Origin of the sequence: Streptomyces sp. TLI_55 (genome assembly GCF_900206255.1) — a bacterium.
Taxonomy (GTDB): Bacteria; Actinomycetota; Actinomycetes; order Streptomycetales; family Streptomycetaceae; genus Streptomyces; species Streptomyces aquilus.
Genome location: NZ_OAOJ01000001.1, coordinates 2,390,553 through 2,618,401, shown reverse-complemented (window position 1 = coordinate 2,618,401; position 227,849 = coordinate 2,390,553). Strand labels below are relative to the sequence as shown.

Here is a 227,849-nt window from a genome sequence, read left to right as displayed (position 1 = left end):
ACCTGAAGGCGTACACCGCCTGGACCGTCGACCCCCGTGACCGCGACCGGGTCCGTCAGGCCCTCAGCGGTCAGGTCGTCGCCTCCCAGCGGGCCGCGAACGGTGCCGTCCTCGCGGCGACCGGCGTCCAGATCGCCGGCGTCCTCGACGACCTGTACGCGGACGCGGCGACCAAGGCGGATCTCGGGCCGACGTTCAGCAAGGGCCGTCCCACGCTCTCGGTCTGGGCGCCGACCGCGCAGTCCGTGAAGCTGGAGCTCGGCGGCTCCACCGTCGCCATGAAGCGCGACGCGAAGACCGGCGTCTGGTCCGTCACCGGCCCCAAGTCCTGGAAGGGCAAGGAGTACCGGTACGTCGTCCGGGTCTGGGCGCCCAGCGTCCAGAAGCTCGTCACCAACAAGGTCACCGACCCCTACTCGGTCGCCCTGACCACCGACTCCGCGCGCAGCCTCGTCGTCGACCTCGACGACAGGTCCCTGGCCCCGTCGGGCTGGACGTCGTACACCAAGCCGAAGGCCACCCCGCTCAGGGACGCGCAGATCCAGGAGCTGCACATCCGGGACTTCTCGATCGCCGACAAGACGGTGGCTGCTAAGGACAAGGGCACGTACCTCGCCTTCACCGACAAGAACAGCGACGGCTCCCGGCACCTGCGTGCGCTGGCGAAGTCGGGCACGTCGTACGTGCACCTGCTGCCGGCTTTCGACATCGCGACCATCCCCGAGAAGAAGTCCGACCAGGCGACCCCCGACTGCGATCTCGCCTCCTACCCGGCCGACTCCGACAAACAGCAGGAGTGCGTCGCGAAGACCGCCGCGAAGGACGCCTTCAACTGGGGCTACGACCCGTACCACTACACGGTCCCCGAGGGTTCGTACGCCACCGACCCGGACGGCACCGAGCGCACGGTCGAGTTCCGCAAGATGGTCAAGGCGCTCAACGACGACGGACTGCGGGTCGTCATGGACGTCGTCTACAACCACACGGCGGCGAGCGGGCAGGCGGACACCTCCGTCCTCGACCGCATCGTCCCCGGCTACTACCAGCGGCTGCTGGCCGACGGTTCGGTCGCCAACAGCACCTGCTGCGCCAACACGGCGACCGAGAACGCGATGATGGGCAAGCTGGTCGTCGACTCGATCGTCACCTGGGCCAAGGAGTACAAGGTCGACGGCTTCCGCTTCGACCTCATGGGCCACCACCCGAAGGCCAACATCCTGGCGGTCAGGAAGGCCCTCGACGCGCTGACCCTCGCCAAGGACGGCGTCGACGGCAAGAAGATCATCCTGTACGGCGAGGGCTGGAACTTCGGCGAGGTCGCCGACGACGCCCGCTTCGTGCAGGCCACGCAGAAGAACATGGCCGGCACCGGCATCGCCACCTTCTCCGACCGGGCCCGTGACGCGGTGCGCGGCGGCGGGCCCTTCGACGAGGACCCGGGCGTCCAGGGCTTCGCGTCCGGTCTCTATACCGACCCCAACTCCTCGAAGAGCAACGGTACTTCGGCCGAGCAGAAGGCCCGGCTGCTGCACTACCAGGACCTCATCAAGGTGGGGCTGAGCGGCAACCTGGCGAAGTACGCCTTCACCGACACCGCCGGCAAGCAGGTCACCGGCGCCCAGGTCGACTACAACGGTCAGCCCGCCGGCTACGCGGACGCGCCCGGCGACGCCCTCGCCTACGCCGACGCGCACGACAACGAGTCGCTGTTCGACGCGCTGACGTACAAGCTGCCCGCCACGACCAGCGCCGACGACCGCGCCCGGATGCAGGTCCTCGCCCTGGCGACGGCCACCCTCTCGCAGGGCCCGGCCCTCTCCCAGGCGGGCACCGACCTGCTGCGCTCCAAGTCCCTGGACCGCAACTCCTACGACAGCGGTGACTGGTTCAACGCCATCCACTGGAACTGCGCGGACGGCAACGGCTTCGGCCGGGGTCTGCCGATGGCGGCCGACAACGAGTCCAAGTGGTCGTACGCAAGGCCTCTGTTGGGCTCGGTGAAGGTCGGCTGCGAGCAGATCGAGGGGGCCTCTGCGGCGTACCGGGAGCTGTTGAAAATCCGTTCGACGGAGGCTGATTTCTCCCTGGACACGGCCGCGCAGGTGCAGTCGAAGCTGTCCTTCCCGCTGTCCGGGAAGGACGAGACGCCCGGTGTGATCACCATGGAACTCGGTGACCTGGTCGTGGTGTTCAACGCGACGCCACAGGCCCAGGAGCAGCGGGTGGCCGCGCTGGCCGGGACGGCGTACGCGCTGCACGAGGTCCAGGCGACGGGCGCGGACTCTACCGTCAAGCGGTCTTCGTACGAGCGGGTTTCGGGCACCTTCGCCGTTCCGGGGCGCACTGTGGCGGTATTCACCCGCAAGTCCTGACAAGGGCATTACCTTGGTGGGGCAGACTCGATCCGGGTCTGCCCCACTGTGTTGTCCAAAGGCTCTGCACACATGGACGTCGACGGAAACCCGACAGGCACGACCGTCATGGTCGTGGACGATTCGGAAGCAAGCCGCTACGCGTTGGGCACCCTGCTGAGCCGGGCAGGGCACCGCGTCGTGCCGGTCGCCAGCGGTGCCGAGGCGCTCGCCGAGCTCGACGTACGGCTGCGCAAGGGCACCCTGCCGGACGTGGCCCTCGTCGACGTGGGGCTGCCGGACATGAGCGGCTTCGACCTGTGCCGCCGCTTCAAGGACCGGCCGCACACCGCCGGGCTGCCCGTCGTGCACTTCTCCGCCGCCCAGGTGGCCCCGGTCGACTGCTGCGAGGGCCTGGCCGCGGGCTCCGAGGCCTACCTGAGAGTGCCCGCCGAGCCCCTGGAGATCGAGGCGGTGGTCCGGGCCGCCGTGCGCAACGCACGGGTGCGGGCCGACGACCGGGCGCTGGTACGACGGCTGACCCTGCTGTCGGAGACGATCGTCACCATCCAGGCGGCGCGCTCCTTGCAGGAACTCACCGACGCGGCCGCCGAGGGCATCTCGCGGGTCACCGGCACCCCCGCCGTCGTCTTCGTCCTGGACCAGGAGGACCGGCTGTACCGGGGCCTGTCCCGGGACCGCATTCCGGTCGCCCTGCCGGACGACGGAGCCGACCGGACGGTGGCCGCACTGCTGCGGCGGCTCACCCGGGGGCAGGGCGGCGGGGTGCAGCTCACGACGGTGCCCTCCCCGCTGTGGCCGGCCGGGTACTTCCGGCCCGGTGTCGAGCACGACGCCCGGCTGGCGCTCGTCCGCACCCAGGACGGCAGGGCCACGGTGTGCCTGGCCGCGCCCGCGCGCGGGATGCGGCGGATGGGCCCCGAGCGTGAGAGCCTGCTGGCCCAGCTGACCCAGGCCACCGCGTTCGCCGCCGAACCGCTGCTCATGTACCAGGTGGAGCGGCATGTCGCCCTCACCCTCCAGCACAGCTTCCTGCCCCAGCCGCACCGGCTGCCCGAGCTGCCCGGCGTGGACGTCGTGGTCCGCTATGTGCCCGCGTCCCCGGAGACCGAGATCGGCGGCGACTTCTACGCCGTGCTGCGTACCTCAGAGGGTGTGCTCACCGCGGTCGGTGACGTCGTCGGGCACTCGCTGGACGCGGCGACCGTCATGGTGGAGATCCGGCACGCGCTGCGCGCCTACGCCGTCGAGGACAGCGACCCGTGTGTGCTCGCCGAGCGCCTCGACCGGATGCTCCAGCGCTACCACCCCGACCTCACGGCCACCGTCTGCCTGGCCCTCGTCGACCCCGCCACCGGGCGCACCCAGGTGGCCAACGCGGGCCACATCCCCCCGCTGATCGTCCGCGACAACGGCAGCGCCGACTACGTCAAGGCGGCCGGACCGCTGCTCGGCATCGGCCTGCCCCACCCGCCCGTCACCGAGCTCTTCCTCGAACCCGGCGACCGGCTCCTCATGGTCACCGACGGCCTGATCGAGACCCGCGGCATCGACCTCTCGGCCTCCATGGAACAGCTCCGCGCGGCCGCCGTCGGCTCCCTGCCGGGCCTGGACGCCCTGTGCGACACCCTCCTGGCCTCCTTCGGCCACGACAGGGAGGACGACATCGCGATGCTGGCGCTGCGGCTAGGCTGAAGTCCGTTGGCCTAGAACAGGAGTACCCATGCCGCAGATCACCGTCGACCACTCCCAGACGATCACCCCCGCCTTCGACCGGGCCGGGTTCGCCCGGGCACTGCACGAGGCGACGGTCGAGATCGCGGCGGCGAAGCCGGAGGCGTGCAAGACGCAGTTCCGGGCGAGCGAGTTCACGGCCTTCGGATACGAGGAGGACGGCCACGCCGTCGTCCATGTCACCCTCGGCCTGCTCGCCGGGCGCACCGAAGAGACCAAGGCCAAGCTGACGGAAGCGGTCCTGGAACTGCTGCGCAAGCACATCCAGGACGACCAGGGCATCGTGCTGCACGCCTCCGCCGAGGTCCGTGACCTCGACGCCTCTTACCGCAAGTTCTAGGACGCCAGCGCGATCAGCCGGCCCACCAGGTCGGCGAACGGGCTGTCGGTCGGCTCGTCGCGGAGCATGACGCGCATCAGCGCGCCCATCTCCTCGTCGTACGCGGCGCTGACCGCGGCGAGCGCCGCGAAGTCGTGCACGAGCTGCACCTCCAGCTCGCCGCGCGGAATGCGCCGGCCGTCCAGCCAGATCAGTGCCGTCGACTCGGCGAGCGAGATCCAGGAGCGGACGACCAGTTCCAGTCGCGCGGGCGGGTCGGTGACGCCCAGATGCGACAGGATCTGGTCGTACGCGGCCTGCCGTACGGAGTCGATGAGCGCGTTGGTCGCGGTGGAGCCGACCGCCGGACCGCCGCGCATCAGGGCCGCGAAACCGGGCCCGTGCTCGTCCACGAAGTCGAAGAAGCGCCGCATGACCCGGAGCAGCCGGGCCCCCAGCGGCCCTTCCTGCGGCTCGACGAACCGGCCCGCCAGATCGTCCGCCGCACGCTTCAACGCGGCCTCGTACAGGCTGAGTTTGCCGGGGAAGTAGTGGTAGACCAACGGGCGCGAGATGCCCGCCGCGGCCGCTATCTCGTCGATGGACACGTCATCGGGTGAGCGCTGGCTGAACAGTTCGAGGGCGACGCCGATCAACTGCTGCCGCCGCTCCTCGACTCCCATTCTTCGCCGTACCCCGGTAGTCATGCGAACACCTTACCGATCGGATCCGGCCCGGAACGGGCCGGTCCGACCACGGGTGTTCACAAATCCAGCACAAGCCGCTCACTTCGCGCCCGTGAAACGCAGATGAGCATCGAGTCGTCGCGCTCGGCGTCGGTCAGCAACTCGTCCCGATGGTCCACCTCGCCCTCCAGCACCCGCTGTTGGCAGGTCCCGCAGAAACCCTGCTCGCAGGAGTAGAGGGTGTTCGGCAGCTCCGCCCGCACGGCCGCGAGGACCGTGGAGTCCGCCGGGACCGTCAACGTCCGCCCGCTGCGCCGGAGTTCGAGCTCGAAGGCGCCGCCCGGCGCGGCGGCCCGCGGGGTGAACCGCTCCGACCGCACCTGCGGGAAGCGCTCCTCGACCGCCGCCGTCAGCCCTTCCGGTCCGCAGCAGTACACGGCGGCGCCCTCGGGCACCTCCAGCGCGTCGAGGTCGGGCACCCCGGCCACGACGGTCACCTGGTCCAGCCGCTCCAGCTCCGCCAGGAACGGCATCGACTCCCGCGACCGCCCGCAGTACAGCAGCCGCCAGTCGGCGCCCGCCGGCAGGGCCCGCAGCATCGGCAGGACGGGGGTGATCCCGATGCCGCCCGCGACGAAGACGTACGACTCCGCCTCGACCAGCGGGAAACGGTTGCGCGGCCCGCGCACCTCGATCTCCATGCCCTCGGTCAGCTGCTCGTGCACCTCGCGCGAGCCGCCCCGCCCGTCCTCGACGAGCCGGGTCGCGACGGTGTACGAGGAGGTGTCCGCCGGGTCCCCGCACAGCGAGTACTGGCGTACGAGTCCCGACGGCAGCACCAGGTCGAGATGCGCACCGGGCTCCCAGTGCGGCAAGTCCCGCCCCTCCAGGCGCAGTTGCACGACTCCTTCGGCGACCTCCTCGCGCGCGGCCACCAGCAGCCGGAGCGCCCGGGAGCGGGGCCGCCCGGAGACCGGCTCCTCCAGGGCGGGCATCGGCCACAGCGGCGAGACCCGGATACGGCGGCGCATGGCCCGCCGGGCGAGCAGCGCGGCCCCGGCGACGGCCGCGACGGTCAGCGGCTTCGGCATCAGGCGGCACCCTTCTCGGCGGCCAGCGCGGCGGGGGACTGGGCGAGATAGGCGACCGCCTGCTCGGTGCAGCCCTCCTGCGAGGGGTGGTAGGAGCGGCTCAGATAGCGCGGTATCGACCGGAGCATGTCGCCGGTCCCGGGCAGCACACCCCGCCGCCCGCGGACGTAGAAGTCCTTGAAGCTCGCCCTGCCGTCGACGAGCGTCGGGTCGTTCTCCATGAAGAACCGCGCCCCGCGCTGCCAGAGGAACACCAGCGTCGCGAAGGCCAGCGCCCAGGTGCGCACCCGGCGCCGGTAGCCGCCGTCCACGTGCATGAAGAGCTCGAAGGCGACCGACCGGTGCTCGACCTCTTCGGCGCCGTGCCAGCGCAGCAGGTCCAGCATGGTCGGATCGGCGCCCCGCCGGTCCAACTCCTCGGCGTTCAGCACCCAGTTGCCGAGGAACGCGGTGTAGTGCTCGATGGCCGCGATGGTCGCCACCCGCTCCATCAGCCACCACCGGCGCGCCCTGCCCGGCGGCAGTGTCCGGTCGCCGAGCAGCTTCTCGAAGAACCAGTCGATCTGCGCGGTGTACGGCGTCGGATCGAGGCCCAGCTCCTTCAGGTGCGGCAGGACCTCGTCGTGCGCCTGGGAGTGCATGGCCTCCTGGCCGATGAACCCGATGACGTCCTCGCGCAGCCGCTCGTCCCGGATGAGGGGGAGCACCTGCTTGTAGACGTGCACGAACCAGCGCTCGCCGGCCGGCAGCAGCAGGTGGAGCACGTTGATGGTGTGGGCGGCGAAGGGATCACCGGGCACCCAGTGCAGCGGGGTGTCGTCCCAGGAGAAGGACACCTTGCGGGCCTTGAGGTGCACCCGGTCCTGCGTGTTAGACATGGCGTCAATGTACTGACGGGTAGGGCGAGCGGGAACCCCTGTGCGGCCTGTTATTTACACCGGCGTCAGCAAGCGAGTGTCAGCGCAGCCCGTTGATGGCCCGCCCGTCGGCCAGCGTCCCCTTCAGCCCGGCCTGCGCGCCTTCCTTCGCCTTCACGGCCAGCAGGTTCCCCCGGCCCGAGCCGCGCACGGCGCCGGTCGTGCTGATCGACGCGGTGTTCTTGCCGCCCGCCGCCAGCAGGTACCAGGCGCCCGACCCCGACTTCCACAGCACACCAGCCAGCACGTTCGGGTCGCGGGGGCCGCACGCCGGGACGTTCTCGCCCTGCGCCGCGACCGCGCCGTACGCCGAACCCGGAGTGCGGAACTGCGCCAGCGTGCGGGTCCCGCCGCCGCGCCAGGTCTCCGCGCGCGTGCACACCCAGTCCGCCGCCCCGCCCGCCTCGGGCAGCGGCTGCTCGGCGTACGCCCACGCGTTCACCGTCCGTACGCCGGCCGAGCGCATCGCGCCCAGCGAACAGGCGTACGGCGCCCAGGTGCGCAGCGCCTCCGCGCCGGACGCCTCGTGCGCCGCGCCGGGGCGGCCGGTGGTGAGGCGGGCCGGGACCAGTTCGCCGAGGTCGCTCAGCAGGCGGGTGCCGGAGCGGTCCGTCAGCTGGAGCACGTTCCAGGACGTGCAGCCGCCGTTCTGCTGGGCCGGGCCCGCCAGCGGCGAGGTGACGCCCTTGGTCAGGGTCAGGTCCATCGCGCCGGAGCCGGGCTTGAGCAGGTCGCGCTCGGCGGCCTTCCGCACCCAGGGCGCCAGCAGATAGCGGACGTTGCCGTCGGCCCGGCCCAGCACGACCGCGCTCGCCTCACCCGGGGTCGCCCCGTCGACGCGCGCGAAGTCGAGGGCGGCGCCCTTGGTGCCGTCCTTCGGCTCGGCGTAGCGGGCGATGCGCAGACCGTCGTAGAGGATCACCACGCGCGCGTTGTCGACGAGTCCCGCGTACAGCAGCTGCGGCGGGCCGGCGGGGCCGCCGGACGGGGTGCCGGGGGTCGCGGAGACCTGGACGGTCTCGCCGGGGCGGGCCCAGACGGCGAGGGCGCGGCGCAGCAGCGCGGTGTCGTGGGCGAGTTCGCCGCGGGCGGGCCAGACGGAGAAGTCGTTGCGGGAGGCGGCCTGCCAGGCGGTGGCCGGGACCCGGGTCAGATTGGCGGGGTCGAGGGCAGCCTGCGCGGACGGGTTCTGCGCGTACGAGGGCGCGGCGGCGCCGTCGGGGCCCCAGCCGTCGCCCGGCAGACCGAGCAGCGCCCCGCACACGGCGACCGCCGCCGCGGCGGCGAGCGCGGCCTTCAGGTGCTGCCTGCGGCGCATCAGGTCGGTGGGCCGCGCCTGGAGCGAGCAGGCGTCGAACTCGGGGGAGTCGAGGAGGGCGTACTGCGCGGGCACCTCGCCGGCCTCTTCCAGCGCCTCGTCCGGGTCCGCCGCCCCGGCCTCGGTCAGCACCCGGCGGACCTCGCCGTCCGGGAGCCGCTCCAGACCGCGCAGGACGTAGGCGGCGCGGGCCTCGCCGGACAGCGCGGACAGTCGCTGGTCCAGGGCGAGTTCGTCGGCGCCGCCCGAGCGCGGGAAGAGCCTCAGCCCCCACACCTGGGGGAGCAGCGGAGGCAGTTGGGCGCGCTTGGGCCAGGCCCGGAAGGTCAGCGGCAGACCCGCCTCCAGCGCCGCACGCAGCACCTGGAGGCGGACGAAGGCGTACCCGGGGTCGCCGTCGCGGCCGGTCGACTGGGCCGGGATGACCGGCGTCGAGGCCCGGCGGCGCGGCAGGGCGCGCTGCGTGAGGGCGTGCGCGGTCAGGACCCGCCGGTTGCGGCCGAGGCCCGGCGGCAGCACCAGGTAGGCCAGCCGGACCAGCCGTGGGTAGTGCTCGACGAGCGCGGCCTCGGCCTGTTCGACATCGACGAACGGCTCGGCGGAGGCGGACGGTGCGGGGCGCGGGGCGACATCCTGTGACTGCACGTTCAGCAGAACGAGCGAATCGTGCGTTGGTCACCGCCGACCGGGTGACTCAGTCGTCAGGCTCGACCAGTGCGCGCGCGTAGTTGGCCATCGACCGCTGGTAGCGCGGCAGATGAGGGGCCAGGGCGCCGAGGACCAGGGAGAGGCCCTCGCGGTCGCGGCCCAGGCTGGACAGGCACAGGGCGAGGCACGCTCGTACGGCGTCGTCCAACTCGTCGGATGGGGCGTCCAGTTCGGGCGTCAGGAGCTTGACGCCCTCCTCGGCCTGGCCGATGTTCCGCAGCGAGCTGGAGAGCTGGATCTTCGCGCGGCGCCCCTTGTAGCCGGACAGCCCGCGCGCCAGCGCCTCCCGGTACAGCGGGGCCGCCTTGTCCGAGTGGCCGGTCGAGTCCCAGGCACAGGCCTGCTCGAAGGGGCCGAGCGGACTGTCGTCGGGGAGTTCGGCGACGAGGGCGTCGATCACCGCGCGGAACTCGTCGGCCCGCTCCTCGGGATAGTCGTCGAAGGTGGCCCACGCGGCCGTCACGCGCTGTTCCCAGTTCTCGTTCACCGGCACACTTTCGCACAGGCGTGCCCACTGGGACAGCCGATTTGAGCGCAGCGTGCTCCCCGGCCGTATGGAAGGGGACGGGCACCCAGGCCCACGGGAAGGTTCCGGAGGAACAGATGAGGTTGACCCGACCGATGCTCGCGGCGACGGCAGCCGCGGCGGTCCTCGTGCTGGCGGGCTGCGGCTCCGGCGACGGCGACGACAAGGCCGCCGTGCCGGAGACGGCGAGCGGCAGCCTGGAGCACCTGGCCGCGGAGGTGGGCTGCAAGCCGACCATCCAGATCGACGCCGACGAACTCCGCCAGGCCTCGTGCCGCAAGAGCGACGCCGACGGAAAGTTCCTGCTGGCCACCTTCGCCACCGACCGCGGCCAGCGCGAGTGGATCGACGGCGCCAAGGACTACGGCGGTCACTACCTCGTCGGCCGCAAGTGGGTGGCCGTCGGCGAGACGAAGAAGGTGACCGCGACGCTGCGCAAGACGCTCGGCGGGGACATCGAGGAAGGCCAGGATCACAGCGCGCACGCCGGTCACTGAACAAGAAGAACCCGAAGAAACCGAAGAACAAGAAGAACCCGAAGAACCCGAAGAACACGAAAGAGCCGGCGGTGGGAATTCCACCGCCGGCTCTCTCATGCGCTAGCTAGCTCACTGGCACCGCTGGCCGCTGTTGATGCAGTTGACCATCTTGTTCATCAGGTTCGTGGAGAAGAAGTTGATGAAGTCGTTGTGGTCGGTGATCGGCTTGTGCAGGTTCTCCGGGAAGGTGTCCACCGCGTACGGCTGGATCACCTGGCCGTTCTGGAGCTTCGGGGCCGGGACGTTGTAGACGAGCCGGACCTGGAGCTGCGGGATCGCCTTGAAGCCGTTGGCGCAGGAGCCGTCGGCCTGGACGAACGCCACGTGCGTACGGTGGTTGGCGCTGTCGATGTTCTTGCCGTCCCAGCAGCTCTGGAAGTTGGTCGTGCGCACCACCTGGCTGCCCTGCGGGCAGATCGGGTACTTGTCGTGCAGCTGGACCTTGTTCTCGAAGCCGGTGCAGCTCCAGTTGACGTTGGCGTTCGCGTTGCCGTTGACGAAGGCCTTCGCGTCACCGGTGATGATGCGCAGGGCCGTCGGCATCGCGACGACGTTGCCCTTCTTGTTGCCGACGAACTTGATCTGCGCCTGGGAGGCCTGAAGGATCTTGCCGACGTTGCCCTCCTTGCCACCGCCGTCCTTGTTCTGGTCGAAGTCCTGCGTGCCGTTCTGCAGGCGCAGTACCGGCCAGAAGTACGAGGACTTGTCGCCCTGGTTCTGGCAGGTGCTCTGGGCCCCCGCCAGCTCCTGGTCGCTCGCGAAAGCGTCGTTGCTCTGGTTGCCGACGTAGTCGTGCAGGTGGTGGGCGCCGTTGCTGACACCGGGCGCCACGATCACGTTGTCCGTGTTGTGGTTCTTGTTGCCGTTGGTGCCGCACTTGGTGATGAACACACCCCGGGAGCCGGAACCGCCGTTCGCCTTGAGGCCGTTCTGGCCGACGCCCAGCTGCGCGTTGCCCTGCACCTTGGTGATGTCCACGAAGTCGGCGGCCGTCGGGCCGTTACCGCCCTGCCCGTTCTGCTGCTGGCCGCCCTGCTGCTGACCACCGTTCTGCTGGCCGCCGTTCTGCTGCTGGCCACCCTGCTGCTGGCCACCCTGCTGTTGGCCGCCTTGCTGTTGGCCGCCGTTCTGCTGCTGGCCGCCGGCCTGACCGGCGTTGGTCTGCGGCTGGGCCTGGACCCCGGTGCACGCGGCGAGCTGCGACAGATCCGCGACCTGCCCGCCGGCCCGCTGGATGTTGATCCGGATGCGGTCCAGAGCGGCGGACCGCTTTTCCTTCAGCGGGCCGAGGATCGCGTTCTGCACGAACCCGGGGTCGCCTGCCTGGGCCTGGCGCGTGGACGCCAGCCGGGCGTACGCCTCGGTGATCTGCTTGTCGAGGTTCGCCAGCTCCGTACTCACGCCGTTCCGGGCGCCGTTCGGGACATTCGTCAGCTTCTGGCCGACGTCCGGGCACTGGATCGTGGCGATCTGTGCCGCGGCGGCCTTCACCTGGTTCTGGCCCGAGTTCGACTCGTGAGCCGATGCGTAGAAGTTCGCCCAGACAAGCCCGCCCCCACCGAGCGCTAGGGCTGCCGATCCGGCCACGACCTTGGTGGTCATCGACGTACGGCGTTTGCGATTGTTGCGTCCCATGGAACTCCTCTGACTTCCTTGCGGGGCTATCGAGGCGCCCGACAGGAGTGAAGCGGCGTCGTTCCATACGGACGTGGTCCCAAGGGTGTTCAGCCGTCCCACAAACAAATCAGAGGATTACTCGGCGATGCGGCCCCAACAGCCGCTTGAGCAGCGGACGTTACAGAAAATCAGCGACTGTTCACCGGCCTTGGTCCAGATAGGCGAGGACCGCGAGAACGCGCCGATTGTCGTCGTCCGACACCTCAAGGTCCAGTTTGGCGAAGATGTTGGAGGTGTGCTTGGCAATGGCCCGTTCTGTGACGACGAGCTGGGCCGCGATCGCCGCGTTGGACCGGCCCTGCGCCATCAGCTCCAGCACCTCCAGCTCGCGCGGGGTCAGCCGGCCCAGCGGCTGGTCGGCGGCGGCCCGCCGGGTCAGCAGTTGCTGGATCACCTGCGGGTCCATGGCCGTACCGCCCGCCGCCACGCGGTGCACCGCGTCCACGAACTGCGCCGCGTCGAACACCCGGTCCTTCAGCAGATAGCCGACCCCGCCGGTGCCGTCGGCGAGCAGCTCACGCGCGTACAGCTGCTCCACGTGCTGCGAGAGCACCAGCACGGGCAGCCCCGGCCTGGCCCGCCGGGCCGCCAGCGCGCACTGCAGCCCCTCGTCGGTGTGCGTGGGCGGCAGCCGTACGTCGACCACGGCGACGTCCGGCTCCAGCTCGGCCAGCGCGCGGGCGAGCTCGGGGCCGGACTCGACGGCGGCGGCGATCTCGAAGCCATGGGCTTCCAACAGCCGGACCAGCCCGTCCCGCAGGAGGAACAGGTCTTCGGCTAGGACAACGCGCAAGGGATCTCCATGGTGACCATGGTGGGACCGCCCGCGGGGCTGCTGACGGCCAGGACGCCGTCGAATGTACCGAGCCGGCGCTCGACCCCGGCCAGTCCCGACCCGGCTCCGATCACCGCGCCGCCCTTGCCGTCGTCGGTGACGCTGATCCGCAGGGTGCCGTCCGTGTGGTGCAGGTCGATCCAGAGCCGCTGGGCGTCCGCGTGCTTCACGGCGTTGGTGAGCACCTCGCTCACCGCGAAGTACGCCGCCGACTCCACCGGCGCGTCCGCCCGCCCGGGCAGCTCCACCGTCACCTCGGCCGGCAGCGGCAGCCGCAGCGCCAACGCCCGTACGGCGTCGCCCAGTCCGCGCTCGGCGAGCACCGGCGGATGGATGCCGCGCACCAGGTCGCGCAGCTCGGCGAGGGCGTCCACGGAGGACTTGCGGGCCTGCGCGAGCAACTCCTTCGCTTTCTGCGGGTCCTTGTCGAGGAGCAGCTCGATTGTGCCGAGGTCCATGCCCATGGCGACCAGCCGGGCCTGCGCCCCGTCGTGCAGGTCCCGCTCGATGCGCCGCAGTTCGGCGGCGGAGGTGTCCACGGCGTCCTGCCGGGTCTCCGTCAACACCCGTACCCGCTCGGCGAGTTCGGCCTGACTGGGGGTGAGGAGGGCGCGGGTCAGGCGGAAGTGGGAGCGCAGCGCGGGCGCGGGGAGCCGCCGGCACAGCAGCAGGAGGACCAGCGCGAGCGCACCGGCGCCGAACGCGGAGACCTGCCCGGTGACCGGCACGAAGGCGTACCAGTACCCGTCCGGGAAGGCCCGCCACAGCCCGGCGGCCACCGCGAGCCCCTCGATCGGGTAGAGCAGCAGCACGGCCGGCAGCAGCGCGGTGATGAACCCGGCCGTCATGTCGGCCGGCAGCCACCTGAGGTCCCGCCAGGTCGCCGGGTCACCCAGCATGCCGAAGGTGCGCCCCCAGGGGTTGGCGTTCGCCGGGAGCGGCCGGTACGCCGACGGGATCCGCACCCCGCCCCACTCGGCGGCGACGACCCGGCGCCAGTCCGCGAACGCCCGCACCCCGCTCAGCACCCACGGCGTGGTGACGATCCCGACGCCGATCGGGATGAGCGCGATCGACACCAGCGACAGCACGAAGCACAGGACGGCACCCGGCAGCACGACCAGCGCCAGCCCGAACCCCCGTACCGCCGCCAGACCCGAGGTCCGTGCCCACGTACCGACCCTGCCGTGCTGTGTCTCGATGCTCATGGCAGCAGTCTCGCCGAGGCCCGGTGCCGGGTCACGGGGCCTGGCCACCCGGTCAGGGGGTGGTGCCAGGTACACCCCCGGCGAGGGCCAGTACCTTCGCCTCCACCTCCGGGTCGAGCCCCACCGCGGGCCGGTCCGGCCGCTGCGGCGCGGTGCCGCCGATCTCCCGCAGCCAGCTCCAGGTGCCGGTGACGGTCTCGGTGACGGGACGGCAACGCAGCCCGGTGTCCAGGGCCTTGGTGACGTCCCCGGTGTGCAGGGCCGCATGCAGGTCGCTGCCCGGCGGCACCCACACCGGCAGCTGTGTCCAGGGTTCGATGCCGGCGCCGAGGACGACGTCCGGGTCGGTCCAGCACAGCTCGGCGTCGGAGCCGGTGACCTCCGCGCACGCCTCCAGGAGGCCGCCCATGGTGGTGTGCCCGCTCGGCGCGACCAGGTTGTACGGCCCGCTCAACCCCCGCTCCACCGCGCCCAGCATCCAGTCGGCGAGGTCGCGGACGTCGATGTACTGGAGGGGAAGATCCCGCGGGCCGGGGGCGAGCACGGGCCCGCCCCGCGCGATCCGGTTCAGCCACCAGGGCAGCCGCCCGATGTTCTCGTACGGTCCGAGGATCAGCCCCGCCCGGACGAGCAGCGAGCGGTCCGCGCCGAAGGTCTCGGTCGCGGCCAGCTCGCCGCCCCGCTTGTCACGGGCGTAGTCGCTCTGCTCGGCAGCGGCCGAGGCACCCGCCACCAGGGGAGCCTCCTCGGTGCTTCCGGCGGCCGGGGGCCACGCGTACACCGAGCCGCTCGACACGTAGACATAGCGCCGTGCGCGGCCCCGCAGCAGCCGCGCCGCGTCCCGTACCGCCCGGGGCGCCGCCGACCAGGTGTCGACGACGGCGTCCCAGGTGTCCGTGCCGTCGAGGGCGGTGAGCCCGTCGGGTGCGGTGCGGTCGCCGTGCAGCGACCGCACCCCGGCCGCGGGTGCGTGCCGTCCCCGGTGGAAGACGGTCACGTCCCAGCCGCGCCCGAGCGCCGCCTCGACGACGGCCCGCCCCACGAACTCCGTACCACCCAGCACCAGAAGTCTCATGGGGGAGACTCTGCCCGGTGGGGCGGCCGTGTGGAACGGGCCTCTGCCGTCAGCAGACAGCCGTCAGCGGTGAGTGACGTCAACGCCCGGTCGGCGGCGCGTACTTGTAGCCCACCCGGCGGATGGTCTGGATCGCCTGCCGGTGCTGGGCGCCCAGCTTGCGGCGCAGCCGGGCGATGTGGACGTCGACGGTGCGGCCGTCGCCCACGTGGCCGTAGCCCCACACGGTGGTGACCAGCTGGTCGCGGGTGTGCACCCGGTGCGGGTTGGCGACGAGGTGGGCCAGGAGCTCGAACTCCAGGTACGTGAGGTCGAGTTCGACGCCGTTCACCTCGGCGGTGCGCTGCACGGTGTCGATGCGGACGAGCGGTTCGTCGTCGCTGTCGGCACCCAGGGCGCCGAGGGCGCCGGGAGCGCTGGGGGCAGCATGGGCACCGGTCGCGGCCCGCTCGGTCGGCAGCAGCGGCTGCTGGTCGGCCGGGACGAGCACCAGGTAGCCGATCATCGGCGGCTGACCCGGCAGCGTGGGCAGTGTGTGCTGCGGGGCGGGCAGCCAGGTGGCGCCCGGCGGCAGGAAGTCCGCCACGTGCAGGACGTCGTCGGGGCCGACGGCCCTGAGCCGGTGCCGCGGACCGGACTCCGCCGGGGCGGTGCCGAGGGGGGCGGGAGACAGGGAACGAGTGGTCGCCATGAGGGTCAGCTCTTTCGCGCGAGGAGGTCGTCCCGGGGACGGGTCGTCCCAAGACGTGGATCGACTGCGCGCTGGCCGAAGGCCGGACGGGGTGTGTACGGCTTTAGAGGGCCCGCGCGTTCATCACGCGGCAACACACCCGGTCGAAGTCGTGGTGCTGACGGGAAGGCCAGAACGGCTCGAGGTCATGGCGACCTGTCGCGCTGGGGTTCTGGAAGCTGGCCATGCCCACATTGAAGCAGACACAAGCCCGCAACAGGACCCTCCTCTCACAGCTTGGACGCTTCCTTGACGAGAAACTGACGTTGCGTACGTCATCCCACCAGGCGTTTGCGCCAGTTCAGGGGGCCGACATCGATGGCCCGGCCCGGATCGCCGTCCCACTGGGTGGACAGCCCGACGGTGGTGAGGGCGGCGACGACCTCCTGGCCGACGGCGGTGGTGGTCTCGTCCGAGCCGTCGAACCCGCCGTAGTAGAGGGCGAGTCCGTGGCCCTCGGCGGCCTGCTCGGTGACCTGTTGATGGAAGAAGACGTATCCGCGCGCGTCCTCCCGCTCGGCGCCGATCTCGCCGGTGCCGCAGCTCCGGCAGCAGGCGAAGTTCTCCCGGGCCGTGATCCCGGCGGCCTCCAGGGCCTCGAAGGCGCGGGTGAGCCGCTCGGGGTCGGTGACCCCCTCCCAGGCCTCCTGCTCGGCCACCCGCTCCAGCCACAGCCTGTCCACCAGCCGCTGCGCCTGGGGCTTCGACACGGGCCGTTCGTCGCCCTTGACCAGGTAGTCCTCGGCGATCTCGGCCAGCACCCGGCGGGTGTCGTACCCGCAGCGCAGCCGCACCCGCACCCGCTCCTCGACCGTCTTGCGCACCTCGTCCGGAAGGTCGGGAACCTCCTCCCGGGGACCCAGCTCGATCAGCTCCCAGTCGACGCCCGCGTCCCAGTCGGCGTCCTGCCGGGCCCAACCGGTCAGAAGGTCCGCGGTCCGGCCGACGTCGGTGAGGTCCGTACCGAAGAACTCGTCGTGGCTGCGCCGGTGCTCCAGCCGGTACGCCCCGCCCTCCTCGTGCCACACCTGGGCGAAGACGTCCGGGAGGTCCGGTATCCGCTGGACGATCAGGAACCGGTCCCGCTCGCCCCCGATCCGCTCCACCAGCCCGCTGAGCCGCTCCGCCGAAATCCGCGCGTGCGTCTGCCAGTTCTCGGTCTCGACCTTGATGTCCAGACCCCCGTCGATCTCCATGCCCCCACCCTGTCAGACCCCACTGACAACGCACCGAGGGGCGTCCACCGCAGTCGGTGGACGCCCCTCGGCTACTGCGCGGATCAGATCTGGCCGGCCTTCTCCAGCGCGGTGCAGCAGGTGTCGACGATCAGGCGCGTCACGACGTACGGGTCGACGTTGGCGTTCGGACGGCGGTCCTCGATGTAGCCCTTGCCGTCCTTCTCGACCTGCCACGGGATACGGACCGAGGCGCCGCGGTTGGAGACACCGTAGGAGTACTCGTTCCACGGGGCGGTCTCGTGCAGACCGGTCAGGCGGTCGTCGATGCCGGCGCCGTAGTTCTTGACGTGGTCCAGCGGCTTGGAGCCCTCACCGAGCGACTCGCACGCGGTGATGATCGCGTCGTAGCCCTCGCGCATCGCCTTGGTGGAGAAGTTGGTGTGCGCGCCGGCGCCGTTCCAGTCGCCCTTGACCGGCTTCGGGTCCAGGGTCGCGGAGACGCCGAAGTCCTCGGCGGTGCGGTAGAGCAGCCAGCGGGCCACCCACAGGTGGTCCGAGACCTCCAGCGGGGACAGCGGGCCGACCTGGAACTCCCACTGGCCGGGCATGACCTCGGCGTTGATGCCGGAGATGCCGAGACCGGCCTTCAGGCAGTTCTCCAGGTGCGCCTCGACGACGTCACGGCCGAAGATCTCGTCGGCGCCGACACCGCAGTAGTAGCCGCCCTGCGGGGCCGGGAAGCCGCCCTTCGGGAAGCCGAGCGGGTAGCCGTCCTTGAAGAACGTGTACTCCTGCTCGATGCCGAAGATCGGCTCCTGTGCGCCGAACTTCTCGGCCACCTCGGCCAGCGCGGCACGGGTGTTGGACTCGTGCGGCGTGAAGTCGATGTTGAGGACCTCGCACAGCACCAGGATGTCGTCGCCGCCGCGGATCGGGTCCGGGCAGGAGAAGACCGGCTTGAGCACGCGGTCCGAGGAGTGCCCCTCGGCCTGGTTCGTGGACGACCCGTCGAAGCCCCAGATCGGCAGCTCCGCGCCCTTGGCGTCGTCCGCCAGGATCTTCGTCTTGGAACGGAGCTTGGCCGTCGGCTCGGTGCCGTCGATCCAGATGTACTCAGCCTTGAAGGTCACGGGCCACATCCTTCGGGGTGGGTCTCTAGGCGCGCTTGCGGGTGCTGCTGGGTGCTGCGGCGCTGCGGCACTGAAACGCCGCGCTTGGTGTGCGCGAGCCTGTCAACAGGCGATTTCCCGTCCATTGCTCGAATGTGAACCCCGTGTTACCTGCTCGTTCTGTGGCGAGTTTCACGCTGTGAGGGCCCACGGCGACCGGAGACCGGCCCCGGAAGCCGGCCGAGGGGCCGACGGCGCCGGCTCGTATGCGATGGGGTTGGCGGCTCAGTCCCCCTCGGCCACCGCGTCCCGCACCCCCGTGAGGAACCCCCGGATCGCGGCCGTCTCCCGCTCGTCGTACGTCCGCAGCAGCCGCACGGTCCGGTCGATCAGCGGTCCGAAGAAGGCCCACCCGAGCTCGACCGCCCCCTCGCTCACCTCGATCACGACCTTGCGCCGGTCCCCCTCCCCGCGCACCCGCCGGACGTGCCCCGCGCCCTCGAGTCGGTCGACCAGTGCGGTCGTCCCCGCCGAGTTCAGCCCGAGCGCGGCCCCGAGCCGCCCTGCCGTCATCTCCTCACGCGCGCGTGCGGCGTCCATGAGGGCGATCAGGGCCCGCACATCCGTCGGGTGCATGGCGTGGCGTTGCGCGAACCGGGCGCTGTGCAGACCGAGTTCGACGGTGACCGCGCGCAGCAGATGGACGACCTCCATCTCGGACCCCTGGGGTGTCGTGTCGCTCATGCCGCTCCTCGGCTATTGTCTCGCTCGTCGAACATCTCGCTCAACGAGATAATAGGGGAGGGCTCGATGAGCACGTACGACGACGACGTTTTCCAGGCGGCCTACGACAAGGTCATGGCCAAGTGGCCCGCGGACCGGGAGGCGGTTCAGGTCCCCACGCCCTTCGGCACGACCCACGTCACCGTGTGCGGACCGGCCGGCGCGCCCCCGCTCGTCCTGCTGCCCGGCGGCGGCGCGACCTCCGCGTCCTGGTACGCCCAGGCCGCCGACCTGGCCCGCAGCCATCGCGTCCACGCCGTCGACCTGATCGGCGACGCGGGCCGCAGCGTCCCGGCCGCCGACCGTCACCCCCGTACGGTCGCCGACCTGGTCGCATGGCTGGACGCGGTCCTCGACGGCCTCGACATCGAGGAGACGGACCTGGGCGGACACTCGTACGGCGCCTTCGTCGCCCTGCACCACGCCCTGCACGCGCGCGTGCGTGAACCGGCGCGGGTGCGCAGCCTGTTCCTGCTGGACCCCACCCTGTGCTTCGCCGGATACCGCCCGGCGTATCTGCTGCACGCCCTGCCGATGCTGCTGCGGCCCGCGCCCCACCGCGTCCGCGCCTTCCTGAAGTGGGAGACCGGGGGAGTGCCGCTCGACCCCGACTGGCTCCGCCTCCAGGAGGCGGCCGCCGGCTTCCCCTCCGTAGCGAAGCCGGTGACCGGCCCGCGCCCGTCCGCCGACGCCCTGCGCGGGCTGGACATGCCGGTCCTGCTGTTCGTGGCCGCGAACAGCAGGACACATGACACGTACAAGGTGACGGCCAGAGCGGGTGAACTGCTGCCGCGCGTCGAGACGGTGGTGGTCCCCGGTGTCTCGCATCACGCGCTGCCGCACTCCGCACCCGCCGAACTGGGCCGCCGCCTCACGGAGTTCCTACGTCGTTGAACCTCACCCCACCTTCTCGATCACGGCTCGGCGGATCAGGAACTTGCCCGGTTCCCGGACCTGCTCGAAGGCGGCGTTGTTCAGCAGGACACAGCTGCCCGAGACCGAAGTGACCTTCACCGTCGTGGACTTGTTGTTGTCCAGGTTGGTGACCTTCAGCGTCGTCCCCGCCGGGAACTGGTTGCTGGACGCGGCGGGCGCACCGCCCTCACCGGAGAGGGTGACCGTGGAGCCGTTGCAGACCTGCTTCCCGGAGGCGGCCGGTGCGTTCGCGGCGGCACTGGGCGCCGCGCTCGGTGCGGCGCTCGGTGCGGCGGGAGCCGCCGGCTGTGCCGCCTGGGAGCCCTGAGCCGACTCCCCAACGGCGCACCCGGACGCCTTCTGCTGCACCTTGATCTGCTCGATGACCGCTTCCCGGTTGGCGATCCGGGCCGCCGACTGCGCGTCCGGAGCGGCGCGTTGGCCGTCGATGAACTTCTGGTTGTTGCCGAGGGCGGTGGCGAGCCCCTGGCAGACGCCCGAGTCGGCCGCCTTCGTCTGCGGTTGCTGCGCCTGGGAGGCACTCGACGTGCTCGCCATGACGAAGGCCCCACCGCCCGCCACCGACGCCGCGCCCAGGAACAGCGCGATCTTCTTGCCTGTACTGAGAGTTCTCCTACGCGACATGCGCGCCTCCTGAAGAGGTAGGGGAGCGTACGCCGCTATGTACGAGATACCGAACGAGGTTACTCAGCGGTTACAGGAGTCACTGAAGTAACCTGCGTCACACCGGACTTCGCCACGCACCTCACACCGAGTCCGGGTCCTCGTACGCGACGACGTTGTCGTCGGCGTACTGGAGAAGGTCCTCGGTCTGCTCGGTGATCGCGGCCTCGTCCTGTTCCGAACCGTCGCTCCACTGCCCGTTGGCGAACACCACGGACCGCACGGTCATCAGTCGCCGGAACACCCCCGCCGCCCCGGGCGGCACCGTCGGCAGCCCGGCCGCCGGCGGCGGATCGAGCGAGACGACCTGATAGGTCACCGGGTCCATCGAGGCCATCGCGAACACCGACGAGGCGTCCTCGACGCGCCGGAAGCTCAGCACGGTCACCGTCACCTGCGAGCGCCGGTCGGCGTCCGTGAACAGCGCGGCGGTCAGCCGCTCGCACCCCTGGCCCTGCTCGATGAGCGCGGCCAGCTCCGGCGACATGCCCTTGGCGCAGTCGGAGGTGGTGGCCAGGTCGACCCGCTCGTACCGGGAACCGTCGGACAGCCGCACGCTCTTCGCCGGGAAGGCCTGCTCCGGGCGGATGACCGGCCGGGAGAGCAGTGAGGGCAGGGCGGAGGGGGCGTCGGAGGGGAGGGTGACCGCGACGGACGGTACGGCCGGGGAGGGGGCGGTGGCGGAGGGGGTGGCCGAGGACGAGGCGGCGGCCGCGCCGTCCCTGCCGCCGTCCGTGTACAGCACGGCGCCCGCGGTGATCGCCGCGACGAGCACGACGCCCGTCCCCGCGGCCACCGCCCGCCGGGTGCGCCGACGTCGGCGTATCCGCTCCTGCTCGACCACCCACTGGGTGTACGGGTCCGGGGCCCCGTACGGCATTCCTTGATCACCGAAGGTCATGGCGGCGGAGGGTAACAGGGCGAGGGCCCTGAACTCCCGCCGCCGGACAAGCGGTTACCTATCGGGCAGAGGGGTCGCCGGGTGGCCTACCGGGACAGGGCGTCCCGGACGGCTTCCTCGCTGCGGCCGACCACCGCAGTGCCGTCGTCCGCCGTGATGATCGGCCGCTGGATCAGCTTGGGGTGCTCGGCGAGCGCCTTGACCCACCGGTCCCGCGAAGACCCGTCCCGCGCCCACTCCTTGAGCCCGAGCTCCTTGGCGTCGGCCTCCTGGGTGCGGGTGATGTCCCACGGTTCGAGGCCGAGCCGGTCGAGTACGGCCCTGATCTCGTCCTCGCTCGGCACGTCCTCCAAGTAGCGGCGGACGGTGTAGTCGGCCCCCTCGGCGTCGAGCAGACTGAGGGCGCTGCGGCACTTGGAACAGGCCGGGTTGATCCAGATCTCCATGGGGTCAAAGGTACCTCTGAGGCGCCCTCAAAGCCCCTGTGGCCAGGGCCTTTTGTCAGTGGTGGGCGGTACACTAGAAGACGTGTTCGAGGGTGTTGGGGGGCTGCCGAACCCTCCGTTTCCGACACCCTCACCGCGACAGGAGGATGCCTGTGCCCGCTGCCGCTCTGAAGCCGTTGCCCACCCAGTCGACCGTCCAGCACCCGGTGTTGCTCGACCTGCCGTACGCCCCCGTGGAGAAGCGCGCGCTGCCGCCGGGGCGGCCCCGCGAGTGGTACATCACGCACAACCGCCGCCTGAAGGCGATGCGGCTCGCCATCGCCCTGCTCGACTCGGGCGTGTACCTGCCGAACCAGGCGCGCAACGAGAAGATACGGAGCACGGCGGAGCTGATCGGCGTACACCCGCCGTCGGACACGACGTGCCACATGGTGCGGGCGCTGATGCGTTACGCGCGCTGAGCTGTGGGGTGCCGGGTGCCGTGTCCCACACGGCACCCGTGACACCTCCTACCCCGCGAGCTCCTTCTCCAGCGGCGTCCGGAAGCGGGGTGTCACCCGGGTCGCCCCCACCCACCCGCGCAGCCGCTCCGCCTCCGCGGCGATGGCCGCCTTCGCCTCCCGCCCGACCCCGTCCTCGGCCAGCAGCCGCCAGACGATCTCGCCGTCGGGCCGCTGGGCCCAGCCGCCCACCACCCGGCCGTTCCACCACACCGTGGGCCCGACATTGCCGCTTCTGTCGAACAGCGGGGGCCGCAGAGCGGGCGCGAGAAACCAGTCCCGCTGCTGCCAGCCCATGGCGGTCGGATCGAGAGCGGGCAGCAGAGCGGCCCAGGGCCGGTCACCCCCCGCCACGGGCTCGGCGTCCCCCCGCGCCACATACCCGGTGCCCTCGTCGAGCGCCACGGCCTCCGCGCCGACCGCCGCCAGCGCCCGCCGGACGTCCGTCACCTTCCAGCCGGTCCACCACTTGAGGTCGTCCTCCGTGGCCGGTCCGCACGCCGTGAGCCAGTGGCGGAGCAGGGACGCCTGGGCCTCGGCCACGTCGAGTTCGGGATGCGGGGGAGCGGCCGCCCACCGGAACTGACTCGAGGTCCAGGACCCCAACGGCCGCCCCCGTACGACCTTCCCCTCCACCCCCAACACCCTCAGCAGCCGGGTCGAGACGGTGTGGACACCCTCGTAGCTCTTCCCGGCGGCGTACACGAACTGCTCCCGCAACCGGGGCTCGTCCTGGGCGAGTTCGGCCGCCGTCGCCTGCCCGCGCCGCTCCAGGGCGGCCAGCGTGGACGCCTCGACGTCCGCCAGCCAGGCGGCGTCCGGCGCCCCCGCCTTGGCCATGTCCTTGACCAGCGAGGCCCGTTCACGCCCCGCCACCGCCAGCCCGGTGGAGGCGTGCACGACCGCGGTCAGCTCCGCGGGGAACACGAACACCGTGTGCCGCATGCTGTGCATCCGCACCAGGGTCCGGTCCTCGTACAACGCGCGCTCGGTCTCCGCGACGGTCTTGCCGGACTCCGCCAGCCGGGCACCGACGGCCAGATGCACGGTCGCCGGATCGGTGCCGTGCAGCGCGACGAGAGCGTCGGCGACCTCCTCGGGCCGCCCTACTCTCGAGCCCTTCGCCAGCCGATGCCGCACTCCCAGCCGCGCCCGCCGCTCCGCCACCCCGAGGTACCGCATCCGACCTGCCCTCCGCCCGCGCAACACCACCGACGCCCCCCATCCTGCCGAACCCCACTGACAACGACGTCTCGACGCGACCCCCCACCCCTCCATGACGCGAACCCCCACCCCTCCACCCCCGTCACCCGATCGCCGTACTCCGCATGCGCGCGCCCCCCTCGCACGCTTCCCTGCGAACAGGAGGTGTCCGACACCAGGGACCAGCCGGCACGGCGAAATCGGGAGGCGCGATGCAGAGGCACGGCGGATGAGCGCCTACGGAACCCCCGGCAGCCCCGGAGCCTCCGGAACCCCCGGAAACCACGGAACCCCCGGACATCACGGAACCCCCGGCATCGCCGGAACCTCCGGCAACCCCAGCCCGGGCGACCGCGCCGCCCAGGGACGGTCCGCCCGCAAACGCGTCCCCCGCTCCGCCCACGCCACCTGGATCCCCTCCCTCGACCGCCCGGACCCCGTCGCCGTCCTGGAACGCCAGGGCCGTGACCGCCTCCCGGAGCTCCTGCCGATCAGATACGGCAGGATGTCGGCCTCCCCGTTCGCCTTCCTGCGCGGCGCCGCCGCCGTGATGGCCACCGACCTCGCCTCCCAGCCCCACACCGGTCTCACCGTGCAGCTCTGCGGCGACGCGCACCTCCTCAACTTCGGCCTCTACGCCTCCCCGGAACGCGCCCTCCTCTTCGACCTCAACGACTTCGACGAGACGTTCCCCGGCCCCTTCGAGTGGGACGTCAAACGCCTCGCCGCGAGCGTCGTCGTGGCCGCCCGCGAGAACGGCCACAGCGAGGCGAAGGCGCACCGGGCGGCCGTGGAGGCGACCGCCGCGTACCGCACGTCGATGCGCCGGCTCTCCCGGCTCGGCGAACTCGCCGTCTGGTACGAGCGCCTGGACGCCGACACCCTGCTCCCGCTCGTCCGCTCCACCCGCCACCGCCGCCGCGCCCAGTCGACCCTCACCCGGGCCCGCCGCCGCACCAGCCTCCAGGCCCTCGGCAAGCTGACCGAGGTCGTCGACGGGCGCCGCCGGATCATCGAGGACCCGCCGCTCCTCGAACGGGCCGGGGTCCCCGACATGGCCGCCCTGCGCAAGATCTTCAGCGACTACCGCTCCACCCTCTCCGAGGAACGCCGCCTCCTCCTCGACCGCTACCGCTTCGTCGACGCCGCCCGCAAGGTCGTCGGCGTCGGCAGTGTCGGCACCCGCTGCTTCATCGTGCTGCTCGCCGGCCGGGACGCGGACGACCCGCTGTTCCTCCAGATCAAGGAGGCGCGGAAGTCCGTACTGGAGGAGCATCTGCCGAGCGGGCCGTACGTCCACCCCGGGCACCGGGTGGTCGCCGGGCAGCGACTGCTCCAGGCCGCCGGCGACATCTTCCTGGGCTGGATGAGCGGACCGCAGGGGCGCGCCTACTACTGGCGGCAGCTGCGTGACATGAAGGGCTCGGCGGAGGTCGCCGGGATGAGCCCCGCGGAGCTCACGACGTACGCCCGGCTGTGCGGCACCGCGCTGGCCCGCGCCCACGCGCGTTCCGGCGACCGCATCGCCATCGCCGCCTATCTGGGCGGCGGCGACACCTTCGACCACGCGATCGCCGAGTTCGCCCGCTCCTACGCCGTCCAGACCACCACCGACCACACCACCCTGGGCGCCGCGATCGCCGCGGGCGTGGTGACGGCGGCACCGGAGGTGTGACCGTACCGCCCCGACAACCCGCCCACACGAGCCTCAGGCGTACCGCTCCAGCAACCCGCCCACATAAGCCTCCAGCCGCCCGCCCAGCACCTCCGGCGTCAGATCGCTCCGCCCCAGTTCGCGCCACGGCCCCGCCAGCTTCGCGGCGTCGGGGGCGTAGCCGAGGGCGTCGAGAAGGCGCCAGTACAAGTGGTCGGCCCCGTCGGCGAGTTGCCGCCCGCCCGCCGCCTCGTACCGTTCCCGGAACGCCAGCCCGTGCTCCGGGCCGTGCAGCAGCGCGAGCGCCGTCGAGCAGTGGGCCACGTCCAGGTCGGCCGGCCCCCACGAGGTCTCCACCCAGTCGACGACCCCGCTGATCCGACCCTCGGCGAAGAGCACGTTCCCGGGGTGGAAGTCCCGATGCAGGAACACCCCGTCGTACGCCGGCGGCTCGCGCCGGATCACATCCACGGCCCGCTCCCACATCGCGCCCTCCGGCACCCGCGCCCGCTCGGGAGACGTCCACGCCTGATACGTCCGCGGCCGTTGTTCCGGTACGACGGCATGGACACGGGCGAGTTGCCCCGCCAGCAGGTCGATGCGTCGTACGAGATCCTCCTCGTCCACCCGCACCCGGCCCGGCAGCCGGGACATCAACAGGCTGGGATGATCGGCGAGTTCGGCGGTGGCGTCCACGGCGAGCAGCTCGGGCGCCGGGACGCCGTCCGCTGCGGCGAGCAGCGTGAGGATCGCCGCCTCGCGGGCGAGGAGCCCGGGGGCGTGGTGCCGGAAGAAGGGCTTCACGAAGGACCGCAGCACCAGCTCCGTGCCGTCGTCGAGAGTGAGCCCGCGCATCTGCGAGCTCCAACCACCCGTCAGGAAACGGGTCGTGGCGACCGTACGGCCCTCGGGGAGCTGCTTGGCCAGCCAGGCGCGGGTCGCGGTCCAGCCGTCGACCAGCAGCGCGTCGGCGAACTCCCGCAGGTCGTCCGGGTGATCGTGGAACCAGACCCCCAACCGGTGTCCGGCGTCCGGGAATTCGACGCGGGTGAACTGCGACCGCGCGGCCAGCGCGTCCTGCACGGCCTCGGTCACGTCGGCCGGGATCACCGGATCGTGCCGCGGCACCGCCAGCACCGCCCGGCCCTCGTACGTCCGCAGCACGTCGAGCGCGGGCGCCTCGCGCCAGCTGTCCGGGGTGCGGATGAGCTCGCTGAACCGCCCGTCGCCGTCCTCGAAGGGCATGTCCCACGCCTCGGCCGCGTACACCGCGGGCGAACACAGGCCGATCGCCGACACGCGCCGCCCGTAGTGCCGTACGAGATCAGCGACCGTCTGCCCGCTCATGCTGAACCCGATCAGGATCAGCGGATCATCGGTCGGGACGCGCGCGTCGATCACCGCGGCGGCCTGCCCGAACCGTCGGCGCAGACTCAACTCCCCTAGCTCGCCACTGCTTTCCCCATGCCCGGAGAAGTCCAGGGCGAGCACACCGCAGCCACGGCCGGTGAACTCCTCCAGCACCGGCGTCAGCCGCGCCTTGCTGCCGTTGCCCGCCCCGTGCAGCACCACGACGGTGGCCCGCCCCGGACCACCACCGCCCCGCACCCCGCTGAGCCGTTCGCCGTCATGACCGAGGGTGAAGGAGGAGAGCATGCCCTCATTCGATCACGGCTCGCCACGGCTCGGCGAGGAAAAGGAGATGCACGCCGAGTGACGGAATCCCTACGCTGGACACCTGTTGCGGAGCCGTCACCTCTGCTTTCCGCAGGGCGGGCGTCACTCTGCGCGTTCAGCACTACGCTGCTGCTCACCCACCCACGCACACGGAGGCCACCGATGGGCACCATCGTCATGGCCGGGACCGCAGTTCTGGTCGTCTTAGGATTCGGGAACCACCTCTACTGGCTCGCCGCCGTCGCCGTGCTGTTCCTGTACATGCAGTACGGGCGCGGGACCTCCGCCACCCCGTCCAAGGGCGGCGGCGCGTCGTCCGGCGGCGGGATGATGCCCAGCGACTACCGCGCGTACCGCGACCGCCGGGACAAGCAGGCCAAGTGGGAGCGCCGCTACCGTCGCGAGCGCCCCTTCGAGTCCCGCCGCCAGGAGCGCGAGAAGAGCACGTGAGACCCGTACGGGTAGTCCCTGGCCGGTGAGGTCACAGGCCGGGGGCGCCCCACACCGGGAACCAGCGGCTCAGATCCTGTTCGAGCCGTAGATCGTCCGCGAGTGCGGCCTTCACCCGCAGCTCCAGTGCGTTGTCCCGCCGCTGCCCGCCCCCGGGCAGCGGCGCGAACGGGTAGAAGGTGCCGCGCTTGTAGAGGTAGACCAGCGCGAGCGTGCGGCCCGCGTCGTCCCGGAAGCCCGCGAGCGAGCACAGCAGCTGCGGGCCGAAGCCGTTGACCTCCATCGAGGAGTTCACCGCGTGCAGATCGTTGACCAGCAGATGCAGCTGGTCGGGGGCGCGCTGGGACACCAGCCAGGAGTAGCCGTAGTCGTCCCGCCGCAGCTCGACCGGAGGGCCGTCACGGTCGGTGTCCGCGTCCAGCAGCGCCTGCACCTCGCGATGCGTCTGCTCGAACGCCGCGCCCTCGACGGTCGCGAAGCACACCGCACCGCTCCCGGACGGGGTGAACCCCGCCGCGGCCTCCAAGGTCACGGCGGCCGACGGCAGGGCGAAGAGCCGGTCGAGATCGGGCGCGACCGGCTTGGTGCGCCCGAGCAGGATGTCCAGCAGCCCCATCCGCTACTCCGACTTCCCGGGCCGGGCCGCCTCGCCCAACTCGGCGGAGATCCGCCCCAGTTGATCGAGGCGCTGTTCCAGGGTCGGGTGGGTGGAGAAGTACCGCTCGATGCCGGGCTCCCTGCCGGTGGCCGGGGTGAAGTAGAAGGCGTTGAAGGCCTGCGCGGTCCGCAGATCCTTGGTCGGGATCCGGGCGAGCTCCCCGGAGACCTTGGTCAGCGCGGAGGCGAGCGCCGAGGGCCGCCCCGTCAGCTGCGCCGCGGCCCGGTCGGCGGCCAGTTCCCGGTACCGGGACAGGGCCCTGATGAGCAGGAAGCTCAGCGCGTACACGGCCGCCGAGACACCCATGACGGCGGCGAAGATCACGGCGGTGTTCTGGTCCTTCCGCCCGCCGAAGACCTGCGAGTAGAACGCGAACCGGACGATGAGCCCGGCGATGACCCCCAGGAACGAGGCGACGGTGATCACGGCGACGTCCTTGTGCGCCACATGCGACAGCTCGTGCGCGAGGACACCCTCCAGCTCGTCCTTCTCCAGCCGCCGCAGCAGCCCGTCGGTCACACACACCACGGCGTGCTCGGGGTTGCGCCCGGTGGCGAACGCGTTGGGCATGTCCATGTGGGAGACGGCGACGACGGGCTTGGGCATGTCCGCGATGGCGCACAGCCGGTCGACGACCCCGTGCAGCTCGGGATACTCCTCCCGCTCCACGACCTGGCCCCGCATCGCGAACAGCGCGACCCGGTCGGAGAACCAGTACTGGGCCCCGAGCATCGCGACCACCACGACGACGACCAGCACCCAGGACTTCAGCAGCACGATCAACGCGCCCACGAAGACGACGTACAACAGCCCGAGCAGGAACAGCGTGACCGTCATCCGCACGGTCAGGCGCCGGTCGCTCCGGAAGCGGCTCTGCATCTGCATCACCCCGCAGTCAGGCACTCGTCCCGACTCCCAGTGTGCACCCGGCCCCACCATGAAGCGGTCGCGAAGAGCTCTGGGACGGGCAAAGGCTCAAGCCGGAAGCCCCGCTTCCAACTTGCGCCGCCTCAGCACCCACAGGCTGAACAGCTCCCGCCCCCGGTCAGTGCCGCAGAGAGTGCCGGGCCGCGTGCCGCAGCTTGTCGTCGGGGTCGTCGATCAGCGCGTCCGCGGCCCGCAGCCGTACGAGCCAGCTGTGCTGACGCAGCAGCCGGAACGCCGAGGCCCGCACCGCCCGGGACCGCCCCGCCGCGAGCCGCCCCAGCAGCCACTCCTCGTCCAACGACCGCGCCGAGGGCACCAGCGCCACCGTCGCCTCCCGCACCACTCCGGGGTCGGGATCGTCGAGCAGCGCCGTGAACCGCGCCAGGTCCGACACGTCCAGGCTCCGCAGCCCCGCCACGGCCCGCGCCCGCACCGCCGCCACCGGGTGCGAGGTCAGCGCCCACAAGACGGCCGCGTCCCTCCGCTCCCCGCACTCCGCGAGCCCACTGACGATCCCCGGCGACACCTCCGCACCGGCACACCGCTCCCGGTACCAGGCCGCCGGATCACCCCCGTACTGCCGCACCACATACCGCGCACAGGCCCGCACCCGCCCCGCCCGGTCCCCGAGGAACGCCTCGGCCCGCTCAGGCATCCCGGCCCGCCGCAACGCGGTGACCCCGGCGGACCGGGCCCGCGGATTCCGCGCCGCGAGCAGCGGTTCCAGTACGTCGTCGTCCGGACCCTCCTGCGCCACGGCAGCCAGCGCGGCATCGGCGCACAGATCCTGTACGACGGTGTCGTCGTCGAGCGCGGCGGCACGGGCGAGTTCGGCGGGGGAGAGGAGACCGCCCGCGATGACCAGACGGTGGGCGTAGCGGCGTACGGCACGGTCGGTGTGCCGGCACAGCGGTGCGAGGATCTCGCGGGGCGCGCTGCTCAGCAGCGCGGTGGCCAGATCGGCGGCGAAGCCGCCCCGCCCGCGGCGCCCCATCCGCAGGAGCAGCGGTGCCAGCCGGGCCGCGCCTTCGGCGTCCAGCAGCTCGGCCAGCCGCTCCCGGGCCCGCTCGTGCACCTGGGGAACCCAGTCGGCGCAGCGCACCACCACCAGCGGGATCAGTTCCGGGTGCTCGCCGACCCTCTCCAGCGCGGACTGCCGGACCAGGCCGTCCCGGTGGCACAGGCCGAGCGCCAGCTGGGACGCGGTGAGCCGGACGCCGCGGGGCAGCAGCCGCCGCTCCCGGCCCAGCACCTTGACGAGCAGCTGACCGCCGGCGGTCAGCTCCCACGCCGACCTCGCCACACGCTCGCCCGGCACCCGGGTGAGCGCCCGTGCCCCGGCGTCCAGCGCGGCCCAGCCGGCCGGGTCGGTCGTGTCGAACGCCTCCCGCAGGGAAGCCCCCTCCGCGAGCCGCACCGCCGCCGCGATCCCGTCCTCGATGTCCACGCCCACGCTGTCGCCCGCCTCTCCACGTCCGGCGAGCGTAAGCGGCCGACCCCTGAGCGGGCGCGCGATTTACCTGCTCAGCGCCATGCCTAGTACGGCGCCCGAAACCCGCTGTACCCCAGCAGCACGATGACCACCGCCACGATCCCGAACACGATCGCCGCCGAGGCCCAGCCCGAACGCGGTCGGGACACCCCCTCCGGGTCGGCGCGGAACGGCTGGGGCTCCGGCGGGTTGTCCTTCCAGCGGGCGGCCAGCATCCGGGCCCTCGCCGAGGGCTCCTTGAGCTCGGCGGCGTCGGCCCAGCGGATGTCGAACTCCCGCTCCTCGTCGTCCCGTTCGGGCATGCCCGTGACCCCCGTCAGCTTTCTTCGAACAGTAGTGCCGGAAACCATACGACGGCGCCCCCGCACCTGGACAACAGGGGCGGGGGCGCCGTGGTACGGACTACGCGTCGATCACACGTCGAAGTAGAGCTCGAACTCGTGCGGGTGCGGACGCAGCTGGAGCGGAGCGATCTCGTTCGCGCGCTTGAAGTCGATCCACGTCTCGATCAGGTCGGACGTGAAGACGTCACCGGCGAGCAGGAACTCGTGGTCGCGCTCGAGGGAGTCGAGAACGGCCGGGAGCGAGGTCGGGACCTGCGCCACGCTCGCGTGCTCCTCGGGAGCCAGCTCGTAGAGGTCCTTGTCGATCGGCTCGGCCGGCTCGATCTTGTTCTTGATGCCGTCGAGGCCCGCGAGCAGCAGCGCCGAGAAGGCGAGGTACGGGTTGCCGGAGGAGTCGGGCGCACGGAACTCGACGCGCTTGGCCTTCGGGTTGGAGCCCGTGATCGGGATACGCATGGCCGCGGAGCGGTTGCGCTGCGAGTACACCAGGTTGATCGGCGCCTCGAAGCCCGGCACCAGACGGTGGTACGAGTTCACCGTCGGGTTGGTGAAGGCGAGCAGCGACGGGGCGTGCTTGAGGATGCCGCCGATGTAGTAGCGGGCGGTGTCCGACAGGCCCGCGTAGCCGGCCTCGTCGTAGAAGAGGGGCTGGCCGCCGGCCCACAGGGACTGGTGGACGTGCATGCCCGAGCCGTTGTCACCGAAGATCGGCTTCGGCATGAAGGTCGCGGTCTTGCCGTTCTTCCAGGCCACGTTCTTCACGATGTACTTGAAGAGCTGGAGGTCGTCGGCCGCGGCGAGCAGCGTGTTGAACTTGTAGTTGATCTCGGCCTGGCCGGCGGTGCCCACCTCGTGGTGCTGGCGCTCGACCTGGAGGCCGGAGGCGGCGAGCTGGAGGGAGATCTCGGCGCGCAGGTCGGCGAAGTGGTCGACCGGCGGGGTCGGGAAGTAGCCGCCCTTGTAGCGGACCTTGTAACCACGGTTGTTCTCGACCGCACCGGTGTTCCAGGCGCCGGCCTCGGAGTCGATGTGGTAGAAGCTCTCGTTCGCCGAGGTGGCGAAACGGACGCTGTCGAAGACGTAGAACTCGGCCTCGGGACCGAAGTACGCGGTGTCGGCGATGCCGGTCGACGCGAGGTAGGCCTCGGCCTTCTTGGCCACGTTCCGCGGGTCACGGGAGTACTGCTCGCCCGTGATCGGGTCGTGGATGAAGAAGTTGATGTTCAGCGTCTTGTCACGGCGGAAGGGGTCGACCCGCGCGGTCGACAGGTCCGCGCGCAGCGCCATGTCGGACTCGTGGATGGCCTGGAAACCGCGGATCGACGAACCGTCGAACGCGAGCTCCTCGTCCGGGTCGAACGCCTCGACGGGCAGCGTGAAGTGCTGCATGACGCCCGGCAGGTCGCAGAATCGGACGTCGACGAACTTGACGTCCTCGTCCGCGATGAACTTCTTGGCCTCGTCGGCGTTCTGGAACATCCAGCTCCTCCTACTCCCGACGGTTCCGTGCCGGGGTGGTAGTTCGTTCGTGCGGCCAGTGCGGTGGCACACGCTGTGCCCGACCCTAGGGACGCGTGATTTCTCAGGCGTGACCCATTTGTTTCGCACAAGTTAACCGGATGCCTTCCGATCCACCCCACCTGTCCGTATCCCGAAACGCGGGCAGTACCGTGGACGGGTGGACAAGAGGGAAGCAATCGGATCGTGGCTCTCCGGCCCCCGTGCGGCCGCCGAGGAAGCCGGTGTGGACTTCGGATACCGCGGTCAGCAGCTGGGGCTGCCCGAGGAGGGGCCGGGCTCCGTCGCCCGGCCGGGACGGCGCCTGGGCGCCCTGGCCGTGGACTGGGGGATGAGCATTCTGATTGCATCCCAATTGATCACTCAGGGCTACAAGGCCCCGGCGACCTCGAACTGGGCGCTGCTGGTCTTCTTCGTGATGAGCGTCCTCACCGTCGCCACCATCGGCTTCACGCCGGGCAGGCGGCTCTTCGGCCTCCGGGTCGTCGAGGTGACCACCGGCCAGGTCAAGCCCCTGCGCGCCCTGCTGCGCTCCGTCCTGCTGTGCCTGGCGATCCCGGCCCTGATCTGGGACCGCGACGGCCGCGGCCTGCACGACCGGCTGGCGGGCACGGTCGAGGTACGGATCTAGGCTCACTGGTTCTTCTACAACGACCCACTGGTTCTTCTACGACGAAGAGGGCGCCCGGAGTGATCCGAGCGCCCTCTTTCTCGTACGACGTCGATCAGCGAGCCTTCGGCCCGCCCTTCGGCAGCTTCATGCCCTTCGGCATGGGCCCCTTCGGGAGCGGCATGTTGCTCATCAGGTCGCCCATCGCGCGCAGCCGGTCGTTGGTGGCGGTCACCTGGGGACCGGTCAGCACCCGCGGCAGCTTGAGCATCGAGGTGCGCAGCTTCTTGAGCGGGATCTGGTCCTCGCCCGTGCCCACGATCAGGTCGTGCACCGGCACGTCCGCGACGATGCGGTTCATCTTCTTCTTCTCGGCGGCCAGCAGGGTCTTCACCCGGTTCGGGTTGCCCTCCGCGACGAGCACGATGCCGGCCTTGCCGACGGCCCGGTGCACCACGTCCTGGCTGCGGTTCATCGCCACCGCGGGGGTCGTCGTCCAGCCCCGGCCGATGTTGTCGAGCACGGCCGCGGCGGCGCCCGGCTGTCCCTCCATCTGCCCGAACGCGGCCCGCTCGGCCCGGCGCCCGAACACGATCGCCGTCCCGAGGAAGGCGAGCAGGAGGCCCAGGATGCCGAGGTAGACCGGGTGACCGATCAGGAAACCGAACGCGAGAAAGACGCCGAGAATGAGGAGGAAGACACCCGCGAGCACCAGGCCGATCGTCTTGTCGGCCCTGCGGGTCATCTTGTACGTCAGGGCGATCTGCTTCAGACGCCCGGGGTTTGCGGCATCCGCCGCGCTGTCACTTCTCGCCATGCGACGAAGTCTACGTGGCCGCGGGAGCGCCGACGACGGCAGTCTCCCGACAGCCGCAGGCGTCACGGACGGGAGGCGAGCGCCTTCTCCAGGACCTGCTGGGCCTCGACCCGGTCCTTGGCGCGGCGGCGGTCCTCCAGGACGGACGTCCAGGCGTTGCGGCGGGCGGTGCGCTGGCCGCTGCTCATGAGCAGCGACTCGACGGCACGGAGTGCATCGGTGAACGACGGGATGGCGGTGGCGCGTACGGGCGCGGCCTGCATGATGGAGGTCCCCCTCAGGGATTGCGGCTCTGGTGAATGGTGCACGGGCTGTACAACCAGGGTCACTGATTGGTGTTACCAGGGCGTGACCGACCGGTCAAACACCAATGAAGCCTTGATATGCGGCCCGAAAACGCTGACGCGGCCCTGATGACGCCCCCATCTGCGGGGACATCCAGGACCGCGTCAATCGGCCACTACCGTGCGGTAGTTGCTTGTGCTCGGATTCACACGGAGTGAGTGGCACTCCGTGCCATCCAGTCGTTCTCCAGCGAGCCTCAGACGGCCTGCGAGGCGACGTAGGAGCCACGCTTCTCGACGGCCATCTGGTAGAGCCGGCCGGCCCGGTAGGAGGACCGGACGAGCGGGCCCGACATGACGCCCGAGAAGCCGATCTGCTCGGCCTCCTCCTTCAGCTCCACGAACTCGTGCGGCTTGACCCAGCGCTCCACGGGGTGGTGGCGCACGGAGGGCCGCAGGTACTGCGTGATGGTGACGAGCTCGCAGCCCGCGTCGTGCAGCTGCTGGAGCGCCTCGCTGACCTCCTCGCGGGTCTCGCCCATGCCGAGGATCAGGTTGGACTTGGTCACCAGGCCGAAATCGCGGGCCTCGGTGATGACCTTCAGGGAGCGCTCGTAGCGGAAGCCGGGGCGGATCCGCTTGAAGATCCGGGGCACCGTCTCGACGTTGTGCGCGAAGACCTCGGGGCGGGACTCGAAGACCTCCCGGAGCAGCTCCGGTACGGCGTTGAAGTCGGGGGCGAGCAGCTCGACCTTGGTGTGGCCGCCCTCGCGCTCCGCGGTCTGCTGGTGGATCTGGCGCACGGTCTCGGCGTACAGCCAGGCGCCGCCGTCCTCCAGGTCGTCGCGGGCGACGCCGGTGATGGTGGCGTAGTTCAGGTCCATGGTGACCACGGACTCGCCGACGCGGCGCGGCTCGTCGCGGTCGAGGGCCTCGGGCTTGCCGGTGTCGATCTGGCAGAAGTCACAGCGCCGGGTGCACTGGTCGCCACCGATGAGGAAGGTCGCCTCGCGGTCCTCCCAGCACTCGTAGATGTTGGGACAGCCGGCTTCCTGGCAGACCGTGTGCAGGCCCTCGCTCTTCACGAGCTTCTGCATGGCGGTGTACTCGGGACCCATTTTCGCCCGGGTCTTGATCCACTCGGGCTTGCGCTCGATGGGGGTCTGGGCGTTCCGGACCTCCAGGCGCAGCATCTTGCGTCCGTCGGGTGTGACTGCGGACACATCGGCTCCCTGTAGCTTCGATTCTTCGGCGTACACCAGGGTACGCCCGTGTTTTCCAGGGCCCTACAGCAGAGGCCAACCTCTCGGCTGCGGGCCCCATTCCCCACCCTCAGACGGTCGCCCGTTCAATCTCGCGGGGCTTCAGATCGGCGTTCTCCAGCACATCCCGCAGATGCCGCTCCACCACCGGCAGCACCTCGTCGATCGTCACGTCCCGGCCCAGCTCGTTCGCCAGCGACGCCACGCCGGCGTCGCGAATGCCGCACGGGATGATCCGGTCGAACCACCGGTTGTCCGGGTTCACGTTCAGCGCGAAGCCATGCATCGTGACGCCCTTGGCGACCCGGATGCCGATCGCCGCGATCTTGCGGTCCTCGCGCCGCTGCCCGGCGTTGGACGGGGCGTACTCGGGCCCGTTCATCCGCGGGTCGAACTCCTCGTCGTGCAGCCGGGGGTCGAAGTCCAGCGACAGTCCGCCGAGCGAAGGGCGCTGCTCGACCGGGTCGCCGAGCACCCACACCCCGCTGCGACCCTCGACCCGGCTGGTCTCAAGACCGAACTCGGCGCACGTGCGGATCAGGGCTTCCTCGAGGCGTCGTACATGCGCCACGACGTCCACCGGACGCGGCAGCTTCTGGATCGGGTAGCCCACCAGCTGTCCCGGCCCGTGCCAGGTGATCTTGCCGCCGCGGTCCACGTCGACGACCGGCGTGCCGTCGAGCGGGCGTTCGTTGTCGGCCGTGCGCCGGCCGGCCGTGTAGACCGGCGGGTGTTCGAGGAGCAGGACGGTGTCGGGGACCTCGTCCGCGAACCGCGCCGCGTGCACCCGGCGCTGCTCGTCCCACGCCTCCTGGTACTCGACGGCGTCCGCGCCGAACCCCATACGGACGAACCGCAACTCACTCACGGCAAGCGCCTCCCTAGCACGACCGGCTGTCGTAAGGCACGAAACGTGCCTACGCCACTGTACGACTCGCCGTCGCGCGTCAGCCGTGCGGTCAATCCTCACACGATCGGATGAACGAACGTGGAAGTGTGCGATCGTCTGCTCACTCTCCGCTACATTCACGCCGTCCTATAGAGGCCATAAGGGCTGCTCACAGGCAATCCGGGCAGGAGACACCACCGCAGATGACGGAACGACCCGCGCAGCGCACTCCCAACCGCCAGCTCGCCGCGCTCATCGCAGAAGCGGGGTTCTCCAACGCGGGACTCGCCCGTCGAGTGGATCAACTCGGTCTGGAACACGGGCTTGATCTGAGATACGACAAGACATCGGTCACCCGGTGGCTGCGCGGCCAGCAGCCCCGCGGCACCACCCCCGCCCTCATCGCCGAGGTCTTCACCCGCCGCCTCGGCCGGCGCCTCAGCGCCCAGGACCTGGGACTGGACGCCTGCGCCCCCGTCTACGCGGGCCTGGAGTTCGCGGCCTCCCCCGAGGAGGCCGTCGACATCGTCAGCGGGCTGTGGCGCAAGGACTCCGGCAGCCACGCCGAGCTGCGGAAGATCGCCTTCACCCCGGCGGGCCTCGTCGTCCCCAGCCGCGACTGGCTGATCGGCCGGGCCGACGACAAGGTCGCCCGCGGCGAACCCCCGCTGCGCGTCCCCGCCCAGGGCCGCCCCGCCGTGCCCCGGCAGCGCGGCGCCGAACGCGGCCCCGGCCAGAAGGTCACCGGCGGCGACATCGCCGCGCTCCGCTCGGTCGGCGAGCTCTTCCGCTCCCTCGACAACATGTACGGCGGGGGCCACGCCCGCCAGGCCCTTGTGCGCTACCTGGAGCACGAGTGCGAGCCGATGCTGCGCGGCACCTACGGCGAACAGACCGGCCGCCGCCTGTTCGCGGCCGCCGCCGACCTGACCAGGCTCGCGGGCTGGACGTCGTACGACATCGCGGCGCACGGGCTCGCGCAGCGGTACTTCGTGCAGTCGCTGCGGCTCGCGCAGGCGGCCGCGGACCGGGCCTACGGGTCGTACGTGCTGATCACGATGAGCCGGCAGGCGGTCTATCTCGGGCACGGGCGCGAGGCGGTCCAGCTCGCGCGGGTCGCCCAGCAGGGGCTCGGGACCAACGCCCCGCCGGTCGTGCAGGCGCTGCTGCACGCCGTCGAGGCGCGCGGGCACGGGGTGCTCGGCGAGGTGCGGAACTGCACGGGCGCGCTCGTCCGTGCCGAGCGCGCCCTGGAGGCGGCCCGGCCCGGTGACGAAGTCCCGTACTGGGCCCGCTTCTTCGACGAGGCACAGCTCGCCGACGAGCTCGGGCACGCGCACCGGGACCTTCAGCAGTTCCGCGCGGCGGCGCAGCATGCCGAGCGGTCGCTTCAGCTGCGGGCGCCGGCGTACGCCCGCAGCCGGCTCTTCTGCCGGGTCGTCCTCGCCTCCGCCCGGCTCGGCCTGGGCGAGCTCGATCAGGCCTGCGCGCTGGGGGCGGAGGCGGCCGGTGCCGCCGCGGAGATGCGGTCGGTGCGGGCGATCGAGTATGTGAGGGACTTCGAGCGGAGGCTGGAGCCGTACAAGGACGCTGCGCCGGTGCGGGGTTATCGGGACAAGGTGGCCGCGTTGGGTTAAGCGGCCTCGGCCGAGGGGAGCGGGTCCGCCCTGTGCATCGAGCCCCTTGCGCCGAGGTCCGTCAGTAGCGCTGTCGCCGCCCTGTGCGCCGAATGCAGTGCCCCCTGGACCGTGCTCGTGTCCCGGTGGTCGCCGCAGACGTACAGGCCCGCCAGGAGGCGTACCGGGCGGCGCAGGTCGTGGGGGGCCCGCATCGTCGGGACCGCCTCCGGGGTGTGGTGGACGGCGAGGGTTTCCCAGCGGGCCGTCGACGTGCCGTAGAGGCGGGCCAGGTGCATGCGTACGGCGGTCTCGACGTCCGGCGGGGGCGGGCCGAGGACGGTCGAGGAGACCAGGGCGCGGCCCGCGGGGGCGCGGCTCGGGTCCACCTGGCTGATCACCGCCGTGTGGGCCACGGGGCCGCCGCGGTCCGCGTCCAGCAGCAGCGCGGTGCCGGTCGTCGGCGGCTCGTCGGTGGTGTGGTGGACCACCGTCACCTGATGGAAGTCCGGTACGCGCAGGCCCGGCAGCAGCTCCGCGGCGGCGCGCGCGTCGGTCGCCAGCAGGACCGCACGGCAGCGGAACTCGCCGTGCTCGGCGGTGGTCACCGTGTTCGTCGAGACCGAGGTGACCCTGACCCCGGTGTGCACCGTCCCCGGCGGCAGCGAGCGCGCCAGCAGCTCCGGCAGGACCTCCGCCCCGCCCTCCGGCACACACAGCCGCCCGCTCGCGAAGGAGCGCAGCGCGAGGTCCGCGCAGCGGCTTGACGTCGTCAGCTCCGGGTCGCACAACAGGGCGGCGAGCAGTGGCCGCAGGAACCCGTCGATCGTGCGGGCGGGCAGACCGCGGGCGGCGAGGCCCCGGGCGGCGGGGAGTTCGGGGCGGGCGAGGAGGCGCTCGACGGGGGCGCTCGCGATCCGGGCCAGCGCGGCGCCGAGGCGGGCCTGGTCGACGGCGGTGCCCAGCGGAGCGGTGCCGCCGCGGGGGAGCGCTGTGGGACGCGGCGCCGGGCGTGGGGCGCTCGCCAGGGCGCGTACGGCGTGGAGTGCGCCCCGCGCGCTCCTCGTGCTCCGTACAGCGCCTCCCACGGCGCTCCCCGTGTTCGCCGGGGTGGCGCCCGCGCGATGGTGGCGTCCGTCGCTGTGCAGCAGGACACCGGGGGCGAAGGGGCGCAGCACCAGCCCGTCGAGCCCTGGTGTCAGGCGCAGTTCGGGATACGCCGTGGACAGCAGCTGCCCGATGCGGTCGAGCCGGAAGCCGTCGACCTTCTCCGTCGACATACGGCCGCCCACGTCATGGGCGGCCTCCAGGACTGCGGTCGTCACTCCTGCGCTGGTCAGCCGATGCGCCGCGGAGAGCCCGGCGACCCCGGCTCCCACGATCACGACGTCCGCCTGGTACGCGGGCTCAAGCACGTGCCCCTCCTCGAGGTTGCGCGGCCGGTGGAGACGTCATGCCCCCAACAGGCTCCGGGGATACCCGAGTTCGGCTTGAGGTTAAGGCCGTGATCGGTCAGGGACAGTCGCGCATGAACAGGGCACGGTCGCACGGCGGTCGCATACGGTCACGCCACGGCCTTCAAGGCTCCCTCGATCTCCGGGAACGCGAATGTGAACCCCGCCTCCAACAGCCGCTTGGGCACCACCCGTTGACTCCCGAGGACGTCCCCGGCCATGTCGCCGAGCACCGTCCGCAGCACCGGCGCCGGCACCGCGAACACCGTCGGCCGGTGCAGCACGCGCCCCATCGCCTCGGTGATCTCCCGGTTGGTCAGCGGGGTCGGCGCGGTGAGGTTGAACGGCCCCGACAGCCCGTCGGTGTCGATGAGATACCGGATCGCGGCCACCTCGTCGTGCAGCGCGATGAACGACCAGTACTGCCGTCCGTCGCCCAGCCGCCCCCCGAGCCCCGCCTTGAACAACGGGAACAAACGCCCCCAGGCCCCGCCACCGCGCGCCACCACCAGCCCGGTCCGGGTGAACACCGTCCGCACGCCCGCCTCCTGGGCCGGAGCCGCGGCGCCCTCCCACTCCACGCACACCTCGGGCAGGAAACCCTCGCCGGGCGGCGCGCTCTCGTCCACGACCCGGTCGCCGGTCTCGCCGTAATAGCCCATGGCGCTGCCGTTGACGAAGACCCGCGGCGGCACGTCGAGCGAGGCGACGGCCTTCGCCAGCGCCGCCGTGCCGTGCACCCGGCTGGACCGGATACGCGCCTTGTACGCCTCCGTCCACCGCCGGTCCCCGACCCCCGCACCCGCGAGGTTGACCACCACATCGCACCCGGCGAGCCCGGCCGCGTCCACCGTCCCGCCCTCGGGATCCCAGCGCACCTCGCCCTCCCCGCGCGGCACGTGCCGGACGAGCCGCACCACCTCATGACCGTCCGCCGTCAGGGAGCGCACCAGGGCACTGCCGATGAGACCGGACGCACCGGCCACCGCGATTCGGGAAGGCTGCATGCCGCCCATTCTGCGCCGGGACGGCCCAAAAACCTTCGCCGCAGGGCGGAACCCGCGCCCGGGGCACCTGGAAAACTCGTCGCCAGAGGGCGGATCCCGCCCCGGTACCCGGCCAACCCGTCGCCGCAGGGCGGCCGGACCCTGCGCCCGGGCACGCGGAAAACCCGTCGCCGAGTAGTGGACCCGCCGCCTTAGGCTGACGGTCATGTCCGAGCCGTACATACGCCGCGCCCTGCCCGCCGACGACGAGGAACTGGGGCGTCTCGACCGCGCGACCTGGTCACCGCTGCACGCGGTGATGCCCGAACCGCAGCCGCCCTACGGGCCGTTCTTCGACGAGCGGCACAGCCCCGACGACCACCTGGTCGCCGAACTCGACGGCCGCGTCGTCGGCTACGTCCGCCTCGCTTTCCCCACCCCGCTCGCCGCGAACGCCCACGTCCGCCAGATCCAGGGCCTCGCCGTCGCCGAGGAGGCCCGCGGCCGGGGCGTCGGCCGGGCGCTGATCCGCGCGGTCACCGAGGAGGCCCGCCGCCGCGGCGCCCGCCGCCTCACGCTGCGCGTCCTGGGCCACAACACCCCGGCCCGCAAGCTCTACGAGTCCGAGGGCTTCGTCGTCGAGGGCGTGCTGCCGGAGGAGTTCCTGATCGCCGGTGAGTACGTCGACGACGTGTTCATGGGCCGCAGCCTCTGAGGCTCGGCAGTCCCTGGTTCAGCAGCCCCTGGTTCAGCAGTCCCTGACCTGGTCGGCCTCGGCGGCGTCGCGGCGTCTGCGGACGACTACGTAGAGGGCGCCCCCGGCCACCAGCAGGGAGATCAGGAAGAAGACAGGCAGTGTCATGTACCCAGGGGTACGCCCGCGCGGGCGCCCGGCCAGGGCATTGACCCGAACGAGGGCGCTGCTCCCCGGACCCTCACGACGTGATCAGGTCACCCGTGTCCACCGGCGTCGTCGCGTTCGCCGCGCGCTCGGCGTCGGCGGCCACCTCGTCGGCGGTGAGGACGTACCCCGTCTCGTCGTCCGACGTCGACCGGGCGAAGACCACGCCGTACACCTTGCCGTCCGTGGTCAGCAGCGGTCCGCCGGAGTTGCCCGGCCGGACGGTGGACCGGATCGAGTAGATCTCGCGGGTCACGCTGGCGTCGTTGTAGATGTTCTGGCCGGTCGCCCGGACCCGGTTCGCGACCGTGGCCGCCTGGAGGTTGAGGTCGCCGTCCTGCGGATAACCGGCGACGACCGCGGAGTCCCCGCGCGAGGCGCTGTCGTCGAACTTCAGCACCGGCGCCTGAAGCCCCGGCACGTACAGCACGGCCACGTCCCGGTCCGGATCGAAGAGCACGACCTGCGCCTCGTACGACCTGCCGACCCCGCCGATCCGCACGCTCGGCCCGTCGATGCCCGCCACCACGTGCGCGTTCGTCATCACGTGCTCCGGCGCGTACACGAAGCCGCTGCCCTCGCGGCCCTGGGTGCCGGAGGCGCCCTCGATCTTCACCGTGCTGACCTTGGCGGCGGTCGTGGCGGCCCGGGTGACGCTGTCGCCGGTGGGCTTGGCGACCCGGGCCGTCGACTCGTTCTCGAACGGGTTGAAGACCTGCGGGAAGCCCGCCTCGGTCAGCGCGGACGTGGCCCGCGAGAACCAGCCCGGTGTGGTGTCCGGCATCGCGTCCTGCACCGCGCCCAGCAGCCGCGAGTCCTGGATCGACGACGTGAGCAGCGCCGACGAGGACGCGCCCAGCACGCTCGCCGCCACCCACGCCACGATCAGCACGGCCACCGAGTTGGCGGCGGCCCCGCCGATCCCGTCGGCGACCCGCAGCGGCCCCTTGTCCAGCTCCCGGCGCAGCCGCAGCGCCAGCCGCCCCGCCAGTTCGTGCCCCACCACGGCCGGGACCAGCACCGTCAGCACCGCGGTCACCGTCGCCGACGTACTGCCCGGTGTCACCAGGTCCATCATCCAGGGCAGCACCCACACCCCGATGACCGCGCCGCCCACGAACCCGGCGAAGGAGACACAGCCGGCCATGAGGCCGCGCCGGTAGCCGGATGCCGCGTAGGCCAGGACGACCAGCACCAGCACGATGTCGAGCAGATCCACGGAGCCGCCTTTCTCTCGGACCCCTTATTACGGGCGGGACGGGCCCGGTGATCAGTACGCCGCGCGCGTGGCGCCGGAACCGGCCACGCGCGCGTGCACACGATGTCCGTGCACCCGGAGGAACGCCCCGGACCTGGACGATGGTTCCACCGGGTGGCACACCACACATCGCGGGCGCGGCGGATCGGGCCGAGAGTGGGACCATGCGTGTCCGAAGAGCACGGGGGATGCGAAGAGGCCGCCGACCGGTCCGAATACGGACGGGGCCGCCGTGGCGAAGCCGCCGCGCGCTGCTCCTGCTGTCCTGTGTGCCCGGCCTCGCGGCCGTGGTGGCCCTGGTCCTGTGCGCGACCGGCGTCGAACGCCGTGCCGAGGCCCGCCCCGCGCACGCCCTCGCCGCCCGCCCGGCCGCCGCGCACCACGCGCCGAGGCCGCACATCGTGCCGCGCTCGGTGTGGGCGACGGGTACGGGCGAGGCGAACAGCGTCGCCCGGACCCCGCCCCCCGCGCGGTACGACGACAAGGTCGTCGCCGTCTTCATCCACCACACCGACTCGCCCAACGACTACGACTGCGCCGACGCGCCCCGCATCATCCGCTATCTCGCGGCCGGCCAGACCGGCGTCCGCGACTGGGACGACATCGGCTACAACTTCCTGGTCGACCGCTGCGGCACGATCTACGAGGGCCGCGCGGGCGGCGTCGACCGCCCCGTCACGGGCGCCCACACCCAGGGCTTCAACCACCGCACCAGCGGCATAGCGGCCCTCGGCACCTTCACGGCGGGCGTCCGGGTCCCCCCGGCCATGACGCACGCGATCGCCGCGCTGGCGGCGTGGAAGCTGGGCCTGGCGGACGTCGACCCGCGCGCGAGCGTCAAGCTCGTGTCGAGCAACAGCTACAGCCGCTACCCCGCCGGCACCACCGCTGCCCTCCCGGCCGTCGCCGGCCACAACGAGGGCTACATGACCAGCTGCCCCGGCGCCGCCCTCACCGCCGAACTCCCCGCCATCCGGAACGAGGCGGCCCGCCTCCAGGGCAGGCGCACCCCCTCACCGACGCCCGAGGTAGACCCGCACCGCTCGCTGTAGGACGGCCCCCTGGCTGCCCACCGGCCGCTCCCACTCGCCGAGGTGCTCCACGACCCGCCCACCCGCCCCGGTCTTGAAGAGCAGCCGCCCCAGCAGCTTGTTCTCCGTCAGTACGGGCGTGACGGAGCGCAGGTCGTACGTCTCGGCGCCCGCCGCGCGGGCGTCGTTGAGCATCCGCCACAGCAGGGCGCTGCTGGGCCGGAGCTGACGCCCCTGACGCCCGGAGGCGGCGTACGAGTGCCAGCCCTTGGCCCCCACGTTGATCATCAGCGCGGCGGACAGCACGACCCCGTCGTACTCGGCGAGATACAGCCGCACCTGGTCGTCGTCCAGCGCGTTGAGCGCCTTCCACAGGCGCCGGAAGTACTCCGGCGGCCGGGCCCTGAAGCCGTCGTGGGCGGCGGTCGAGGCGTAGAGGCGGTGGAAGTCGGGCAGATCGGCGGCGCTTCCCCAGCCGACCCGGACACCGGCGTTCTCCGCGGTCCGCAGCGCCTGCTCCCAGTGCGGGGCGAGGGCCGCGCGCAGCTCGTCCACGGACCGCCCGGCGAGCGGCACCTGACACCCGTACCGCGGCTGCCCGAGCCCGAACCCGTTCCCCTCCTCGGCACACCGCCGCCACCCGAGCCGCTCCAGCCGCGCCCCGGCGTCCAGCGCGAACCCGTCCACCCCGTCCGCGGGCACCTCCCGCAGATGCCGTACGGCGGGATCGGCGACGCCCGCGGCGACGGTGCCCGGCTCCCAGTGCCGCACCACCAGCGGCGGCCCGATCCGCAGCGAGAAGGCACCGCGCTTCTCCACGTGCGCGACGAGCGGGTCGAGCCAGGGTTCGAGGCGCGACCGCCAGTCGATCGAGGGCCCCTCCGGGACGTACGCGAGGACGCGTCGGGTCCCCGGCAGCGGCCGGTACAGCACCAGCGCGGCGGCGACCGGCACCTCGTCCCCGTCGAACCAGCCCACGCTCTCCGCCTGCCAGTCGGGCTTCACATCGCCCCACTCGGGGATCTGGAGATGACTGGCCGCGGGGTGCCGCCCCAGATGGGCGAGATGCTCCTCGCGCGATATCTCCCGCACGTAAGGGCTGGTCATGGGCAGGGCGCTCCTGTTCGGGGCGGCCACGGTACGCCGGGTGTCACGCCACCGGTCAAGAGATCAAAGGTGAACTTTCCGAGGAACGGCCTCGCCAATCGCGGGCGGGCTCAGCCCCTGAACCGCTCCCACAGCTTCGGGTACCGCTCCGCGAGTGCCGCCTCGTCCTCGAAGTCGATCGGCGTGCCCTCCGGCTCCGGTGCCGCCGGCGGGATGCCGAGGTCGGGTGCGACGGTGCCGGTGAGCTGCTCGTACGCCTCGTCCGCCGCGTAGCCGAGCTCCTCGCCGTCCCCGTCGATCTCCTCGTCGAAGTCGCCGAGCAGGTCGGCCAGCGAGTCGGGGGCGTGCACGGCACCCTCGTACACCTCACGGCCCTGCCCGATCAGCCAGCACCGGAAGAAGTCGAAGGCGTCGTCGCTGGCCCCGTCCAGCAGCAGCCAGGCGGCGCCCCACAGATCCCAGGTGTACGCGCGGTTGTAGCGGGCCTCGAAGTGACGGGCGAAGTCGAGGACCATCTCCGGGTCCAGCTGGAGGAGTCTGTCGACGAGCAGGTCGGCCTGCTCCTCGGGGTCGCCTTCGGCGGCCTCGCGGGTGGCGTCCACCAGCTCCCAGAACTCCGTCTCGTCCATCACGGGTCCAGCATCGGCCCTGCGCGGGTGGGGCGCACGTGGAGTGCGGCGGATTGTTATGTCCCGTACAGGCGCCCCAGGCGCAGCGCGTCCGCGGCGAAGCGCGCCCGCAGGCGCTCCGGGGCCAGCACCTCCACTTCCGGCCCCAGTCCCGCGAGCTGGGAGTGCGCGACCTCCTCGGACTCCACCGGCACGGTCACCGTCACCCAGCCCTCCGCGTCCGGCGCAGCGGCCCGCGCCAGCGCCTCCCGCACGGAGAGCCGGTCCAGGACGTGCGGCAGCACGCGCACGCCGTCCGGGGACAGCCGTACGACCACTTCGGCGCGCAGGATGGCCCGCGCGAACTGTGCGGCCCGCTCCTCCCAGAACCCCGGCAGATCGAAGTCCTCGTCGCGGTCGAAGCGATCGCCGGCGGGCTCCACCGCCGTGAACCGGTCGATCCGGTACACCCGGAACGCTCCGGACGCCTCCGGCACCCGCGCGCACAGGTACCAGACGCCCGCCTTCAGCACGAGCCCGTACGGCTCCAGCTCCCGCTCCACCTCCGCCTCGCCCTTGCGGTAGCGCGCGAGGACCCGCCGGTCGTCCCACACCGCGTCCGCGACGGCGGGCAGCAGCTCGGGCGTCTTCGGCTCGCTCCACCAGGTCGGGGCGTCGAGGTGGAAGCGCTGGGCGGCCGAGCGCGAGGCGTCCCGCAGTGAGGGCAGCAGTGCCGCCGACACCTTCAGACGGGCCGCCGAGGCCGCGTCCTCCAGGCCCATCTCGCGCAGCGCCCCCGGCAGCCCGGACAGGAACAGCGCCTCCGCCTCACCGCGGTGCAGGCCGGTGAGCCGGGTCCGGTACCCGCCGATCAGCCGGTACCCGCCGGCCCGCCCCCGCTCCGCGTACACCGGCACCCCCGCCTCGGACAGCGCCTGCGCGTCCCGGGTGACGGTCCGCTCGGACACCTCCAGCTCCTCGGCGAGCTCGGCGGCGGTCATGGAGGGACGGGACTGGAGGAGGAGCACCATCTTGATCAGGCGGGCGGCACGCATGGGCTCATCATGCAACGAGGCCCCCGCCGCGGCGGGGGCCTCGTCACTCACTGAACTCACCGAGCTGCTACAGCCCGTACTTCTCGCGCGCTTCCTTCACAGCCGTCGCCTTGACCTCGCCACGGCGGGCCAGCTGGGCCAGCGCGGCCACGACGATCGACTCGGCGTCGACACCGAAGTGGCGGCGGGCCGCCTCGCGGGTGTCGGAGAGGCCGAAGCCGTCCGCGCCCAGCGACGAATAGTCCTGCTCGACCCACTGCGCGATCTGGTCCGGGACCTGGCGCATGTAGTCGGAGACGGCCAGCACCGGGCCCTCGGCGCCGTGCAGCGCCTGACGGACGTACGGCACCCGCTCCTCGCCGCGCAGCAGGGCCGCGTCGGCCTCCAGCGCGTCACGGCGCAGCTCGGTCCAGGACGTCGCGGACCAGACGTCGGCCGCCACGCCCCACTCCTCGGCCAGCAGCCGCTGCGCCTTCAGGGCCCAGTGGATCGCCGTGCCGGAGCCCAGCAGCTGGATGCGCGGGGCGTTGGCCGCGGCCACGTCCAGGCCAGCCGACTCCGCGGTGTTGAAGCGGTACAGGCCCTTGACGATGCCTTCGTCGATGCCGAGGCCGGCCGGCTTGGCCGGCTGCGGGAGCGGCTCGTTGTAGACCGTCAGGTAGTAGAAGACGTTCGGGTCCTCACCCGGGGCCGCCTCGCCGTACATCCGGCGCAGACCGTCCTTGACGATCGTGGCGACCTCGTACGCGAACGCCGGGTCGTACGTCAGGGACGCGGGGTTGGTCGCCGCGATCACCGGCGAGTGGCCGTCCGCGTGCTGGAGGCCCTCGCCCGTCAGCGTCGTACGACCGGCCGTCGCGCCCACCAGGAAGCCGCGGCCCAGCTGGTCGCCGAGCTGCCACATCTGGTCGGCCGTGCGCTGCCAGCCGAACATCGAGTAGAAGATGTAGAACGGGATCATCGCCTCACCGTGCGTGGAGTACGCGGTGGACGCGGCGATGAAGTCGGCCATCGAACCGGCCTCGGTGATCCCCTCGTTGAGGATCTGGCCGTTCTTGGCCTCCTTGTAGTACATCAGCTGGTCGCGGTCGACCGGCTCGTACGTCTGGCCCTTGGGCGAGTAGATGCCCAGGGACGGGAAGAGGCTCTCCATGCCGAAGGTGCGCGCCTCGTCGGGGACGATCGGCACCCAGCGCTTGCCCGTCTCCTTGTCGCGGACCAGGTCCTTGACCAGGCGGACGAAGGCCATGGTGGTGGCCACGTTCTGGGAGCCGGAGCCCTTGTCGAAGGAGGCGAAGGCCTTCTCGGCGGGGGCGGGCAGCGGGGCCAGCGCGTGCGTGCGGCGGGCCGGGGCCGGGCCGCCGAGGGCCGCGCGGCGCTCCTGGAGGTAGCGCACCTCGGGGGAGTCGGCGCCGGGGTGGCCGTAGGGCACGACACCGTCGACGAAGTCGCTGTCCGAGATGGGCAGCTCAAGAAGATCACGCATCGTCTTGAACTCGTCCACCGTCAGCTTCTTCATCTGGTGGTTGGCGTTCTTCGACGCGAAGCCCTCGCCGAGCGTGTGGCCCTTGACCGTCTGGGCCAGGATCACCGTCGGGGCGCCCTTGAACTCGACCGCGGCCTTGTAGGCGGCGTACACCTTGCGCGCCTCGTGGCCACCGCGGGAGAGGTGGAAGCACTCCAGGATCTTGTCGTCGGACAGCAGCTTGGCCATCTCGATGAGCGCGGGGTCGGCCCCGAAGAAGTCCTGGCGGATGTAGGCGGCGTCGCGGGTCTGGTACGTCTGGACCTGCGCGTCCGGTACCTCGCGCAGCCGGCGTACGAGCGCGCCCGTGGTGTCGAGCTGGAACAGCTCGTCCCACGCGCTGCCCCACAGCGTCTTGATGACGTTCCAGCCGGCGCCGCGGAACTGGGCCTCCAGCTCCTGCACGATCTTGAAGTTCGCACGGACCGGGCCGTCGAGGCGCTGCAGGTTGCAGTTGATGACGAAGGTGAGGTTGTCGAGACCCTCACGCGAGGCCAGTGCGAGTGCCGCGGTGGACTCGGGCTCGTCCATCTCACCGTCACCGAGGAAGGCCCAGACGTGCGAAGCGGACACGTCCTTGATGCCGCGGTTGGTGAGGTACCGGTTGAAGCGCGCCTGGTAGATGGCGGAGAGCGGACCGAGCCCCATGGAGACGGTCGGGAACTCCCACAGCCAGGGCAGCCGGCGGGGGTGCGGGTACGAGGGCAGGCCGTTGCCGCCGGACTCGCGGCGGAAGTTGTCGAGGTGCGCCTCGTTGAGGCGGCCGTCGAGGAAGGCGCGGGCGTAGATGCCGGGGGAGGCGTGGCCCTGGATGTAGAGCTGGTCGCCGGAACCGTCGGCTTCCTTGCCCTTGAAGAAGTGGTTGAAGCCGGTCTCGTAGAGCCAGGCCGCGGAGGCGAAGGTGGCGATGTGGCCGCCGACGCCGTACTTGCTGCCCCGGGTCACCATGGCGGCCGCGTTCCAGCGGTTCCAGGCGGTGATCCGGGCCTCCATCTCCGGGTCACCGGGCAGGCCCGGCTCCGCGGAGGTGGGGATGGTGTTGACGTAGTCGGTCTCGAGGAGCTTCGGCAGCGCGATGCCGTTGCCCTCCGCCCTCTCCAGCGTGCGGCGCATCAGGTACGCGGCACGGTGCGGGCCGGCAGCCTTGGCGACCGCGTCCAGGGAGGCCTGCCATTCGGCGGTCTCCTCGGGGTCCCGGTCGGGGAGCTGGTCGAGCTCGCTCGGCTGGATGGCGTTGGGGTCGGTCATGTCGCCGCCTTCCTCAGTCGAAGGGGGTTCCCTCATCGGTAAGGGTTCGGGGGTGCCCTTGGTCTTTGGCAGGACAGGGCTTGAGCTTCGGTAGAAGCCCGTCAGGCCCCGGTGGAGGCCCGTCGGCGACTGTAACTCGCTGATCGATGATCGATCAAAGGGTTGAGAGGCAAAACCTCTCGAAACCGAGAAAGTAGGCACGCGGTGCCTTCGGTGATGGCACCGGGTGACCTTGTTGAGGGCCTGTTTTCGCAGGTGAGCGGGGGGCTGCTCGGGTGGTGCGGAGTGGTGTCACGTACCTGGGGGCGCGGGGAACTGCGCGCCCAGCCACAACGCACCCGCAGCCGACAATGCACCCTTACTACTCGCCTTCATGCCGGGGCGCACACCCCAACACATGCGCCTTCACCAACTCCGCGATACGAGGATCCCGACGCCGAAACGCCTGCACCAGCTCCTCGTGCTCCTCCGCGTACGACTGCTGCACCGTCCCCAGCCACCGAATCGACAGCGCCGTGAACACCTCGATGCCCAGCCCCTCCCAGGTGTGCAACAACACCGAGTTGCCCGCCGCCCGCACCATCTCCCGGTGGAACCCCACCGTGTGCCGCACCTGGGCCGTCCCGTCCGACTCCCGGTCCGCCTCGTACAGCGCGGCGACATGCGGTTCGAGGGCCGAGCAGTCGCCCGCCAGCCGCTCCGCCGCCAGCTCCGCCGCGATCGCCTCCAGACCGGCCCGGACCGGGTAGCTCTCCTCCAGGTCGGCCGCCGTCAGGTTCCGCACCCGCACGCCCTTGTTCGGCGCCGACTCGATCAGCCGCAGCGACTCCAGCTCGCGCAGTGCCTCCCGCACCGGCGTCTGGCTGACCTCCAGCTCCGTCGCGATCCGACGCTCGACGATGCGCTCGCCCGGCTTCCAGCGCCCGCTCACGATCCCCTCCACGATGTGCTCGCGGATCTGTTCGCGCAGCGAGTGGACGACGGGCGCGGTCATGAGTGCTCCTTAACGAGGGGCCGCCCATCGGCCCCGAGGGCGTTTGACGTTTAGACAATAAGGCCGCAAGCGCTTCCCGGAGGGGCGCACGGGGGCGCTTTCCCGCAGGTGAGACGAGACTTACACGCTCACAGGACGACTCGCCCTGTAAAGCCCCGTACCGGAGCGGCCCCGGAGGCGTCACCGCCGTGTCACCGGAGGAACCCCGGCCCGCCGCTTCCCCGTCGCGGTCGGCATGGGGTGCCCGCGCGGGGTGCCCCCGCACCATCGGGGGATGGCATGAACAACCGAGGACGGCGCGGAGCGCTCCGCTGGACGGCCGCGGCGGCCGTGATCGGCGCGATGGTCGGCATCACCGGCTGCCAGCAGACGGCGCCCCGGGCGAAGGCGGCGGCCACGCCCAGCGGCACCGAGGCGATCACCAACATGGCGGGCGGCGGCCAGGCCGGCGGCGGCGCTTGCGTCTTCGTCAAGCCGGACGGGGCGCAGAAGTTCGGGCACGTCGGCTGGGGCTTCCGGGTCACCGGCACCGACCAGTGGGTCTACGGCGCCGTGGAGAACCCCACCAACAAGCTCTACACCCCGCCGGGCGGCGACATCGGCGCCTGGCACGCGCAGGGATCGTACGACCGCATGCTCAGCGACATGTCCCGGGACGCCCACTACCCCGGCAAGTCGACGCACCCGTACAGCCGTTACCGCTGTGTCGCGTCCTCGACCAGTGACGTGAACGCGGCCTGGGCCATGATCCGCAGCGTCGAGAGTCGCGGCTTCCTCGTCGGCTTCGACCGGAAGACCGGCGAACTCACCTCACGCGACTGCCTCGACGCCACCTACGACGTCCTGAAGGCCTACCGGACCCGGCACCTGACCTACTCGCCCCGGCTCAACGTCCCGAACGTGTGGGTCGAGACCCTGTGGGCCTGGAGCGACCGCACGCTGACGCCCCGGTAGCGGACATGACGGTGCCCCGCCCGGAACGCTCCGGACGGGGCACCGTACAGGCACTGAAGAGGCTTACAGGCCGAGCTCGACCTCGAACTCGCCCGCCTCCAGGATCGCCTTGACCGCGGTCAGGTAACGGGCCGCGTCGGCGCCGTCCACCAGACGGTGGTCGTAGGAGAGGGTCAGGTAGGTCATGTCGCGGACGCCGATGACCGTGCCCTCCTCGGTCTCGATGACCGCCGGGCGCTTGACCGTGGCACCGATACCGAGGATCGCGACCTGGCCCGGCGGCACGATGATCGTGTCGAAGAGCGCACCGCGCGAACCGGTGTTGGAGATGGTGAAGGTCGCGCCGGACAGCTCGTCGGGCGTGATCTTGTTGGCGCGGACCTTGCCGGCCAGCTCCGCCGTGGCCTTCGCGATGCCGGCGATGTTGAGGTCGCCCGCGTGCTTGATGACCGGGGTCATCAGGCCCTTCTCGGAGTCCACCGCGATACCGATGTTCTCGGTGTCGAAGTAGGTGATCGTGCCTTCGCCCTCGTTGATCTTGGCGTTGATCGGCGCGTGCGCCTTCAGCGCCTGGGCCGCGGCCTTGACGAAGAACGGCATCGGGGAGAGCTTGACGCCCTCACGGGCCGCGAACGCGTCCTTGGCGCGGGCGCGCAGCTTCATCAGACGCGTGACGTCGACCTCGACGACCGAGGACAGCTGCGCCTGCTCGTGCAGCGCCTTGACCATGTTGTCGCCGATGACCTTGCGGATGCGCGGCATCTTGACGGTCTGGCCACGGAGGGGGGAGGCCTCCAGGGTCGGCGCCTTCTTGGCGGCGGGGGCGGCCGGGGCTGCGGCGGCCGGAGCCGGGGCAGCGGCGGCGGCCTTCGCGGCCTCGGCGGCGGCGATGACGTCCTGCTTGCGGATACGACCGCCGACGCCGGTGCCCTTGACGGCGGACAGCGCGACACCGTGCTCGGCGGCGAGCTTGCGCACCAGCGGGGTCACGTAGGCGCCGTCGTCACCGGAGGTCGCGGCCGGAGCCGGGGCCGCGGGGGCGACCGGAGCCGGAGCGGCCGGCGCGGGGGCCGGGGCGGCCGGAGCCGGAGCGGCGGCGACCGGGGCGGGCGCGGGAGCCGGCGCGGCGGGGGCCGGAGCCGGGGCCGGCGGCGCCACGGGGGCGGCCGGGGCGGCGGGAGCCGGGGCAGCGGCGGCCGGAGCCGGAGCCGCGGGGGCGGCAGCGGCGGCCGGAGCGGCACCCGGGGCACCGATGACGGCGAGCTTGGCGCCGACCTCGGCGGTCTCGTCCTCACCGACGGTGATCTCCAGCAGCACACCGGAGGTGGGCGCCGGGATCTCGGTGTCGACCTTGTCCGTGGAGACCTCGAGCAGCGGCTCGTCGGCCTCGACGGAGTCGCCGACCGACTTCAGCCAGCGGGTGACGGTGCCCTCGGTGACGGACTCGCCGAGCGCGGGCAGGACGACGTCCGTGCCCTCGGCGCTGCCGCCGCCGGTGGCGGCCTCAGCGGTGGGAGCGGGCGCCGGGGCGGCCTGCTCGGTGGACGGGGCGGCAGCGGCCGGCTCCGGAGCCGCGGCGGGCTCGGGGGCGGGCTCGGCGGCCGGGGCCGGGGCGGCGGCGGGGGCGCCGGTGCCGTCGTCGATGATGGCCAGCTCGGCGCCGACCTCGACGGTCTCGTCCTCGGCGACCTTGATGGAGGACAGGACGCCGGACACCGGGGAGGGGATCTCGGTGTCGACCTTGTCGGTCGACACCTCGAGCAGCGGCTCGTCGGCCTCTACTCGCTCACCCTCGGCCTTCAGCCAGCGGGTGACAGTGCCCTCGGTGACGCTCTCGCCGAGCGCCGGAAGGGTTACGGAAACCGCCATGGTTTCGGTTGCTCCTTACGAATTGCGGAAGTCTGTGTCGTCGCGGAGTCGCGTGCGCTTCGTCGACCGAGGGTCAGTCGTGAGCGTGCAGCGGCTTGCCGGCCAGCGCCAGGTGGGCCTCGCCGAGCGCCTCGTTCTGCGTCGGGTGGGCGTGGATGAGCTGGGCGACCTCGGCCGGCAGCGCCTCCCAGTTGTAGATCAGCTGGGCCTCGCCGACCTGCTCGCCCATGCGGTCGCCGACCATGTGGACGCCGACCACGGCACCGTCCTTGACCTGGACGAGCTTGATCTCGCCCGCGGTCTGGAGGATCTTGCTCTTGCCGTTGCCCGCCAGGTTGTACTTCAGAGCGACGACCTTGTCCGCACCGTAGATCTCCTTGGCCTTGGCCTCGGTGATACCGACGGAGGCGACCTCCGGGTGGCAGTAGGTCACGCGGGGGACACCGTCGTAGTCGATCGGGACGGCCTTGAGGCCGGCCAGACGCTCCGCAACCAGGATGCCCTCGGCGAAGCCGACGTGCGCGAGCTGGAGGGTCGGGACCAGGTCGCCGACGGCGGAGATGGTGGGGACGTTCGTCCGCATGTACTCGTCGACCAGGACGTAGCCGCGGTCCATCGCGACGCCCTGCTCCTCGTAGCCGAGACCGGCGGAGACCGGGCCGCGGCCGACGGCCACCAGCAGGACCTCGGCCTCGAACTCCTTGCCGTCGGCCAGGGTGACCTTGACGCCGTCGGCGGTGTACTCGGCCTTCGAGAAGAACGTGCCCAGGTTGAACTTGATGCCGCGCTTGCGGAACGCGCGCTCGAGCAGCTTCGAGGAGTTCTCGTCCTCGACCGGGACGAGGTGCTTCAGGCCCTCGATGACGGTGACGTCCGCACCGAAGGACTTCCACGCGGAGGCGAACTCGACGCCGATGACACCGCCGCCGAGGATGATCGCGGACTTCGGCACGCGGTCCAGGACGAGGGCGTGGTCCGAGGAGATGATGCGGTTGCCGTCGATCTCCAGGCCAGGCAGCGACTTCGGCACGGAGCCGGTCGCCAGGAGCACGTGGCGGCCCTGGATGCGCTGGCCGTTCACGTCGACGGAGGTGGGGGAGGAGAGCCGCCCCTCACCCTCGATGTACGTCACCTTGCGGGAGGCGACAAGCCCCTGGAGGCCCTTGTACAGGCCGGAGATGACACCGTCCTTGTACTTGTGGACCCCGGCGATGTCGATGCCCTCGAAAGTGGCCTTCACACCGAACTGCTCGCTCTCGCGGGCCTGGTCGGCGATCTCGCCCGCGTGGAGCAGGGCCTTCGTGGGGATGCATCCCCGGTGCAGGCAGGTGCCGCCGACCTTGTCCTTCTCGATCAGGGCGACGTCCAGGCCCAGCTGCGCCCCGCGCAGGGCCGCGGCGTAACCGCCACTACCACCGCCGAGGATCACTAGGTCGAAAACGGTGCTGGCGTCGTTCGCCACGTCACGTCCTCCATGCATGTGCGCCTACGCCGGTCTGCGGTGACCGGTCGGCGGCTGGTGTCCGGCCGCTCTTTCTTCGGCCCTGTGGTGGGGCCCTGTCCTGCCGAGCCCCATCTTCGCACTTGTCCGAAGCGAACGAGACGCCGGGCCGGGGTGTGAGACACCACACGCTCACATGTGAAGAGGCGGCTAGGTGAGGGCCCCAAGGGGCGCGGGGAACTGCGCGACCAGCCACAACCGGCCCGCAGCCGCCCACGCCCCTGAGCGACCGAGCTCCTAGGCGTACATCACCCCAGGTCACCGGAGGCAGTGAGCTCCGCCAGCCGCACCAACGTACGCACCGCGGTACCCGTACCTCCCTTGGGCGTGTACCCGAACGGCCCACCCTCGTTGAACGCCGGACCCGCGATGTCGAGGTGCGCCCAGGTGATCCCCTCGCCCACGAACTCCCGCAGGAAGAGCCCGGCGACCAGACCGCCACCCATCCGCTCACCCATGTTCGCGATGTCGGCGGTCGGGGAGTCCATGCCCTTGCGCAGATGCTCGGGCAGCGGCATCGGCCACGCCGGCTCGCCGACCTCCTCCGCGGCCTCGTGCACGGCCGTGCGGAACGCGTCGTCGTTGGCCATGATCCCGTACGTCCGGCTGCCCAGCGCCAGCATCATCGCCCCGGTCAGCGTCGCCACGTCGACGATCGCGTCCGGCTTCTCCTCCGACGCCGCCCACAGCGCGTCGGCCAGCACCAGCCGGCCCTCCGCGTCGGTGTTGAGGACCTCGACGGTCTTGCCGCTGTACATGCGCAGCACGTCACCCGGACGCACCGCGGACCCCGACGGCATGTTCTCGGCGAGCGCCAGCCACCCGGTGACGTTCACCTCGAGACCGAGCCGCGCGACGGCGACGACGGCGGCGAAGACGGCCGCCGCACCGCTCATGTCGCACTTCATCGTCTCGTTGTGACCGGCCGGCTTCAGCGAGATGCCGCCCGAGTCGTACGTGATGCCCTTGCCGACCAGCGCGAGGTGCTTCTTCGCCTTGGAGGAGGTGTACGACAGCTTCACCAGCCGCGGCTTGGCCTCGGAACCGCCGCCGACGCCCAGGATGCCGCCGTAGCCGCCCTTGACCAGCGCCTTGTCGTCGAGCACCTGCACCTTGAGGCCGTGCTCCTTGCCCGCGGCCTGCACGATGGCGGCGAAGGCCTCCGGGTACAGGTCGTTCGGCGGGGTGTTGATCAGGTCCCGAGCGCGGTTCAGCTCCTCCGAGACCGCCAGGGCCCGCTCGACGGCCGCCTTGTAGGCGCGGTCGCGGGGCTTGCCGCCCAGCAGGGCCACCTCGGCGAGCGGCGCCCTGCCCTTCTTCGGGTCCTTGCCGTTCTCCTTGTACGCGTCGAAGGAGTACGCGCCCAGCAGCGCGCCCTCGGCGATCGCACCGGCGTCCGCGGCGTCCGTCAGCGGCAGCGCGAACGCGGCCTTCTTCGAGCCGGTCAGCGCGCGGGCGGCCGTACCGGCGGCCCGGCGCAGCGCCTCGGCGTCGAAGGAGGAGTCCTTCTCGGGCTCCGGGCCGAGACCCACGGCCACCACGAGCGGCGTCTTGAAACCGGACGGCGCGGGCAGCTTCGTCACCTCGCCCTCTGCACCGGAGGCGCCGAGGGTCTCCAGGACGCCGGCGAGCTTGCCGTCGTAGGCCTTGTCCACGGCTTCGGCGCCCGGGGCGACGACCAGGCCCCCGGACCGGGCTGCAGCGCCCTTGGCGACACCGATCACGATCGCGTCGGCCCGCAGGCCGGGCGCCGCGGCGGTGCTGAGAGTGAGAGCAGTCACGGTGGTGAAATCTCGCTTCCGATGTGAAGTTCCAGTGGTCGAAACGGGTGGGTCGACCGGGCCCGACAGCCGACCCTAGATCTGCCTGAGAGGATGGCATCGACCGGGGCCTTCACCCCGTCGATGAACACCCGGACCGAGCCTACGCGCGTGGCGCGGTTTCGCTCATTCCTACGGGCGTTCACCTGTGGGTGGCGTCGTGGCCACTACTCAGCTCTCACGCCCCGTCACCTCGGTCACACTCGCTGTGTTCCCGGCGGCCGCTCTGTTCGCCGCTTTGCATGTTTTCCATGGATCCTCCCCGGATTTCCCGCAAAGGGGCCACATGAGGATCTTCTGGGGGGAAGGACACCCAATGGCGCAAAGTGCGCACAGATGGAAGGCCGCCGCCGCCGTCTCCACGGCGGCGGGGCTGATCGCGCTGGGCCTGGGGGCGCCCGGCGCCGCCGCGGCGACGACACCGCGCATCGATCTGAAGGTGCTGGTCGTGGACAACGGCGACAGCCCCGTCCAGGCCATCACCGCTCAGCTCAAGAACACCGGCATCCCGTACACCGTCGTCGACCTGAACGACGCGAACCGCCCCGCCATCACGGCCGCGTTCCTCGCCGACACCGTCAACGGCACGCCCCGGGCCAGATACCAGGGCGTCGTGCTGCCCAACGAGGCCCCGTTCGGGGCCGGTTCGGCGGAGCAGACCGCGCTGGAGACGTACGAGAAGACGTACGGCATCCCGCAGGTCGACGCCTACACCTGGGCGCACCCGGAGGTGGGCCTGGACTACAGCGCGTACTCCGGGACGCTGGACGGCCGGACGGCCGACGTCACCAAGGCAGGCAAGGCGGGCTGGTTCGGTTACCTCGACGGGGCCGTCACCTTCGAGGACAACTCCGCCTCGACGCAGGAGAGTTACGGCTTCGTCGCCACGCCTCGCACGGGCTTCACCAGCTACGTCGACGTCCCTGTGCCGGGCGGCACCGGCCGGGGCAGCCTGATCGGCGAGTACGCCCACGACGGCCGCCGCGAACTCGTCGTGACCTTCGCCTACAACCAGTACCAGCAGCAGTTCCGGGTGCTGGCCGGCGGCATCGTCGAGTGGCTGACCCAGGGCGTGCACCTGGGGCAGGCCCGCAACTACTTCGAGGTCCACGTCGACGACGTGTTCGCCCCCGACAGCCGCTGGGACACCGCACACAACTGCACTCCGGGCAACTTCGCCTGCCCCGGCGACGGCGCGGGGGCCGTCCCGATCCGGATGACCGCCGCCGACGCCCAGTACGCGGCGCAGTGGCAGCAGGAGCACGGCTTCAAGCTCGACATGGTCTACAACGCCGGTTCCGGCGAGGAGTGGAAGACCGAGAACGGCGGCACCGACGCGCTCGCCGCCCAACTGCTCGCCGACAAGGCCAAGTACCGCTGGATCAACCACACTTACACGCACAAGTTCCTCGGCTGCGTCCAGGACACCACCAGCGTGCCGTGGAGCTGCGCCAAGAACCCCGACGGCAGCACCCAGTACCTCAGCCGCGCCGACATCTCCGCGGAGATCAGCGACAACTACAACTGGGGCGTCGGCAAGGGCCTCCCGCTCAACCGCGCCGAACTGGTCACCGGCGAACACTCGGGCCTGCGCACCCTGCCCCAGCAGCCCGACGACAACCCCAACCTCGCGGGCGCGCTGGCCGCGAACGGAGTCAAGTGGATCGCCTCCGACAACTCCCGTGAACCCGAGCAGCGTTCGGTCGGCGGCAGCACCCTCACCGTGCCGCGCTACCCGATGAACGTGTACTACAACACGGGCACCGACGCGGAGATGGCCGACGAGTACAACTGGATCTACGCCTCGGCGGCCGACGGCGGCAGCGGCCTGTGCGAGAACAACCCGTCCTCCACCTGCCTGCCCGCGCCCCTCGACACGGCCACCGGCTACCGGTCGTACATCGTCCCGCGGGAGGCCCGCACCGCCCTCGGGCACGTGGTCTCGGGCGACCCGCGCCCGCACTACGCCCACCAGTCCAACCTGGCCGAGGACCGCACGCTCTACCCGGTCCTGAACAAGGTGCTGGCCGACTACCAGGCCCTGTTCGCCGACGACACCCCGCTGGAGAACCTCGCCCAGGCCGCCATCGGCACCGAACTCCAGCGCCGCGCCGCCTGGCAGGCCGCGCTGGCCTCCGGCAAGGTCACGGCGTACCGCGTCGGCACCACGGTGACGGTCACGGCCCCGAGCGGGACGCAGATCCCGGTGACGGCACCGGAGGGAACGAAGCAGCAGCTTCTTCTCGGTACGACCACCTTCGGTACGGCGTACGCGGGAAGGCGCTCGGCCTGGGGGACGCCCGCGGCACTGCAGTCGGCGCTGACGCTGAAACTGCCGTAAGCAGCAACGCCCCGAAGGGGCGCGGGGAACTGCGCGCTCGGCCACACCGAACCCGCAGTCGGCCATGGCGCGCAGTTCCCCCGAACAACATCCGCACAACAGGGGAGAACCGCGCGGCAATGCGCACGGGCAGACACGTCACCATGCTCACCGAAGGCACCTACCCGCATGTCCACGGCGGCGTCAGCACCTGGTGCGACCAGCTGGTCAAGGGCATGCCGGAGGTCGACTTCCACATCCTGTCGCTCACCGGCAGCGGCCGCGAACCCGTGACCTGGGAGCTACCACCGAACGTCTACCGCCACACCTCGGTCCCCACCTGGGGCCCGCGCCCGGGCCGCAGGTCCGCCCCCTTCGGCAGGGCGAGGCGCCGCTTCCTCGACTCCTACGAGCGTTTCCTGCTCTCCTTCCTGGACCCGGAGGCGGGGGACCCCCACGATTTCGGTGAGGCCCTCTACGACCTGGCCCGACTCGCCCGCGACGGACGGCTGTCGGCGGCCCTGCGCACGGAGTCCGCCCTGCGCTCCCTGATATGGATCTGGACGATGCCGCACCTGCCCACGGCCGCCGCCCGCCCCACGGTCCACGACGCCCTCACCGCCACCGACCTTCTCGAACACGCCCTGCGCCCGCTGGGCGTCCGCATCCCGGAGGACTCGGTGGCGCACGCCGTGAGCAGCGGCCTGGCCACGCTGCCGGCCCTCGCCGCCCACGCCCTCGACGGGGTGCCGTTCCTCCTCACCGAGCACGGCATCTACCTCCGCGAGCGCTACCTCGGTTACCGCTCCGACGCCCAACGCTGGCCGGTGAAGGCGTTCATGCTCGGCTTCTACCGCGAGCTCAACTCCCTCGGCTACCGGGCCGCCGACCTGATCACCCCCTGCAACCAGTACAACCGCCGCTGGGAGGAGCGCGGCGGCGCCGACGCCGACAAGATCCGCACTGTCTACAACGGCGTCGACCCGGCCGCCTTCCCGCACGCCGGCCCCGAGCCCGAGATCCCCACCCTCACCTGGTGCGGCCGCGTGGACCCCATCAAGGACCTGGAGACCCTGATCCGCTCCTACGCGATGGTCCGCGCCGAACTCCCGGAAACCCGCCTGCGCCTGTTCGGGCCGGTCCCACCGGGCGGCGAGGAGTACCGCACCCGCCTGGAGAAGCTCGCCGCCGAACTCGGCGTCACCGACGGCCTCACCTTCGAGGGCCGCATCAGCGAGGTCTGGCGCGCCTACGCCGCCGGCCACGTGGTGATGCTCTCCTCCATCTCCGAGGGCTTCCCGTTCTCCATCATCGAGGCCATGTCCTGCGGCCGTACGACGGTGTCGACGGACGTCGGCGGAGTACGCGAGGCCGTCGGCGACACCGGCCTGGTGGTCCCGCCGAGGGAGCCCGAGAAGATGGCGGCAGCGGCCCTGACCCTCCTCAGGGACGACGAACGCCGGCTGAAGCTCGGCGAGTTGTCCCGCCAACGAGTGATCGACCGCTTCACGCTCCGCCGCTCGGTGGACGCCTTCCGCACCATCTACCAGGAACTCGCGGGGCTGCCCGAGGTGTACGAGCCCGCGATCGAGACCGTCACCGACTGGACCCTGGAACTGCGCGACCCCTGGTACGCGGCGGTCGCGACGGACGGAACCGACTGGTGAGCGGCTCCCTCTGGCTGCCACCAGGCGCCCGCCCCGACACCTTCCCCACGATCCCCAAGCAGCGCACCACCCCCAGCTGGGCCGGCCCCGACCCCGTCGACGAACTCGCCGCCCGCCTCGACGACTTCGTGGCGGCGGCGGTCCACCCCGACGAGATCGCCGCGCTCCTGGAGTCCGACGGCCTGTCGGACGACCAGATACGCGAGCGGTACGGCGTGAAGAACTCCTTCGCGCTGGCCGAGGAACTCTACGAACGGGCCGCCCGCCGCCACCCCGAACCCCGGACCCCGCCCCATGACCCGTGGCGGATCAGCCTGTTGACCTGCCTGCTCCGGGGCGTGCTCTTCGCCCTCCCCGGCCTCGCCTACGTACTCGGTGCCGCGGACGCCCTTCCCCTCCTGGCCGCCGCCCTGACCGGCTGGACCTGGAACCAGGGCCTGGCCCATCGGGCGTACACCTGGCTGGGGTTGGGAGACGAGAGGGCGGCGAAGCGCAGTTTGCTGCTGGGGGCGCCGGCGGGGGTGGTGCTGGGTGCTGTGGTGGCATGGCTGGTGTCAGGCAGAGCGGATGGGGCCATGGTTTTCGCGGCGGGTCAGTCCTTGTACCTGGGAGCCTCGACGATCCTGCTGGTACGGGCCCGCGAACGAGCACTGCTGGTGGCCCTGTCGCCCATGGCGACAGGGGCAATCCTGACCCTGCTGCACCCCGTCCCGAACGCAGCGAGACTGACGTTGCTGCTGGCTTCCCTGCTGACGGTGACACTCCTGGCGTCACTTGAAGTCGTGCCTCAGGGCTGCGGACTCAAGGGGCGCGGGGCTGTATTGAATGTGCGGCTACCGCCGCGTGGGCGCGACCAGCCCCCACCCACCCGCAGACAACGAACAAGCCAAGGCCCCCCACTCATCGCGTCCTTCCCCTACGCCCTGTTCGGCCTGGCCACCGGCACCCTCGTCCTCCACGCAGCCCTCACCGACAACCTCACCGCCCTCGTCCTCACCCTGAGCATGGGCCCCGCCGAATACCTCCTCCACCGCCTCCGCAGCTCCACCCTCACCGCCCTACGCTCCACCACCACCCCCACCACCTTCCGCCGCACCACAACCCGCACCCTCCTGCACTGCCTCACCACCTACCTCCTCACCCTCCTCGCCCTGGCCCTGACCACGGGCATCGGCGCCACACCCCTGCTGCTCCTGGGCGCGGTCCTGTGGACGGCCCTGCTGCTCCAGTCCTTCGGCGCGATCCTCAGCACGACACTGATCTGCTCCACGGCGGCCCTGGCCCAGACCCTCGCCCTGCTGACCCACACCGGCAGCCCGCACACCGTCGCCCTGACCGTGTACGCGACCGCCGCCACGGCCCAAGCAGCGCTGTCCTGCGCCCTGTTGGGGAAAGCGACCGCCCACCGATGACGAACCTCCTGCTTCCGTACTACGAGCACCCGTCCGTCCGCCCCGCGGAATGGGACGCGATCATCGCGGCGGCCCCCCACCTCTACGCGGTCGTCCTCAACCCGGCGAGCGGCCCCGGCGACCACCCCGACGAGGCGTTCGTCGAGGTGGCCGCCCGGCTCAGAGCCGCAGGCGTACGGACCCTCGGTTACGTCGACACCGCCTACGCCCACCGCCCCCACACCGACGTCGTCCGCGACCTCGCCCACCACCGCGACTGGTACGGCACGGACGGTGCCTTCCTGGACCAAGTGGCCACAGGAGAAGCCGAATTCACCTACTACCGCCGCCTCGCGACAGCGGCCCGAGGCACCCTCGCCCTCAACCACGGAACCGCCCCGCACCCCTCCTACGCCCGCATCGCCGACGTCCTCGTGACGTTCGAGGGCCCCTGGAAGTCGTACCTCCACCTGGGCCCACCGAAGTGGCGCGGCGGCACGGACGTACGGCTGTGCCATCTCGTGTACGGCGTCCCGCGTGGCGCGGATCTCGCGGTGCACGGGCCGGATCTGTACTGCGGGGTGCCCGGCATGGGTGATCATCCTTGGGGTACGTTGCCCCACACCCTGGAGCCCGCTCAGTGAGACGCCTTCTGTGGCTGTTGCCCGTCCTCCTCCTCGCCGCCTGCACCACGGCCCAGGACGGAAAGCCGAGCCCCCGCTGGCAGCCCACCCCCGGTCTGGCCTGGCAGTGGCAGCTGAGCGGCCGGACGATCGACACCTCCGTCGACGTCCCGGTCTACGACATCGACGGCTTCGACCAGCCGAAGGCGACCGTGACCGCCCTGCACCGCAAGCACCGCAAGGTGATCTGCTACCTCTCCACCGGCGCCTGGGAGGACTGGCGGCCCGACGCGAAGAAGTTCCCCAAGTCGGTGATCGGCCGCGGCAACGGCTGGGAGGGCGAGCGCTGGCTGGACATCCGGCAGGTCGATGTCCTTGAGCCGCTCATCGCCGCCCGCATGGACATGTGCAAGGACAAGGGCTTCGACGCGGTGGAGCCGGACAACATGGACGGTTACAAGAACCGCACGGGATTCGACCTCCACGCCTCCGACCAGCTCCGCTACAACCGTCTGATCGCGAAGCTCGCGCACGACCGGGGCATGGCGGTGGGCCTGAAGAACGACCTGGACCAGATCCCGCAGCTGGTGCACGACTTCGACTTCGCGGTCAACGAACAGTGCGCCCAGTACGACGAGTGCGCGGCCAACACGCCCTTCATCAAGGCGGGCAAGGCCGTGTTCCACGTGGAGTACGAGCTGCCGACGAGTGCCTTCTGCGCCCAGTCGCGCCGGCTGAAGCTGAGCTCGATGGCGAAGAAGTACGAGCTGGGAGTGTGGCGCCGGGCCTGCTAGCCGCCGAAGCTGAGGACGACCAGCGCCGTCGTCGCCGCGGTCTCCGCGAGCCCGCCGAACACGTCCCCGGTGATCCCGCCGAAGCGGCGCGTGCAGTGCCGCAGCAGCAGCTCGGCGGCGGCAAGGGCGGCCACGACGGCGACGACAGGACCGTAGCTCCCCACCAGCAGCCCACCCCCGCCCGCCGCCACCAGCACGGCGACGACGACCCCGACCGCGCCCCCCACCGGCACCACCCCCGCCACCGCCGCCCCCAGCCCCTCCGGCCGGGCGGCCGGCACCCCGGCGCGGGCCGCCAGGGTCAGCGCGAGCCGCGCGACGACCGCCGCGACGACGGTGGCCACAGCGCCCCGGGTCCAGGAGTCGTCGTAGGCCCGTGCCAGCGCGGCCACCTGGCCCAGCAGCACGAAGACGAGGGTGATCACCCCGAACGGCCCGATGTCCGACTGCTTCATGATCCGCAGCGCGTCCTCCGCGGGCTTGCCGCTGCCGAGTCCGTCGGCGGTGTCGGCGATGCCGTCGAGATGCAGGCCCCGGGTCAGTACGGCCGGGACCGCGGCCGAGCCGACCGCGGCGAGCAGCGCCCCCGAGCCCAGCCACAGCAGCGCCAGCCCGACGCCCGCCGCCAGCCCGCCGATCACCACACCCACCAGCGGGGCGCACAGCATGCCACCGCGCGCCGCCTCCCGGTCCCAGCGGCTCACCCGGACGGGGAGCACACTCAGGGTGCCGAAGGCGAAACGGAGACCGTGGAGACGGCCGTGGACCTGCGGAGACGTGGACACGCCCGGAAGAGTAGCCCGGCCACCGGCCCCGCCAGACAGCGGCCACCGCCCCGCCCGACAGCCCACCACCCGGCCCCCGTACCCCGGTCGCCGCACCCGCCGGGCGGGCTGCCCCTCCTGGACCGACACTGGGCCCATGGGCCACTGGCTGCACCGCAACATCGTCGAACCAGGCAAACTGCCCCTGCTCCTGGCCCTGACCGCGTTCGTCGTCACCTTCCTCGTCACCCGGGTCATCACCCGCCTCATCCGCGCGGGCAAGGGGCCGTTCGGCAACATCAGCTCCGGCGGGGTGCACATCCACCACGTGGTGCCCGGGGTGATCCTGACGGTCCTCGGCGGTTTCGGGGCGGTCGCCAGCGGACGGCACGGCTTCGGGTCGGCGGCGTTCGCGGTGGTCTTCGGGGTCGGCGCCGGTCTGGTGCTGGACGAGTTCGCGCTGATCCTGCACCTGGACGACGTCTACTGGACGGAGGAGGGCAGACAGAGCGTCGAGGTCGTCGTCCTCACCGCGGCGCTGGTCGGGCTGATGCTGTCCGGGTTTGCCCCGTTCGGGGTCAACGACATGAGCCAGGAGGAGCTCAAGGACCGCGGCAGCGTCATCTCGACCGTCCTGATCAACTTCCTCTTCGCCCTCGGCGTGCTCCTCAAGGGCAAGACGCGGATGGCGATCTTCAGCGTGGTCGTCCCGTTCGTCGGCATCATCGGGCTCGTCCGCCTGGCCCGCCCCGGCTCACCCTGGGCCCGCCGCCTCTACCGCCGCCGCCCCCGGGCCCGCGCCAAGGCCACCCTGCGCGCCTACCGCCACGACCGCCGCTGGGCGGGCCCCCGCCGCCGCCTTCAGGACCTGATCGGCGGCAAGCCCGACCCGGACCCCGCACTCGAAGCCGGCCGCCGGTGACGCTGCCGCAGGGCCGACACCCCGCACAGCGCCAGCACCGCCACGATCGCCGCCAGATGCTCCTTGCCCGCGAGGTTGTCCTTCAGTACGACCTCGACCACCATCGCGCCGATCACCACCCCCGCGGTGACGTACGCCCGGTACCGCCACCCGAGGAACACGGCCAGCCCCACCACCGCCGCCGACGGGCCGGTGTCGACGACCAGCGCGTCCGAGGCGGGCAGGCCGAACGGGCTGTCGGGGCCCAGCCAGATGCCCACGCGCGCGTACAGCGTGCCGGCGAGCGTGGCGACGTACGCGATGACGAGCGTGCGCCACCAGCCCAGACAGATCTCCGCGATGCCGAAGACCAGCAGGATCTGGGCGAGGGCGCCCCAGACGGGGAGGTCGAGGGCGGGGACGAACAGCGACAGCGGAGTACGGAGCAGAGCCAGCCACAGCGGGTCCTCGGCCCGTACCGCCCCCACGTCCTCGACGAACCGGAAGCCCCACGACTGGTTGTGCACGAGGTGCAGCACCGCCGTCAGACACACCGCCCCGATCGTCATCGGCACCGCCCGCCACCGCCGCCGCACCAGCGGCCCGCGCACGGCGACGTACAGCGGCCCCCATTCGGTACGGGCCCAGCGGGCGAGTGTCGTCATCTCTGCTTCTCCAGGTGTGTCCGGTGCACCCCCGGCAGCTCCAGGAACCCTTCCGCGCGCGCCGAGGCGAGCCCGATGCGCGGCAGGTCCGCGCTCTTCTCGAAGAGCAGGAACCGCGGCTCCCAGATGGGCCGGTACTTGGCGTTGGCGCGGTACAGGGACTCGATCTGCCACCAGCGCGAGAAGAAGCTGAGCAGCGACCTCCACAGCCGCAGCACCGGACCCGCACCGAGCCGTCCACCACGTTCGAAGACCGACCGGAACATCGCGAAGTTGAGCGAGACCTGAGTGATCCCCATCTCGCGGGCCCGCAGCAGCAGCTCGATCACCATGAACTCGACCAGTCCGTTGTCGGAGTCCCGGTCCCGCCGCATGAGATCGAGCGACAGCCCGTGCGGCCCCCACGGCACGAACGACAGCAGAGCCTTCAAGTCACCTACGGCGTCCGTGCATTCGAGCATCACACAACGCCCGTCCCGCGCGTCCCCGAGCCGCCCCAGCGCCATGCTGAACCCGCGCTCGGTGGCCCCGTCCCGCCAGTCGTCGGCCCGCTTGACCAGCGTGGCCATCTCCACGGCCGGGATCTCCTCGTGCCGCCGGATCCGCACCGCGTACCCGGCCCGCCGCACCCGGTTGTGGGCCTGTCGCACGGTCCGCATGGCCCGCCCCTCAAGGGTGAACTCGGCGACCTCCACCAGTGCCTCGTCCCCGAGTTCCAGCGCGTCGAGCCCGTGCCGCGCGTACACGGTCCCCGCCTCCTCGCTCGCCCCCATCACCGCCGGGATCCACCCGTGCGCCCGCGCCTGGTCGAGCCACGGCTCGATGGCGCCGGGCCAGGCCTCCGGGTCGCCGAGCGGATCCCCGGAGGCCAGGGCCACACCTCCCACGACGCGATAGGCGACGGCGGCCTTGCCGCTCGGCGACCAGACGACGCTCTTCTCCCGGCGCAGCGCGAAGTAGCCCAGCGAGTCCCGCTCGCCGTGCCGGTCGAGCAGCTCCCGCAGCCGTTTCTCGTCGTCGTCGGTGAGCGGGTCGACGGCACGGCGGGAGCGGAAGGCGGCGTAGAGGACGGCGAGGAGGAGGACCGTGCTGAGCCCGTTGACGGTGACGTCGACCCAGTTGGGGGTGGCGATGCCGGGGGAGCGGAAGTCGGTGATGGAGACCAGGCGCAGGGTGCCGTAGCGCCAGCAGGCGGCGAAGGTGGAGTGCCGCTCGTTGGTCACCGTCACCAGCAGCGCCGCGAGCAGCGAGGAGGCGAGGAGTCCGCCCGCGCCGACGGCGGCGGCCAGCTTCGGGTTGGCCCGGTCGCCCTTGGCGTAGAACTCCCGCCGCCCGAGCACCAGCGCGCCCACGAAGGCGGCGGTCAGGCCCAGCGACACCCAGTTCTGCGGATGCCGCCGGATCTCCGGGAACACCATGGCGAACGCCAGCAGCGCGAGGAACGCCCCGCTCAGGCCGAGGTTGAGCAGCCATGCGGCCCGCTTGCGGCGCCGCATGGTGATCGCCAGGAACGCCGTGAAGACCCCGGAGGCGAAGCCGGCGGTCAGCAGATACGGCGTGAACAGATCCTCCTGGTTGTGCCGCCGCACGTCCTGCCCCAGGGACACCCACACCGCACTGAGGAAGTTGACGAACGCGACGAGCCGGAGGTACCAGACGGCAAAACGTGCGTATCCCATGAAGTGGGATCAAACCACTCCCTCGCCGTGACACTGCTCAACCACGACGGCGGTGCCGAACCGGCCGTCGGCTACTCCTCCTTCTCCGGCTCCTCGCCAAGAGCCGCCTTCTCCGGCAGCTCGGCCGCCAAGGCCGCCGCGGCCTGCACCAACGGCAGCGCCAGCAGCCCCCCGGCGCCCTCTCCCACCCGCACTCCGTGGTCGAGCAGCGGTTCGAGGGCCATCCGGTCCAACGCCTTCGCCTGACCCGGCTCCCCGGAGTCGTGCGCGGCCAGCCACCAGTCCGGCGCCCGGAAGGCGATCCGCTGCCCGACCAGCGCACAGGCGGCGACCACCACACCGTCCAGGACCACCGGCAGCTTCCGCACCGCGGCCTGCAACAGGAACCCGGTGATCGCGGCGAGGTCGGCGCCGCCCACGGTCGCGAGCAGCTGCAACTGGTCGCCCAGCACCGGCCGCGCCCGCCGCAACGCGTCCCGGATCGCCGCGCACTTGCGCATCCACGCCAGGTCGTCGATCGCGAGCCCGCCCCGCCCGGTCACCACCGACGCGTCGGTCCCGCACAGCGCGGCGATGAGCACGCCCGCCACCGTGGTCCCGCCGACGCTCACATCGCCGAGCACCACCAGATCCGTACCGGAGTCGGCCTCCTCGTCGGCGACGGCCATCCCGGCCCGGAACGCGGCCTCCGCCTCCTCCAGGGTCAGCGCGTCCTCGACGTCGATACGACCGCTGCCGCGCCGCACCCGATGCCGTACGACGTCCTCCGGCAGCGTGTCCGGGTCGGTGTCCAGCGCCATGTCGACGACCCGCACCGGCACCCCGAGCCGCCGCGCGAGCACCGACACCGGCCGCCCGCCCTCCAGCACCTCGCGCACCAACTCCCCGGCGCTGCCCGCCGGCCGGGCCGAGACGTCGAGCTCGGCGATGCCGTGGTCACCGGCGAAGAGCACCACCCGCGGCCGTTCGACCGGACGTACCGGCACGGCGGACTGCGCGGCGGCCAGCCACTCACCGAGGTCGTCGAGGCGGCCCAGCGACCCGGGGGGCACGATCTGGCGCTCACGACGCGCCTCGGCGTCGCGGCGCACCCCGCCGTCGGGGCGCTCGATCAGATCGGAGAAGTCGTCGAGATTAAGCGAGCTCATTCGCCGAACAGTACCGGCACCGGTCGAACGGAACGGCGGCACAGGGGCACCACGCACACCGCACGTCGTTGCTCCCAAGATCGAGATCCCATACGTTCCGTTTTGCAGTGGATTGTCGTATGTCTCAGGGAGCCCCCATGAAACGCCTGCGCGCCCGACTCACCGACCTCGACCGCAGACGGCGCCACCGCTCGACGGCCCGCGCGATGCTGCGCCTGAACCCCGAACCGGAGAGCTGGCTGGACGTCGGCACCGGCGAGGCCCACTTCCCGGCCGAGGCCAAGGCGTTCTTCCCGTACACCTCCTTCGACGGCCTCGACACGACCACGGCCGTGCTCGTGGCCCGCGAGGCGGAACGACTGGAGGAGGCCTACATCGGCACCCCGGCGGCCCCGCACCTCACCCAGGCCCTGACCGCCCGCTACGACGTGATCAGCGTCCTGAAGCCGGTCACGGAGCTCGGCGCGGTCCTGACGTTCCTCCGCCCGGGCGGCCATGTGCTGGTGGAGACCGAGGGAGCCACCGACGCGCTCCGCGGGGAACTCGAAGCCGCCCACTGCACGATCCTCCCGACCACCCGCCCCCCCGCCCTCGACCGCCTGTCGAGGACGACGCGAGTGATCGCCCGCAGACAGGCGCAGCAGACCTCAGCCCCGTAGCACCAGCGCCTGCCCCGCCACCACCAGCAGCACCTGCTCGCACTCCCCGGCGAACGCCGCGTTCAGCCGCCCGAGTTCGTCCCGGTAACGCCTCCCGGACGCGGTGGCGGGCACGATCCCCGACCCCACCTCGTTCGACACGGCGACGACGGTCCGCCGGGTCGCCCGCACCGCGTCCGTCAACTCCCGCACCCGCTTGCGCAGCGCCCGCTCCCCGCCGCCGGCCCACTCCGCGTCGTCCCACGCCCCGACGGCGTCCATCGCGTCCGTCAGCCACAGCGACAGACAGTCGATCAGCAGCGGCGGCCCCTCCTCGGCCAGCAGCGGCACCAGGTCACAGGTCTCCGCCGTACGCCAGGAGCCCGGCCGCCGCTCCCGGTGCGCGGAGACCCGCGCTGCCCACTCCCCGTCCCCGTTCCGCGTCCCGCCGGTGGCCACGTACAGCACCTCGGGGAACGCCTCAAGGCGCCGCTCGGCCTCCACCGACTTCCCGGACCGCGCCCCGCCCAGCACCAGCGTCCGCCGCGGCACATCCGGTACGTCCTCGTAGGCGCCGACGGTCAGCGTCGTCCCGTCGGGCACGGCCCGCGCGCCCGCCGCCGCGAGCCGGCGCCGCAACTCACCGCCCGGCGGCACGTCGTGGTCCAGATGCACGGCGACGACATCGGTGGTCGGCCCCACGGCCCCCACCGCCCGAAGCCTGGCCAGCGCGTCCGGCCGCCCCACGACATCGGCGAGGACCATGTCGTACACGTCCTTGCCGTTCTCCTCCAGCCCCGCCGGAGCGCCCCCGGGCGGCAGATACAGCAACCGCTGCCCGTCCGGCCCGGTCACCGCGTACCCGGTGCCGGGCGTGTCCATCGCCACCGCCCGCACCCGATGCCCCGTCAGCAGCGCCAACTCCCGCCCGTCCGGCACCCGCCCCGGCTGCGGCAGCCCCGCCGGCACCTCCACGGCGGGCCCGACCTGCGGATGCGACAACAGCACCTGCCGTACGCCCCCGAGCGAGCGCCCGGCCCGAGCGGCGGCGAAGGCGACACCGGGCGTCAGATCGAGCATGAGCGCCCCGTCGACGAGCAGCGCGGTGGCGGCCCGGGCGTCAACACCGAGCGCGACAGCACACGAGGAACAGGGGCAGGAGGGCCGGGGCAGCCCCGTGGGCCCCCCGGTACCGAGCAAAGTCACGTCCACAAGACAGATTTTCGCCGGTAACTTCTGATCATGCGCGCGCTGCATGCCGTTAAGGGGCGCGGGGAACTGCGCGATCACCCCCCACGCAGCCGCAGACAACCGAATAGGCTCTGAACCCTAGTCATACCCGGGAGGCGTACATGGCGGCATGGACGTGGCGATTCGAGAAGGCCGACGGGACGGAGGTCCAGCCCGCGGTGCAGCCCGAGGAGTTCACCACCCAGGGCGACGCCGAATCATGGGTCGGCGAGTTCTGGAAGGACCTTGTCGAGGGCGGCGCGGATCAGGTGCACCTCTTCGAGGACGACACGAAGATCTACGGTCCGATGAGCCTGCACGCCGAGGAGGCGTAGGACCTGGGAGAAAAAGGGGGGCGGCCTGCTCGGGCCGCCCCCTTCTCACTGCTCGCCCAGCGTCACGTCCACCGTCTTCTCGTCCCCGTCCCGCGTGTACGTCACCGACGTCTTGTCACCCGGCGATCTTGCCGCCAGTGCCTCGGAGAGGGACGTGATCGTGGTGACGTCGGTGTCACCCAGCTTGGTGATGATGTCGCCGGCCTCCAGACCGGCCTTGTCCGCGGCCCCGCGGCTCTTCACCTCGACGACGGCCACCCCCGCGGCCTGGAAGCTGTCGTCGACGACCGTGCGCCCGGTGATGCCGAGCGCGGCCCGGCCCGAGTCGGTGACCTTGCCGTTCTCGACGATCTGGCCGGCGACCGTCTTCACCATGGACGCGGGGATGGCGAACCCGATCCCGGGTGCCGCGCTGTTGCCGAAGTTGGGGTCGGTCGCGGCGAGCGTCGGGATGCCGATGACCTGCGCGTCGAGGTTGACGAGGGCGCCGCCGCTGTTGCCGGGGTTGATGGCCGCGGAGGTCTGCACCATGTTGCCGATCGTCGCGCCCGTACCGCCGTCCGAGCGGCCCTCGGTGACGGTCCGTCCGGTCGCCGAGACGATGCCCTGCGTCACGCTGGACGACAGTCCGAGCGGCGAGCCCATGGCCAGCACGATCTGGCCGACCTGGACCTTCGAGGAGTCCGCGAACGTCGCCGCCTTCAGCCCGTCCGGCACCTTGTCCAGCTTGATGACGGCGAGGTCCTGCTCCGGATAGGAGTAGACGAGCTTCGCCGACAGGGTGTTCTCGTTGTTGGCGGTGGTGACCTGGAAGGTCTTCTCGTTGCCGACGACGTGCGCGTTGGTGACGATGTGTCCCTTGTCGTCGTAGACCACCCCGGAGCCCAGGTCACCGGAGGCCTGGATCTGCACGACCGACGGCAGGACCTCCTTGATGACCTTCTGGTAGGCGTCCTGGAGGGCGTTGTCGACGGCGGGAGCGGCGGCCTGGGTGGTCGGGTCCTGCCGCTCACCGGAAGAACCGGAGGAACCGGAGCCGGAACATCCGGCGAGCAGCGCGACGCAACAGGCGAGCGCGGCGAAGGGCGTGACAAGGCGTGGGGCACGGCGGCGGTGAGCGTCCATGCCCCGAGTCTCACTTCAGAGTGAATGTCCGGCTTGCGCTGTACCCCCGAACGGGCGCTTCAGGGCCTGTCCGGCGGATCGTGCCGCGGACAGGCCCTAGCCGCGCACCCCGCACAGGTGCAGCAGCGCCGCGACCGCCCGGTACGGATCGGTCCGCCCGGCCCGCTCCTCGGCCGCCAGCAGCGACTCCAGGTCGGCCGGGATCTCCGCCCCGTCCACCGCGGTGTCCGTGAAGACCCGTACGCCGTACCAGGCCTGGAGCGGCGCCCCGATCCCGGCCAGCGTCGCGGTCAGCGCCGCGAGCCGGTCGGCGCGTACGTCGAGGCCGAGACGGTTGGTGTACGAGACGGTGTCGAAGGAGGCGAGCGCCGTCGCCCAGTCACCGGACAGCCCCGGCCGCATGGCCAGCGCGTCCGCGTTGCGCACCAGCAGCGACACCAGCCCGCCCGGCGCGAGCATCCGCCCCAGGCCCGCCAGCAGGGCGTCCGGCTCCTCGACGTACATCAGCACGCCATGGCACAGCACCACGTCGAAGCTGCCGGGCAGGAAGTGCACCCCGGTGTCCCGGCCGTCGCCCTGGACCAGCCGCACCCGCTCCCGGATGCCCTCCGGCTCACCCGCCAGGGACTCCCGGGCGGCGGCGAGCATCGTCGCGTCCTTCTCGACGCCGGTCACCTGATGACCGGCCCGGGCCAGCCGCAGCGCCTGCGTGCCCTGGCCCATGCCCACGTCGAGCACGCGCAGTCGCTGCCCGACCGGGAAACGTCCGGCTATCTGCTCGTCGAGCTGCCGGGCCACCAGCTCCTGTCGTACGACGTCCCGCAGTCCGCCCAGCTTGTTCAGCCAGGCCTCCGCGCCCCCGGTGAACGGCGTTGTGCTCAGGGCCGCTCTCCGCGCTTGACCTGCGGCTTGGGCAGCCGGAGCCGGCGCATCTGGAGGGAGCGCATGAGGGCGTAGGCCACCGCGCCCTTCCGGTTGTGGTCCGGGAAGCGCTCGGCGAGCCGCTTCTTCAGGCGGAAGCCGGTGAGGATCGAGTCGAGCACGATCAGCACGATCACGACGAGCCACAGCAGCAGCGCGATGCTCTGCAGCGCGCCCACCTGCACCATGCTCAGCACGAGGATGATCACGGCCATCGGCAGGAAGAACTCCGCCACGTTGAACCGCGAGTCGATGGTGTCGCGGGCGAACTTGCGGACCGGGCCCTTGTCACGCGCGGGCAGGTACCGCTCGTCACCGCCGGCCAGCGCCTGGCGCTGCCGCTCCATCGCGGCACGACGCTCGTCGCGCTGGCGCCGGGCGGCGTCCTTGCGCGTCGTCGTGGTGTTGGCGACGCTGCGGCGCTGGGACTGGCTCTCACTCCGCTTGGGAGTGGGGCGACCCTTGGGGGCCTGCGGATCGCGGGGCTGCTTGGAGTCGGTCACCGGGGCCTGGGCGGCGGTGGCCTTCTCTTCCTTGGTGGCACGGCTACGGAACACAAAACCCAAGGGTACGGGGTGCCCGGGGTTGGACCCCAGCCCGGTGGGGAACGATCCGGCAACACCAGTCGTCATGTAGGGGGACAGAGGGGACGTCCGGTGACCGACTGCTCACCCTGAAGGTCACCTACTCCTCACGCCGGAGCAAGGCCTGGGGCAGTCGTCCTTGGGGATGAGCGCATCCGTCCCCGAACAGTGCGTCAATGGATGCAGGGCCCGTACTGTGGGTTCTGTCGCAGAGCTGGAGCTGGAGTCCGTCAGAAGGGGGCGCGCGAAGCCCATGAGCGGTGTCATGAAGCGTATGGGGATGATCTTCCGCGCGAAGGCGAACAAGGCCCTTGACCGGGCCGAGGACCCTCGCGAAACCCTCGATTACTCGTACCAGAAGCAGCTGGAGCTGCTCCAGAAGGTCCGCCGCGGGGTGGCCGACGTGGCCACGTCCCGCAAGCGCCTGGAACTCCAGCTCAACCAGCTGCAGTCGCAGTCCTCCAAGCTGGAGGACCAGGGCCGCAAGGCGCTCGCGCTCGGCCGCGAGGACCTCGCCCGTGAGGCGCTGTCCCGCCGGGCCGCCCTCCAGCAGCAGGTCACGGACCTGGAGACCCAGCACGCGACGCTCCAGGGCGAGGAGGAGAAGCTCACCCTGGCGGCCCAGCGGCTCCAGGCCAAGGTCGACGCCTTCCGTACGAAGAAGGAGACCATCAAGGCCACGTACACCGCGGCCCAGGCCCAGACCCGCATCGGCGAGGCCTTCTCCGGCATCTCCGAGGAGATGGGCGACGTCGGCATGGCCATCCAGCGCGCCGAGGACAAGACCGCCCAGCTGCAGGCCCGCGCGGGCGCGATCGACGAACTCCTCGCCTCCGGAGCCCTCGACGACCAGTCCGGCATGCACAAGGACGACATCCAGGCCGAGCTGGACCGGCTCTCCGGTGGTACGGATGTAGAGCTGGAACTGCAGCGCATGAAGGCCGAGCTGGCCGGAGGCTCCTCCTCCCAGCAGGCCATCGAGGGTGGCGCGAGCCAGTCGCAGTCCCAGCAGCAGCCGCAGGACACCCCGCGCTTCGACAAGCAGTGACGGACGGCGGGGCCCACGCCTAGGAGGGCGACATGATCGTACGGATCATGGGGGAGGGGCAGGTGAGGCTGGCCGACGGCCACCTCACCGAGCTGAACAAGCTGGACGACGAGCTGTTGGCCGAGATGGAGAACGGCGACGGGCCCGGCTTCCGCCGCACCTTCGACGCCCTCCTGGCCAAGGTCAGGGAGCTCGGCGACCCGGTGCCGGACGACTCCCTGGAACCTTCGGACCTGATCCTCCCGTCCCCGGACGCGACGCTGGACGAGGTCCGGGAGATGCTGAGCGACGACGGGTTGATCCCGGGGTGACTTTTTAGCGGGGGTCCGGGGGCGCAGCCCCCGGTGCGGCCGCGACCGACGCCGGGCAAGAAGACAGCAAACCTACAGGTGGCCCCCGTTCCGCCCCCGGCAGGGCACCCGTACCTTGTCAGACGTGAGTACCGTCGATCGCATCCGGCACCAGCTGAAGGCGCACCCCCTGGCGCTGGACGCGATCCTCGCGGTCGGCGTCCTCGCCTGCATGGTGGTCGGCTCCTTCGTGGACCCGCGCGGCCCCGACGGAGTCACCTGGGGCATCCGCACCCCGGACCCGCTCAGCCTCGTCCTCATCGGCCTCAGCGCCGCCGCGCTCGTCTTCCGCCGCCGCGCCCCCATCACGGTCCTCGCCCTCACCGGCACCTTCTCGATCGTCGAGTGCGTCACCGGCGACCCCCGCGCCCCCGTCGCCATGTCCGCGGTGATCGCCCTCTACACCGTCGCCTCCACCACCGACCGCCCCACCACCTGGCGGGTCGGCCTGCTCACGATGACCGTCCTCACCGCCGCCGCCATGCTCGGCGGCCCCCTGCCCTGGTACGCCCAGGAGAACCTCGGCATCTTCGCCTGGACCGGCATCGGCGCCACCGCGGGCGACGCGGTCCGCAGCCGCCGTGCCTTCGTGCAGGCCATCCAGGACCGCGCCGAGAAGGCGGAACGCACCCGTGAGGAGGAGGCCCGCCGCCGCGTCGCCGAGGAGCGGCTGCGCATCGCCCGCGATCTGCACGACGTCGTCGCCCACCACATCGCCCTCGTCAACGTCCAGGCGGGCGTCGCCGCGCACGTCATGGACAAGCGGCCCGACCAGGCCAAGGAGGCGCTGTCCCATGTGCGCGAGGCCAGCCGCTCCGCGCTCAACGAACTCCGCGCCACCGTCGGCCTGCTCCGGCAGTCCGGCGACCCCGAGGCCCCGACCGAGCCCGCCCCCGGCCTCGACCGCCTCGACGAACTCGTCGGCACCTTCCGCAGCGCGGGCCTGCATGTCGAGGTCGCCCGCGCCGACGCCGGCACCACCCTGCCCGCCGCCGTCGACCTGGCCGCCTACCGGGTCATCCAGGAAGCCCTCACCAACGTCCAGAAGCACGCCGGCGGCGAGGCCAAGGCCGAGGTCAGCGTCGTCCGCGTGGGACCGAACATCGAGATCACCGTCCTCGACAACGGAGCCGGCGAGGGGGAACCCGCGGACGGCGGCGGACACGGGCTGCTCGGCATGCGGGAGCGCGTCACCGCCCTGCGCGGCACCCTCACCACCGGTCCCCGTTACGGTGGCGGCTTCCGCGTCCATGCGATCCTGCCGGTCAAGACCCGCGGCCGCGGCGCCGCCGACCCCGTATGACCGACCCGCGGAACTCAGGCGCACCCCGCGGCAGTTGTCGTAGCACTGGACCGTCTCCCGTAGAGGACCCCGTATGACCATCCGCGTCCTGCTCGCCGACGACCAGGCCCTGCTGCGCAGCGCCTTCCGGGTGCTCGTCGACTCCGAGCCCGACATGGAGGTCGTGGGGGAGGCCTCCGACGGGGCGGAGGCGGTGCGGCTGGCCAAGGAGGAGCGGGCCGATGTCGTGCTGATGGACATCCGGATGCCCGGCACCGACGGTCTCGCCGCCACCCGCATGATCAGCGAGGACCCGTCCCTCGCCCAGGTCCGCGTGGTCATCCTGACGACGTTCGAGGTCGACGACTACGTGGTGCAGTCGCTGCGGGCCGGCGCCTCCGGCTTCCTCGGCAAGGGCAGCGAGCCCGAGGAGCTGCTCAGCGCGATCCGGATCGCGGCCGGCGGCGAGGCGCTGCTGTCCCCGGCCGCCACCAAGGGCCTCATCGCCCGCTTCCTCGCCCAGGGCGACGCCGACGAGACCGCGGACCCCGCCCGCACCGCCCGGCTGGAGGCACTGACCGTGCGGGAGCGGGAGGTCCTCGTCCAGGTCGCCGGCGGACACTCCAACGACGAGATCGCCGAGCGGCTGGAGGTCAGCCCGCTGACCGTGAAGACGCACGTCAACCGGGCCATGGCGAAACTGGGCGCGCGGGACCGGGCGCAGCTGGTGGTGATCGCCTACGAGTCGGGGCTGGTACGTCCAAGGGTGGAGTGAACTCCACCCCGGCGTACTGCGGCCGGAGTATGCGCCGGATAAGGAAATGGACCTGGGGGCTACGAAACACCCGCCCCACAGGACACAGGGTGTAGGGGCCGCTTCTGCCGCTCACAGAATTGAGATCCCTGACCCATGTCCTGGCTGTCGAAGTTCAGCCTCGCCCAGCGTGCCCTGATAGGCCTGATGTCGATCATCGCGCTCGCCTTCGGCGCGATCGCGATCCCCCAGCTCAAGCAGCAGCTGCTGCCTTCCATCGAGCTGCCCATGGTGTCCGTGCTGGCCCCCTACCAGGGCGCCGCCCCGGACGTCGTCGAGAAGCAGGTCGTCGAGCCCCTCGAGGACAGCCTCGAAGCCGTCGACGGCATCGAGGGCGTCACCTCGACGGCCAGCGAGGGCAACGCCGTGATCATGGCGTCCTTCGACTACGGCCCCGACACCAAGCAGCTCGTCGCCGACGTCCAGCAGGCCGTCAACCGGGCCCGCGTCCAGCTCCCGGACTCCGTGGACCCGCAGGTCATCGCCGGTTCCACGGACGACATGCCGACCGTCGTGCTCGCCGTCACCTCGGAGAGGGACCAGCAGGCCCTCGCCGACCAGCTCGACAAGACGGTCGTCCCGGAGCTGAAGTCCATTGACGGCGTCGGCCAGGTCACCGTCGACGGCGTCCGCGACCTCCAGGTCACCGTCACCCCGGACGACGCCAAGCTCGCGAAGGCCTCTCTCACCTCGGCCGCCCTCGCCCAGGCCCTCCAGGCGGGCGGCGCGACCGTCCCGGCCGGCTCCTTCGACGAGGACGGCGCCAACCGCACCGTCCAGGTCGGCGGCGGCTTCACCTCGGTCGCGCAGATCCAGGACCTGATGGTCACCGGCGCGGCCGGAGGCAAGCCCGTGCGGCTCGGTGACGTGGCCACCGTGAAGCAGGAGGAGGCCGCCCCCGACTCCCTCACCCGCACCGACGGCAAGCCCAGCCTCGCCGTCATGGTCACCATGGACAAGGACGGCAGCGCGGTCTCCATCTCCGACGCCGTCGAGGACAAGCTGCCCGCCCTGCGCAAGGACCTCGGCAGCGGCTCTCGGATCACCGTCGTCAGCGACCAGGGCCCGGCGGTCGCCAAGGCCATCGAGGGCCTGACCACGGAGGGCGCGCTCGGCCTGCTCTTCGCGGTCCTCGTCATCCTGGTCTTCCTGGCGTCCGTCCGCTCCACGCTCGTCACGGCGGTCTCCATCCCGCTGTCGGTGGTGCTGGCGCTCATCGTCCTGTGGACGCGTGACCTGTCGCTGAACATGCTGACGCTGGGCGCGCTGACCATCGCCATCGGCCGGGTCGTCGACGACTCGATCGTGGTCCTGGAGAACATCAAGCGCCATCTCGGCTACGGCGAGGAGCGCCAGGAAGCCATCCTCAAGGCGGTCCGCGAGGTCGCCGGCGCGGTCACCTCCTCCACCCTCACCACGGTCGCCGTGTTCCTGCCGATCGGCCTGGTCGGCGGCATGGTGGGCGAGCTCTTCGGCTCCTTCAGCCTGACGGTGACGGCGGCGCTGCTCGCGTCCCTCGTCGTCTCGCTGACGGTCGTGCCCGTTCTGTCGTACTGGTTCCTGCGCGCCCCGAAGAACACTCCCGAGGACGCGGAGGAGGCCCGCCGTCTCGCCGAGGAGAAGGAGGCGAGGAGCAGGCTCCAGCGGCTCTACGTCCCCGTCCTGCGGTTCGCGACCCGGCGGCGCCTGACCAGCGTGCTCATCGCGGTCGTCATCCTCATCGGCACGTTCGGCATGTCCGGGCTGCTGAAGACGAACTTCTTCGACCAGGGCGAGCAGGAAGTCCTCACCGTCAAGCAGGAGTTGAAGCCCGGCACCAGCCTGGCCGCGACCGACGCGCAGGCGAAGAAGGTCGAGAGGCTGCTCGCCGACACCGAGGGCGTCAAGGACTACCAGGTCACCATCGGCTCGTCCGGCTTCATGGCCGCCTTCGGCGGCGGCACCGACACCAACCAGGCCTCCTACTCGGTGATGCTGGACGACTCGGCCTCCTCCGACGAGGTCCAGGACAGCATCGAGGCCGGTCTGAAGAAGCTCGACGGCATCGGTACGACGACCATCGCGGCCGGCGACGGCTTCGGCAACCAGGACCTGAGCGTCGTCGTGAAGGCGGCCGACGCGGACGTCCTGCGCGAGGCGTCCGAGGAAGTGCGCAAGACCGTCGCGGGCCTGGACGACGTCACCGACGTCACCAGCAACCTCGCCGAGAGCGTCCCGCGCATCTCGGTGAAGGCCAACTCCAAGGCCGCCGCGGCCGGTTTCAACGACCAGACCCTCGGCCAGGCCGTCGCCCAGGCGGTCAAGGGCACCACCGCCGCCAAGGCGATCCTCGACGACACCGAGCGCGATGTCGTCATCCGGTCGGCGAAGCCCGCCCGGACGCTGGACGAGCTGCGGAACCTGAAGCTGGGCCCGGTGAAGCTGGGCGACATCGCCACGGTGAAGCTGGTGGACGGCCCGGTGTCGATGACCCGGATCGACGGCCAGCGCGCGGCGACCATCACCGCCAAGCCGACCGGCGACAACACGGGCGCGGTGAGCCAGGACCTCACGTCCAAGCTCGACGCGCTGAAGCTCCCGGCGGGCGCCACGGCCGAGATCGGCGGTGTCACCTCCGACCAGGACGACGCGTTCAAGAACCTGGGCCTGGCGATGCTCGCGGCGATCGCGATCGTCTTCATGCTGCTGGTGGCGACGTTCCGGTCACTGGTGCAGCCCCTGATCCTCCTCGTCTCCATCCCGTTCGCGGCGACGGGCGCGATCGGCCTGCTGATCCTCACCGGCACCCCGATGGGCGTCCCCGCGATGATCGGCATGCTGATGCTCATCGGCATCGTGGTGACGAACGCGATCGTGCTGATCGACCTCATCAACCAGTACCGCAGGCAGGGGTATGCGACGGTCGACGCCGTCATCGAGGGCGGCCGGCACCGGCTCCGCCCGATCCTGATGACGGCCCTGGCGACGATCTTCGCCCTGCTCCCGATGGCCCTCGGGGTCACCGGCGAGGGCGGCTTCATCGCCCAGCCGCTGGCCGTCGTCGTGATCGGCGGTCTGATCACCTCGACGCTGCTGACCCTGCTCCTGGTCCCGACGCTCTACACGATGCTGGAGCTCCGCAAGGAGCGCCGCGCGAAGAAGCGGGCCCTGAAGCGGGAGAAGAAGGCGGAGGCGCCGGCCCAGCCGGAACCCGCGGGCGTGTGACCCGCCCCTGAGAGGGCGGCCGGGCGACCGGCCGCCCTCTCTCTGTGTGTCTGCGTATTCTGTGGCCTCGAACTGCCGTGCGTGGGAAGGGACATACGGTCGTGCCACTGCACAAGGACGACCCGAAGTCGGTCGGCGGGTACAAGCTGGTCGACCGGCTCGGCTCCGGCGGCATGGGCGTCGTCTACTGGGGCAGATCGCGCTCGGGCCGGGACGTCGCCGTCAAGGTGGTGCACGCCCAGTACGCGGAGGACAAGGTCTTCCGCGCCCGCTTCCGCCAGGAGATCGAGGCCGTCCGCAAGGTCAGCGGCGCCTTCACCGCGCCCGTGGTGGACGCCGACCCGGAGGCGGTACGGCCCTGGATGGCGACCCAGTACGTCCCCGGCAGCTCCCTCGCCGAACGCATCCGCGACCACGGCGCCCTCAAGGGCCCCCAACTGCGGCGGCTGGCCCTGGGGTTGGTGGAGGCGCTGCGGGACATCCACCGGGCCGGAGTCGTCCACCGGGACCTCAAGCCCGCCAACGTCCTGATGGCCGAGGACGGCCCCCGCGTCATCGACTTCGGCATCTCCCGCGCCGCCGAGAACCACCAGACCCTCACCGAGACCGGCCAGATGATCGGCACCCCGCCGTTCATGTCCCCGGAACAGTTCACCGACGCCCGCACGGTCGGCCCCGCCTCGGACGTCTTCTCCCTCGCCGCGCTCCTCGTCTTCTCGGCCACCGGCCGCGGCCCCTTCGACGCCGACAGCCCGTACCTGACCGCCTTCCGGGTCGTCCACGAGCCGCCCGGACTGGACGGCGTCCCCGAGCGGTTGCGGACGGTCCTGGAGCGCTGCCTGGTCAAGAACCCCGCCGAACGCCCCCAACTCGACGTCCTGGCCAAGGAGTTCGCCGAGGCCCTGCCCGAGCCGGACCCCCTGGACCCGGACACCACGACCCTGAGGCTGGGCGATCTGCACACCGTCGAGGAGACGTACGCGGGGACCGGCTCGGCCGCCCCGACGACGAGCGGGCGTCGCCGGCGCAGGCTCCGTCCCCTGCTGGTGGCGGCCGGCACGGTCGGCGCGCTGGCCCTGGGGGCGCTCGGCTACGCGCAGTTCGGGACCCCGGACGACGCCTCGGCGACGAGTGACGACCCGGGTTCCCGATGGGCGCCGCTGCCCGACGGCTGGCAGCCCTGGCGGACCACGGTGTCCGAGCCCGCGCGGTGGGGCGAGATCCAGCCGCTGGGCACGGCGGCCGGTGAGATCGGCGACGCCTCCTGCGTGCGCAGCGGGGACGCCGTCTACTGCGCGGGCGCCCACGTGCTCCCCGAACGCCTGGACGCGCGCACCGGCACCACGCTCTGGCGCGCCTCCCTGGCCTCGACCGGCAGCACGAAGAAGACCTACGACGCCTCGGTCCTCGGGGTGCACGACGGCACGGTGCTGATCCGGCAGTCGGTGGCCGACGCGGACTCCTCCCGGGCCACGGTCCATGTCATCGCCCTCGACGTGCAGCGCGGCGACGAGCTGTGGCGGCGCGAGGTGAACGACCAGAACGCCCAGCTGATCCTGTCGCGCGAGATCGTCCTGACCGTCGACCCCGGCGGCCGGATCGTGACGGCCCGCGACCCGCGCACCGGCCTGGACCGCTGGACCGCCGAGCTGCCGTCCGGCAACAACTGCGCGTTCCTGACGGTGGGCACCGCCCTGTACGAGCACTGCTTCCCACAGCGGGGCGGCACCGACGCACAGCTCCTGCGGCTGAACCGGTCGGACGGCTCGGTGGTCAAGCGCATCAATACGCCGTACGAGAGCGGCGTGGCCGGCACGGTGGAGGGCCTGCTGGCCGTGCTGCCCGCGAACCACAGCGGTCCGGACGCCCTGGAGGACTCCACCTTCGGCCAGGTCCTGCTGATCGAACCGGACACCGGCAAGCGCACCACGATCAAGCTGACGAAGACCTACACGGGCTCCACGACCCTGGCGGGCGGCACCCTGTGGATCACCGAGGTCGACGGCCGGGTGTCCGCCGTGAACCCGCTGACCGGCAGGCAGGCGTGGCAGACGACCACCGGCGTGGAGAACTCGGGCCCGCCCGCCTACGACGCCAAGACCCGCACCGTCTTCGTGGCCGGCCCCAGCGGCCGGGTGGCCGCGCTCGACGCCCGCGACGGCGAGAAGCTGTGGGAGACGGGCCCCCACGCCGAGAAGATCTCCGACGGCGGCACGACCAAGGCCCGGGTGCTGCCGTACGGCGGCGCGCTGATCGCCGTCACCCCGGACGGCACGGTCTTCGGCCTGGACCCTGGGGACCCGTCCGACCCCTCAGACCCCTCTGACCCCGAGGAGGACTTCTCCTCGGGGTGAGCACCAGGGGTTACGGCAGCGCCAGCATCCGCTCCAGCGCGAGCTTCGCGAACGCCTCGGTCTCCTTGTCGACCTCGATGCGGTTGACGAGCTTGCCCTCGGCGAGCGACTCCAGCGTCCACACCAGGTGGGGCAGGTCGATGCGGTTCATGGTCGAGCAGAAGCAGACCGTCTTGTCGAGGAAGACGATCTCCTTGCCCTCGGGCGCGAAACGGTTGGCGAGCCGGCGTACGAGGTTCAGCTCGGTGCCGATGGCCCACTTGGAACCGGCAGGGGCCGCCTCCAGCGCCTTGATGATGTACTCGGTCGAACCGACGTAGTCCGCGGCCGCCACGACCTCGTGCTTGCACTCGGGGTGGACCAGGACGTTGACGCCGGGGATGCGCTCGCGCACGTCGTTGACCGAGTCCAGCGAGAACCGGCCGTGCACCGAGCAGTGGCCGCGCCACAGGATCATCTTCGCGGCCCGCAGCTGCTCGGCGGTCAGGCCGCCGTTCGGCTTGTGGGGGTTGTAGACGACGCAGTCCTCCAGGGACATGCCCATGTCCCGGACGGCGGTGTTGCGGCCGAGGTGCTGGTCGGGCAGGAACAGGACCTTCTCGCCCTGCTCGAAGGCCCACTCCAGCGCCCGCTTGGCGTTCGAAGAGGTGCAGATCAGACCGCCGTGCTTGCCGGTGAACGCCTTGATGTCGGCCGAGGAGTTCATGTACGACACCGGCACGACCTGCTCGGCTATGCCGGCCTCGGTCAGCACGTCCCAGCACTCGGCGACCTGCTCGGCGGTGGCCATGTCGGCCATCGAGCACCCGGCCGCGAGGTCGGGCAGCACGACCTTCTGGTCGTCGCTGGTCAGGATGTCCGCCGACTCCGCCATGAAGTGCACACCGCAGAACACGATGTACTCGGCCTCCGGGCGCGCGGCCGCGTCCCGGGCCAGCTTGAAGGAGTCGCCCGTGACGTCGGCGAACTGGATGACCTCGTCGCGCTGGTAGTGGTGGCCGAGCACGAAGACCTTGTCCCCGAGCTTCTCCTTGGCCGCACGGGCGCGCTCCACCAGGTCCGGGTCGGACGGCGAGGGCAGGTCGCCGGGACACTCCACACCCCGCTCGCTCTTCGGGTCGGCCTCACGGCCGAGGAGCAGCAGGGCGAGGGGCGTCGGCTGTACGTCGAGCTCCTGGGTCTGGGCGGTGGTCACGACACGCACCCTTTCTACTTTTCGTCGTTCTGACGTTATCTATCATAACCCGGTTCACGTCACTTTGACGATGGTCATTGCGTCGATGTGACATGAATCCCGACGCGGCATTTTCCGCCGCCTGTCAGGTGTGCGAGCATGAAGAAGACGCCGGAAAAACGGCGCCCGGCCCGGAATGAATCCGCGGCCTTGCCGGTTGCACCAGTCGGCAAGCAGTCTCCGTACAACCCGGGAGAGATGTAGATGTCCGTATCGGACGAGACCAGCACCGTCACCGACGGCATCATCCTGTCCGACGCCGCCGCGGCGAAGGTCAAGGCCCTGCTCGACCAGGAAGGCCGTGACGACCTGGCCCTGCGTGTCGCCGTCCAGCCCGGTGGCTGCTCCGGCCTGCGCTACCAGCTCTTCTTCGACGAGCGCTCGCTCGACGGTGACGTCGTCAAGGACTTCGACGGCGTGAAGGTCGTCACCGACCGCATGAGCGCCCCGTACCTGGGCGGCGCGTCCATCGACTTCGTCGACACCATCGAGAAGCAGGGCTTCACGATCGACAACCCCAACGCGACGGGCTCCTGCGCCTGCGGCGACTCCTTCAGCTAAGCCCCACGGCTCGGCCGAAGAACTGAACACACGCGAAGGCGGCGGCCCCCTCCGACAGGGCCGCCGCCTTCAGCTGTTCTCCGGGCTTCGGGGCTACCGCGCCCCGGAGGTCTTCGGCAGCCGGGCCCCCGCCTTCTCCAGCGGGATCTCCTTGCCGTCCGAGCCGACGACCTTCCGGTCGCCCAGCGGCTCATCCAGCCGCACGCTCTGGTGGTACACCTTGGCGATCATGATGCAGACCTTGTCCGGCCAGGGCGTCTCCGTCACCGTGACCGTCACCTGGTCCGAGCCCTCGACCGCGGCCGCCTTGTAGTCGGCGCAGACACCGCCCGTGAAGCTCACCGTCAGCTCGTTCCCGTCGGCGGTGTAGCCGTCCACCTGCACGTCCCGCGTGGCCGGCGCCGCGGTCGGCTCGTCGGAACCCGGCCCGGTCGGCCGCGGGCTCGGCGGAGCGGTCGGCTCGCCGCTCGGCACCGCGGACGGCGTCGGCGAGGCGATGTACTTCGGGTCGACCGCCGGATACGTCACCGTGAAGGGGTCCTGCGCCCCCGCCGCCTTCACCTCGAACAGCCAGGACGGCACCAGCGTCTGCCGTGCGTCCACATACTGCGCGGCAAGCCCGAACACGGCCTTCTCGACGGTGATGGTGTCCTGCTGCGAAGGCTGCGGCGTACCGGCCTTCGGAGCGCCGGACGACGACGAACCGCAGGGCGCCTCCAGGCGGTCCTTCAGCGGTACGGGACTGGCGCAGCCGCCGATCCCCATCCGATGGTCGGCCGCAGGCCGCGCGTTCATCAGCTCCAGCGCCTTCTCCGCACCCACGACCGGGTACGTGTCACCCTTCACCGGCGCCTTCAGCTGCCCGCTGCCGCCGACCACCTCGCCCTGCACATTGACCACGACGCCGGTCGTCCAGCCGTGCGTCGGCAGCCCGCCCACCACCGGATCGGCGTTCACCACCCGCTGCGCACCCATGACCTGGCTCGCGTCGATCTTCGCGTCGTCCTGTCCGACCGCCTTCAGGACCGGCGCCGCAGCCTTCTTGGCGACGTCCTCGCTCACCGGGGCGACGGCCGGGGCGGCGGGGTCGCTCGCGCACACCGTCTCGCTCTTGCAGTCGTCGGTGCCGGGCGCGTACCGGTGGAAGGTCCAGGTCCCCGGCGCGAGCTGGTTCACCTGAAGACTCGGCCCGGCGGCGTCCTGCCCGCCCACCTTCCAGGCCTTCCCCTCCAGGACCGGCGTCCCGGTCACCCCGAGCGCCTCGGCCAGCCGGGCCACCTCGGCCTTGGTGACCTCGCCGGTCGCCCGGTACACGGGCGCGGAGTCGGGGCCGTCGGGGAGCGTGCCGTCGGCCTGGTAGGTCACGCCGTACGGGTTCGGCTCCCCGGGGGCGATGCCGCCGGTGCCGCCCCCGTCGGTGTAGCCGTCCAGATGCAGCGGCGGGGGAGTGTCGTCGCCGGGCGCCCCGGACGTCGTACCACCGCCGCCCGAGCCGCTCGCGGCGCCGGTGGCGAGATACGCCCCACCACCGCCGACGAGCAGCACGGCCGCGGCGACGGAGGCGATGAGCACGGGGGAGCGACGCCGGGTGGGGTGCTCGGAGTCGTCCCGGTCCGCCGTGGCCGCGACGACCGGCTCATGAGAATCGCCGACGGCCTCGGCATCCGCCTCCGTGGCCTCGGCATCCGCCTCCGTGGCCTCGGCATCAGCCTCCGTCGTCTCGGCAGCGGCATCCGTCGTTTCGCCGGCCCCCTCGGCGACCGCTTCCGTGGCCTCCTCGGCAGCCTCATCGGCGCCCGTGTCCGTGTCGACGACCTCGGCGTCGTCGTCGTTGTCGGGTCGCTCGGTGTTCACCGCATTCGCTCCTTCGGCCGCGCAGCTGTCCTGTGACCCTGACCCGGCCCTGTCAAAACGGCCGGACGGAGGGTCGTATCCCGCATCCCCTTTACGGGGGACAGCGATGGGACGCAGCGGGGGAGCGCACGGTTCCCTTCAGCGCGCCGGGGCTCAGTCTCCGTAGTCGGACATCGCGTCCAGCAGGCGGGCGGACTTCGTCGGCACCTTCACCCCGTGGATGAGGGAGGGGGAGACCGGGTGGGAGGCAACCCGGTCGGGGGCGGCCCAGTGCGGGACCATACGTGCGCAGTCACCGCGCAGCGACGCCAGATCGCCGTCGAGGTCGGCCGGAGCGGGGGGAGGGGCCTTGAGGTTCGTCATGACGGCACCGTAGGCACGACGGAGCCCGCGAAGAAAGATCTACTATCGGGTAGTTTTGGCCGCTTCAGAGGCCCGCACGGACCAGGTAGCGTGAACTGTCAATCCAGTTTCTCCCCACAGGAGAGTCCACGCCGTGCGCATCGCAGTCACCGGCTCCATCGCCACCGACCACCTCATGACCTTCCCCGGCCGCTTCGCCGACCAGTTGGTCGCGGACCAGTTGCACACGGTCTCGCTCTCCTTCCTGGTCGACAACCTCGACGTCCGCCGCGGCGGCGTCGGCGCGAACATCGCGTTCGGCATGGGTCAGCTGGGCACCGAGCCGATCCTGGTCGGCGCCGCAGGCTTCGACTTCGACGAGTACCGGGCCTGGCTGGACCGGCACGGCGTCGACACCGCCTCGGTCCGTATCTCCGAGACCCTGCACACCGCCCGGTTCGTCTGCACCACCGACGCCGATCACAACCAGATCGGCTCCTTCTACACCGGTGCGATGAGCGAGGCCCGCCTCATCGAGCTCCAGACCGTCGCCGACCGCGTCGGCGGCCTCGACCTGGTCCTCATCGGCGCCGACGACCCGGAGGCGATGCTCCGCCACACGGAGGAGTGCCGCTCCCGCGCGATCCCCTTCGCCGCCGACTTCTCCCAGCAGATCGCCCGGATGAACGGCGACGAGATCCGGGTCCTGCTGGAGGGCGCCACGTACCTCTTCTCCAACGAGTACGAGAAGGGCCTCATCGAGTCCAAGACCGGCTGGAGCGACGAGGAGATCCTCGCCAAGGTCGGCCACCGGGTCACCACCCTCGGCGCCCGAGGCGTACGGATCGAGAAGGCCGGCGAGGAGCCGGTCGTCGTCGGCTGCCCGGAGGAGGACCGCAAGGCCGACCCGACCGGCGTCGGCGACGCCTTCCGCGCCGGGTTCCTGTCGGGCCTGGTCTGGGGCGTCTCGCTGGAGCGGGCGGCCCAGGTGGGCTGCATGCTGGCGACCCTCGTCATCGAGACCGTCGGCACCCAGGAGTACCAGCTGCGCCGCGGCCACTTCATGGAGCGCTTCACCAAGGCGTACGGCGACGAGGCCGCCGCCGAGGTCCAGAAGCACCTGGCGTAGTCGCTAGGAGGTCCGGCGGACGAGGTAAGCAGTCCCCTTCTCCGCCGGCTCCTCACCCACGTACTCCTGCTCCCGCATCTCGCACCACGCCGGGATGTCGAGACGGGCCGCCTCGTCGTCCGACAGCACCCGCACGAGCCCGCCCACCGGCACATCGCCGATGACCTTGGCCAGCTCGATGACCGGGATCGGGCAGCGCTTGCCGAGGGCGTCGACGAGCAGCTCGTCCTCGCGCACCACCGCGGTCGGCGTGGGCGCGCCCAGCTTCTCCCGTACGCCGTTCACCGCCCCCGGCAGCACGGCGAGAAACCGCTCCACGTCCTCGGCCGCGGTCCCCGTCGGCAACGAGACCCGCACATTCCCCTCACTCAGCACCCCCATCGCCTTCAGTACATGGCTGGGCGTCAGCGTGCTGCTCGTACAGGACGAACCGGAGGAAACGGAGAATCCCTCCCGGTCCAGCTCGTGCAGCAGGGTCTCCCCGTCGACATAGAGACAGGAGAAGGTGACGATCCCGGGCAGTCGCCGCTCCGGATCGCCGACCACCTCCACATCCGCGACGAGCTCGGGCACCCGCGCCCGGATCCGCTCCGTCAGCTCCCGCAGCCGTACCGCCTCTTGAGCCGCCTCGGTCCGCACGGCCCGCAGCGAGGCGGCCGCCGCGACGATCGCCGGCAGGTTCTCGAAGCCGTATCCCCGCTCGTCCACCGGCCCTTGAGCGGCGAACCTCACGCCCTTCCGGACGGCAAGCAGCCCGACTCCGGCGGGTCCACCCCATTTGTGCGCGCTGCCCGCGAGGAGCGACCAGGGCCCCTCGACCGGCCCCCACGCCAGCGACTGCGCCGCGTCCACCAGCAACGGCACCCCGGCCGCCCGGCACACCTCGGCCACCTCGGCCACGGGCTGCTCGGTCCCCACCTCATGGTTGGCCGACTGGAGACAGGCGAGCGCGGTGTCCTCGCGAAGCGCGGCGGCGTAGGCCGAAGGGTCCACTCTTCCCGATCGCCGGACACTCACTCGAGTGACCGAACCGCCCTCCTTTTCGTGTGCTTCGGCCGAATGGAGCACGGAGGAATGTTCAACGGCTGACACGATCAGGTGACGTCCCACGCGCCGCCGCCCCGCCAACGCCCCGGCGATTCCGCTGTGCACGGCGTGCGTACCGGACGGCGTGAAGCGAAGCTCGTCCACCCGGCACCCCACAGCCTCGGCGGCAGCCTCCCGAGCGGCATCGAGCAGCATCCGGGCCCGACGCCCCTCCCGGTAGAGCCGCGAAGGATCAGCCCACCCCTCGTCCAGGGAGGCCAACAGCGCCTGACGGGCTACGGGATGAAGGGGCGCACTGGATGCAGCGTCAAAGTAAGACACGCGCCAACGCTAACGCCGCCAGGGGCGCGGGGAACTGCGCTACCAGCCCAAAACAACCCGCACCCGCCAATCCAGCGAACCACCCCGCCCACTAGGCACCCCTCCCCGCGAACCCCCAGAACGCGTCGGCTAGGGTTTGGTCCGCATAAACATCCAAACCCCTGCCCGACGCAGGGCGGCGACCGACCACCGAGTTAAGGCAGGCCGCAGCCAATCCGCGCGGGCGAGACTCTCGGGAAGGCGCTACGTGAGTCCCAACGGCTCCGACCGCTCGCCGCGGCGCCCGATGCGGCGGAAGCTGCTGCAGGCAATGACCGCGGGCCTGGTCCTGGCGACCGCCACCGGTTGCACATACAAGGACTTCCCCCGCCTTGGTATGCCCACCCCGACCACGGAAGAGGCTCCGCGGATCCTCTCCCTGTGGCAGGGATCCTGGGCTGCCGCGCTGGCCACCGGCGTGCTGGTGTGGGGCCTGATCCTGTGGAGTGCTTTCTTCCACCGGCGCAGCCGCACGAAGGTCGAAGTTCCTCCGCAGACCCGGTACAACATGCCCATCGAGGCGCTGTACACCGTGGTCCCGCTCATCATCGTCTCGGTCCTGTTCTACTTCACGGCCCGCGACGAGTCGAAGCTCCTCAGCCTCGACAAGAAGCCCGACGTCACTGTCAACGTGGTCGGCTTCCAGTGGAGCTGGGGCTTCAACTACATCGAGAACGTCGACGGTTCCACCGGCGACGCGAAGACCGACAAGAACCTGGACGCCATTCCGGACCGGTTCAAGGCGGACTTCCCGGCGAACGCCGGCGGTGTCTACGACGTCGGTACGCCCGGCACGCGCAACCCGCAGACCCACAACCCGGGTCCCACGCTGTGGCTGCCCAAGGGCAAGACCGTCCGCTTCGTGCTCACCTCGCGTGACGTCATCCACTCCTTCTGGGTGGTGCCGTTCCTCATGAAGCAGGACGTCATCCCGGGCCACACCAACTCCTTCCAGGTGACCCCCAACAAGGAGGGCACCTTCCTGGGCAAGTGCGCCGAGCTCTGCGGCGTCGACCACTCCCGGATGCTGTTCAACGTGAAGGTCGTCTCCCCCGAGCGCTACGAGCAGCACCTCAAGGACCTCGCCAAGAAGGGGCAGACCGGTTACGTTCCCGCGGGCATCGAGCAGACCGCCCACGAGAAGAACCGGGAGACGAACAACCTGTGAGCATCCTCAACGAACCCCAGGGTGCCGCGGCAGCTGAGGGACATTACTCAGACGAGCTGCCGGTCCGGCGCAAGCAGCCCGGCAACGTCGTGATCAAGTGGCTCACCACCACTGACCACAAGACGATCGGAACGCTGTACCTCGTCACGTCGTTCGCGTTCTTCTGCATCGGTGGCGTGATGGCGCTGCTCATGCGCGCCGAGCTCGCCCGGCCTGGTCTGCAGATCATGTCGAACGAGCAGTTCAACCAGGCGTTCACGATGCACGGCACGATCATGCTGCTGATGTTCGCGACGCCGCTGTTCGCCGGCTTCGCGAACTGGATCATGCCGCTCCAGATCGGCGCCCCCGACGTCGCCTTCCCGCGTCTGAACATGTTCGCCTACTGGCTGTACCTGTTCGGCTCGCTCATCGCGGTCGGCGGCTTCCTCACCCCGCAGGGCGCGGCCGACTTCGGCTGGTTCGCCTACAGCCCGCTCTCGGACGCCGTCCGCTCCCCGGGTGTCGGCGCCGACATGTGGATCATGGGTCTGGCCTTCTCCGGCTTCGGCACCATCCTCGGCTCGGTCAACTTCATCACCACGATCATCTGCATGCGTGCGCCGGGCATGACCATGTTCCGCATGCCGATCTTCGTGTGGAACGTGCTGCTGACCGCCGTCCTGGTCCTGCTCGCCTTCCCCGTCCTGGCCGCGGCCCTCTTCGCGCTGGAGGCGGACCGCAAGTTCGGCGCCCATGTCTTCGACTCCGCCAACGGCGGGGCGTTGCTATGGCAACACCTCTTCTGGTTCTTCGGCCATCCAGAGGTGTACATCATCGCGCTACCGTTCTTCGGCATCATCTCCGAGGTCATCCCGGTCTTCTCCCGCAAGCCGATGTTCGGCTACATGGGCCTGATCGGCGCGACCATCGCGATCGCCGGCCTGTCCGTGACGGTGTGGGCCCACCACATGTACGTCACCGGCGGAGTGCTCCTGCCGTTCTTCTCCTTCATGACGTTCCTCATCGCCGTACCAACGGGCGTGAAGTTCTTCAACTGGATCGGAACGATGTGGAAGGGCTCGTTGTCCTTCGAGACACCGATGCTCTGGGCCACCGGCTTCCTCATCACCTTCACCTTCGGTGGTCTGACCGGTGTCATCCTGGCCTCGCCGCCGATGGACTTCCACGTGTCCGACTCGTACTTCGTGGTGGCGCACTTCCACTACGTCGTCTTCGGCACCGTCGTCTTCGCGATGTTCTCCGGCTTCCACTTCTGGTGGCCGAAGATGACCGGCAAGATGCTCGACGAGCGCCTCGGCAAGATCACGTTCTGGACGCTGTTCATCGGCTTCCACGGCACGTTCCTCGTCCAGCACTGGCTGGGCGCGGAGGGCATGCCGCGTCGTTACGCCGACTACCTGGCGGCCGACGGCTTCACCGCCCTGAACACGATCTCGACGATCAGCTCGTTCGTGCTCGGCGCGTCGATCCTGCCGTTCCTCTACAACGTGTGGAAGACGGCCAAGTACGGCAAGCCGGTCGGCGTCGACGACCCGTGGGGCTACGGCCGGTCGCTCGAGTGGGCGACGTCCTGCCCGCCGCCGCGGCACAACTTCCTCACCCTGCCCCGTATCCGCAGCGAATCCCCGGCGTTCGACCTGCACCACCCGGAGATCGCCGCTCTCGACCAGCTCGAGAACGCGCCTCACGGTGAGAAGGCGCTCGCTGGTGGCAAGGAGGCCGGCAAGTGAAGATCCAGGGCAAGATGTTCATGTGGCTGAGCGTCTTCGTCCTCGCCATGGCGGTCGTCTATGGCGTGTGGTCGAAGGAGCCGGCCGGTACCACGGCCCTCTTCCTGGCCTTCGGCCTGTGCATCATGGTCGGCTTCTACCTGGGCTTCACGGCCCGGCGGGTCGACGCGGGCGCGCAGGACAACAAGGAGGCGGACGTCGCGGACGACGCCGGCGAGGTCGGGTTCTTCAGCCCGCACAGCTGGCAGCCGCTGGCCCTCGCGGTCGGTGGTGCGCTCGCCTTCCTGTCGATCGCGATCGGCTGGTGGCTGCTGTACTTCTCGGCGCCGCTGATCCTGGTCGGCCTGTGGGGCTGGGTCTTCGAGTACTACCGCGGTGAGAACCGCACCCAGTAGCACGGCCTGAGCTCAACGAGAGCCCGGACACTCCGTCAGGAGCGTCCGGGCTCCCGCTTTTGCAGCAGTATCGATGGCCGGATGCAGCAGCGCCTGTCCCTCGTACGAGTTACTCGCCGCGCCGTTGCTGACGAACGTTCCTAGCGTGAAGTACATGAGCCACACTCCGCGCACGCGCACCGTTCTCTCCTGCACCCTGCTGGTGCTCGCCCTCACCGCGGGCGCCACCGCCTGCAGCAGCGACGGCAACCCGCTGTCGGCGGCGCCGTACGACGCGGCGGACCAGATCTCCTTCAACGGCCCCTCCGGCAACGGCAAGAAGGCCGACCCGGACAAGCCCCTGGAGGTCACCGCCGAGGACGACGACGGGCGCATCACCGACGTCACGGCCATGGACGCCACGGGACGCCATGTGGCGGGCGAACTGTCCGCCGACGGCACCCGGTGGCACAGCACCACCCCGCTGGCCGCCAGCGCCCACTACACGGTCCGGGTGAGCACCGAGGACGAGGACGGGGCGCCCGGCCGCCGGGTCCTCGCCTTCGACACCGGCAAGCCCACCACCAAGAAGCGCCTGAAGGTCACCTTCGGCCCCAAGGCGGGCAAGTACGGCGTCGGCCAGCCCGTCACGGCCGAACTGAACAAGCCCGTCAAGGACAAGGCGCAGCGGGCCGTCATCGAGCGCGCCCTCAAGGTCGAGTCGATGCCCGCCACAGAGGGCGCCTGGTACTGGGTGGACGACAAGGAACTGCACTACCGGCCCAAGGAGTACTGGCCGGCCCACGCCACGATCCAGGTCCGCAGCAACCTGGACGGAGTGAAGATCAGCGACCGCTTGTGGGGCGGTCGCACGAAGCCCCTCAAGCTGACCACCGGGGACCGCATCATCGCGGTGACGGACGCCTCGTCCCACAGCATGACGGTCTACAAGAACGGCGAGGTCATCAAGGAGCTCCCGGTCACCACCGGCAAGCCCGGCTTCGAGACCCGCAACGGTGTCAAGGTCGTACTCGGCAAGGAGTACTTCGTACGGATGCGCGGCACCAGCATCGGCATCGCCGAGGGTTCGTCGGAGTCGTACGACCTGCCGGTCTACTACGCGACCAGGCTCACCTGGAGCGGCGAGTACGTGCACGCCGCCCCCTGGTCCGTGGGCTCCCAGGGCTACGCGAACGTCAGCCACGGCTGCACCGGCATGAGCACCGGCAACGCCGAGTGGTTCTTCGACACCGTCCACGAAGGCGACGTGGTGAAGGTCGTCAACTCGTACGGCAACACCATGGAAGCCTTCGGCAACGGCTTCGGCGACTGGAACCTCAAGTGGAACAAGTGGCGCAAGGGCAGCGCCCTCACCGCAGGCACCCCTGAGGCCCCCAGCGCCGAGCAGCGGGCCCGACTGCGGCCGGAGAGCGTCTAGGGCCCGGAGAGGCGCCTCAGGCGCTCAGGGCCCGCTTCTGCCGCAGCAGAGCCGCCAGTGCCCCCGCGAACTCCACCGGGTCCACGGGATGCGTCACAGCGCCCTCGGCGCGGCTCCAGGTGGCCAGCCAGGCGTCCTGCGGGCGGCCGATCAGCAGCAGCACCGGCGGGGAGTTGAAGACCTCGTCCTTGATCTGGCGGCACAGCCCCATGCCGCCCATCGGTACGGCCTCGCCGTCCAGCACACAGACGTCGATCCCGCCCCGGTCCAGTTCCTTGAGCACCGCCGCAGGCGTGGCGCACTCCACGAACTCGACCACCGGGACGTCCGGAGCCGGCCGCCGGCCGGTCGCGAGCCGTACCTGCGCGCGGGTGTTGGCGTCGTCGCTGTAGACCAGCACCGTGGCGGTCGCCTGCATGCTTCCTCCGTGACATCAGCGTCGTACGGACAGAACAGTTGCCGCGGATGCTACTCCCTTGAACTGCCCGTCAACACCCGCTGGAACGCCCCCGCGATGGGCCATCCGGGCAGTACACACGGTGCGAACACTCCGAACGGCACCCCCCGGAGTGAGGGCGGGATAAGCGACCGACATAATGTCGGTCGTGGCGACAGCAACGACAGTAGAAACCGGGCACGCGCACCCGTCGGTCAATCGGCCGAACCTCACCAGCGTCGGAACGATCATCTGGCTGAGTTCCGAGCTGATGTTCTTCGCGGCCCTCTTCGCGATGTACTTCACCCTGCGATCGGTGACGGGTCCCGATCACTGGAAGGAAATGGCCGAGAGCCTGAACCTTCCGTTCTCGGCGACGAACACCACGATCCTGGTGCTCTCCTCCCTCACCTGCCAGCTCGGCGTCTTCGCCGCCGAGCGCGGTGACGTGAAGAAGCTCCGGATGTGGTTCATCGTCACCTTCGTGATGGGTGCGATCTTCATCGGCGGTCAGGTCTTCGAGTACACCGAACTGGTCAAGGAGGACGGGCTCTCGCTCTCCTCGGACCCGTACGGCTCGGTCTTCTACCTGACCACCGGCTTCCACGGCCTGCACGTGACGGGCGGTCTCATCGCCTTCCTGCTGGTCCTCGGCCGCACCTACGCGGCGAAGAGGTTCACTCACGAGCAGGCGACGGCCGCCATTGTCGTGTCCTACTACTGGCACTTCGTCGATGTCGTCTGGATCGGCCTCTTCGCCACGATCTACCTGATCAAGTAGTCGGGCCCGGCCCGCACATTCCAGAAGCATCGACGCAGAAGATCCTGACACCGGGGTAATCCGTGAAAAAGCTCTCCGCACGACGACGCCATCCGCTGGCGGCGCTCGTCGTCCTACTCCTCGCGCTGGCGGCCACTGGGGGGCTGTACGCCGCGTTCGCGCCCGCGGACAAGGCGCAGGCCGATGAAACCGCCCAGTCCCTCACCATCGAGGAGGGCAAGAAGCTCTACGCCGTCGGCTGCGCCAGCTGCCACGGCACCGGTGCTCAGGGCACCACCGACGGGCCGAGCCTCGTGGGTGTGGGCTCCGCGGCCGTGGACTTCCAGGTCGGCACCGGCCGTATGCCGGCCCAGCAGCCGGGCGCCCAGGTCCCGCGCAAGAAGGTCATCTACACGCAGGCCGAGATCGACCAGCTCGCCGCGTACATCTCCTCGCTGGGCGCCGGTCCGGTCGTCCCGACGAAGAACCAGTACAGCCCGGAGGGCGCGGACATCGCCAAGGGTGGCGAGCTGTTCCGCACCAACTGCGCGCAGTGCCACAACTTCACCGGCAAGGGCGGTGCGCTCACGCACGGCAAGTTCGCGCCGAGCCTCGAGGGTGTCGACCCGAAGCACATCTACGAGGCCATGCAGACCGGCCCGCAGAACATGCCGTCGTTCCCCGACACCACGCTGTCGGAGCAGAACAAGAAGGACATCATCGCGTACCTCGACGCGGTCAACGGTGACGACACCGAGAGCCCCGGCGGCCTCGAGCTGGGCGGCCTCGGTCCGGTCAGCGAGGGTCTCTTCGCGTGGGTGTTCGGACTCGGTGGCCTGATCGCAATCGCCGTCTGGCTCGCCGCTCGGACCGCAAAGGCCAAGAAGTCATGAGTAGCCAAGACATTCCAGAAGAGAACCTGCCCGCAGAGCAGGACGCCCACGGCGCGGTGAGCGTCGCGGACGACAAGGACCCCTTCGCCGACCCCGGCCTGCCGCCGCACGAGCACCGGGTCCAGGACATCGACGAGCGGGCCGCCAAGCGGTCCGAGCGCACGGTGGCGATGCTGTTCACCCTGTCGATGCTGGCCACGATCGGCTTCATCGCCGCGTACGTGGGTGTCCCGCACGACAAGGCGATCTACGTCTTCCCCATCGGGCACATCAACGCGCTGAACTTCTCGCTCGGCCTGACCCTCGGTGTCGCCCTCTTCGCGATCGGCGCGGGCGCGGTCCACTGGGCCCGCACCCTGATGTCCGACGTGGAGATGGTCGACGAGCGTCACCCGATCGAGGCGCCTCCCGAGGTCCGCGAGAAGGTCTTCGACGACTGGAAGCAGGGCGCCAAGGAGTCCGCGCTCGGCCGTCGCAAGCTGATCCGCAACACCATGCTCGGCGCGCTCACCCTGGTGCCGCTCGCCGGTGTCGTGCTGCTGCGCGACCTCGGCCCGCTGCCCGGCACCAAGCTGCGGCACACCATGTGGCGCAAGGGCCTCCAGCTCGTCAACATGAACACGAACGAGCCGCTGCGTCCCGAGGACGTCGCGGTCGGTTCGCTCACCTTCGCCAAGCCCGAGGGCCTGGAGGAGCACGACGAGGATTTCCAGACCGAGATCGCCAAGGCCGCCCTGATGATCGTCCGGATCCAGCCGGACAACATCAAGGACAAGCGCGAGCTCGAGTGGTCGCACGACGGCATCGTCGCGTACTCGAAGATCTGCACCCACGTCGGTTGCCCGATCTCCCTGTACGAGCAGCAGACGCACCACGTGCTGTGCCCGTGCCACCAGTCCACCTTCGACCTCTCCGACGGCGCCCGGGTGATCTTCGGCCCCGCTGGTCACGCCCTGCCGCAGCTGCGCATCGGTGTGAACGAGGAGGGTTACCTCGAGGCGCTCGGCGACTTCGAGGAGCCCGTCGGTCCTGCTTTCTGGGAGCGCGGATGAGCACCACGACTGAGACCACAGACTCCCGCTCGCGCGGGAAGGCCCCGGCCGGCGAGAAGCTCGCCGACTGGGCGGACGGCCGGCTCGGGATCTACTCCCTGGCCAAGGCCAACATGCGCAAGATCTTCCCCGACCACTGGTCGTTCATGCTGGGTGAGATCTGCCTCTACAGCTTCATCATCATCATCCTCACGGGTGTGTACCTGACGCTGTTCTTCCACCCGTCGATGAACGAGGTGGAGTACCACGGCAGCTACGTCCCGCTGCAGGGACAGCTGATGTCCGAGGCGTTCAACTCGACCATGCACATCTCCTTCGAGGTGCGCGGTGGTCTGCTGATCCGGCAGATCCACCACTGGGCGGCGCTGATCTTCCTCGCGGCCATGTTCGTGCACATGATGCGCGTGTTCTTCACCGGCGCGTTCCGCAAGCCGCGTGAGGTCAACTGGCTGTTCGGCTTCCTGCTGTTCGTCCTGGGCATGTTCACCGGCTTCACCGGTTACTCGCTCCCGGACGACCTGCTCTCCGGCACCGGTGTCCGCTTCATGGAGGGCGCGGTCCTGTCCGTGCCGATCGTCGGCACGTACCTGTCGATGTTCCTCTTCGGCGGCGAGTTCCCGGGCGGCGACTTCGTGGCCCGCTTCTACTCGGTCCACATCCTGCTGCTGCCGGGCATCATGCTCGGCCTCGTGGTGGCCCACCTGATCCTGGTCTTCTACCACAAGCACACGCAGTACGCGGGCCCCGGCAAGAACAACAACAACGTCGTCGGCATGCCGCTGCTGCCGGTCTACACGGCCAAGGCCGGAGGCTTCTTCTTCCTGGTCTTCGGTGTCATCGCGGTCATCGCGGCCATCGCCTCGATCAACCCGATCTGGTCCATGGGCCCGTACCGTCCGGACATGGTGTCCACGGGCGCCCAGCCCGACTGGTACATGGGCTTCTCCGAGGGCCTGATCCGTGTCATGCCGGGCTGGGAGATCAACTTCTGGGGTCACACGCTCGTCCTGGGCGTCTTCATCCCGCTGGTGATCTTCCCGCTGGTCCTGGTCTCGATCGCGGTCTACCCGTTCATCGAGGCCTGGGTCACCGGCGACCGCCGCGAGCACCACATCCTGGACCGCCCGCGCAACGCCCCGACCCGCACGGCGTTCGGCGTCGCGTGGATCACCTGGTACATGGTGCTGCTCGTCGGTGGTGGAAACGACCTGTGGGCCACCCACTTCCACCTGTCGATCAACTCGATCACCTGGTTCGTGCGCACCGCGTTCTTCGTCGGCCCGGTCATCGCGTTCATCATCACCAAGCGGATCTGCCTCGGCCTCCAGCGCCGCGACAAGGACAAGGTGCTGCACGGCCGCGAGTCCGGCATCATCAAGCGCCTGCCGCACGGTGAGTTCATCGAGGTGCACGAGCCGCTCAGCCAGGACGCGCTGCACACGCTCACCGCGCACGAGCAGTACAAGCCGGCCGAGATCGGCCCGACGGTCGACGAGAACGGCGTCGAGCGCAAGGTGAAGGGCTCCGAGAAGCTGCGCGCCAAGCTGAGCGAGGCGTACTTCGGCGAGGAGTCGCAGATCGCCAAGCCCACCGTCGAGGAGTACAAGGAGATCACGAGCGGCCACGGCCACCACTGATCGCTGCGCTCGCCACGCGCACTGGAAGGGCCCCCGTCCGGTCTTCGGACGGGGGCCCTTCTCCGTGTCCTGAGCTGGATAGGGTGGGGTCAAACATCTGTTGAAGCAGGTCTCACGACATCCAGGAGCGGCCGTATGAGCGCTGTGACCCCCGCTGGAGGCGACACCGCGGCGGGCCGTTCCTGGCCCGAGGTGCTGAACGCCCTGCTGTACGGGCAGGACCAGAGCGCCGACGCCACCGCCTGGGCGATGGACAAGATCATGCGCGGCGAGGCGACCGACGCGCAGATCGCCGGGTTCGTGGTGGCCCTGCGGGCCAAGGGCGAGACGGTCGAGGAGATCACCGGCCTCGTCCAGGCGATGTACGAGCACGCCAACGTGATCGAGGTGTCCGGGCGGACCGTCGACATCGTCGGCACCGGCGGCGACGGCGCCAAGACGGTGAACATCTCCACGATGTCCTCCCTCGTCGTGGCCGGCACCGGCGCGAAGGTCGTCAAGCACGGCAACCGCGCGGCCTCGTCGGCGTCGGGCTCCTCGGACGTCCTGGAGAAGCTGGGCGTCAACCTCGACCTCACCCCGAAGCGGGTGGCCGAGGTCGCCGAGGAGGCCGGCATCACCTTCTGCTTCGCCATCAAGTTCCACCCGGCGCTGCGTCACGCGGGCGCCGCCCGCGGCCAGTTGGGCATCCGTACGGTGTTCAACGCCCTCGGTCCGCTGACCAACCCGGCGAAGGTCAAGGCGCAGGCGGTGGGCGTCGCCGACCCGCTGATGGCGCCGATCGTCGCCGGGGTGTTCGCCGAGCGCGGCAACTCCTCCCTGGTGTTCCGCGGCGACGACGGCCTCGACGAGCTGACGACCACCGCCACCTCCCGGGTGTGGATCGTCCGCGACGGCAAGGTCACCGAGGAGGCCTTCGACCCGCGGGACGTCGGCCTCGAGCTGGTGCCGGTGGAGGCGCTGCGCGGCGGCGACCCGGCGTTCAACGCGGAGGTCGCGCGCCGGCTGCTCGACGGTGAGACGGGCCCCGTCCGGGACGCGGTCCTGCTGAACTCGGCGGCCGCTCTGGTGGCCCTGGAGCCGGGCTCGGGGACGCTGGCGGAGCAGCTGCGGGCCGGCATGGACCAGGCCGCCGAGTCGATCGACTCGGGCGCCGCCAAGCAGGCCCTCGACCGCTGGGTGGCCGCCAGCAACCGGTAGTCGTGTCGATCGTCGTTCCGCGATCCGGACACGGGTTGCGGGCCGACGATCACATCGCGTACGTTCCTGTACCAGGTCATGAGTGACAGTCATGAGGCCCCGGCCGACTGTCCGGCAACCCTCCGTCCGTGGCGGGGTGCCCCGGGTGAAGACCAGGCCGTAGGCAGCGAGGTCTACGGCAAGCGCGGGCCCCTCTCGAAACCAGGGGTCCTGGTCGTTCGAGGGAGTCTTCCGTGAGCAAGCGAATGCGATAGGGCCGCAGAGCCCCGCCTCCGCGCACCCCTTTTCTCTTCTTCCGCATGCCTTGCTTCGGCATGCCCTCTCACGGGAGTTCCCCATGTCTGTCTCCACCGTTGCCGCAGCCCAGTCCCTTTGTGCCCCGCTGCCCGTTCTGGGCCGGGATGTCACCGTCCCGCTCGTCACCGGTGGCGAGGTCACCTACGCCGCCCTCGACTACGCCGCCAGCGCGCCGGCCCTCCAGCGGGTGTGGGACGACGTGGCGGCGTACGCGCCCTACTACGGCAGCGTGCACCGCGGTGCCGGGTACCTCTCGCAGCTGTCGACCGACCTGTTCGAGAACGCCCGCAGGACCGTCGCCGAGTTCCTGGGCTGCCGCGAGGGCGACCAGGTCGTCTTCACCCGGTCCACCACCGACTCCCTCAACCTGCTCGCCGCCGCGCTGCCCGCCGACTGTCAGGTCTTCGTCTTCGAGACCGAGCACCACGCCTCCCTGCTGCCCTGGCGCGACGCCCGCGTCACCTACCTCAACGCGCCCCGCACCCACCAGCAGGCCGTGCAGACCCTGGAGAAGGCCCTCGCCGACCGTGACCCCTACGGCCCGGCCCTGGTCTGCGTGACCGGTGCCTCCAACGTCACCGGCGAGCTGTGGCCGGTGCGCGAGCTGGCCGCCGCCGCCCATGCGCACGGCGCCCGGATCGTCCTCGACGCCGCCCAGCTCGCCCCGCACCACGCGGTGTCCGTCGCCGACCTCGACGTCGACTGGGTCGCCTTCTCCGGCCACAAGCTGTACGCCCCCTTCGGCTCCGGCGTCCTCGCCGGCCGCGCCGACTGGCTGACCACCGCCGAGCCCTACCTCGCGGGCGGCGGCGCCAGCCGCAAGGTCACCCGGCGCGAGGACGGCGGCGTGGACGTGGAGTGGCACGAGAGCGCGGCCCGCCACGAGGCCGGCTCCCCGAACGTCATCGGCGCCTACTCCATCGCCTCGGCCTGCAAGGCGCTCACCGAGGCCGGCTTCGACAGCCTGGTCGCGCGCGAGCAGTACCTGATCGAGAAGGTGCGGGAAGGCCTCGCGGACGTCCCCGAGGTCCGCATCCTCTCCCTCTTCGGGGACGACGCCCCGCGCGTCGGCGTGATCTCCTTCGTCGTCGAGGGCTGGAACAGCTCCCACTTCGCCGCCGCCCTCTCCGCCGAGTACGGCATCGGCGTCCGCGACGGCCTCTTCTGCGCCCACCCCCTCGTCCGCACCCTGCTCGGCAGCGACCCGCAGACCCAGGGCGAGTGCGGCGCCCCCGAGGCCGCGCCCGGCGAGAAGTCCCTCAACGCCATCCGCGTCAGCTTCGGCGCGGGCACGCCGGACGAGCACGTGGAGCGGTTCGTGAACGCCGTGCGCGAGCTGGTCAGCGACGGTGCGAAGTGGCGGTACCGGACCGAGGACGGGCGCTGCGTCCCGGCCGTCTGACCGGCTGACCTGCGGTTGCCGGTACGCTCCCTACGGCGTTCGTACGACATACAGGGGGAGCGGGAAGTGCAGGCGCTGCGCACGACGGATCCGCGCAGGGTCGGCCCGTACGAGGTACGAGGCCGGCTCGGCTCGGGCGGCATGGGCGAGGTCTACCTCGCCGAGTCACGGACCGGGCTGCGGCTGGCGGTGAAGGTCGTCAGGGCCGAGTACGCCCAGGACCGCACCTTCCGGGCCCGGTTCCGGCAGGAGGTACGGGCCGCGCAGACCGTCGGCGGGGCGGGCACCTACACCGCGCGCGTGGTCGACGCCGACCCCGAGGGCGAACGCCCCTGGATGGCGACGGAGTTCGTGGAGGGACCGAACCTGCGGGACGCGGTCCTCGACGGCGGGCCCCTGCCGGAGCCCGCGGTCCGGGTGCTGGGGGCCGCGCTCGGGGAGGCGCTGGGTGCGATCCACGCCCGTGGCATGGTCCACCGGGACCTGAAGCCCTCCAACATCCTGCTGGCGCCGGACGGTCCTCGGGTCATCGACTTCGGGATCGTACGGGCCCTTGAGGCGACGGCGATGACCCGCACCGGCGCGATCGTCGGCTCGGTCGGCTATGTCTCGCCCGAGCAGATCCGCAACGGCGGCAAGGTCGGACCGTCGAGCGACGTGTTCTCCCTGGGAGCCGTCCTCGCCTACGCGGCGAGCGGGCGCGAGCCCTTCGGCGAGGGGCAGGACTCGGTGATCCTGCTGCGCATCCTGACCCGGGACTTCGACCTGACGGGCGTACCGCGGGACCTGCTGCCGCTGGTGGAGGCCTGCCTCAGGGAGGAGCCGGGGCAGCGGCCGATGCCGAAGGACGTCGTCGAGGCCGTGGGGGGCTCCCCGCGCGGTGGTCTGCGTCCGGGCTGGTACACCGCGGCCGGGCCGGGCCCCGATGTGGCTCAAGGGGCCGAACTCTGGCTTCCGGAGCGGGAGTCGGGGGAGCGGGAGAGCCGGGTCGAGTACGTGGCGCCGGTGGCGGAGACGGAGCCGCCGGTGCCCGAGGTGCCGTCGCGGCGCGGGCTGCTGCGGCTCGCCGTGGGCGGAGCCGTGGTCGCCGGTGCCGGGGGAGCGGGCGCCTGGTGGTGGTTCGGGCAGTCGGATACCGGCAGCGAGGGCGAGGGGAAGAGCGGGAGCGCGAAGGCGCCGGGGTCCGTCGCGCGGAAGGCGTCCGTGACGTGGACGTACGAGGACGGCGGGCCGCCGCATGTGGCCGGCGGTGCCTGCGGGGCGCTCTCCGCCGACGGCCGGACGCTGTACTTCGCCGGGGACGACGGGACGCTGCGGGCCCTGGGCAGCGACGGCAAGGAACGCTGGAGGGCGACCGTCTTCAAGGAGGCGTCCTTCGTCACCCGGCCGGTCGTCACGGCCGACGGGATCTTCGTCGCCGTGGTCAGCGACACCCAGACCGAACCGGGCCGGCTCATCGCGGTGAGCGCCGAGGGCGAGGAGATGTGGACGCGGGATCTGCCGAGTCCGTTCTTCCAGCAGCCCGCGGTGCTCAAGGGGACCGTCGTCGTGGGTTCCGCGGAGCGCACGATCGACGGCCCGGGTGTCGTGCAGGCGTACGACAGCCGGGGCACGGTGCGCTGGAAGGCCTCGGTCGGCGGTGCGCCGCACGAGGAACTCGTCGTGGCCGACGACGTCCTCTACGTGCCCTGCTACGACAACCACCTCTACGGGATCCGCGAGGGCGGCGCCAGGGCGTTCGACGCCTCGCTGGACGGTGACGTCGGCCGGCCCGCCGTCAACTGGGACACCGTGGTCGTGAGCACCGGGAACCAGGCCGCCGAGTTGTTCGGGCTGGAGCTGACGGGCCGCCTGAAGTGGCGGGAACCCGACCTCGCCGGTTCCTACGTCACGGCGAACGCGGACGCCTTCGGCTTCCTGGGGGTGACGAACTCGGGGGCGGCGCTCAAGGCGCTCACCCTGCGCGGCGACGTGGTCTGGTCGTACGGCGGGGGCGGGGCCTTCTCCGACCCGGTGCTGGTGGACTCCACGGTCTACGTGCGCACCGACACCGAGGTCCACGCCCTCGACCTGAAGGGCAACCGGCTCTGGAAGGCCGAGGTGGGCCCCGACCCGGGCGTCCTGCTGACGCCCGTCGTCCACGGCCGCCGCGTCTACGCCGGCACGAACAAGGGCATCGTCGCCCTCGACGTCACCGGTTAGCTGTCGAGGCCGATCGCGAACGCCGCCTCCAGGTCGTGCTGGGAGTACGTGCGGAAGGCGACGTGGGTGTCCGTGGCCTCCACGCCCGGGATCTTGCTGATGCTGCCGGGGATGACCTCGGCGAGGTCCTCGTGCTGCCGGACGCGGACCATGGCGATCAGGTCGTAGGTGCCGGTGACGGAGAAGACCTCGCTCACGGAGTCCAGCGCCGCGATCGACTCGGCGATCTCGGGGATCCGGTCCACGCTGGTCTTGATGAGGACGATCGCGGTGATCACGGCTGGTTCTCTCCCTCGGGGGCCGGAGCTGGGGCGGGCTTCACTCTAGTCGCAGGGGGGAATCGCACCCACGCGAAGGCGAAGCCCAGGCCGAAGCCCACCAGGTGGGCCAGATACGCCACCCCGGGACCGTTCGGCGCCCGGCCCGCCGCCAGCCATTGCAGGGCCGCCCAGAACGGCAGCACCACCCAGGCCGGGAAGCGCAGCGGGAGGAAGAAGAGGAACGGCAGCAGGCTTGTCACCCTGGCCCCGGGGAACAGGTAGAGAAACGCTCCGAGCACGGCTGAGATCGCCCCGGAGGCGCCCACCAGCGACTGGTCGGAGTCGGAGTTCGCCGCCGCGTAGCCCAGCAGCGCGAGATAGCCGCAGCCGACGTAGAACAGCGTGAACTGGACGCGGCCCATCCGTTCCTCGGTCAGTACTCCGAAGACATAGAGGAAGAGCATGTTGCCGAGGAGGTGGACCCAGCTGCCGTGCACGAAGAGGGCCGTCGCGGGGGTCAGGGCGGCTCGGGCCGAGCCTTCGAACAGTTCTGCGGGGACCACCCCCCAGCGGTGGAAGTAGGCCCGCTGGGCGGCCAGCAGTTCGTCGCCGGTGCCGTAGGCCGGATTGAGGCCCGCCGCCGGGCCGATCAGGAACAGTAGACAGCACAGGCCGATCAGGCCGTAGGTGACCGGTGCCGCCCCCCACAACGACCTGCGCGCGCCACGGACCGTCACCCTCCAGTTGCTGATCATGAACACAGAGCATGACGTAACGGGACGCAACCGAACAGACCGCCTCGCCGCCGGGTGGGCGATGTGGACGGCCGAGCGACGACTACCCGCCAGGCCGTAGGGTTACGAGCCACACGCACCGGGCCCGGTGTGTCGCGGACAATAGAAGACCTAGCAGGAAAGAGCACAGGCACGATGACGGTTCCCCTGCCGACCGCCTCGACGCGGTGGCGCTGCACCCTCTGCGGCAACCTCACGCGGTTCGACGTGACCCGCTCGTCGAAGGTCGTCGAGTACGTCCACCTCGACCTGGCCGGTGAGCCGAAGGTCGAGGAGCGCGAGGTGGTCAGTGAGACCATCGAGTCGGTGCGCTGCCGCTGGTGCAACGCCGTGGATCAGGTGGAACTCGTGGACAGGCCGGGCGCCGGCTCCTGAGGGAGCGGGCCCCGCACACAGGTTGGGGTGTTGACGGATGGTGGAGTCACAAGGCGGGGGGCCGGGCGACGGCGCCGCTGAGGTGCTCGACCGTCCGCTGCCCGACGGGGTGCGCCGCCGGGTCGTACAGATCGTGTCCGACGGCTTCGGGGGGCTGACCGTCGGTGAACTGCCCGCGCAGCTCAGACAGTACGCGCGGTTCGCGCCGAACCGGCGGGCCAAGTTCGCCGGCAACGCGATGGCGGCGGCGCTGGAGACCGATCCGCTGTTCCGGCAGCGGATCGGCGAGAAGTTCAGAGAGGCCCAGCCGGAGCTCTCCGGCGCTCTCGACACCGGCTCGCCGCCCCCGGCCGCGGATCCGCTCGACGTGGCGGCCGCGGCCTATGTTCTGCGCCCCACGGGCTGGGTGAAGCTTGTGACCGCGGCCGGCGAGGAGGCCCAGCGGGCCGACGCCGAGCGCGCCGACGAGGAAAGCCGCATCGAGCTGGAGCGGCTGCGCGAGGAGCTGGCGGCGGCCCGGGACCAGACCCGGACCGAGACCGAGCGGCTGCGCACCGAACTGGACGCGGCGAAGAAGGAAGCCGAATCGCTTCACCGCAAGCTGCGCGCCGCCCTCAGTGACGTCAAGCGCGGCGAGGCGGCGCTGCGCAAGCTCCAGAGCGAGCTGGACACCGTGCGCGCCGAGGGGCAGACGCAGGTGTCCGCCGCCGAGGTCGAGACGCGGCGGCTCAAGGCCCGGCTGGGCGAGGCCGAGGCGGCCCTGGAGGCGACGCGCAAGGCGGCGCGTGAGGGGCGCAGCGTCGAGGACATGCGCGTGCGGCTGCTGCTGGACACCGTGCTCGACGCGGCTCAAGGGCTGCGCCGGGAGCTGGCGTTGCCGCCCGTGTCCGTGCGGCCCGCGGAGACCGTCGACGCGGTCGAACCGGGACGAATGACGCCGAAGGACATCGCCGCGCGGGCCCTGTCCGAGCATGATCCGGCCATCCTGGACCAGCTACTGGCCCTGCCGCAGGCCCACTTGGTGGTCGACGGCTACAACGTCACCAAGACCGGCTATCCCCAGATGCCGCTGGAGAAGCAGCGGCTGCGGCTGCTCGGTCAGCTCTCGCAGCTCGCGGCGCAGACCGGGGCGGAGGTCACCTGTGTCTTCGACGGCGCCGAGCTGGCCGCGCCGGTGCTGCTGGCGCCGCCGCGCGGGGTGCGGGTGCTGTTCTCCAAGCCGGGTGTCACGGCCGACGAGCTGATCCGCCAGTTGGTGCGCGCCGAGCCGCCGGGCCGGCCGGTCATCGTCGCCTCCACCGACCGCGAGGTCGCCGACGGGGTGGCCAAGGCGGGGGCCAGGCCTGTCGCTTCGGCGATGCTTCTCAAGCGCCTGTCCTAAACATCGAACTTGTGGGCTCATTGCCCGAATTGGTCGGATCGTCACGCAACGTAGTGTCAATCGGGCATTACCGCACGTGAGTTGTGTGTAAAGAATGCGGTCCGTGACCGATTTTTTCGCGGGAGGATTTGAACTGATCACAAGAAGGTCACTAGGGTCTGGGCTCGAACCTCCGAACGGGTGATCACTCACAAGAAGGAGCTCACCTCCGTGGCGTCCCACCGTCGACCCAAGCAGCCGAGCCGCACACGCGTGACCGTGCTGACCACCGCTGCTGCCGCCGCCGTCGCGCTGAGCGCCAACGCCGCCAACGCGGCGCCGAGCGAGAAGCCCAGCAAGGACGAGGTCAAGTCCAAGGTCGACAAGCTCTACGAGGAGGCCGAGCAGGCCACCGAGAAGCTCAACGGCGCCAAGGAGAAGCAGGAGAAGCTCCAGAAGGAGATCTCCGCCATCCAGGACACCGTGGCCCGCGGCCAGGAGGACCTCAACGGGCTCCGTGACTCCATGGGCCTCGCGGCCGCCGCCCAGTACCGCACGGGTTCCATAGACGCCTCCCTGCAGCTCTTCCTGTCGTCCAACCCGGACGACTACCTGGACAAGGCCTCCACGGCCGACCAGTTGAGCGCCCAGCAGGTCGAGGCGCTGAAGAAGATCCAGGAGAAGCAGCGCGAGCTCGCGCAGGAGCGTGCCGAGGCCTCCGAGAAGCTCAAGGACCTCTCCTCCACCCGGACCGAACTGGCCAAGAAGAAGAAGGAAGTCCAGGGCAAGCTCGCCGAGGCGCAGAAGCTCCTCAACACGCTGACGGCCGCCGAGAAGGCCGCCCTCGCCGCCGAGGACGCGCGCGCCAGCCGCTCCGCCAGCGAGCGCGTGAACCTCGGCGACACCCCGCCCGCCTCCAACTTCGCCGCCGCCGCCTTCCAGGCCGCCCAGACCCAGCTCGGCAAGCCGTACGTCTACGGCGCCACGGGCACCGCCTCCTACGACTGCTCGGGCCTGACCTCCTGGGCCTACGCCCAGGCCGGCGTCTCCATCCCGCGCACCTCTCAGGCGCAGGCGAACGCGGGCACGCGCATCTACTCGAAGAGCCAGCTCAAGGTCGGCGACCTCGTCATCTTCTACGGCGACCTGCACCACGTCGGCCTCTACGCCGGCAACAACCAGGTGATCCACGCCCCGCGCACCGGCACGGTCGTGCGCTACGAGTCGATCGACAACATGCCGTTCCAGTTCGGCGTCCGGATCTGATCACACCGAGGATCACCCTCAAGATCACGACACCCCGCCGCCCGTTCGGGCGAATCCCGGCGACGTGAACTGACCCCGCGCCCCGCCACTGACCTGCGTCGGTGGCGGGGCGTCACGTTGTGTGGCCGTGGAGGTCTTTGGAAGCGGCCTTGTCGCGGGGCTACTGTCGGCCGCGTTTCCTGTCCGCCAGCGGAAGGGGTGCGGCTTCTCGTGGGGTCCCATCGCCGCCTTGCATCGACATCGTCCGGGTTCGACCGGGGCGCCAGTGCCGCGCTCTGCGTCCTGACCGCCACCGCCGCGGCCCTCGGGGCCGTCCCGGCCACGGCCGCCCCGCACGACGACACCCGTGCCGAGGTGGACCGCCTCTACGAGGAGGCCGAGAAAGCCACCGAGGCCTACAACAAGGCCGACGAACGCGCCGACTCGCTGAAGAAGCAGGTCGGCACCGCGCAGGACCGGATCGCCCGGCAGCAGGACCGCATCAACGCCATGCGGGAGACGCTCGGTTCGCTGGCCGGCGCCCAGTACCGCTCCGGCGGCCTCGACCCGTCCCTCGCCCTGCTGTTCTCCGACGACCCGGACGACTACCTCGACAAGGCCGCCGCCCTCGACCGGATCACCGCCCATCAGGCCGGCGAGCTCAGGGACCTCCAGTCGGCGATGCGGGAGCTCGCCCAGGAGCGCGCGGAGGCGGCCGGTCAGCTGGCCGAGCTGGAGAAGAGCCGCAAGGCGGTCGCGCATCACAAGCAGACGGTGGAGAAGAAGCTCGCCCAGGCCCGCCGGCTGCTCAACTCCCTGCCGTCCGAGGAGCGCGCCGCCTACGACCGGGCCTCCCGCTCCGGCCGCGACGAGATGCCCGACCTCGGCGGCGCGCTGCCGCCCAACGCCCGGGCCGCCGCCGCGGTCGCCGCGGCCCGCGCCGCGATCGGCAAGCCGTACGTCTGGGGCGCGACCGGCCCCTCCGGCTTCGACTGCTCGGGCCTGATGGTGTGGTCGTACCGCCATGCCGGCGTCTCCCTGCCGCGCACCTCGCAGGCCCAGCGCTACGCGGGGCGGCAGGTCCCGCTCTCCCAGGCGCAGCCCGGCGACCTGGTCACCTACCGGGGTGACGCGAGCCATGTCGGCATGTACGTCGGCAACGGTCAGGTGATCCACGCCCCCTACCCGGGCGCCCCCGTCCGCTACGACCCGGTGGGCATGATGCCGGGCGCGACGGTCACCCGGGTCTGAACAGGCCCTCTGACCCTGGCGCCGCTCCCGCCGTACGATCGTGAAATGGCTGGTCGAAGGCGGGCGTCGAGACACGGGGTCCTCGCGCTGTGTCTGCTGCTGGTCTCCCTGGTGGCCTGCGGGGGAAAGCCGGGAACCGGAACCGCCAGGGCCGATGTGCAGAAGCTGCTCGACCGGCGGTCGGTGGCCGTGCTCGACCGGGACCGGGCGGCGTTCATGCAGACGGGTTCGCTGGACTGGTTCGAGAACGCGCGGGGCGTGCCGTTCGCGGCGTGGGCGTACCGGCTGACGGGGCTTCATCAGGACGGCGGCGAGGCCACCGCGGACGTTGAGCTCAAGTACCGCATACAGGGCTACGACAACGCCCCCGTCACCGTCGGCCGCAGGCTCACCCTCAGCCTGGACGCGGGCGGCGAGTGGTACGTCGACCAGGAGCAGCCCGCGAAGAAGTCCGCCCAGCAGCTGTGGGACCAGGGCGAGGTGGACGTCGTCCGCGGGAAGTACAGCCTCGTCCTCGGCGTCGGGCGGTCGAGCGCGACGCTGCAGACCTACGCCGATCTCGCGGACCGTGCGGTTCCGGCGGTGTCGGCCCAGTGGGGCACCGACTGGGCGCGGCACGTCGTCGTGCTCGTACCGACGTCGCTGGAGGGCATGGCCGGGCTGCTGGCGTCGCCCGCCTCCGCGTACCGCGGGATCGCCGCCGTCACCACCGGTGAGACGGGCGCCCCGGCGCGCGCGCCCGCGGACCGGATCATCGTCAACCCCGACGCGTACGGCGTCCTCGGCAGCGTCGGCAAGCAGGTCGTGCTCACCCACGAGACCACCCATGTCGCCACCCGCGACCACACCAGCGCCGCCACGCCCCTGTGGCTGTCCGAGGGGTACGCGGACTGGATCGGTTACCTCGACTCCGGCCGGACGCCGGTCCAGGCCGCGCCGGAGCTGTGGCAGGCCGTGACCGAGGGGCGGACGCCCGAGGCCCTGCCCGCGGACGCGGACTTCGGGTTCAGCGGCGACGCGACGAAGCTGGCGCAGGCCTACGAGAGCGGCTGGCTGGCCTGCCGGATGATCGCGGACCGGTGGGGCACCGAGCAGCTGCGGGCGTTCTACCAGGCCGTGGGCGCCCACAAGCAACGTGCCGGGGCGGTCGAGGGCGCGCTGAAGACCGTGCTCGGCACGAGCCTGGACGACTTCACGGCCCAGTGGCGGGACTATCTGCGGGATCAGCTCGGCTGAGCCGCTCGATGGCCTCCTCCAGCCAGGTGCGCTCCGCCGCTCCGGTCGCCCGCGCGACCCGCAGCATGCCCTCCCGGAACAGGTCCGCCGCCTCCTCCGCGCGCACGGGTCTGCCCTCGTCGTAGAAGAAGCTCGTGGGCGTGTCGAGGAACTCCAGGCGGCGGCGGAGCACCGCGGCCTGTTCGCGGCGGTCCGGGAGGTGCCGCAGGAACGTCAGGACCGCGTTGAAGCGGACCTGGTCGGAGATCTCCACCGGCTTGGGGTGGCGCAGGCGCTCCAGGAGGTCCGCGCGGCCCGTGTCGGTGAGGGAGAGCGTGCGCCGCGGGGCCGCGCTCGCGCCCGGCTCGGTGTGCTCGCCGAGCTTGCCCGCCTTGATCAGGCGGGTGATGGCCGGATAGAGGGCGCCGTCGCTGACCGGGCGGACATGGCCGCTGAGCGCCTTGATGCGCTCCTTCAACTCATAGCCGTGCAAGGGCTCTTCGGCCAGGAAACCCAGGATCGACAGCTCCAGCACGCGGATTCCTCCTTGTGGTCGTCGTGATGCCATGGTACCTCTTATCGAGCTACCTCGAAACGAGGTAGCTCGTTTCGAGGGGGTTGCTGTGGTCTTCGAGGCTGTGGTCATGGACGGCCATCGGCGTCGGCTCGTCGCGCTCGCCCGTCCCGTCTACTTCTCGCTGCTCGCCTCCGTGGCCGCCGGGATCATCAACACCGTCTGGGTCTCCCGGCTCGGCGGGGCGGCGGTGGCGGCCGTCGCCGTGGCGACCAACGCGGAGAACGTGCTGCTGGGGGTCGCCCTGGTCTTCGGCTCGGGCACGACCGTGCTGGTCGCGCATGCCAGGGGCGCGCGGGACCCCGGGGCGGTACGGGCCGCCGTGCGCGGGGGCTGGGCGGTGTTCGGGGTGGTCACGCCGGTGGTCGTGGCGGGCGGGTATCTGCTGCGGGAGCCGCTGGCGCGGCTGGTCCTCGGCGGAGGCGCGGCGCTGCCGCTCGCCGTCGGGTACTTCGCGATATCGATGCCGGGCATCGCGGTGTTCTTCGCCCAGCAGCTGGTCGACGGGATCCTGAAGGGCACGGGGGACACCAGGACGCCGATGCGGCTCGCGCTGCTGGCCAACGGGCTGATCCTCGTCTGCGACCCGCTCCTCATCCACTTCTACGGCGTCCAGGGCGCCGCCGCGTCCACGGTCCTGTGCCGGTGCGTGGCGTTGGGGGTGGGACTCCTGGCCCTGCGACGGAACGCGCTGCTGAGAGCGGCCGCCGGGCCCGGGGTCGCCTTCGGGCGCGTGCTGCGCACCGGGCTGCCCATGGCCGCCGACTTCACCGTGCGGCAGGGCGGGGCGCTGGTGCTGGTCGGGATCGTGGCGCGGGTCGGGGTGACGGCGGTGGCCGCGTACGCCATCGCGTACAAGGTCCTGTACGTGGCCACCATGGGCTTCTACGCCGTCCGGCAGGCCGCCTCCATCCACACCGCGCATCTGCTGGGCGCCGGCCGGGATCAGCGGCGGGCGATCGGGCGGGAGGCGGTGCTGGTGTCCGGCGCCTTCGGGGCGGCCGCCGCTGTGCTCTTCGCCGTGACCGCGCCCTGGATCATGGCCGCCTTCGGTGCCGGGGGCGGCGTTGCCGGCGAGGGGGTGCTGTTCCTGCGCTGCGTCGGCCCCTATCTGCTGCTGATGGCCTGCTTCATCGCGCTGGGCGGGGTCTTCGAGGGGAGCGGGGGCGCGCCGGTGCTGCTGAGGGTGACGCTGCTCGGTACGGCGGTCCAACTGCCGTTGGCGTACGGGCTGTCCGGGCTCGGGCTGCCCGGGGTGTGCCTCGCGATGGCGTCGGCCATGGCGGTGCAGTGCGCGGTGGTGGGCGTGATCCTCGGGCGGTCCCGGCGCCCGGAGGCGGCCGCGGTCTCCGAAGGCTCCTCCGTGGTCAGGAGGTGACCGAGGTCTCCGACGGCTCCTCGGTGGCCTGCGCGACCTGAGCCCGCCCGGGGGCCTCGGCGGGCGCGCTCACCGTGGCCCGCCACAGCTCGACGGCCGCCAGCACGGTCGCGGCGACGAGCAGGCCGTTGCGGAGGAAGAGGAGGGTGACGCCGATGCGGTCGCTGGCGACGACGTTCGCGAAGTAGACCGGGAACTCCAGGACCGTCACGAAGGACGCGACCAGGACCAGCAGCGCGGGCACCGTCATCCGGCTGGCCCGGAAGCACAGGCAGACCGCCGCGAGGCCGATCAGCCACACCATGTACTGCGGGCTGATCACCCGGCTCGTGGTCGTGAACAGCAGCACCGCCACGAAGGCCGCGTCCGCGGTGGTGTGCGCCTCGAAGCGGGTGGCGACCAGCCGCCACAGCAGCAGCCAGCCGAAGGCGATGCCGGTCAGGGCGAGCGCGGCGGTGCTGACGACGTTCACCCACGGGCCGAGGAACTCCACCGAGCCGTAGTTCAGCAGCACCTGGCCGTCCCAGCCGAACTGCCGGGCCACATGGAAGACCAGCGAACCCAGCGACTCCACCTCGGTGCCCCGGTCGGCCTGGAAGGTCAGGAACGCGAAGGAGCCGGGCATCGTCACCGCGAACAGGGCCGCGAGACCGGCCGCCGTCACCGCCGCCGACATCCAGACACCCCGCCTGCGGGCGGCCACCAGCAGCAGCACCGGCCACACCTTGAGCATCGCCCCGAAGCCCACCAGGGCGCCCATCACGCGTGGATGCCGGGCGCCCGCGAGCAGCGCGGCCACGGCGACGGCGGTGACCATCACGTCGTAGCGGGCGTACACGGTCGGGCCGAGCAGCGGGACGCCCACCACCCACACCCAGGCGCCGCGCAGGCTGCGGCCGGGGCGCAGGCCCGCGTACAGCAGCAGGGAGAAGACCACCAGGTCGGCGAGGAAGGCGAGAACGAAGAACGCGGTCGCGTACTGGAGGAACGGCAGCAGCGCGGGGGAGAGGATCGCCAGCGCGGCGGCCGGCGGGTACTGCCAGGTGACGTCGTCCTGCGGGAAGGTGCCGGTGCGCAGCACGTCGTACCAGCCCTGGTAGATCACCGACACGTCGCTGGTGACGTCCGGGCCGGGGAAGACGTACACCTTCAGGACGAACAGGAGCAGCAGCAGCCTCGTCAGGCCCCAGGCCGCCAGCAGTCCCGCCGGAGACCGCCTCGCACCCGCAATGTCCACCGGAGCCCCTGTTCGCGCGTTGCCGTCCGTGCCGTCTTTGAGATGGCCATGATGTCCCGACCTGCTGTGAGGGTGCCATAAACGCGGCCGGGACCTGCTGTGAGGGGGTCGTGGAGCGGCGGTGGGCACGCCGTTGGATAGGGTCGGCGGCGATGCGCACGACGATGTCCAAGACCCTGATCGTCACGAACGACTTCCCGCCCAGGCCAGGCGGTATCCAGGCGTTCCTGCACAACATGGCGCTGCGCCTCGATCCCGAGCGGCTCGTGGTCTACGCGTCGACCTGGAAGCGGGGCCGGGAGGGCGTAGAAGCCACGGCCGCCTTCGACGCCGAGCAGCCCTTCACCGTCGTACGGGACCGTACGACGATGCTCCTGCCGACGCCCGCGGCCACGCGTACGGCGGTCGGACTCCTGCGGGAACACGGCTGTACGTCGGTGTGGTTCGGGGCGGCGGCGCCGCTCGGGCTGATGGCGCCCGCCCTGCGCAGGGCCGGGGCCGAGCGGCTGGTGGCCACGACCCACGGGCACGAGGCGGGGTGGGCGCAGCTGCCCGCCGCACGGCAGCTGCTGCGCCGGATCGGCGAGGGCACGGACACGATCACCTACCTCGGCGAGTACACGCGGTCGCGGATCGCCGGCGCGCTGACGCCCGAGGCCGGCTCGCGGATGGTGCAGCTGCCGCCCGGGGTGGACGAGAAGACCTTCCATCCGGGGTCGGGCGGTGACGTCGTGCGGGCGCGGCTCGGGCTGACCGACCGGCCGGTGGTGGTGTGCGTCTCGCGGCTGGTGCCGCGCAAGGGGCAGGACACGCTGATCCTCGCGATGCCGCGGATCCTCGCCCAGCAGCCGGACGCGGTGCTGCTGATCGTCGGGGGCGGGCCGTACGAGAAGGAGCTGCGCAGGCTGGCGCGCGAGACCGGCGTGGCCGACTCCGTCCGCTTCACCGGGGCCGTGCCCTGGTCCGAGCTGCCCGCGCACTACGGCGCCGGGGACGTGTTCGCGATGCCGTGCCGGACGCGGCGGGGCGGGCTGGACGTCGAGGGGCTCGGGATCGTGTACCTGGAGGCCTCCGCGACCGGGCTGCCCGTCGTCGCCGGGGACTCCGGGGGCGCGCCGGACGCCGTGCTCGACGGGGAGACCGGGTGGGTCGTACGCGGCGGGTCGGTCGAGGACTCCGCCGAGCGGATCCTGGCCCTCCTGGGCGACGCGGAGCTGCGGCAGCGGATGGGGGAGCGGGGACGGGCCTGGGTCGAGGAGAAGTGGCGCTGGGACCTGCTGGCAGAAAAGTTGAAGACGTTGCTCTAGCCGTCTAGGCGGAACCGAATAATCCGCCCATGCTGCGCGCATGGCAACAAAACTGATGCAGCGTCAGCTGACGAGACGTCACATCCTGGGCATGGTGGCCCTTCAGACCGCCGCCGCGTCCGGTCTCACCCGCATCGGTCTGGAGTCGGCGTCGGCCGTGGAGCCCGCCGCCGTCGACAACGCCCCGGCCATCGTGGTCGGTTCGGGCTACGGCGCCGCCGTGGCCGCCCTCCGCCTCGGCCAGGCGGGCATCCGCACTCTCATGATCGAGATGGGCCGGCTCTGGAACACCGCCGGCTCCGACGGCAAGATCTTCTGCTCCACCGCCAGTCCGGACCAGCGCTCCATGTGGTTCCGCACCCGCACCGAGGCGCCGCTGGCCACGTTCCTGTGGCTGGACGTCGTCAACAAGGACATCAGCCCCTACCCCGGTGTCCTGGACCGGGTGCACTTCGCCAACATGTCGGTGTTCGTGGGCCGGGGCGTCGGCGGCGGCTCGCTGGTCAACGGCTGTATGGCGGTGACACCGCTCAAGTCGTACTTCGCCGAGCAGTTCCCGACCGTCGACGCCGACGAGATGTACGCGACGTACTTCCCGCGCGCCAACTCCATGCTCGGCGTCAACACCGTCGACCCGGCCTGGTTCGAATCGACGGAGTGGTACCGCTTCACCCGGATCTCCCGCAAGCACGCCCAGAACACCGGCCTGAAGACCACCTTCGTGCCCAGCACCTACGACTTCGCCTACATGCAGAAGGAGGCCGCCGGCACGGCGACGAAGTCGGCGCTCGCCCAGGAGGTCATCTACGGCAACAACCACGGCAAGAAGAGCCTCGACAAGACGTATCTCGCCGCCGCGCTCGGCACCGGGAACGTCACCATCAACACCATGGAGCGGGTGCGGGCCATCAGCCGGGCGAGCGACGGTTCCTACGTCCTGACCGCCGACCGGATCAACGACGCCGGCACGGTCGTCGAGACCAAGCAGTACAGCTGCACCTACCTGTTCCTCGGCGGCGGCAGCCTCGGCACCACCGAACTCCTCGTCCGCGCCCGGGACACCGGCACCCTGCCCGCCCTGAACGCGAGCGTCGGCGCGGGGTGGGGACCCAACGGCAACACCATGCTCGGCCGGGCCAACCATCTGTGGGACACGGTCGGGGCCAACCAGTCGACCATGCCGGTCATGGGCATCGACGACTGGGCCAACACCGCCAACCCCGTCTTCGCCGAGATCGCCCCCCTGCCCACGGGACTCGAGCACTGGGTCAGCCTCTATCTGGCGATCACCAAGAACCCGCAGCGCGCCGCGTTCACCTACGACAGCGCCACGGACGGCGTGAAGCTGGGCTGGACCGCGGCCCAGAGCGCAGTGTCCTCGGGCATGGCGAAGAAGCTCTTCGACCGGATCAACGCGGCGAACGTGACCATCTACCGCACCGATCTGTTCGGCACGCCCAGCCGGACCTTCGCCGACGACTTCACCTACCACCCGCTGGGCGGCTGCGTGCTGGGCAAGGCCACCGACAACTACGGCCGGGTGAAGGGGTATTCGAAGCTGTACGTCACCGACGGCTCGCTCGTGCCCGGGTCGATCGGCGTCAACCCGTTCGTGACGATCACCGCGCTCGCGGAACGGACGATGGCGCGGGTCCTCGTGGAGGACACCGCGCCATAAGTCCCTTACCGCCGTGACTACTTCTGGTAGATCGCCTCGATCTCGTCCGCGTAGTCCTTCGCCACCACGTTGCGCTTGAGCTTCAGGGACGGCGTCAGGTGGCCCGACTCCTCCGTGAACTGGGAGGACAGAATGCGGAACTTCCGCACCGATTCCGCCTTCGACACCGCGGCGTTGCCGTCGTCGATCGCGGCCTGGACGGCAGCGTTCAGGTCCGCGTCCCCGGCCAGCGACGCCGCGGTGGCATCCGCCGGCTTGCCGTGCTCGACGGCCCAACGGCCCAGGAACTCCTCGTCGATGGTGACCAGCGCGCCCACGAAGGGCCGCCCGTCGCCGACGACCATGCACTCCGCGACCAGCGCGTGCGCGCGGATCCGGTCCTCGATCACGGCCGGGGCGACGTTCTTGCCGCCCGCGGTGACGATGATCTCCTTCTTGCGGCCGGTGATCCTGAGGTAGCCGTCCTCGTCGAGGGTGCCGATGTCACCGGTGTGGAACCAGCCGTCGGCCAGCGCCTCGGCGGTCGCGGCCTCGTTGTTCCAGTAGCCCTTGAACAGGTGCTCGCCGTGCAGCAGCACCTCGCCGTCGTCGGCGATCCGGACCACCGAGCCGGGCAGCGGCTGACCGACCGTGCCGATCTTCTGCCGGTCCCAGGGGTTGAAGGCGGTGGCCGCGCAGGACTCGGTCAGGCCGTAGCCCTCCAGGACCGTGAAGCCGATGCCGCGGAAGAAGTGGCCGAGCCGCTCACCCAGCGGGGCGCCGCCGGAGATGGCGTACTCGCCCTTGCCGCCGAGGACCGCGCGCAGCTTGCTGTAGACCAGCTTGTCGAACGTCTTGTGCTTGATCTTCAGACCGAGGGACGGGCCCGACGGGGTGTCCAGCGCCTTGCTGTACGCGATCGCGGTGTCGGCGGCCTTGTCGAAGATCTTGCCCTTGCCGTCCGCCTGCGCCTTGGCGCGCGCCGAGTTGTAGACCTTCTCGAAGACGCGCGGCACGCCCAGGATCAGCGTCGGCCGGAAGGAGGCCAGCTCGTCGGTGAGGTTCTTGATGTCCGGGACGGTGCCCAGCTTGATCGGCGCCATCATCGGCGCCACCTGCACGAGCCGTCCGAAGACGTGCGCGAGCGGCAGGAAGAGCAGCACCGAACACTCGCCGGTGCGGAACAGCGGGCGCAGCCGCTCCACGACGTTGCCGCACTCCGCGAAGAAGCTGCGGTGGGTCAGCACACAGCCCTTGGGGCGGCCGGTCGTGCCGGACGTGTAGACGATGGTCGCCGGGTCGTCCGCCTTCGCCAGCGAGCTGCGCTCCTCGACCGCCGCGTCGGTGATGTCCGCGCCCAGCCGGCCCAGCTCCTCCACGCCCCCGGCCTCGATCTGCCAGACGTGCTTGAGGGCGGGCAGCCCGTCGCGCACCGACTCCACGGCCGCCGCGTGGTTGTCCAGCTCCACGACGCAGGCGGTCGCACCCGAGTCGGAGAGGATCCACTGGATCTGCTCGGGCGAGCTGGTCTCGTACACCGGCACGGTGACCGCGCCCGCGCACCAGATCGCGAAGTCGAGCAGCGTCCACTCGTAGCGGGTCCGCGACATCAGGCCCACCCGGTCGCCGGGCTGCACACCCGAGGCGATGAGGCCCTTGGCGGCCGCGTGCACCTCCGCGAGGAAGGTCGTGGCCGTCACGTCCTGCCAGGCGCCGTCGACCTTGCGGGCGATGACGGCGACGTCGGGATGCTGCGCGGCGTTTCTGCGGACGATGTCGGTGAGGTTTCCGTCCGCAGGGACCTCGTACAAGGCCGGAAGGCTGAACTCGCGCAAGACTGCTGCTCCTAATAAGGCGCCGGCGCCACGACGTTGTGCGATGCGACGGTGCGGTCCAAGGCTCGGGCAGGTGCTCAGGGATTCAGAAGTTGAAATCCCGAGCACGACTGGACTGCCCGGACGTTACCCGCCGGTATGGCGTCTCCGACAGGGGGTCCCGGCGAGATGTTCGCTGCGTCACACGGATTGGTGTTTCTCAGCGCAGAGTAGTCGAGGCGTCTGATGACTGGCCAGTAACCGCAGGTCCGGCCGTCACTGTTCACGTATGCCGCACACGCCTACTCTTGATCGCCATGGCACTCTCACCAGCCGGAAACCGCAGGACACGTGTCCATGTGGTCAGCGACGTGCACGGCAACGCCCGTGACCTGGCCCGCGCCGGCGAGGGCGCGGACGCCCTGATCTGCCTGGGCGACCTCGTCCTCTTCCTCGACTACGCCGACCACTCCCGCGGCATCTTCCCCGACCTGTTCGGCACCGAGAACGCCGACCGCATCGTCGAGCTGCGCACCGCCCGCCGCTTCGAGGAGGCCCGCGAGTTCGGCGCCCAGCTGTGGGCCGGGATCGGCACGGACCGGGCGAGCGTCATCGAGAAGGCCGTACGCAAGCAGTACGCCGAGCTGTTCGCCGCGTTCCCGACACCGACGTACGCCACCTACGGCAATGTCGACATGCCGCCCCTGTGGGCGGAGTACGCCGGACCGGGCACCACGGTCCTCGACGGCGAGCGCGTGGAGATCGGCGGCCGGGTCTTCGGCTTCGTCGGCGGCGGCCTGCGCACCCCCATGCGCACGCCGTACGAGATCAGCGACGAGGAGTACGCGGCGAAGATCGAGGCGGTCGGCGAGGTCGACGTGCTCTGCACGCACATCCCGCCCGAGGTGCCCGAGCTGGTCTACGACACCGTCGCGCGCCGCTTCGAGCGGGGCAGCCGGGCGCTGCTGGACGCGATCCGGCGCACCCGGCCCCGGTACGCGCTGTTCGGTCACGTCCACCAACCGCTCGTGCGCCGGATGCGGATCGGGTCGACCGAGTGCGTCAACGTCGGGCACTTCGCGGGCAGTGGCCGGCCGTGGGCGCTCGAATGGTGAGGGCCGGTGCAGCCTGAAGGGTGACGGGCGGTGAAGTCGGCCGGTCACGTGCGCGGTAGCCTTCACGCTGCACACACGTGCGCGCGCTTCATGACCTACCGGCCCGCATCTGGAGGAGCCACGGCGATGGCGGAACACACCAGCTCGAGCATCACGATCGAGGCGGCACCGGCCGACGTCATGGCGGTGATCGCCGACTTCGCCCGCTACCCGGACTGGACCGGCGAGGTGAAGCAGGCGGAGGTCCTCGCGACGGACGCCGCCGGCCGCGCCGAGCAGGTACGGCTCGTCATGGACGCCGGCGCCATCAAGGACGACCAGGTGCTCGGCTACACGTGGAGCGGGGAGAACGAGGTCTCCTGGACGCTGGTGAAGTCCCAGATGCTGCGCCAGCTCGACGGCTCGTACATCCTCAAGGCCACCGGCACCGGTTCGACCGAGGTCACCTACCTCCTGACCGTCGACGTCAAGATCCCGATGCTGGGGATGATCAAGCGCAAGGCCGAGAAGGTCATCATCGACCGGGCGCTCGCCGGGCTGAAGAAGCGGGTGGAGTCCGGAGCGGAATAGGGATTTGCCGCGGGGGGATCTACCGTTCACTCCCATGCGCACCCTCCTGATCACCGGTCCCGGCGGCAGCGGTCGTACGACCCTTGCCGCCGCCACCGCACTCGCCGCCACGCGCGCGGGTGAGCGGACCCTCCTCCTCAGCGGCGACCGGACCGACACCCTCGGCGCGGTCCTGGGCGTGGCCACGGGGCCGGTGCCCGTCGAGGTGCGGGAAGGGCTCACCGCCTGGCGGCCCGACGCGACCGCCGGTTTCCGCGACGACCTCGCCGGCTTCCAGGAGCGCGCCTCCTCCGTCCTCGACCTGCTCGGCGCCGCCCGCCTCGACCCCGAAGAGGTCACCCCGCTGCCCGGCGCCGAGGAGCTCACCCTCCTGCGTGCCCTGCGGGACGCGGCCCTCTCCGAACGCCACGACCTGCTCGTCGTCGACCTGCCGCCCACCCCGCAGGCCCTCGCCCTCCTCGCCCTCCCCGAGGAACTGCGCCGCTATCTGCGCCGGCTGCTGCCGCCCGAACGGCAGGCCGCGCGAGCGCTCAGGCCCGTGCTCGGACGGCTGGCCGGGGTGCCGATGCCCTCGGAGTGGCTGTACGAGACCACCGCGCGCTGGGACCTGGAACTCGCCGCCGTCGAGGCCGTCATCACCGACCGCAAGACCGTCGTACGGCTCGTCGCCGAACCGGGTCCCGCCGGGGCCGACGCGGTGCGCGACGCCGCCCTCGGGCTCGCCCTGCGCGGGCTGCGGCCCGAGCACCTGATCGCCAACCGGGTCCTGCCCGACGCACCCGCCGACAGCTGGCTCGCCGGACCCGTCGCCCAGCAGCGCAAGACGCTGGAGGAGTGGCGGGAGACGTACGACGTCGTGGAGGTCGCCCACCCCGGACGGGACCCCCGCGGCCTCGACGACCTCGACGCCCTCGTGGTGCCCGGGGCGCCGGAGACCTTCTCCGGCGTCGAGTGGCCGGTCGCCGACCGGCTGGCCGAGGACGGCGTGCTGGTGTGGCACGTACCGCTCCCCGGCGCGATACGGGACGAGCTGGACCTCATCCGGCGCGGGGACGAACTCGTCGTCGCCGCGGGGCAGTTCCGGCGGATCGTGCCGCTGCCGTCCGCGCTGCGCCGGTGCACCGTCGCCGGGGCCGCGCTGCGGGACGGGGAGCTGCGGGTCCGGTTCGCGCCGGACCCGGATCTCTGGCCACAGACCCCGTGAATCCGGTGCGGCCGTTCGGGTAACGTCGTAAGGACGCAACGCAGTCAGGAGTCCGTCATGAGCGAAGAGCTCCGCCCGTCAGACGCCGCTTCGGGGCAAGAGGCTGTGGACGAGGTGCGGGCCACCGACGCCGACGCGTGGGCGACGGCGTGTGCCGAGGATCTCGCGGCGGAGAAGGCCCGTCGCCGCGCCAGTTACGGCCCGCCGCCCGGCTCGGCCGCGGAGGAACTGCGCAAGCTCGTCGACGCCGTCAGCGACAAGCTGTCCTCGCTCCAGTCGCCGCTGCTCGGGGCGGTCGCCGGACCGGCCGCCCAGCAGGTGGTGCAGCAGGTCGTCCAGCAGGCCAAGGCCGCCGTCGAGCCCGTCATCGAACGCAACCCGGACGTCTTCGACCACCTGGCAGCGGCCGGCAACGAACTGCTGGCCGCCTACCGCTCCGCGGTCCAGGCCCAGGAACAGCGCTGGACCCAGCGGGACACCAAGCCCCGCGAGGGCGGCGAGGAGGCCGGTCCGGGGGAGCGCATCGACCTGGACTAGAGGGCGCTCGGGTACGGTGGGCCGTAGCGGGGCTCGACCGAAACTGAGGGATTCATGGGACTCACCATCGGCGTCGACATCGGCGGCACGAAGATCGCGGCCGGCGTGGTCGATGAGGAAGGCAACATCCTCTCGACCTTCAAGGTGCCGACCCCGGGCACGCCCGAGGGCATCGTGGACGCCATCGCCTCCGCCGTCGAGGGCGCACGCGCGGGTCACGAGATCATCGGCGTGGGCATCGGAGCCGCCGGTTACGTCAACCGGCAGCGCTCCGAGGTCTACTTCGCGCCCAACATCGACTGGCGCAACGAGCCGCTGAAGGAGAAGGTCGAGGCCCGCGTCGGCCTCCCCGTCGTCGTCGAGAACGACGCCAACGCGGCCGCGTGGGGCGAGTACAAGTTCGGCGCCGGCAAGGGCCACCGCAACGTCGTCTGCATCACGCTCGGCACCGGCCTCGGTGGCGGCATCATCATCGGCAACAAGCTGCGCCGCGGCCACTTCGGCGTCGCCGCCGAGTTCGGCCACATCCGCATGGTGCCGGACGGGCTGCTGTGCGGCTGCGGCTCGCAGGGCTGCTGGGAGCAGTACGCCTCCGGCCGCGCCCTCGTCCGGTACGCCAAGCAGCGCGCCAACGCCACCCCGGAGCGCGCCGAGGTGCTGCTCGCCCTCGGCGACGGCTCACCCGAGGGCATCGAGGGCAAGCACATCTCCGTCGCCGCCCGGCAGGGCGACCCGGTCGCCGTCGACTCCTACCGCGAGCTGGCCCGCTGGGCCGGCGCCGGCCTCGCCGACCTGGCGTCCCTCTTCGACCCGTCCGCCTTCATCGTCGGCGGCGGCCTCTCGGACGAGGGCGAACTGGTCCTCGACCCGATCCGCAAGTCGTACAAGCGCTGGCTGGTGGGCGGCAACTGGCGCCCGGTGGCGGACGTGATCGCGGCGCAGCTGGGGAACAAGGCGGGGATGGTCGGCGCGGCCGACTTGGCGCGAGAGCCGGACCCGATCATGTGATCCAGCGGTGAGGGCAAGGCTTTTCAGGGGCGCGGGGAACTGCGCGACCAGCCACAACGGTGGGCCAGTCGCACACATACCTCGCGCCCCGAGCTGTCAGGCGCAAAAATCAACGCCATGGCACCTGACGATTCAGCGCTCGTCCGAGTCCTCAGTTACAACGTCCGCTCCCTACGCGACGACACCGCCGCCCTGGCCCGAGTGATCAAGGCCTGCGAACCGGATCTCGTCCTCGTCCAAGAAGCCCCCCGCTTCTTCCGCTGGCGCAAGAAACTCGCCCGCCTGGCCCGCGCGGCCGACCTCGTCATCCTCACCGGGGGTGCGACAGCAGCGGGCCCGGCCATCCTGTGCAATCTCCGCGCCACCGTAGAGCGCACAGAAGACGTCCTTCTCCCGCTCACGCCGACGCAGCACAGGCGCGGCTTCGCGACCGCCGTCGTCCGGTTCGGCAACGCCCGCCTCGGTGTCCTCAGCTGTCACCTCAGCCTCCAGAAGGACGAGCGCTACGAGCAGGCCGGCATGCTCCTCGACCGCCTCGCCGGCATGGGCGTCGAGCACGCCGTCGCGGGCGGCGACCTCAACGAGCGCCCCGGCGGCCGTACGTTCCGCCGCCTCGCCGAGAGCCTCCAGGACTGCTGGGCGGTGGCCCCCGACGGCGGCGAGCACACCTGGGTCCATAGCGAGCCGCACCAGCGCATCGACGCGATCTTCGCGACGAAGGGCATAGAGGTGCTCGGCTGCGGGGTGCCGGCGCACCTTCCCGAGACAGACCTGAGGGTGGCCACGGACCACCTTCCGGTCCTGGCCACCCTCAAAGTTCCCGTCAGTTAGACGGACTCAGCTAGACGGACTCAGACGACGGCTCCCCGCCCGGGGTCGTCGTCCTCGTCCTCGTCCGTCCGCATCCGCATCACCAGCGTCGCGAACCCGCCCAGGAAGCCGCCGATCCCGATCGTGGCGAGCCACCAGGTCATGTCCCAGCTCAGCAGTATCGCCAGCAGCAGGAGCAGCGGGCCGCCCAGCACCGCGAGCCAGGCGAACTTGGCCGTGGTGTCGGCGTCCGGCAGCGGGGGCGGCTCCGGCGGGACGAAGTGGCCCTCGTCGTCCTCGTCGAAGTCCTCCTCCGCCGGCTCCGGCGTCGTGTAGTCGCGCGGGCCGACGCCGGGCGCGAAGGAGACGGAGCTGCCCAGCGGCTTGGCCGACGCGGGCTTCTCGTCCCCCTTCGGCCGCTCCGCGGCGGCGTCCGTGTCGGTGCCGCTGTCGTTGGTCTCCGGCTCCAGCAGGGCCAGGTCCTCCACCGACTTGAACGGCTTGGCGCCCGGCGGGTCCGGCGGCTCCTCGCCGTACCCGGCGACGATCGCCTCCCAGGCGGCGGCCTCGTCGAAGGGGACGTGCTGCTCCTCCGGGCCGAGACCGTCGCGGTCCTCGCGATCGCCCCGGTTCTCCCGGTCCTCGCGGTCCTCGCGGTCCGAGTCGTACTCAGCCACGTACGGCCGTCCCTTCCTTGCTGCCGGAGCCGGCGGCGAGCCGGCCGATGAACGCGGAGCTCTCCTCGAAGATCCGCTCCGCGTCATGGTCCAACGTCGCCACGTGATAGCTCTGTTCCAGCACGATCTCCGTCACGTCCGTGGACGACACCCGGCTCAGCACGCGCGCGGAGTCGGCGGCCGGCACGACATGGTCCTCGGCGCTGCGCAGCAGCAACAGCGGCTGGGTGACCTGCGGCAACTCGCCGTCGACCAGCCGGAAGAAGGCCCGCAGGGAGTGCGCGGCGTGCAGCGGCACCCGGGCGTAGCCCAGTTCGTGCCGGCCCTCCTTGGCGATGTCGTCGGCGATGCCGGGCGTCGACCGCAGGAGATGCCGGGCCACCGGAAGGGCGTACGGCGCGAGGCCGTGCATACGGTTCGCCGGGTTGACGACCATCACGCCCCGCACCACGTCGCCGTGCTTCGCCGCGAGGCGCAGGGCGAGCGCGCCGCCCATCGACAGGCCGCCCACGAACACGTCGGCACAGCGCTCGGTGAGGGCGCGCAGCTCGCGGTCCACCTCGGCGTACCAGTCCTGCCAGCCGGTCAGTTGCATGTCCTCCCAACGGGTGCCGTGGCCCGGCAGCAGGGGCAGCGACACGGTCAGGCCGCGCCCGGCGAGGTGTTCCGCCCAGGGGCGCAGCGACTGCGGGGAACCGGTGAAACCGTGGCAGAGGAGGACACCCGTCTCCCCGCCCTCATGGCGAAACGGCTCGGCTCCAGGGAGGACCGGCACCTTCGGTCTCCTGTTCATGGGGTCGGTTGCGTGTTCATGGGTCGTGCGCAGGTACTTCACCGTACGCGACCGCACTGACACCGACCAGGGTCGTCGGCTCCTTTGACGGTGCTCCGGGTTAAGGTCTGATCGACGAACACAGGAGGCAGTCGGTTGTTGTACGGAACGATGAAGGTCGCCATCGGAGGGCCGCTGAAGGTCGCCTTCAGGCCCTGGGTGGAGGGCGCCGAGAACATCCCGGCCGAGGGCCCCGCGATCCTGGCGAGCAACCACCTCTCCTTCTCGGACTCCTTCTTCCTGCCCGCGGTCCTCGACCGCAAGGTCACCTTCATCGCGAAGGCCGAGTACTTCACCACACCCGGCGTGAAGGGCCGGCTGACGGCGGCGTTCTTCAAGGGCGCGGGCCAGCTCCCGGTGGACCGCTCCGGCGCGCGCGGCGCGGGCGAGGCGGCCATCAAGGCGGGCATCGAGGTCCTGGAGCGCGGTGAGCTGTTCGGGATCTACCCGGAGGGCACGCGCTCGCCCGACGGCCGCCTCTACCGGGGTAAGCCGGGCGGCCTCGCGCGCGTGGCGCTCGCCACCGGCGCGCCGGTCATCCCGGTCGCCATGATCGACACGGAGAAGATCCAGCCGCCGGGCAAGGTGATGCCCAAGATCATGCGGCCGGGTATCCGCATCGGCAAGCCGCTGGACTTCAGCCGGTACCAGGGCATGGAGCACGACCGTTTCGTGCTCCGCGCGGTGACCGACGAAGTCATGTACGAGATCATGAAGCTCTCCGGCCAGGAGTACGTCGACATCTACGCGACCGCCGCCAAGCGGCAGATCGCGGAGGCGGTGAAGGCCGAGAAGGAAGCCGAGAAGGCGGCGAAGGCGGCCGTCGCGCAGGCTGAGAAGGAACGCGCCGAGTCCTGAGAGAGGGGTTCGGCCGGGGGGTGGGGGCATGGCGAGGCGTGAGCGTGTCATGAGGATGTCGGTCGAGCTGCCGCTGTGGCGTGCGCTCACCGGCTACCGGGTGCTGACCATGCTGTACGCGGTCGGCCTGTTCGCCACGCAGTACGACGACTACGACCGCCCGGGCATCGCCATCGGCTACTTCGTCGTCCTGTGCGGCTGGACGCTCGCCACGCTGCCCCGCGTCCAGAACGCGGCGGCCTGCACCAAGCGCTTCCTCGCCGCCGACCTGACCGTCGCCCTCGCCGGCATCGTGCTCACCCCGCTGGTCGTCAACGACGCGCACATCGACGGCGGCGGGCCCACGCTGCCGTCGATATGGACGGCGGGCTCGGTCCTCGCGTTCGCCATCAAGGGCGGCTGGCGCTGGGCCGCGTTCGCCTCCACGCCGGTCGCCGTCGCCAACCTCATCGAGCGCGGCGCCCCCGCCCGGGACACCGTCCACAACGTGATCCTGGTCTGGGTCGCCTCCATCGCCATCGGCTACGTCGTCGAGGTCGCCCGCGCCTCCGAGCGCACCCTCGCCCGCGCTCTGGAGATCGAGGCGGCGACCAGGGAGCGGGAGCGGCTGGCCCGGGACATCCACGACAGCGTGCTCCAGGTGCTGGCCATGGTGCAGCGGCGCGGCGCCGTCCTCGGCGGCGAGGCGGCGGAGCTGGGCCGGATGGCGGGCGAGCAGGAGGTGGCGCTGCGCACCCTGGTCTCCGGCGGGCTGACGCGGGTCTCCTGGGCGTCCGAGGACGCGGCCCAGGGCGCGGTCGTACGGGCCGTCGACGAGCCGGAGCCCGAGGGTCCCGTCGATCTGCGCGCGCTGCTCGCCCCGTTCGCCGCCGCCAAGGTCAGCTTCGCCGAGCCCGGTGCTCCGGTGGAGCTGCCCCCGGCCGCCGCGAGGGAGCTGGCGGCCGCGGTGGGGGCCACGCTGGACAACGTACGGAAGCACGCGGGGGAGCAGGCGCGCGCGTGGATCCTGGTCGAGGACGAGCCCGACGAGGTGATCGTGACCGTACGGGACGACGGTCCCGGCATCCCGGAGGGGCGGCTCGCCCAGGCCGAGGGGGAGGGGCGGTTGGGGGTGGCCCTGTCGATCCGGGGGCGGCTGCGCGACCTCGGCGGCAGCGCCGAGCTGATCTCGGTGCCCGGGCAGGGCACGGAGGTCGAACTGAAGGTACCGAAGGCTTCACGGGGGAAGGCAGGACAGCGATGAGTGAGCAGCAGGGCCCGATCAAGGTGATGGTGGTCGACGACCACCCGATGTGGCGCGACGCGGTCGCCCGCGACCTGGGCGAGTCCGGCTTCGAGGTGGTGGCCACCGCGGGCGACGGCGACCAGGCGGTACGCCGGGCCAAGGCGGCCGGGCCCGATGTGCTCGTGCTCGACCTGAACCTGCCGCTCAAGCCCGGCGTCCAGGTCTGCAAGGAACTCGTCGGCCACAACCCGGCGTTGCGGGTCCTGGTGCTGTCCGCCAGCGGCGAGCACGCGGACGTGCTGGAGGCGGTGAAGTCGGGCGCCACCGGCTATCTGCTGAAGTCGGCGTCCACGGAGGAGCTGCTCGACGCGGTGCGCCGGACGGCGGTCGGGGACCCGGTGTTCACGCCGGGCCTCGCCGGTCTGGTCCTCGGCGAGTACCGCCGCCTGGCCTCCGAGCCCGCGCCCGCCGCCGACGCCGACCAGCCGAAGGCGCCCGAACTGACCGACCGCGAGACCGAGGTGCTGCGCCTCGTCGCAAAGGGCCTGAGCTACAAGCAGATCGCCGAGCGCCTGGTCATCTCCCACCGCACGGTCCAGAACCACGTCCAGAACACCCTCGGCAAGCTTCAGCTGCACAACAGGGTGGAGCTGGTCAGGTACGCGATAGAGCGCGGCCTGGACGACGAGTAGGACGCTGGACGGACTGTCGGTTTTGCCGACGAGTGAACCAACCGACGAGTAAACCAACCGCCCGCTGATTCACCGGAATTGCCCTTCCCGCCCATCCCTGTGTGACCTGGATCACCATTAGCGTGGCCTTCACCAGGCAACCGCGGCGAAGGGACATTTCCATGCGGGTCGGAGTACTGACCGGAGGCGGCGACTGCCCCGGGCTCAACGCCGTCATCCGGGGCATCGTCCGCAAGGGCGTGCAGGAGTACGGCTATGACTTCGTCGGCTTCCGGGACGGCTGGCGCGGGCCCCTGGAGGGCGACACCGTCCGCCTCGACATCCCCGCCGTGCGCGGCATCCTGCCCCGCGGCGGCACCATCCTCGGCTCCTCGCGGACGAACCCCCTGAAGCAGGAGAACGGCATCCGCCGGATCAAGGACACCCTCGCCAAGCTGGAGGTCGACGCGATGATCGCGATCGGCGGCGAGGACACCCTGGGCGTGGCCGCACGCCTCACCGACGAGTACGGCGTCTCCGTCGTCGGCGTACCGAAGACCATCGACAACGACCTGTCCGCCACCGACTACACCTTCGGCTTCGACACCGCGGTCGGCATCGCCACCGAGGCCATCGACCGCCTGCACACCACCGCCGAGTCCCATATGCGGGTCCTGGTCTGCGAGGTGATGGGCCGGCACGCCGGCTGGATCGCCCTGCACTCCGGCCTCGCCGGCGGCGCCAACGTCATCCTCATCCCCGAGCAGCGCTTCGACGTCGACCAGGTGTGCGCCTGGATCACCTCCCGCTTCAAGGCCTCGTACGCCCCGATCGTCGTCGTCGCCGAGGGCGCCATGCCGAAGGACGGCGACATGGTCCTCAAGGACCAGTCGCTGGACTCCTTCGGGCACGTCCGGTTGTCCGGGGTCGGCGAATGGCTCGGCAAGGAGATCGAGAAGCGGACCGGCAAGGAGGCCCGGACGACCGTGCTCGGGCACATCCAGCGCGGCGGCACGCCCAGCGCCTTCGACCGCTGGCTCGCCACCCGCTTCGGACTGCACGCCATCGAGGCGGTGCGGGACGGCGACTTCGGGAAGATGGTCGCGCTGCGCGGCACCGACATCGTGCGCGTGCCGATCTCGGACGCCACGGCCAAGCTGAAGACGGTCGACCCGGAGCTGTACGCGGAGGTCGGAGTGTTCTTCGGCTGACCGGCCCCCCTCGAACCCACAACCCCGAATCCCGAACCCCGAACGCCGTCGCGGCTTCCGTGGCGGCGACGGGGGAGGGGTGAGATATTCGCCAGGACCGGACACATCAGGCGCACCCCCGGAGGGCCGCGTGGAGATCCTCGCCTTCGGAGTCCAGGCCGACGAGAAGCCCCTGATCGAGCGCGCCTTCCACGGGCACCACGAGGTCCGCTGCCTGGACGTCTTCCTCAACGAGGACACCGCCCCCATCGCGGCCGGCTACGAGGCCGTCTCCACCAGCGTCAACGCCGACCTCGGCCCGCGCGTCCTGGAGGTCCTGGCGGCCGGCGGCACCCGGATGATCGCCCAGCGCTCCACCGGCTTCAACAACATCGACCTCAACGTCGCCGAGCGGCTCGGCATGACGATCGCCCGCGTCTCGTACTACTCGCCGTACTCGGTCGCCGAGTTCGCGTGGACCCTCGCCATGGCCGTCAACCGGCGGATCGTCCGCGCCTCCACCCGCACCCGCGACTTCGACTTCCGCCTCGACGGCCTGATGGGCCGCGACCTGCACGGCCGCACCGCGGGCGTCCTCGGCACCGGCAAGATCGGCGAGGCCTTCACCCGGATCGCCCACGGCTTCGGCATGAGGCTGCTCGGCTGGGACATCACCGAGAATCCCGCCTGCCTGGAACTCGGCATGAAGTACGTCCCCAAGGAGCAGCTCCTCGCCGAGTCCGACCTGGTCAGCCTGCACGTCCCGCTGATGCCGGAGACCCGCCACCTCATCGACGCCGCCGCCCTGCGGGCGATGCGGGACGACGCCGTCCTGGTCAACTCCAGCCGCGGCGGCCTCATCGACACCGCGGCCCTCGTCACCGAGCTGCGCGCGGGCCGCTTCGCGGGCGTCGGTCTCGACGTCTACGAGGCGGAGGCGGGCCTGTTCTTCCTCGACAAGTCCCTGGAGGCCATCGAGGACGACACCCTGGCCCGCCTGGTCACCTTCCCGAACGTCCTGGTCACGTCCCACCAGGCGTACTACACCGAGGACGCCGTCGGCCAGATCGTCGACGCCACGGTGCGCAACGTCCTCGACTACAAGGCCGGCCGCCGCTCGGAGAACGTGCTGGTGCCACGCAGCTGAGCCGTCAACTCCCGGACGATCGCGGCCCCGTTCAGCGTCAGCACCGACTCCGGGTGGAACTGCACCCCCGCGAAGCCGGGTCCGCGCAGCGCATGCACCTCGTACGACCCGCTCCGGCTCACCTCGACCTCGTGCGCGGCCAGCTCGGCCGCCGTCTCGTCGTCGCAGCGCGCCACGAAACTGTTGTAGAAGCCGACGGTCTCCTCCCGCCCGAACAGATCGACCGTCGTCTGCGCCCCCTGGTACGGCACCTCCTTCCGTACGATCTCCAGGCCCAGCTCCGCCGCGATCAACTCGTGGCCGAGGCAGACGCCGAGCACGCCGTGCCGGTGCTCGCGGATGACATGGGCGGCGAGGTCGCGCAGGAAGCGCATCTTCGGGTCGGTGAGGTCGGAGGGGTCGCCGGGGCCGGGGCCGAGGACGACCGTGCCCTCGTGGGCGAGGACGGCCTCCCGCAGACCGGGTTCGTCGTAGCGCCGGACGGTCACCTCCAGTCCGCTGGAGCGCAGGACATGTCCGAGCATCGCCGTGAAGGTGTCCTCGCCGTCGACGACGAGAGCGTGGCCCTCCAGCTCCTGCGACCGCTCCTGCATCCGCAGCCAGAACGGCGCGAGGGACGACCGGCGGCCGTCGAGCGCGGCCCGCACCCGGGGGTCGTCGGACAGCCGCGGCCGTACGCCTTCCTGGCGCGGCCTCTGCTTGAGGACCCCCAGCGCCGCCAGCACCCCCGCCGCCTTCGCGTGCGTCTCGGCCACCTCGCTCGCCGGGTCCGAACCGCGGACCAGCGTCGCGCCGACCGGGACCCGCAGCCGCCCGTCGGCGGCGATGTCGGCGGTGCGGATCAGAATGGGGGAGTCGAGGGTCTGGGCGCCTCCCGAGTCCCGGCCGAGCAGGGCCAGCGCGCCCGCGTAGTAGCCCCGCCCGCCGACCTCGTGCCGCTCGATGACCCGGCAGGCGTTCTGCACCGGCGACCCGGTGACGGTGGCCGCGAACATGGTCTCCTTGAGCACCTCGCGGGCGTCCAGCGAGGACTTCCCGCGCAGCTCGTACTCGGTGTGCGCGAGGTGGGCCATCTCCTTCAGACGCGGCCCGATCACCACGCCGCCCATGTCGCCGACCGTGCACATCATCTTGAGCTCCTCGTCGACGACCATCGACAGCTCCTCGATCTCCTTGCCGTCGGCGAGGAAGCCGAGCAGGTGCTCGGGGGTGGGGCCCTCGGCGGGATAGCGGTACGTCCCGCTGATCGGGTTCATCACGACCGTGCCGCCGGACATCCGCACATGCACCTCGGGGCTGGCGCCGACGAGCGTGCGGTCGCCGGTGTGGACGACGAAGGTCCAGTAGGCGCCCCGCTCGCCCACGAGGAGCCGCCGGAACAGGGCGAGCGCGTCCGCGCGGGAGAACCCCGGGATCCCGCCCTCGTACGTCCGACGGATCACGAAGTTCGCGCCCTCGCCCCGCCCGATCTCCTCCCGCAGCACCCGGCCGACGATCTCGCCGTACTCCTCGTCGGCGACGTCGAAGCCGCCGTTCTCGACGCGGACGTCATGGGCGGGCAGCTGCGCCAGGGCGTCCGGCAGGGTGAGCGTGTGCGTCTCCTCGGGGACCAGCGCCGTCAGCGGTGTCCCGTCGTCCCGCACGTCGAAGCCGCGCTCACGGATCTGCCGGAAGGGCACGAGGGCGAGGCCCTCGTCGGGGAGGTCGGCGAGGCGGTCGTACGAGAAGACCGGGCCGAGGAACACCTCGACGGTGTTCTCGTCACGGCCCGGCGTGCGGCGGCGCAGCAGGGCGAACGGGCGGTCGTCGTGCACGAGCTGGGTCAGGTCCATGGTTCCTCGCTGTCGATGACGTCGATGGTGAGGAACGACCCCGGAAACGCCGAAGGCCGCCCCTCGGGCGGCCTTCGCGAAGTCTTGCGTACGCGCAGTCAGTGGGCCGCCGGATGAGCGGTCCACCACCAGTTCTGGGTCGAGTGCGCGAACATGCGACGCACCCTACCCCATGTCCGTTCTCTGTACTCCGTGTCTCATTTGATGGGCATGCGCCGGGAGCCATGACACGACCCCGTAATGTTGAGGCCGTGACCGTGAACGCTAAGACCAGCGCGAGCGCTGGCAACACCTGGCGAGAACTGCCCGCGGCGCAGCAGCCCGAGTACCCCGACCCCGAGGCTCTGCGCGCAGTCGTTGCGGAGCTGGAGTCGTATCCGCCGCTCGTCTTCGCGGGCGAGTGCGACCAGCTGCGCGCCCGGATGGCGGCCGTCGCCAAGGGAGAGGCGTTCCTCCTCCAGGGCGGCGACTGCGCCGAGGCCTTCGACGCCGTGTCCGCCGACCACATCCGCAACAAGCTCAAGACCCTGCTCCAGATGGGCGCCGTGCTGACGTACGCCGCCTCGGTGCCGGTCGTGAAGGTCGGCCGGATCGCCGGCCAGTACTCCAAGCCGCGCTCCAAGGGCACCGAGACCCGCGACGGCGTGACCCTGCCGACCTACCGCGGCGACTCGGTCAACGGCTTCGACTTCAACGAGAAGGCCCGCATCCCGGACCCCGAGCGCCTGAAGCGGATGTACAACGCCTCCGCGTCCACGCTCAACCTGGTGCGCGCCTTCACCACCGGCGGCTACGCCGACCTGCGCCAGGTGCACGCCTGGAACCAGGACTTCGTGAAGTCGTCCCCCTCCGGCCAGCGCTACGAGCAGCTCGCCCGGGAGATCGACAACGCGCTGAACTTCATGCGGGCCTGCGGCACCGACCCGGAGGAGTTCAAGACCGTCGAGTTCTACTCCTCGCACGAGGCGCTGCTGCTCGACTACGAGTCGGCCCTCACCCGCGTGGACTCGCGCACGGGCCGGCTGTACGACGTCTCCGCGCACATGGTGTGGATCGGTGAGCGCACCCGGCAGCTGGACCACGCGCACATCGAGTTCGCCTCGAAGATCCGCAACCCGATCGGCATCAAGCTCGGCCCGACCACCACGGCCGAGGAGGCGCTGCAGTACATCGAGCGCCTCGACCCGGACCGCGAGCCGGGCCGTCTCACCTTCATCGTGCGCATGGGCGCGGACAAGGTCCGCGACAAGCTGCCCGAGCTGGTCGAGAAGGTCACCGCCTCCGGTGCGACGGTCGCCTGGGTGACCGACCCGATGCACGGCAACACCTTCGAGGCGGCCTCCGGTCACAAGACCCGCCGCTTCGACGACGTGCTCGACGAGGTCAAGGGCTTCTTCGAGGTCCACAAGGCGCTGGGCACCCACCCGGGCGGCATCCACGTGGAGCTCACCGGCGACGATGTCACCGAGTGCGTGGGCGGCGGCGACGAGATCTTCGTCGACGACCTGCACCAGCGCTACGAGACGGCCTGCGACCCCCGGCTGAACCGCAGCCAGTCGCTCGACCTGGCCTTCCTCGTGGCAGAGATGTACCGGGACCAGTGACGGGGGCACCTGTTACAGGGACGTGAATGGGGCGCGGATCACATACGATCCGCGCCCCGCTCCACTTTTGCGGTTCCTGAGCGCCGGGTAAGGTTAGGTTAGCCTTATTGATCTCGGCGGGAGGTGAATCCGCGTGTACGTCTGCAGCTGCTTCGGTGTGACCGAGACCCAGGTCAAGCAACACGCGGAGAACGGCGCCTGCACGCCACGCCAGATAGCCTCCGCCTGCAAAGCGGGCACCGACTGCGGTTCGTGCGTACGACGCATCCAGGCGATCCTGGGCCGGGGGGCCTGCCCGACCAAGGCGACCGTGGTCGACCCGGTCCTCTCCGACCTCGAGGAAGCCGCCTAGCTCTCCGGCTGCTCGATCAGCTGGGCGATGTACAGCGCCTCACCGAGCTTCTCCAGGAGCTCCAGCTGGGTGTCGAGGTAGTCGATGTGGTGCTCCTCGTCCTCCAGGATCGACTCGAAGATGTTCGCCGACGTGATGTCTCCCTTGGCGCGCATCACCTCGATCCCGCGCTTGAGACGGTCGATCGCCTCGACCTCGATCTGCCGGTCCGCCTCGAACATCTCCTTGACCGTCTGCCCGACCCGGACATGGAACAGGCGCTGGTAGTTCGGCAGCCCGTCCAGGAACAGGATCCGGTCGGTGAGCACCTCGGCGTGCTTCATCTCGTCGAACGACTCGTGGCGGGTGTACTTCGCGAGCTTCGTCCAACCGAAGTTCTCCTGCATCTTCGCGTGCAGGAAGTACTGGTTGATCGCGGTGAGCTCGCCGGTGAGCTGCTCGTTGAGGAATTCGATGACCTCGGGGTCGCCCTGCATCGCAGAGGCTCCTTCCGCAAGGGGAACTGGCAGATTGCGCCGCATCCTTGCATCGTCACCGAAGATCGTCCAGTAAGTCTGCGCTTAGTAAGTAAGTCCATGCTTAGTCCGGTTTGAGATGAATCGGGATGGGGTTGGTCAGGTGCACCGCCCTTGGTCTGTCAGGATGGAGTCATGGGTCAGCCGGTGGAGCGCGAAAGTGGAGAAGCGGCGCATTCCGAGCTACCGCCGGGGCAGCGACTGCAGCGTGGCTGGCCCGTCACCCACTACGGGCCGGTCCCCAAGTTCAGGCCCGAGCGCTGGGAGTTCCGGGTCTTCGGCGCCACCGCGGACGGCGAGAAGCACTGCTGGAACCACGAGGAGTTCACGGCCCTGCCGTACACCTCGGTCGTGGCGGACCTGCACTGCGTGACGAAGTTCAGCATGCTCGGCGCCGAGTGGGGCGGGGTCCCCGCCCGGACCGTCCTGGAGATCGCCCCGCCGGCGACGGACGTCACCCATGTGATGGTGTGGGCCGAGTACGGCTTCAGCTCCAACCTGCGCCTCGCGGACTTCGCCGACGATCGTACGATCTTCGCCACCCACAAGGACGGCGAGCTGCTCACCGCCGAGCACGGCTTCCCGCTCCGCCTGGTCGTCCCCCATCTGTACGCCTGGAAGGGACCCAAATGGGTCCGCGGCGTCGAGTACATGACCGCCGACCGCCGCGGCTTCTGGGAGGAACGCGGCTATCACAACATCGGCGACCCGTGGAAAGAGCAGCGGTACTCCTACCAGGAGGAGCCGGGGGACGGGCCCGAGGCGTGACGCTCTGCGTCAATTTTCGGGCTGGATGAGCTCTGGAATCAGTGGTGCTGGTGCACCACCGCGTGCCCCTTGCCCCGGCCGATCATCCACTTGTTCACCGGCACGGTGACGACGAACGCGATGACCAGCGAGATCGCCAGCGTGCCCCAGAACAGCAGGTCGGCCAGTTCCGCGTCCATCGCGCCCGGCCACAGCACGATCACCCCGTTGTCGACCAGCTCCATCACGGCGATCGACAGGGTGTCCGCGGCCAGCGCCACCCGCACGGCGGCCCGGAGGCCGAGGCCGGAGCGCAGAACACCGCGCAGGGTGAGCGAGTAGCCGAAGAAGAAGGCGAGGACGATCGCGAGGATCGTCGTCGGCAGGTTCCCCCAGCCGAGCGCGGTGCCGATCACCATGCCGAGCACCTCGCCGATCGCGCACCCGGTGAGGCAGTGGAGGGTGGCCTGGACGGCCATGGACCAGCTGCTCGCAGGGTGGTGTACGTGTCCCGCGTGCGCCTCGTGCTGCATGAGTGCCCCCAACGTCGGATAACGGTTCCTGCATCGAGCAAGAACCGTATACCCCCAGGGGGTATTCCGTCACGGGCTACGCGTCGCGAAGTTTCTTCAGCCGCTCCACGTCCGCCGCGTGCCCTTCCTTCCCGCCGGGCGTCTCGATGATCAGCGGTACGCCCGCCGTGGCCGGGTGGGTCATCAGTGCCCGGAACGGGTCCTCGCCGATGTGGCCGGCGCCGATGTTCTCGTGCCGGTCCTTGTGGGCGCCGACGACGTCCTTGGAGTCATTGGCGTGGATCAGCTTCAGCCGCCCCTCGCCGACGGTGTCCACCAGCAGGTCGAGGGTCTGGTGCATGCCGGACGGGCCGGTCAGATCGTGTCCGGCCGCGAAGATGTGGCAGGTGTCGAGGCAGATCCCCAGCTTGGGGTGGGCGTCCAGCGCCTCGAAGTACGGTCCGAAGTCCCAGGTGCGCGAGCACAGCGAGGCACCCTGTCCGGCGGTCGACTCCAGGAGCAGGAAGGGGTCGTCGTCGTGGGTGAGTTCGTCGAGCAGCGGCAGCATGTGCTCCCGGACCTGCTTCAGGGCCACGGACCGGTCCCGTCCGCCGGTCGCGCTGCCCGTGTGCACCACCACGCCGAGCGCCCCGATCTCCCGCCCGCGCCGCAGCGAGTGCCGCATGCTCTCCACCGACTTCTCCACGGTGGCCTCGGTGTGCGAGCCGAAGTTGATCAGGTACGGGGCGTGGACGTACGCCGGGATCGACTCGGCTTCGCAGGCCGCCCGGAACTCCTCGTCCTGCCGCGGGTTGCCGGCGGGCGTGGCCCAGCCGCGCGGGTTGGCGACGAAGACCTGCACGGTCTCGGCCTTCAGATCACGGGCGTAGGACAGGCCGACGGAGTTCAGACCGCCGGCCACGGGGACATGGCCGCCGACGGGGTTGCGCTGAGTCATCACCCGTTCAGGGTGTCATGCGCGGCGAAGTGCCCCGTCGGCGGTCCAGGGTCGGTTCAGGCTCCGGTCTCAGCGGATCTCGATCGTGATCGTCGACCCCTTGGGCGCGGTGTCGCCGCCGTCCACGGACTGGCTCTTGACGGTGTCGCCGAACAGCCCGAGGAGGCCGCGGTCCTCGTCGACCTGGAACCCGGCGTCCTCCAGCGCGGCCTTCGCGTCGTCGACGCTGTCGCCGACCACGTCCGGGACCTCGACCATCTCGGGGCCCTTGGAGATCGTCAGCGTCACGGTGTCGCCCTCGGCGGCCCGGCTGCCCTCACCCGGCGTCTGGGCGGCCACCTGGCCCTTGTCGAACTCGGAGTTGACCTGCTCGGTGGCGACCTTCACCTTCAGGCCCGCCTCCGACAGATCCGCCTTGGCGTCCTCCAGGCTCTCGCCGGTGACGTCCGGGACGTCGACCGGGCTGCCCTTGCTGACGACCAGGGCGACGGCCGTGCCCGCGTGGAGCTTCGTGCCGCCCTCGGGGTCGGTGCGGATCACGAAGCCCTTGATGACCTCGGAGCTGAACTCGCGGGTGACCATGCCCGGTTCCAGGCCGTCGTTCTTCAGCCGGAGCCGCGCCTTGTCCAGCCGGTAGCCCTTGAGGTCGGCCAGCTGCACGGTCTTCGGGCCGTCGGAGACGGTCAGCGTCACCGAGTCGTTGTTCCGTATGCGGGCGCCGACGCCCGGGTCCGAGTCGATGACCTGGCCCCGCTTCACGGTGTCGCTGTAGGCGTGCTTCACCTTGCCGACGTCGAGACCCTCCTGGGAGAGCCGCTCCCGCGCCTGCGCCTCGGTCTTGCCGATCAGCGCCGGGACCTTGGTGAACTGCCCGGAGTTGATGTACCAGACGCCCGCGCCGACACCGAGGATCAGCAGGAGCGCGACGACGATCGCGAGCGGCCCGCGCGGAAGGCCCGAGCGGCGGCGCCGGGGCGGCGGGGGCGGTGGCGTCGCGAACACGCTGGTGCGGTTGAGCGCGGCCTCGTCGTCCCCGTCGACCGGCAGCGGCCGCGGCACCGTCAGCGAGCGCGGGATCACACTCGTCCGGTCCTCGGCGTTGTCGTGCTCAGTGGTCAGCGCCTGCGGCGGTACGGCGTCCAGCTGGTCGGCGCTGAGGACGGCACGCGCCTCGCGGACCTGGGCGAGCATCGCCACCGCGTCGTACGGACGGACGTCAGGGGTGCGGGCGGTCGCCGACGCGACCAGCTCGTCCAGCTCGAACGGCAGGCCCGGCACGATCGCCGAGGGCGGCGGGACGTCCTCGTGGAGGTGCTTGTAGAGGACGATCGCGGGGGAGTCGCCGTCGTGCGGCTTCTCGCCGGTCAGCATCTCGTACAGCACGACACCGCACGCGTACACGTCGACGCGGGCGTCGGCGGCGCCCGGCTGCTCGATCTGCTCGGGCGCGAGGTAGGAGACGGTGCCGAGCACGGCACCGCTGGTGTTGGTGACGGTGTCGACCGAGCGGACCAGCCCGAAGTCGGCGACCTTGACCCGGCCGTCGTCCCCTATGAGGACGTTCTCCGGCTTCATGTCGCGGTGCACGAACCCGGCGCGGTGCGCGGCGCCGAGCGCGGCCAGCACCGGCTCCAGGATGTCGAGCGCGGCCCGCGGCTGCAGCGCCCCGCGGTCGCGCAGCACGTCCCGCAGGGTGCAGCCGGCGACGTACTCCATGGCGAGATAGACGTACGACCCGTCGGTGCCCTGGTCGAAGACCTGCACCACGTTGGGATGGGCGAGCCGGGCGACGGACTTGGCCTCGCGGATGAAGCGGTCGACGAAGGTGGCGTCGGCGGCGAGGCCGGGGTGCATGACCTTCAGGGCGAGCACGCGGTCGAGGCGGGTGTCCAGGGCCCGGTAGACCGTGGCCATCCCGCCGACGGCGATCCGCGCTTCCACGCGGTACCGGCCGTCGAGCACCTGCCCGACCAATGGGTCCTGAAGGGTCGTATCCACGCAGGTGAGTGTACGAGCCGTGACTGACAGGGCCGGGGGTTCGGGTGAGATCGGGGCGGGACTGAAGCCGAGCTGTGACGGACCTCGCACCCGCTCCCGAATCTCATCGAACGTACGTTCAGAATGCCGGGCGTTCGGGGTCGAGACGCGCCAACCCCCCGGTGGGGGAGGACGCTTCGGCGAAGTGCCGCTTGGGGATGCGCCCCGCCCGGTGGGCCAGCCGGCCCGCCTCGACCGCGTGCCGCATCGCGTGCGCCATCAGCTCCGGCTCCTGGGCGCGCGTCACCGCCGAGGCGAGCATCACACCCGCGCAGCCCAGCTCCATCGCGAGCGCCGCGTCCGACGCCGTACCGGCGCCCGCGTCCAGGATCACCGGCACGCGCGCGTGCTCGACGATCAGCTGGAAGTTGTGCGGGTTGCGGATGCCGAGCCCGGACCCGATCGGGGAGCCCAGCGGCATGATCGCCGCGCAGCCCACGTCCTCCAGCTTCCGCGCCAGGACCGGGTCGTCGTTGGTGTACGGCAGCACCGTGAAGCCGTCGTCGACCAGGGTCTCCGCCGCCTCCAGGAGCTCGATCGGGTCCGGCAGCAGGGTGCGCTCGTCGGCGATGACCTCCACCTTGATCAGGTCCGTGCCGAGCGCCTCGCGCGCGAGGCGGGCCGTCAGCACCGCCTCGCCCGCCGTGAAGCAGCCGGCCGTGTTCGGCAGCACCTGGACGCCGAGCTCGGTCAGCACGGACAGGACCGAGCCGTGCACGTTCGGGTCGACGCGCCGCATCGCGACCGTCGTCAGCTCCGTGCCCGAGGCGACCAGCGCCCGCCTCAGCACGTCCAGGCTGGGCGCCCCGCCCGTGCCCATGATCAGCCGGGACGAGAACGCCGTACCGCCGAGGACGAAGGGATCGTCGGCCATGGGTCAGCCTCCTTGGACGGCGGTCAGGACCTCGACGCGGTCCCCCTCGGAGAGGGGCGTCGACGGCCACTGCGCGCGCGGGACGACGGTTTCGTTGAGGGCGGCGGCCACTCCGGAGGGTGCCGGGGTGAGGGCGCGTACGACCGTGTCGAGCGCCGTGCCGGGGGCGAACTGGCGCAGCTCCCCGTTGACGGAGATGTTCATGCGGGCTGCTCCGTGAGGTGCTTCGTGAATCGCCTGGGGGTGAAGGGGCGGGCCTCGTCCGGGAGTTCACCGGTGGTCAGGGCGTGGGCCATGGCATCGCCGGTGACCGGCGTCAGCAGCACACCGTTGCGGTAGTGGCCGGTGGCCAGCAGCAGCCCCGGCAGCTCGGTGGGGCCGAGCAGGGGCGCGTTGTCGGGGGAGCCGGGGCGCAGCCCCGCGCGGGTCTCCGTCAGCGGCAGCTCGGTGATGCCGGGCACCAGCTCATGGGCGTCGCGCAGCAGCTCGTACACCCCGCCCGCGGTCACCGTCGTGTCCCAGCCCTGCTCCTCGCTGGTCGCCCCGATCACCAGCTCGCCGTTCTCCCGCGGCACCAGATAGACCTGGCTGCCGCGCACCACGGCCCGCACGGTCCGGCTCAGGAACGGCGCGTACCGCTGCGGCACGGTCAGCCGCAGCACCTGCCCCTTCACCGGGCGCACGGGCGGCAGTACGGCCTCGGGGACCCCGGCGAGGCGTCCGCTGAGGCTGCCCGCCGCCAGCACCACCTGCCCCGCGCCCAGCCGCGTACCGCCGGTCGTCGTGACGCCGGCGGCCCGGTCCCGTACTACGTCGAGACGCTCGGCCCAGTCGCGGTGGAACACCACGCCCGCTCGCTCGCAGGCGGCCAGCAGCGCCCTGGTCAGCCGTCGGGGGTCGATCTGGTGGTCGCCGTCCACCCGCAGCCCGCCGCGCACGCCCGGCGCGAGCATCGGTTCCAGGCGCCGGCACTCGCGCCCCGACAGCCACTCGGACTCCAGCCCCGACTGCTGCTGGAGGGCGTGCAGTTCGCGCAGATGGGCGCGGTCGTCGGCGTCCAGGGCGACGGCGAGCGTGCCGCAGCGGCGGTGGCCGAGGTCGAGCCCGGTCAGGTCGGTCAGCTCGGCCGCGAAGTCCGGATAGCGGCGGGCCGAGGCGAGGTTCAGGCCGAGCAGGGTCTGCTCGCCGTAGTGCAGTTCGGTGACGGCGGCGAGCATGCCGGCCGCCACCTGGGCGGCCCCGCCGCCCGGTTCGGGGTCCACCACGGCCGTGGCGAAACCGCGCTGCGCGGCCCGCCAGGCCGTGACGAGGCCGATGATTCCGCCCCCGACGACGAGGACGTCTGACGTACGTGAGGACATGGGCGTCCAGCCCCTCCCTTCGCCGGCATGACCCGGATCAGGTTCGTACGGTCGGAGGCCGCCAGCCTCCCTCTCAGCCCGGTGCGTCCGGGCTCCCGCGAGTGCTCTACGTTGGCCACCCTAGCTCTTGGTTTTGCCCTTTCGTAAGGAGGCCCACTGTCATGGCCCGCTCGCTGGACGGCCTCGTCCTCGCCCCCGTCGCCGACCAGGCCCCAGGTCAGGTGGGTACCCGGACCCGGTTCACGTACCACGAGAAGGACGGCGAGATCTGGGCCGAGTACACGGGCGGCGACGTCGTCCGCGGGCACCTGGTGGGCACGCGCGCGGGCGACCGGCTCGACTTCCGGTACGTGCAGCTGAAGCACGACGGGACGACCTCCTCCGGGCACTGCGTGTCCACCGTCGTGGACCTGCCCGACGGGCGGGTGCGTCTGGAGGAGAGCTGGGAATGGGAGTCGCAGGCCGGGAGCGGGACCAGCGTTGTGGAGCAGGTCACTGTGCAGGACTCCTGACTGACAATTTGTCAGTTGTCTATGGTGATCAGGTGAGCGACGAGACGGAGACGCAGACGCGGCGGCGCGTGGTCGTGGTCGGCGCGGGCATGGCCGGCGTACAGACCGCGGTGGCCCTGCGCGAACAGGGCTTCACCGGCACGGTGACGCTGATCGGCGCGGAACCCCACCAGCCCTACGACCGGCCGCCGCTGTCCAAGGCGGTGCTGCTCGGCAAGGCCGAGGGCTCCGCCTTCGACGTCGACTTCGAGGCGCTCGGCATCGAACTGCGGCTCGGCGTCGAGGTGCTGGGCGTCCGCCCCGCCGATCACGAACTGGACGCCGAGGACGGGCCGGTGCCGTACGACGTCCTGGTCCTCGCCACCGGCGCGGAACCGATCCGGCTGCCCGGCGCGGAGGGCGTGCCCGGCGTCCATCTGCTGCGCACCCTCGACGACGCCGAACGGCTGCGCCCGGTCCTCGCCCGGCAGCACGACATCGTGGTCGTCGGCGCGGGCTGGATCGGCGCCGAGTTCGCCACCGCCGCGCGCGAAGCGGGCTGCGCGGTGACCGTCGTCGAGGCCGCCGACCGGCCGCTCGCGGGGGCGCTGCCCGCGGAGGTGGCCACGCCGATGGCGACCTGGTACGCCGACGCGGGGGCCGCGCTGCGCACCCACGCGCGCGTGGCCCGTATCGAGCCCGGCGAGGTCGTCCTCGACGACGGCTCCCGGCTGCCCGCGGACGCGGTCGTGGTCGGCATCGGCGCCCGCCCGGCCACAGCCTGGCTCTCCGGCTCGGGCATCGCCCTCGGCGCGCACGGCGAGGTCGTGGCCGACGCGGGGCTGCGCACCTCGGTCCCGGACGTGTACGCCGTGGGCGACTGCGCGTCCTTCCCGTCGGGGCGCTACGGCGAGCGCCTGCTGGTCCACCACTGGGACAACGCCCTCCAGGGGCCGCGCACGGTCGCGGCCAACATCATCGGCGAGACGCCGTCGGTCTACGACCCGGTGCCGTACTTCTGGTCCGAGCAGTTCGGCCGTTTCGTCCAGTACGCCGGCCACCACACGTCCGCCGACACGGTCCTGTGGCGCGGGGACCCGTCCGGACCGGCCTGGACGGTGTGCTGGCTGCACGAGAACCGGCTGGTCGCCCTGCTGGCGGTGGGCCGGCCGCGGGACCTGGCACAGGGGCGGCGCCTGATCGAGGCGGGGACGGAACTGGACACCGGGTTGCTGTCGGATCCAGGTCGGCCGTTGAAGGCGGCGGTGGTCTAGCGGAAATGTCAAGGTAGGGGCCGTTTCGGGCGGCCCCGGCTTCCGACTGTCAGTGCGGGATGGCAGGCTTGATTCCGTGACCGAGATTGACGCAAAGATCGATGCTCTCGTCCCCGCCTGGCTCACCCTCCCCGACATCGCAGAAATGCTGGACGTCGAGGTGACGCGTGTGCGGCAGCTGGTCAAGGACGGCCAGCTCATCGCCGTACGCCGAGGTGAGAACCGCGCACTGCACGTCCCCGCCGCCTTCATCGACGGGGCCGAGCAGAAAGTCGTCAAGGGCCTCGCCGGGACCCTGACACTCCTGAGGGACGACGGCTTCAGTGACGAAGAGATGCTGGAGTGGCTCTTCACCCCGGACGACAGCCTGCCGGGCACCCCGGCCCAGGCCCTGAGCGAGAACCGCGGCACGGAGGTGAAGCGCCGGGCCCAGGCATTGGCGGTCTGACCCCGGAGTGGCTCGGGGCCGTACATGTCTTGTGCGGCTCCGGGTCGGCACCCCGCCAACGCGGTGAGTGACACCCGCCCGCCGACCACTCACGTCCCACGACCTACCGGCATGCCCCGCCCCGACCCACCTGTGGTTCACTACCGCCCGCCAAGGCCGACCGCACTCGTCCACGGCCCGTACGCCACCGACACCGGGGGACCGACCATGACCGACGCCGCCCGCACCGCCCGCGCCCAGCTCGCCGACGCCCGCGTCTACCTCTGCACGGACGCCCGCAAGCGCCAGGGCGACCTCCCGGAGTTCCTCGACGCGGTCCTGGCCGGCGGCGTCGACATCGTGCAGCTCCGCGACAAGGGCATGGAGGCCGCCGAGGAACTGGAGCACCTCCAGGTCTTCGTCGACGCCTGCGCCCGCCACGGCAAGCTCCTCGCCGTCAACGACCGCGCGGACGTCGCCCACGCCGCCACGGCCGACGTACTCCACCTCGGCCAGGGCGACCTCCCGGTCCCCGCCGCCCGCGCGATCCTCGGCGACGACGTCCTCATCGGCCGCTCCACCCACGCCGAGCAGGAAGCCGCCGCCGCGGCGGTCCAGGACGGCGTCGACTACTTCTGCACCGGCCCCTGCTGGCCCACCCCCACCAAGCCCGGCCGCCACGCCCCCGGCCTCGACCTCGTCCGTCACACCGCCGCCCTCGGCACCGACCGCCCCTGGTTCGCCATCGGCGGCATCGACCTCGGCAACCTCGACGAGGTGCTGGAGGCGGGCGCCGACCGAGTCGTCGTCGTACGCGCCCTCACCGAGGCGACCGACCCCGGCGCGGCCGCCGCGGAGTTCGCCAAGCGCCTGCGCCAGCGGTGACCAGCCGCATCGGGCCCCGCTAGACGAAAGCTGTCCGATGGGTGGACAACAAATCGACAAAACGGGCAAATTTCCGTGATCTGGTTGGGTGACCACCGCCCCCTGGCTAACCTGCCGGTATGGCCCTCGGAACCGCATCCACCAGGACGGACCGCGCACGCACCGTGCGTGACATGCTCGCCACGGGCAAGACGACGTACTCCTTCGAGTTCTCGGCGCCCAAGACTCCCAAGGGTGAGCGAAACCTGTGGAGCGCGCTCAGGAGGGTCGAGGCGGTCGCCCCGGACTTCGTCTCGGTGACCTACGGCGCCGGCGGCTCCACCCGCGCGGGCACCGTCAAGGAGACCCAGCAGATCGTCGCGGACACCACCCTGACCCCGGTCGCCCACCTCACGGCGGTCAACCACTCGATCGCCGAGCTGCGCAACATCATCGGCCAGTACGCCGACGCCGGGATCCGCAACATGCTCGCCGTGCGCGGCGACCCGCCCGGCGACCCCATGGCCGACTGGGTGCCGCATCCGCAGGGCCTGACGTACGCGGCCGAACTGGTCCGGCTCATCAAGGAGTCGGGCGACTTCTGCGTCGGCGTCGCCGCCTTCCCGGAGATGCACCCGCGCTCCGGCGACTGGGACACGGACGTCGAGCACTTCGTCGACAAGTGCCGCGCCGGCGCCGACTACGCCATCACGCAGATGTTCTTCAAGCCCGACTCCTACCTTCGCCTTCGCGACCGCGTGGCCGCCGCCGGCTGCGCCACCCCGGTCATCCCCGAGGTGATGCCGGTCACGAGCGTGAGGATGCTCGAACGACTTCCGCAGCTCAGCAACGCGTCGATCCCGTCCGTCCTGAAAGAGCGGATCCTCACAGCAAAAGACGATCCGGCCGCTGTACGCTCCATCGGTATCGAATTCGCCACCGAGTTCTGCGCGCGGCTGCTGGCCGAGGGAGTGCCCGGACTGCACTTCATCACGCTCAACAACTCCACGGCGACGCTGGAAATCTACGAGAACCTGGGCCTGCACCACCCACCGCAGGCCTAGACCGGCCGCACGGATATACGACACACTGCGTAGCGGTCACTGGGAGAGGGGCGTACATGGGCTGGACGGTCCTCTACATCGCGTTCGGAATCGTCGCGCTGTGGTTGCTCGGCGAGGTGCTGCTCCAGTACAAGGCGCGGTTGCGCTGGCGGCTGCTCGCGTTCGCGGGCTTCCTCGGCGTCGTCCTCGGTGTGCTGATCCCCTCGGTCATCGTCATCGGGCTGGGCGCCATCGCTTTCGCGATCGGCCAGACGTACGTCACGCTCTCCTTCCGCCGCGGCTTCGAACAGGGCTGGGCGGTCAATCCGCCGACGGCCCTGGGCGGCCTGACCGGCGGCAAGCGCCCCCGCCGGGAACGCGGTCGCGAGGAGCCCACCCTGGAGGTCTCCGACCTCGAGGCCTCGGACGCCGACTACGGCGACGAGGCCAACTACCGCCAGGACCCGGCCGGTTACGGTGACGACTACGACCGCGACGACGTGTTCACGCCCGCCCGCCCCGCCGCGGCGGCCGACACCACCGCGGTCTACGAGCCCCAGCCGATGCCGGACGACACCGGCTCCTACGGCATATACGGCGACACCCCCTACCCGGCGGCGACCGGCGACGGCGGCTACGCCGGCCAGGACCAGTACGCGACGGCCGCCCAGGGCGCCGACCAGAGCTACTCCTACGACGGCTACACCGGCTACGACCAGCAGCAGTACGGCTACGACATGGCCGGGCAGCAGCAGTACGCCGCCTACTCCGACCCGTACATCGGCACCCAGACCTACGACGGCGCCGGCTACGACACCTCGTACGGCGGCCAGCAGAGCTACGACCAGCAGGCCTACGGCCAGGACCAGTACGGCAACGCGACCTACGGCGGCGAGACCCCGGCCGGCGGCGTCTGGGTCCCGCAGCAGCGGTCCGACGACTCCTACGGCGGCGAACTCCCGCCGGAACAGCAGTACCCCTACCAGGGCAACGCCCAGCAGGGGAACGGCTACGACGAGCAGTACCGCTTCTGACGCCGAGGCTCGTGGGTCACTGAGAGCCCCGGAAGTCCGGCCCCTCCACGATCAGCCCGGCGGCCAGCGCCCCTGACATCCCGGCGTGCGGAAGACCGCCGCCGGGATGCGCCCAGCCACCCACCCGGTACAGCCCCGGCAGCGGGGTCGTGTTGGCCGGGTGCAGGAAACGGCCCTCGCCGGCGGCCAGTGCGGGGGCTGGTATGGCGCCGAACGAGGCGCCGGTCTCGGCCTCGGTGTGCTCGGGTGTACGCATCTCACGCCACATCAGCCGCTCGCGCAGCCCCGGTACGGCCGCCTCCGCGGCTGCCGCCATGAGGTCGGCGAACCGGTCGTCGGTCGCGTCGACACCCCAGTCGCCCCGGGTCGGCACCGTGGCGGACAGCACCACCGACTCGAAATCCCCCTCGGGGTGCAGCGCGGGATCACCCGGCCGCAGCACCGTCACGGTGGGACGCGCCTGCTCACCGCGCGCGGAGCCGAGGTAGTCCAACTCGGCCGCGCGGTCCGGGGCGTGCACCACCGTGCGATGGACCGCACCGGCCTCACGCGCGCCGCGCAGCGCCAGCAGCACCGTGAACCTCCCCGGCCGGTCCGCCGCCGGAGCGGGCTGCACCCCACCCTCGCCGTACAACGGATGCTCCGTCAGACCGGCGAGCCGGGCCGGGTCCACGCCCGCCACGACCTGGTCCGCCTCCGCCACACCGCCGCCGGCGAACTCGACCCCCGCCGCTCGGCCGTCCTTCTCCACCACCCCGGTGACCTCGGCGCCGAAGTGGAACTCCACCCGGCGCGCCACACACCGCTCGTACACCGCGCGCGCCAACTCCCGCAGGCCGCCGCGGACATACCAGGTCCCGAAGGCGTGCTCCATGTACGGCAGCACCGCCGCGCTCGCCGGGGCGGTGCTCGGGTCGAGGCCGTACGCCAGGGCGTAGCCGTCCAGGAGCGCGGCCAGTCGGGGGTCGCGCAGCTCCCAGGCGCCGATCTCGGCGAGCAGCCCGGCGCGGCGGGTGCGCAACAGCTTCTTGTGCGGGACCGACGGATAGGGCTCGCGGTCGGCCAGGACCGACCAGTTGGGCCACAGCGGCTCCTCCAGGAGCGGCCGGCGCGTACGGTCCCAGGCCTCGCGGGCCCGGACCAGGAAGTCGCCCCAGCGGTCACCGGAGCCCGCACCGAGGGCCTCGTTCAGCGCCGCGACCACGCCCGCGCGGGACGCGTTCGGCAGGGAGACCTCGGTGCCGTCGGCGAAGAGATGCCGCGACGACGGGTCGACCTGGACCAGCTCGACGACCGACTCCAGCGGTTCCTTGCCGGTCTTGACGAAGAGGTCGCGGTAGACGGCGGGCAGCGGCAGCAGTCCCGGGCCGGTGTCGAAGGCGAACCCGTCGCGCTCGAAGCGGCGCACCGCACCGCCGTACGTCTCCGTACGCTCGTACACCGCCACCCGGTGGCCCGCGACGGCCAGCCGGGCAGCGGCCGCCATCGCGCCCATCCCGGCGCCGATCACCGCAATCCGTGCCATGCCCGCGACTTTATCGGCCGCCACTGACAGCCCTGGTGACAGGTGGGGTCACCAGCCGAGCGGCGACCCCGACCGGCCCGCGAGCCGCCTCTCCTCCCGGCGCTGGGCCCTGCGCCGCAGGAACCGCCGGATGCGGGAGATCAGGAAGATCAGTATCACCAGCCCGCCGACGAGCAGCACCGCCGCGATGATCGCCGCCGCCTGCGGGTGGAAGATCGCGAAGGTGACGAGACCGGCGACTCCGAGATCCTCGGCCAGGCTCACGATCACGTTGCTCAGCGGCTCCGGCGAGGTGTTCACCGCCATCCGCGTCCCGGCCTTGACGGCGTGGCTGGCCAGCGCCGTCGAACCGCCGACCAGGCCCGCGACCGCGTCGTTCAGCGAGCCGCTCTGACCGGCCAGCACCGCACCGACCCAGGCGCCCGCCGCCGGGCGGATCAGCGTGTGCACGGAGTCCCACGCCGAGTCGACGTACGGGATCTTGTCCGCGACGGCCTCGCACAGGAACAGCACGCCCGCTGTGACGAGGACCTCAGGGCGCTGCAGGGTCTCGGGGACGTCGTCGCTCAGCCCGGTCGCGCCGAAGACGCCGAGCAGCAGCACGACGGCGTACGCGTTGATTCCGCTGGCCCAGCCGCTGGTGAAGACAAGGGGGAGTACGGACACGGAGGCGATCGTAACCAGTCCACAACGGGGCGTCCTGGGCCTGAGTGCGCAGCTCTGAGTATCCGTACCTAGTGGGGGAGATGAGTACGCGCGCGGATGGGGCCCGACCTGCGTGAACGAGAGAGTGGAGCCACGGAGAAGGGAACGGCTCCGACACCGGCGACACGGGGCGCCGGAGCGGAGCCGCCCCGGATCCGCTCCTTCCGCCGGCGGAAGTCGGCGGGAGCGAGGCACGGGGCCCGGGGGAACGACCGAACGGGGGTCCAACGGGGGACACGGGGGAAAACGGGGGAGCACGAGAAGGCGCCGGTTCGAGGTGGCCCGCGGGGGACGCGGCCACAGCGGACCGGCGCTTTCGTGTCTACGCGCGCGTACCGCTCACCCGGCCCTGCAACAGCCGCGACAGCGCCGAGTGGACGTCGTCCAGCGAGCGCTCCGGCTGGAACGCCTTCCAGTCCAGCGCCGCCACCAGCACCATGCCGACGAGCGCGGACGCGGTCAGGGAGACGTCGATCGCCTCATGGAACTCGCCGCCCTCGACGCCCTCGCGCAGCACGTTCTCGACCACCGCCACCGCCTGCTGACGGACCACCATGAGCGTCGACTGCCAGGCCCGGTTGGTGCGCCACAGCTCGGCCACGTACAGCTGCGTGAAGGCCGGGTAGCGGTCGATGAAGACCAGGCCGGCCCGGACCATCGCGTCCAGGGCGTCCGTCTTGCTGCCGCCCGCGGCGGCCGTCCGCTCCGCTGCCTCCTTGAGGGAGGCGGTGAGGAGTCCCACGCCGTGCCGCAGCAGCTCCTCGAAGAGGACGGACTTGCTCGCGAAGTTGTAGTAGACGGTGCCCTTCGCGACCCCGGCCCGCTCGGCGATCTCGTCGACCGTGGTGGCGGAGAAGCCCTGCTCCGCGATGAGGGTGACGGCCGCCTCGTAGAGCTTCTGGCGGGTGGCCTCGCGGCGTGTGCTGCCGCTGCTGCTTTCCATGGTCCTGATTGTCACAGCAACCGGCTCCGGGGAGGTCGTCGAGGTCACAGGCTCAGCTCCGGGTGCAGTCGGTCGAGCGTCCACACCTGGCGGCGCCGGGCCGAAAGCGCGGTCAGCGCGAGCGCGCCCGCGGTGAACGCGACGAGCACCACGCACGCGTGCCACACCGGACCGAGGCCGCCGCCCGTGATGAGCCGGCGCAGCGCCTCGACGACGTAGCTCATCGGCAGGAACGGGTGGATCGCGTTGAAGAAGCCGGGGCTGGTCTGCACGGGGTACGTGCCGCCCGCGGACGTCAGCTGGAGCATCAGGAAGGCCAGGACGAGGATGCGTCCCGCCGCCCCGAAGCGGGCGTTGAGCCACTGCACGATCGCCGCGAAGCACGCCGTGACCAGGAACAGGAAGCCCACGGTCCCGGCCGCCCGCATCATCTGCAGGCCGATCGCCCAGTGCAGCACCGACATCAGGGCGACGGTCTGGAGCACCCCGACCGCCACCACCGGCAGCCAGCCGGCCAGCGCGATCCGCCACGCCGGGGCGCCCGCCGCGAGCGCGCGCCGGTTCATCGGTGCCACCAGCATGTACGCCACCATCGCGCCCACCCACAGGGACAGCGGGATGAAGTACGGGGCGAAGCCGGTGCCGTAGTTGGGCGCCTGGTGCATGTCCTTGGAGACGAGCTGGACCGGGTCGGCCATGACGCCGGTGCGCTCGTCGCGGTCGGCCTTGCCGTAGTCGGGGATCTGGCCGGCCCCGTCGTGCAGTCCGTCGGAGAGCTTCCCGGTGCCGTCGACGAGCTTGAACATGCCGCCGTTGAGATCCTCGGCGCCGGTCTTGAGCTTGCCGACGCCCTCGTCCAGGTCGCCGGCGCCGGTCTTGGCGGTGCCGAGGCCCGTGTGGAGCGTCTTGGCGCCCGCGGCGACCTTGCCCGCGCCCTCGTTCAGCTTGTTGATCTTGGAGACCGCGTCGTCGAGGTCCTCGGACAGGTTCGGCGCCCGGTCGGCGAGGGACTGGGCCTGCTTCTGGAGGGTCGCCAGGTTCTTGTCGAGCTTCTTCAGGTCGCCGTCCTGGTCGTCCACGAGGGTGTTCAGGTCGTCCGCGATCGTGGCCACGTCGGCGGCGGCGTCCTTGGCCTTCTTCAGGTCGGCGCAGGCCCCGTCCGGCAGGACCGGGTTCGTGCAGCGCGCCTTGTAGACGTCGTCCAGGGTGTCGGAGGCCTTATGGGCGCCCTTGGCGGCGACGGGGGCCGTCTTGACCAGGGTGTCGAGGTTGCCGCGGATCGCCCCGGCGGAGTCCGCGACCAGCTGGGCGGTGTCGCCGATCGTCTTCTCGTTGTCCTTCAGGAAGGGGCCCACCTTGTCCGCGACCCCGTTGACCTTGTCGGCCAGCGTCTGGGTGCCCTCCGCGACCTGCGCCGAACCGTCCTGGAGGTCGCCCGCGCCCTTGTCGAGCTTCTTGAGCCCCTTGGACAGCTTGCCGCTGCCGTTCTTGGCGTCCGTCAGCCCGTCGGCGAGGTCCTTGGAGCCCTTCTCGGCCTTGACCGTGCCGGTCTCCAGCTTGTCGGCGCCCTTGGCGGCCTTGACGGTCGCGCCGTGGATGTCGGAGAAGGAGATGAAGATCTGGTCCAGGAAGGAGCGCGACGCCTTCGTGGACGCGGCCTGCCGGACCTCGCTGAAGACCGTGCGGGAGATCTGGCCGACGATGTAGTTGTTCGCGTCGTTGGTCCTGACCTGGAGCGCCCCCGTCTCGGGGGAGTCGCCCGCACTGGAGGCGATCCGCGCGCTGAAGTCGGTCGGCATGGTCAGCGACAGGTAGTACGTGCCGTCCTCGACGCCCGCGCGCGCGTCGGCGGCGCTCACCTCGTGCCACTCGAACGTGTCGCTGTCGAGCAGCCCCTTGGTGATGTCGGCGCCCGCGGTGATCTTCTTCCCGTCGGCGGTCGCGCCCTTGTCGTCGTTCACCAGCGCCACCGGGATGCGGTCGAGCCGGCCGTACGGGTCCCAGAACGACCACAGGTACAGGGCGCCGTAGAGCAGCGGCAGCACCAGCAGCGCCACCAGGGCGGCGCGCGGCAGCTTGCCCCGCCCGAAGCGCCGCAGCTCAAGCGCGGCCAGTCGCGGCGAGCGCATCGGTCCCCTCCTTCTGTCCGGTCCGCTGACCGGTGGAGATCGTCAGAGTGTTCTCGGGAGCCTCACTGCACACCGCCACGACCGTGGTCCCGGCCTCGGCGAGCGACCTCAGCAGCGCCCAGGCCTCCGCCCGCTCCGCGTCCGACAGCTTCAGGTCGACGTCGTCGACGCCGAGCAGCTTCGGGCGCCCGATGAGCGCCAGGGCGAGGGACAGCCGCAGCCCCTCCAGCCGCTCCAGATCGCGTACGGCGGTCCGCGAGCCCTTGGGCAGGGCCTCCCGGTCGAGACCGGCGGCGGTCAGGGCGGCGTCGATCCGCTGCTTCGCCTCCTGGGCGCGCTCCGCGCGGGGCCGCAGCAGGGCCCGCAGGGAGTCCCCGAACCGGCGCTGGAGCAGGGCCCGCTCCCGCAGGTGCTCCCCGACGGTGAGGGCCGGGTCGAGGTCGGTGACGCCGGCGACATGGGCGACGGCGCTCAGCCGCCGCACGGCCCCGAGCTGCTTCGGCAGCCGCGCCCCGCCGACGGTCGCGGTCCCCTCGGTGGCCTTCATCCGCCCGGTGAGCGCGAGCAGCAGACATGTGCGGCCGGTCCCCGACGGGCCCTCGACCGCGATGAGCGACCCCGGCTCGGCCGCGAAGGTGATCCCACGGAAGGCCCACCCCCGCGGTCCCTTGAGCCCGAGGCCCTCGGCTGCGACGGCGATTCCGTCCACAGCCCACCCCCTGAGTGTGTGGCAAGTTTTTGAACTGACTGGTCAGTGCAAAAGTAACCCGAACCTTCGATCGAAGCAAAAGTGCAGGTCAGAACGGATTGTCAGTGCCATACCTCACGATGGGCACATACGGCCACAACGCCGTCACGCAGACGACAGGAGGTTCGTCATGGCCAGCTACCACGCAGCAGCCGCCCGTCGGCGCCGCGCCACCGGCCCTGCCCCCTCACTGACCGGACCGGCGAGCGACGTACACCCCGTGCTGCGCCGGACCACGGCCCCGCCCGCCGCCCTCGACCTGCTCGCCCAGGCCCGCGCCGGACTCGACGAGGCCGCCGTCCTGGAGACACCGAACGAGCGCTATGCGACGGCACATCTCGCCGCCCTGCGCACCGCCGCCGCCGTGCTCGCCGCGCGAGGCCGCCCGGAGCCCACGCCCCGACGCCGCGCCAAGATCCGGAGCGCCTGGGAAGTGCTCCCCGAGATAGCGCCCGAGCTCGCCGAGTGGAGCGCGCTCTTCGCCGCCGGGGCCCGGCGCCGTGCCCGGGCCGAGGCCGGCATCCAGGGCGCGGCCTCCCGCCGGGACGCCGACGACCTCATACGCGACGTGGCGATGTTCCTGCGCCTCGTCGAGCGGATGCTGGTCCTCCAGCCGGTCCTGCCCCAGCCCCGCCAGGACGCCGACCACCCGGACCCCGACGAACGCCCGGGGAGCAGGGACATGCCGGACGCGGGGTGAAGCCGGGTGGCCATGGCGCGCCGGTGTCCGTCGTATGAGACGTGCCCCAGGGCCCCGCCCCGTGATGACCAGGTGAGGCAAGGGAGGCAATAGGGTGGAGGCGCCTGAAGCCCTTCGCCCTCCGTAGCCCGGGCGGGGAGGGTGCCCGTTCGCTCCGCCGCGCAAGAGGCGGTGCCGCGCCGAGGAGTCAACTGTCGTGTCGGACCCGCTGCGACCCCGCGCCTCCCTCCGTACCGCCGTGGTCTGGGAGGTCCTCCAGGACGCTCTCGAACGACGGGTCAAGGCCACGGGCCGGGAGTCCCTGGACGTGCTCGACACCGGGGGCGGCAGCGGCAACTTCGCCGTGCCCGTCGCCCGCCTCGGCCACCGTGTCACCGTCGTCGACCCCAGCCCCAACGCGCTCTTCGCCCTGGAGCGCCGCACCGCCGAGGCCGGCGTGGCCGACCGGGTCCAGGGCGTCCAGGGCGATGCCCACGGCCTCTTCGACGTCATCGAGCGCGGCGCCTACGACGCGGTGCTGTGCCACGGCGTCCTGGAGTACGTCGACGACCCCGCCGAAGGAGTGCGCAACGTGGTCGCCGCGCTGCGCGCCGAGGGCGTCCTCAGCCTGCTCGCGTCCGGCCTCGGCGGCGCCGTGCTGGCCCGCGCCCTGGCCGGTCACTTCAAGGAGGCCAAGCAGGCCCTCGCCGACCCGAACGGCCGATGGGGCGCCGGTGACCCCGTCCCGAGGCGCTTCACCGCCGAGCAGCTCACCGCGCTGGTCGAGGGCGCGGGCCTGGAGGTCGGCGCCGTGCACGGCGTACGGGTCTTCGCCGACCTGGTCCCCGGGGTGCTGGTCGACACCGAGCCCGGCGCCCTGGACGCGCTGCTCAAGCTGGAGGAGGCGGCCGCCGAACTCCCCGCCTTCCACTCCGTGGCCACCCAGCTTCATGTGCTCGGCGAGACGCGGGCGACCTCCTGAGGCCCGGGTGCCCCGTCCTGGTGCCGCGCTGATCAGGGACTTGGGTGCAGATGGAGTACGCCACAGGCCCCCCGATCGGGCGCCCAGCGCCGTATGATCGAGGGAGACCGCCCGGCATGACGGGTCGGCCGCTGGGGAATGGAAGACTCAGTGGCCGGGACGTTCATGGCGGAATCCGGTTGGCCAATTGGCGTAGAGGGGCGGGTTTCACGGGGGCGATTCCCTGCCTATCCTGAAGGGACCCCCCGGGTCGCCCCGGCGACTGCACGATGAGGAGGACTCCGTGCCGCTCTCGGAGCACGAGCAGCGAATGCTCGAGCAAATGGAGCGAGCGCTGTACGCCGAAGATCCCAAGTTCGCGACAGCGCTTGAGGGAAGCGGGCTGCGCACGTACACCCGGCGACGGGTCTACCAGGCGGTCGCGGGCTTCCTCGTGGGTATCGCGCTCCTCATGGCAGGAATGGTCGCCAAGCAGGTCTGGCTCAGCGTGGTGGGCTTCCTCGTCATGCTGGGGTGTGCGGTACTCGCCGTGACCGGCTGGCGCAAGGCTCCCAAGCCGGGCGAGCAGCCCTCGGCCGGTGGACCGCAGGCCCGCCGTCAGCCACGGCAGAAGCGCTCCATGATGGACCGCATCGAGCAGCGCTGGCAGCGGCGCCGCGACGAACAGGGCGGCCAGTAGCTCGACCACAAAGCTGATGAGGGGGTGACCGCCCACCGGGCGGTCACCCCCTCACGCACGCCCTTTTCCATGCCCCTGTGAGGGCGTGAAGAACAGTGGCGGAGACCGTTGAGGCCCCGGTCCGTTCCCACGGACCGGGGCCTCAGCCGTGATGCGTGCCCTCCGGCCTCAGCTCTGCTGGCCGGACGGTTTGCGCAGGGTCGGCCGGGCCGCCGCCACCCGCGCCGTGACGCCGCTCCACCACTCCGAGACGGCCCACACCACCCGGACGGTGGAACGCGGGGCGAAGGCCGCGCGCAGCCGCGTGCTCCGCGGCGCCGTACCGCGCAGCCCGGTGATCGCCCGCCGGACGTCCTCCGCGAGCCCCGCCACCGGACGTGGCCGCGGCGCGTAGAGGACCTGCTCCACCGCTTCGGCCACCCGATGCACCGAGGCCGCCGCCTCGGGTTCGAGATGCCCCAGCCGGACGATCCGGGCCGCCGCCTTGCGGGGGGTCTGCGACCCGTCCGGCACGATCCCGAAGTCCCAGGCCGTGTCGGTCAGTTCGAGCCAGACCGCCAGGGTGTGCAGCCCGGCGTCCGCCTCGGTCCGTCCGTGCGCCCCAAGGCGTACCGCCCGGGTCCGCATCCGCCACAGCGCGGGCGACAGCGGGATCGCCAGCGCGGCGAGCCCGGCGAGCGCCCAGGCCAGCAGGACGTACCACTTCGGGCCGTCGTCGTCCTGGGTGAGCGCGGCCGCCGCGGACTCGCTCGGGCAGGCCTCGAGCTTCTTCTGCTCCGCCGTGCAGCTCTCGCTCGCGGAGGGGGCGGCGGAGGGCGCCGCGCTCGCCGACTGCGTCGGCCGGCCGGTGTCCGGCAGGCTGTTGCCCGGGGTCTCCGTCTGCGTGTACGCGGGCTGCGTGCCCCGGGTCGGGGTCGGCTCGAAGCGGGTCCAGCCCACCCCCTCGAAGTACAGCTCCGGCCACGCGTGGGCGTCCTTCAGCCCCACCGACACCGATCCGTCGCCCTGCGGCGTACCCGGCGCGAAGCCCACCGCGACCCGGGCCGGGATGCCGAGGCTGCGGGCCATCGCGGCCATCGCGAAGGAGAAGTGGACGCAGAAGCCCTGCTTGTTCTCCAGGAACCGGGCGATGGCCTGCGAGCCGCTGCCCGCCTGCACCTGGGTGTCGTACTGGAAGCCCCCGGTCACCGTGAAGTACTCCTGGAGCTTCACCGCCTCCTCGTAGTGGTTCGAGGAGCCGGCGGTGACCTCACGGGCGGTCTTGGCGACGATGCCGGGCAGCGACTTCGGCAGCTCGGTGTACTCGCGCTTCAGGGCCGGGGGCGGCTCCGGCGCCGAGGCCAGCTGCTCGGCCGTCGGCCGCACGTCCAGGCTCTTGACCGTGTACGTCGCCCCGCGCGTGGTCTGGCCGTGGTCCCCGACCAGCGTCATGCCCTCGGGTTCGTAGCGCCACTTCCCGTCGATGTCCACGCCGCTCGGCGGGTACGGCATCGGCAGCCAGTCCTGCTGGTACCAGTCGGCCGCCGAGATCCGCGTCGTGATCTCGGCCCGCCGGATGTCGGCACCGAGCCCGAGCGGGGTGGGGAACTCGCCCGGCACCTTCTCGATGCTGCGCTTGGACGGCTTCCACGTGGTGCCGTCGAAGTCGTCCAGGGAGACGATCCGCAGATACTGGCTCGCCGCCGCCTCGGGGTTCGAGCGCACGGACAGGACCTGGCGGTCGTCGTCCGCGTTGAGGTTGTCGCGCAGGGACACCAGGGGGTTCACCGCGGAGATCGTGCCCCCGCTGCCGTTCCCGGCGCCCGCGCCCGTGCCCACGCCGTCCAGCAGGCCGCCGCTCATCGAGGGCAGGGCGATCGGCACCACGAGGGCCAGCCCCAGCGCGACCGCGCCGATCCGCCGCCCGGTGCGGACCGGGGCCACCACGCCGGACTCCGCGCCGGGAGTGCGCGGCGCCCCACCGAAGACCCGCCCCCACTGGGAGAGCCGGTCGCGTCCCTCGGCGAGCAGCAGCATCAGATAGCCGGCCGCCGCGACCAGGAACCACAGCCAGTCGGCGCCGCCGTCGGACAGCCCCGCGGCCACCGAGTACAGCGCCAGCAGCGGCAGCCCGGCCGGAGCCGCGCTGCGGAAGGTCACCGCGAGGGTGTCCACCGCGAGCCCGATGACCAGGACACCACCGATGATCATCAGCCGGATGCCGGCGGACTCCAGCGGCGCCGGGATCGCGTACCGCGCGATGTCGTCGCTGCCCTGCTGGAGCAGGTCGGCGAAGTGCCGGAAGGCCTCGGGGCCGGGGACGATCCCGGCGACCGCCTGCTCCCGGGCGAAGACCAGGGTCAGCAGCATCAGCGTGACCAGTGCCTGCGCGGCCACGGTCAGCGGCCGGGCCAGCGGCACCCGCCGGGTCGCCGCGCCCACCAGGGACTGGATGCCCAGCAGGAAGGCCGCCTGGACGATCCACGTCGCCGGTTCGACCAGGGGCAGCAGGGCGCAGGACGCCATCAGGGTGGCCGCCCAGGCGCACAGCGCCAGTCGTGCCCGCCCGCTCATGCCGGTGCCCCCTCACTGCCCGCGCCGCTCGCCACACCGAGACCCGTGCGCTCACGGTCGGCCTGGCGCCACAGCTCGGTCAGCGAGGCGCCGCGCGGCACGCGCAGCGCCGTCCAGCCCGCCTCGCGCAGCATCCGCAACCGCTCCTCGCTCCTGTCCAACGGCCCGGCCACATCGGTCGGTTCCCGCCCCCAGCCCGCGCTGTCCAGCAGGAAGGCGACCGCGCTGCCGCTGCGCTGGCGCATCTTGGCGGCGACCGTGGCCTGTTCCTCGTCGAGGTCGCCGAAGAAGGCGACCAGCAGCCCTTCGTTGCCGCCGCGCAGTACGTCGTACGCGCGCGACAGGCCGGTGCCGTCGGAGTGGTCGATCACCGCGAGGGTGTCCATCATCAGGCCCGCCGCGTCCGCCGACTCCTGGTTCGCGCCGGCGAACCCGTCCGCGCCCTCGCCGGGCACCGAGCTGCCGGTGTCCGTCAACAGCCGTACGGAGAAGCCGCGTTCGAGCATGTGGACCAGCGCTGACGCGGTGCCGGAGACGGCCCACTCGAAGGCCGAGTCGGGGCCCGCGCCGTGGAAGGCGAGACCCCGGGTGTCGAGCAGCACCGTGCAGCGGGAGCGCTGCGGCTGTTCCTCGCGGCGCACCATCAGCTCGCCGTAGCGCGCGGTCAAACGCCAGTGCACCCGGCGCAGGTCGTCGCCGTAGCGGTACCCGCGCGGGATGACGTCGTCCTCGCCGGCCAGCGCGAGCGAGCGCTGCCGCCCGTCGCCGTAGCCCTTCGCCTCGCCGCTGAAGCGGACCGGCGGCAGCGGCTCCACGCGCGGGATCACCGTCAGGGTGTCGTACGACGAGAAGGACCGGGTCAGCTCGCACATGCCGAACGGGTCGGTCAGGCGCAGCTGGAGCGGGCCCAGCGGGTAGCGGCCGCGCAGGTCGGAGCGGACCCGGTAGGACACCTCGCGGCGGCCGCCCGCCTCGACCCGGTCGAGGACGAAGCGGGGGCGCGGGCCGAGGACGTAGGGCACCCGGTCCTGGAGCATCAGCAGGCCGGTGGGCAGCCGCGAGACGTTGTCCATCCGCAGATGGACGCGGGCCTCGCTGCCGGCGGGCACACGCGCGGGGGAGAGCCGGCGGCTGCCGGCGACCCGGTAGCGGGTGCGGTACAGGACGGTGGCGCAGACCAGGGGCAGCACGGCCAGCAGCAGGCCGACCCGCAGCAGATCGCTCTGCCCCAGGACGTACGCGCAGATGGCGGCGGCGATGCCCGCGGCCAGGAAGGACCGGCCGCGGGTGGTCAGGCCAGCCAGCGCGGTGCGCACCCCGCCCTTGTCGCCCCGGTCGGGCTCCGCGTGGCCCGGCCCGGCGGCGGTGGTCATCCAAGCCTCCGCGGCGGCTGCTGGCCGTAGCCCTGGGTGCCGTGGCCGAGGCCCAGGCCGCCCTGCTGCTGGGGCACCGGGGTGCGCTGCAGGATCTCCTGGACGACCTGCTCCGAGGTGCGCCGGTTCAGCTGGGCCTGGGCGGTGGGCAGCAGGCGGTGGGCCAGGACGGCGACGGCGAGGGCCTGCACGTCGTCCGGCAGCGCGTACTCCCGGCCGCTGAGGGCGGCCGACGCCTTCGCCGCGCGCAGCAGATGCAGCGTCGCGCGCGGGGAGGCGCCGAGTCTGAGGTCGGGATGGGTGCGCGTGGCGGCGACCAGGTCGACGGCGTAGCGCCGGACCGGGTCGGCGACATGGACGCCGCGGACGGCGTCGACCAGCTTCACGATGTCGTGCGCGTGGGCCACCGGCTGGAGGTCGTCCAGGGGGTTCACCCCGCCGTGGACGTCGAGCATCTGCAGCTCGGCCTCCGCGCTGGGGTAGCCGATGGAGACCCGCGCCATGAAGCGGTCGCGCTGGGCCTCCGGCAGCGGGTAGGTGCCCTCCATCTCGACCGGGTTCTGCGTGGCCACCACCATGAAGGGGCTGGGCAGCTCGTAGGTCTGCCCGTCGATGGTGACCTGGCGCTCCTCCATGGACTCCAGGAGCGCGGACTGCGTCTTCGGCGAGGCGCGGTTGATCTCGTCGCCGATCACGATCTGCGCGAAGATCGCGCCCGGCTTGAACTCGAAGTCCCGGCGCTGCTGGTCCCAGATCGAGACACCGGTGATGTCCGAGGGCAGCAGGTCGGGCGTGAACTGGATACGCCGCACCGAGCAGTCGATGGACCGCGCCAGTGCCTTCGCCAGCATGGTCTTGCCGACGCCGGGGACATCCTCGATCAGAAGATGCCCCTCGGCGAGCAACACGGTCAGCGAAAGCCGTACGACCTCGGGCTTGCCCTCGATCACTCCTTCCACCGAACTGCGGACTCGCTCCACAGTGGCAGTCAGATCAGTGAGGCTCGCTCGATCGTCATAGGTCGTCACCCGGCCCTCCTCGGCCCGTTCTTTCTCCGGGCCGACGCTCTGCGTTGCGGACCGGCCCACCCCGAATCACGGACACCACGCGGAAATGGTTCCGCGTGACGTCCATCCACGCATTCTTGCTGCCGTTACCGTTTCGTGTCACTCGCCTGTGGACAACTGCCTGCGATTTGTCGGGGCTTGCGACGCTTTGGGTGCCCCGGAAGCGGAAATCAACAGCAGAACGACAGCTTCGGAGCGCGGCCGGACGCGGTCAGGCGGGGTCGATCTCGCGCAGCAGGCCGGTCTTCACGTCGAAGACGAAGCCGCGCACGTCGTCGGTGTGCAGCAGGAACGGCGAGGTCCGCACCCGCTGCATGGACTGGCGCACGTCCTGGTCGACGTCCCGGAAGGACTCCACGGCCCAGGCCGGGCGCTGGCCGACCTCCATCTCCAGCTCGGTGCGGAAGTCCTCGGTGATCTGCTCCAGACCGCAGTTGGTGTGGTGGATCAGCACGATGCTGCGGGTGCCCAGCTTGTGCTGGCTGATGGTGAGGGACCGGATCACGTCGTCGGTGACCACGCCACCCGCGTTGCGAATGGTGTGACAGTCACCGAGCTCCAGGCCGAGCGCGGCATGCAGGTCGAGACGGGCGTCCATGCACGCCACGACGGCGACGTGCAGAACGGGGCGGGCGTCCATGCCGGGATCGGTGAACGCCGCGGCGTACTGCTCGTTCGCGGCGACGAGGCGGTCGGTGACGGCGCCGGTACGTATGGCGCCTTCGGATGCGGTGGCGGCGGATGCAGAAGTCGTCATGCTGACGACATTACTGGTCACGGCTGATCCGGTCCTGCGGTGAGAAGGGAAAAAGACCGTCATCACGTCCTCTTTGTGAGGTAAGCCACAGGGGTGGCGGGGTGCGCCCGAGCGGGTGATTTCCCGCCCCCGGTCGCCTCGCCCCGATGCCCGGCCGCGACGCGCAGGCCGGTTGATTGACCGCGAGACACCGTGGACTAAAGTGGCGCGAAGCGGGAGGCGAGGTCTCCCTGCTGGCATGAATTCCCCAGGAGAAACCGGCGCAGTCACCGGATCTCCCCACGCGCGCGGCGCGTACGTACGGCTCGGCCTCCTCCCGCTCCCGGCCGGCTGACGCTTCCGGCGCCGGCAGGCCTCCCCTTCACGAGCGGGCGGGGACCCGGCGGTGCGTACGGCCCGCCGGACCTGAGAGGGCCCCTTGAGCAACACGCGACATGTCCCGGTGATGCTCCAGCGCTGCCTGGACATGTTGGCCCCCGCCCTGCAGGCCCCCGGAGCGGTCGTCGTCGACTGCACCCTCGGTCTCGGCGGCCACAGCGAGGCCCTCCTCCAGCAGTTCCCCGAGGCCCGGCTCGTCGCCCTCGACCGTGACAAGGAGGCCCTGCGCCTGTCCGGCGAGCGCCTCGCGCCCTACGGCGAGCGCGCCACGCTCGTCCACGCGGTCTACGACGAGCTTCCGGAGGTTCTCGAGCGACTCCGTATTCCGCACGTCCAGGGCGTCCTGTTCGACCTCGGCGTCTCCTCCATGCAACTCGACGAGGCCGACCGCGGCTTCGCCTACGCCCAGGACGCCCCGCTCGACATGCGCATGGACCAGACGACGGGCATCAGCGCCGCCGAGGTCCTCAACACCTACCCGCCGGGCGAGCTGGTGCGGATCCTGCGGGCGTACGGCGAGGAGAAGCAGGCCAAGCGGATCGTGGCCGCGATCGTGCGCGAGCGCGAGAAGGAGCCGTTCAGCAACAGCGCGCGGCTCGTCGAGCTGATCCGGGACTCCCTGCCGCAGGCCGCCAAGCGCACCGGCGGCAACCCGGCCAAGCGCACCTTCCAGGCGCTGCGCATCGAGGTCAACGGCGAACTCTCGGTCCTGGAGCGGGCGATCCCGGCCGCCGTGAAGGTCCTCGGCGTCGGCGGACGGATCGCCGTGCTGTCGTACCACTCGCTGGAGGACCGGCTGGTGAAGCAGGTGTTCGCGGCCGGTGCCGCCAACACCGCGCCCCCCGGGCTCCCGGTGATCCCCGAGCAGTACCAGCCGCGGCTCAAGCTGCTCACGCGCGGTGCCGAACTTCCCACCGAGGAAGAGGTCGCCGAGAACCGGCGGGCGGCCCCCGCGCGGCTGCGTGGCGCCGAGCGGATCAGGGCGGACATCGAGTGAGGAGCGGAGTGAGCAGGAAACCCGAACTGAGGGGGCGGGCGGCTCGGCTCGCGCGGCTCTTCCCACCCCCGTCCGGCTCCGGCCGGTCCGGTTCCGGCCAGGCCGCCCGCACCCCGTTCGTGCTCCTCGTCGTACTCCTTCTCGGCGGCGGCCTCATCGGGCTCCTGGTGCTGAACTCCGCGCTCAGCGAAGGGTCGTTCAAACTCGACGACCTCCAGAAGGAGACCAAGAGCCTCACCGACCAGGAACAGGCCCTGCAGCGCGACATCGACGCCTACTCCGCCCCCGACGCCCTCCAGCGCCGCGCCCGCGAGCTCGGCATGGTCCCCGGCGGAGACCCGGCCTTCCTCGCGCCCGACGGCACCGTCAAGGGCGTCCCGGGCGCCGCGGCCGAGCAGCCCGCGGCCCAGGTCGTACGGCCCCCCGAGGCGATGCCCGTCACGACCGCGTCCCCGACGCCCACGGCCGCACCCACCCCCACGGCCGTCCCCACCCCCGCAGTCACGCCCTCCACCGAACCGTCCTCCGCGACCCCGACCCCCGGCAGGTGACGGAAGTGTCCGACAGGGAACCGCCGCGCCGCCGTGTGCCCGGACCCGCCAGGCCCGCCAACGACGGCCGCCGGCGCCCCGCCGGTCCCGGCGCCCGCCCGGCCCGCCGCCCGGCGGCGCCCCGCCCCGCGGCCCCGCGCGCCACGGCCCCGCGCCAGATCCGGCTCGGCAGCCCCCGGCCCCGGCTGCGCATGGTCAGCCTCGGCCTCACCCTCGTCCTGATCGCCTTCGCGGTCCGGCTCCTCCAGGTCCAGGCCGTCGACGCGAGCACCTACGCCGCCAAGGCCGAGCAGAACCGGTACGTCGGCTACACCCTGACCGCCGAGCGCGGCCAGATCACCGACCGCGCCGGCGTGGCCCTCGCGACCAGCGTGGACGCGTACGACATCACGGCCGACCCCACGCTCTTCAAACGCAAGCAGCTCAAGATCGACGACGGGCCCGAGCAGGCCGCCGCGCTGCTCGCCCCGATCCTCGGGCAGGAGCAGGCCGAGCTGACCCGGAAGCTCCGCGCCAAGGGGCAGTACGTCAAGCTCGCCGGACGGCAGACCCCGCAGGTCTGGAAGCAGATCAAGGACCTCAAGAGCGCCCTGGCCACGAAGGCCGAGGACGGCACCGGCGTCAACGTCCTCGCGGGTGTCTTCGCCGTCGCCACCAGCAAGCGCGTGTACCCGAACGGCGATCTCGCCGCCGGGATACTGGGCTGGGTCAACGCCGACGGCAAGGGCGGCGGCGGGGTCGAGCAGAAGCTGAACACGCTGCTGTCCGGCAAGGACGGCAAGATCCGCTACGCCCAGTCCGGCGGCCGGCAGGTCCCGACCGCGGGCTCCACGGAGACGCCCGCCGTGCCCGGCAGCGACGTCGAGCTGACCATCGACCGCGACATCCAGTGGGCCGCGCAGAACGCCATCACCGAGCAGGTGCGCAAGTCCAAGGCGGACCGCGGCTACGTGATAGTGCAGGACACGAAGACCGGCGAGATCCTCGCGATGGCCAACTCACCCGGCTTCGACCCCGGCGACCTCTCCCAGGCCGACCCCGGCGCCCTGCACAACTGGGCCGTGGAGGACGCCTACGAGCCCGGCTCCACCGCCAAGGTCATGTCGATGGCCGCCGTGCTGGAGGAGAACGTCGCGACGCCGCTGACGCACGTCACCGTGCCGAACCGGCTGCACCGCGGCGACCGGCTCTTCAAGGACGACATCGACCACAAGACCTGGTACCTCACGCTCAACGGCGTGCTCGCCATGTCCAGCAACATCGGCACCATCCTGGCGACCGGCCAACTCGGCAAGACCCAGGCCCAGTCCAACCAGGTCCTCTACTCCTACCTGCGCAAGTTCGGCCTCGGCAGCTACAGCGGCCTGGACTTCCCCGGCGAGACGAAGGGCATCCTCGCCGCGCCCCAGGACTGGTCGACCTCACAGCAGTACACGATTCCTTTCGGCCAGGGCGTCTCCCTCAACGCGATGCAGGCCACCTCCGTCTACTCGACGATCGCCAACGGCGGCGTCCGCGTCGAACCCACGCTCGTGCGGGGCACACAGGGACCCGACGGACGCTTCGCACCCGCCGCGAAGCCCAGGAAGTCAAGGGTGATCAGCGAGAAGACGGCGAAGACCCTCGCCCGGATGCTGGAGTCGGTCGTGGACGACGAGGCGGGCACCGGTGCCAAGGCGCGCATTCCGGGGTACCGGGTCGCGGGCAAGACGGGTACGGCCAACCGCGTGGATCCGGCCACCGGCCGGTACCACGGCTACACCTCGTCGTTCGCCGGGTTCGCGCCCGCCGACAGCCCCCGCATCACCGTGTACTGCGCGATCCAGAACGCCACCAAGGGCAGTTACTTCGGCGGCCAGATCTGCGGCCCCGTCTACAAGCAGGTCATGGAGTTCGCCCTGAAGACCCTCCAGGTCCCCCCGACGGGAACCAAGTCCGCCCCTCTCCCCGTCACCTTCACCCCCTGATCAGTACGAGAAGCTACGAGCAGCCAGGAACCACCTCGTGACAACGATCACTCCCGATCCCGGGAACCAGAGCACGCCCGCGCCCTCACTTCGCTCCGGAGCGGGTGTGCCCGGTACGCTCACCGCCGTGCCACACGCTGATCAGTCCCAAACCACCCAGAAGGGCCATCCCGTGACATATCCGGGACCGCCCCGGCCGGTCCGGGTCTCCGCAACACCCCTCGCGGAACTCGCCGATCAGCTGGGTGCCGAGCAGCCGGACAGCACCGCCGAGGTCACGGGCATCACCCATGACTCGCGCGCGGTCCGCCCCGGCGACCTGTACGCCGCCCTCCCAGGCGCCCGCCTGCACGGCGCCGACTTCGTCACCCAGGCCGCCGGCCTCGGCGCAGTCGCCGTGCTCACCGACCCGACCGGCGCCGAGCGCGCCGCGGCGACCGGTCTGCCGGTCCTGGTCGTGGACGATCCGCGCGCGCGGATGGGCGAACTGGCGGCCACCATCTACGGCCACCCGGGCCGCGACCTGCTCCAGATCGGCATCACCGGCACCTCCGGCAAGACCACCACCGCCTACCTCGTCGAGGGCGGCCTGAAGACCAAGAACAACACCGGTCTGATCGGCACGGTCGAGATGCGGATCGGCGACGAGCGCATCAAGTCCGAGCGCACCACCCCCGAAGCCACCGATCTCCAGGCCCTGTTCGCGGTCATGCGCGAACGCGGCGTCGAGGCGGTCGCGATGGAGGTCTCCAGCCATGCCCTGGTCCTCGGCCGGGTCGACGGCTGCGTCTTCGACATCGGCGTCTTCACCAACCTCAGCCCGGAACACATGGAGTTCCACTCCGACATGGAGGACTACTTCCGGGCCAAGGCACAGCTCTTCACGCCGAAACGCAGCAGACTCGGCGTCGTCAACTTCGACGACGAGTACGGCCGCCGCCTCGTCGACGAGGCCACGGTCCCGGTCGTCACCTTCTCCGCCGAGGGCCACCCCGACGCCGACTGGCGCGCCGAGAACGTCCAGGTCGGCCCGATGGACTCGACGTTCACCGTGATCGGCCCCGAGGGCGAGCGCATCCACGCCCGGTCGCCGCTGGCGGGCCCCTTCAACGTGGCCAACACCCTCGCCGCGATCGTCGCCCTCGCCGCCGCCGGGCTCGACCCGCAGACCGCCGCCGACGGCGTCGCCGAGGTGCCGGGCGTGCCGGGACGCCTGGAGCGCGTGGACGCCGGACAGCCGTATCTCGCCGTCGTGGACTACGCCCACAAGACCGACGCCGTCGAGTCCGTCCTCAAGGCGCTCCGCAAGGTCACCGAGGGCAGCCTGCACGTCGTGCTCGGCTGCGGCGGCGACCGGGACAGGACCAAGCGCGCGCCGATGGGCGCCGCCGTGGCGCGGCTCGCCGACACCGCCGTACTGACCTCCGACAACCCCCGCTCCGAGGACCCGCTCGCGATCCTCGCCACCATGCTCGAAGGCGCGGCGTCCGTGCCGGTGCACGAGCGCGGCGAGGTCCAGGTCTTCGAGGACCGGGCCGCCGCGATCGCCGCCGCCGTCGCCCGGGCACGGCCCGGAGACACCGTGCTGGTCGCGGGCAAGGGCCATGAGCAGGGCCAGGACATCGCCGGGGTGGTCCGTCCCTTCGACGACCGCCAGGTGCTTCGAGAAGCCATCCAGAAGACCCAGGGATGAACTTGTGATCGCCCTCTCTCTCGCCGAGATCGCCTCAGTCGTCGGCGGGCAGACGCACGACATACCGGATCCGTCCGTCCAGGTCACCGGACCGGTCGTCCGGGACTCCCGAGAAGTGGAGCCCGGCAGTCTCTTCGTCGCCTTCGTCGGCGAGCGCGTCGACGGCCACGACTTCGCGGCGCAGGTCGTCGAGGCGGGCGCGGCCGCCGTGCTGGCGTCGCGCCCCGTGGGCGTGCCCGCGATCGTCGTGGACGACGTCCAGACCGCGATCGGCGCCCTCGCGCGTGAGGTCGTACGACGGCTGGGTGCGACCCTCGTCGCCCTGACCGGCTCGGCGGGCAAGACCAGCACCAAGGACCTCATCGCCCAGGTGCTCCAGCGCAAGGCGCCGACGGTGTGGACGCCGGGCTCGCTCAACAACGAGATCGGGCTGCCGCTGACCGCCCTGTCCGCCACCGAGGAGACCCAGTTCCTCGTGCTGGAGATGGGCGCCCGCGGGATCGGCCACATCCGCTACCTCACCGAGCTGACGCCCCCGAAGATCGGCCTCGTCCTCAACGTCGGCACCGCCCACATCGGCGAGTTCGGCGGCCGCGAGCAGATCGCGCAGGCCAAGGGCGAGCTCGTCGAAGGGCTGCCGGAGGACGGCGCGGCGATCCTCAACGCCGACGATCCTCTCGTACGGGCCATGGCATCCCGTACGAAGGCGAAGGTGATCCTTTTCGGAGAGTCCGACGAAGCGGACGTACGCGCCGAGAACGTGAGACTCACGGACACGGGACAGCCGGCCTTCAGGCTTCGCACACCCTCCGGTGACAGCGACGTGACCATGCGCCTGTACGGTGAGCACCACGTGTCGAACGCGCTCGCCGCGGCCGCCGTCGCCCATGAGCTGGGCATGTCCGCGGAAGAGATCGCCACCGCGCTCTCCGAGGCGGGCTCCCTCTCCCGCTGGCGGATGGAGGTCACCGAGCGCCCGGACGGCGTGACCGTCGTCAACGACGCCTACAACGCCAACCCCGAATCCATGCGGGCCGCACTGCGCGCGCTCGTGGCCATGGGCCGGGGACGGCGGACCTGGGCGGTGCTCGGCAAGATGGCCGAGCTCGGGGACGAGGCGCTCGCCGAGCACGACGCGGTCGGACGGCTCGCCGTCCGGCTCAACGTCAGCAAGCTCGTCGCGGTCGGGGGCAGGGAAGCGTCCTGGCTGCAACTGGGCGCATATAACGAGGGTTCGTGGGGTGAGGAGTCGGTGCACGTGTCCGACGCACAGGCGGCGGTCGACCTGTTGCGCAGCGAGCTGCGCCCGGGGGACGTCGTTCTCGTGAAGGCGTCCCGTTCGGTCGGTCTGGAGAGCATCGCCGCTGCGCTGCTCGCGACCGGTGCCGAGGGTGAGGTTTCCGCCCGATGATGAAGCAGATCCTGTTCGCAGGAGTCATTGGTCTGTTCCTGACCCTGGTCGGCACCCCGCTGCTGATCAAGCTGCTGGCCCGCAAGGGCTACGGCCAGTACATCCGCGACGACGGCCCGCGCGAGCACGCCAGCAAGCGCGGTACGCCGACCATGGGTGGTATCGCCTTCATCCTGGCGACGGTCGCCGCCTACTTCCTGTCCAAGATCATCACCGGCTACCCCCCGACCTTCTCGGGTCTGCTGGTGCTCGGACTGATGGTCGGCATGGGCCTGGTCGGCTTCCTCGACGACTACATCAAGATCATCAAGCGGCGTTCGCTCGGTCTGCGGGCCAAGGCGAAGATGGCCGGACAGCTGATCGTCGGCATCTCCTTCGCGGTGCTCGCCCTGATGTTCCCGGACGCCCGCAACAACACCCCGGCCTCCGACAAGCTGTCGTTCATCACGGACTTCGGCTGGAAGATCGGCCCGGTGCTGTTCGTGATCTGGGCGCTGTTCATGATCCTCGCCATGTCGAACGGCGTGAACCTGACGGACGGTCTGGACGGCCTGGCCACCGGTGCCTCCGTGCTCGTCTTCGGCGCCTACACGTTCATCGGCGTCTGGCAGTTCCAGGAGTCCTGCGCCAACGCGGGCACCCTGACCAACCCCAACGCCTGTTACGAGGTACGTGATCCGCTCGACCTCGCGGTCATCGCCTCGGCGCTGATGGGTTCTTGCCTCGGCTTCCTGTGGTGGAACACCTCGCCGGCGAAGATCTTCATGGGCGACACGGGTTCGCTCGCGCTCGGCGGTGTCCTCACGGGCCTCGCCATCTGCTCCCGCACGGAGCTGCTCGTGGCCATCATGGGCGGTCTGTTCGTCCTCATCACCATGTCGGTGGTCATCCAGGTCGGCTCCTTCAAACTGACCGGCAAGCGCGTCTTCCGCATGGCACCGCTCCAGCACCACTTCGAACTCAAGGGCTGGTCCGAGGTCCTGATCGTGGTCCGCTTCTGGATCATCCAGGGCATCTGTGTGATCGTCGGCCTGGGCCTCTTCTACGCGGGATGGGCAGCAGAAAAGTGACCTCCACGGTGTCCGCGGACTTCCAGGGCAAGCACGTCACCGTCGCCGGGCTCGGCGTCTCCGGCATCCCGGCGGCCAAGGCGCTGCACGCGCGCGGGGCGCTCGTCACGGTCGTCAACGACGGCGACGACGCACGCGCGCGTGAGCAGGCCGCCGAGTTGGAGGCGCTGGGCATCACCGTCCGCCTCGGCGACGGCGCGACCCTGCCCGAGGGCACCGACCTCATCGTCACCGCACCCGGCTGGAAGCCGGACAAGCCGCTGTTCGAGGCGGCCCGCGCGGCCGGCGTCGACATCTGGGGCGACGTCGAACTCGCCTGGCGTCTGCGCGGCCCCGATGCGGCCCCCTGGCTCGCGATCACCGGCACCAACGGCAAGACCACGACCACCCAGATGCTGGCGTCCATCCTGAAGGCGGCGGGCCTGCGCACGGCGGCCGTCGGCAACATCGGGATCTCGGTGCTGGACGCGGTGCTCGGCGAGGAGCAGTACGACGTCCTGGCCGTGGAGTTGTCGAGCTACCAGCTCCACTGGGCGCCCTCCCTGCGCGCCCATTCCGCCGCCGTGCTGAACCTCGCGCCGGACCACCTCGACTGGCACGGCTCGATGGAGGCGTACGCGCGCGACAAGGGCCGCATCTACGAGGGCAATCGCGTCGCCTGCGTCTACAACGTCGCCGACAAGGCCACCGAGGACCTGGTGCGCGAGGCCGACGTCGAGGAGGGCTGCCGTGCCATCGGCTTCACCCTCGGCACGCCCGGCCCCTCCCAACTCGGCGTCGTGGAGGGCATCCTGGTCGACCGCGCCTTCGTGGAGAACCGGCAGAAGAACGCCCAGGAGCTCGCCGAGGTCTCCGACGTCAACCCGCCGGCCCCGCACAACATCGCCAACGCCCTTGCGGCGGCGGCCCTCGCGCGCGCCTTCGGGGTGCCCGCCAAGGCCGTACGGGACGGTCTGCGGGCCTTCACCCCGGACGCCCACCGCATCGCGCACGTGGCGGACGTGGACGGCGTCGCCTACGTCGACGACTCCAAGGCCACCAACACCCATGCCGCGGAAGCCTCGTTGGCGGCGTACGAGTCCATCGTGTGGATCGCCGGCGGGCTCGCCAAGGGGGCCTCCTTCGACGAGCTGGTCGCCAAGTCGGCAAAGCGACTTCGGGGCGTGGTGCTGATCGGCGCCGACCGGTCCCTGATCCGCGAAGCCCTCGCGCGACACGCGCCGGAAGTACCCGTCGTCGACCTCGACCGGACCGACACTGGGGCGATGCTCCAGGCGGTGACGGAAGCGAAGCGGCTGGCTCAGCCCGGCGACACGGTGCTGCTGGCCCCGGCCTGCGCCTCCATGGACATGTTCACCAACTACAACAAGCGCGGTGACGCGTTCGCGGAGGCGGTTCGCGAACTCGGCTCCTGACCGACGTAGCGGAGGCTCTGATGCCCAGCAGCCGTACCGGCCGACCGCCCGTGCAGCGGACCGTCAGACGTCCCGCCGCCGCCCGGACGGTGCGCGACAATCCCGTACGACAGCTCTATCTGCGCGCGAAGAAGGCCTGGGACCGGCCGCTGACCGCCTACTACCTGATCCTCGGCGGCAGTCTGCTGATCATCGTGCTGGGGCTGGTGATGGTCTACTCGGCCTCGCAGATCAAGGCGTTGCAGATGTCGCTGCCGGGCTCGTACTTCTTCCGCAAGCAGCTTCTGGCCGCGGCGATCGGCGCCGGGCTGCTGCTCCTGGCCTCGCGGATGCCGGTGAAGCTGCACCGGGCGCTGGCCTACCCGATGCTCGCGGGCGCGGTCTTCCTGATGGCCCTGGTGCAGGTGCCGGGGATAGGGATGGCGGTCAACGGCAACCAGAACTGGATCTCGCTCGGCGGCTCCTTCCAGATCCAGCCCAGCGAGTTCGGCAAGCTCGCGCTCGTCCTGTGGGGCGCCGACCTGCTCGCGCGCAAGCAGGACAAGAAGCTGCTGACCCAGTGGAAGCACATGCTGGTGCCGCTGGTCCCGGTCGCCTTCATGCTGCTCGGGCTGATCATGCTCGGCGGCGACATGGGGACCGCGATCATCCTGACGGCGATCCTGTTCGGCCTGTTGTGGCTCGCGGGGGCGCCGACCCGGCTGTTCGTCGGGGTGCTGTCGATCGCCGGTCTGATCGGCCTGATCCTCATCAAGACCAGCCCCAACCGGATGGCCCGGCTCGCCTGCATCGGCGCCACCGAGCCCCGGTCCGCGGGAGCCGACTGCTGGCAGGCCGTGCACGGCATCTACGCCCTCGCCTCCGGCGGAATCTTCGGCTCCGGGCTCGGTGCGAGTGTGGAAAAATGGGGGCAACTGCCCGAAGCGCACACGGACTTCATCTTCGCCGTCACCGGTGAGGAACTGGGCCTGGCGGGGACGCTGTCGGTGCTGGCCCTGTTCGCGGCTCTAGGCTATGCGGGTATCCGCGTGGCCGGCCGCACGGAGGACCCCTTCGTCAGGTATGCCGCGGGAGGCGTGACCACCTGGATCACCGCGCAAGCGGTGATCAACATCGGTGCGGTGCTCGGCCTGCTGCCGATCGCCGGAGTCCCCCTCCCGCTGTTCTCCTACGGAGGATCCGCCCTGCTGCCGACCATGTTCGCGATCGGGCTGCTGATCGCCTTCGCTCGTGACGAGCCCGCTGCGCGGGCCGCGCTTGCGATGCGGCAACCCCGCTTTGGTAGAAAGCGGGGGGCCGGGGGCTCCGCTCGGACCAGGGAGCCGCGGAGATGGAACACGATGCGACGGCGTGCCTCGGTGGCACGTACGTCCGGAGAGCGGTGAATTTCGGTGCATGTCGTACTCGCCGGTGGGGGGACCGCCGGCCACATCGAGCCCGCGCTCGCCCTCGCGGACGCCCTGCGCAGGCAGGACCCGACCGTGGGAATCACGGCCCTGGGCACGGAGCGCGGCCTCGAGACTCGTCTCGTCCCCGAGCGCGGCTACGAACTCGCGCTGATCCCCGCCGTACCCCTGCCACGCAAGCCCACGCCCGAGCTGATCACGGTGCCGGGCCGGCTGCGCGGCACGATCAAGGCCGCCGAGCAGGTCCTGGAGCGCACCAAGGCGGACGCCGTCGTCGGCTTCGGCGGTTACGTGGCCCTGCCCGGCTACCTCGCCGCCAAGCGCCTCGGCGTGCCGATCGTGATCCACGAGGCCAACGCGCGCCCCGGGCTGGCCAACAAGATCGGCTCGCGCTACGCCGCGAAGGTCGCCGTCTCCACCCCGGACAGCAAGCTGCGCGACGCCCGCTACATCGGCATCCCGCTGCGCCGCACCATCGCCACCCTCGACCGGGCCGCCGTCCGCCCCGAGGCCCGCGCGGCGTTCGGCCTCGACCCGAACCTGCCGACCCTGCTGGTCTCCGGCGGCTCCCAGGGCGCCCGCCGGCTCAACGAGGTCGTCCAGCAGGTCGCCCCCTGGCTCCAGCAGGCCGGAATCCAGATCCTGCACGCGGTCGGCCCGAAGAACGAACTGCCGCAGGTGCACCATATGCCGGGGATGCCGCCGTACATCCCGGTACCGTACGTGGACCGGATGGACCTCGCGTACGCCGCGGCCGACATGATGCTCTGCCGCGCGGGCGCGATGACCGTCGCCGAGCTCTCCGCCGTCGGGCTCCCGGCCGCCTACGTCCCGCTGCCCATCGGCAACGGCGAACAGCGGCTCAACGCCCAGCCGGTGGTCAAGGCGGGCGGCGGCCTGCTGGTCGACGACGCGGAACTCACCCCGCAGTGGGTCCAGCAGAACGTCCTGCCCGTGCTCGCCGATCCGCACCGGCTGTACCAGATGTCCCGCGCCGCCGCCGAGTTCGGCCGCCGGGACGCCGACGACCTGCTCGTCGGCATGGTGTACGAGGCGATCGCCGCCAACCGTGCACGTCACTAGGAACGCATGACCGAAGGGCAGGGAGCGTGGCCGGACCGACCACCGCCGAACGCGGTGAACGCCAGCAGGAGTCGTCCGTCCCGCCCCCTGTCCGACGGCTGAGGCCGCCCAGGCCTCGTACGATCATCATTCTCGCCGTCGCGCTGGTCCTCCTCGGCGCCGGCGGCGTCTGGGCGCTCTACGGCTCCCCATGGCTGCGCGTGGAACGGGTGTCGGTCTCCGGCACCGGTGTGCTGACGCCCGCACAGGTGCGCGAGGCGGCCGACGTACCGCTCGGATCGCCGTTGATTTCCGTCGACACCGATGCGATTGAGGCGCGGTTGCTCCGGAAATTGCCCCGAATTGACTCGGTTGACGTGACTCGCTCCTGGCCGCACGGAATCGGGCTGAAAGTCGTCGAGCGCACTCCGGTTCTGATTGTCGAAAAGGGCGGAAAGTTTGTCGAAGTGGACGACGACGGCGTCCGTTTTGCCACGGTTTCCCGTGCCCCGAAAGGCATCCCCGCCCTCGAATTGACGCTCCCCGAGTCGGGTTCCGCCACCGCGAGCCTGCGCCGCTTCGGCGACGCCCGGCTGGTGCGCGAGGCGGTGCGCGTCGCCGGTGACATTCCGGCCGCCGTCGCGCGCACGACCCGGACCGTCAAGGTGCGTTCGTACGACGACATCTCGCTGGAGTTGAGCGACGGCCGGACCGTCGCGTGGGGGAGCGGCGAGAAGGGTGCCGCGAAGGCCCGTACGCTCACCGCTCTGCTGAAAGCGGCGCCCGGTGCGCGGCACTTCGACGTCTCGGTTCCCACCGCCCCTGCGTCATCAGGGAGTTGACGTACATCCGCGCAGGCCAGCACCCTGGTTGGCTACCGCTACGGCTGATCACATAGGGTGAAAAGAAAAACGGGAGGTTCGGCGTGTTCGTTGAACGTGCGCCACTTGTCGACTTAGTGTCCTGTTCAGAAGACTCCAGGGAACACACACACTGGTAACCCTAAACTTCAACGTTAGGGTTCGGGTCGGCACTATGGACCGTCCCATTCGGCATCCGTCGTCGTATCGCATGACCACGCGAGACGACGACACGTAACTCGAGGCGAGAGGCCTTCGACGTGGCAGCACCGCAGAACTACCTCGCAGTCATCAAAGTCATCGGTGTCGGCGGCGGTGGTGTCAATGCCATCAACCGGATGATCGAGGTCGGTCTCAAGGGCGTCGAGTTCATCGCCATCAACACCGATGCGCAAGCGCTGTTGATGAGCGACGCCGACGTGAAGCTCGACGTCGGCCGTGAACTCACCCGTGGACTCGGCGCCGGCGCCAACCCGGCCGTCGGACGCAAGGCCGCCGAGGACCACCGCGAGGAGATCGAGGAGGTCCTCAAGGGGGCCGACATGGTCTTCGTGACGGCCGGTGAAGGCGGCGGCACCGGCACCGGCGGCGCGCCCGTCGTGGCCAACATCGCACGCAACCTGGGCGCCCTCACCATCGGCGTGGTCACCCGCCCGTTCACCTTCGAGGGACGGCGCCGCGCCAACCAGGCCGAGGACGGCATCGCGGAACTCCGCGAAGAGGTCGACACCCTCATCGTCATCCCCAACGACCGGCTGCTGTCCATCTCGGACCGCCAGGTCTCGGTCCTCGACGCCTTCAAGTCGGCCGACCAGGTCCTGCTCTCCGGTGTCCAGGGCATCACCGACCTCATCACCACGCCCGGCCTGATCAACCTCGACTTCGCCGACGTCAAGTCGGTCATGTCCGAGGCCGGTTCGGCCCTCATGGGCATCGGCTCGGCCCGCGGCGACGACCGCGCGGTGGCCGCCGCCGAGATGGCGATCTCCTCGCCGCTCCTGGAGGCGTCCATCGACGGCGCCCGTGGTGTGCTGCTCTCCATCTCCGGTGGCTCCGACCTCGGCCTGTTCGAGATCAATGAGGCCGCCCAGCTGGTGAGCGAGGCCGCGCACCCCGAGGCCAACATCATCTTCGGCGCGGTCATCGACGACGCCCTCGGCGACGAGGTCCGCGTCACGGTCATCGCCGCCGGCTTCGACGGCGGTCAGCCGCCGGCCCGCCGGGACACCGTGCTCGGATCGACCTCCACCTCGGGCCGCCGCGAAGAGCCCACTCCGGTACGGCAGACCGAGACCCGCCCGTCCTTCGGCTCGCTCGGCAGCGTCACACCGAAGGAGGAGCCGGAGCCCGCGCCGGAGCCGGTCGCCGACCTCCCGGTCGCCCCGCCGGTCCCGCCGTCGCGCACCTACTCGGACAGCGCGGCCGAGGAACTGGACGTGCCGGACTTCCTGAAGTGATAGGACAGCGCTCCGTAACGAGCACTGTGAGCGGCGCGCACTTCGCCTTCACCGACCGGTGGGGCGGGGTGAGCGCCGTTCCGTACGAGGAGCTCAACCTCGGCGGAGCGGTCGGCGACGACGCCGACGCCGTCCGCGCGAATCGTGAACTGGCCGCCAAGTCGCTGGGGATCGACCCGGCGCGGGTGGTCTGGATGAACCAGGTGCACGGGGCGGAGGTGGCGGTGGTCTCCGAGGCGTGGGGGGACCGGCCGGTGCCGGAGGTCGACGCGGTCGTCACCGCCGAACGCGGTCTCGCCCTCGCCGTCCTCACCGCCGACTGCACGCCCGTCCTGCTCGCCGACCCGGTCGCGGGAGTCGTCGCCGCGGCCCACGCGGGCCGGCCCGGCATGGTCGCCGGGGTCGTCCCCGCCGCCGTACGGGCCATGACCGAACTCGGCGCCGAGCCCGGCCGGATCGTCGCCCGCACCGGACCCGCGGTGTGCGGCCGCTGCTACGAAGTCCCGGACGCGATGCGCGCCGAGGTCGCCGCCGTCGAACCGGCGGCGTACGCCGAGACGAGTTGGGGCACTCCCGCCGTCGACGTGACCGCCGGAGTGCACGCGCAGCTCGACCGGCTCGGGGTGCGCGACCGGGAGCACTCGCCGGTGTGCACGCTGGAGTCGCGCGACCACTTCTCGTACCGCCGCGAGCGCACCACGGGGCGACTCGCGGGATATGTCTGGCTGGACTGAGAGAACATGACGGACCGTAAGGGCGAACTCGCCGCAAATCTGGCGAAGGTGGAGGAGCGCATCGCCGCCGCGTGCGTGGCCGCGGGGCGCAAGCGGGAAGAGGTGACCCTGATCGTGGTCACCAAGACCTACCCCGCGAGCGATGTGCGGATCCTCTCGGAACTCGGCGTCCGTCACGTCGCCGAGAACAAGGACCAGGACGCGGCACCCAAGGCCGCCGAATGTTCTGATCTGCCACTGACTTGGCATTTCGTGGGTCAGCTGCAGACCAACAAGGTGCGTTCCGTGACTGGTTATGCCGATTTGGTGCATTCAGTCGACCGGGCCCGACTCGTCACGGCGCTCTCCAAGGAAGCGGAGCGGCAGGGGCGGGAAGTCGGTTGTCTGATCCAGGTCGCGCTCGACGCGAACGAAGGCGGCCGCGGGGAGCGCGGGGGTGTCGCGCCCGACGGAATCGAAGAGTTGGGCGAACTCGTGGCGGGGTCGCCCGGGCTCCGGCTGGCGGGTCTGATGACCGTCGCACCCCTCACCGGCCCTTACGCGGGACGCGAACTCGCGGCGTTCGAGCGGTTGATGGATTTGTCGACCGACCTGCGCCGAGCCCATCCGGCTGCGAACATGGTCTCGGCAGGGATGAGTGCGGATCTCGAACAGGCCGTGGCCGCCGGAGCGACACATGTACGCGTCGGTACCGCGGTACTCGGAGTCCGCGCGAGGCTCGGGTAACGTCGCCAAGAAGTCGGACCACAGCAGAAAATATGGTCATTACCGCCGAAAGGCGGGCGTAACGACCTCGTGGATCGCAGGCACTTGGCAGTCGTCAGCAGATCCACCACAGAGCGGAGGACTCAGAGCATGGCCGGCGCGATGCGCAAGATGGCGGTCTACCTCGGCCTCGTGGAGGACGATGGGTACGACGGCCGCGGTTTTGACCCCGACGACGACTTCGAACCGGAACTCGACCCGGAGCCCGAGCGGGACCACCGGCGACACGAGCCGGTGCACCAGTCGCACGGAGCACATCAGTCCCAAAGGGACGAAGAGGTGCGAATCGTGCAACCCTCCACCCCACGTGAGCCGGTCGCCCGCTCCGCTTCGCTAGCCGCGGAATCCGGACGTCCGGCGCGGATCGCGCCCGTGGCGTCCATCACACAAGAACGCCAGAGCCTGGAGAAGAACGCACCGGTGATCATGCCCAAGGTCGTGTCGGAACGAGAGCCTTACCGGATCACCACACTCCACCCGCGGACCTACAACGAGGCCCGTACCATCGGGGAACACTTCCGTGAGGGCACCCCTGTGATCATGAATCTCACTGAGATGGATGACACAGATGCGAAGCGACTTGTCGACTTTGCGGCCGGTTTGGTGTTTGGTCTTCACGGCAGCATCGAGCGGGTGACGCAGAAGGTGTTCCTGTTGTCGCCTGCTAACGTCGATGTCACGGCGGAGGACAAGGCTCGTATCGCAGAGGGCGGGTTCTTCAACCAGAGCTGAGACGCAAGGCCGGAAACAGCAGTACAAGTAGTACCGAGCAGCACGGAAAACAGGGGAGAGGGAAGCACAGGTCATGAGCGTGGTTCTGGATGTCGTCTACATCGCGCTGATGTGCTTCCTGATCGTGCTCATCTTCCGGTTGGTCATGGACTACGTCTTCCAGTTCGCCCGCTCGTGGCAACCCGGCAAGGCGATGGTGGTCGTTCTGGAGGCCACCTACACTGTCACCGATCCACCGCTGAAGCTTCTGCGGCGGTTCATTCCGCCGCTGCGTCTCGGGGGCGTGGCGCTCGACCTGTCCTTCTTCGTACTGATGATCATCGTCTACATCCTGATCTCGATCGTGGTCCGGCTGTGAGCGATGTGAACTACCGTCTTGCCGATGCCGACGACTACGTTGAGGTGAAGAGATGCCGTTGACCCCCGAGGACGTGCGGAACAAGCAGTTCACGACCGTCCGCCTCCGAGAAGGCTATGACGAGGACGAGGTCGATGCCTTCCTCGATGAGGTCGAAGCCGAACTGACCCGCCTGCTCCGCGAGAACGAGGACCTGCGGGCCAAGCTGGCCGCGGCCACGCGCGCTGCTGCGCAGAACCAGCAGAACATGCGCAAGCCTCCGGAGGGTCCCGGCGGTCCCGGTCCGCAGGACCAGCAGCAGGGTATGCCTCAGCAGGGCATGCCCCAGCAGGGGATGCCGCAGCAAGGGATGCCGCAGCAGGGCATGCGAGGACCCGGCGGCCCGGTGCCGGCCGGCATATCTGGCCCGCCGCAGCAGCAGATGGGCGGCCCCATGGGTGGCCCGCCCCAGCTGCCGAGCGGTGCGCCGCAGCTGCCCGCCGGTCCCAGTGGGCAGGGTGGCCCGCAGGGTCCCGGTCCGATGGGCCAGGGTCCGATGGGTCAGGGTCCGATGGGTCAGGGCCCCATGGGTGGTCAGCCGCCCATGCAGCAGCAGATGGGTGGCCCGATGGGCGGCCCCATGGGCGGTCCGATGGGCGGCCCCGGTCAGGGCCCCGGTGGCGACAGCGCCGCCCGTGTCCTCTCGCTGGCCCAGCAGACCGCCGACCAGGCGATCGCCGAGGCCCGTTCCGAGGCCAACAAGATCGTGGGCGAGGCGCGTTCGCGTGCCGAGGGTCTCGAGCGTGACGCCCGTGCCAAGGCCGACGCCCTGGAGCGGGACGCGCAGGAGAAGCACCGCGTCGCGATGGGCTCCCTGGAGTCCGCCCGCGCCACGCTGGAGCGCAAGGTCGAGGATCTGCGCGGCTTCGAGCGCGAGTACCGCACCCGCCTGAAGTCCTACCTGGAGTCGCAGCTGCGTCAGCTGGAGACCCAGGCAGACGACTCGCTGGCTCCGCCGCGTACCCCGGCGACCGCGTCGCTTCCGCCGTCCCCGGCGCCCTCGATGGCTCCGGCCGGTGCGAGCGCCCCGTCGTACGGTGGGAACCCGGGCGGCATGGGCGGTGCTCCGGCGCCGGCCGCTCCGTCCTACGGCGGTCAGCAGCAGATGTCGCCCGCGATGACCCAGCCGATGGCTCCGGTCCGGCCGCAGGGTCCGTCGCCGATGGGGCAGGCTCCCTCGCCGATGCGTGGGTTCCTGATCGACGAGGACGACAACTGACGAGTTGTAGTACGCCTTAGGCGTCGGCAGCGTTCAAAGGGGCGAGCCCTGGACTTCGGTCCGGGGCTCGCCCCTTTTACGCGGGTTGATCTCGGGGGGTGGGGCTGAGGCGGGGGCTCAGCCTTAGCACGGCGGAGGCATGGCAAAGGCCCGGTCTCCCAGACGGGGAGACCGGGCCCTCTCAGGCCGTGCCCTTGTTATGCCTTGCGCAGGCGGAACGTCAGGGACAGGCCCTCGTCCGTGAACGGCTCGCCGTAGGTGTCGTCCGCCTCGCCCTGGGCGAAGTCCGTCGACAGGACCTCGTCGGCGATCAGGCCCGCGTGTTCGGTCAGGGCCGCGTTCACCGCCGGGTCCGTGGACGTCCAGCGCAGGGCGATGCGGTCGGCCACGTCCAGGCCGCTGTTCTTGCGGGCCTCCTGGATCAGGCGGATCGCGTCACGGGCCAGGCCCGCCTGCTTCAGCTCCTCCGTGATCTCCAGGTCCAGGGCGACCGTCGCACCGGAGTCGGACGCCACCGACCAGCCCTCGCGCGGGGTCTCCGTGATGATGACCTCGTCGGGAGCCAGCGTGATCGTCTCGCCGTCGACCTCGACCGACGCCGTGCCCTCGCGCAGGGCCAGGGACAGGGCCGCGGCATCCGCGTTCGCGACCGCCTTCGCCACGTCCTGGACGCGCTTGCCGAACCGCTTGCCCAGGGCACGGAAGTTGGCCTTGGCGGTGGTGTCGACCAGGCTGCCGCCGACCTCGGAGAGGGACGCCAGCGACTCGACGTTCAGCTCTTCCGTGATCTGCGAGTGCAGTTCGGGGTTCAGGGTGTCGAAGCCCGACACCGCGACCAGCGCGCGCCGCAGCGGCTGACGTGTCTTGACGCCCGACTCCGCGCGCGTGGCACGGCCCAGCTCGACCAGGCGCCGGACGAGGACCATCTGCCGCGACAGCTCCGGGTCGATGGCGGACAGGTCCGCCTCCGGCCAGGTGGACAGGTGGACGGATTCCGGGGCGCCCGGCGTGACCGGGACGACCAGGTCCTGCCAGACCCGCTCGGTGATGAACGGGGTCAGCGGGGCCATCAGCTTGGTGACCGTCTCCACGACCTCGTGCAGCGTGCGCAGCGCGGCCTTGTCGCCCTGCCAGAAGCGGCGACGCGAGCGGCGGACGTACCAGTTGGACAGGTCGTCGACGAACGCCGAGAGCAGCTTGCCGGCGCGCTGGGTGTCGTAGGCCTCCAGAGCCTGCGTCACCTGGTCGGTGAGCGCGTGGAGTTCGGACAGCAGCCAGCGGTCCAGGACCGGGCGGTCGGCCGGGGCCGGATCGGCCGCAGACGGCGCCCAGTTGGACGTACGGGCGTACAGGGCCTGGAAGGCGACCGTGTTCCAGTAGGTGAGGAGGGTCTTCCTCACCACCTCCTGGATCGTGCCGTGGCCCACGCGGCGGGCCGCCCACGGGGAGCCGCCGGCCGCCATGAACCAGCGGACCGCGTCGGCGCCGTGCTGGTCCATCAGCGGGATCGGCTGCAGGATGTTGCCCAGGTGCTTGGACATCTTCCGGCCGTCCTCGGCGAGGATGTGGCCGAGGCAGACGACGTTCTCGTAGGACGACTTGTCGAAGACCAGGGTGCCGACCGCCATCAGCGTGTAGAACCAGCCGCGGGTCTGGTCGATGGCCTCCGAGATGAACTGCGCCGGGTAGCGGCTCTCGAAGAGCTCCTTGTTCTTGTACGGGTAGCCCCACTGCGCGAACGGCATCGAACCCGAGTCGTACCAGGCGTCGATGACCTCCGGCACGCGCGTGGCCGTCTTGCCGCAGGCGTCGTTGGGGCAGGCGAAGGTGACGTCGTCGATGAACGGGCGGTGCGGGTCGAGGTCCGACTGGTCGGTGCCGGTCAGCTCGGTGAGCTCCGCGCGGGAGCCGACGACGGTCAGGTGGTCGTCCTCGCAGCGCCAGATCGGCAGCGGGGTGCCCCAGTAGCGGTTGCGGGACAGCGCCCAGTCGATGTTGTTGTTCAGCCAGTCGCCGTACCGGCCGTGCTTGACCGTGTCCGGGAACCAGTTGGTGTTCTCGTTCTCCTGGAGGAGGCGGTCCTTGATGGCCGTGGTGCGGATGTACCAGGACGGCTGCGCGTAGTAGAGGAGCGCGGTGTGGCAGCGCCAGCAGTGCGGGTAGCTGTGCTCGTACGGGATGTGCTTGAAGAGGAGGCCGCGGTCGTGGAGGTCTTCCGTGAGCTTCTCGTCCGCTTTCTTGAAGAAGACGCCGCCGACCAGTGGGACGTCCTCCTCGAAGGTGCCGTCGGGGCGGACCGGGTTCACGACCGGGAGGCCGTAGGCGCGGCAGACCTTGAGGTCGTCCTCACCGAAGGCGGGGGACTGGTGGACCAGACCCGTGCCGTCCTCGGTCGTGACGTACTCGGCGTTCACCACGTAGTGGGCGGGCTCCGGGAACTCCACGAGCTCGAACGGACGTTGATACGTCCAGCGCTCCATCTCGGCGCCCGTGAAGGACTGGCCGGTGGTCTCCCAGCCCTCGCCGAGCGCCTTGCCGACGAGCGGCTCGGCGACGACGAGCTTCTCCTCGCCGTTGGTCGCGACGACGTAGGTGACGTCGGGGTGCGCGGCGACGGCCGTGTTGGAGACCAGCGTCCAGGGGGTCGTCGTCCAGACCAGGAGCGCGGCCTCGCCGGCGAGCGGACCGGAGGTGAGCGGGAAACGGACGTACACGGACGGGTCGACGACCGTCTCGTAGCCCTGCGCCAGCTCGTGGTCCGACAGGCCGGTGCCGCAGCGGGGGCACCAGGGGGCGACGCGGTGGTCCTGGACCAGCAGGCCCTTGTCGAAGATCGTCTTCAGCGACCACCAGACCGACTCGATGTACTCGGGGTCCATCGTGCGGTAGGCGTCGTCGAGGTCGACCCAGTAGCCCATGCGGGTCGTCAGCTCGGTGAAGGCGTCGGTGTGGCGGGTCACCGACTCGCGGCACTTGGCGTTGAACTCGGCGATGCCGTACTTCTCGATGTCCGGCTTGCCGCTGAAGCCGAGCTCCTTCTCCACCGCGAGCTCGACCGGCAGGCCGTGGCAGTCCCAGCCGGCCTTGCGGGCCACGTGGTAGCCGCGCATGGTGCGGAAGCGGGGGAAGACGTCCTTGAAGACCCGCGCCTCGATGTGGTGGGCCCCGGGCATGCCGTTGGCGGTGGGCGGGCCCTCGTAGAACACCCACTCGGGGCGGCCCTCGGACTGCTCCAAGGACTTGGCGAAGATCTTCTGCTCGCGCCAGAAGTCGAGCACCGCGTGCTCGAGCGCGGGCAGATCGACCTGGGCGGGCACCTGGCGGTACTGCGTCATCAGTCTTCCTCCGGCGGACTTGCTGCCTTCCGTCCGGAGGGACGAGAGCTACGTCATTTCCTGCGCCGTCTTCGGCGCGCTCCCGCGGTACCACCCTCCTTGGCTCCCCTGTGCGCCGAACGCACCGGTGAGCCCCCTCATTGGGGTCGCGATGCCGGGTCTACTGGCCCTCCAGGGCGTTCTTCCGGCGGCTCCGGGGTGATCTTCACGTCGCGCTCGCCCCCGGGCTTCCACCGTCCCCGGGTCGCTCTGGGCTGCGTACGTCGCTACTCGTCCCCATCCACGCTTTTCGCTCCGCCCAGTGTACGGCGCCGCGAGGACAGCGGCCGACCGGTTTTCCCGGCCTCCGGGGCGCGGTCGTCGCGGGCGCCGGGGTGACCCGAATGGAGCGGTACGCGTGTTCGGATTCCGGGACGCTCGGTCCGGCGGATTACCGGGCGGGGAGCTGGGCACAACGCTTGCATGCCTGGCGTGCTCCCTGCGCGAGGCGGGCGAATCGGGCGGTGCGCCCCGTTGCCGCGGGACTCAAGTCGATTTATCGTCCCAGCACGATTCGCGTGCAAGATCACAATATGTGAAGGGGCCGCGGCCATGGTGGCGAAGAAGACCGCCGATCAGAAGTCGGCGTCGGGCAGGTCCACACATGCCTCCGGCGGTGCGGCCAAGGATGTGGGTGGGAAGAAGGCCGTGGGGGCGGCGGCGAAGAAGGCGGCCGAGAAGGCGGCGGAGGGTCCCGAAAGACCCGGGGCGGCGGCCGGGAGCAGGAAGGCGGCGGCGAAGAAGGCCGTCACGAAGAAGGCCGCCGCCAAGAAGACCGCGGAGCCGGCGGCGGAGGCGGCCGTGAAGAAGACGGCCGCCAAGAAGGCGACGGCTGCCAAGGAGACGGCAGCTGCCAAGGAGACAACGGCTGCCAAGAAGTCGGCGGCGAAGAAGACGGCCGCCAAGAAGACCGCCGCCTCGAAGACCACGAAGAGCACGAAGAGCACCACCTCGAAGACCACGAAAAGCACCTCCACGAAGACCGCGACCGGCGAGAGCACCGCCGGGAAGACGGCCAAGAAGGCGAGCGCGGCGCAGGCCGCGAAGCAGACGGGAGCCACGACGGTGGTTGCGAAGAAGACTCCTGGCACGGCCACGGCGGCGAAGACGGCCGTCCCCAAGGCACGCCTCGCCGCGGCGGAGCCGGGCGAACTCGCGGTCCGCCCCGGCGAGGACCCCTGGACCCCGGAGGAGGTCGCGGAGGCGCGCACCGAGCTCCAGTCCGAGGCGCTGCGGCTGCGCGCCGAGATCACCACGTCCGAGGAGTCCCTCGTGGGTCTGATGCGGGACTCCGGGGACGGCGCGGGCGACGACCAGGCCGACACCGGCACCAAGAACATCACGCGCGAGCACGAGATGGCCCTCGCGGCCAACGCGCGCGAGATGCTCGAACAGACCGAGCGGGCCCTGGACCGTCTCGACGCCGGTACCTACGGTCTGTGCGAGAACTGCGGCAACCCGATCGGCAAGGCGCGTATGCAGGCGTTCCCGCGCGCGACCCTGTGCGTGGAGTGCAAGCAGAAGCAGGAACGCCGGTACTGAGGGTCCACCCGGGCGTGCCGTACCCTCGTCCTCAGTCAGGTACCTAGGTTGAGGGACTCACGTGACCGAAGCGGAGCGCATGATCGGTACGCCGGACACCCCTGAGGGGGACGGGGCCGAGCCGGAGCGGGCAGCCGGGCAGCCGGGCGTCGGGGAGATCCCCCAGGCCAGGGGCAAGCGCCGGATCGCCGTGCTGTTCGCCGTCGCCACCTTCGCGTACCTCCTCGACCTCGGCAGCAAGCTGCTCGTGGTGGCCAAGCTGGAGCACCACGCGCCGATCGAGATCATCGGGGACTGGCTGAAGTTCGAGGCGATCCGCAACGCTGGCGCCGCGTTCGGCTTCGGCGAGGCCTTCACCGTGATCTTCACGGTGATCGCGGCGGCCGTGATCGTGGTCATCGCCCGCCTCGCCCGCAAGCTCTACAGCCTGCCCTGGGCGATCGCGCTCGGCCTGCTCCTCGGCGGTGCGCTCGGCAACCTCACCGACCGGATCTTCCGCACGCCCGGCATCTTCGAGGGCGCGGTCGTCGACTTCATCGCGCCGAAGCACTTCGCGGTGTTCAACCTCGCCGACTCGGCGATCGTGTGCGGCGGCATCCTGATCGTGCTGCTGTCCTTCAAGGGCCTCGACCCGGACGGCACCGTCCACAAGGACTGAGCGCGCGGTCGGGACTGTCCGACCCGTCCGGCATACTCGACGGGTGAGCACGATTCCCGAGATCCGAACCCTGCCCGTGCCGGACGGCCTGGAGGGCGAGCGCGTCGACGCCGCCATCTCTCGCATATTCGGCTTCTCCCGCACCAAGGCGGCCGAGCTGGCGGCGGCGGGCAAGGTCCAGGTCGACGGGTCCGTGGTCGGCAAGTCCGAGCGGGTGCACGGCGGCGCCTGGCTGGAGGTCGAGATGCCCGGCGCGCCCGCGCCCGTGCAGATCGTCGCCGAGCCGGTCGAGGGCATGGAGATCATCCATGACGACGACGATGTGGTCGTCATCGTCAAGCCCGTCGGGGTCGCCGCCCATCCGTCGCCCGGCTGGACCGGCCCGACCGTCATCGGCGGCCTCGCCGCCGCCGGGTACCGCATCTCGACCTCCGGCGCCGCCGAGCGCCAGGGCATCGTGCACCGCCTCGACGTGGGCACCTCCGGCCTGATGGTGGTCGCCAAGTCCGAGTACGCGTACACGTCGCTGAAGCGCCAGTTCAAGGAGCGCACGGTCGACAAGCGCTACCACACCCTTGTCCAGGGCCACCCGGACCCCACGAGCGGCACCATCGACGCCCCCATCGGCCGCCACCCGAACCACGACTACAAGTGGGCGGTCACCGCCGAGGGCAAGCCGTCGGTCACGCACTACGACCTCATCGAGGCGTTCCGCGCGGCCTCCCTGCTCGACGTGAAGCTGGAGACGGGCCGCACCCACCAGATCCGCGTCCACATGGCCGCCCACCGCCACCCCTGCGTCGGCGACCTCACCTACGGCGCCGACCCGACCCTCGCCAAGCGGCTGCGCCTGACCCGCCAGTGGCTGCACGCGGTCCGCCTCGGCTTCGAGCACCCCGGGGACGGGCAGTGGGTCGAGTTCGAGAGCGACTACCCGGAGGACCTCCAGCAGGCCCTGGACCAGGTCCGCGAGGAGACGTACGCGTGAGCGGTCCGGCGTACGCCGTGCGGGTCGCCGAGGACCCCGCCGACCGGGAGATGTGCTTCGCCGTGCGCAAGCAGGTCTTCGTCGTCGAGCAGGGCGTTCCGGAGGACCTGGAGTACGACGCGTACGACGCCGTCGCGGTGCATGTGCTGGCCGTGCGGGACGACGGGGTGGCGCTGGGCACCGGACGGCTGCTGCATGGCGCACAGGCCGCAGAGAAGGTCGGCGGTGATCTCACCCTGGGCTCGCTCGGGCGGCTCGCGGTGGCCGAGGAGGCGCGCGGTCTCGGCGTCGGCGTGGCGCTCGTACGGGCCATCGAGGACGCGGCACGCGCGCGGGGGCTCGCGGCGGTGGATCTGCACGCGCAGACGCACGCGCTGGGGTTCTACGAGCGGCTCGGGTACGAGGCCTACGGGCCGGAGTACCTGGAGGCGGGGATCCCGCACCAGGGGATGCGGCGCGCGCTGTAACTGATCGCGGCGGCCGTCATGGCAGGCTGGACAGCTGGAGATACCTGCTCGTCCGACCCGCCGGAGCCTGACCGTGGATCAATTGGCCCTGCTGTTCGCGTTGTTGCTCGGGGCCGTGGTGAGCGTCCCGGTGGGGGAGCGGCTGAAGCTGCCGGCGCCCGTCCTGATGACCCTGCTCGGGATCGTCCTCGCGCTGCTGGACTTCGTGCCGAACGTCGAGATCGAGCCGGAGCTGATCCTGCCGCTCCTGCTGCCGCCGCTGCTCTACGCGGCCGTGCGGCGCACCTCCTGGCGGCAGTTCGCGGCCAACGTACGGCCGATCCTGCTGCTCGCCGTGGCGCTGGTGTTCGTCACCACCCTGTGTGTGGCCGCCGTCGCCCAGGCGATCGTGCCGGGGCTGCCGATCGCCGCGGCCGTGGCGCTCGGCGCGCTGGTCGCGCCGCCCGACCCGGTCGCGGCGACCGCCGTCGCCGGGCAACTGGGGCTGCCGCGGCGGCTGGTGTCGATCCTGGAGGGCGAGGGGCTCTTCAACGACGTCACGGCCATCGTGCTGTACCACGTGGCGATCGCCGCGGCCGTCAGCGGTTCCTTCCACGTCGGGGAGGCCGCGTTCGAGCTGGTCCTCTCCGCGGTCGTCGCCGTCGTCATGGGCATCGCCCTGGGCTGGGGCGCGAACAAGCTGATGGACCTGCTCGGCGACGCGACCCTCCAGATCGGGCTGACCCTCCTCGTGCCGTACGCCTCCTACGTGCTCGCCGAGGAGCTGCACGGGTCCGGGGTGCTCGCCGTGCTCACCACCGCCCTGTTCCTCGCCGAGTACGGCACCGACGCCGACGACGTGCTCACCCGGCTCGCCGGGCACACCTTCTGGGACATCGTCGACACGCTCGTCACCGGGGTGGCCTTCGGGCTGATCGGGCTCGAACTGCACAACGCGATCCGCACCGCGTCCGGGCGGTGGGGCGAGATGCTCGGCTGGGCGGCCGCGATCGTCGCGGTCGTCGTCCTCGTCCGCCTGTTGTGGCTGCTGCCCGCGACCTGGGTCGCCAAGCGGCTGCACGCCCGGCAGGACTACGCCGAGGAGATCCCGATGACCTGGCGGGAGACCGTCGTCATGTGGTGGTCGGGGATGCGGGGCGTGGCGTCCGTGGCCTTGGCGCTGGCGATTCCGCTGAAGACCGACGACGGGGGCGCCTTTCCCGACCGGGACGAGATCGTGTTCATCGCCTTCGGGGTCATCATGGCGACGCTGGTGCTCCAGGGGCTGACCCTGCCGTGGCTGGTGAAGCGGCTCGGGGTGAAGGCCGACACCGAGCGGGAGAAGGAGTTCGAGAAGACCCTCGCCATCCGGGCGGCCAGGGCGGCCAAGCGGCGGCTGAAGGAGATCGAGGACGTCGAGGAGCTGCCGGAGGAGCTGTCCGAGCAGATGTTGCGGCGGGCCTTCGACATCGGGGTGCGGATCAGTCCGGACATGGGGGACGAGGAGCGCCGGGAGGCGCACCAGCAGCGGGCGAAGCGGCTGAAGCGGGTGCGGCGGATCCAGGGGGAGATGCTGAGCGCGGCGCGGCACGAGGTACTGGCGGCGCGGAGTGAGCCGGGGGCGGATCCGGAAGTGGTGGACCGGGTGCTGCGGCATCTGGACGTGCGCAGTCTGCGGTGATCCGACAGTCGTATGGCCTTCGTGTGAACCCGGGTGACGGGAGACACAGCCCTTTTTTAGGGTGGAGCCATGGCTCGCAACGTGGTGATCAGTGGTGGCGGTACGGGGATCGGGCTCGCTGCGGCCCGTGTCTTCGCGGCGGACGGCGATCGGGTGCTGCTGCTCGGGCGGCGGAAGGAAGTGCTGGAGGAGGCCGGGGTGCCCGGGGCGCTGACGTACGCCGCCGATCTCAGCGACACGGCGGAGGTGCGCGGGGTCGCCGAGTTCGTGAGGCGGGAGCTGGGGGCAGTGGACGTGCTCGTCCACAGTGCCGGCGGCACCGGGCAGCTCGAACCGCCCGCCGCCGGAGACGATCCGCTGGACGCCGTCGCGCACAACTGGACCGTCAACTTCCGGCTCAATCTGCTGACCGCCGCGCTGCTCACCGAGGCCCTCAAGGACCGGCTCGCCTCGCCCGGCGGACGCGTGCTGTTCGTCAGTTCCATTGCCGCCTACCGGGGGTCCGGGAGCGGGGCGTACGGGGCCGCCAAGGCGGGGCTGCATCCCTACGCCCACGACCTGGCCCGGGATCTCGGGCCGCGGGGCGTCACCGTGAACGTCGTCGCGCCCGGCTACATCGAGGACACCGAGTTCTTCGGCGGCGCCATCGACCCCGCCCGTCGGGAGCGGCTCATCAACGACACCGCGAACGGTCGGGCCGGGACCCCGGGGGACGTCGCCGAGACCCTGCACTGGCTGGCCTCGCCCGGCGCCGGACACGTCACCTCACAGATCGTGCAGGTCAACGGGGGCGCCGAGCGGGGGCGTTGAGCGGTTTTCTCTGGGACCGTCAGCGGCTCTGCCGCGGGGGCTCGTGGACCCTGCGGGGCGCGCCGTCCGGAGAGGCGGACGGGCGGGCGCCGTTTCTGCCCGGGGGCTGAGCCGAGTCGGCCGTGTTGACGCGGGGGAGGGCGTACGGGTGGTGGTCGGTCAGCCAGCGGATCATCTGCTCGCGGACCGTCACCCGTACCTTCCAGATGTCGTCGGCGTCCTTGGCGGTCACCAGGGCCCGCACCTGCATGGTGTTCGGCGTCGAGTCCGTGACCGTCAGATCGCAGGCACGGCCGTCCCACGCCGGGCACTCGCGCAGGATGTCGCGGAGCTTCTCGCGCATCGCGTCCATCGGCGCCGAGTGGTCGAGGTGCCAGTAGACGATGCCGGTCATCTGGGCCCCGCCGCGCGACCAGTTCTCGAACGGCTTCGAGGTGAAGTACGACACCGGCATGGTGATCCGGCGTTCGTCCCAGGTCCGGACCGTCAGGAAGGTCAGCGTGATCTCCTCGACCGTGCCCCACTCGCCGTCCACCACGACCGTGTCCCCTATGCGCACCATGTCGCCGAACGCGATCTGCAGCCCCGCGAACATGTTGCTCAGCGTGGACTGGGCGGCGACACCGGCGACGATGCCGAGGATGCCGGCCGAGGCCAGCAGCGAGGCACCGGCCGCGCGCATCGCCGGGAACGTCAGCAGCATCGCCGCCACCGCCACCACACCGACGATCGCGGCGACGACCCGCATGATCAGCGTCACCTGGGTGCGCACCCGGCGGACCCGGGCCGGGTCCCGGTGCATGCGCGCGTACCTGCTGTACGACGTCTCGACGACCGCCGCCGCGATCCGGATCACCAGCCAGGCCGCCGACCCGATCAGCACGAGCGTGAGGGTCTGCCCGATGCCCACTCGGTGCTCGCGCAGCACCTGGGCCTCGTCGTAGGCCCCTCTGAGCATCGCGGCGCAGAGCACCAGCTGGTAGGGGATGCGGCCGCGGCGCAGCAGACCCCACAGCGGGGTCTCGCTGTGCCGTGCGTCGGCCTTGCGCAGCAGCAGGTCCGTGGCCCAGCCGATGACCAGCGTGAGCAGGACCGAGCCACCGATGACGATCAACGGTCGGAGTACGTTCTCCATGACCCCGAACCTAACCGGCACCACGGGGTCATGAACATGTGACTTCCGCGGAGATATGGGTACGGGCGCGCGCCGCCGCTGTCGTACCCGGCTGGCACCATGGCCTCATGAACATCATGCTCTTTCACTCGACCTACGGTCTGCGGCCCGCCGTCCGCCAGGCCGCCGACCGGCTGCGCGCCGCCGGACACCAGGTCTGGACACCGGACCTCTTCGAGGGGCGCACGTTCGAGACGGTCGAGGAAGGCATGGAGTTCAAGGAGGGCGTCGGCAAGGACGAGCTGCTCAAGCGGGCCGTGCTGGCCGCCGCGCCCTACTCGGAGCGGGGCCTGGTGTACGCCGGGTTCTCGTTCGGCGCCTCCGTAGCGCAGACCCTCGCCCTCGGCGACGACAAGGCACGCGGGCTGCTGCTCCTGCACGGCACCTCGGACATCGCGGCCAACGCCACCGTGGACGAGCTGCCGGTCCAGCTGCATGTCGCCGAGCCGGACCAGTTCGAGACGGACGACTGGCTGAGCTCCTGGTATCTCCAGATGGGCCGCGCGGGAGCCGACGTGGAGATCTATCGGTACGCCGGGGCCGGTCACCTCTACACCGACCCCGACCTGCCCGACTACGACGAGGAGGCCGCCGAGGCCACCTGGCGGGTGGCGCTCGGCTTCCTCGACTCGCTCTAGGTCAGCCGGCGCGGTAGGCCGCGAAGCTCTGCTGCATGCGCGTCACCTGGCCCGCGGTGAACTGGTACATGCAGCTGTCGTACGTGTAGTCCATGAAGTTGTGGATCGGGTCCACGCCGGTCTTGTTGGTGCAGCTGTCGCGGCCGGTCGGGCACTCGAAGGCGGCGCTCTTCTCGGCCGGGGTGTCGCTGACGTAGTCGCCGTTGCCGCTGCAGCCGCCCTGGAAGGTGTGGTACAGCCCCATCCAGTGGCCGACCTCGTGGGTGGCGGTGTCGCCCTCGTTGTAGTTGGTCGCCGAGCCGCCGGGCAGGGACGTGTCGAGGATGACGACACCGTCCATGGCCGGGCTGGACTTGTACGAGCTGGGGAAGGTGGCCCAGCCGAGGAGGCCGTCGCCGAGGTTGGCGGTGTAGATGTTGAGCGCGTTCGCGCCGCCCTTGCGCAGGGCGGTCTTCATCGCCTTCTCCTCCGCCGAGCCGGAACCGACGTTGTACCAGGCCGCGTTGTCGGTGTAGTCGGTGCCGGCCAGCGTGAACTGGTAGCCGGAGTCGACGTTTCCGGTGCCCTGGCCGGCGTAGGCGGCGTTCAGGACGTTGATCTGGGCGGTGATGGCGGCGGAGCTGAGGTTGCCGGTGGCGCCGTCGTGGATGACGTGGAAGTACACCGGGATGGTGGTGGAGGACGCGGCGGCGAGGCTGCGGCTGCCGGACTTGGGCAGCTTGGCGAGCTTGGCCTTGAGGTCGGCGTTCATCGCCTGGGCCTTGGCGGCGGTGACCTCGTTGGGCTCGGCGGCGTGCTTGCCGTTGCCCGGGCGGGCCTCGCGGGCCGCCGCGTGGGTGTCCGTGTCGGCGCAGTCGGCGGTCGGAGTCTGGGCCGCCGCGAGTCCGGTGGGCGCCGACACGGGAGTGAGCAGCAGGGTTCCGGCCACAACGGCCGTGCCGAGAAGGCGTCTGCGCATAGTGGGGGATATCCGGGCAAGCGCACGCATTCTGACTCCTAGCGGATGCGTTGGGGAGAGCGGTCGCAGGGGTCTTCCTGGCCGCCGCCCGGAGATTACGTGTACATGCCCAGCCTGTAAATGCCTTCCGATCACCTTCTGACCGGGCGAGGAGCGCGGCCGTATACGAACACGGGCCGCGCTCCTCGCCGTTGGCCAGAACCTGACTACACGGGGTCGTACGTCCGCTCGACCTTCTGGGTGCCGGACTTCGTGCGGTACGAACGGGCCCAGGACGAGGTCGCGTTGGCCTTCGTCTTGTCGGAGACGACGTAGTAGTCCATCTGCGCGCGGTCGGCGGTGATGTCCAGGACGCCGTAGCCGTGGCGGTCGGTGTCGACCCAGTGGACATGCCGGTTGGCGGCCTTGATGATCGGCGCGGCGAGCGCGGAGACCGTGCCCTCGGGGACCTTCACGAGGTCGTCGAGGTTGTCGGAGGTCACCGAGGTGACGACGAACTCGGTCGCGGCCGAGGCCGACAGCGGATACGTACCGGCGTCCACCGGCACGTCGTTGGCCCACGCCATATGGATGTCACCGGTCAGGAACACGGTGTTGCGAATCGCGTTCGAGCGCAGGTGGGCCAGGAGTTCACGGCGGTCGTCCGTGTAGCCGTCCCACTGGTCGGTGTTGAGGGCGAGACCCTCCTGCGGCAGTCCGAGCAGCTTGGCGAGCGGCTTGAGCAGGTCCGCGGAGAGCGAGCCGATCGCGAACGGCGAGATCATCACCGAGTTGCCGACCAGCCGCCAGGTGGTGTCGGAGGACTTCAACCCCGCCTTCAGCCAGTCCAGTTGGGCCCGCCCGGTGAGGGTGCGGTCCGGGTCGTCGACCGAGCCGTTGCCGACGGACACCTGCTGCGAGCGGAAGGACCGCAGGTCCAGCAGGGACAGATCGACCAGCTTGCCGAAGCGCAGCCGCCGGTAGGTCGTCCCCGCGATCGCCGGGCGCACCGGCATCCACTCGAAGTACGCCTGCTTGGCGGCCGCCTGGCGTGCGGCCCAGGTGCCCTCCGTGCCCTCGGTGTGGTTCTCCGCCCCGCCCGACCAGGCGTCGTTGGCGAACTCGTGGTCGTCCCAGATCGCGACGACCGGAGCCACCGCGTGCAGCGCCTGGAGGTCGGCGTCGGTCTTGTACTTGCCGTGCCGCACCCGGTAGTCGGCGAGGGTGAGGATCTCGTGGGTCGGTGCGTGCTGCCGTACGACGGTGTCGCGCGTGCCGTACTCGCCGGTGCCGTACTCGTAGATGTAGTCGCCCAGATGCAGCCAGGCGTCCAGGTCGCCGCGGGTGGCGAGATGGCGGTACGGGGCGAAGTAGCCGGCCTCCCAGTTGGCACAGGAGACCACGCCGAAGCGGAGGTTGGACACGGCCGCGTCCGCCGCCGGCGCGGTGCGGGTGCGCGCCGCCGGGGAGTCGGTGCCGCCCGCGGAGAAGCGGAACCAGTAGGTCGTGGCGGGGGCGAGGCCGCGGACGTCGGCCTTGACGGTGTGGTCGGAGGCGGCGGTCGCGGTGACGGAGCCCTTGGCGACGATGTTCGTGAACGCCTTGTCCGTGGCGACGATCCAGCTCACCTCGGTGTCCGGGCCGAGCCCGGAGCCGGGTATCGCCGCGGCCACGGGGGTCACCCGGGTCCACAGCAGGATGCCGTCGGGCAGCGGGTCGCCGGAGGCGACGCCGTGCAGGAAGGCGGGGGCCTCGTCGGCGGCGCCGGCGGGGAAGGGGGCCGCGACGAGGGCGGCGCCCGCGGTGGCGGCGGCGGCCTTCACGACCGTACGGCGGCGCGGCGCCAGGGAGTTGAGGCGCTCGGATGCTCTGTGTCTACTGGTCACGACCGATCAGGTTACTGATCGGTATGAACGAGAGCGGGCGAACCGGTGAAAGTTCGCCCGCTCTTTGACCGAAGGCCTGGGTCAGGCAGGGATCAGACCTGGATCAGGCCTTCAGAGCCGCCTCCAGCGCGGTGTTGAACTCGGCCACCGTCATCGGCGCGTTCTCGCCGTCGGAGCCGGTCAGGGTCTTGCCGTCCATCTTCAGGGTCGGGGTGCCGCCGATGCCGTCCTTGTCGAAGACCTTGGCCTCCTCCAGCGCCCACTTGTCGTAGGTGCCGTCCTTCACGTCCTTCTGGAACTGCTTGTTGTTCTTCAGGGCGTCGACCGTGTTGGCGATCTTGATGAGGTAGGCGTCGTCCTTGAACTTGTCGTCGGTCTCCGCGGGGTGCCACTTCGTCGTGTACATCGCGGTCTTGTACTCGAGGAAGGCCTCGGGGCTGACGTTGAGCGCGGCGCCGAGCGCGCTGAGGGCGTTCTTGGAGCCCTCGCCGGTCAGCTTGTCGTCCAGGAAGGTGGCGCCGACGTACTGGATCTTGAACTTGCCGGCGTCGAGGTCCTTCTTGACCGTCGGGCCGACCGTCTGCTCGAACTGGGCGCAGACCGGGCAGCGCGGGTCCTCGTACATGACGAGGGTCTTCTTGGCGCTGCTCTTGCCGATGACGACGGTCGTGCCGCTCGCGCCGGTGGTGTTGGCCGGCTTGACCAGCTTGTCGTTCTTGGCGTCTTCCCAGTAGCCGGGCTTGTTGCCCTGGACGACGGCGTAGCCGATGCCGCCGGCTATCGCGAGGACGCCGACTATGGAGCAGGCGACGATGACCTGCCGCTTGATCTTGTCGCGCTTGGCCTGGCGCTCGCGTTCCTGACGCAGGCGCTCGCGCGCCGCCGTCTTCGCCGACTGGCTGTTCCGCTTGCTCATGGGGGATCTCCGTAAGGGGACGCGCACACGTGGGTGCGGATACGTAAAAGGGGGTGGTGATGCTCGGTGCTGTGCGTGGTCGTTCAGACGAGAGCGGCCGAGCAGGGCGGTCCACGCCGTCCCAGGGAGTGCACGAGAAGCCGGTCGCGGGCGACGGTCGTACGACGACGGGGGCGCCGCGGGACGCGGGGCGCCGGGGTCCGTCGTACCGCCACCGCGGCGACCGCGAGCAGGAGCGGGCGGAACGTCGTCGCCGCCACCGCCCGCAGCAGCTGGGCCAGCGCCCGCTCGCCGCGGCGCAGCCAGGCGGCGGCCAGCAGGCCGACGCCGATGTGCGCGCCGAGCAGCAGCCAGGCGGCCTGCGGATCGGCGTGGGCGAGGACGCTCGCGAGCCGGTCGGTGTCGGCGCCCGTGACCCGGGCCAGGGGGCTGCCGACGCTGGTGCCGTCGCCGCAGAACACGTCCCAGCCGACCGAGCGCAGCGGCCCCGCGACAGGGCCGCCCGCGGCGCCGTAGCAGACGTGCTGCCCGGTGGTGAGGACCGTGTCCGCGGCCAGCTCCAGCGGGACCAGCAGGGCGGCGATCCGCCCGAAGCTCCGCTCCCGGCCGGCCAGGGCGTACGCCACGGCGAACACGGCGACCGCGACCAGGGCCACCGTGTTCAGCGGGAGCGGGGCGCGGGACAGCAGTACGTGCGACGCGGTGCTGAGCGTCACGACGAGTGCCGTGAACAGCGCCGCGCGGAGCGCTCGTAGCTGGGTCCCGGATATGTCCATAGCGACAGAGAGTGTGTCACGCGCCCCTGTAAGGGACCCCTAAAAGGTCCCTGTGAGCGCCCCTATCGTTATCGACATCCGTGCGGTTTCCGTCACAGGCCTTCCGTCACAGGCCTTCCGTCACAGCCCCGGAATCCGGCCGTTGCGGAACAGGTCCACGAAGATCTGGTGGTCGGCACGCGCGCGTGCGCCGTAGTCGTGCGCGAAGGAGACCAGGAGCTCGCCGAAGCCCTCCTCGTCCGCCGCGATCGCCGCGTCGATGGCCCGCTCGGTGGAGAACGGCACCAGGGACTCGCCGGACTGGTCGTCCGCCGCCCCGTGCATGGTCGCCGTGGCCCGGCCGAGGTCGGCGACGACCGCCGCGATCTCCTCCGTGTCGTCGATGTCACCCCAGTCGAGGTCCACCGCGTACGGCGAGACCTCGGCGACGAGCTGCCCCGCGCCGTCCAGCTCGGTCCAGCCCAGCCACGGGTCGGCGTGCTGCTGCAGGGCGCGCTGGGAGAGGACCGTGCGGTGGCCCTCGTGCTGGAAGTAGCCGCGGATCGCCGGGTCGGTGATGTGCCGGGAGACGGCCGGGGTCTGGGCCTGCTTGATGTAGATCACGACGTCGTTCTCCAACGCGTCGCTGTGGCCCTCCAGGAGGATGTTGTACGACGGGAGTCCCGCCGAGCCGATCCCGATGCCGCGGCGGCCGACGACGTCCTTCACGCGGTACGAGTCCGGGCGGGCCAGCGAGGTCTCCGGCAGGGTCTCCAGGTAGCCGTCGAAGGCGGCCAGCACCTTGTACCGCGTGGCCGCGTCCAGCTCGATGGAGCCGCCGCCCGGGGCGAACCGGCGCTCGAAGTCCCGGATCTCGGTCATCGAGTCCAGCAGTCCGAAGCGGGTCAGCGCGCGGGCGTCGCGCAGCGCGTCCAGGAGCGGGCCCTCGGCGGTGTCCAGCGTGAACGGCGGCACCTCGTCGCTCTTGGCGCCGGTCGCCAGGGCGTGGATGCGCTCGCGGTACGCGGCCGCGTAGACGCGCACCAGCTCGGTGATCTGCTCGTCGCTGAGCGCCTTCGCGTAGCCGATCAGGGCGATCGAGGCGGAGAAGCGCTTGAGGTCCCACGTGAAGGGGCCGACGTACGCCTCGTCGAAGTCGTTGACGTTGAAGATCAGCCGGCCCGTGGCGTCCATGTACGTGCCGAAGTTCTCGGCGTGCAGGTCGCCGTGGATCCACACGCGCGACGTGCGCTCGTCGAGGTACGGGCCGCCGCGCTTCTCGGCGTCGAGGTCGTGGTAGAAGAGGCACGCCGTGCCCCGGTAGAACGCGAACGCCGAGGCCGCCATCTTGCGGAACTTCACGCGGAACGCTGCCGGGTCGGCGGCCAGGAGCTCGCCGAAGGCGGTGTCGAAGACGGCGAGGATCTCCTCGCCGCGAGGCTCGGCGTTGAGCTGCGGTACCGACATCGCGGGGTGCCTCCTGGTGCATGTGTACGACAGCGTTTCTGTCGTCTCAACGGGTGGGCCCGCGCGAAAGTGCCCGCGAGAACCCTCGCTGTGAAGGTACGCGGGGCGGCCCCCGGAGTGTCAGTCCCGAGGCATAGACTTCGACGCTGTCCCCCGAACTGTCCGCCAGCCTGTCGCCGAGGGTTTCCCAGGAGGCCAAACCGTGTCGAAGCCGCCGTTCACGCACCTGCACGTCCACACCCAGTACTCCCTGCTGGACGGTGCCGCGCGGCTGAAGGACATGTTCGACGCGTGCAATGAGATGGGCATGACCCATATCGCCATGTCGGACCACGGCAACCTCCATGGGGCGTACGACTTCTTCCACTCCGCGAAGAAGGCCGGGGTCACGCCGATCATCGGCATCGAGGCCTATGTCGCCCCCGAGTCCCGGCGCAACAAGCGCAAGATCCAGTGGGGCCAGCCGCACCAGAAGCGGGACGACGTCTCCGGTTCCGGCGGTTACACCCACAAGACGATCTGGGCGGCGAACGCGACGGGTCTGCACAACCTCTTCCGGCTCTCCTCGGACGCCTACGCCGAGGGCTGGCTGCAGAAGTGGCCCCGGATGGACAAGGAGACCATCTCCCAGTGGTCCGAGGGCCTCATCGCCTCGACCGGCTGCCCCTCCGGCGAGCTCCAGACCCGGCTGCGCCTCGGCCAGTACGACGAGGCCCTGAAGTCGGCCGCCGAGTACCAGGACATCTTCGGCAAGGACCGTTACTTCCTGGAGCTGATGGACCACGGCATCGAGATCGAGCGCCGGGTCCGCGACGGCCTCCTCGACATCGGCAAGAAGCTCGGCATCCCGCCCCTGGTGACGAACGACTCGCACTACACGTACGCGCACGAGGCGACGGCCCACGACGCCCTGCTCTGCATCCAGACCGGCAAGAACCTCTCCGACCCGGACCGCTTCAAGTTCGACGGCACCGGCTACTACCTGAAGTCCACGGACGAGATGTACGCCATCGACTCCTCCGACGCCTGGCAGGAGGGCTGCCGCAACACCCTCCTGGTCGCCGAGCAGGTCGACACCGCCGGCATGTTCGAGGCCAAGAACCTCATGCCGAAGTTCGACATCCCCGAGGGCTACACCGAGGTCACCTGGTTCAAGGAGGAGGTCCGCCGCGGCATGGAGCGCCGCTACCCGGGCGGCATCCCCGAGGACCGCCAGAAGCAGGCGGACTACGAGATGGACGTCATCATCTCGATGGGCTTCCCCGGCTACTTCCTCGTCGTCGCCGACTTCATCATGTGGGCCAAGAACAACGGCATCGCGGTCGGCCCCGGCCGAGGCTCCGCGGCCGGTTCGATCGTCGCCTACGCCATGGGCATCACCGACCTCGACCCGATCCCGCACGGCCTGATCTTCGAGCGGTTCCTCAACCCCGAGCGCATCTCGATGCCCGACGTCGACATCGACTTCGACGAGCGCAGGCGCGTCGAGGTCATCAGGTACGTGACCGAGAAATACGGCGCCGACAAGGTCGCCATGATCGGCACCTACGGCAAGATCAAGGCCAAGAACGCGATCAAGGACTCCGCGCGCGTGCTGGGCTACCCGTACGCGATGGGCGACCGCATCACCAAGGCCATGCCCGCCGACGTCCTCGGCAAGGGCATCGACCTCAACGGCATCACCGACCCCTCGCACCCGCGCTACTCGGAGGCCGGCGAGGTCCGCGGGATGTACGAGAACGAACCGGACGTGAAGAAGGTCATCGACACCGCCAAGGGCGTCGAGGGCCTGGTCCGGCAGATGGGCGTGCACGCCGCCGGCGTGATCATGTCCAGCGAGACCATCACCGAGCACGTGCCCGTCTGGGTGCGCCACACCGACGGCGTGACCATCACGCAGTGGGACTACCCGAGCTGTGAGTCGCTCGGCCTGCTGAAGATGGACTTCCTTGGCCTGCGCAACCTGACGATCATGGACGACGCCGTCAAGATGGTGAAGTCCAACAAGGGCATCGACCTGGAGCTGCTGAGCCTCCCGCTGGACGACCCCAAGACCTTCGAACTGCTCCAGCGCGGTGAGACCCTCGGCGTCTTCCAGTTCGACGGCGGCCCCATGCGCTCGCTGCTGCGTCTGATGAAGCCCGACAACTTCGAAGACATCTCCGCCGTGTCGGCCCTGTACCGCCCGGGCCCGATGGGCATGGACTCGCACACCAACTACGCGTTGCGCAAGAACAAGCTCCAGGAGATCACCCCGATCCACAAGGAGCTCGAAGAGCCCCTCAGGGAGGTCCTGGACGTCACCTACGGCCTGATCGTCTACCAGGAGCAGGTGCAGAAGGCCGCCCAGATCATCGCCGGCTACTCGCTCGGCGAGGCCGACATCCTCCGCCGCGTGATGGGCAAGAAGAAGCCCGACGAACTGGCGAAGAACTTCACCATCTTCCAGGCGGGCGCCAAGAAGAACGGCTACAGCGACGAGGCGATCCAGGCCCTGTGGGACGTGCTGGTCCCCTTCGCCGGCTACGCCTTCAACAAGGCGCACTCCGCCGCGTACGGCCTGGTCTCGTACTGGACGGCCTACCTCAAGGCCAACCACCCCGCCGAGTACATGGCCGCGCTGCTGACCTCCGTCAAGGACGACAAGGACAAGTCGGCCGTCTACCTCAACGAGTGCCGCCGCATGGGCATCAAGGTGCTCCCGCCGAACGTCAACGAGTCGGTGCACAACTTCGCCGCCCAGGGCGACGACGTGATCCTCTTCGGCCTGGAGGCCGTGCGCAACGTCGGCACCAACGTGGTCGAGTCGATCATCAAGAGCCGCAAGGCCAAGGGGAAGTACGCCTCTTTCCCCGACTACCTCGACAAGGTCGAGGCCGTCGCCTGCAACAAGCGCACCACCGAGTCGCTGATCAAGGCGGGCGCCTTCGACACCCTCGGCCACACCCGCAAGGGCCTCACCGCGCACTTCGAGCCGATGATCGACAACGTGGTCGCGGTCAAGCGCAAGGAGGCCGAGGGCCAGTTCGACCTCTTCGGCGGCATGGGCGAGGAGGAGAGCAGCGAACCCGGCTTCGGACTCGACGTCGAGTTCACCACCGACGAGTGGGACAAGACCTATCTGCTCGCCCAGGAACGGGAGATGCTCGGTCTGTACGTCTCCGACCACCCGCTCTTCGGCCTGGAGCACGTGCTGTCCGACAAGGCCGACGCGGGCATCGCCCAGCTCACCGGAGGTGAGCACGCGGACGGCGCGGTCGTCACCATCGGCGGCATCATCTCGGGCCTGCAGCGCAAGATGACCAAGCAGGGCAACGCCTGGGCGATCGCCACCGTCGAGGACCTCGCCGGCTCCATCGAGTGCATGTTCTTCCCAGCCACCTACCAGCTGGTGTCGACCCAACTCGTCGAGGACGCCGTGGTGTTCGTCAAGGGCCGCCTCGACAAGCGCGAGGACGTCCCGCGCCTGGTCGCCATGGAGCTCCAGGTCCCCGACCTGTCCAACGCGGGCACCAACGCCCCGGTGGTCCTCACCATCCCGGCGACCCGGGTCACCCCGCCGATGGTCAGCCGCCTCGGCGAGATCCTCAGCCACCACAAGGGCGAGAGCGAGGTCCGGATCAAGCTCCAGGGCCCGACCAAGACCACGGTCCTGCGCCTGGACCGGCACCGGGTGAAGCCGGACCCGGCGCTCTTCGGTGACCTGAAGGTGCTGCTCGGCCCGTCCTGTCTGGCGGGTTAGCCGTACGTCGAGAGGGCGCGTCCGGGAACCGGATGCGCCCTCTCTGTGTGCCTGGGTCTCAACAACCCGCAGGTCTCAACAACCCGTAGGTCTTGACCCGTTATGCAGATGTCAGTTGTGACCGAAGCGCTTCTGCTTGCCCTTGCGGGCCATGTCACCCGGAGTCACCTGGGTCATGCGCTGCTCGGCCTGCGCCTCCATCGAGTGCTGCTGGGCCTGCTGCTGACCACGCTCGGACTGCGGCTGCTTACGTTCACGGTTCTTGTTCTTGGCCATGGTGATCTGCCTCCTGAGGGGGATCTAGGGGCCAGGGCCGCGACCAGATTCACATAGGCTGACAAAGAACGCATTTCGGATAATTACCGTGTGTGACAGGGGTTGTCGTCCGGTGATGCCCCGAAACGCCACGCCGAAGATCGAGTTCCGGCCGTTAACCTCCGCGCGGTCGGGCAGACTCGAAGGAAGCCCGAAGCAAACCTCCCGGGAAGAGGGTGAGTCGCGTGGACCGCTGCATCGTCCTGGTGGACGCCGGCTATCTGCTGGGGGCGGCCGCCTCCCTCCTTGCCGGGGAACCTTCCCGATCCCGGATCACCGTCGACCACCCCGCCCTCATCCAGGGCCTGCGCGACCGCGCCGAGTCGGACACCGAGCGGCCGTTGCTGCGCATCTACTGGTTCGACGGCGCCCCCGACCGCGTCCCCCAGCCCGAACACCGCCGGCTGCGCGTGATGCCCCGGGTCACCGTCCGGCTCGGCGCCCTGACCCGCAGCGACGGACGCTGGGCCCAGAAGGGCGTCGACGCCGCCATGCACGCCGAGCTCACCGAACTGGCCCGCAACCGCGCCTGCTCCGACATCGTCCTCGTCACCGGCGACGGCGACCTGCTGCCGGGCATGATGGCCGCCAAGGAGCACGGCGTCGCCGTCCACCTGTGGGCCGTGCAGGCCGCCGACGGCGACTACAACCAGTCCGAGGACCTGGTCGCCGAGGCCGACGAACGCCGCGTCCTGGACCGTACGTGGATCACCAAGGCCGTCCGGGCCAAGGAACTCGGCGGGATCTGCGCGCCGCCGCCCGCGCCCCGGCCCGAGATCGCCGCGATCCTCTCCGCCCCGCTGCCCGAGTCCGCGCTCGCCGCGGCCGCCGAGCGCACCGCCGAGGAGGGCGAGCACACCCCCGCCGCCCCGTCCGAGAACGGCACCCAGGAGCGGGTGCCCGCGCCCAAGGGCGTGCCCACCCCCAAGGACCTCGCCGCCCTGCGCGCCCCGGGCGTCCAGCCGCAGCACCCCGCCAACGCCACCCTGCGCTGGTCCTCCGACAAGGGCTGGGTCGACCGGCCCGGGGGCGCCGCCGAACCGCCCGAGGTCGCCTCGATGCCGACGCTCGCCCAGCTCACCACCGCCGAGCAGCGCTGGGCCGACCGGGAGGAGGACATCACGACCGTCGGAGGCGACCCCTACGAGGTGGGGCAGGTCTTCGCCCGACGCTGGATGGAGCGCTTGGGCGACCAGAGCCACCTCCAGAAGCTGTCCGGGATGTACCCGCGCATCCCGCACCGCATCGACGGGGAACTGCTGCGCTACGCCGCCCGCTTCGGACTGCTCGCCCACAAGGACGACCAGATCGACGAGCACGACCGGTACGCCATCAGGGCCGGGTTCTGGCGCGAGATCGACGTCCGCACGGCCGCGGAGCACGCGCCCGCGGGGGAGTGAAACGGCACATACCCCGCCCCCAAGGGGGAGCGGAGCTTCCCGACCCCGTAGGCTCGTCCCTTGTGAGTACGCGCGCGGGACAGGCACTTCGGCATGGCGACGATGTCGTGTGCGCGGTGCGCGGACTGACCAAGACCTATCCCGCGGTACGGGGCAGGCGCGGGGTTCCCGCGACGCCCGAGGTGCGGGCCACCGACGACGTACGACTCGACATCCGCCGCGGTGAGATCTTCGGGCTGCTCGGGCCGAACGGCGCCGGCAAGTCCACCCTCGTACGCCAGCTGACCGGCCTGATGCGGCCCGACAGCGGCACCGTCGAGATCCTCGGGCACGACATCGTGCGCCACCCGGAGCGGGCCGCGCGCATCCTCGCCTACCTCGGCCAGGAGTCCACCGCCCTCGACGAGCTCACCGTCTCCCTCGCCGCCGAGACCACCGGACGGCTGCGCGGCCTGGAGGCGCGTGCGGCCAGGGCCGAGCGGGACGCCGTACTCGACGAACTGGGGCTCGCGCCCATCGCCGGGCGGGCGATCAAGAAGCTGTCCGGCGGTCAGCGGCGGCTGGCGTGCTTCGCCGCCGCGCTGGTCGGGGAGCGGCCGCTGCTGGTGCTCGACGAACCGACCACCGGCATGGACCCGGTGGCGCGGCGGGCCGTGTGGGCGGCCGTGGACCGGCGCCGGGCCGAGCGCGGCACGACCGTCCTGCTCGTCACCCACAACGTCATCGAGGCCGAGACCGTCCTCGACCGGGTCGCGGTCCTCGACCGCGGCCGGGTGATCGCCTGTGACACCCCCGTCGGGCTCAAGGAGCAGGTCGCCGGGGAGGTCCGGGTCGACCTGGTGTGGCGCGAGGCCGCGCCGCTGCACGTCCCCGAGGTCGCCGCGCTGCACGACCGGGCCGTCGAGACCGGACGCCGCTGGACGCTCCGGCTCGCCCCCGAGGAGGCCCGCGCGGTCGTCGCCACCGTCACCGGCGGCGCCGCCTTCGCCGCCCTCGACGACTTCACGCTCGCCACGCCCAGCCTGGAGGACGTGTACCTGGCGCTCGGCGGGGCGGCGCGGCAGGGGCTGGTGAAGGCGTGAACGCTTTGAAGGCTCTTGAGTCAGGCTTGAGCGAGCGGGCCGTAGCATCCGTACGGAGACGGAACAGGGCGAACGTATCGGTGACCCCGTGGGTGAAAGGGAGCAGCGCCACGTGAGTGTCGTACCCGCCGAGGTGCTGCCGGGCGGCGCCCTGGCCGTCGAGGAGACGGACCGGGACGCGGCCGAGCTCGGGCCGCGTGCGCGGCTGTGGCCGGCGCTCGTCGCCGTGTACCGGGCCCAGCTGTCCCGGGCCCGGGTCGCGCGCATCCCGCTGCTGTTCGTGGCGACCTTCCAGTCCGTCGGGATCATGATCCTGATGCGCGGGGTCGTCGACGGCGGGGCCGAGGCACAGGCCGTGGTCGCGGGCTCCGCGGTGCTCGTCGTGGCGTTCGTCGCGCTCAACCTGCTCGCCCAGTACTTCGGGCAGCTGCGGGCGAGCGGCGGCCTCGACCACTACGCGACGCTGCCGGTGCCGCCCGCCGCGGTGGTGCTGGGCGCGGCGGGGGCGTACGCCTCCTTCACCGTCCCGGGAACCGTGGTGACCGCGGTGCTCGGGTGCGTGCTGTTCGGGCTGCCGATGGCGCATCTGTGGGTGCTCGTCGCCGTGATCCCGCTCGCCGGGGCCGCGCTCGCCGGGCTCGGGGCGGCCTTCGGGCTGCTCGCGCCGCGGCCGGAACTGGCGACCGTGCTCGGCCAGTTGGGCATGTCCGCGGCGCTGCTGCTGGGCGTCCTGCCGGCCGACCGGATGCCGGAGGGGGTGCGGTTCCTGCGGGACCTGCTGCCCTCGACATACGGCGTCGAAGCCTTCGCGCGGACCTTCGGACCGCATCCCGACTGGGCGTTCGTCCTCGGTGACCTGGCCGTCTGCGCGGCGGTCGGGGTCGTTTCCCTCGGCGTCGCCACCTGGGCCTACCGTCGAGCGGCCGTCCGGTGACGCGCCGCACAGGCGGGCCTGGCACGATGTCAGGGTGACCGCACCGCTGACTCCTCCGCCGCCGCCGAGCGACCCCTCTCCGCACCAGGCCTGGCAGGCACCGCCGCCGTACGGTGCCGGTGGGCCCGGAAGCCTGTACGAACAGGACGGCCCCGGAATGAAGACCGAACTGCGGGAAGCCGCCGTGATCACGGTGGCGGTGGCGCTCGGTGGGCTGCTGCTGGGTGTGCTGTGGTGGTGGCTGGCGCCGCATGTGCCGCTGGTCGGGGACATCGTCGAGAAGCGCTGGATCGTCTACGTCAAGGACACCGAGGGCGAGCAGGCGGTCGGCGTCGACGGCACGTTCGCGCTGCTCGGGCTGGCGTTCGGAGTCGTGAGCGCGGTCGTCGTGTTCCTGCTGCGGCGGCGTGGGGGTGTGCCGTTGGTGGTGGCGCTCGGGGTCGGGGGGCTGCTCGGGTCGCTGCTGGCGTGGCGGGTCGGGGTGTGGCTCGGGCCCGCGCAGGATGTGCTGGCCCATGCGAAGTCCGTGGGCAGGGGGGTGACGTTCTCGGCGCCGCTGAAGCTCGGGGCGAAGGGGGCGTTGCTGGCGTGGTCGTTGGGGGCGCTGTTGGTGCACCTGGGGCTCACGGGGTTGTTCGGGCCGCGGGATCCTGAGCTGCCGGTGTATGGGGCGGGGCCTTACGGGGCGAAGCCCTCGGCGTAGCTCGTGAGGTGCCCTGGGCGGGGGCTTGGGCGGGGGTGGGTCTCGCTCGCCCGCGCTGGCGGGGTGCCGCTGCGCCCACCCGTGCCGCCCCAGCGGCACGACTGCCCGCAGCTACGCGGGGATACGGGTGCCGCTGCATGGGCGGGCGCCGCCTCAGCTGCGCGACGGCCCGCCGGGGCGGTCGGAGCACGCCTCTACGCCGGGCGCCTGCCGTGGTTCGAGCGGCCCTTCTTTGTGCGCCATTTCCGCTTTCGCGTTTTCTTCGACATGTTCCTCGTACTTAACCGAGGAACGGACCCGCGTCGAGAGGTCAGGCGCGGCCGATGGGGGCCAGGACCGCGTCCGTGAGTTTCGCCAGGTCCTGCGGGGCGAGTTCGACCTCCAGGCCCCTGCGGCCCGCCGAGACGCAGATGGTGGGGTGGGCGGAGGCGGAGGCGTCCAGGACCGTGGGGAGCTTCTTGCGCTGGCCCAGCGGCGAGATGCCGCCCCGGACGTAGCCCGTCGTGCGCTCGGCGAGGGTCGGGTCGGCCATCGCCGCCCGCTTGCCGTTCACCGCCGCCGCCAGGGCCTTCAGGTCCAGCTGGCCCGCCACCGGGACCACCGCCACCGTGAGGGTGCCGTCCACGTCCGCGACGAGGGTCTTGAAGACGCGCTCGGGGGAGACGCCCATCGCCTCGGCCGCCTCCTCGCCGTAGGAGGGGTGGTTGGGGTCGTGGTCGTAGGAGTGGACCGTGTACTCCGCTCCTGCCGCCGTCAGGGCCACCGTTGCGGGGGTGCCGCCCGTCTGCTGTGCCTGCTTCTTGGACTTCTTCGCCATCGGTCGTCCCTCGGACTCAGTTCAGACTCGTCGGGCCGCGCGTCAGTTCCGACGCCGGCAACGACGGCAGATTACGGATGATCGCCGTCTCCGAGCGAAGGAGTTTCAGCTCGTCCCGGAGGCGGGACGCCGTGTCGGGGGCCTGGAGCAGGCGCTGCTTCGTGGGGGTGTCGAGCATCATCGCCGCCGCGACGAGGTAGGAGACGACCGCCGGTTCGTCCGGGAGTTCCGAGCCGGAGGCCAGGGAGCGTTCTCGGGCGCCCGCCAGGCGCTTCTGATAGGCGCGGAAGGCCCTCAGGACGCCTTCGGCCAGGGCGCCGGCCTCCTCGCCCCGCTCCTCCGGGAGTTCTTCCAGTTCGGCGACGAGATACGGGCCCGAGGCGTCCACGGACAGCAGCTTCACCCGGGTCGTGCCGGTCGCCAGGACCTCGAACGTGCCGTCGGCCCGCTCCCTGATCGTCGCCGCGTCCGCGATGCAGCCGGTGCCGTGGAAGGCCTTGGCGGGGTCGACGCCGAAGCCCGCCGCCGGGCCGCGTTCGGGCACGGACGTCGGATCGGGCATGCCCGGTTCGCTCGCCGCCACCTCGTGGCCGTCGCGAATGGCGACGACGGCGAAGCGGCGCGGTTCGTCCTCGGGGGTCTTCAGAAGTTCGCGCATCATGGCGCGATAGCGCTCCTCGAAGATGTTCAACGGGAGCACCAACCCCGGGAACAGCACCGAGTTCAGGGGGAAGAGCGGAAGCCGGACGGTGGTCACGGCGCAAAAGCCTAATGGTCGCGGGAGTGTGCGCGTCCGCGGTGCCCACTCCGTGGATGACCGGAGGCCGATCGCAGCCGGATCTCCTCCCGCAGTTCCAGGAACCGGCCCAGCGGGTCGTCGGAGACCAGTTCCCAGGGGAACGAGGTGGCGTACGGGCCGATCCGCCGCAACTGCTCCAAGGCGTCCTCGCGGCGGTCCAGCAGCGCGAGGACGTATGTCAGCTTGTTCCGCATCTCCGCCGGCCACGGGTCCGCCGCCGGGAACCGGGCCGACAGCGTGATCGCCCGGTCCACCGCCGCGTCCAGCCGGGCCCGGGGTACGTCCGGGCCGCAGCCGTCGGTCAGATAGGCGAGCGCGGCCCGGGTCGGCAGGGCCTGGACGAGGGAGTCGGCCGGGGCGTCCTGCGCGGCCGTCTCCGCGAAGTCGAAGCACTCCCGGTGCGAGCCGTGCCAGCTCTCGGCGAGGTAGCGCAGGGCGGCGGCATGGCAGCTGTAGTGGTGCGGGGCGCGGCGGATCGCCGCCTCCCACAGCTCCTCGAAGTACTTGTGCCCGGCGCGCGAGCCGTGCGCGTGGTCCAGCGCGATCCGCCACGGCACCGGATCGCGGTCGTCACCGCGCGCGGCGGCCGTGATCAGCGGGCTCACCTCGCGCAGCAGCTCCTCCCGCGCGGGCGATCCCCAGACGCGGGTCACGGCGAGCTGGGCGGCGACCACGAGCATGTCCGGGTCGCGCGGAGCGGCCGTACGCCAGGACTCGAACCACTCGGGGCGCGCGCACGCGAAGGACGCCAGGCGTACGACGTACCGGTCGCGGTGTTCCCAGGCGGCGCTCGCGCGGGTGCCCGCGAGCAGGGCGGCCGCCACCTCGTACGTCCCCTGCCCGGCGGCGACGAGGGCCGGGCCGAGCCGGTCGTCGGGCGCGTCGAGAAGCACCTCGTCGTCGGCCGGCAGCGCGACAGGCGGGTGCTCGACGGTCCTGGCCGTCCGGGAGGAGCGGACGAACGGGGGCAGCAGAGCCATGGTGTCGACCATTGAAAAGCCGCAGGTCGCACAAGCGCCAGAGGTTCCGGGCAAAGTACGGAAAGTTGTACGGCGGAAGGTCAAGAGCGCGTAAAAATGATTAGTGTTCAACAATCGTTGGGCCGCCGTGCCCTCGAACGTCGGCGTCAGTTGCGTCTCAGCAGCCTCGTCGCCCCGGCCGCCACCGTCGTCGCCAGGATCCAGCCCAGCAGGATCATCGCCGCCGCCAGCCACTGCCAGCCGCCGCGCAGCTGCCAGAAGCCGACCTGGCCCAGGTCGATGACCGGCAGGAGCAGGTCGAGGGCGAACAGGGTGGCGTTCCAGTGCGGGCCCTCGTCGCCGTTGAGCGGCGGATGGTCGGCGTGCGCGAAGGCCAGCGAGCCCGCCGCCCACAGCACCGCCATCCACACCAGCGCCCGCCCCGGCCGGTAGCCGTAGGCGACCGTCCAGTCCTGCGCGTACCCCCACAGCTTGGCGGCCGGCGGCAGCGTCTCGCGGCGGCGGCGCTGCTTGGCGAGCAGCACCTCGCGCGCGTCCTCGTCCTCGCCGCCGGCCCGCAGCACGGCCGCGAGGCGTTCGTACGGCTCCGGGTTGTACTCGGCGGTCGCCGCGGCCACCCACGCCAGCCGCTCCTCCAGCGGGAACGGGCCCCTCGGCACCAGGTTCTCGTAGGCGAACCCGCCCATGTGCAGCCGGCCAGGGCCCGGCCAGCTGTCGGTGCGGTCCATCAGGTTCACCACCCGCGCCCCCGACAGCACGACCCGCCCACGCGCCGGTGCCTGCCCGAGGAAGCGCAGCTCCGGCGTCTGGATGCGGCGCAGCGACACCTCCTGGTCGTCGGTGAGGGTGAAGCGGGCCTTGTCGAAGTCGACCGCGTCCCCGAACCTGCCGTCGTCCAGGCGCAGCCCGCCCCGGCAGGTGAACCGCTGGATGCGGGTGCCCTGCGCGGGAGTGGCCCCGCTCAGCAGCGGGCTGCCGACGCCCGCCGGCGTCAGGTACATCGAGCGCCCGACGGTCAGCTGGGGCGCGTTGAGCGCGAGCCGCGTGTAGGGGTTGGCCAGCTTCGCGCCGCGCAGGCTCAGCGAGACACCGACCTTGGCGCTGCGCAGACTCAGCTCGCCGTGCGACTCGAGCAGCTCGGCCTGGAGATCCTGGCCCACGCTCATGCCGTCGGCGGCGATCGAACGGCCGCTGCGATCCCGGTAGACGATCGCCTGGTTGAGCAGCAGATCGGTGCCGATGTGCGCGTCGGTCAGCCGTACGCCGTTGTGGAACCGGCAGCGCGGCAGATGCAGATCACCCTCGGTGTGGACGCGGGCCGCCTCCAGGCGCGGCACCGAGCAGTCCACCAGGCGCAGCGTGGCGAAGCGGGCCTCCGGCAGCAGGACGTCCCGCTCGAACCGGCAGCCCTTCATCTCCACGTACGGCACCACGGTGCCGCCCGCCAGGTCCAGCGCGCCGCTGATCTGCACGCCGGCCAGCTTCAGCGACGACACCCGGCCGGCCAGCGCGGGTGGCCCGTCCAGCAGCAGCCAGCACACGATGCGGGCCCGCACGGTCCGCTCCGGTCCCCACGGGTGCCCGCCGTGCGGATCGTCGACGACCGCGTCGCCGCTGCTCAGGTCGTACACACTGCCGTTGCGGAAGGCCTGCCACATACCGACCTCGGCAGGCGTCAGATCGTCCGGCAGGTCCCCCTCGGTCACCACTCCTCCAATCCCGTGCGCATCCCCGGTCATGCCCGCTCAGTGACGCCCGGAACGCTAGACGTGAAGGCGATCTTCCAGGTTGCGCAGCAGGTCGCGTATCAGCCACTGGAATGCCCGAACGACGCCGAACCGTGGTCTGAGAGAATTGACCCCGTGCTGCAACATTTCTCTTTGGCCCGAATCGATCTGCGCGGCGACGCCCTCCCCGAGGGCCCCGCCCTGCGCGACCTGCTGCCCCGAGCCGACTTCGACGTTCAGGCCGCCCTGGAGAAGGTGCGTCCGATCTGCGAGGCCGTGCATCATCGGGGCGACGCGGCGCTGATCGACTTCGCCGAGAAGTTCGACGGGGTCCGGCTGGAGTCCGTCCGGGTCCCGGCCCAGGCCATCAGCGACGCGCTGGAGAACCTGGACCCGGCCGTCCGCGCGGCCCTGGAGGAGTCCATCCGCCGCGCCCGGCTCGTCCACCGCGAGCAGCGCCGCAGCACCCACACGACCCAGGTCGTCCCCGGCGGCACCGTCACCGAGAAGTGGGTCCCGGTCGACCGGGTCGGGCTGTACGCGCCCGGCGGCCGCGCCGTCTACCCGTCCTCCGTGATCATGAACGTGGTCCCGGCCCAGGAGGCCGGCGTCGAGTCCCTCGCCCTCGCCTCCCCGGCGCAGGCCGAGTTCGGGGGCCTGCCGCACCCGACGATCCTCGCCGCCTGCGCGCTCCTCGGCGTCGACGAGGTGTACGCCGCCGGTGGCGCCACCGCCGTCGCGATGTTCGCGTACGGCACCGAGTCCTGCGCGCCCGCCAACCTGGTCACCGGCCCCGGCAACATCTGGGTCGCCGCCGCCAAGCGCTACTTCACCGGCAAGATCGGCATCGACGCCGAGGCGGGCCCGACCGAGATCGCGATCCTCGCGGACGACACCGCCGACCCGGTGCACGTGGCCGCCGACCTGATCAGCCAGGCCGAGCACGACCCGCTCGCGGCGGCCGTGCTGGTCACCGACTCCGTCGCGCTCGCGGACGCGGTCGACAAGGAGCTGGAGCCGCAGGTCGCGGCCAGCAAGCACATCGACGAGCGGATCCGCCCGGCCCTGGAGGGCAAGCAGTCCGCGATCGTCCTCGTCGACGGCATCGCCGAGGGCCTGCGGGTCGTCAACGCCTACGGCGCCGAGCACCTGGAGATCCAGACCGCCGATGCCGTCGCGGTCGCCGAGCGGGTCCGCAACGCGGGCGCGGTCTTCATCGGCCCCTGGGCGCCGGTCTCGCTCGGCGACTACGCCGCCGGGTCCAACCACGTCCTGCCCACCGGCGGCTGCGCCTGCCACTCCTCCGGGCTCTCCGTCCAGTCCTTCCTGCGCGGCATCCACATCGTCGACTACACGAAGGACGCGCTGGCGGACGTGGCGCACCACGTGGTCACACTGGCGGAGGCGGAGGACCTGCCCGCGCACGGCGCGGCGATCAAGGCAAGGTTCGGGTGGAAGGTGCCGACGAGCAAGTGAACTTCGGAATCGACGATCTCCCCGTACGGGACGAGCTGCGCGGCAAGTCCCCTTATGGCGCGCCCCAGTTGGACGTCCCCGTACGGCTGAACACCAACGAGAACCCCTACCCGCTGCCCGAGCCGCTGGTCGAGCGCATCGCCGAGCGCGTCCGCGAGGCCGCCCGCGACCTCAACCGCTACCCCGACCGGGACGCGGTGGAACTGCGCACCCAGCTCGCCAAGTACCTGACGGACACGTCCGGTCACGAGGTCGGCCTGGCCAACGTCTGGGCCGCCAACGGCTCCAACGAGGTCATCCAGCAGCTGCTCCAGACCTTCGGCGGCCCCGGCCGGACGGCGATCGGCTTCGAGCCGTCGTACTCGATGCACGGCCTGATCGCGCGCGGCACGGGCACGGGCTGGATCTCCGGTCCCCGGAACGAGGACTTCACCATCGACGTCGAGGCGGCCGTGCGCGCGATCGCCGACGCCGAGCCGGACGTCGTCTTCGTCACCACCCCCAACAACCCCACGGGCAACGCGGTCCCGCCCGAGACGGTCCTCGCGCTGTACGAGGCCGCCCAGGCGGCGAAGCCGTCGATGGTCGTGGTCGACGAGGCCTACGTCGAGTTCAGCCACGGCGACTCGCTGCTGCCGCTCATCGAGGGGCGGCCGAACCTCGTCATCTCGCGGACCATGTCCAAGGCGTTCGGCGCGGCCGGTCTGCGCCTCGGTTATCTCGCCGCGCACCCGGCGGTGGTGGACGCCGTACAGCTCGTACGGCTGCCCTACCACCTGTCGGCCGTCACCCAGGCGACCGCCCTGGCGGCCCTGGAGCACACCGGCACGCTGCTGAAGTACGTCGAGCAGCTGAAGGCCGAGCGGGACCGGCTGGTGAGCGAGTTGCGCGCGCTCGGTTTCCAGGTCGTGGAGTCGGACGCGAACTTCGTGCAGTTCGGCCGCTTCGACGACTCGCACGCGGCCTGGCAGAAGATCCTCGACCAGGGTGTCCTGGTCCGGGACAACGGCATCCCGGGGTGGCTGCGGGTCTCCGCCGGCACCCCCGAAGAGAACGACGCGTTCCTCGACGCGGTCCGTGAGTTGACGAAGGAGCAGAGCGCATGAGCCGCGTAGGACGGGTGGAAAGGGTCACCAAGGAGACCTCCGTGCTCGTCGAGATCGATCTCGACGGCAGCGGCAAGGTCGAGGTGGCGACCGGAGTCGGTTTCTACGACCACATGCTCGACCAGCTCGGCCGGCACGGTCTGTTCGACCTGACCGTGAAGACCGAGGGCGACCTGCACATCGACTCGCACCACACCATCGAGGACACCGCCCTCGCCCTCGGCGCCGCCTTCAAGCAGGCGCTCGGCGACAAGGTCGGCATCTACCGCTTCGGCAACTGCACGGTCCCGCTGGACGAGTCCCTCGCCCAGGTGACGGTGGACCTGTCCGGCCGCCCGTACCTCGTGCACACCGAGCCCGAGAACATGGCGCCGATGATCGGCGAGTACGACACCACCATGACCCGGCACATCCTGGAGTCCTTCGTGGCCCAGGCGCAGATCGCCCTGCACGTGCACGTGCCCTACGGGCGCAACGCGCACCACATCGTCGAGTGCCAGTTCAAGGCACTCGCGCGGGCGCTGCGCTACGCGTCCGAGCGGGACCCGCGCGCGGCCGGCATCCTCCCCTCCACGAAGGGCGCGCTGTGAACGGGCTGTCCACCGTCCTGATCGTCCTCGGCCTGTTCCTGGTCGGCGGGATCATCTCCTTCGTCAAGCAGGGGATGCCCAAGCAGCTCGTCGTGCTGCTCTCCATCGGCGCCGCGATGTGTCTGGTCGCCGGTGTCATGAGGCTGGAGGTGTGGAGTTGAGCGCATCCTCGAAGAAGGTCGTGGTCTTCGACTACGGCTTCGGCAACGTGAGGTCGGCCGAGCGTGCGCTCGCGCGCACCGGGGCCGACGTCGAGATAACGCGTGACTTCGACCGGGCGATGAACGCCGACGGGCTGCTGGTGCCGGGCGTCGGTGCCTTCGCCGCCTGCATGAAGGGCCTGCGCGAGGCGCGCGGCGACTGGATCATCGACCGCCGGCTGTCCGGCGGGCGCCCCGTCATGGGCATCTGCGTCGGCATGCAGATCCTCTTCGCGCGCGGCATCGAGCACGGCGTGGAGACCGAGGGCCTCGACGAGTGGCCGGGCTCGGTCGAGCCGCTGCAGGCCGACATCGTGCCCCACATGGGCTGGAACACCGTGGACGCGCCGGCCGGCTCCGAGCTGTTCGCGGGCCTGGACGCGGACGCCCGCTTCTACTTCGTGCACTCCTACGCCGTCCACGACTGGTCGCTGGAGACCGCGAACCCGGCGATCAAGGCCCCCCTGGTCACCTGGTCGACGCACGGCAAGCCGTTCGTGGCCGCCGTGGAGAACGGCGCCCTGTGGGCCACGCAGTTCCACCCCGAGAAGTCCGGCGACGCCGGAGCGCAGCTGCTGAACAACTGGATCGGAACCCTCTGATGCCCTCGAAGCTTGTACTCCTTCCCGCCGTGGACGTCCGCGACGGCCAGGCGGTCCGCCTCGTGCACGGCGAGTCCGGCACGGAGACCTCGTACGGCTCCCCCCTGGAGGCCGCCCTCGCCTGGCAGACGGCGGGCGCCGAGTGGCTGCACCTCGTCGACCTGGACGCCGCCTTCGGCACCGGCGACAACCGGGCGCTGGTCCGCCAGGTCACCGAGGCCATGGACATCAAGGTGGAGCTGTCCGGCGGCATCCGCGACGACGCCTCCCTGGCCGCCGCGCTCGCCACCGGCTGCACCCGGGTGAACCTCGGCACCGCAGCCCTGGAGAGCCCGGAGTGGGTCGCCAAGGTCATCGCCGAGCACGGCGACAGGATCGCGGTCGGTCTCGACGTCCGCGGTACGACCCTCAAGGGCCGCGGCTGGACCAGTGAGGGCGGCGACCTCTACGAGGCGCTGGAGCGCCTCGACAAGGAGGGCTGCGCCCGGTACGTCGTCACCGACATCGCCAAGGACGGCACGCTCCAGGGCCCCAACCTGGAGCTGCTGCGCAACGTCTGCGCGGCGACGGACCGGCCGGTCGTGGCCTCCGGCGGCGTGTCGTCGCTGGACGACCTGCGCGCCATCGCCGAGCTGGTACCCCTCGGTGTCGAGGGCTCCATCGTCGGGAAGGCCCTGTACGCGAAGGCGTTCACGCTGGAAGAGGCCTTGGAGGCTGTGTCTCGATGACTGATGCCGTACGGCGGGTGCAGAGCGGGAGTCCCTGGGAAGAGTCCTTCGGTTTCGCACGCGCCGTCGCGGTGGGCGACCGGGTGCTGGTCGGGGGCACGACGTCCTTCAAGGGGTCGGTGCTGTACGGCGAGGGCGATCCGTACGAGCAGGCCAGGACCGCCTTCGGTACGGCGATCGAGGCGCTCGGCGAGTTCGGCCTCGACGCCGGGTCCGTGATCCGTACGCGGATGTATCTGACCCATGCGCGGGACGTGGACGACGTCGGCCGCGCGCACAAGGAGCTCTTCGACGCGGTGCGTCCGGTCTCGACCCTCCTCGTCGTGGAGGGCTTCGTGGACCCGCGCATCCTCGTCGAAGTCGAAGTAGAGGCATTCAGAGGAGCCGTGAACTCATGACCCTGGCGGTCCGAGTCATCCCCTGCCTGGACGTGGACAACGGCCGGGTCGTCAAGGGCGTCAACTTCCAGAACCTGCGCGACGCGGGCGACCCGGTCGAGATGGCCAAGGTCTACGACGCCGAGGGCGCCGACGAGCTGACGTTCCTGGACATCACCGCGTCGTCCGGCAACCGCGAGACCACGTACGACGTGGTGCGCCGCACGGCCGAGCAGGTCTTCATCCCGCTCACCGTCGGCGGCGGGGTGCGGACCGCCGAGGACGTGGACAAGCTGCTGCGGGCCGGTGCGGACAAGGTGGGCGTCAACACGGCCGCCATCGCCCGTCCCGATCTGATCCGCGAGATCGCCGAGCGGTTCGGGCGGCAGGTGCTGGTGCTGTCGGTGGACGCGCGGCGTACTCCCGAAGGCACCTTCGAGGTCACCACCCACGGTGGCCGCAAGGGCACCGGCATCGACGCCGTCGAGTGGGCGCACCGGGCCGCCGAGCTGGGGGCGGGGGAGATCCTGCTCAACTCGATGGACGCGGACGGCACCAAGGACGGCTACGACCTGGAGATGATCGCCGCCGTCCGCAAGCACGTGACGGTTCCGGTGATCGCGTCCGGCGGCGCCGGCAAGCTCGCCGACTTCGCCCCGGCGATCGGGGCGGGGGCGGACGCGGTCCTGGCGGCGTCCGTGTTCCACTTCGGCGATCTGCGGATCGGCGAGGTGAAGGACGCGTTGCGGGAGGCGGGGCACCCGGTGAGGTGACGGTCCTCAAGGGTTGAAGCAAGCCCCGGCCACCTGGTGGTCGGGGCTTACTTGTCGGCAGATGCGAAAGAGAAGTTGCGCAAAATATATTGCGCAACTTTCCTTTTGCATCTACGGTGGGACACATGACAGGCAAGGAGAGGGACCGCAGGATCACGGACGTGGGCACGCTCAAGGCGCTCGCCCACCCGCTGCGGATGCGGCTGTACCGGAACCTGACGCTGGCCCGGGTCGCCACCGCCTCACAGTTGGCCGAGTCGGTCGACGAGGCCGTGTCGCTGGTCAGTTACCACCTGCGCAAGCTCGCCGAGCACGGGCTGATCGAGGAGGCCGAACCGCAGAGCGCGGACGGCCGGGAGCGGTGGTGGCAGCCCGCCTCCGAGGGCGTCAGCATCCGTGACGAGGACTTCCAGGACGCCCCCCAGGTAGCGGCCGCACACGCGGCGGCCACCAGGATCTTCGCCGACCAGCGCATCGAGATGTACCGCCGCTGGCTCGACGAACGGTCCACCTGGAACCCCGAGTGGAACCGGACGGCTACGGCCACCGAGTCGTCGATCCGCCTGACGGTGGAGGAGACGGCCGAACTGAACAAGGAACTGCTCACACTGCTCCACAAGTACGACGAGCTGGGCCGGGTCGCCGAAGCCGCCGGTGACACCGAGGGCCGCGAGAACGTCGCGGTGCACACGTACACCTTTCCGTTCCGCGCCTGAGACGTCCCGAGAGGACCCCGCCCATGACCGCCGCGCTCACAGCCCCGACGGACGTCACGTCCCGCCCCGCCCACCGCGACGGCAACGTCCTGCGCTGGCTCGCCGCCTACACCTCCTCGATGGTCGGTGACAGCGTCTACTACATCGCGCTGTCCTGGGCCGCGGTGCAGGCCGGCAGCCCCTCGCAGGCCGGTGTCGTGATGTCGGTCAGCGCACTGCCGCGGGCGATCCTGATGCTCGGCGGCGGAGTGATCGCCGACCGGCTCGGACCGCGCCGGGTCGTCATCGGCAGCGACGTGGTGCGCTGCGCGGCCGTCCTCGCGGTGGCGGCGCTGCTGTTCCTCACCAGCCCCGGGCTGTGGCCGCTGGCCGCGCTGGCGTTCGTCTTCGGCACCGTCGACGCCGTGTTCATGCCGGCCGTGGGTGCCCTCCCCGCGCGCGTGACGTCACGCGACCAGCTCGCGCGTGTGCAGGGCATGCGGGGCCTGGCGATCCGGTTCGCGAGCGTGGTCGGGGGACCGCTGGGCGGCCTCGGGGTCGCGGTGGGCGGGGCGGCGGCCGCCTTCGGGCTGGCGGGACTGCTCATCGCGGTGTCGGTGCCGCTGCTCGTGTCCGTACGGGTGGGGGAGGTGCCCGCCGACGACAAGGCCGGTGACAGCCCTCGGAGCAGCGCCTGGACCGACCTGGTGAGCGGCCTGCGCTACATCCGCCGGCACCGCGTGCTCGCCCCGCTGATGCTGGCCATCGCGCTCGGGGACCTCGGGTTCGTCGGGCCGCTCAACGTCGGTCTGACCCTGCTCGCCGACGAACGCGGCTGGGGTGCCTCCGGCATGGGCGCGGTGCTCGCCGGGTTCGGCGTCGGCGCGGGACTGGCCTCGCTGCTGCTCACCGTGCGCGGACGGCTGCCGCACGCCGGACAGGTCGCGGCGTACGCCATCCTCGCGGGCTCCGTCGCGATCGGCGCCCTCGCCTATGTGCCGAACCTGATCGCCGCCGTCGGCACGGCTCTGCTCGTCGGGCTCCTCGCCGGGCTCAGCGGCGCGATGTGCGGGGCGCTGCTCCAGACCCAGGCCGACGCCGCCTACCTGGGCCGCGTCACGGCCGTCTCCGGACTGGTCAGCCTGGGCTTCGCGCCGCTGAGCATGCCGCTGTCCGCCGCGGCCATCGGGGCGTGGGGCACGGGGCCGGTGTTCGTCGTCAGCGCGGCGGTGTGCGGGCTCGGCGGGGTCGTCGCCCTGCTGGTACGGGACCTGCGCCGAGCCGAACTCCCGAAGTGACCCCTAGATACCGAGCTGCTTGCCCTCGGACAGCTTCGCGATGGCGTCCTTCTCGCCGTCCAGGCCCACCTTGGCGGCGCTCTTGCGGCCGTACAGGAACAGCAGCAGCTCCGACGGCTCGCCCGTCGCGGTCACGACGGGCGTGCCGCGGTGGGCGACCGCCGTCTGGCCGTCGGGGCGGCGCAGCACCAGGCCGGTCGGGGCGCTGCGGCCCATCAGCCGGGCCGTGCGCTCCAGGCGGGACCACAGGGCGTCCTGGAAGACGGGGTCGAGCTCGCGGGGCGTCCAGTCCTCCTGGGCCCGGCGGACGTCCTCGGTGTGGACGTAGAACTCGATGATGTTGGACGCCTCGTCGAGCTGCTTGAGCTGGAACGGCGAGAAACGCGGCGGCCCGGTCCGGATCAGCTGGATGAGCTCCTCGTACGGCTTGGCCGCGAACTCCTCCATCGCCTTGTCCAGGCGGGCGGAGAGCTGCTTGATGAGGAGACCGGCGGAGGCGTCCGGGCGGCGCTCGCGCACCACCACGTGCGCGGCGAGGTCCCGGGTCTGCCAGCCCTCGCACAGGGTGGGCGCCTCGGGACCGGCGGTTTCCAGGAGATCGGCGAGCAGAAGTCGTTCACGCTTGGCGAAAGTCGACATGCCGTCAGCCTACGACCGCGTAGCGGGTCCGCCCAGTGGACGCCACGCGTTCGCTGTCGGTGGGGCGCGGCACAATGGCACCCATGACCAGCACGCCCCCGCCCACCGCCCTCGACCCCGAGATCGCCGCGCGCCTCAAGCGCAGCGCCGACGGGCTCGTCCCCGCCATCGCCCAGCAGTACGACACCGGTGAGGTGCTGATGCTCGGCTGGATGGACGACGAGGCGCTGCACCGCACGCTGACCACCGGCCGCTGCACGTACTGGTCGCGCAGCCGCCAGGAGTACTGGGTCAAGGGCGACACCTCCGGCCACTTCCAGTGGGTCAAGTCGGTCGCGCTGGACTGCGACGCCGACACCGTGCTGGTCAAGGTCGACCAGGTCGGCGCCGCCTGCCACACCGGCGCGCGCACCTGCTTCGACGCCGACGTGCTCCTCAAGGACGGCGCCGGTTCCGGCGTACCGGCCGCGGATCAGTAAGGTCAGCCGCCATGGACCTCGAGACCTTCCGCAAGCTCGCCACCGACCGCCGTGTCATCCCGGTCACGCGCAAGCTCCTCGCCGACGGCGACACCCCGGTCGCGCTCTACCGCAAACTCGCCGCCGAGCGCCCCGGCACCTTCCTGCTGGAGTCCGCGGAGAACGGCCGCACCGCTTTTCAATGGTCTCGCTACTCCTTCGTCGGCGTGCGCTCCGCCGCGACCCTGACCGCGCGCGACGGCCAGGCCCACTGGCTCGGCGCCCCGCCCGTCGGCGTCCCCGTGGACGGCGACCCGCTCGTCGCCCTGCGCGCCACCATCGAGGCCCTGCACACCCCGCACCAGGAGGGCCTGCCGCCCTTCACCGGCGGCATGGTCGGCTATCTCGGCTACGACATCGTGCGCCGCCTGGAGAAGATCGGCCCGGGCGAGCGCGACGACCTCCAGCTGCCCGAGCTGACCATGCTCCTCACCAGCGACCTCGCCGTGATGGACCACTGGGAGGGCTCGGTCCTGCTGATCGCCAACGCGATCAACCACAACGACCTCGACACCGGGGTCGACGAGGCCTACGCCGACGCGGTGGCCCGTCTGGACGCCATGGAGGCGGACCTGTCCCGCCCGGTGGCCCAGCCGCCCGCCGTCCTGCCGCCCTCCGAACTGCCCGAGTACACCGCCCTGTGGGGCGGCGAGGACTTCCAGGCGGCCGTCGAGGACATCAAGGAGCGCATCCGCGCGGGCGAGGCCTTCCAGGTCGTCCCCTCCCAGCGCTTCGAAACGCCGTGCACGGCAAGCGCGTTGGACGTGTACCGGGTCCTGAGGGCCACCAACCCGTCCCCGTACATGTACCTGTTCCGCTTCGACGGCTTCGACGTCGTCGGCTCGTCCCCCGAGGCCCTCGTGAAGGTCGAGGACGGACGGGCCATGGTCCACCCCATCGCCGGCACCCGCTGGCGCGGGGCCACCCCGCAGGAGGACCAGGCCCTCGCCGACGAACTGCTCGCCGACCCCAAGGAGCGCGCCGAGCACCTGATGCTGGTCGACCTCGGCCGCAACGACCTGGGGCGGGTCTGCGAACCGGGCTCGGTCGAGGTCGTCGACTTCATGTCCGTCGAGCGGTACTCGCACGTGATGCACATCGTCTCGACGGTCACCGGAAAGGTGGCACAGGGCCGTACGGCCTTCGACGTCCTCACCGCCTGCTTCCCGGCCGGCACCCTCTCCGGCGCCCCCAAGCCCCGCGCGATGCAGATCATCGACGAACTCGAACCGTCGAGGCGCGGTCTGTACGGCGGTTGCGTCGGCTACCTCGACTTCGCCGGCGACTCCGACACGGCCATCGCCATCCGAACGGCCCTGCTCAGGGGCGGTACGGCCTACGTCCAGGCGGGCGCCGGGATCGTCGCCGACTCCGACCCGGTCGCCGAGGACACCGAGTGCCGCAACAAGGCGGCGGCGGTGCTGCGCGCGGTGCACACGGCGAACCGGCTCGGGCAATAGGGCGCTTCTCATAGGAACCCCGGGTGACGGTTCGCCCGGGGTTAGGGCGATAGTGGAGTACGTGACTGCCGTTCCTCACCCCCGTTCCGAAGCCGCAGGACCCGCCAGGGCCGGCCGCCTCAGCCTCGCCGTAGCCCTACTGGCCGGTGCCCTCGGCGCGGCCGTGGCGCTGCTCGCGACCCGCCAACAGTGGTCGTCGGGCACCGCGACGGTGGCCGGCGGCGACTTCCCGCTCACCGCCAAGGGCAGCGACGTCACGGGCGTCCCCGCGGCCCTCGCCATAGTGGGCCTCGCCGCGCTCGTCGCCGTCTTCGCCGTCCGCAAGGTGGGCCGCTTCGCGGTCGCCGCGCTGCTCGCCCTCTCGGGCGTCGGCATCGTCGTCGCGGCGCTGCTCGGCGTGTCCGACAGCTCGGCCCTCGACGAACAGGCGGCGTCCGCCTCCGGCGACGCGGCCGCCACGGTCGACGGCCTCAGCCACACCGCGTGGCCGTATGTCGCCGTCGTCGGCGGGGCGTTGATCCTGCTGGCCGGGTTGCTGGCGCTGCGGTACGGGCGGATGTGGCCGGCGATGTCGGGGCGGTACGAGCGGGTGCCTGCGGCGGCTCGGCGGAAGAAGGCCGTTGATCCTGAGCGGCCTGAGGAGATGTGGAAGGCGTTGGATCGGGGCGAGGATCCTACGGGGGCCTGAAGGGTTGGGTTTCGGGTGCGGGCCGGTGGGGGTTGTTCGCGCAGTTCCCCGCGCCCCTAGGGCATCCACTCATCCGGCGTCGACTCGCCAAGGGGGCTACCCCCGATCACCCCGCACGCACGCGTGCGGGACAATGAACCCCGAGCGTCCGGCTCAGACACGTTTACAGCAATGAGGAGCAAGTCATGGCGGGCAGCAGCCACGGTCACACCCCGGCCGCCTGGACCGGTGTCACTATCGCCTTCATCGGTTTCTGCGTCGCGGGCGCCTTCATGGTGATGGCCCAGCCCGCAGGCTTCTGGGCCGGCATGGCGATCGTGGTCATCGGCGGCATCGTCGGTTGGATCATGAGCGCGATGGGCCTGGGCCAGCCGAAGGACGCCCACAAGGACCTCCTCGCCTCGCAGCCGGCGCCGGCGAGCGCCAAGGGCTGAGAGCGGCAGCAGCCACCTCGTGGAGGGGCGGACCGGCGGAAAGTGCCGGGACCGCCCTTCACGCGCGTCCGGGGTCCCGCGGGGCACAATGCGAGACGTGAACGCCGACAGCCAGAGGGTGCTGCCCCCCACGCGCGTGCTGAGCCGCCTGGCCGTGCCCGCCGGCGTCCTCGCGGCCGTCGCCGGAGCCTTCGCCTACGTGGCCGCGGTGGACCCCAACGAGCCCGGCCACTACCCCGTCTGTCCGCTCCTGCGCTACACCGGCCTGTACTGCCCCGGCTGCGGCGGACTGCGCAGCGCGCACGCCTTCGTCCACGGGGACGTCATGGCGGCGCTGCACGCCAACGCGGTGGCGGTGGTCGGCTATCTGGGGTTCGCCGTGCTGTGGACCGTCTGGGTGGTCCGCGCCGCGCGCGGGCGGCCGATGCGCGTCGATCTCGGTCCGCCGCACCTGTGGGCGCTGGGCACGTTGCTGCTGGTCTTCACCGTTGTCCGGAACCTGCCGGTCGGTGGCTGGCTGCATCCTTGATCAATTGATGAACGTCCAGGTAGTGGGACCGCCGTCAACCGGATGCGAGGCCTACGCCGTCCTGCGGATACCATCGCAGTGACCGCCTTTTCCCATCGGTCGCTGGAACTGTCAACCGTCTGGAAGGGGGCCGCTCGCGTGAGTGTGCTCGACGAGATCATCGACGGAGTCCGTGCCGACCTCGCGGAGCGGCAGGCGCGCGTCAGCCTCGACGAGCTCAAGGAGCGCGCGGCGAAGGCTCCCGCGGCGAAGGACGGCGTGGCCGCACTGCGCGGCGACGGCGTCAAGGTCATCTGCGAGGTCAAGCGTTCCAGCCCCTCCAAGGGCGCGCTGGCCGCGATCGCCGACCCGGCGGGCCTCGCCGCCGACTACGAGGCGGGCGGCGCCGCCGTCATCTCCGTCCTCACCGAACAGCGCCGCTTCGGCGGCTCGCTGGCCGACCTGGAGGCCGTCCGCGCGCGCGTGGACATCCCGGTCCTGCGCAAGGACTTCATCGTCACGTCGTACCAGCTGTGGGAGGCCCGGGCCTACGGTGCCGACCTCGCCCTGCTGATTGTGGCGGCCCTCGAACAGCCCGCCCTGGAGTCCCTCATCGAGCGCGCGGTGTCCATCGGACTCACCCCGCTCGTCGAGGTCCACGACGAGGACGAGGTCGAGCGTGCCGTGGACGCCGGCGCGAAGATCATCGGCGTCAACGCCCGCAACCTCAAGACCCTGGAAGTCGACCGGGGCACCTTCGAGCGCGTCGCCCCCGAGATCCCCGACCACATCGTCAAGGTCGCCGAGTCCGGCGTCCGCGGGCCCCACGACCTCATCGCGTACGCCAACGCCGGCGCCGACGCGGTCCTGGTCGGCGAGTCCCTGGTGACGGGCAAGGACCCGAAGACGGCAGTGGCGGACCTGGTGGCAGCGGGCGCCCACCCCGCACTGCGCCACGGCCGCGGATGATCTTTCGGTAGGCTGACCCCGATGACTCTCACCCTGACGACCGTGGACCGGCACGCGCGCCTGGCGCGCGGTTGCCGCCCGCGCGGCTGCCGTGCCCCGGCCCGCCGCGTACACGGCCGCCGAGTGCGGTACGTCATCGGAGACGAACCCGGGCAGGTAAACGGCCGTCGATGGCAGCGCCCCTCCAGGGGCGCGGGGCTCTATTTGATTTGCGGCTACCGCCGCGCGGGCGCGACCAGCCACTGACGGCCCGCAGTCAACCAACACCTCCCCGCCCCCACGGCGAATAGTGTCTTTTCCACGCACTCACCGTGAGGTTTCCGCATGCCCAGCGAGTTCTTCATCCCCGACCCCGAGGGTCAAGTACCGAGCCCCGAAGGCTACTTCGGGGACTTCGGCGGCAAGTTCATCCCGGAGGCCCTCGTCGCCGCCGTGGACGAGGTCGCCGTCGAGTACGACAAGGCCAAGCACGACCCCGAGTTCGCCCGCGAACTCGACGACCTGCTGGTCCACTACACCGGCCGCCCCAGCTCCCTCACCGAGGTGCCGAGGTTCGCCGAACACGCCGGTGGCGCCCGGATCTTCCTGAAGCGGGAAGACCTCAACCACACCGGCTCCCACAAGATCAACAACGTGCTCGGCCAGGCGCTGCTCACCAAGCGCATGGGCAAGACGCGCGTCATCGCCGAGACCGGCGCCGGTCAGCACGGCGTGGCCACCGCCACCGCCTGCGCGCTGTTCGGTCTCGAGTGCACGATCTACATGGGCGAGATCGACACCCAGCGCCAGGCCCTCAACGTGGCCCGGATGCGCATGCTCGGCGCCGAGGTCATCGCCGTGAAGTCCGGCAGCCGCACGCTGAAGGACGCGATCAACGAGGCCTTCCGCGACTGGGTCGCCAACGTCGACCACACCCACTACCTCTTCGGTACGGTCGCCGGCCCGCACCCCTTCCCGGCGATGGTCCGCGACTTCCACCGCGTCATCGGCGTCGAGGCCCGCCGCCAGATCCTGGAGCGGGCCGGCCGGCTCCCCGACGCGGCGATCGCCTGCGTCGGCGGCGGCTCCAACGCCATCGGCCTCTTCCACGCCTTCATCCCGGACGCCGACGTACGCCTCATCGGCTGCGAGCCCGCCGGGCACGGCGTGGAGACCGGCGAGCACGCGGCGACCCTCACCGCGGGCGAGCCCGGCATCCTGCACGGCTCCCGTTCCTACGTCCTCCAGGACGAGGAGGGCCAGATCACCGAGCCGTACTCCATCTCGGCCGGTCTGGACTACCCGGGCATCGGCCCCGAGCACTCCTACCTCAAGGACTCCGGCCGCGGCGAGTACCGCGCGGTCACCGACGACGCGGCCATGCAGGCGCTGCGCCTGCTGTCCCGCACCGAGGGCATCATCCCGGCCATCGAGAGCGCCCACGCGCTGGCCGGCGCCCTGGAGGTCGGCAAGGAGCTCGGCAAGGACGGGCTGATCATCGTCAACCTGTCCGGCCGCGGCGACAAGGACATGGACACGGCCGCGCGCTACTTCGGCCTGTACGACACCGACGCCGAGGTCGCGGCCGACGCCGCCGACCTCGCCGAGATCGAGGGGGACGCCAAGTGAGCGGGAACATTCAGCTGCTGTCGGACACCCTCGCCGGTGCCAGGGCCGAGGGCCGCTCCGCGCTCATCGCCTACCTCCCGGCCGGGTTCCCGACCGTGGACGGCGGCATCGAGGCGATCAAGGCCGTCTTCGACGGCGGTGCCGACGTCGTCGAGGTCGGACTGCCGCACAGCGACCCGGTCCTCGACGGTCCCGTCATCCAGACCGCCGACGACATCGCCCTGCGCGGCGGCGTCAAGATCGCCGATGTCATGCGGACGGTGAAGGAGGCCTACGAGGCCACCGGGAAGCCGGTGCTCGTGATGACGTACTGGAACCCGATCGACCGCTACGGCATCGAGCGCTTCACCGCCGAGCTCGCCGAGGCGGGCGGCGCCGGGTGCATCCTGCCCGACCTGCCCGTGCAGGAGTCGGCGCTGTGGCGGGAGCACGCCGAGAAGCACGGCCTCGCGACCGTCTTCGTCGTGGCGCCCAGCAGCAAGGACGAGCGGCTCGCGCAGATCACCGCGGCGGGCAGCGGGTTCGTGTACGCCGCCTCGCTGATGGGTGTCACCGGCACCCGGGAGTCGGTGGGCGCGCAGGCGCAGGACCTGGTCGAGCGCACCCGAGCCGTCGGCGGCGACCTGCCCGTCTGTGTCGGGCTCGGCGTCTCCAACGCGGCGCAGGCCGCCGAGGTGGCCGGCTTCGCCGACGGCGTGATCGTCGGCTCGGCCTTCGTGAAGCGGATGCTGGACGCGCCGGACGACAAGGCCGGCGTCGAAGCCGTCCGCGCACTCGCCGGTGACCTGGCGAAGGGCGTGCGCGGACAGGCGTAACAAGTCCGGACGTTTCGTACCGGTCACTCGAACGGGTGGACCTGGGACCGGGGAGGCGCGCTGCGCCTCCCCGGTTCGTTTCCGGGGTGTGAGCGAGAAGAACCGTGAGGGAAAGCGCACCGCCCGCGAGCGGCTGGCGGTCGAGCGTGAGAAGCAGAAGGCCGCGGAGAGGCGGCGGCGGACGCTGATCGTGGCCGCGAGCGTCGTCTGTGTCCTGGGGCTCGCGGCGGTGATCGGCATCGTCGCCGCCAACTCGGGCAAGGACGAGGGCAGCGACTCCGCGGGCCCGGTCGTGGCACCGTCGGGCGCCAATGGCGACGACCAGCTCGCCATCCCGGTGGGCAAGGCCGACGCCAAGTCCACGCTCACGGTGTGGGAGGACTTCCGCTGCCCGGCCTGCAAGGCCTTCGAGGACGCCTACCGCTCGACCCTCCACGAGCTGACCGGCGCCGGCCAGCTGAAGATCGAGTACCACCTGGCCACGATCATCGACGGCAACATGGGCGGCTCCGGCTCCCGCACCGCGGCCAACGCCGCGGCCTGCGCCCAGGACGCCGGCAAGTTCACCGCGTACCACGACGTGCTGTACGAGAACCAGCCCCCGGAGACGGACGACGCCTACGCCAAGAACGACAAGCTCATCGAGCTGGCGAAGAAGGTCGACGGCCTGGACACGCCGGCGTTCCGGACGTGTGTCGAGAAGGGCACCCACAACAGCTGGGTCGCCAAGTCCGCGGCCGCCTTCCGCAACGGCGGATTCAGCGGCACCCCGACCGTCATCCTCAACGGCAAGAACATCTACCAGGACCAGACGATGACCCCGGAGAAGCTGAAGAAGCAGGTGCAGGACGCGGCCAAAGGGTAACGGGGGGTAAGAGAATTCCGACCCTCCTGTTATGGAGCCGTAGCCGGGCTGCCTGCCGTCGGCGGCGCCCGGCACGGTAGCGTCGGTCCTGCCATGGAACTTGCCTACATTCCCAGCCCGTCGCGCGGGGTGGTCCACCTCGGTCCCATCCCGCTGCGCGGCTACGCGTTCTGCATCATCATCGGCGTCTTCGTCGCGGTCTGGCTCGGCAACAAGCGCTGGATCGCCCGCGGCGGCCGCGCCGGCACGGTGGCCGACATCGCGGTCTGGGCGGTGCCCTTCGGCCTCCTCGGCGGCCGGCTCTACCACGTGATCACGGACTACGAGCTGTACTTCAGCGAGGGCCGTGACTGGGTGGACTCCTTCAAGATCTGGGAGGGCGGCCTCGGCATCTGGGGCGCGATCGCGCTCGGCGCGGTGGGCGCCTGGATCGGCTGCCGCCGCCGGGGCATCCCGCTGCCGGCCTACGCCGACGCCATCGCCCCCGGCATCGCCCTCGCGCAGGCCATCGGACGCTGGGGCAACTGGTTCAACCAGGAGCTGTACGGCCGGGAGACCGACCTCCCCTGGGCCCTGAAGATCACGTCCTCGACGGACGGCCGGGTCCCGGGCCTGTACCACCCGACGTTCCTGTACGAGTCCCTGTGGTGCATCGGCGTCGCGCTGCTCGTCATCTGGGCCGACCGCCGCTTCACGCTCGGGCACGGGCGGGCGTTCGCGCTCTACGTCGCCGCGTACTGCGTGGGCCGGTTCTGGATCGAGTACCTCCGCGTCGACGACGCCCACCACATCCTGGGCCTGCGCCTGAACAACTGGACCGCGCTGATCGTGTTCCTGCTGGCGGTCGTCTACATGGTCGTCTCGGCGAAGAAGCGCCCGGGCCGCGAAGAGGTCGTCGAGCCCGGTGCCCCCGACGACGAGACGGAAGACGCCGAGAAGGCCGACGGCGTGGAGAAGGCCGAGACCGAGTCTGAGTCCGAGGAGACGACGGACGAGGCCGATTCCACCGCGGTGAAGGACGAGGCCGAGTCGGCGAAGAAGGGCTGACGGCCGGTCGTACGACGACGAAGGGCGCCCGGTGATCACCGGGCGCCCTTCGTCGTGCGGAGGTTCAGCGGCGGCGGGCCAGCGACAGGGTGCGTTGCGCCGCCGTCACCACCGCCGCGTCGATGAAGCTGCCGTCCGGCAGGGCCTGGGCGCCCTGTTCCGTGGTCGCCGCCTTCACGATCGTCTCCGCCTTCTCGATCTCCGCCGAGGTCGGGAGATAGGCGCGTTCGATGATCGGGAGCTGGCGGGGGTGGATGGCCGCCCGGCCCAGGAAGCCCAGGGTGCGGCCGTGGGCGCAGGAGGCGGCCAGGCCCTCCAGGTCGCGGATGTCGGGGTGGACCGACTGGGGCGGGGACGGGAGGTTCGCGGCGCGCGCCGCCACGATCACGCGGGAGCGGGACCAGTCGAGGCCCGCGTCCTCCCGTACGCCCAGGTCCGCCCGTAGGTCCGCCTCGCCGAGGGCGATGCCGCGCAGGGAGGGGTGGGCCGTGGCGATCGCGTGGGCGTGTTCGATGCCGAGGGCGGACTCCAGGAGGGCGAAGAGGGCGGGTGCGCCGCCGTCGGCGGGGGCGTCGCGTTCGGCGATGGCGGTGATCTGCTGCGGTCGCGTCACCTTGGGCAGACGGAGGCCGGACAGGCCCGGGAGGGCGGCCACCGCCTCCAGGTCCGCCGCCGCGAGCGGGCCGTCCAGGTCGTTGACGCGGACGTGGACCGGGACGGGATGCCGTTCGGTGAGGAGTTCGGCGGTGGCGTCGCGGGCGTAGGCCTTGCGGTCCGGGGCGACCGCGTCCTCCAGGTCGACCACGACGACATCGGCGCCGACCGCGAGCGCCTTCGCGACGACGTGCGGGCGGTCGCCGGGGGCGTACAGCCACGTCAGCGGTGTGGTCATACGGCGCCCTCCGCGCGCAGCGCCGCCAACTCGGCCTCCGTCAGGCCCAGTTCGGTCAGGACGGTGTCCGTGTCGGCGCCGTGCGGGCGGCCCGCCCAGTGGATCGCGCCCGGGGTGGCGGAGAGGCGGAAGAGGACGTTCTGCATGCGGAGGGAGCCGAGTTCGGGGTCCGGGAGGGTGGTGATGGTGTCCAGGGCCGCGTACTGGGGGTCGGTCATCACGTCCCGGACGTCCTGGATGGGCGCCACCGCCGCCTCCGCCTTCTCGAAGGCCGCCAGCACCTCCGTACGGGTGCGGGCGGCGATCCAGGTGCCGACCGCCTCGTCCAGGACGTCGGCGTGGCGGGCTCGGTCGGCGCCCGTCGCGAACCACGGCTCGGCGATCAGATCCTCGCGGCCCACCAGGCGCATCACGCGCTCCGCGATCGACTGGGCGGAGGTGGAGACGGCGACCCAACCGCCGTCCGCGGTGCGGTAGGTGTTGCGCGGGGCGTTGTTGGCGGAGCGGTTGCCGGTGCGCTCCTGGACGTAGCCGAGTTGGTCGTACCAGGTGGGCTGGGGGCCGAGGACGGTGAGGATCGGCTCGATGATCGCCATGTCGACGACCTGGCCCGTGCCGGTGCGGTCGCGGGCCGCGAGGGCCGTCATGACGGCGTACGCGGTGGCCAGGCCCGCGATGGAGTCGGCGAGGCCGAAGGGCGGCAGCGTCGGGGGTGCGTCCGGTTCGCCGGTGATCGCGGCGAAGCCGCTCATCGCCTCCGCGAGGGTGCCGAAGCCGGGGCGGTGGGCATACGGGCCGAACTGGCCGAAGGCGGTGACCCGGGTGAGGATCAACCGGGGGTTGACCGCGGACAGCTCGTCCCAGCTCAGGTCCCATTTCTCCAGGGTGCCGGGGCGGAAGTTCTCGATGATCACGTCCGCGGTCGCGGCCAGGCGCAGCAGGGTGGCCCGGCCGCCCGGCTTGGAGAGGTCGAGGGTGATCGTGCGCTTGTTGCGGCCGAGCACCTTCCACCACAGGCCGATGCCGTCCTTGGCCGGCCCGTGGCCGCGGGACGGGTCGGGCTTGGTGGGGTGCTCGACCTTGACGACCTCCGCGCCGAAGTCGCCGAGCAGGGTGGCGGCGAGGGGGCCGGCGAAGAGGGTGGCCAGGTCGAGGACGCGGAGGCCGCAGAGCGGGGCGGTGGGGGCTGGGGTGAGGGGTCGGGTGCCGGTCATGCGTTGTGCTGCTTGTCGATCTCGGAGCGGTACGGCATCGACGCCGACGCGCCCGGCCGCTGCACCGACAGCGCCGCCGCCGCTGCCGCCCAGTGCAGGGCCTCGCGGATCGGGCGCTCCTCGCTGAGCGCGACCGCGAGGGTGCCGGCGAAGGTGTCGCCCGCGCCGGTCGAGTCCACGGCGGTGACCGGCGGGGCGGGCACGACGAGGGGATCGGCGCCGTCGCGGGCCGCGTAGAGGCTGCCCGCCGCGCCGAGCGTGACGACGACCGCCGGTACCTGGTCGAGGAGGGCCCGGGCCGCGGCGATCGGGTCGGAGAGGCCGGTGAGGGTGGTCGCCTCGTACTCGTTGGGCAGCAACAGGTCGGTGACGGCGAGGAGTTCGGGCGGGAGGGGCTGTGCCGGGGCGGGCGTGAGGATCGTCCGGACGCCGTGCGCGCGGGCCGCCTCCGCGCCGGCCACGACCGCCTTCAGCGGGATCTCCAGCTGGAGCAGCAGCGCGTCGGCGGAGGCGATCAGGCTCTCGTCGCCGGGAGCGAGATGGTCGACGGTGCCGTTCGCGGCGGGGATCACGACGATCGCGTTGCCGCCCTCGTCGTCGACGACGATGTGTGCGGTGCCGGACGGGCCCTCGACGGTGCGGAGATGGTCGGTGTCGACGCCGGAGTGTTCGAGGGTGGAGCGGAGTTGGGCGCCGTAGGGGTCGTTGCCGACCGCGCCGATCATCGAGACGGTGGCGCCGGCGCGGGCGGCGGCGATCGCCTGGTTGGCGCCCTTGCCGCCGGGGATCGTACGGAAGGTGCGGCCGGTGACCGTCTCTCCGCGCTGCGGGGCCTTCTCGACGTAGGCGACGAGGTCCATGTTCGTGCTGCCTAGTACGGCGATGTGGGTCATGGGTGGGGTGCCTCCACGGGGGAGTGGGCGAGGGTGTGGGTGAGGTGGGCCAGGGTGTCGAAGCCGGTGCCGTCGAAGTCGGCGACCGAGGTGGAGAGCCGGTTCTTCAGGGGGGTCGTCCAGCGGTCGGGGAGGGCGGTGGGGGTGCCGGTGAGGAGGCCGGCGATGCTGCCGGCCGTCGCGCCGTTGGAGTCGGTGTCCCAGCCGCCGCTCACCGTCTTGCAGATGGACGCGGTGAAGTCGCCGTTCGCGTGGGTGAGGGCGGCGGCGATCA

General features: G+C 71.0%; 214 protein-coding genes and 2 riboswitches (2 of these 216 cut by a window edge). Of the genes, 120 read left to right on the top strand and 94 right to left on the bottom strand.

What is annotated here, in order from left to right:
• The 3 genes from pulA to CRP56_RS12200 form a co-directional block, all read left to right on the top strand.
• Positions 1-2,372: the 3' portion of a pullulanase-type alpha-1,6-glucosidase gene (pulA, locus tag CRP56_RS12210; protein WP_097263196.1), read on the top strand. The gene continues 3,034 nt to the left of window position 1, outside the view; the window shows 2,372 of its 5,406 coding nt (coding positions 3,035-5,406); its start codon lies off the left edge, out of view; the stop codon is at positions 2,370-2,372.
• 72 nt (positions 2,373-2,444) lie between these two features.
• A complete protein-coding gene (locus CRP56_RS12205) occupies positions 2,445-4,067 on the top strand; it encodes a fused response regulator/phosphatase (protein ID WP_097263194.1) in 1,623 nt (540 codons plus the stop codon).
• A gap of 28 nt (positions 4,068-4,095) precedes the next feature.
• The gene (locus CRP56_RS12200) at positions 4,096-4,446 is read left to right on the top strand and encodes a 5-carboxymethyl-2-hydroxymuconate Delta-isomerase (RefSeq protein WP_097263192.1); all 351 of its coding nucleotides are present in this window, start codon (positions 4,096-4,098) and stop codon (positions 4,444-4,446) included.
• On the opposite strand, the gene CRP56_RS12195 is transcribed toward CRP56_RS12200, so the two are convergent.
• The 5 genes from CRP56_RS12195 to CRP56_RS12175 all read right to left on the bottom strand — a co-directional run bounded on the left by CRP56_RS12195 (position 4,443) and on the right by CRP56_RS12175 (position 9,650).
• Positions 4,443-5,132 (bottom strand): TetR/AcrR family transcriptional regulator, encoded by a 690-nt coding sequence (locus tag CRP56_RS12195; RefSeq protein WP_097263189.1) that lies wholly within the window; start codon positions 5,130-5,132, stop codon positions 4,443-4,445. The two genes, CRP56_RS12200 and CRP56_RS12195, sit on opposite strands and share 4 nt — an antisense overlap.
• 56 nt (positions 5,133-5,188) lie before the next feature.
• Positions 5,189-6,202 carry a PDR/VanB family oxidoreductase gene (locus tag CRP56_RS12190; protein ID WP_097263187.1) on the bottom strand — a complete coding sequence of 338 codons (1,014 nt, stop codon included), beginning with the start codon at positions 6,200-6,202 and terminating at the stop codon, positions 5,189-5,191.
• A complete protein-coding gene (locus CRP56_RS12185) occupies positions 6,202-7,080 on the bottom strand; it encodes a metal-dependent hydrolase (RefSeq protein ID WP_097263186.1) in 879 nt (292 codons plus the stop codon). The genes CRP56_RS12190 and CRP56_RS12185 overlap by 1 nt, the downstream gene beginning before the upstream one ends.
• Positions 7,081-7,159: 79 nt before the next feature.
• Complete coding sequence (locus CRP56_RS12180; protein ID WP_097263184.1) at positions 7,160-9,082, bottom strand: hypothetical protein; 1,923 nt, start codon at positions 9,080-9,082, stop codon at positions 7,160-7,162.
• A gap of 49 nt (positions 9,083-9,131) precedes the next feature.
• Positions 9,132-9,650: a tetratricopeptide repeat protein gene (locus CRP56_RS12175; protein ID WP_097273962.1), complete on the bottom strand. Its 519-nt coding sequence runs from the start codon at positions 9,648-9,650 to the stop codon at positions 9,132-9,134.
• A 98-nt stretch (positions 9,651-9,748) separates the two neighbouring features.
• Here CRP56_RS12175 and CRP56_RS12170 point away from each other — a divergent pair, with 98 nt between their 5' ends.
• Positions 9,749-10,168 carry a hypothetical protein gene (locus CRP56_RS12170; protein WP_097263181.1) on the top strand — a complete coding sequence of 140 codons (420 nt, stop codon included), beginning with the start codon at positions 9,749-9,751 and terminating at the stop codon, positions 10,166-10,168.
• Between the two features lie 111 nt (positions 10,169-10,279).
• Here CRP56_RS12170 and CRP56_RS12165 read toward each other — a convergent pair whose 3' ends face one another.
• The 8 genes from CRP56_RS12165 to CRP56_RS12125 form a co-directional block, all read right to left on the bottom strand.
• Positions 10,280-11,845: a DUF1996 domain-containing protein gene (locus CRP56_RS12165; protein ID WP_097263179.1), complete on the bottom strand. Its 1,566-nt coding sequence runs from the start codon at positions 11,843-11,845 to the stop codon at positions 10,280-10,282.
• A gap of 181 nt (positions 11,846-12,026) precedes the next feature.
• A complete protein-coding gene (locus CRP56_RS12160; RefSeq protein ID WP_097263177.1) occupies positions 12,027-12,680 on the bottom strand; it encodes a LuxR C-terminal-related transcriptional regulator in 654 nt (217 codons plus the stop codon).
• The gene (locus tag CRP56_RS12155) at positions 12,665-13,930 is read right to left on the bottom strand and encodes a sensor histidine kinase (protein ID WP_097263175.1); all 1,266 of its coding nucleotides are present in this window, start codon (positions 13,928-13,930) and stop codon (positions 12,665-12,667) included. Before CRP56_RS12155 ends, CRP56_RS12160 begins: the two co-directional genes overlap by 16 nt.
• 52 nt (positions 13,931-13,982) lie before the next feature.
• Positions 13,983-15,005: an SDR family oxidoreductase gene (locus CRP56_RS12150; RefSeq protein ID WP_097263173.1), complete on the bottom strand. Its 1,023-nt coding sequence runs from the start codon at positions 15,003-15,005 to the stop codon at positions 13,983-13,985.
• Positions 15,006-15,084: 79 nt separating this feature from the next.
• Complete coding sequence (locus tag CRP56_RS12145) at positions 15,085-15,696, bottom strand: winged helix-turn-helix domain-containing protein (protein ID WP_097263171.1); 612 nt, start codon at positions 15,694-15,696, stop codon at positions 15,085-15,087.
• Between the two features lie 314 nt (positions 15,697-16,010).
• Positions 16,011-16,931 (bottom strand): DUF6891 domain-containing protein, encoded by a 921-nt coding sequence (locus CRP56_RS12135; RefSeq protein WP_097263169.1) that lies wholly within the window; start codon positions 16,929-16,931, stop codon positions 16,011-16,013.
• Between the two features lie 83 nt (positions 16,932-17,014).
• Entirely contained in the window at positions 17,015-18,043 is a 1,029-nt protein-coding gene (glnII, locus tag CRP56_RS12130; RefSeq protein WP_097263166.1) for a glutamine synthetase, read from the bottom strand.
• Between the two features lie 264 nt (positions 18,044-18,307).
• Entirely contained in the window at positions 18,308-18,766 is a 459-nt protein-coding gene (locus CRP56_RS12125) for a MarR family winged helix-turn-helix transcriptional regulator (RefSeq protein ID WP_097263163.1), read from the bottom strand.
• Between the two features lie 66 nt (positions 18,767-18,832).
• Between CRP56_RS12125 and CRP56_RS12120 the strand changes: the two genes are divergently transcribed.
• On the top strand, positions 18,833-19,699 hold the full coding sequence (locus CRP56_RS12120) for an alpha/beta fold hydrolase (RefSeq protein WP_097263161.1): 867 nt from the start codon (positions 18,833-18,835) through the stop codon (positions 19,697-19,699).
• Positions 19,700-19,702: 3 nt separating this feature from the next.
• Here the strand turns inward: CRP56_RS12120 and CRP56_RS12115 are convergent, their stop codons facing one another.
• The 3 genes from CRP56_RS12115 to CRP56_RS12105 all read right to left on the bottom strand — a co-directional run bounded on the left by CRP56_RS12115 (position 19,703) and on the right by CRP56_RS12105 (position 21,751).
• Positions 19,703-20,365: a hypothetical protein gene (locus tag CRP56_RS12115; protein WP_097263158.1), complete on the bottom strand. Its 663-nt coding sequence runs from the start codon at positions 20,363-20,365 to the stop codon at positions 19,703-19,705.
• Positions 20,366-20,486: 121 nt separating this feature from the next.
• Positions 20,487-21,305: a hypothetical protein gene (locus tag CRP56_RS46660; RefSeq protein ID WP_143664896.1), complete on the bottom strand. Its 819-nt coding sequence runs from the start codon at positions 21,303-21,305 to the stop codon at positions 20,487-20,489.
• An 86-nt stretch (positions 21,306-21,391) separates the two neighbouring features.
• A complete protein-coding gene (locus tag CRP56_RS12105) occupies positions 21,392-21,751 on the bottom strand; it encodes an arsenate reductase family protein (RefSeq protein WP_097263155.1) in 360 nt (119 codons plus the stop codon).
• A gap of 152 nt (positions 21,752-21,903) precedes the next feature.
• On the opposite strand from CRP56_RS12105, the gene CRP56_RS12100 reads away from it, so the two are divergent.
• Complete coding sequence (locus tag CRP56_RS12100) at positions 21,904-22,212, top strand: hypothetical protein (protein WP_097263152.1); 309 nt, start codon at positions 21,904-21,906, stop codon at positions 22,210-22,212.
• Between the two features lie 48 nt (positions 22,213-22,260).
• Here the strand turns inward: CRP56_RS12100 and CRP56_RS12095 are convergent, their stop codons facing one another.
• A complete protein-coding gene (locus CRP56_RS12095; RefSeq protein ID WP_097263149.1) occupies positions 22,261-23,433 on the bottom strand; it encodes a winged helix DNA-binding domain-containing protein in 1,173 nt (390 codons plus the stop codon).
• Positions 23,434-23,683: 250 nt separating this feature from the next.
• Between CRP56_RS12095 and CRP56_RS12090 the strand changes: the two genes are divergently transcribed.
• Positions 23,684-25,129 carry a DUF2252 family protein gene (locus CRP56_RS12090; RefSeq protein WP_097263146.1) on the top strand — a complete coding sequence of 482 codons (1,446 nt, stop codon included), beginning with the start codon at positions 23,684-23,686 and terminating at the stop codon, positions 25,127-25,129.
• A 33-nt stretch (positions 25,130-25,162) separates the two neighbouring features.
• Here the strand turns inward: CRP56_RS12090 and CRP56_RS12085 are convergent, their stop codons facing one another.
• Positions 25,163-26,764, bottom strand: coding sequence for an alpha/beta fold hydrolase (locus CRP56_RS12085; RefSeq protein ID WP_097263144.1), 1,602 nt, complete (start codon positions 26,762-26,764; stop codon positions 25,163-25,165).
• 183 nt (positions 26,765-26,947) lie between these two features.
• On the opposite strand from CRP56_RS12085, the gene CRP56_RS12080 reads away from it, so the two are divergent.
• Complete coding sequence (locus CRP56_RS12080) at positions 26,948-27,235, top strand: hypothetical protein (RefSeq protein WP_097263142.1); 288 nt, start codon at positions 26,948-26,950, stop codon at positions 27,233-27,235.
• 31 nt (positions 27,236-27,266) lie between these two features.
• Here the strand turns inward: CRP56_RS12080 and pspAB are convergent, their stop codons facing one another.
• The 5 genes from pspAB to glnA all read right to left on the bottom strand — a co-directional run bounded on the left by pspAB (position 27,267) and on the right by glnA (position 32,135).
• The gene (gene pspAB, locus CRP56_RS12075; protein WP_097263139.1) at positions 27,267-27,851 is read right to left on the bottom strand and encodes a PspA-associated protein PspAB; all 585 of its coding nucleotides are present in this window, start codon (positions 27,849-27,851) and stop codon (positions 27,267-27,269) included.
• A 3-nt stretch (positions 27,852-27,854) separates the two neighbouring features.
• Positions 27,855-28,778 (bottom strand): zinc metalloprotease HtpX, encoded by a 924-nt coding sequence (gene htpX / locus CRP56_RS12070; RefSeq protein WP_097263136.1) that lies wholly within the window; start codon positions 28,776-28,778, stop codon positions 27,855-27,857.
• A gap of 160 nt (positions 28,779-28,938) precedes the next feature.
• Positions 28,939-30,273 carry a hypothetical protein gene (locus CRP56_RS46655; protein ID WP_257040696.1) on the bottom strand — a complete coding sequence of 445 codons (1,335 nt, stop codon included), beginning with the start codon at positions 30,271-30,273 and terminating at the stop codon, positions 28,939-28,941.
• Positions 30,274-30,356: 83 nt separating this feature from the next.
• A complete protein-coding gene (locus CRP56_RS12060) occupies positions 30,357-30,614 on the bottom strand; it encodes an SCO2583/SCO2584 N-terminal domain-containing protein (RefSeq protein WP_059191345.1) in 258 nt (85 codons plus the stop codon).
• 111 nt (positions 30,615-30,725) lie between these two features.
• Positions 30,726-32,135, bottom strand: coding sequence for a type I glutamate--ammonia ligase (glnA, locus tag CRP56_RS12055; RefSeq protein ID WP_059191344.1), 1,410 nt, complete (start codon positions 32,133-32,135; stop codon positions 30,726-30,728).
• A gap of 199 nt (positions 32,136-32,334) precedes the next feature.
• Here glnA and CRP56_RS12050 point away from each other — a divergent pair, with 199 nt between their 5' ends.
• The gene (locus tag CRP56_RS12050) at positions 32,335-32,805 is read left to right on the top strand and encodes an RDD family protein (RefSeq protein WP_097263133.1); all 471 of its coding nucleotides are present in this window, start codon (positions 32,335-32,337) and stop codon (positions 32,803-32,805) included.
• 94 nt (positions 32,806-32,899) lie between these two features.
• On the opposite strand, the gene CRP56_RS12045 is transcribed toward CRP56_RS12050, so the two are convergent.
• The 4 genes from CRP56_RS12045 to lipB all read right to left on the bottom strand — a co-directional run bounded on the left by CRP56_RS12045 (position 32,900) and on the right by lipB (position 36,015).
• Positions 32,900-33,601 carry a DUF4191 domain-containing protein gene (locus CRP56_RS12045; protein WP_097263131.1) on the bottom strand — a complete coding sequence of 234 codons (702 nt, stop codon included), beginning with the start codon at positions 33,599-33,601 and terminating at the stop codon, positions 32,900-32,902.
• Positions 33,602-33,663: 62 nt separating this feature from the next.
• Positions 33,664-33,864 (bottom strand): SCO2195 family GlnR-regulated protein, encoded by a 201-nt coding sequence (locus CRP56_RS12040; protein ID WP_079312874.1) that lies wholly within the window; start codon positions 33,862-33,864, stop codon positions 33,664-33,666.
• Positions 33,865-34,142: 278 nt separating this feature from the next.
• Positions 34,143-35,108, bottom strand: coding sequence for a lipoyl synthase (lipA, locus tag CRP56_RS12035; protein ID WP_097263128.1), 966 nt, complete (start codon positions 35,106-35,108; stop codon positions 34,143-34,145).
• 109 nt (positions 35,109-35,217) lie between these two features.
• The gene (gene lipB, locus CRP56_RS12030) at positions 35,218-36,015 is read right to left on the bottom strand and encodes a lipoyl(octanoyl) transferase LipB (protein ID WP_097263125.1); all 798 of its coding nucleotides are present in this window, start codon (positions 36,013-36,015) and stop codon (positions 35,218-35,220) included.
• A gap of 224 nt (positions 36,016-36,239) precedes the next feature.
• Here lipB and CRP56_RS12025 point away from each other — a divergent pair, with 224 nt between their 5' ends.
• Complete coding sequence (locus tag CRP56_RS12025; RefSeq protein WP_097263124.1) at positions 36,240-37,673, top strand: regulator; 1,434 nt, start codon at positions 36,240-36,242, stop codon at positions 37,671-37,673.
• Here CRP56_RS12025 and CRP56_RS12020 read toward each other — a convergent pair.
• Both CRP56_RS12020 and CRP56_RS12015 read right to left on the bottom strand, forming a co-directional pair.
• Entirely contained in the window at positions 37,670-39,067 is a 1,398-nt protein-coding gene (locus CRP56_RS12020; protein ID WP_097263122.1) for an NAD(P)/FAD-dependent oxidoreductase, read from the bottom strand. The two genes, CRP56_RS12025 and CRP56_RS12020, sit on opposite strands and share 4 nt — an antisense overlap.
• A 149-nt stretch (positions 39,068-39,216) precedes the next feature.
• Positions 39,217-40,113, bottom strand: a complete 897-nt coding sequence (locus CRP56_RS12015; protein WP_179850993.1) for a TIGR01777 family oxidoreductase — start codon at positions 40,111-40,113, stop codon at positions 39,217-39,219.
• Between the two features lie 205 nt (positions 40,114-40,318).
• Here CRP56_RS12015 and CRP56_RS12010 point away from each other — a divergent pair, with 205 nt between their 5' ends.
• Positions 40,319-40,807, top strand: a complete 489-nt coding sequence (locus CRP56_RS12010; RefSeq protein ID WP_179850992.1) for a GNAT family N-acetyltransferase — start codon at positions 40,319-40,321, stop codon at positions 40,805-40,807.
• Positions 40,808-40,840: 33 nt separating this feature from the next.
• On the opposite strand, the gene CRP56_RS47120 is transcribed toward CRP56_RS12010, so the two are convergent.
• Positions 40,841-40,954, bottom strand: a complete 114-nt coding sequence (locus CRP56_RS47120; RefSeq protein ID WP_257040689.1) for an LPXTG cell wall anchor domain-containing protein — start codon at positions 40,952-40,954, stop codon at positions 40,841-40,843.
• A gap of 73 nt (positions 40,955-41,027) precedes the next feature.
• A complete protein-coding gene (locus tag CRP56_RS12005; RefSeq protein ID WP_097263118.1) occupies positions 41,028-42,212 on the bottom strand; it encodes a MarP family serine protease in 1,185 nt (394 codons plus the stop codon).
• A 140-nt stretch (positions 42,213-42,352) separates the two neighbouring features.
• Between CRP56_RS12005 and CRP56_RS12000 the strand changes: the two genes are divergently transcribed.
• Positions 42,353-43,303 (top strand): peptidoglycan recognition protein family protein, encoded by a 951-nt coding sequence (locus CRP56_RS12000; RefSeq protein WP_373559637.1) that lies wholly within the window; start codon positions 42,353-42,355, stop codon positions 43,301-43,303.
• On the opposite strand, the gene CRP56_RS11995 is transcribed toward CRP56_RS12000, so the two are convergent.
• From CRP56_RS11995 to CRP56_RS11975, 5 genes are all read right to left on the bottom strand, one after another.
• Positions 43,265-44,389, bottom strand: coding sequence for a lipid II:glycine glycyltransferase FemX (locus CRP56_RS11995; RefSeq protein ID WP_097263115.1), 1,125 nt, complete (start codon positions 44,387-44,389; stop codon positions 43,265-43,267). The two genes, CRP56_RS12000 and CRP56_RS11995, sit on opposite strands and share 39 nt — an antisense overlap.
• Before the next feature lie 110 nt (positions 44,390-44,499).
• A complete protein-coding gene (locus tag CRP56_RS11990; RefSeq protein ID WP_097263112.1) occupies positions 44,500-45,018 on the bottom strand; it encodes a DUF4240 domain-containing protein in 519 nt (172 codons plus the stop codon).
• Between the two features lie 56 nt (positions 45,019-45,074).
• Positions 45,075-46,052 (bottom strand): helix-turn-helix transcriptional regulator, encoded by a 978-nt coding sequence (locus CRP56_RS11985; protein WP_097263109.1) that lies wholly within the window; start codon positions 46,050-46,052, stop codon positions 45,075-45,077.
• Between the two features lie 67 nt (positions 46,053-46,119).
• Positions 46,120-48,825, bottom strand: a complete 2,706-nt coding sequence (gene aceE / locus CRP56_RS11980) for a pyruvate dehydrogenase (acetyl-transferring), homodimeric type (RefSeq protein WP_097263107.1) — start codon at positions 48,823-48,825, stop codon at positions 46,120-46,122.
• Between the two features lie 361 nt (positions 48,826-49,186).
• A complete protein-coding gene (locus CRP56_RS11975) occupies positions 49,187-49,819 on the bottom strand; it encodes a GntR family transcriptional regulator (protein WP_059191326.1) in 633 nt (210 codons plus the stop codon).
• A 279-nt stretch (positions 49,820-50,098) separates the two neighbouring features.
• Between CRP56_RS11975 and CRP56_RS11970 the strand changes: the two genes are divergently transcribed.
• Positions 50,099-50,773 carry a hypothetical protein gene (locus tag CRP56_RS11970; protein ID WP_097263105.1) on the top strand — a complete coding sequence of 225 codons (675 nt, stop codon included), beginning with the start codon at positions 50,099-50,101 and terminating at the stop codon, positions 50,771-50,773.
• 63 nt (positions 50,774-50,836) lie between these two features.
• Here the strand turns inward: CRP56_RS11970 and sucB are convergent, their stop codons facing one another.
• The 3 genes from sucB to CRP56_RS11955 form a co-directional block, all read right to left on the bottom strand.
• On the bottom strand, positions 50,837-52,642 hold the full coding sequence (gene sucB, locus CRP56_RS11965) for a 2-oxoglutarate dehydrogenase, E2 component, dihydrolipoamide succinyltransferase (protein ID WP_097263103.1): 1,806 nt from the start codon (positions 52,640-52,642) through the stop codon (positions 50,837-50,839).
• Between the two features lie 73 nt (positions 52,643-52,715).
• Positions 52,716-54,104 carry a dihydrolipoyl dehydrogenase gene (gene lpdA, locus CRP56_RS11960; protein WP_059191323.1) on the bottom strand — a complete coding sequence of 463 codons (1,389 nt, stop codon included), beginning with the start codon at positions 54,102-54,104 and terminating at the stop codon, positions 52,716-52,718.
• A gap of 287 nt (positions 54,105-54,391) precedes the next feature.
• Positions 54,392-55,924, bottom strand: coding sequence for a leucyl aminopeptidase (locus tag CRP56_RS11955; RefSeq protein ID WP_097263100.1), 1,533 nt, complete (start codon positions 55,922-55,924; stop codon positions 54,392-54,394).
• Positions 55,925-56,279: 355 nt separating this feature from the next.
• Between CRP56_RS11955 and CRP56_RS11950 the strand changes: the two genes are divergently transcribed.
• The 5 genes from CRP56_RS11950 to CRP56_RS11930 all read left to right on the top strand — a co-directional run bounded on the left by CRP56_RS11950 (position 56,280) and on the right by CRP56_RS11930 (position 62,758).
• Positions 56,280-58,304, top strand: coding sequence for a hypothetical protein (locus CRP56_RS11950; RefSeq protein ID WP_097263097.1), 2,025 nt, complete (start codon positions 56,280-56,282; stop codon positions 58,302-58,304).
• Between the two features lie 119 nt (positions 58,305-58,423).
• Positions 58,424-59,950: a GT4 family glycosyltransferase PelF gene (gene pelF / locus CRP56_RS11945; RefSeq protein WP_097263095.1), complete on the top strand. Its 1,527-nt coding sequence runs from the start codon at positions 58,424-58,426 to the stop codon at positions 59,948-59,950.
• Complete coding sequence (locus CRP56_RS11940; RefSeq protein ID WP_097263093.1) at positions 59,947-61,362, top strand: hypothetical protein; 1,416 nt, start codon at positions 59,947-59,949, stop codon at positions 61,360-61,362. The genes pelF and CRP56_RS11940 overlap by 4 nt, the downstream gene beginning before the upstream one ends.
• Positions 61,359-61,985 (top strand): spherulation-specific family 4 protein, encoded by a 627-nt coding sequence (locus tag CRP56_RS11935; RefSeq protein ID WP_097263091.1) that lies wholly within the window; start codon positions 61,359-61,361, stop codon positions 61,983-61,985. The genes CRP56_RS11940 and CRP56_RS11935 overlap by 4 nt, the downstream gene beginning before the upstream one ends.
• Complete coding sequence (locus tag CRP56_RS11930; protein WP_097263089.1) at positions 61,982-62,758, top strand: endo alpha-1,4 polygalactosaminidase; 777 nt, start codon at positions 61,982-61,984, stop codon at positions 62,756-62,758. Before CRP56_RS11935 ends, CRP56_RS11930 begins: the two co-directional genes overlap by 4 nt.
• On the opposite strand, the gene CRP56_RS11925 is transcribed toward CRP56_RS11930, so the two are convergent.
• Complete coding sequence (locus CRP56_RS11925) at positions 62,755-63,543, bottom strand: adenosylcobinamide-GDP ribazoletransferase (protein ID WP_257040675.1); 789 nt, start codon at positions 63,541-63,543, stop codon at positions 62,755-62,757. The two genes, CRP56_RS11930 and CRP56_RS11925, sit on opposite strands and share 4 nt — an antisense overlap.
• Before the next feature lie 136 nt (positions 63,544-63,679).
• Here CRP56_RS11925 and CRP56_RS11920 point away from each other — a divergent pair, with 136 nt between their 5' ends.
• Positions 63,680-64,444 (top strand): hypothetical protein, encoded by a 765-nt coding sequence (locus CRP56_RS11920; protein ID WP_097263085.1) that lies wholly within the window; start codon positions 63,680-63,682, stop codon positions 64,442-64,444.
• On the opposite strand, the gene CRP56_RS47520 is transcribed toward CRP56_RS11920, so the two are convergent.
• From CRP56_RS47520 to cobT, 3 genes are all read right to left on the bottom strand, one after another.
• Positions 64,384-65,088, bottom strand: a complete 705-nt coding sequence (locus CRP56_RS47520; RefSeq protein WP_179850991.1) for a hypothetical protein — start codon at positions 65,086-65,088, stop codon at positions 64,384-64,386. The genes CRP56_RS11920 and CRP56_RS47520 overlap by 61 nt on opposite strands.
• A complete protein-coding gene (locus CRP56_RS11910) occupies positions 65,085-66,767 on the bottom strand; it encodes a phosphatidylglycerol lysyltransferase domain-containing protein (protein WP_097263083.1) in 1,683 nt (560 codons plus the stop codon). The genes CRP56_RS47520 and CRP56_RS11910 overlap by 4 nt, the downstream gene beginning before the upstream one ends.
• A 71-nt stretch (positions 66,768-66,838) precedes the next feature.
• Positions 66,839-67,915: a nicotinate-nucleotide--dimethylbenzimidazole phosphoribosyltransferase gene (gene cobT / locus CRP56_RS11905; RefSeq protein ID WP_097263081.1), complete on the bottom strand. Its 1,077-nt coding sequence runs from the start codon at positions 67,913-67,915 to the stop codon at positions 66,839-66,841.
• A gap of 137 nt (positions 67,916-68,052) precedes the next feature.
• On the opposite strand from cobT, the gene CRP56_RS11900 reads away from it, so the two are divergent.
• Positions 68,053-68,574 carry a methyltransferase domain-containing protein gene (locus CRP56_RS11900; RefSeq protein WP_097263079.1) on the top strand — a complete coding sequence of 174 codons (522 nt, stop codon included), beginning with the start codon at positions 68,053-68,055 and terminating at the stop codon, positions 68,572-68,574.
• Here CRP56_RS11900 and CRP56_RS11895 read toward each other — a convergent pair.
• A complete protein-coding gene (locus CRP56_RS11895; protein WP_097263077.1) occupies positions 68,563-69,765 on the bottom strand; it encodes a bifunctional adenosylcobinamide kinase/adenosylcobinamide-phosphate guanylyltransferase in 1,203 nt (400 codons plus the stop codon). The two genes, CRP56_RS11900 and CRP56_RS11895, sit on opposite strands and share 12 nt — an antisense overlap.
• Positions 69,766-69,905: 140 nt before the next feature.
• Here CRP56_RS11895 and CRP56_RS11890 point away from each other — a divergent pair, with 140 nt between their 5' ends.
• Entirely contained in the window at positions 69,906-70,118 is a 213-nt protein-coding gene (locus CRP56_RS11890) for a hypothetical protein (protein WP_097263075.1), read from the top strand.
• A 45-nt stretch (positions 70,119-70,163) separates the two neighbouring features.
• Here CRP56_RS11890 and CRP56_RS11885 read toward each other — a convergent pair whose 3' ends face one another.
• The 3 genes from CRP56_RS11885 to CRP56_RS11875 form a co-directional block, all read right to left on the bottom strand.
• Positions 70,164-71,243 carry a S1C family serine protease gene (locus CRP56_RS11885; protein WP_097263072.1) on the bottom strand — a complete coding sequence of 360 codons (1,080 nt, stop codon included), beginning with the start codon at positions 71,241-71,243 and terminating at the stop codon, positions 70,164-70,166.
• Positions 71,244-71,339: 96 nt separating this feature from the next.
• The gene (locus CRP56_RS11880) at positions 71,340-72,041 is read right to left on the bottom strand and encodes a class I SAM-dependent methyltransferase (RefSeq protein ID WP_079308727.1); all 702 of its coding nucleotides are present in this window, start codon (positions 72,039-72,041) and stop codon (positions 71,340-71,342) included.
• 80 nt (positions 72,042-72,121) lie between these two features.
• A complete protein-coding gene (locus CRP56_RS11875) occupies positions 72,122-72,796 on the bottom strand; it encodes a DUF3043 domain-containing protein (protein ID WP_097263070.1) in 675 nt (224 codons plus the stop codon).
• A 205-nt stretch (positions 72,797-73,001) separates the two neighbouring features.
• Here CRP56_RS11875 and CRP56_RS11870 point away from each other — a divergent pair, with 205 nt between their 5' ends.
• The 6 genes from CRP56_RS11870 (at position 73,002) to CRP56_RS11845 (ending at position 81,800) form a co-directional block, all read left to right on the top strand.
• Complete coding sequence (locus CRP56_RS11870; RefSeq protein ID WP_097263068.1) at positions 73,002-73,796, top strand: PspA/IM30 family protein; 795 nt, start codon at positions 73,002-73,004, stop codon at positions 73,794-73,796.
• 32 nt (positions 73,797-73,828) lie between these two features.
• Positions 73,829-74,107 carry a PspA-associated protein PspAA gene (gene pspAA / locus CRP56_RS11865; RefSeq protein ID WP_097263066.1) on the top strand — a complete coding sequence of 93 codons (279 nt, stop codon included), beginning with the start codon at positions 73,829-73,831 and terminating at the stop codon, positions 74,105-74,107.
• 124 nt (positions 74,108-74,231) lie between these two features.
• On the top strand, positions 74,232-75,449 hold the full coding sequence (locus CRP56_RS11860) for a sensor histidine kinase (protein ID WP_097263064.1): 1,218 nt from the start codon (positions 74,232-74,234) through the stop codon (positions 75,447-75,449).
• Positions 75,450-75,522: 73 nt separating this feature from the next.
• Positions 75,523-76,203 carry a response regulator gene (locus CRP56_RS11855; protein ID WP_097263061.1) on the top strand — a complete coding sequence of 227 codons (681 nt, stop codon included), beginning with the start codon at positions 75,523-75,525 and terminating at the stop codon, positions 76,201-76,203.
• 135 nt (positions 76,204-76,338) lie between these two features.
• On the top strand, positions 76,339-79,446 hold the full coding sequence (locus CRP56_RS11850; RefSeq protein ID WP_097263059.1) for an efflux RND transporter permease subunit: 3,108 nt from the start codon (positions 76,339-76,341) through the stop codon (positions 79,444-79,446).
• 101 nt (positions 79,447-79,547) lie between these two features.
• Positions 79,548-81,800: a protein kinase domain-containing protein gene (locus CRP56_RS11845; RefSeq protein WP_097263058.1), complete on the top strand. Its 2,253-nt coding sequence runs from the start codon at positions 79,548-79,550 to the stop codon at positions 81,798-81,800.
• A gap of 10 nt (positions 81,801-81,810) precedes the next feature.
• Here the strand turns inward: CRP56_RS11845 and nadA are convergent, their stop codons facing one another.
• Positions 81,811-82,995, bottom strand: coding sequence for a quinolinate synthase NadA (gene nadA / locus CRP56_RS11840; protein WP_097273956.1), 1,185 nt, complete (start codon positions 82,993-82,995; stop codon positions 81,811-81,813).
• A 243-nt stretch (positions 82,996-83,238) separates the two neighbouring features.
• Between nadA and CRP56_RS11835 the strand changes: the two genes are divergently transcribed.
• Positions 83,239-83,595, top strand: a complete 357-nt coding sequence (locus CRP56_RS11835) for a HesB/IscA family protein (RefSeq protein WP_030794551.1) — start codon at positions 83,239-83,241, stop codon at positions 83,593-83,595.
• A gap of 93 nt (positions 83,596-83,688) precedes the next feature.
• Here the strand turns inward: CRP56_RS11835 and CRP56_RS11830 are convergent, their stop codons facing one another.
• Both CRP56_RS11830 and CRP56_RS11825 read right to left on the bottom strand, forming a co-directional pair.
• Positions 83,689-85,449, bottom strand: coding sequence for a hypothetical protein (locus CRP56_RS11830; RefSeq protein WP_179850990.1), 1,761 nt, complete (start codon positions 85,447-85,449; stop codon positions 83,689-83,691).
• A gap of 153 nt (positions 85,450-85,602) precedes the next feature.
• The gene (locus tag CRP56_RS11825) at positions 85,603-85,812 is read right to left on the bottom strand and encodes a hypothetical protein (protein ID WP_097263056.1); all 210 of its coding nucleotides are present in this window, start codon (positions 85,810-85,812) and stop codon (positions 85,603-85,605) included.
• A 133-nt stretch (positions 85,813-85,945) separates the two neighbouring features.
• Here CRP56_RS11825 and CRP56_RS11820 point away from each other — a divergent pair, with 133 nt between their 5' ends.
• A complete protein-coding gene (locus CRP56_RS11820; RefSeq protein WP_097263055.1) occupies positions 85,946-86,920 on the top strand; it encodes a carbohydrate kinase family protein in 975 nt (324 codons plus the stop codon).
• Between the two features lie 3 nt (positions 86,921-86,923).
• Here CRP56_RS11820 and CRP56_RS11815 read toward each other — a convergent pair whose 3' ends face one another.
• Positions 86,924-88,288: a cysteine desulfurase/sulfurtransferase TusA family protein gene (locus CRP56_RS11815; protein WP_097263054.1), complete on the bottom strand. Its 1,365-nt coding sequence runs from the start codon at positions 88,286-88,288 to the stop codon at positions 86,924-86,926.
• Between the two features lie 247 nt (positions 88,289-88,535).
• Between CRP56_RS11815 and ctaC the strand changes: the two genes are divergently transcribed.
• From ctaC to CRP56_RS11795, 4 genes are all read left to right on the top strand, one after another.
• Positions 88,536-89,495, top strand: a complete 960-nt coding sequence (ctaC, locus tag CRP56_RS11810) for an aa3-type cytochrome oxidase subunit II (protein WP_097263052.1) — start codon at positions 88,536-88,538, stop codon at positions 89,493-89,495.
• Complete coding sequence (gene ctaD, locus CRP56_RS11805) at positions 89,492-91,228, top strand: aa3-type cytochrome oxidase subunit I (protein WP_097263049.1); 1,737 nt, start codon at positions 89,492-89,494, stop codon at positions 91,226-91,228. Before ctaC ends, ctaD begins: the two co-directional genes overlap by 4 nt.
• Complete coding sequence (locus tag CRP56_RS11800) at positions 91,225-91,623, top strand: cytochrome c oxidase subunit 4 (protein WP_097263048.1); 399 nt, start codon at positions 91,225-91,227, stop codon at positions 91,621-91,623. Before ctaD ends, CRP56_RS11800 begins: the two co-directional genes overlap by 4 nt.
• 154 nt (positions 91,624-91,777) lie before the next feature.
• The gene (locus tag CRP56_RS11795) at positions 91,778-93,040 is read left to right on the top strand and encodes a L,D-transpeptidase (protein ID WP_097273952.1); all 1,263 of its coding nucleotides are present in this window, start codon (positions 91,778-91,780) and stop codon (positions 93,038-93,040) included.
• Positions 93,041-93,056: 16 nt separating this feature from the next.
• Here the strand turns inward: CRP56_RS11795 and CRP56_RS11790 are convergent, their stop codons facing one another.
• Positions 93,057-93,458, bottom strand: a complete 402-nt coding sequence (locus tag CRP56_RS11790) for a response regulator transcription factor (protein WP_097263046.1) — start codon at positions 93,456-93,458, stop codon at positions 93,057-93,059.
• 178 nt (positions 93,459-93,636) lie between these two features.
• Between CRP56_RS11790 and ctaE the strand changes: the two genes are divergently transcribed.
• From ctaE to CRP56_RS11755, 7 genes are all read left to right on the top strand, one after another.
• Entirely contained in the window at positions 93,637-94,257 is a 621-nt protein-coding gene (gene ctaE, locus CRP56_RS11785) for an aa3-type cytochrome oxidase subunit III (RefSeq protein WP_097263044.1), read from the top strand.
• A 62-nt stretch (positions 94,258-94,319) separates the two neighbouring features.
• Positions 94,320-95,129 carry a cytochrome bc1 complex diheme cytochrome c subunit gene (gene qcrC, locus CRP56_RS11780; RefSeq protein ID WP_079308714.1) on the top strand — a complete coding sequence of 270 codons (810 nt, stop codon included), beginning with the start codon at positions 94,320-94,322 and terminating at the stop codon, positions 95,127-95,129.
• Positions 95,126-96,181: a cytochrome bc1 complex Rieske iron-sulfur subunit gene (qcrA, locus tag CRP56_RS11775; RefSeq protein WP_097263042.1), complete on the top strand. Its 1,056-nt coding sequence runs from the start codon at positions 95,126-95,128 to the stop codon at positions 96,179-96,181. Before qcrC ends, qcrA begins: the two co-directional genes overlap by 4 nt.
• The gene (qcrB, locus tag CRP56_RS11770; RefSeq protein WP_097263040.1) at positions 96,178-97,818 is read left to right on the top strand and encodes a cytochrome bc1 complex cytochrome b subunit; all 1,641 of its coding nucleotides are present in this window, start codon (positions 96,178-96,180) and stop codon (positions 97,816-97,818) included. The genes qcrA and qcrB overlap by 4 nt, the downstream gene beginning before the upstream one ends.
• A 135-nt stretch (positions 97,819-97,953) precedes the next feature.
• Positions 97,954-99,018, top strand: coding sequence for an anthranilate phosphoribosyltransferase (gene trpD / locus CRP56_RS11765; RefSeq protein WP_097263038.1), 1,065 nt, complete (start codon positions 97,954-97,956; stop codon positions 99,016-99,018).
• A gap of 74 nt (positions 99,019-99,092) precedes the next feature.
• A riboswitch (SAM riboswitch) is annotated at positions 99,093-99,209 on the top strand.
• 146 nt (positions 99,210-99,355) lie between these two features.
• Positions 99,356-100,717 (top strand): aminotransferase class V-fold PLP-dependent enzyme, encoded by a 1,362-nt coding sequence (locus CRP56_RS11760; protein ID WP_097263036.1) that lies wholly within the window; start codon positions 99,356-99,358, stop codon positions 100,715-100,717.
• Between the two features lie 66 nt (positions 100,718-100,783).
• Positions 100,784-102,919: a protein kinase domain-containing protein gene (locus tag CRP56_RS11755; RefSeq protein ID WP_097263034.1), complete on the top strand. Its 2,136-nt coding sequence runs from the start codon at positions 100,784-100,786 to the stop codon at positions 102,917-102,919.
• Here CRP56_RS11755 and CRP56_RS11750 read toward each other — a convergent pair.
• Together CRP56_RS11750 and CRP56_RS11745 are read right to left on the bottom strand one after the other, a co-directional pair.
• Complete coding sequence (locus tag CRP56_RS11750; RefSeq protein WP_097263031.1) at positions 102,916-103,197, bottom strand: Lrp/AsnC family transcriptional regulator; 282 nt, start codon at positions 103,195-103,197, stop codon at positions 102,916-102,918. The two genes, CRP56_RS11755 and CRP56_RS11750, sit on opposite strands and share 4 nt — an antisense overlap.
• Complete coding sequence (locus CRP56_RS11745) at positions 103,194-103,934, bottom strand: rhomboid family intramembrane serine protease (protein ID WP_097273949.1); 741 nt, start codon at positions 103,932-103,934, stop codon at positions 103,194-103,196. Before CRP56_RS11745 ends, CRP56_RS11750 begins: the two co-directional genes overlap by 4 nt.
• 174 nt (positions 103,935-104,108) lie before the next feature.
• On the opposite strand from CRP56_RS11745, the gene CRP56_RS11740 reads away from it, so the two are divergent.
• From CRP56_RS11740 to CRP56_RS11720, 5 genes are all read left to right on the top strand, one after another.
• A complete protein-coding gene (locus CRP56_RS11740; protein ID WP_037719539.1) occupies positions 104,109-104,348 on the top strand; it encodes a hypothetical protein in 240 nt (79 codons plus the stop codon).
• Between the two features lie 37 nt (positions 104,349-104,385).
• Positions 104,386-105,729, top strand: a complete 1,344-nt coding sequence (locus tag CRP56_RS11735; protein WP_097263027.1) for an NYN domain-containing protein — start codon at positions 104,386-104,388, stop codon at positions 105,727-105,729.
• A 210-nt stretch (positions 105,730-105,939) separates the two neighbouring features.
• Complete coding sequence (locus CRP56_RS11730; RefSeq protein WP_097273946.1) at positions 105,940-106,974, top strand: C40 family peptidase; 1,035 nt, start codon at positions 105,940-105,942, stop codon at positions 106,972-106,974.
• A 210-nt stretch (positions 106,975-107,184) separates the two neighbouring features.
• Entirely contained in the window at positions 107,185-108,204 is a 1,020-nt protein-coding gene (locus CRP56_RS11725; RefSeq protein WP_097273945.1) for a C40 family peptidase, read from the top strand.
• Positions 108,205-108,249: 45 nt separating this feature from the next.
• The gene (locus CRP56_RS11720) at positions 108,250-109,440 is read left to right on the top strand and encodes a hypothetical protein (protein WP_097263025.1); all 1,191 of its coding nucleotides are present in this window, start codon (positions 108,250-108,252) and stop codon (positions 109,438-109,440) included.
• Here CRP56_RS11720 and CRP56_RS11715 read toward each other — a convergent pair.
• Positions 109,397-109,954: a PadR family transcriptional regulator gene (locus CRP56_RS11715; protein ID WP_097263023.1), complete on the bottom strand. Its 558-nt coding sequence runs from the start codon at positions 109,952-109,954 to the stop codon at positions 109,397-109,399. The genes CRP56_RS11720 and CRP56_RS11715 overlap by 44 nt on opposite strands.
• A gap of 109 nt (positions 109,955-110,063) precedes the next feature.
• Between CRP56_RS11715 and CRP56_RS11710 the strand changes: the two genes are divergently transcribed.
• A complete protein-coding gene (locus CRP56_RS11710; protein WP_097273943.1) occupies positions 110,064-111,371 on the top strand; it encodes an MATE family efflux transporter in 1,308 nt (435 codons plus the stop codon).
• On the opposite strand, the gene CRP56_RS11705 is transcribed toward CRP56_RS11710, so the two are convergent.
• Positions 111,361-112,608: a glycosyltransferase family 87 protein gene (locus CRP56_RS11705; protein WP_097263021.1), complete on the bottom strand. Its 1,248-nt coding sequence runs from the start codon at positions 112,606-112,608 to the stop codon at positions 111,361-111,363. The genes CRP56_RS11710 and CRP56_RS11705 overlap by 11 nt on opposite strands.
• 164 nt (positions 112,609-112,772) lie before the next feature.
• Between CRP56_RS11705 and CRP56_RS11700 the strand changes: the two genes are divergently transcribed.
• Complete coding sequence (locus tag CRP56_RS11700; protein ID WP_097273941.1) at positions 112,773-113,915, top strand: glycosyltransferase family 4 protein; 1,143 nt, start codon at positions 112,773-112,775, stop codon at positions 113,913-113,915.
• 91 nt (positions 113,916-114,006) lie between these two features.
• Positions 114,007-115,593: a GMC oxidoreductase gene (locus tag CRP56_RS11695; RefSeq protein WP_097263019.1), complete on the top strand. Its 1,587-nt coding sequence runs from the start codon at positions 114,007-114,009 to the stop codon at positions 115,591-115,593.
• 17 nt (positions 115,594-115,610) lie between these two features.
• On the opposite strand, the gene CRP56_RS11690 is transcribed toward CRP56_RS11695, so the two are convergent.
• Positions 115,611-117,407: an AMP-dependent synthetase/ligase gene (locus CRP56_RS11690; RefSeq protein ID WP_097263017.1), complete on the bottom strand. Its 1,797-nt coding sequence runs from the start codon at positions 117,405-117,407 to the stop codon at positions 115,611-115,613.
• 296 nt (positions 117,408-117,703) lie between these two features.
• Here CRP56_RS11690 and CRP56_RS11685 point away from each other — a divergent pair, with 296 nt between their 5' ends.
• The 6 genes from CRP56_RS11685 to CRP56_RS11660 all read left to right on the top strand — a co-directional run bounded on the left by CRP56_RS11685 (position 117,704) and on the right by CRP56_RS11660 (position 122,651).
• On the top strand, positions 117,704-118,501 hold the full coding sequence (locus CRP56_RS11685) for a metallophosphoesterase family protein (protein WP_097263015.1): 798 nt from the start codon (positions 117,704-117,706) through the stop codon (positions 118,499-118,501).
• A gap of 126 nt (positions 118,502-118,627) precedes the next feature.
• Positions 118,628-119,071 (top strand): SRPBCC family protein, encoded by a 444-nt coding sequence (locus CRP56_RS11680; protein ID WP_097263013.1) that lies wholly within the window; start codon positions 118,628-118,630, stop codon positions 119,069-119,071.
• Between the two features lie 34 nt (positions 119,072-119,105).
• Positions 119,106-120,275: an ArsA family ATPase gene (locus tag CRP56_RS11675; RefSeq protein WP_097263011.1), complete on the top strand. Its 1,170-nt coding sequence runs from the start codon at positions 119,106-119,108 to the stop codon at positions 120,273-120,275.
• Between the two features lie 57 nt (positions 120,276-120,332).
• On the top strand, positions 120,333-120,812 hold the full coding sequence (locus CRP56_RS11670) for a DUF5304 domain-containing protein (protein ID WP_097263009.1): 480 nt from the start codon (positions 120,333-120,335) through the stop codon (positions 120,810-120,812).
• A 54-nt stretch (positions 120,813-120,866) separates the two neighbouring features.
• On the top strand, positions 120,867-121,820 hold the full coding sequence (locus CRP56_RS11665; RefSeq protein WP_097263007.1) for an ROK family glucokinase: 954 nt from the start codon (positions 120,867-120,869) through the stop codon (positions 121,818-121,820).
• Positions 121,821-121,937: 117 nt separating this feature from the next.
• Positions 121,938-122,651, top strand: coding sequence for an endonuclease/exonuclease/phosphatase family protein (locus CRP56_RS11660; protein ID WP_097262998.1), 714 nt, complete (start codon positions 121,938-121,940; stop codon positions 122,649-122,651).
• A gap of 20 nt (positions 122,652-122,671) precedes the next feature.
• On the opposite strand, the gene CRP56_RS11655 is transcribed toward CRP56_RS11660, so the two are convergent.
• A complete protein-coding gene (locus tag CRP56_RS11655; RefSeq protein ID WP_097262996.1) occupies positions 122,672-123,307 on the bottom strand; it encodes a hypothetical protein in 636 nt (211 codons plus the stop codon).
• Entirely contained in the window at positions 123,300-124,082 is a 783-nt protein-coding gene (locus CRP56_RS11650) for an alpha/beta hydrolase (RefSeq protein ID WP_097273939.1), read from the bottom strand. Before CRP56_RS11650 ends, CRP56_RS11655 begins: the two co-directional genes overlap by 8 nt.
• A gap of 168 nt (positions 124,083-124,250) precedes the next feature.
• On the opposite strand from CRP56_RS11650, the gene CRP56_RS11645 reads away from it, so the two are divergent.
• The 5 genes from CRP56_RS11645 (at position 124,251) to CRP56_RS11625 (ending at position 129,230) form a co-directional block, all read left to right on the top strand.
• A complete protein-coding gene (locus tag CRP56_RS11645; protein ID WP_097262994.1) occupies positions 124,251-124,997 on the top strand; it encodes a lysophospholipid acyltransferase family protein in 747 nt (248 codons plus the stop codon).
• 28 nt (positions 124,998-125,025) lie between these two features.
• Positions 125,026-126,240: a MacS family sensor histidine kinase gene (gene macS, locus CRP56_RS11640; RefSeq protein ID WP_097262992.1), complete on the top strand. Its 1,215-nt coding sequence runs from the start codon at positions 125,026-125,028 to the stop codon at positions 126,238-126,240.
• Positions 126,237-126,914, top strand: coding sequence for a response regulator (locus CRP56_RS11635; RefSeq protein WP_059197571.1), 678 nt, complete (start codon positions 126,237-126,239; stop codon positions 126,912-126,914). Before macS ends, CRP56_RS11635 begins: the two co-directional genes overlap by 4 nt.
• 161 nt (positions 126,915-127,075) lie before the next feature.
• Complete coding sequence (locus CRP56_RS11630; protein ID WP_097262990.1) at positions 127,076-128,104, top strand: 6-phosphofructokinase; 1,029 nt, start codon at positions 127,076-127,078, stop codon at positions 128,102-128,104.
• Positions 128,105-128,234: 130 nt separating this feature from the next.
• Positions 128,235-129,230, top strand: a complete 996-nt coding sequence (locus CRP56_RS11625) for a 2-hydroxyacid dehydrogenase (RefSeq protein ID WP_097262988.1) — start codon at positions 128,235-128,237, stop codon at positions 129,228-129,230.
• On the opposite strand, the gene CRP56_RS11620 is transcribed toward CRP56_RS11625, so the two are convergent.
• Together CRP56_RS11620 and CRP56_RS49275 are read right to left on the bottom strand one after the other, a co-directional pair.
• Positions 129,182-131,062 (bottom strand): anthranilate synthase family protein, encoded by a 1,881-nt coding sequence (locus CRP56_RS11620; protein WP_097262986.1) that lies wholly within the window; start codon positions 131,060-131,062, stop codon positions 129,182-129,184. The two genes, CRP56_RS11625 and CRP56_RS11620, sit on opposite strands and share 49 nt — an antisense overlap.
• Before the next feature lie 98 nt (positions 131,063-131,160).
• Positions 131,161-131,217: a trp operon leader peptide gene (locus CRP56_RS49275; protein ID WP_071528813.1), complete on the bottom strand. Its 57-nt coding sequence runs from the start codon at positions 131,215-131,217 to the stop codon at positions 131,161-131,163.
• Between the two features lie 96 nt (positions 131,218-131,313).
• Between CRP56_RS49275 and CRP56_RS11610 the strand changes: the two genes are divergently transcribed.
• Positions 131,314-132,666, top strand: coding sequence for a class II 3-deoxy-7-phosphoheptulonate synthase (locus tag CRP56_RS11610; RefSeq protein ID WP_097262984.1), 1,353 nt, complete (start codon positions 131,314-131,316; stop codon positions 132,664-132,666).
• 133 nt (positions 132,667-132,799) lie between these two features.
• Complete coding sequence (locus tag CRP56_RS11605; RefSeq protein WP_097262983.1) at positions 132,800-133,018, top strand: (2Fe-2S)-binding protein; 219 nt, start codon at positions 132,800-132,802, stop codon at positions 133,016-133,018.
• Here CRP56_RS11605 and bfr read toward each other — a convergent pair.
• A complete protein-coding gene (gene bfr, locus CRP56_RS11600; RefSeq protein WP_059197560.1) occupies positions 133,015-133,494 on the bottom strand; it encodes a bacterioferritin in 480 nt (159 codons plus the stop codon). The two genes, CRP56_RS11605 and bfr, sit on opposite strands and share 4 nt — an antisense overlap.
• Before the next feature lie 174 nt (positions 133,495-133,668).
• Between bfr and CRP56_RS11595 the strand changes: the two genes are divergently transcribed.
• Positions 133,669-134,301 (top strand): sulfite oxidase-like oxidoreductase, encoded by a 633-nt coding sequence (locus CRP56_RS11595; RefSeq protein ID WP_097262981.1) that lies wholly within the window; start codon positions 133,669-133,671, stop codon positions 134,299-134,301.
• Positions 134,302-134,339: 38 nt separating this feature from the next.
• On the opposite strand, the gene CRP56_RS11590 is transcribed toward CRP56_RS11595, so the two are convergent.
• From CRP56_RS11590 to thiO, 6 genes are all read right to left on the bottom strand, one after another.
• Entirely contained in the window at positions 134,340-134,813 is a 474-nt protein-coding gene (locus CRP56_RS11590) for a DUF4396 domain-containing protein (protein WP_097262978.1), read from the bottom strand.
• A 76-nt stretch (positions 134,814-134,889) separates the two neighbouring features.
• The gene (locus CRP56_RS11585; protein ID WP_097262976.1) at positions 134,890-135,750 is read right to left on the bottom strand and encodes a deoxyribonuclease IV; all 861 of its coding nucleotides are present in this window, start codon (positions 135,748-135,750) and stop codon (positions 134,890-134,892) included.
• Positions 135,751-135,819: 69 nt separating this feature from the next.
• Positions 135,820-137,748 carry a Stk1 family PASTA domain-containing Ser/Thr kinase gene (gene pknB / locus CRP56_RS11580; protein ID WP_179850989.1) on the bottom strand — a complete coding sequence of 643 codons (1,929 nt, stop codon included), beginning with the start codon at positions 137,746-137,748 and terminating at the stop codon, positions 135,820-135,822.
• A 118-nt stretch (positions 137,749-137,866) separates the two neighbouring features.
• Complete coding sequence (locus CRP56_RS11575; protein WP_097262973.1) at positions 137,867-138,661, bottom strand: thiazole synthase; 795 nt, start codon at positions 138,659-138,661, stop codon at positions 137,867-137,869.
• 3 nt (positions 138,662-138,664) lie between these two features.
• Positions 138,665-138,865 carry a sulfur carrier protein ThiS gene (thiS, locus tag CRP56_RS11570; protein ID WP_097262970.1) on the bottom strand — a complete coding sequence of 67 codons (201 nt, stop codon included), beginning with the start codon at positions 138,863-138,865 and terminating at the stop codon, positions 138,665-138,667.
• Positions 138,862-140,022 (bottom strand): glycine oxidase ThiO, encoded by a 1,161-nt coding sequence (thiO, locus tag CRP56_RS11565; protein WP_097262967.1) that lies wholly within the window; start codon positions 140,020-140,022, stop codon positions 138,862-138,864. Before thiO ends, thiS begins: the two co-directional genes overlap by 4 nt.
• Positions 140,020-140,131: riboswitch (TPP riboswitch) on the bottom strand. Its footprint overlaps the gene before it by 3 nt.
• Before the next feature lie 52 nt (positions 140,132-140,183).
• Between thiO and CRP56_RS11560 the strand changes: the two genes are divergently transcribed.
• The 6 genes from CRP56_RS11560 to CRP56_RS11535 all read left to right on the top strand — a co-directional run bounded on the left by CRP56_RS11560 (position 140,184) and on the right by CRP56_RS11535 (position 145,155).
• On the top strand, positions 140,184-140,534 hold the full coding sequence (locus CRP56_RS11560; protein WP_097262964.1) for a hypothetical protein: 351 nt from the start codon (positions 140,184-140,186) through the stop codon (positions 140,532-140,534).
• A gap of 89 nt (positions 140,535-140,623) precedes the next feature.
• Positions 140,624-141,787: an NAD(P)/FAD-dependent oxidoreductase gene (locus CRP56_RS11555; protein ID WP_257041910.1), complete on the top strand. Its 1,164-nt coding sequence runs from the start codon at positions 140,624-140,626 to the stop codon at positions 141,785-141,787.
• Between the two features lie 76 nt (positions 141,788-141,863).
• Entirely contained in the window at positions 141,864-142,235 is a 372-nt protein-coding gene (locus CRP56_RS11550) for an Rv2175c family DNA-binding protein (protein ID WP_097262961.1), read from the top strand.
• Positions 142,236-142,442: 207 nt separating this feature from the next.
• Complete coding sequence (gene thiE, locus CRP56_RS11545) at positions 142,443-143,099, top strand: thiamine phosphate synthase (protein WP_097262959.1); 657 nt, start codon at positions 142,443-142,445, stop codon at positions 143,097-143,099.
• A 119-nt stretch (positions 143,100-143,218) separates the two neighbouring features.
• Positions 143,219-144,142, top strand: a complete 924-nt coding sequence (gene metF / locus CRP56_RS11540) for a methylenetetrahydrofolate reductase [NAD(P)H] (protein WP_097262956.1) — start codon at positions 143,219-143,221, stop codon at positions 144,140-144,142.
• 56 nt (positions 144,143-144,198) lie between these two features.
• Positions 144,199-145,155, top strand: a complete 957-nt coding sequence (locus CRP56_RS11535; protein ID WP_097262954.1) for an SCO2102 family sporulation regulator — start codon at positions 144,199-144,201, stop codon at positions 145,153-145,155.
• 16 nt (positions 145,156-145,171) lie between these two features.
• Here the strand turns inward: CRP56_RS11535 and CRP56_RS11530 are convergent, their stop codons facing one another.
• The 5 genes from CRP56_RS11530 to CRP56_RS11510 form a co-directional block, all read right to left on the bottom strand.
• The gene (locus CRP56_RS11530; RefSeq protein ID WP_097262951.1) at positions 145,172-146,680 is read right to left on the bottom strand and encodes a phytoene desaturase family protein; all 1,509 of its coding nucleotides are present in this window, start codon (positions 146,678-146,680) and stop codon (positions 145,172-145,174) included.
• Between the two features lie 48 nt (positions 146,681-146,728).
• Complete coding sequence (locus CRP56_RS11525) at positions 146,729-147,346, bottom strand: DUF4126 domain-containing protein (RefSeq protein WP_097262949.1); 618 nt, start codon at positions 147,344-147,346, stop codon at positions 146,729-146,731.
• 361 nt (positions 147,347-147,707) lie between these two features.
• The gene (locus CRP56_RS11520) at positions 147,708-148,328 is read right to left on the bottom strand and encodes a TetR/AcrR family transcriptional regulator (protein WP_097262947.1); all 621 of its coding nucleotides are present in this window, start codon (positions 148,326-148,328) and stop codon (positions 147,708-147,710) included.
• Positions 148,329-148,372: 44 nt separating this feature from the next.
• Complete coding sequence (locus CRP56_RS11515; RefSeq protein ID WP_097262945.1) at positions 148,373-150,457, bottom strand: YhgE/Pip domain-containing protein; 2,085 nt, start codon at positions 150,455-150,457, stop codon at positions 148,373-148,375.
• Entirely contained in the window at positions 150,429-151,166 is a 738-nt protein-coding gene (locus tag CRP56_RS11510; protein ID WP_097262941.1) for an ATP-binding cassette domain-containing protein, read from the bottom strand. Before CRP56_RS11510 ends, CRP56_RS11515 begins: the two co-directional genes overlap by 29 nt.
• Positions 151,167-151,335: 169 nt before the next feature.
• On the opposite strand from CRP56_RS11510, the gene CRP56_RS11505 reads away from it, so the two are divergent.
• The 3 genes from CRP56_RS11505 to CRP56_RS11495 all read left to right on the top strand — a co-directional run bounded on the left by CRP56_RS11505 (position 151,336) and on the right by CRP56_RS11495 (position 153,545).
• Positions 151,336-151,905, top strand: a complete 570-nt coding sequence (locus tag CRP56_RS11505; RefSeq protein ID WP_097262939.1) for an SAV_6107 family HEPN domain-containing protein — start codon at positions 151,336-151,338, stop codon at positions 151,903-151,905.
• A gap of 196 nt (positions 151,906-152,101) precedes the next feature.
• Positions 152,102-152,866: a methyltransferase gene (locus CRP56_RS11500; protein ID WP_097262937.1), complete on the top strand. Its 765-nt coding sequence runs from the start codon at positions 152,102-152,104 to the stop codon at positions 152,864-152,866.
• A gap of 283 nt (positions 152,867-153,149) precedes the next feature.
• A complete protein-coding gene (locus tag CRP56_RS11495; RefSeq protein WP_097262934.1) occupies positions 153,150-153,545 on the top strand; it encodes a DUF3040 domain-containing protein in 396 nt (131 codons plus the stop codon).
• 168 nt (positions 153,546-153,713) lie between these two features.
• On the opposite strand, the gene CRP56_RS11490 is transcribed toward CRP56_RS11495, so the two are convergent.
• The 4 genes from CRP56_RS11490 to CRP56_RS11475 all read right to left on the bottom strand — a co-directional run bounded on the left by CRP56_RS11490 (position 153,714) and on the right by CRP56_RS11475 (position 159,358).
• Positions 153,714-156,098 carry a transglutaminase TgpA family protein gene (locus CRP56_RS11490; protein ID WP_097262932.1) on the bottom strand — a complete coding sequence of 795 codons (2,385 nt, stop codon included), beginning with the start codon at positions 156,096-156,098 and terminating at the stop codon, positions 153,714-153,716.
• On the bottom strand, positions 156,095-157,471 hold the full coding sequence (locus tag CRP56_RS11485) for a DUF58 domain-containing protein (RefSeq protein WP_097262930.1): 1,377 nt from the start codon (positions 157,469-157,471) through the stop codon (positions 156,095-156,097). Before CRP56_RS11485 ends, CRP56_RS11490 begins: the two co-directional genes overlap by 4 nt.
• Positions 157,468-158,499, bottom strand: a complete 1,032-nt coding sequence (locus tag CRP56_RS11480) for an AAA family ATPase (protein WP_097262927.1) — start codon at positions 158,497-158,499, stop codon at positions 157,468-157,470. The genes CRP56_RS11485 and CRP56_RS11480 overlap by 4 nt, the downstream gene beginning before the upstream one ends.
• Before the next feature lie 250 nt (positions 158,500-158,749).
• Positions 158,750-159,358 (bottom strand): beta-class carbonic anhydrase, encoded by a 609-nt coding sequence (locus tag CRP56_RS11475; protein WP_097262925.1) that lies wholly within the window; start codon positions 159,356-159,358, stop codon positions 158,750-158,752.
• A gap of 355 nt (positions 159,359-159,713) precedes the next feature.
• On the opposite strand from CRP56_RS11475, the gene rsmH reads away from it, so the two are divergent.
• The 16 genes from rsmH to CRP56_RS11390 all read left to right on the top strand — a co-directional run bounded on the left by rsmH (position 159,714) and on the right by CRP56_RS11390 (position 177,409).
• Positions 159,714-160,670, top strand: a complete 957-nt coding sequence (gene rsmH / locus CRP56_RS11470) for a 16S rRNA (cytosine(1402)-N(4))-methyltransferase RsmH (RefSeq protein ID WP_097262922.1) — start codon at positions 159,714-159,716, stop codon at positions 160,668-160,670.
• Between the two features lie 8 nt (positions 160,671-160,678).
• Entirely contained in the window at positions 160,679-161,221 is a 543-nt protein-coding gene (locus CRP56_RS11465; protein ID WP_097262920.1) for a septum formation initiator family protein, read from the top strand.
• A 5-nt stretch (positions 161,222-161,226) separates the two neighbouring features.
• Positions 161,227-163,188 carry a peptidoglycan D,D-transpeptidase FtsI family protein gene (locus CRP56_RS11460; RefSeq protein ID WP_306459441.1) on the top strand — a complete coding sequence of 654 codons (1,962 nt, stop codon included), beginning with the start codon at positions 161,227-161,229 and terminating at the stop codon, positions 163,186-163,188.
• Positions 163,189-163,360: 172 nt separating this feature from the next.
• The gene (locus tag CRP56_RS11455; protein WP_097273933.1) at positions 163,361-164,881 is read left to right on the top strand and encodes a UDP-N-acetylmuramoyl-L-alanyl-D-glutamate--2,6-diaminopimelate ligase; all 1,521 of its coding nucleotides are present in this window, start codon (positions 163,361-163,363) and stop codon (positions 164,879-164,881) included.
• Between the two features lie 4 nt (positions 164,882-164,885).
• Entirely contained in the window at positions 164,886-166,292 is a 1,407-nt protein-coding gene (locus CRP56_RS11450; RefSeq protein WP_097262916.1) for a UDP-N-acetylmuramoyl-tripeptide--D-alanyl-D-alanine ligase, read from the top strand.
• Positions 166,289-167,362 carry a phospho-N-acetylmuramoyl-pentapeptide-transferase gene (mraY, locus tag CRP56_RS11445; RefSeq protein WP_097262913.1) on the top strand — a complete coding sequence of 358 codons (1,074 nt, stop codon included), beginning with the start codon at positions 166,289-166,291 and terminating at the stop codon, positions 167,360-167,362. Before CRP56_RS11450 ends, mraY begins: the two co-directional genes overlap by 4 nt.
• Entirely contained in the window at positions 167,344-168,777 is a 1,434-nt protein-coding gene (gene murD, locus CRP56_RS11440; RefSeq protein WP_179850986.1) for a UDP-N-acetylmuramoyl-L-alanine--D-glutamate ligase, read from the top strand. The genes mraY and murD overlap by 19 nt, the downstream gene beginning before the upstream one ends.
• Positions 168,778-168,797: 20 nt before the next feature.
• The gene (gene ftsW, locus CRP56_RS11435; RefSeq protein ID WP_097262908.1) at positions 168,798-170,162 is read left to right on the top strand and encodes a putative lipid II flippase FtsW; all 1,365 of its coding nucleotides are present in this window, start codon (positions 168,798-168,800) and stop codon (positions 170,160-170,162) included.
• Positions 170,163-170,168: 6 nt separating this feature from the next.
• A complete protein-coding gene (murG, locus tag CRP56_RS11430; protein WP_079311106.1) occupies positions 170,169-171,266 on the top strand; it encodes an undecaprenyldiphospho-muramoylpentapeptide beta-N-acetylglucosaminyltransferase in 1,098 nt (365 codons plus the stop codon).
• A gap of 26 nt (positions 171,267-171,292) precedes the next feature.
• A complete protein-coding gene (locus tag CRP56_RS11425; RefSeq protein ID WP_097262905.1) occupies positions 171,293-172,087 on the top strand; it encodes a cell division protein FtsQ/DivIB in 795 nt (264 codons plus the stop codon).
• A 278-nt stretch (positions 172,088-172,365) separates the two neighbouring features.
• On the top strand, positions 172,366-173,562 hold the full coding sequence (gene ftsZ, locus CRP56_RS11415; RefSeq protein WP_097262903.1) for a cell division protein FtsZ: 1,197 nt from the start codon (positions 172,366-172,368) through the stop codon (positions 173,560-173,562).
• Positions 173,559-174,296, top strand: coding sequence for a peptidoglycan editing factor PgeF (gene pgeF, locus CRP56_RS11410; protein WP_097262900.1), 738 nt, complete (start codon positions 173,559-173,561; stop codon positions 174,294-174,296). Before ftsZ ends, pgeF begins: the two co-directional genes overlap by 4 nt.
• 6 nt (positions 174,297-174,302) lie before the next feature.
• Entirely contained in the window at positions 174,303-175,022 is a 720-nt protein-coding gene (locus CRP56_RS11405) for a YggS family pyridoxal phosphate-dependent enzyme (protein WP_097262898.1), read from the top strand.
• A gap of 129 nt (positions 175,023-175,151) precedes the next feature.
• Positions 175,152-175,793 (top strand): cell division protein SepF, encoded by a 642-nt coding sequence (locus tag CRP56_RS11400; RefSeq protein ID WP_097262896.1) that lies wholly within the window; start codon positions 175,152-175,154, stop codon positions 175,791-175,793.
• Positions 175,794-175,866: 73 nt separating this feature from the next.
• Entirely contained in the window at positions 175,867-176,151 is a 285-nt protein-coding gene (locus tag CRP56_RS11395) for a YggT family protein (RefSeq protein ID WP_097262894.1), read from the top strand.
• A 52-nt stretch (positions 176,152-176,203) separates the two neighbouring features.
• Positions 176,204-177,409, top strand: coding sequence for a DivIVA domain-containing protein (locus CRP56_RS11390; protein WP_097262892.1), 1,206 nt, complete (start codon positions 176,204-176,206; stop codon positions 177,407-177,409).
• A 197-nt stretch (positions 177,410-177,606) separates the two neighbouring features.
• Here the strand turns inward: CRP56_RS11390 and ileS are convergent, their stop codons facing one another.
• The gene (gene ileS / locus CRP56_RS11385; RefSeq protein ID WP_097262890.1) at positions 177,607-180,744 is read right to left on the bottom strand and encodes an isoleucine--tRNA ligase; all 3,138 of its coding nucleotides are present in this window, start codon (positions 180,742-180,744) and stop codon (positions 177,607-177,609) included.
• A gap of 591 nt (positions 180,745-181,335) precedes the next feature.
• Here ileS and CRP56_RS11375 point away from each other — a divergent pair.
• From CRP56_RS11375 to CRP56_RS11350, 6 genes are all read left to right on the top strand, one after another.
• Positions 181,336-182,325 carry a TraR/DksA family transcriptional regulator gene (locus tag CRP56_RS11375; RefSeq protein WP_097262888.1) on the top strand — a complete coding sequence of 330 codons (990 nt, stop codon included), beginning with the start codon at positions 181,336-181,338 and terminating at the stop codon, positions 182,323-182,325.
• 61 nt (positions 182,326-182,386) lie between these two features.
• The gene (gene lspA / locus CRP56_RS11370; protein ID WP_097262886.1) at positions 182,387-182,983 is read left to right on the top strand and encodes a signal peptidase II; all 597 of its coding nucleotides are present in this window, start codon (positions 182,387-182,389) and stop codon (positions 182,981-182,983) included.
• Between the two features lie 43 nt (positions 182,984-183,026).
• Positions 183,027-183,971, top strand: coding sequence for an RluA family pseudouridine synthase (locus tag CRP56_RS11365; RefSeq protein ID WP_097262884.1), 945 nt, complete (start codon positions 183,027-183,029; stop codon positions 183,969-183,971).
• Positions 183,968-184,438: a GNAT family N-acetyltransferase gene (locus CRP56_RS11360; protein WP_097262882.1), complete on the top strand. Its 471-nt coding sequence runs from the start codon at positions 183,968-183,970 to the stop codon at positions 184,436-184,438. Before CRP56_RS11365 ends, CRP56_RS11360 begins: the two co-directional genes overlap by 4 nt.
• A gap of 73 nt (positions 184,439-184,511) precedes the next feature.
• Positions 184,512-186,098: a Na+/H+ antiporter gene (locus CRP56_RS11355; RefSeq protein WP_097262879.1), complete on the top strand. Its 1,587-nt coding sequence runs from the start codon at positions 184,512-184,514 to the stop codon at positions 186,096-186,098.
• Positions 186,099-186,167: 69 nt separating this feature from the next.
• Positions 186,168-186,908: an SDR family NAD(P)-dependent oxidoreductase gene (locus CRP56_RS11350; protein ID WP_097262877.1), complete on the top strand. Its 741-nt coding sequence runs from the start codon at positions 186,168-186,170 to the stop codon at positions 186,906-186,908.
• Between the two features lie 19 nt (positions 186,909-186,927).
• Here CRP56_RS11350 and CRP56_RS11345 read toward each other — a convergent pair whose 3' ends face one another.
• A complete protein-coding gene (locus tag CRP56_RS11345) occupies positions 186,928-188,043 on the bottom strand; it encodes a mechanosensitive ion channel family protein (RefSeq protein WP_097262875.1) in 1,116 nt (371 codons plus the stop codon).
• A 107-nt stretch (positions 188,044-188,150) separates the two neighbouring features.
• Here CRP56_RS11345 and CRP56_RS11340 point away from each other — a divergent pair, with 107 nt between their 5' ends.
• Complete coding sequence (locus CRP56_RS11340) at positions 188,151-188,720, top strand: dienelactone hydrolase family protein (RefSeq protein WP_097273931.1); 570 nt, start codon at positions 188,151-188,153, stop codon at positions 188,718-188,720.
• 1 nt (position 188,721) lies between these two features.
• On the opposite strand, the gene CRP56_RS11335 is transcribed toward CRP56_RS11340, so the two are convergent.
• The 5 genes from CRP56_RS11335 to CRP56_RS11315 all read right to left on the bottom strand — a co-directional run bounded on the left by CRP56_RS11335 (position 188,722) and on the right by CRP56_RS11315 (position 194,681).
• Positions 188,722-189,678 carry a zinc metalloprotease gene (locus CRP56_RS11335; RefSeq protein WP_373559636.1) on the bottom strand — a complete coding sequence of 319 codons (957 nt, stop codon included), beginning with the start codon at positions 189,676-189,678 and terminating at the stop codon, positions 188,722-188,724.
• Positions 189,679-189,884: 206 nt separating this feature from the next.
• On the bottom strand, positions 189,885-191,543 hold the full coding sequence (locus CRP56_RS11330; protein ID WP_097262871.1) for an alkaline phosphatase D family protein: 1,659 nt from the start codon (positions 191,541-191,543) through the stop codon (positions 189,885-189,887).
• Positions 191,544-191,646: 103 nt separating this feature from the next.
• Positions 191,647-192,459, bottom strand: coding sequence for a DsbA family protein (locus CRP56_RS11325; protein ID WP_097262869.1), 813 nt, complete (start codon positions 192,457-192,459; stop codon positions 191,647-191,649).
• A gap of 83 nt (positions 192,460-192,542) precedes the next feature.
• Positions 192,543-193,235, bottom strand: a complete 693-nt coding sequence (locus CRP56_RS11320) for a hypothetical protein (protein ID WP_097262867.1) — start codon at positions 193,233-193,235, stop codon at positions 192,543-192,545.
• Positions 193,236-193,355: 120 nt separating this feature from the next.
• Entirely contained in the window at positions 193,356-194,681 is a 1,326-nt protein-coding gene (locus CRP56_RS11315) for a DUF2252 domain-containing protein (RefSeq protein ID WP_097262865.1), read from the bottom strand.
• 202 nt (positions 194,682-194,883) lie between these two features.
• Here CRP56_RS11315 and dnaE point away from each other — a divergent pair, with 202 nt between their 5' ends.
• Positions 194,884-198,423: a DNA polymerase III subunit alpha gene (gene dnaE / locus CRP56_RS11310; protein ID WP_097262863.1), complete on the top strand. Its 3,540-nt coding sequence runs from the start codon at positions 194,884-194,886 to the stop codon at positions 198,421-198,423.
• A 111-nt stretch (positions 198,424-198,534) separates the two neighbouring features.
• Here dnaE and CRP56_RS47515 read toward each other — a convergent pair whose 3' ends face one another.
• A complete protein-coding gene (locus CRP56_RS47515; protein ID WP_097262861.1) occupies positions 198,535-198,699 on the bottom strand; it encodes a hypothetical protein in 165 nt (54 codons plus the stop codon).
• Positions 198,700-198,923: 224 nt separating this feature from the next.
• Here CRP56_RS47515 and CRP56_RS11300 point away from each other — a divergent pair, with 224 nt between their 5' ends.
• From CRP56_RS11300 to CRP56_RS11285, 4 genes are all read left to right on the top strand, one after another.
• Positions 198,924-200,138, top strand: a complete 1,215-nt coding sequence (locus CRP56_RS11300) for an NYN domain-containing protein (protein ID WP_097262859.1) — start codon at positions 198,924-198,926, stop codon at positions 200,136-200,138.
• A 107-nt stretch (positions 200,139-200,245) separates the two neighbouring features.
• Positions 200,246-201,220: an ABC transporter ATP-binding protein gene (locus CRP56_RS11295; protein ID WP_097262858.1), complete on the top strand. Its 975-nt coding sequence runs from the start codon at positions 200,246-200,248 to the stop codon at positions 201,218-201,220.
• Positions 201,221-201,332: 112 nt separating this feature from the next.
• Positions 201,333-202,154, top strand: coding sequence for an ABC transporter permease (locus CRP56_RS11290; protein ID WP_097262856.1), 822 nt, complete (start codon positions 201,333-201,335; stop codon positions 202,152-202,154).
• Positions 202,155-202,188: 34 nt separating this feature from the next.
• Positions 202,189-202,857 (top strand): AAA family ATPase, encoded by a 669-nt coding sequence (locus CRP56_RS11285; RefSeq protein ID WP_097262854.1) that lies wholly within the window; start codon positions 202,189-202,191, stop codon positions 202,855-202,857.
• Positions 202,858-203,167: 310 nt separating this feature from the next.
• Here CRP56_RS11285 and ybaK read toward each other — a convergent pair whose 3' ends face one another.
• The 4 genes from ybaK to CRP56_RS11265 all read right to left on the bottom strand — a co-directional run bounded on the left by ybaK (position 203,168) and on the right by CRP56_RS11265 (position 207,192).
• On the bottom strand, positions 203,168-203,674 hold the full coding sequence (gene ybaK / locus CRP56_RS11280; protein ID WP_097262850.1) for a Cys-tRNA(Pro) deacylase: 507 nt from the start codon (positions 203,672-203,674) through the stop codon (positions 203,168-203,170).
• A gap of 16 nt (positions 203,675-203,690) precedes the next feature.
• Positions 203,691-204,431 carry an LON peptidase substrate-binding domain-containing protein gene (locus CRP56_RS11275; RefSeq protein WP_097262848.1) on the bottom strand — a complete coding sequence of 247 codons (741 nt, stop codon included), beginning with the start codon at positions 204,429-204,431 and terminating at the stop codon, positions 203,691-203,693.
• Between the two features lie 11 nt (positions 204,432-204,442).
• On the bottom strand, positions 204,443-205,465 hold the full coding sequence (locus CRP56_RS11270) for a hypothetical protein (RefSeq protein ID WP_097262844.1): 1,023 nt from the start codon (positions 205,463-205,465) through the stop codon (positions 204,443-204,445).
• A 134-nt stretch (positions 205,466-205,599) separates the two neighbouring features.
• Entirely contained in the window at positions 205,600-207,192 is a 1,593-nt protein-coding gene (locus CRP56_RS11265; protein ID WP_097262842.1) for an oxidoreductase, read from the bottom strand.
• A gap of 141 nt (positions 207,193-207,333) precedes the next feature.
• Between CRP56_RS11265 and hisD the strand changes: the two genes are divergently transcribed.
• From hisD to CRP56_RS11220, 10 genes are all read left to right on the top strand, one after another.
• Positions 207,334-208,656 carry a histidinol dehydrogenase gene (gene hisD / locus CRP56_RS11260; protein ID WP_097262839.1) on the top strand — a complete coding sequence of 441 codons (1,323 nt, stop codon included), beginning with the start codon at positions 207,334-207,336 and terminating at the stop codon, positions 208,654-208,656.
• Positions 208,653-209,762, top strand: coding sequence for a histidinol-phosphate transaminase (locus CRP56_RS11255; RefSeq protein ID WP_097262837.1), 1,110 nt, complete (start codon positions 208,653-208,655; stop codon positions 209,760-209,762). The genes hisD and CRP56_RS11255 overlap by 4 nt, the downstream gene beginning before the upstream one ends.
• The gene (gene hisB / locus CRP56_RS11250) at positions 209,759-210,352 is read left to right on the top strand and encodes an imidazoleglycerol-phosphate dehydratase HisB (protein ID WP_028808075.1); all 594 of its coding nucleotides are present in this window, start codon (positions 209,759-209,761) and stop codon (positions 210,350-210,352) included. The genes CRP56_RS11255 and hisB overlap by 4 nt, the downstream gene beginning before the upstream one ends.
• Positions 210,349-210,513, top strand: a complete 165-nt coding sequence (locus CRP56_RS47510; RefSeq protein WP_165951131.1) for a hypothetical protein — start codon at positions 210,349-210,351, stop codon at positions 210,511-210,513. The genes hisB and CRP56_RS47510 overlap by 4 nt, the downstream gene beginning before the upstream one ends.
• Complete coding sequence (hisH, locus tag CRP56_RS11245) at positions 210,504-211,154, top strand: imidazole glycerol phosphate synthase subunit HisH (RefSeq protein WP_097262835.1); 651 nt, start codon at positions 210,504-210,506, stop codon at positions 211,152-211,154. The genes CRP56_RS47510 and hisH overlap by 10 nt, the downstream gene beginning before the upstream one ends.
• Positions 211,154-211,882: a bifunctional 1-(5-phosphoribosyl)-5-((5-phosphoribosylamino)methylideneamino)imidazole-4-carboxamide isomerase/phosphoribosylanthranilate isomerase PriA gene (gene priA / locus CRP56_RS11240; protein ID WP_097262833.1), complete on the top strand. Its 729-nt coding sequence runs from the start codon at positions 211,154-211,156 to the stop codon at positions 211,880-211,882. The genes hisH and priA overlap by 1 nt, the downstream gene beginning before the upstream one ends.
• The gene (locus tag CRP56_RS11235; protein WP_097262830.1) at positions 211,879-212,280 is read left to right on the top strand and encodes a RidA family protein; all 402 of its coding nucleotides are present in this window, start codon (positions 211,879-211,881) and stop codon (positions 212,278-212,280) included. Before priA ends, CRP56_RS11235 begins: the two co-directional genes overlap by 4 nt.
• Entirely contained in the window at positions 212,277-213,032 is a 756-nt protein-coding gene (gene hisF / locus CRP56_RS11230) for an imidazole glycerol phosphate synthase subunit HisF (protein ID WP_097262828.1), read from the top strand. The genes CRP56_RS11235 and hisF overlap by 4 nt, the downstream gene beginning before the upstream one ends.
• Positions 213,033-213,157: 125 nt before the next feature.
• Complete coding sequence (locus tag CRP56_RS11225) at positions 213,158-213,748, top strand: ArsR/SmtB family transcription factor (RefSeq protein WP_097262826.1); 591 nt, start codon at positions 213,158-213,160, stop codon at positions 213,746-213,748.
• 23 nt (positions 213,749-213,771) lie between these two features.
• Positions 213,772-215,025: an MFS transporter gene (locus tag CRP56_RS11220; RefSeq protein WP_097262824.1), complete on the top strand. Its 1,254-nt coding sequence runs from the start codon at positions 213,772-213,774 to the stop codon at positions 215,023-215,025.
• Positions 215,026-215,028: 3 nt separating this feature from the next.
• Here CRP56_RS11220 and CRP56_RS11215 read toward each other — a convergent pair whose 3' ends face one another.
• Complete coding sequence (locus tag CRP56_RS11215; RefSeq protein WP_097262822.1) at positions 215,029-215,664, bottom strand: TIGR03085 family metal-binding protein; 636 nt, start codon at positions 215,662-215,664, stop codon at positions 215,029-215,031.
• 83 nt (positions 215,665-215,747) lie between these two features.
• Here CRP56_RS11215 and hisI point away from each other — a divergent pair, with 83 nt between their 5' ends.
• The 11 genes from hisI to lgt all read left to right on the top strand — a co-directional run bounded on the left by hisI (position 215,748) and on the right by lgt (position 224,576).
• On the top strand, positions 215,748-216,143 hold the full coding sequence (hisI, locus tag CRP56_RS11210) for a phosphoribosyl-AMP cyclohydrolase (protein ID WP_097273929.1): 396 nt from the start codon (positions 215,748-215,750) through the stop codon (positions 216,141-216,143).
• A gap of 11 nt (positions 216,144-216,154) precedes the next feature.
• Positions 216,155-217,642 (top strand): anthranilate synthase component I, encoded by a 1,488-nt coding sequence (locus tag CRP56_RS11205; protein ID WP_097262819.1) that lies wholly within the window; start codon positions 216,155-216,157, stop codon positions 217,640-217,642.
• A gap of 52 nt (positions 217,643-217,694) precedes the next feature.
• The gene (locus tag CRP56_RS11200) at positions 217,695-218,330 is read left to right on the top strand and encodes a TIGR02234 family membrane protein (protein ID WP_097262817.1); all 636 of its coding nucleotides are present in this window, start codon (positions 217,695-217,697) and stop codon (positions 218,328-218,330) included.
• Positions 218,331-218,515: 185 nt separating this feature from the next.
• Positions 218,516-218,764 (top strand): HGxxPAAW family protein, encoded by a 249-nt coding sequence (locus CRP56_RS11195; RefSeq protein ID WP_097262815.1) that lies wholly within the window; start codon positions 218,516-218,518, stop codon positions 218,762-218,764.
• 88 nt (positions 218,765-218,852) lie between these two features.
• Positions 218,853-219,293 carry a DUF2752 domain-containing protein gene (locus CRP56_RS11190; protein ID WP_097262813.1) on the top strand — a complete coding sequence of 147 codons (441 nt, stop codon included), beginning with the start codon at positions 218,853-218,855 and terminating at the stop codon, positions 219,291-219,293.
• Positions 219,294-219,431: 138 nt separating this feature from the next.
• On the top strand, positions 219,432-220,241 hold the full coding sequence (trpC, locus tag CRP56_RS11185; protein WP_097262811.1) for an indole-3-glycerol phosphate synthase TrpC: 810 nt from the start codon (positions 219,432-219,434) through the stop codon (positions 220,239-220,241).
• 21 nt (positions 220,242-220,262) lie between these two features.
• On the top strand, positions 220,263-220,487 hold the full coding sequence (trpM, locus tag CRP56_RS49270; RefSeq protein ID WP_097262809.1) for a tryptophan biosynthesis modulator TrpM: 225 nt from the start codon (positions 220,263-220,265) through the stop codon (positions 220,485-220,487).
• Positions 220,488-220,565: 78 nt separating this feature from the next.
• The gene (trpB, locus tag CRP56_RS11175; RefSeq protein ID WP_097262807.1) at positions 220,566-221,849 is read left to right on the top strand and encodes a tryptophan synthase subunit beta; all 1,284 of its coding nucleotides are present in this window, start codon (positions 220,566-220,568) and stop codon (positions 221,847-221,849) included.
• The gene (trpA, locus tag CRP56_RS11170) at positions 221,846-222,664 is read left to right on the top strand and encodes a tryptophan synthase subunit alpha (RefSeq protein WP_097262805.1); all 819 of its coding nucleotides are present in this window, start codon (positions 221,846-221,848) and stop codon (positions 222,662-222,664) included. The genes trpB and trpA overlap by 4 nt, the downstream gene beginning before the upstream one ends.
• A gap of 88 nt (positions 222,665-222,752) precedes the next feature.
• Positions 222,753-223,529, top strand: a complete 777-nt coding sequence (locus CRP56_RS11165) for a DsbA family protein (RefSeq protein WP_097262802.1) — start codon at positions 222,753-222,755, stop codon at positions 223,527-223,529.
• Between the two features lie 93 nt (positions 223,530-223,622).
• Positions 223,623-224,576: a prolipoprotein diacylglyceryl transferase gene (lgt, locus tag CRP56_RS11160; RefSeq protein WP_097262800.1), complete on the top strand. Its 954-nt coding sequence runs from the start codon at positions 223,623-223,625 to the stop codon at positions 224,574-224,576.
• 64 nt (positions 224,577-224,640) lie between these two features.
• On the opposite strand, the gene CRP56_RS11155 is transcribed toward lgt, so the two are convergent.
• The 4 genes in view from CRP56_RS11155 to CRP56_RS11140 are tightly spaced (each overlapping or abutting the next) and all read right to left on the bottom strand, a layout consistent with a single transcriptional unit that may run on beyond the window.
• Positions 224,641-225,468 carry an HpcH/HpaI aldolase/citrate lyase family protein gene (locus CRP56_RS11155; protein WP_097262798.1) on the bottom strand — a complete coding sequence of 276 codons (828 nt, stop codon included), beginning with the start codon at positions 225,466-225,468 and terminating at the stop codon, positions 224,641-224,643.
• A complete protein-coding gene (locus tag CRP56_RS11150) occupies positions 225,465-226,682 on the bottom strand; it encodes a CaiB/BaiF CoA transferase family protein (RefSeq protein WP_097262796.1) in 1,218 nt (405 codons plus the stop codon). Before CRP56_RS11150 ends, CRP56_RS11155 begins: the two co-directional genes overlap by 4 nt.
• Complete coding sequence (rbsK, locus tag CRP56_RS11145; RefSeq protein ID WP_097262794.1) at positions 226,679-227,575, bottom strand: ribokinase; 897 nt, start codon at positions 227,573-227,575, stop codon at positions 226,679-226,681. The genes CRP56_RS11150 and rbsK overlap by 4 nt, the downstream gene beginning before the upstream one ends.
• Positions 227,572-227,849, bottom strand: the 3' portion of a protein-coding gene (locus CRP56_RS11140; protein ID WP_097262792.1) for an ADP-ribosylglycohydrolase family protein. Its footprint extends 1,189 nt past the window's final position; the window shows 278 of its 1,467 coding nt (coding positions 1,190-1,467); its start codon lies off the right edge, out of view; it ends in the stop codon at positions 227,572-227,574. The genes rbsK and CRP56_RS11140 overlap by 4 nt, the downstream gene beginning before the upstream one ends.

Bases quoted from the DNA above. Each gene is read 5' to 3' on its own strand.
- CRP56_RS11190 (WP_097262813.1), top strand. From the start codon at position 218,853: ATGCGAGACGTGAACGCCGACAGCCAGAGGGTGCTGCCCCCCACGCGC.
- CRP56_RS12040 (WP_079312874.1), bottom strand. From the start codon at position 33,864: ATGCAGGCCGCGCCCGTACGCGCCACCGCCATCCCGTCGTTCACCGAT.
- CRP56_RS11270 (WP_097262844.1), bottom strand. From the start codon at position 205,465: ATGGTCGACACCATGGCTCTGCTGCCCCCGTTCGTCCGCTCCTCCCGG.
- CRP56_RS11535 (WP_097262954.1), top strand. From the start codon at position 144,199: ATGGGCTGGACGGTCCTCTACATCGCGTTCGGAATCGTCGCGCTGTGG.
- CRP56_RS11795 (WP_097273952.1), top strand. From the start codon at position 91,778: ATGAGCCACACTCCGCGCACGCGCACCGTTCTCTCCTGCACCCTGCTG.
- CRP56_RS12105 (WP_097263155.1), bottom strand. From the start codon at position 21,751: ATGGAGATCTGGATCAACCCGGCCTGTTCCAAGTGCCGCAGCGCCCTC.
- sucB (WP_097263103.1), bottom strand. From the start codon at position 52,642: ATGGCGGTTTCCGTAACCCTTCCGGCGCTCGGCGAGAGCGTCACCGAG.
- CRP56_RS11975 (WP_059191326.1), bottom strand. From the start codon at position 49,819: ATGACCGCGCCCGTCGTCCACTCGCTGCGCGAACAGATCCGCGAGCAC.
- cobT (WP_097263081.1), bottom strand. From the start codon at position 67,915: ATGAGCTCGCTTAATCTCGACGACTTCTCCGATCTGATCGAGCGCCCC.
- CRP56_RS11590 (WP_097262978.1), bottom strand. From the start codon at position 134,813: ATGCAGCACGAGGCGCACGCGGGACACGTACACCACCCTGCGAGCAGC.
- CRP56_RS12170 (WP_097263181.1), top strand. From the start codon at position 9,749: ATGAGGTTGACCCGACCGATGCTCGCGGCGACGGCAGCCGCGGCGGTC.
- CRP56_RS12200 (WP_097263192.1), top strand. From the start codon at position 4,096: ATGCCGCAGATCACCGTCGACCACTCCCAGACGATCACCCCCGCCTTC.
- CRP56_RS11670 (WP_097263009.1), top strand. From the start codon at position 120,333: ATGAGCGAAGAGCTCCGCCCGTCAGACGCCGCTTCGGGGCAAGAGGCT.
- CRP56_RS11350 (WP_097262877.1), top strand. From the start codon at position 186,168: ATGGCTCGCAACGTGGTGATCAGTGGTGGCGGTACGGGGATCGGGCTC.
- CRP56_RS12120 (WP_097263161.1), top strand. From the start codon at position 18,833: ATGAGCACGTACGACGACGACGTTTTCCAGGCGGCCTACGACAAGGTC.
- CRP56_RS11195 (WP_097262815.1), top strand. From the start codon at position 218,516: ATGGCGGGCAGCAGCCACGGTCACACCCCGGCCGCCTGGACCGGTGTC.
- CRP56_RS12125 (WP_097263163.1), bottom strand. From the start codon at position 18,766: ATGAGCGACACGACACCCCAGGGGTCCGAGATGGAGGTCGTCCATCTG.
- CRP56_RS11395 (WP_097262894.1), top strand. From the start codon at position 175,867: ATGAGCGTGGTTCTGGATGTCGTCTACATCGCGCTGATGTGCTTCCTG.
- CRP56_RS11740 (WP_037719539.1), top strand. From the start codon at position 104,109: ATGACGGTTCCCCTGCCGACCGCCTCGACGCGGTGGCGCTGCACCCTC.
- CRP56_RS12025 (WP_097263124.1), top strand. From the start codon at position 36,240: ATGACGGAACGACCCGCGCAGCGCACTCCCAACCGCCAGCTCGCCGCG.
- rbsK (WP_097262794.1), bottom strand. From the start codon at position 227,575: ATGACCCACATCGCCGTACTAGGCAGCACGAACATGGACCTCGTCGCC.
- CRP56_RS11400 (WP_097262896.1), top strand. From the start codon at position 175,152: ATGGCCGGCGCGATGCGCAAGATGGCGGTCTACCTCGGCCTCGTGGAG.
- CRP56_RS11835 (WP_030794551.1), top strand. From the start codon at position 83,239: ATGTCCGTATCGGACGAGACCAGCACCGTCACCGACGGCATCATCCTG.
- CRP56_RS12150 (WP_097263173.1), bottom strand. From the start codon at position 15,005: ATGAGACTTCTGGTGCTGGGTGGTACGGAGTTCGTGGGGCGGGCCGTC.
- CRP56_RS11990 (WP_097263112.1), bottom strand. From the start codon at position 45,018: ATGGACGAGACGGAGTTCTGGGAGCTGGTGGACGCCACCCGCGAGGCC.
- CRP56_RS12045 (WP_097263131.1), bottom strand. From the start codon at position 33,601: ATGGCGAGAAGTGACAGCGCGGCGGATGCCGCAAACCCCGGGCGTCTG.
- CRP56_RS11150 (WP_097262796.1), bottom strand. From the start codon at position 226,682: ATGACCGGCACCCGACCCCTCACCCCAGCCCCCACCGCCCCGCTCTGC.
- CRP56_RS11950 (WP_097263097.1), top strand. From the start codon at position 56,280: ATGGCGCAAAGTGCGCACAGATGGAAGGCCGCCGCCGCCGTCTCCACG.
- CRP56_RS47520 (WP_179850991.1), bottom strand. From the start codon at position 65,088: ATGACGACACTCGCCCGCTGGGCCCGTACCGAATGGGGGCCGCTGTAC.
- CRP56_RS11645 (WP_097262994.1), top strand. From the start codon at position 124,251: ATGAAGGTCGCCATCGGAGGGCCGCTGAAGGTCGCCTTCAGGCCCTGG.
- CRP56_RS11155 (WP_097262798.1), bottom strand. From the start codon at position 225,468: ATGACCACACCGCTGACGTGGCTGTACGCCCCCGGCGACCGCCCGCAC.
- CRP56_RS12165 (WP_097263179.1), bottom strand. From the start codon at position 11,845: ATGGGACGCAACAATCGCAAACGCCGTACGTCGATGACCACCAAGGTC.
- CRP56_RS11485 (WP_097262930.1), bottom strand. From the start codon at position 157,471: ATGACCACCGCCGCCGGGCCGGGCCACGCGGAGCCCGACCGGGGCGAC.
- CRP56_RS11630 (WP_097262990.1), top strand. From the start codon at position 127,076: ATGCGGGTCGGAGTACTGACCGGAGGCGGCGACTGCCCCGGGCTCAAC.
- CRP56_RS11220 (WP_097262824.1), top strand. From the start codon at position 213,772: ATGACCGCCGCGCTCACAGCCCCGACGGACGTCACGTCCCGCCCCGCC.
- macS (WP_097262992.1), top strand. From the start codon at position 125,026: ATGGCGAGGCGTGAGCGTGTCATGAGGATGTCGGTCGAGCTGCCGCTG.
- CRP56_RS11490 (WP_097262932.1), bottom strand. From the start codon at position 156,098: ATGAGCGGGCGGGCACGACTGGCGCTGTGCGCCTGGGCGGCCACCCTG.
- trpM (WP_097262809.1), top strand. From the start codon at position 220,263: ATGACTCTCACCCTGACGACCGTGGACCGGCACGCGCGCCTGGCGCGC.
- CRP56_RS11660 (WP_097262998.1), top strand. From the start codon at position 121,938: ATGGCACCTGACGATTCAGCGCTCGTCCGAGTCCTCAGTTACAACGTC.
- CRP56_RS11825 (WP_097263056.1), bottom strand. From the start codon at position 85,812: ATGACGAACCTCAAGGCCCCTCCCCCCGCTCCGGCCGACCTCGACGGC.
- hisI (WP_097273929.1), top strand. From the start codon at position 215,748: ATGACCAGCACGCCCCCGCCCACCGCCCTCGACCCCGAGATCGCCGCG.
- CRP56_RS11680 (WP_097263013.1), top strand. From the start codon at position 118,628: ATGGCGGAACACACCAGCTCGAGCATCACGATCGAGGCGGCACCGGCC.
- hisF (WP_097262828.1), top strand. From the start codon at position 212,277: ATGACCCTGGCGGTCCGAGTCATCCCCTGCCTGGACGTGGACAACGGC.
- ftsW (WP_097262908.1), top strand. From the start codon at position 168,798: ATGCCCAGCAGCCGTACCGGCCGACCGCCCGTGCAGCGGACCGTCAGA.
- CRP56_RS11320 (WP_097262867.1), bottom strand. From the start codon at position 193,235: ATGGACATATCCGGGACCCAGCTACGAGCGCTCCGCGCGGCGCTGTTC.
- htpX (WP_097263136.1), bottom strand. From the start codon at position 28,778: ATGCAGATGCAGAGCCGCTTCCGGAGCGACCGGCGCCTGACCGTGCGG.
- CRP56_RS11700 (WP_097273941.1), top strand. From the start codon at position 112,773: ATGTCCAAGACCCTGATCGTCACGAACGACTTCCCGCCCAGGCCAGGC.
- priA (WP_097262833.1), top strand. From the start codon at position 211,154: ATGCCCTCGAAGCTTGTACTCCTTCCCGCCGTGGACGTCCGCGACGGC.
- ybaK (WP_097262850.1), bottom strand. From the start codon at position 203,674: ATGGCGAAGAAGTCCAAGAAGCAGGCACAGCAGACGGGCGGCACCCCC.
- CRP56_RS11745 (WP_097273949.1), bottom strand. From the start codon at position 103,934: ATGATCAGCAACTGGAGGGTGACGGTCCGTGGCGCGCGCAGGTCGTTG.
- CRP56_RS11970 (WP_097263105.1), top strand. From the start codon at position 50,099: ATGAACAACCGAGGACGGCGCGGAGCGCTCCGCTGGACGGCCGCGGCG.
- CRP56_RS11620 (WP_097262986.1), bottom strand. From the start codon at position 131,062: ATGGACCTGACCCAGCTCGTGCACGACGACCGCCCGTTCGCCCTGCTG.
- CRP56_RS12010 (WP_179850992.1), top strand. From the start codon at position 40,319: ATGTCCGAGCCGTACATACGCCGCGCCCTGCCCGCCGACGACGAGGAA.
- CRP56_RS11875 (WP_097263070.1), bottom strand. From the start codon at position 72,796: ATGACGACTGGTGTTGCCGGATCGTTCCCCACCGGGCTGGGGTCCAAC.
- CRP56_RS12190 (WP_097263187.1), bottom strand. From the start codon at position 6,202: ATGCCGAAGCCGCTGACCGTCGCGGCCGTCGCCGGGGCCGCGCTGCTC.
- ileS (WP_097262890.1), bottom strand. From the start codon at position 180,744: ATGACGCAGTACCGCCAGGTGCCCGCCCAGGTCGATCTGCCCGCGCTC.
- CRP56_RS12205 (WP_097263194.1), top strand. From the start codon at position 2,445: ATGGACGTCGACGGAAACCCGACAGGCACGACCGTCATGGTCGTGGAC.
- aceE (WP_097263107.1), bottom strand. From the start codon at position 48,825: ATGACCGACCCCAACGCCATCCAGCCGAGCGAGCTCGACCAGCTCCCC.
- glnA (WP_059191344.1), bottom strand. From the start codon at position 32,135: ATGTTCCAGAACGCCGACGAGGCCAAGAAGTTCATCGCGGACGAGGAC.
- CRP56_RS11910 (WP_097263083.1), bottom strand. From the start codon at position 66,767: ATGGGATACGCACGTTTTGCCGTCTGGTACCTCCGGCTCGTCGCGTTC.
- CRP56_RS12060 (WP_059191345.1), bottom strand. From the start codon at position 30,614: ATGCCCGAACGGGACGACGAGGAGCGGGAGTTCGACATCCGCTGGGCC.
- CRP56_RS11515 (WP_097262945.1), bottom strand. From the start codon at position 150,457: ATGCGCTCGCCGCGACTGGCCGCGCTTGAGCTGCGGCGCTTCGGGCGG.
- pspAA (WP_097263066.1), top strand. From the start codon at position 73,829: ATGATCGTACGGATCATGGGGGAGGGGCAGGTGAGGCTGGCCGACGGC.
- CRP56_RS11505 (WP_097262939.1), top strand. From the start codon at position 151,336: ATGGCCAGCTACCACGCAGCAGCCGCCCGTCGGCGCCGCGCCACCGGC.
- metF (WP_097262956.1), top strand. From the start codon at position 143,219: ATGGCCCTCGGAACCGCATCCACCAGGACGGACCGCGCACGCACCGTG.
- qcrA (WP_097263042.1), top strand. From the start codon at position 95,126: ATGAGTAGCCAAGACATTCCAGAAGAGAACCTGCCCGCAGAGCAGGAC.
- thiE (WP_097262959.1), top strand. From the start codon at position 142,443: ATGACCGACGCCGCCCGCACCGCCCGCGCCCAGCTCGCCGACGCCCGC.
- CRP56_RS11595 (WP_097262981.1), top strand. From the start codon at position 133,669: ATGGGTCAGCCGGTGGAGCGCGAAAGTGGAGAAGCGGCGCATTCCGAG.
- CRP56_RS12000 (WP_373559637.1), top strand. From the start codon at position 42,353: ATGGTTCCACCGGGTGGCACACCACACATCGCGGGCGCGGCGGATCGG.
- CRP56_RS11560 (WP_097262964.1), top strand. From the start codon at position 140,184: ATGGCCCGCTCGCTGGACGGCCTCGTCCTCGCCCCCGTCGCCGACCAG.
- CRP56_RS11900 (WP_097263079.1), top strand. From the start codon at position 68,053: ATGAAACGCCTGCGCGCCCGACTCACCGACCTCGACCGCAGACGGCGC.
- CRP56_RS11215 (WP_097262822.1), bottom strand. From the start codon at position 215,664: ATGTCGACTTTCGCCAAGCGTGAACGACTTCTGCTCGCCGATCTCCTG.
- CRP56_RS11920 (WP_097263085.1), top strand. From the start codon at position 63,680: ATGGGCCACTGGCTGCACCGCAACATCGTCGAACCAGGCAAACTGCCC.
- CRP56_RS12095 (WP_097263149.1), bottom strand. From the start codon at position 23,433: ATGCGGTACCTCGGGGTGGCGGAGCGGCGGGCGCGGCTGGGAGTGCGG.
- CRP56_RS11405 (WP_097262898.1), top strand. From the start codon at position 174,303: ATGACGGACCGTAAGGGCGAACTCGCCGCAAATCTGGCGAAGGTGGAG.
- CRP56_RS11520 (WP_097262947.1), bottom strand. From the start codon at position 148,328: ATGGAAAGCAGCAGCGGCAGCACACGCCGCGAGGCCACCCGCCAGAAG.
- qcrB (WP_097263040.1), top strand. From the start codon at position 96,178: ATGAGCACCACGACTGAGACCACAGACTCCCGCTCGCGCGGGAAGGCC.
- CRP56_RS11710 (WP_097273943.1), top strand. From the start codon at position 110,064: ATGGACGGCCATCGGCGTCGGCTCGTCGCGCTCGCCCGTCCCGTCTAC.
- CRP56_RS12185 (WP_097263186.1), bottom strand. From the start codon at position 7,080: ATGTCTAACACGCAGGACCGGGTGCACCTCAAGGCCCGCAAGGTGTCC.
- CRP56_RS12115 (WP_097263158.1), bottom strand. From the start codon at position 20,365: ATGTCGCGTAGGAGAACTCTCAGTACAGGCAAGAAGATCGCGCTGTTC.
- hisB (WP_028808075.1), top strand. From the start codon at position 209,759: ATGAGCCGCGTAGGACGGGTGGAAAGGGTCACCAAGGAGACCTCCGTG.
- CRP56_RS11475 (WP_097262925.1), bottom strand. From the start codon at position 159,358: ATGACGGTCTTTTTCCCTTCTCACCGCAGGACCGGATCAGCCGTGACC.
- lgt (WP_097262800.1), top strand. From the start codon at position 223,623: ATGGAACTTGCCTACATTCCCAGCCCGTCGCGCGGGGTGGTCCACCTC.
- CRP56_RS12080 (WP_097263142.1), top strand. From the start codon at position 26,948: ATGGGCACCATCGTCATGGCCGGGACCGCAGTTCTGGTCGTCTTAGGA.
- CRP56_RS47120 (WP_257040689.1), bottom strand. From the start codon at position 40,954: ATGACACTGCCTGTCTTCTTCCTGATCTCCCTGCTGGTGGCCGGGGGC.
- CRP56_RS11675 (WP_097263011.1), top strand. From the start codon at position 119,106: ATGCGCACCCTCCTGATCACCGGTCCCGGCGGCAGCGGTCGTACGACC.
- CRP56_RS12155 (WP_097263175.1), bottom strand. From the start codon at position 13,930: ATGAGCATCGAGACACAGCACGGCAGGGTCGGTACGTGGGCACGGACC.
- CRP56_RS11340 (WP_097273931.1), top strand. From the start codon at position 188,151: ATGAACATCATGCTCTTTCACTCGACCTACGGTCTGCGGCCCGCCGTC.
- CRP56_RS11985 (WP_097263109.1), bottom strand. From the start codon at position 46,052: ATGCGTGCCGCCCGCCTGATCAAGATGGTGCTCCTCCTCCAGTCCCGT.
- CRP56_RS11390 (WP_097262892.1), top strand. From the start codon at position 176,204: ATGCCGTTGACCCCCGAGGACGTGCGGAACAAGCAGTTCACGACCGTC.
- CRP56_RS11315 (WP_097262865.1), bottom strand. From the start codon at position 194,681: ATGTCGGTACCGCAGCTCAACGCCGAGCCTCGCGGCGAGGAGATCCTC.
- CRP56_RS11205 (WP_097262819.1), top strand. From the start codon at position 216,155: ATGGACCTCGAGACCTTCCGCAAGCTCGCCACCGACCGCCGTGTCATC.
- CRP56_RS11790 (WP_097263046.1), bottom strand. From the start codon at position 93,458: ATGCAGGCGACCGCCACGGTGCTGGTCTACAGCGACGACGCCAACACC.
- murD (WP_179850986.1), top strand. From the start codon at position 167,344: ATGGGCAGCAGAAAAGTGACCTCCACGGTGTCCGCGGACTTCCAGGGC.
- CRP56_RS12015 (WP_179850993.1), bottom strand. From the start codon at position 40,113: ATGCAGCCTTCCCGAATCGCGGTGGCCGGTGCGTCCGGTCTCATCGGC.
- CRP56_RS12145 (WP_097263171.1), bottom strand. From the start codon at position 15,696: ATGGCGACCACTCGTTCCCTGTCTCCCGCCCCCCTCGGCACCGCCCCG.
- CRP56_RS11885 (WP_097263072.1), bottom strand. From the start codon at position 71,243: ATGGACGCTCACCGCCGCCGTGCCCCACGCCTTGTCACGCCCTTCGCC.
- CRP56_RS12195 (WP_097263189.1), bottom strand. From the start codon at position 5,132: ATGACTACCGGGGTACGGCGAAGAATGGGAGTCGAGGAGCGGCGGCAG.
- pelF (WP_097263095.1), top strand. From the start codon at position 58,424: ATGCGCACGGGCAGACACGTCACCATGCTCACCGAAGGCACCTACCCG.
- CRP56_RS11890 (WP_097263075.1), top strand. From the start codon at position 69,906: ATGGCGGCATGGACGTGGCGATTCGAGAAGGCCGACGGGACGGAGGTC.
- CRP56_RS46660 (WP_143664896.1), bottom strand. From the start codon at position 21,305: ATGACCTTCGGTGATCAAGGAATGCCGTACGGGGCCCCGGACCCGTAC.
- CRP56_RS11585 (WP_097262976.1), bottom strand. From the start codon at position 135,750: ATGACTCAGCGCAACCCCGTCGGCGGCCATGTCCCCGTGGCCGGCGGT.
- trpD (WP_097263038.1), top strand. From the start codon at position 97,954: ATGAGCGCTGTGACCCCCGCTGGAGGCGACACCGCGGCGGGCCGTTCC.
- CRP56_RS11325 (WP_097262869.1), bottom strand. From the start codon at position 192,459: ATGAGCAAGCGGAACAGCCAGTCGGCGAAGACGGCGGCGCGCGAGCGC.
- CRP56_RS11850 (WP_097263059.1), top strand. From the start codon at position 76,339: ATGTCCTGGCTGTCGAAGTTCAGCCTCGCCCAGCGTGCCCTGATAGGC.
- CRP56_RS12085 (WP_097263144.1), bottom strand. From the start codon at position 26,764: ATGCTCTCCTCCTTCACCCTCGGTCATGACGGCGAACGGCTCAGCGGG.
- CRP56_RS11225 (WP_097262826.1), top strand. From the start codon at position 213,158: ATGACAGGCAAGGAGAGGGACCGCAGGATCACGGACGTGGGCACGCTC.
- CRP56_RS12090 (WP_097263146.1), top strand. From the start codon at position 23,684: ATGAGCGCCTACGGAACCCCCGGCAGCCCCGGAGCCTCCGGAACCCCC.
- CRP56_RS11870 (WP_097263068.1), top strand. From the start codon at position 73,002: ATGAGCGGTGTCATGAAGCGTATGGGGATGATCTTCCGCGCGAAGGCG.
- trpB (WP_097262807.1), top strand. From the start codon at position 220,566: ATGCCCAGCGAGTTCTTCATCCCCGACCCCGAGGGTCAAGTACCGAGC.
- CRP56_RS11855 (WP_097263061.1), top strand. From the start codon at position 75,523: ATGACCATCCGCGTCCTGCTCGCCGACGACCAGGCCCTGCTGCGCAGC.
- CRP56_RS11575 (WP_097262973.1), bottom strand. From the start codon at position 138,661: ATGGCCGACGATCCCTTCGTCCTCGGCGGTACGGCGTTCTCGTCCCGG.
- CRP56_RS11995 (WP_097263115.1), bottom strand. From the start codon at position 44,389: ATGACCAGCCCTTACGTGCGGGAGATATCGCGCGAGGAGCATCTCGCC.
- CRP56_RS47515 (WP_097262861.1), bottom strand. From the start codon at position 198,699: ATGGCCAAGAACAAGAACCGTGAACGTAAGCAGCCGCAGTCCGAGCGT.
- CRP56_RS11635 (WP_059197571.1), top strand. From the start codon at position 126,237: ATGAGTGAGCAGCAGGGCCCGATCAAGGTGATGGTGGTCGACGACCAC.
- CRP56_RS11720 (WP_097263025.1), top strand. From the start codon at position 108,250: ATGGCTGGTCGAAGGCGGGCGTCGAGACACGGGGTCCTCGCGCTGTGT.
- CRP56_RS11235 (WP_097262830.1), top strand. From the start codon at position 211,879: ATGACTGATGCCGTACGGCGGGTGCAGAGCGGGAGTCCCTGGGAAGAG.
- CRP56_RS11685 (WP_097263015.1), top strand. From the start codon at position 117,704: ATGGCACTCTCACCAGCCGGAAACCGCAGGACACGTGTCCATGTGGTC.
- CRP56_RS11375 (WP_097262888.1), top strand. From the start codon at position 181,336: ATGGTGGCGAAGAAGACCGCCGATCAGAAGTCGGCGTCGGGCAGGTCC.
- pspAB (WP_097263139.1), bottom strand. From the start codon at position 27,851: ATGGGGCTGCTGGACATCCTGCTCGGGCGCACCAAGCCGGTCGCGCCC.
- ctaE (WP_097263044.1), top strand. From the start codon at position 93,637: ATGTCGGTCGTGGCGACAGCAACGACAGTAGAAACCGGGCACGCGCAC.
- CRP56_RS11555 (WP_257041910.1), top strand. From the start codon at position 140,624: ATGGCCGGCGTACAGACCGCGGTGGCCCTGCGCGAACAGGGCTTCACC.
- CRP56_RS11345 (WP_097262875.1), bottom strand. From the start codon at position 188,043: ATGGAGAACGTACTCCGACCGTTGATCGTCATCGGTGGCTCGGTCCTG.
- thiS (WP_097262970.1), bottom strand. From the start codon at position 138,865: ATGAACATCTCCGTCAACGGGGAGCTGCGCCAGTTCGCCCCCGGCACG.
- mraY (WP_097262913.1), top strand. From the start codon at position 166,289: ATGATGAAGCAGATCCTGTTCGCAGGAGTCATTGGTCTGTTCCTGACC.
- thiO (WP_097262967.1), bottom strand. From the start codon at position 140,022: ATGTCCTCACGTACGTCAGACGTCCTCGTCGTCGGGGGCGGAATCATC.
- CRP56_RS11665 (WP_097263007.1), top strand. From the start codon at position 120,867: ATGGGACTCACCATCGGCGTCGACATCGGCGGCACGAAGATCGCGGCC.
- CRP56_RS11695 (WP_097263019.1), top strand. From the start codon at position 114,007: ATGGTGGCCCTTCAGACCGCCGCCGCGTCCGGTCTCACCCGCATCGGT.
- CRP56_RS11935 (WP_097263091.1), top strand. From the start codon at position 61,359: ATGACGAACCTCCTGCTTCCGTACTACGAGCACCCGTCCGTCCGCCCC.
- CRP56_RS11760 (WP_097263036.1), top strand. From the start codon at position 99,356: ATGTCTGTCTCCACCGTTGCCGCAGCCCAGTCCCTTTGTGCCCCGCTG.
- CRP56_RS11530 (WP_097262951.1), bottom strand. From the start codon at position 146,680: ATGGCACGGATTGCGGTGATCGGCGCCGGGATGGGCGCGATGGCGGCC.
- CRP56_RS11265 (WP_097262842.1), bottom strand. From the start codon at position 207,192: ATGACCGGGGATGCGCACGGGATTGGAGGAGTGGTGACCGAGGGGGAC.
- CRP56_RS12135 (WP_097263169.1), bottom strand. From the start codon at position 16,931: ATGGAGATCGACGGGGGTCTGGACATCAAGGTCGAGACCGAGAACTGG.
- CRP56_RS11735 (WP_097263027.1), top strand. From the start codon at position 104,386: ATGGTGGAGTCACAAGGCGGGGGGCCGGGCGACGGCGCCGCTGAGGTG.
- CRP56_RS11335 (WP_373559636.1), bottom strand. From the start codon at position 189,678: ATGCGCAGACGCCTTCTCGGCACGGCCGTTGTGGCCGGAACCCTGCTG.
- bfr (WP_059197560.1), bottom strand. From the start codon at position 133,494: ATGCAGGGCGACCCCGAGGTCATCGAATTCCTCAACGAGCAGCTCACC.